Below are 230686 nucleotides of genomic sequence, written 5' to 3' on the forward strand. Positions count from 1 at the left end.
ATCATTGTATAAAAATGCACCAATGCTGGCGCAGTCGCCAACACCCATTGTGGGTACATAAACACGCCAGGAATAGGTTCCCGAAGTATAAGTAGCTACCGATTTAACTTTAGTTCTGTCCCAGGTGTTTGCATTGGTAAACATGCGTAAAATTCCATTTTCGATGTAATAATTAGGAACACCTGCCTGTGTAGCATCTTCCCATTCGTTTAAATCATTAAAATCCCATGTTAGAATATTTACAGGAGTTTTTATTGGAGTCTTTTTAGACATTTCAAGTGTGTTATTGATGCCAACTGTAGCGGTTTGCGTTGATGTTTCTTCCATCATGTCTTCACTGGCACAGGAAAACAAGAGCATTCCAATTGCTAAACAAGCTGCTTTATAGTAATTTTTAGTCATATATCTTGGTGTTGGTTGGTTAGCGTAAATATAAATAATTATTATAATAATCGATAATTGCTTTTCCCTTCAATAATACATCAGCACCAATGATACCGTCAACAGTTTTTGATTTGTAGGCTGTCAAGGCTTCATTGACATGAGATAAATCAAAAATAACCAAATCAAAACTGTGATTTTTCCAGGAACCTAACTGTAATTTATTTTCTGAAGCGGTCTGAGTAAGCATTCCTGTTGCTCCTGCACCCGAGGCTCTGGTTATTGAGTCTTCGGCATTTAAATTAAATAAAGCAATATGTTCAAAACCTACACAGCTGGTAGAGGCTCCAGTATCTAAAATGAAGTTGCCTCTGACGCCATTGATCTTGGCTTTTATCAGTAAATGTTGCGTCCTGGTAATTTTGAATTTTACTTTTTTATATTTTTCCTTTTTAAGGATTTCGTGCAGGTTTTTCATTTTTTAAATCGGATAAACAGCCAAATTAATGCAATTGCGAGTACAATTCCCAAAATAATATAAATATAATTAAATGGAGCTTTATTTTTTTCTAAATCACCATAATAGACAAAAGCACTCCAGTAATAAGGCGATTTTTTAGCATTGGAAATATTAGGGTTTTTCAGGAAATCACGTTTGGCATTTGCATTTGCTTCTAGATAAGATTGACCTTTTTTTATATTGTGGTAAAAAGAATCCATAAAAACCGAAGTGGTGTAATCATTGACTTTCCACAGCGAAAATAATAAGTTTTGCGCTCCCGCCAATTGAAATCCGCGGGCAATACTCATGGCTCCTTCGGCTTTAAAGAGTTTGCCTATACCCGTTTCGCAGGCACTTAATACTACTAAATCCGGATTAATATTTAGATTGTAAAGTTCCGAATATAAAATTTCCTGATCATAAAATTTAATGCTTGCCGGTGTGTCAATGTCCCCCGATGAAGCGTGCGTAGATAAATGCAAAATAGAATAATTAACGGCATTATTTTTAAAATTATCGAAAGTAGCTTCGGCATTTTGAAAATACTTTCCTTCGAATTTTTTTTGAATCGAATTCATTTCGTTTTTAGAATAAGACAAAGTGAAAGCTGTATTTTCGAAAACAGGGAAAATGCCTAAAACTGTTTTGTCCTGCATTTTTTTATTTGGGTCGAAAGACAAATAAAACTGAGCTGAATTCTCATAACCTATGTTGTAATCATTCAATAAATAATGCATTTGGGCAAAATTAGTAGTGTTCGATTCTTGAGTGATTAAGGCTTCAAAAGGAAGGAAGTTTAAAATTCCGTCAGGGATGATTATCCAGTTGTTATAATTGGTTTTTTTTGGTAAACGCAAAACATCATAGGCTATTTTTCCATAATGATTATAGCTTTTGATGTTGTTTATGATAGCATTTGGATTATTGAAATAGTCAATAAATTGGAGAATTTTTACAGAAGTATGTGTATTATTACTCAATTGGTTTAAAGATATTTTTTTGTTAGCCAAGGTGAAAAAATACATTTTTTCATATCCAGAAAAATACTCAATCATCATGGCTTTGTCTTTTTCTAATTTGGTATACAAAGCTTTCAAGTCGATAGTTTGTTTTTCGGAAGCGGTGTTTTCAGAACGAATTTTTTTTAGAGAAAGCATCAGCCCATTTTGTTTTTCGATGGCTTCATTTATTTTGGCAATGTCTGCCAAATCTCCTTTTTGTTGTTCTTTTAGGATAACATTACTCCAGTTTTGCAATTGTTCGATGTGGAGTTTTTCTTTTCTGGAAGCTGTTTTATTTTGGGATAAATAACTTTTTAAAACACCCGATTTGCTTTGCTCCGCTAATTGAAAAGCGGCTTCAATATAACTTTGTTTTTGCTCTTTTTGGTACAACAAATCATAAATAGCAATGCATTTTTCGGTACGGTTTCTTACTCGGGTTTGATTGATGATTTTAGAATTTTCATACACCATTAAACTAGCAAACAATTCATCTATGTGGAATGCCAAAGCATAGCTTTCTAGTGCTTTTTTAGGTTGGTTTTGTTTGTTGAAAATGGCTGCTTGTAAATCTAAAGCATCTAACAAAGTCGTTTCGGTATAAAGTGAATTTTGTTCCGGTAAAGAATTGTTTTTACCAGAATAATTCGGAATTAACAATTTGAATACAGCAGTAATGGCGGCAGTAGATTCGTTTAGTTTTTGTTGCTGAAACAACAAAGAAGCTTCCTCATATTTGAATTGCGCTGTTTTTCGGGTAGAAAGATTGGGTGTGGTATAAAAATAGTTTTTGGCTTTTTCAAAATAGGAATTGGCTAGGTCATATTTTTGCCATTGGGAATTAAGGAAAGCTAAATTTCGATAACAATTGGCCAGCGTTTCTGTTTGGGTTTTATCCGATTGTAATAATTTGATGGCATCAAGGTATGAACCTTCAAGATTTTCGAAAAAATGTTCTCTAATTGGAGGAGTAGGAGGAGTTGGTTTTCTATAAAACAAAACATAGCTATTCCCCAAATTATTCAACAAAATTCCTTTTTGGGTTTTAGATAATTTCTTGCTTCGGATGGTTTTTTCCAGTAAGTCAATAGCCAAATCAATCTTACCCGAGTTTTGGTATACATTCGATAAATTGAGTATTGCCGCTATTTTTTTCTCTTGATTTTTTTCTTGGTTCGCAATATAATAATACTGTTTGATGGTGTTTTCGGCATTGTCGTAATCACCAATAATACTGTACAGATTTCCTAAGGGTTTTAAGCAAAATTCTACAATGTCATAATTGCTGAGATTATATTTTTTGTATATTTTCCAGGCATTTTCGTAACTGTTAATTGCATCCTGAGTACGATTGAATTGGTTTTCGTAATAGGCTTTGTTGCAATTTAAAATGACAATCGCCAGGAGTTCCGGTTTTGTTTTAGGTTTTGGATTTTTCCAAAAAGCATTTTCGGTAATACTGAGGTCGTGTAATTTTTCTTCAGTTGGATTAGCTACAAAATGATCAATGGCATTGTAGATTTTATCTTCTTGGGCAGGCGGATTTTGTCCGAATATAATCGGAGAGCAAAATAGGAAAAGATAGAGAATAAATGTTTTCATAAACAGCTGTTTCACAAAGATACGCAAAGTAAATCAACGATATTCACGAAAGGATTTTGAAAAACTTTTGTGACTTATGTGGTTTAAAATATAAAACTAAAACTTCCATATTCCATACACTTGGAAATAGTTGAAATTTTCTTTGAAATTCATCACATAACGTACACCTAAACTTGGCCCAATCCGAGCGGCACCAACTGTTAAATCGAATAATAAACCTGATTTGAAATTGGTAAATGTCTTACTGGTGTTCTCACTGTTTTCTTGGGTGTCAATGATGTTGGTGTCTGGTTTTTCTGTTTCAAAAGTCTCTATTTTGGTATAGCGTTCTTCTTTTTGCGAAGCATTGATATTGGCCTGTACACCCGCTCCAATTCCGATGTAATTGTTGATGTTGTAGCGAATAAGTAAAGGAATTTCGTTGTTGAAATTAGAATAACTTGTCGTAGAAGTAGTTCTGGTAGCTTGACGAACGCCATTGGCAGAAGAGATTATACTATTGCTAACGGTAGTTTCTGAATTAAAATCATGTTTGCTATTGATTAATTCTGCTTGCCAATAGAAACGATAGGATTTGTACGGCGAAATAGTAGCACCCACAAAATAACTTCTGGACTTATCTAAGTCTGGGTAATAATTATAACCTGCTTTAGCACCAATAGAAATTCCGGGTAGGAATCGGGTAGTGGCGTAGTTAGTGATAATAGGTTCGTTTTTGTCAAAAATAATTGCTGTTCTGCTTTTGGTATTTACTTTGTGGAAATCCTTGTTGAATTTCATCGAGTATTTTACAAAGCCTTTAGTACTGTCTTTTTCTTTTACATTTTTTTGTTCGCTTCCAGGCAAATAAATGTTTTTGAAAGTAAAGAAGATTTGCTTTTGCTTAATTATTGTGTCTAAACAACTTGTGGTTGGAATTTCGTCTTTCGGGCAAATGGGACATTTAGGGTACATGTCTTCAATTTGGAATGTTTTTTTGTCAAACATATCCGGAATATCGGTTTCCAGACGAATCATTCTGGCAGGACCTTCGCCGTTGTTTTGAAAACGGGTTTTGAAATTCACTCTTTTATAACGAACGAATCTGTAATTCATAAAGCTTCCGTTAGATCCCATTTTGTTAGGGTCATGAGAAGTTACAATTTCCATTTCTAGGTTTTTTATTTTATGGTTTTTATAACTGCGGTTGGGAACATAAATACCACGCATGGTTATGGTGGCGCTAGTGTCTTTTAGCATTTCGGGAGTGGTCTTGAAAGTGTAAAAAACATTGCGTGTTTCCTGCGGATTAGCGTCGTCAAATTCTAAGATAGAAACATTTTTAAAGGTTTTATGTGCTTCGGCAAGTGTAGCGTCTAAGTCTTCTTCGGTAGTGGTATTTTCGTATTTGTTAATGGGCAAATAATTGTTGGTTGACGCCAAATATAAATTGGATTGATTAATGTCGTTGCTGACAGCAAAAGTATTTTCTTTGACTTCTCTTTCGCCTGCATAGGTTCGAAAATCAGTCAATTCGAAGTTATTGTCTTTAAATTGCGTTTCGTTATAAAACAGATAGATTTTGCCATTAGCTACATAATTTTCCAGGTTTTGATAACTCAGGATAACTTCCATTTGTTGGTCGGGAATAGGGTCGCAATTTTTTTGTAAGGTAAAACCATTTTGGTCTGCAACTGATGCGATTTCGTTAAAATTTTTATCTGTGATTTCATTAATAACCACTTTTTTGGGACGGGTTGCTGGAGGTTTTCCGTTGTCATAATTATTGGTTACGGTGAGTCGGGTGGTGTAAGTTCCTTTGTTTTTATAGGTGTGTTTGGGTTCGGCTTGTTTGCTGTAAGCGCCATCGCCAAATTCCCATAAATAAGAAAAACTAGGTTTAGGTGCGCCTGCAATAGGAATTAATGGTGGTGTTTCGGGTTTGTAGCTAAGCACATTTGCATTTTGAATGTAGTTTATTGCAGCTCTTCGGGTTATGGTGTCTTTGACTTTTTTTTGTGAAAACAAGAGTAATGAACAAAGAAGACAGAGAAAAGATAGATAGTATTTCATAATCAAATCTGGTTTTAGCCCTGATGGCAGCGGCATCCTTTTATGGCTTTCTTTAAGACATAAAAGATACAGCGAACAGCAGGAATAAGCTACTAATTCTTGGTTGGTTAGCGGTTAAAATCTTTTAAAAATAGAAAAAAGTGATGAGTAAATCACCACTTTTTTCAGAAATTAAATTTGGAGTTCTTTATTGAATCGCATTGATTGCGGCAATTAATTGGGCTTCGGTTCCTACAGTTGTTTCTCCCATTGTGAAAGTGTAAACGTCATTAGCCTGAACAGTTACACCTTTGATAGCATATCTCCACATTCCATTGTCTTCTGTTACAAAAATCACGTGACATTCAAGACCCACGGGAATTTGACCGTAGTGTTCGCTGAATAATCCTTCGGCAGTATGAGTATCTAATTTTGCTAAAGCGTTATTTCCTTCGCCATCATAAGATAAATAAATGGAACTGTTTATGTTGTCATAACCTTCAGGAGCATCGGCAAGGATGGTAGTTTTAGGTCTTGGATCGCTGTAAAAACGGTCCACGTTAGTCCATCCAAAGTTTCCAAAACTTACATAATAAGTATTTTGTCCTGCTTCTACACCGCCTTTTCCGCCATTTCCATCGGCTTTACGAGCGTCTTCCCACGCCAGATTTCCTTCGTCGTCAATGATTCCGTTCCATAAAGTCATAGTGTTGTCAACTCCACCGGTTAAATCAGTAGGAACTTGTAAACTGATGTTGCAGGTTGTGGCTAATTCTTTGCCGTTTTGAGAGGCTTTGATGAAGAATTCTCCTCCTGAGATTAATAAATTTCGTTTTCCATCAGGCATAATTCCCATAGTTGGTTTGTTAGTTACCAACATATTTCCTTTATTGAAGATTTCTACGTATTCGATTTTTACTGCTCCGGTTACAGGATTTCCGTCTTTAGTCAAACAATTTCCATTTAAGGTAATTTTTACTCCGTTTTCGGATGTTAGTGTGGTAGCACCGTCTTCGGCATTGATAGTAAATTCTTGTACCATTTTGTCTAAGGCCGCTTGTCTTACGTTTGCAAATTCTGCTGCTGTTGCAGGCATTTGTTGGTTGTCATCACTATCGTCGCAACTTATAAATGAAATGGCTGCTAAAAATAAAATTCCGATGGTTTTAAGATTTTTCATGATTTCTTGATTTTAATTATGGTTAAAATGATTTTACTTGTTTTATACCGTTATATCAATTGGGGTTTACAATTGTTACCCCGGTATTTGATTTTTTTTTTTTTTTTTTTTAATTTTTTTTTCTGTGTTTCTGATTCTGTTGTTATATCAATTCTTGTTTTAATTTGTTACCCCTGTTTTTAATTTACTTTAAAGCCCAATGCAATATAGGGTTGAGCAAAATCAGGAATAGGTCCGCCTGTGCCGTAAAAGTTAGAACTTAAAAACACTACATTTCCCTGAGTAATTGGATAAGGAACGTCATTGTAATTAGAGGGTCTTAGCAATCGTCCAATAGTTTGATTTAACAGGGTATAGCCGGGAAGGATGGTTCTTTTTACATTGATAATATCTCCATTATTCACTAGTACAGGAGTAATAGATTGGTAATCTAATGTTGTTTGTGAAAAAGTATGAACTCCGGAATAGGAAGTGTTAGAGGTTGTATTAGTTATCGTCATGGTATAACCGCCTGTATAGGTTGATGGATTTTGATACCCTACACTACAAATTTCGCCATCTGCATTAATTTGAATGGTGTATTCATGGGTTTCTAAATCCATGGTTTCCATATCGTCATAACCATTTGCTGTAGAAAAAGCATTTGTAATTAAGGTAGAAACGTAGCCGGTATCACATACGTTATTTGTTGGGTCGTTGTCATTGTCGCAACTAATAATTGATGCGGCTGTAAAACAAAATAATAAGGTTTTAATTGCTTTCATGATTTCTTGATTTTTAATTATGATTAAAATGATTTTCCTTGTTTATACTGCTATATCAATTAGGTTTTAAAATTGTTACCCTTTTTTCTTAACTTATTTCAGATTTATATAAAACCTGTTTGAGAGTCATCAAAATTTTTACCCAACACTAAAGGACATCATTTTGATGATTTTAAATATTCAAACAGGCTTAATTGAGTAAACATCGTTCTTCAAATACATTTCCGTCTTCGTCAATGGCAATGAGGATTTCTTTTTTAGAAGTATGTGTTAATGTCAGATAAACCCAAACGAGAGACCAAATCCCGATGGTGAGGCAACAAAGTACCAAGTGTACATTGTGGTTGATGTTTTTTTGTTCTTTTGTCAAAACCACATAGGGTAATTTGGTGTTGTATTCGGTTATTTTAAAACCGGCTTTTATTTTATTCGAAAGCTTTTTAGAAAAGTTTTTAGTACTGTGTGCTTTATTTTTCATAGTTTCTAAATTGAAATTAGTCTTATGTTATTAGTCTTATATCCATTTGATTTTATAATTGTTACCCCTCAAGTCCGTTTTTATTTCAGATTCTTTTTTACATTAGCAGTTAAATTTTTTTCTATGTCCAAAAACTTATTGCATCCTGATCAGTATTTAATAGAAGGATTGGCGAATAACGATTCGGCGATAATCCAGTCTATTTATAAGAAGTTTGTTCCCAAGGTGGTTTCTTATATCAGAAACAATTCGGGCGATGAAGATCAGGCGCAAGATGTAATTCAGGATATCATGATTTTGTTGTTCAATCAGGCCAAAGCCAGGCAATTGCAATTGACTTGTCCCTTTGATGCTTACTTTTTTTTGTTGTGCAAAAGAAAATGGTTGAACGAACTCAAAAAATCGGCTAATAAAGGGGTAACAATTTCCGATGATTTTACATCTGTTAATGAACCCACAGAAGAAATGGTGGCACAAACAGAGGTGTTTGAAGAAAAGCAACAGCTTTTTGATACCATGTTTCAACGATTAGGTGAAAAATGTCAGGAAGTTTTAAAGTGGAGTTTTACTTTGAAATCAATGGAAGAAGTAGCCGAAAAACTGAATGTAACTTATGGTTATATTCGAAAGAAAAAATCGCTTTGTACAGGCCAACTCACGCAGTGGATTCAGGAAAATAGTCGTTTTAAATCATTAAAAAAACAGCAGCCATGAACGAGGACAAATACCTATTATTCGATCAATATCTTCAAGGCGAATTGTCAGACGAGGCCCAATTGGATTTTGAAAACCAACTTTTGGAAAATCCTGAATTGGCTTCAGAACTAAATAGTTTTAAAGAAGTGCAACTGCAATTAGAAAATAAATTTGCTTTTGCAAGCGAAAGAAATGCTTTTGAGGCTAATCTGAAAAATATTTCTGATGCACATTTTAAATCAGGAAAGTCCAAAGTGATTTCGTTAAAACCTTGGACGTATTTAGTTGCGGCATCAGTGGTTTTGCTATTGGGATTGTTTTTGTTTAATCCTTCCAAACCTGGTTTTGAGGATTACAATCAGTACGAAAACGCTTATTTAACCGAAAGAGGAGATGAAGTTGCGAATTTAAAACAAGCTGAAATAGCTTTTAATGCTAAGGATTATAAAACCGCTATTCCGCTTTTTGAAGCTATTTTGAAAGAAAAAAAATCGCCTGAAATTCAATATTTTTATGGGATTTCTTTATTAGAAAACGACCAAATTGAAAAAGCAGAAGTAGTTTTTAACGAAATAAAATCAGGAAATTCGGTTTACAAAAACAAAGCGATTTATGTTTTGGCTTTAGCCAAATTGAAACAAAAAGATTATAAAGGCTGTCAGGAAATTCTATTGACAATTCCTGCCGATTATGAAAATTACAATCAGGTTCAGGAGTTGTTGGATAGATTGGATTAGGTTTTTAAACACATAAGAAACAAAAGAAAACAAAAGGCACAAAGATTTTATACTTTGTGTCTTTGGTTTTAATGGGATTAAAATAAAACTTTTGTGTCTTTTGTGTTTAAATTTTAAAAAACTTTGCAATTTTGCATCCTTAAAACAGCAACATTGGAAACAAAACCCATAATTACCGATACCCATACGCATTTATACAGCGAAGATTTTAAAGAAGACAGAGACGAAATAATGCAACGTGCCTTAGCGGCTGGTGTGACTCGTTTTTTTATTCCAGCTATCGATTCGGCTTATACGGCTGCAATGTATGATTTGGAACAAAAATATCCGGAAAATGTTTTTTTAATGACTGGGGTACATCCTACGCATGTGAAAGATAATTATCTGGACGAATTAGCTCATGTGGAAGAAGAACTGAAAAAAAGAAAATTCTACGCTATTGGTGAAATTGGGATTGACTTGTATTGGGACAAAATCCATTTGAAAGAACAGCAAATCGCTTTTAAGAAACAAATCCAATTAGCCAAACAATACCAATTGCCAATTGTGATACATTGTCGTGAAGCTTTTGATGAAGTTTTTGCCGTTTTAGAAGAAGAAAAAACAGAAGGTTTATTTGGAATTTTTCATTGTTTTTCAGGAACTTATGAGCAGGCTTTACAGGCTTTGTCTTATAATATGAAATTAGGGATTGGCGGTGTAGTGACTTTTAAAAACGGAAAAATCGACCAGTTTTTGAATAAAATTGATTTGAAGCATATCGTTTTAGAAACCGATGCCCCTTATCTGGCTCCTGTTCCTTTCAGGGGCAAAAGAAATGAAAGCAGTTATCTTGTGAATGTAATTGATAAGTTATCACAGATTTACAATGTTTCTGCTGTTGAAATTGCGCAAAAAACGACTGAAAATTCAAAAGCAATTTTTGGGATTTAAAGTAGAATTCGCTAAAATTTAATATTTTTTTTGTTCATTTGTTTTTCTAATAGTACCAAAATGCAAAAGTTTGACGAGATTCGGCCGTATTATGATTCCGAAATAAATAAAGCGATAAAAAAAGTACTTCATCATCCGATGTTGAAGTCATTAATGAATTTCTCTTTCCCCAATGTGGATGATGAAGTATGGAAAGAGCAATTGATGAAAACGCATTCTATTCGTGATTTTCAATGTAATTTTATCTATCAATCCGTTCAAAAAGTATTAGAAAAAAGTTCTGAAGGCTTGTCAACTTCCGGATTTGAACATTTAGAACCTAATACTTCGTACTTATTTGTCTCTAATCACAGAGATATTTTACTCGATACCACCTTGCTTAACGCTACTTTATTTGAGCATGATTTAGTGATGACCGCTTCGGCCATTGGTGATAATTTAGTAAAACAGCCTTTTTTAAATGTATTAGCTAAACTAAATCGGAATTTTTTGGTACAGCGTGGCTTGCCACCAAGGGAGATGCTGCAAAGTTCCAAAACATTATCAGAATACATAAGTCATTTGTTGCAACATGAAAACCGTTCGGTTTGGATTGCACAACGCGAAGGACGAACAAAAGATGGTAATGACATGACTAATCCCGGGGTTTTAAAAATGCTGGGAATGGCAAATGACGAAGCCAATTTGATGGACTATTTCAAAAAAATCAAGATTGTCCCGGTTTCTATTTCGTATGAATACGATCCTACCGATGCTTTAAAAATGCCTCAATTATTGGCGGAAGCAAATAATGAAGTGTATGTAAAACAGGAAAACGAGGATTTTATGACTATCCTGAGCGGTGCTTTAGGTCCTAAAAAACGTATTTTTATTCATATCGGAAAAGTTCTGGATACTGAAATTGATACTATTATTGCTGAAAACGATAATGTAAATAAACAAATTCAGGCTTTGGCACAAGCCATAGATGATTCTATTTTGAGCAGTTATAAATTATGGCCTACTAATTATATTGCTTATGATATTTTAAATGAAACGGATAAATATTCGCATTTGTATACCGAAGATGAAAAAGCAGTTTTCAAGCGCAGGTTAGAAAAAAGAATTGATGCCGAAAATCCTATAGCATTACAGGGGATATTAGCCATGTATGCAAATCCGGTTGTCAATAAACTGAAATATACCCATGAACTCAAGGACTAAAATTCTTTTAATTTACACGGGCGGAACCATTGGTATGCAAAAGGACCTGAGTTCAGGAGCATTAAAAGCGTTCAACTTTAGTAAATTATTACAAAAAATTCCTGAGTTAAAACAATTGGATTGTGAGATAGAAACCCTTTCATTTGAAACACCAATTGATTCATCTGATATGAATCCTTCGCATTGGATTTCGATTGCCGGAATGATACAATCCCATTATGAAGCATTTGATGGTTTTGTGGTGCTTCATGGTTCTGATACCATGTCGTACACAGCATCGGCACTGAGTTTTATGCTCGAAAATTTAGCTAAGCCGGTAATTCTAACCGGTTCACAATTGCCTATTGGTGATTTGCGTACAGATGCTAAAGAAAATTTGATTACAGCCATTCAAATCGCCTCTTTACAGCAAAATAATAAAGCTGTTATTACTGAAGTTTGTCTTTATTTTGAATATAAATTGTATCGCGGCAACAGAACGACTAAAATTAATTCTGAAAATTTCAATGCTTTTTGTTCCCCTAATTATCCGGCCTTAGTAGAATCAGGAGTGCATCTGAATCTGAGATCGGATTTATTTTTAGAAAATGATGATTCTAAGAAGTTGATTGTTCATACTTCTTTTGACACCAATGTGGTTATTTTAAAAATGTTTCCCGGAATGAGCGAAAGTGTTTTTAGAGCCATTTTAAATATTCCAAATCTTAAAGGAATTGTGCTGGAAACCTATGGTGCCGGAAACGCTACCACCGATGAATGGTTTATCAAAGCCCTGACGCAGGCAATAGAAAGCGGAAAGCATATTGTGAATGTTACGCAATGCTTAACAGGTACAGTAAATATGGGACAATATGAAACGAGTTCCGTCTTGAAGCAAATAGGAGTAATTTCCGCTAAAGACAGTACTACCGAGACTGCAATTACTAAATTGATGTTCTTGTTGGGTCAAAAGACACCTCCAAACCATTTTAAAACAGTTTTTGAAACTTCTTTACGGGGAGAAATGACATAATATTTCAAAAAATATTTTTCTAAGTCAGATTTTTTCATGTTATTTGCAATCCCAAAAAGAGAGGTGTCCGAGTGGTTGAAGGAGCTAGCCTGGAAAGCTAGTATGTGGGTAACTGCATCGAGGGTTCGAATCCCTTCCTCTCTGCTGATTAAAATTCAAATGGAATAAAACCTCGAAAATCTTAGTTTTCGAGGTTTTTTGCTTTTAAAATGATTCCATGTTGAAATCTTCGAATGAACAGAGTCAGTTATTAGGTACAAAAATTTTATTCTGGAAAAAGATTCTAATAGGAGATGAATAAAGTATTAATCTTCAAAATTATTTAGTTTTAAAATAGCTTTTGAATATATTTACAGGAACAAAAACATATTTTAAAATAGTATTCCTCAGTTCAAGAATAACAATTTTCCTTGTTTTTCAACCGGTTTTATATTCATCAATTTTATGAAAATCACATGCTAAGAAAATTTAGTTGTCTCATCCTGATTGCTTATATCTGTTTATTTAATTCGTGTATTACAGATACTAAAGATAAAAATAGTATTAAGGTTGGTTTTTCGCAATGTATAAGTGGAGATGCATGGAGGGATGCCATGGAATATACAATGAAACTGGAAGCTTCATTAAATCCTAATGTAGAACTGACCGTTTTCAATGCAAATAGAGATGTAAATAAACAAATCAAACAAATCGAATCAATGATTGAGAAAGATTTGGATGTTATTATTATATCTCCATTTGATTCCAAATCATTGACCTCAGTATTGGATAAAGCATTTTCCAAAGGAATTCCTGTTATTTTGCTTGACAGAAAAGTAAACTCAACAAGTTATACAGCCTATATAGGTACTGACAATATTGAAGTGGGACAATTAGCAGGAAAGTATCTGGCGTCTTTATCTGAGGGGAAAGGGGTCGTATTAGAAGTAAGAGGAAATCCCAACACTTCTCCGGGACTTGAAAGAAGTATCGGTTTTCACAAAGTCCTTCATCAATTTCCAGCCATTAAAGTGATCAGTTTAGTTTCTAAAAATGATCAATTGCCTCAGGCTGAATTCAATAAAATTATTGAGCAAAATCCCAATATTAATTATGTGTTTGCTTATAATGATATCATAGCCTATCAGGTTTGGCAGGCGGCTAAGAAAAAAGAATTCGAAAACAAAATAAAAATTATCGGTGTCGATGGGCTCAATGGACCAAGTGGCGGAGTTCAATTAGTAAAAGACAAAATTATTACTGCTACTGTTCTATATCCAACAGGAGGCGCCGAAGCAATAAAATTAGCTTTACGAATTTGTAATAAGGAAATTGTACCTAAACATAACGAACTGAATACAGTATTAATTGATTCTATAAATGCAGATATATTAAGCAATCAGTTTGACAGGATAACTGTACAACAATCCAATATTGAATCACAACTGAATGTTATTAAAGGTCAGGAAGAGAGGTACATAACTTTATATAACCTAATAAAACTATTGAGTTTCTTTTTAGTAATTATTTTTTGTCTGGCTGTATTTAGTATTTACTCTGTTATAACAATTCGAAATAAGAAAAGACTTTTGGAGGTTAATAATTATAAAATCACAAGTCAAAAAAACGAAATAGAAAAATTTGTTGAAAAACTGAAAGAAAGTAACGAATCTAAAATTAATTTTTTTACCGGTATTTCGCATGAATTCAAAACTCCGCTGACTTTAATTTTAAGTTCAGTGGAATCATTACATGATGAATTTCAGAATAAGAGTAATACGGTCAAGAAAGATTTAGACATTATGTATAATAATTCCATGCGATTACTTCGACTGATTAATCAATTATTGGATTTTAGGAAAGTAGAGGATAAAAAATTCACGATTAAATTATCGCGGAACAATCTGTGGAAATTCTCGGTAAATATATTTAAAGAATTTAAAAGAGAAGCTAAAAAAAGAAACATTAATTATACCATTGAAACCGATAATGAAGAAATCGAAGTGTATTTTGATGTCAATTTAATGGATAAAGTCTACTATAATTTATTGTCAAACTGTTTTAAATTTACTCCTGACGGAGGTGAAATAGCAATAAGGATTAGACAAAACAGTAAGGATGGATTTGTAAAAATTAGCTTTAAGGATTCTGGAATTGGTATTCCTGAAAAAGAGATTAAACAAGTTTTTAGTCCGTTTTTTCAGGGAACAAATAATTATAGAAACGGTTCCGGAATTGGGCTTAATTTATCTAAAAGTTTTATAGACCTGCATCAGGGAATAATTGAGGTAAAATCAGTTAACGGAGCGGAGTTTTCTGTGTATTTGAAATTAGGTGAAAGCCATTTAAATAAAGCAGATATCGTTAATAGTTCCTATCATTCTTTTGTTACGGATGAAAATGAATATGAGTATTTAGAAAATGAATTTTCACAAAGTAGTGAATCGTTAATTGTTGAAAACAAACAATCCCTTTTAATTGTCGAAGATAATATTGATTTATTGGATTTTATGTATTCTAAATTAAAAGAGGACTATATTGTTACAAGATGTAATGGCTTAAAAGCTATTGAAAAAGCATTGGAATTGATGCCTGATATTGTCATTTGTGACTTGAATCTTCCGGAAAGAAACGGTTTTGAAATTTGTGAAACTTTAAAAAAGAATATGATCACTTCTCATATTCCCGTAATTATTCTCACTGCTATGGATGATAGTAGCACTTATTTGAAATCTTTAGAGGTGGGAGCTGATTTGTTTTTGACCAAACCATTTAATTTTAAAGTTTTAAAACAATCGATAAAAGGCTTATTGTTTAATAGAGAAAAACTACGGTACTATTATACTAACAATATTGATAAAATTGAAAGTGATAATTTGAGTTTAATTGAAAAGGAATTTTTAAATAAAATCAATATTATTTTGGAAAATAATATTGATAATTCTTCCTTTTCGGTCGAAGAACTGGCAAGCAGCCTGAATATTTCAAGAGTTCAGCTTTATAGAAAAGTAAAGGGAGTTTTAGGAATAGGTGTGGGCGATTATATCAATAATTTCAGATTGGACAAAGCCAAGATTTTATTGAGTACTACCACTATGAATATTTCCGAAATTGCCTATTCTTGTGGTTTTGCTTCACCCAATTACTTTTCGACTGCTTTTAAAACTAAATTTGGAGTAACGCCTAAAGATTATCGAAATAATTAATGACCTGAAAATACTCTCATTCCGTTTTCCTGAGTGATTTAATGGATTATAAGTTGGTTGCAATGCCATACTTATAATCCATTTTTTGTTTAGTTAGTGTAATGACCGGAATATCTTAAAATCTGACAGCATTAATAAGGAAATGCTATTCAGCAAAGAGGAATATGTTTTTACTTAGAAACAGAGGGCGCCTATTGAGATATAATTGTAAGAGAGAATATTTGTTAATTAATCTTCATTAAACAATCACATTTTATCGATTACTCCACTTTTTTTAACATTTAGAATTAATTCTGATGCTGAAAAATTAATATTTTGAGATAAAAAAAACAGAATGTGTATATAATCTTTCTCTTTTTTACAGATAGTCTTTTTTTTCGAATACAGTCATGTTTCGATATTGAAAGTAAATGTAACTTTTTCGAAACACTGATTAAAATATTTTTCAAAAAACAAATTTAAATTACTGAAAATCAATTAATTAATTAAATGAAACCATTTTAGAGTTAATAGATACATTATGAAAAGGTTGTGCGAATGTTAAATAATACATTTGGTACATACTTAATAACATAATCTGAGGAATACAATAGTAATCGGGTTTATTACAGCGGTATTTCTTTTTTGGTTTAATAAGGAATACTGTAAAAGATAAAGTGGTTACAACGGTTACAAAATTTAATTTAATAATTTTTGAAAATGAAAAAGATATTAATCTGGTCTATTACTGCAGCTTTAGCAGGTTTCTTATTTGGTTTTGATACTGTAGTAATATCAGGAGCCGAAAAAAAATTACAATTATTATGGAGTACTTCAGATGTGTTTCATGGTATTGTAGTGATAGGAATGGCGCTTTGGGGTACTGTTATTGGTGCTTTTTTTGGAGGAATCCCTACTAATAGAATAGGGCGTAAAAATACATTAATATGGATAGGAGTTTTATACACTATCTCTGCAATAGGTTCCGGATTAGCTAACGATCCCTGGACTTTTGCTTTTTTTAGATTCATAGGAGGTTTAGGAGTAGGGGCATCTACAATTGCGGCACCAGCATATATTTCAGAAATTGCACCAGCCAAAGACAGAGGTAAACTGGTAGGGCTTTACCAATTTAATATTGTATTTGGGATTTTAATTGCTTTTTTATCTAATTATCTTTTAAATGATATTGGAGAGAATGCCTGGCGCTGGATGGTGGGAATAGAAGCGATACCTGCTGCTATTTATACAGTTTTTGCATTTACAATCCCAAAAAGTCCACGATGGTTACTTACCAAATTCAGAAAAGATGAAGCCATAAAGATGCTGCAAAAAATCAATCCTGATCAGAATCCGGAAAAGCTAATGTTAGAGATTAAGCAGGAGATGGAAAACACGGTGTCTAACGAAAACATTTTTCTTAAGAAATATAGATTTCCTCTAATTCTGGCATTTTTAATTGCTTTTTTTAATCAGCTATCCGGTATTAATGCCTTATTATATTACGCTCCAAGAATTTTTCAGGAAGCTGGTCTGGGAGAGAGTACTGCTTTATTAAGCAGTATTGGTATAGGTGTGACCAATATGCTCTTTACACTATTAGGTGTTATTTTAATAGATAAATTAGGGAGAAAGCAATTAATGCTGATTTGTTCTTTTGGATATATTATCTCTTTAAGTCTGGTTTCTGCTACCTTCTTTTTTGGTTGGAACGGGGAACTAATGCCGGTATTCTTGTTTTTGTTTATTGCCGCTCATGCTATTGGACAAGGGACTGTGATTTGGGTATTTATTTCAGAAATATTTCCTAACCACTTACGAAGCACCGGACAATCATTTGGCAGTTCTGTTCATTGGGTGTTAGCAGCAGTTGTACCATCTTTAGTTCCTATATTGTTTTCAACCATAGGTGCCGGAATTGTGTTTTTGTTCTTTGCTGTCATGATGGTATTTCAATTACTGTTTGTGCTATTTATGATGCCCGAAACCAAGGGTATTTCGTTAGAAGAATTAAGTAAAAAACTAATTAACAAAAATATTAATAAAAATGAAATCAATGAAACATCTCCAGCTAATCTTTAGTAGTATTTTCTTGCTTTTAATAGTAGGTTGCAAACCTTTTTTGGCTATTGCACAAACGACCACTACTATATCATCTGTAGAAGAACAAATGTACCGCCCTAATTTTCATTATACTCCAAAGACAGGTTGGATGAATGATCCTAACGGAATGTTTTATGCTGATGGACAATATCATTTATACTATCAATATTATCCTGATGGAAATAAATGGGGACCAATGCACTGGGGACATGCCACTAGTAAAGACTTGATTAAATGGGAAGAACAGCCCATTGCAATTTACCCGGATAAAGACAAATACATTTTTTCAGGAAGTGCTGTAGTTGACATCAATAATACTTCAGAATTAGGTATTGGGAAATCAGCTCCCATTGTGGCTATTTATACTTTGCATGATATGACAAAGGAAAAAGAAAATAAGATTGATGTGGAGCAGCAGGATATCGCTTTTTCGAATGACAATGGTTTTACATGGCAGAAATTTGAGAAAGGAAATCCTGTCTTGAAAAATCCGGGAATTCGTGATTTTCGTGATCCAAAAGTAACCTGGGATGAAACCCACAAGCAATGGATTATGGCTCTGGCGGCACAGGACAGAACTCAGTTTTATTCTTCTGAAAATTTGAAGAGTTGGAAATATTTGTCTGAGTTTGGAAAAAATATTGGTGCTCATGGCGGAGTTTGGGAATGTCCTGATTTTTTTCAAATGGAAGTGGAAGGTTCAAATGAAACAAAATGGGTTTTAATTCAGAGCTTAAATCCAGGCGGGGCTAATGGAGGTTCCGGAACACAATATTTTATTGGAGATTTTGACGGAACGACTTTTACATTAGACTCAAATTTTGCTAAAAAAGTAGAACAGCAGAAAGCCGTTTGGATCGATTACGGAAAAGACAATTATGCTGGTGTAACATGGAATAATATTCCAAGTACGGACGGGCGGCGATTATTTATAGGATGGATGTCAAATTGGGATTATGCCCAAGATGTGCCTACTAATGCATGGAGAAGCAGCACCACAATTGCCCGTGCAATTCAATTGGTCAAAAAAGGAAATGAGTATAGTCTGGTTAGTAATCCGGTGAGAGAAATCGACAAATATATTTCTAAAACAATCAAGGTAAAAAGCTTAAATGGAAAAGGGAAACTTTCTATTCCAGAAGCAGGGAAAATTGATTTAACCCAGGCGATTATCAATTTCAATTTAAAAAATCTGCAACAACACACTTATACTTTTACGCTTTCAAACGCTGCTGGTGAGTCTTTGACTTTCGGAATTAATAATTCAGATCATTATTTGTTTTTAGATAGAACAAAATCCGGAAAAATTGATTTCTCCGAAAAATTTGCTGCTGCAATTACCAAAGCAATTTTAGACGGAAATCAAAAAGAAGCTGCTTTTAAAATTATTTTGGATAAAACATCTATTGAAATTTTCTATAACAATGGCGAAAAAGTAATTACGGAACTCTTTTTTCCTAATCAGCCATTTACAACACTTTCTGTTTCTTCAAATCAAGGAATAGAATTGAATAATCTTGTAATTAACCAATTAAATATAAACTAAAAACCAAAACTATTAACTTATGAAAAGTAAAATTATTTATTTTCTGTTTTTCTTCTTTCCAGTGTTGCTATTATCTGCTCAGGAAGGCGGAATCAAAGGAACGGTAATTTCGTCTGATGACGGAATGCCACTTCCAGGAGCCACTGTACTTATTTCTGGAACTTCCATAAGTACAACCACTGATCTGGATGGAGTATTTACATTATCAAAAGTAAATCCAGATGCAACAATTGTAGTTTCTTATGTAGGTTATGGATCTCAATCGATTTTAGTTAAAAATCAAAAAACATTCAATATAAGCTTGCAAGTAGATGATAATAAGCTAAACGAAGTTGTGGTTACCGGATACTCAAAACAAAAGAAGGCCGATATTACAGGAGCTGTTGCGGTTGTAGATATGAAAGAGGTTATGAAACAACCGGAACCTAACCCGATTAAAGCTTTACAAGGAAGAATTGCCGGGGTTAAAGTTTCATCGGACGGTTCTCCTAGTGGAGGAAACACTAGAGTAGTTATTCGTGGAGTAGGAACCCTGAATAATACCGATCCTCTTTATGTAATTGATGGAATGCCAACAAAATCGGGAATGCACGAATTGAATCCGAATGATATTGAAACGATTCAGGTTTTAAAAGATGCTTCATCAGCGAGTATTTATGGATCTCGAGCTTCAAATGGAGTAATAATCATTACAACCAAAAAAGGGAAAGCAGGTAAAATGAGAATTAATTTTAACGCTTATACTTCTTTTTCTGATTATTCCAGAAAACTGAATGTTCTGAATTCAAATCAATTTGGACAAGCCTTATGGCAAGCCAATATTAATGATGGATTAAACCCAAACAATAATAATTTACGATACCAGTTTGATTGGTCTGTAGTAGATAATAAACCACAATTAAATACGGTTTTGGTTCCAGAATATTTAGATGCAAATCAAACAATAAAAGCATCTAACACCAATTGGTATGATGAAGTTTCACAAACTGGTGTAGCCAATTCTTATGATTTATCGGTTTCAAACGCATCAGATAAAGGGAGTTATGTTTTTTCCTTAGGATATTATGGCAACCAGGGTGTTGTTAAAACTACCGATTTTGAAAGAATTACTGCCAGAATGAATGGTTCGTATAAATATTTTGATGGCAAATTAGTTATTGGCGAAAATTTTAGCTTCAATCGTACTAACGAAGTTACTGATCCTGGTGTTTTAGATCCTGCTCTTCGTGCTTTGCCAATTATTCCTGTTCGTACTGTTGACGGAAAAGGCTGGGGTGGACCAGTAGGTGGAATGAATGACAGACAAAATCCAGTGCGACTTTTAGAATACAATAAAGACAATAAATACGATTTTTTACGTCTTTTTGGAAACATGTATGCCGATTTAGAGCTAGTTAAAAACTTACACATCAAAACTAGTTTTGGTATTGATTATGGTTTTTTCAAAAAACGTACTTTACAAAGAAGTTACCAATCAGGTTATTTGCAAAATGACCAGACATCAGTAAGCATCGATCAATCCGTTAGTGATAAATGGACCTGGACAAATACCGCTATTTATAGTTTGAATTTTGGAAAAAGCAATTTGAATTTGATGGCAGGAACGGAAATGTACAAAGAAACATTTGACAATATAGGTTTGCGTAAAAATGATTTTTTAATTGAAACTCCTGATTATATGTATCCAGATGCCGGTACTGGAGAATCTTTTACCAGCGGAACTTCAACAGCTTATTCTCTATTGTCTTATTTCGGAAAAGCTGATTATGAGTTCGATAATCGTTATTTACTTTCGGCTACAATTCGTAGAGATGGCTCGTCTCGTTTTGGAAAAAACAATCAATTTGGAGTATTTCCAGCTGTTTCCGCAGGTTGGAGAATAAGTAATGAGAATTTTATCAAAAACAATGTTCCTGTTTTCTCTGATTTAAAATTAAGAGCAGGATGGGGACAAACAGGAAATCAGGAAATTAGTAATACTGCTGTTTACTCTCTTTATTTAGCTAGTTATGCTGGTGGAAGTCCTACATGGGCAACGTCTTTTGGAACGGCTTACGACATTGCCGGAAACGGAAATGGATTACTTCCTTCGGGTTTTATTGCAACTCAATCGGGAAATGACGATTTAAAATGGGAAACGACTACTCAAACTAACATTGGTTTAGATTTTGGATTATTCAATCAAAAATTAAGTGGTTCAGTTGATTATTACATCAAAAAAACAGAAGATATTTTGGTTCTGCCACCTTATTTAGGGGTAATTGGTGAAGGAGGAAATCGTTGGGTAAACGGAGCATCTATGGAAAATAAAGGATGGGAAGTTTCTTTAGGATATAATGATGAAACATCATTCGGATTGAAATATGACATCTCTGCTAATATTTCAGGTAATAAAAATAAAATCACACAATTGCCAACAGAAGTAAAGAATAATTATGGAGGAGACGGATTAGAAGACAATATTTTAGGACGTCCAATAAATTCCATGTACGGTTATGTTGCTGATGGTTTATTTAAAAGCCAGGATGAAGTTGATCTTTGGGCTGATCAGGAAGGGAAAGGTCTGGGACGTATTCGTTACAGAGATTTAAATGGAGACGGAGTGATTACAGATAAGGATCGTACTTGGATAGGAAATCCAAATCCAGGTTTGATTTATGGATTTAATTTAGGATTAGGTTATAAAAATTTTGATTTTTCTACTTTTTGGGAAGGAACGGCGAATGTTGATGTGATTAATAATACTAAATATCAAACTGATTTTTGGAGTGTAGATGATGTTGGATCAAACAAAGGAACCCGTTTGCTAAATGCTTGGTCTTTAGATAATCCAAATTCTACTATTCCGGCATTAACAACTGTAGATAGAAATGCCGAATCGAGATTCTCTACTTATTTTGTAGAGAATGGGAGTTATGTTAAACTGCGTGTTTTACAGTTTGGATATAGTTTTCCAAAAGGGTTATTGGAAAAATTAAGTTTAGAAACTTTTAGATTTTACATCAGTGGGCAAAATTTATTAATCCTTGATGCTAAAAACTTCACAGGTGTAGATCCTGAAAATGCCGGTTTTGGATATCCGCAGCCTACCACTTTTACAGCTGGTCTTAATTTTACATTTTAATAAAAAGATTAAATCGAAAAACATGAAAAAGATAGTATATATAATAGGAATTTTAGTGTTGGGAGTATTTGTTTCCTGCTCGGATTTTCTGGAAAACGACCCTCGTGGTGTATTGTCAGAAGCTGATATTGTAACACCAGAATCGGTAGAAGGTTTTATGAATGCGGCTTATGCACAATTAGGAAACGATCATTATGATTCACCTTATAGTTTGTGGCCTTTTGGAAATGTTCGCTCTGACGATGCTTACAAAGGAGGTAGTGGAACTAACGATATTCAGACTTTTCACTTTTTTGAAGTATCCAATAATATCCGGCCTGATTTTGGCGAATTGGACAATTTTTGGTACATCAGTTATGTTGGAGTCTCAAGAGCTAATAAAGCATTGAAAGCATTGGAACAAATTTCGGAAGCAGATTATCCATTGAAAAAAACACGTATGGCTGAGATGCGTTTTTTAAGAGGACATTTTTATTTTATGCTAAAAATTATGTTCCGAAACGTACCTTATATTACTGAAGATATTCCTGTAGAAAATTATAAAACCATTTCAAACAAAGAATTTTCAAACGAGGAACTTTGGAATAAAATTGCCGAAGATTTTCAAGCCGCAGCCAATGATTTACCGGAAACACAACCACAAGTGGGGCGTGCTACACAAAAAGCGGCTTATGCCTATTTAGCAAAAACACGTTTATATCAAGCCTATACTCAGGATGAAACCTATACCGTTACAGGAACAAATACACAACATTTAGAAGAAGTAATTGCAGCAACGGATAAGGTAATTGGAAAAGCAAGTTTAGAACCTGATTTTGCGAATAACTTTTTACCGGGAACATTTGAAAACGGTGCAGAATCTATTTTCTCCATTCAGTTTTCGGATAATGACGGTACCTTATACGGACGATTAAATTTCTCCGATGTATTATCGACTCCTCAGGGCTTAGGCTGTTGTGATTTTCACAAACCAAGTCAAAACTTAGTTAACGCTTTTAAAACCGGAGTTAATGGTTTGCCAGAGTTTGATACTTATAATGATGCCGATTTTGATTATAAAAATTTAGATGCTACTACTGTAGATCCAAGATTGTATCATACCGTTGCCATGCCGGGATTACCGTATAAATATGATCCGGAGTTTTTATATGTAGAAGCCTGGGTACGTTCTCCGGGAACTTACGGTTATTATGCTTCGTTAAAAGAAAATGTAGCACCCAATTGTAGCTGTGTAGTTAACATCGATCCTTTCTACGGAAATTCAAAAAACAGAATCCAAATTCGTTATGCAGATGTGATTCTGATGCGTGCTGAAGCCTTGATTGAATTAGGAAGACAATCAGAAGCTTTACCATTAATCAATGAGATTAGAGAAAGAGCGGCGCAAAGTACAGGAAGACTTCCGTATGTGAACAACTTTAAAATCAATACTTATGTAGATGGAACTAATTGCAACTGGACACAGGAATTTGCCCGTAAAGCCTTGCGTTGGGAACGTCGTTTAGAATTAGCGATGGAAGGAAGTCGTTTTTTTGATCTGGTTCGTTGGGGTGTTACTGATGAAGTGATGAATGCCTTTTATACTGAAGAAAAAACAAAAAGAGCTTATTACCAAGATGCTTTTTTTGATGCCAATAAGGAAGAATATTGCCCAATTCCGTTGAAGCAAATTAATTTCAGTCAGGGATTGTACAAACAAAATCTGGATTATTAATTTATTTACGAAAACCAACATGAAAAATTTTATATATAAAAACTGGACAAAATGGTCTTTGATACTGGCATTGATTTTTATGATTTCTGCCTGCGAAGATAATTTTGATAATAATGGTCTTGCTGTTGATTCACCTTCTAATGTAACTTCCTTTAAAATAAAGGGAGTTACCGGAACTATCGATCAAAAAACAGCTACAATTGCAGTAATATTGCCTTATGGTACCGATATTACAGCGGTAAATCCTGAAATTATTTTAGAGGAAGGAGCAACATCTAATTTAAATTTAAACTCGGCTATTAATTTTACAAATCCATTAAAATTTAGAGTTGTAAATGGTAATTTGTACAAAGATTATACTGTAAATGTTACAGTTTTAAGTCCGATAAAAAGCTTTAAAATCAATAATGTAGCGGCAACCATCAACGATATCAGTAAAACGATTACAATGACATTACCTGAAAATACAGATCTTACTGCGTTACAACCTGTTATAGAATTAACACAAGGCGTTTCTATTTCGCCACCATCAGGAACTACAATTGATTTTTCTAATACAGTAACTTTTGTAATTACAGCCAACGGAAAATCAGTAAACTATACTGCCAATGCCGGAGTCCCTAATAGTGGTTTGACTGTAGCTTTTTTAGGAACTGCTGCAACAAGATCAGCAATTACTAATATGGACGAAATTACCGCTGTCAACTGGCTGTTTGATAATTTTACCGGAGCCAGATACATCTCTTTTGGCAGTGTTTTAAATGGTACTGATTTAAGCAACGTGGATGTAATTTGGTGGCATTTTGATTCGGCAACAAACTTACCTGCTGTGGCTTTTAATCCAGCCGTAACAAATGCTTTAAAGAGTTTTAGAACAAATGGAGGAAACTTATTACTGACTTCTTTTGCCTCTCAATATGTAGATGCTTTAGGAATAGTTCCTGCGGGAAAAGGACCGAATAATGTTTTTGGAGATTTTCTTCCAAATGGATTTGTAGATGGAAATTCATGGGGAATGTCATTCGTAGGACATGAAAACCATCCTGTTTTTCAAGGCTTAGTTACTTATGAATCTGGAAAAGCTAATTTATTACAAAGTGATACTTTTAGATTAAATCATACCGCATGGTGGTTTCTGCCAGAATGGGGAGGCTACGGTAACGGAGAAGGTTGGAGAAATCAAACTGGCGGGACTAATTTAGCCAGTGAAGCTTGGGATAATTCGCTTGACGGAAGAGTAACAATTGCTGAATTTCCAAACACTGGAACCAATAAAAATGTAATAGTAATCTCGATGGGAGCTTATGATTGGTACAATGAAACTAACGGTAGCGGAGTTCCTAGTCAGGCCAATGAATTTATTGGTAATATTAAACTGTTGACACAAAACAGCATCAATTATTTAGCTGGAAATTAACTCCTTTAAAATCAAAAAAAATGAACTATAGAAATATAATTACAATAGCTTCCATTTTCTTTTCGTTATTGTCTTGTAGTCAGGATGATAGATACATTGGAGGTTCTGTTTCGGGTGGAGAATCGGAAATAGGCAATATTTTCCCAATACCGCCATCACTATGGATTGGAGGAGGAAGTGAACCCTATTACAGTGCAGGTTATACCGGTGATATCATGCCGTTTTTTGACAATGGAAAATTCCATATTTACTTTCTCCATGATGCCATAAATAAACCAACAGGAAAAGGATTCCATGATATTCATGAATTTCAAAGTACTGATTTGGCTCATTTCAGTTATGAAGGGCAAGTCATTCCTTATGGAACAACTACCGAAGCAGATTTTGCTGTAGGGACAGGTTCTGTTGTTAAAGTTGGTAATCTTTACTACTTTTATTATACGGGTCATAATGGAATCGCTTCTTTTCTACAATCAAACGCAAGAGAAAGTGTATTGTGTGCCACAAGTTCAGATTTAAAAACCTGGACAAAAATATCTTCTTTTAAAATTACGGCACTTGCTGGGTATTATGATTATGATTTTAGAGATCCGCATGTTTTTTACAATGAAGATATGGGTAAATATTCGATGTTAGTAAGTACACAAACGGAACCAGGCAGGAAAGCGGTATTGTTGCATTTTACAACTGCTAATCCAGCTTCAGGAATTTGGGATGTTCAGGCACCTATTTATACAACTACTCAAGAAGAAAATTATTTGATGATGGAATGTGCAGATGTTTTTAAAATGGGAGGTTATTGGTATTTAATGTTTTCTGAAAATTGGAGTTCTAACAAAGGGACACATTATAAAATGGCAACCTCTATTAATGGTCCTTGGACAACGCCACAAAATGACAGAATTGATGGGGAATATTTTTATGCCGGAAAAACAGCTTCAGATGGAAATAAAAGATATGTTTTTGGTTGGAATGCCAGAAAAACTCCAGAAACTGATTTAGGCAATAAAGATTGGGCCGGAAATATGGTAATCCATCAATTAACCCAAAATCCGGATGGAACTTTAGGTACTCAGGCACCTCAAGCAGTAAAAAGCTTCTTTTCTAAAAATACTAATGTTGAGGTCGATGCTACTTTAGGAGCTGTTACTGTAAATGATGGTAGTTATAATTTGAGTAGCACTACCAATAAAGCTATGGTAAGTTTTAAGCCTGTTGGTAAAAGAGCTAAAATAAATGCGGAACTTACTTTAACTAATACAAGTGGTAGTGTTGGATTTGTTTTTCATACAAATAATACAGGGAGTTATTATAAAATCGTTTTAGATGCTACAAAAAATGCTATCATTGGATATAATTCAGCTTCACAGGAAACAACCAGAATTCCATTTGGATGTCAAGTAAATGTCAAATATGATGTTGAAGTTGTTACAGAAGGCAGTGTAGTAGTGCTATATATTGATGGAAAAGTAGCTTTGACGAATCGTGTTTATGGAAGAGACAAGTATAAATGGGGAATTATTACTGAAGGACAAAATGCTACAATTAGTAATTTGAAGCTTAGCCAACCTAAATAATATTAAAAAACAGAATGGAAATGAACAACGGAAAAAAACTTAATGCAGTTTGTTTTGGAGAGGTGCTTTGGGATGTCTTCCCTACACACAAAAAAATTGGAGGAGCACCTTTGAATGTGGCGGTTCGATTGAATTCATTTGGCATTCAAACCACAATGATCAGTCGGGTGGGAGTAGATGAAAATGGTTCCGATATCAAAGAATTTATTCAAGACCATCAGAGCGATACTCAATTTATTCAGGAAGGAGCTGATTACAAAACCGGTGTGGTTAATGTCATGATTAACGAAAAAGGAAATGCCTCTTATGATATTATGTATCCTTCAGCTTGGGATAAAATCCAACTGACCGATGAAATGATAGAATTAGTTTCAAAAGCAGATGCATTCGTTTTTGGGAGTTTGATTTGCAGAGATGAAGTCTCAAGAACAACTTTGTATGCTCTGTTAGATGTTGCAAAATACAAAATACTGGATGCCAACCTGAGAGCTCCTTATTATACTACCGAAGTGCTTATCGAGCTAATGTCAAAAGCTGATTTTATCAAATTGAATGATGATGAATTACGAGAAATAAGTCGGGAACTAGATTCTCCATACAATTCTTTCGAACAAAATATTAAATTTATAGCTGAGAAAACAAAAGCCAGACACATTTGTGTAACCAAAGGAGAATTTGGAGCGGTATTGTATTATGATGCAAAGTTCTATTATAACAGTGGTTACTTTATAAAAGTGGTGGATACAGTAGGTGCCGGAGATTCTTTTTTAGCGTCATTAACTATGAAATTGCTCAAAGGGAAATCACCTCAAAAAGCATTAAACTATGCTTGTGCAGTAGGTGCTTTGGTTGCCGGACAGGAAGGTGCAAACCCTGAGATTTCAGATGTTGAAATCAGAAAATTCATGATGCTTAAAGAACCTAAAAGTAAATAATTTTCATCAGTTCTCTGTTTTTTCAAACCACTATTAAATAAAAAAGGTACTAAAACCTCGAAATGCGATAGGATTTCGAGGTTTTTTTAGCATAAAAAAACTTTAAATATTTTTTATTACAAAGAACTCCTCATAATCAGGCTGCTTTTATTCTCAATTTGTTCTTTGCTTTGTTTTAAGATCAATTCGGCCAGAACACATCCCATTTCTTTAAAATCAGTTGAAATAGTAGTTATTCCGTCGGCTACTACTTTTTTTAAAGGAGTATCGTTGTAGGAAATGATTCCCAAATCTTTGCCTATAACTAGTTTTTGCTCCTTGGCCTGCTCAATAACATTTACCAGATGACGGTCGTCAGGAATGAGGTAAAGATCGCCAGATTGTATTTCGTTTTGCTCAAAATTTGAAATGATATCGTAATGAAATTCATGTTTGTTGCAAAAATCGATGAATCCTTCTTTCATTCCTACAGGTTGTTTGTAACTGGAAAAAATCAAGATTAATTTTTGGTATTTTTTAATTTTATCTTTACCGGACTCCAGAGCATTAAAAGTGTCTTTAGCGTGATTTTGATGTATGGATGGATAGTTTTTTAATTCTGCATTAGTCTGATCCAGAATTAATACGTCTTGTGGAGGTAATGTTTTGATAATCGCAGCGGCATTAACTAAATTGGTAGGCATGATAATGTATTTAGAATAATTGCCATTGTTATCATGAATGAGTTTTTTAAAAACTTCCGGGTTGAAATAGTGGAAAAAAATATCAATTTGCGCATTTCTGTTGATGGTTTCCAGAAATGAATTGTAAAGGTCTTCTTTAAAGGCGTTCAATTCATCAAACAATAAAAAAATACGTTGCTCAAAACTAAAGTCCTCACTTTTTACATAATAGCCTTTGCCTAAAATAGCATAAATAATTCCTCTTTTTTTAAGTTCGTCATAAGCCAGTAAAACGGTATCTCTGGAAATTCCGAATTCCAGTGATACTTTGTTTACAGAAGGCAGTTTATCTCCTCTTTTTAGACGTTTTTCGGCTATTGATATTTCAATAGACAGGATAATTTGTTTGTATTTTGGTAAATTCTGCCTTTTATTGATAGATATTATTTTCATAATAAAAATGTGAGGGTATAAATATAAATAAATAACCGGTATGTAGTAGTATGGTTTTGAACTTCTTTTTTTATCAATACTTTTTTCAACAACTATTACTGTTTACATCTGGTAGATAAAATCATAAACTGGTAGGTGCTGGTTTGTTTTTGTTAGTGTTGTACATACATTTGTTATTTAGTCCATAAAAATAATATTGAAAAAAAATAGATTTGCTATTTTATTCTAAAATAGGGTTTTGGATATTGAAAATAAGATTTTCTAAAAAATAGAAATATGAAGATGTATTGTAATAAAGTAGCAGTCATTGTTAAGGGCTTACTTTTAGTGATTCTTTTTTTTCCTGCTGTAATTTTGGCGCAGATAAATACTAAAGTAAGCGACATTGGTTTGGGCTGGAGTAATAACTCTGTAAATACAGTGATTTTTAGAAATAAAGCACTCACTACTTTTAAAGGAATTCAATACACTGCTTATTACAATCCGGAAGGAAAAATGGTTCTGGCAAAGCGTAAACTGAATTCTCAAAAATGGGATGTAGTGGTTACTTCCTATGCTGGAAATGTAAAAGATGCGCATAATGATATAAGCATTGCTATAGATAGTAAAGGGTTTTTACATGTAAGCTGGGATCATCATGATACCCATTTGCGATATGCAAGAAGCACACAGCCGTATAGTCTCGAATTAGGAAAAGAATTGCCAATGACCGGAACGGATGAAGCTAAGGTAACCTATCCGGAATTCCATAATTTACCCAATGGGAAATTATTGTTTTGTTATCGTTCCGGAGCTTCGGGAAGAGGAAATATGATTATGAAAGTGTATGATGTTGAAACTCAAAAATGGACTGCGTTACAAAATAATTTAATTGATGGCGAAAATCAGCGTTCTGCTTATTGGCAAATTTGCGTAGGCGAAAAAGGGATTTATATTTCCTGGGTTTGGAGAGAAAGCTGGGATGTTTCGACAAATCACGATATTTGCTATGCTTTTTCAGCTGATGGCGGACACACCTGGCAAAAATCAACCGGAGAAAAATACCAATTACCAATAACCAAAGCTACTGCTGAAATTGCCTGGGAAGTATCTCCAAACAGTAGTTTAATCAATCAGACTTCAATGACTGTTGATGAAAATGGTAATGCTTATATTGCCAGTTATTGGGATAATGACGGGGTGCCACAATACAAAGTAGTGTATCTCAAAGAAGGAAAGTGGAATTTAATCAATACTGATTTTCATCATAAAAAATTTGCTTTAGGCGGAGGAGGAACGAAAAGAATCCCTATTTCCCGTCCGGAGATTTTAGTACATAAATCGATGTTGTATTTACTGTATCGGGATGAAGAAAGAGCCAATAAAATTACCTTGGCTTATGCCAATTTGAAACAGAAACAATGGCAATTAAAAGATATTAGCCCAAATTCGGTAGGACAATGGGAACCTAATTTTGATAAAGAACTTTGGGCAACCAAAAAACAATTACATATTTTTTCTCAAAACGTTACTCAAACCGACGGAGAAGGATTGGCAAAGGTAGCACCACAACCGGTTCAGGTTTTGGAATTAAAAAAAATGCCTTTAATTAGGAACAGATAATAATAAAAAGAACACTAAAAACCACTAAAAATAAGAGAATGAAAAGAAAAATTATGTTAGCGTTGCTGGTAGCTGTGCAGTTAGTTTCGGCACAACAGCAACAAAATGAATGGGAAAACCCAACTATCGTTGACAGAAACAAAGAAGCAGGGAGAGCTACTTTTGTTTTGTATCAAAATGAAGCTATGGCGACTAAAAATGAACCGGAAGCATCGGCTTATTATCAAAGTTTAAATGGCGATTGGAAGTTTAACATTGTTAAAAAACCAGCCGATCGTCCGCTGGATTTTTACAAAGCAGACTTAGATGATAAAAGCTGGAAAAATATTCCGGTACCTTCAAACTGGGAAATGGAAGGTTATGATATTCCTATTTACACCAATATTGTGTATCCTTTTCCAAAGAATCCCCCTTTTGTAGACAACACTTACAATCCGGTAGGGAGTTACCGTAAAACATTCACAGTGCCGGAAAACTGGTCGGGCAAAGAAGTGCTTTTACATTTCAATTCTATTTCGGGATATGCACGCATATTTTTAAATGGCAAAGAAGTGGGGATGACCAAAGCTTCCAAAACAGCAGCCGAATTTGACGTCACTTCCTTTTTACAAAAAGGAGAAAATCTTTTGGCGGTACAAGTGTTTCGCTGGCACGACGGAAGTTATTTAGAAGATCAGGATTTCTGGAGACTGAGCGGTATTGAGCGAGATGTTTATTTGCAAGCGACTCCTAAATTGACTATTTGGGATTATTTTGTAAATGCCGATTTGGACGAGAATTATACCAATGGGCTTTTTAAAACAACTGTTCAGTTAAGAGCATTTCAGCAAAATAAAATTAAAAATGCTAATCTAAGTTTGACTTTATTAGATGCTCAAGGCAAAAAAGTGTACAGTGAAACGAAGAATGTGACCAATGCAACTAAGGAAGTTGTTTTTAGTTCGGCGATTAATAACGTGAATAAATGGAGTTCAGAAACGCCTTATTTGTACAGTTATATTATCAAATTAGAAACTGCTAATCCTGCCGAAAATTCAGTGATTTATCGCAAAGCAGGTTTTAGAAAAGTGGAAATTAAAAATGCCCAACTTTTGGTTAACGGAAAAGTAATGTTAGTGCGTGGCGTAAACATTCACGATCATCATGAAACCAAAGGACATGCACCTGACAGACCAACGATGCGCAGAGACTTGGAATTGATGAAACAAAATAACATCAATGCTATCAGAATGAGTCATTATCCGCATGACCCGTATTTATATGAATTATGTGATGAGTATGGTATGTATTTAGTAGACGAGGCTAATATTGAAACGCATGGAATGGGAGTTGATGGGCAAAAATCATTAGACGAAAATATTCATCCGGCATATGTTCCGGCATGGGCTCCTGCGCATTTGGATCGCATTAAGCGTATGTTAGAAGCTGATAAAAATCATCCTTCGATTATTATTTGGTCAATGGGTAACGAATGTGCTAATGGTCCTGTTTTTTATGAAGCTTACAAATGGTTGAAAAACAGAGATACTTCGAGACCGGTACAATTTGAACAATCTAAAGAAAACCCAAATACAGATATTGTGGCGCCAATGTACCCAAGTATCAAATACATGAAAGAATATGCAGCTGCAGATAAACCCAGACCTTTTATTATGTGTGAATACTCACATGCGATGGGAAATTCTAACGGAAATTTTCAGGAATATTTCGATATCATCAACAGCAGTCCGCACATGCAGGGTGGATTTATCTGGGACTGGGTGGATCAGGGTATTAAAACTCAGGACGAAAACGGAACCGTCTTCTATGCATACGGAGGTGATTTAGGAGGGGAAGATTTGCAAAATGATGATAACTTTTGTGCCAATGGTTTGGTGAGTGCCAATAGAATGCCACATCCGGGATTAGCAGAAGTGAAAAAAGTATATCAGGATATTTTGTTTAGTTTAAAGGAGACAAACCAATTGACAATCAAGAATATTTTTCATTATACGAACTTAAATCAATATCAGTTCAAATTTGAATTGATTAAAAACGGTCAGGTAATCCAGGAGAAAACATTCAATGTTGATTGCGCTCCTGAGAAAAGTACAACGCTGGATTTGCCAATTGAAGCCTTGACTGAGACCGGAGAATTTTTCCTGAATGTGTATGCTTTTACAAAAACCGCAACAGATTTAGTTCCGGCGAATCATGAAATTGCCAGAGAGCAATTTGCTATTGGAAAAGGAAATTTCTTTGCAGAAAAATCAGCCGAAGTAGCTAAAAAGAAGGAATTAAAAATCAGGAAAAAAGGTGCTGTTTTGTCTTTTGAGACTAAAACAATTGCCGGTACTTTTGATTTGGCTAAAGGAGAAATTAAAAGCTATAATTTTAAAGCTGAAAATGCTGAAATTATCACACATTTCCCAACGCCTTATTTCTGGAGAGCACCAACAGATAATGATTTTGGAAACAAAATGCCGGAGAAATTAGCCATTTGGAAAGATGCTCATTTGAATCCGGAAGTACAATCGGTTACGGTAGGGAAACAAACCGATTCAGGATTACCTATTGACGTTCAATATGTTTTAGCTGGAGCCAATGCGCCTTACACAGTGAATTATCTGATCCAGAATAATGGCGAAATTAAAGTCACAGCCAGCATTGATATGACTGATAAAAATTTACCGGAATTGCCACGCTTTGGGATGCGAGTAGAACTTCCGGGTGCTTTTGAGAATTTAAGTTACTACGGTCGTGGGCCCTTAGAAAATTATTCCGATAGAAAAACGGCTTCTTTCGTGGGGACTTATGAAGACAAAGTAGCAAATCAGTTTGTATGGGAATACATTCGTCCACAGGAATGTGGTTATAAAACAGATACACGTTGGTTTTCTTTGCAAAACAGCAAAGGTTTAGGATTGAAAATTACCGGGGAACAGACTTTAGGATTTAGTACTTTAAATGTTTCGACAGAATCTTTAGATCCTGGAAAAGCCAAAAATCAACGTCATACTAATGATGTGAAACCGCAAGACAAGGTATATGTACATGTCGATTTAGCACAACGCGGAGTAGGAGGCGATACAAGCTGGGGTGCTTATCCGCATTCGCAATATTTACTTAGAGCTCCTAAATACAGCTATAGTTATACATTGAGTTTAATGAATTCTACTAAATAATATAATTAACGCCTTGGACGGGATTATCAGGATAATTGCTCCAAGGCGTTATAGTTACTACCGATGAAACAAATAAAATCTGCCTTTTTAATAATTTCAGTAAGTCTGATTTTAGTACTGTTTTTTTCTTGTAGCAGTACTAAAAAAACAGTAGTAAAAGAAAATAACAGTGCTTACCTTTTTGTGTATTTCACGGGAAATGCCAAAACAGATGAGGCCATTCGTTTTGCTATAAGTAACAACGGATATAATTTTTATGCTCTCAATGGCAATCAGCCTGTAATTGCATCTGAAACAATTAGTACAACCGGAGGAGTTCGTGATCCGCATATTTTAAGAGGTGCTGATGGTACTTTTTATATGACAGTTACCGATTTACAAACAGCTAACGGCTGGGAAAACCAGTCTATTGTACTTTTAAAATCAGCCGATTTAGTCAATTGGACTTCTTCAAAAGTGGATGTTTCAAAAGTTTTTGAGAATTTCGAAGATGTGAAAAGAGTTTGGGCGCCACAAACTATTTATGATACTAAGGCTAAGAAATATATGGTGTATTTCTCGATGTTGCAGCCGGGTGGGACAGATATTGTTTATTATGCCTATGCTAATAAAGATTTTACCGCCTTAGAAACTGCGCCACAACAACTGTTTTACAGTCCGATAAATCGTTCTTGTATTGATGCCGATATTATTGAAAAAGATGGAAAATTCCATTTGTTTATGAAAACCGAAGATGAAAAAGACAAAGGAATTAAAGTGGCTGTTTCGGATAAATTAACTTCTGGATATGTATTACAAGAGGGGTATGTGGATCAAACCAGTGAATCGGTTGAAGGTTCCGGGGTTTTTAAACTAAACAATTCGGATACTTATATTTTAATGTATGATATGTACAGAAAAGGGAAATATCAGTTTACTTCTTCAACGGATTTAAAAAATTTCAAAGTAATCGATGAGAATGTTTCCATGGATTTTCATCCAAGACACGGAACAGTTTTACCTATTACTAAAACGGAAGCTGATGCTTTAATAGCAAAGTTTGGATGGACTCCAAATGAAGAAATTCTAAAAACAAAATCAGAAGCTGTAAAGCAAAATAATGTTATTATTGATGCTGAGAATAAAAAAATCCTGCTTCCGGTAAAAAACGGAACAGATTTAACATATTTCAATCCTGAGTTTAAAACTAATGCTGGATTGTTAGTTAGTCCGTCAGCACCTCAGGATTTTTCACAAAAAGCAGTAAAATATGATTTTGAGTTGGAAGGTTTAACAAAAGCATCTTATGATGTTGAAGTTGCAGTCAGAAACAATCCGGCATTAGCGGGATATTATGCTGATCCGGAAATTTTGTATTCTAATAAAGACAAACGTTTTCATCTGTATCCTACCAGCGATGGTTTTGATAGCTGGAGTGGTTATTATTTCAAGAGTTTTTCATCCGCTAATCTGGTAGACTGGACAGATGATGGTGTGATTCTGGATTTTAAAAAAGATGTCTCCTGGACTGATAAAAATGCATGGGCACCTGCAGCAGCCGAGAAAAAAATAAACGGACAATACAAATATTTCTTTTATTATACCGGTGAAGCAAAAATTGGCGTGGCAGTAAGTGATAATCCACAAGGTCCTTTTACTGATATTGGAAAACCATTAATAGCCACTAAGCCAAACGGAATTACAAGAGGGCAGGTAATTGATCCGGATGTTTTTAATGATCCTGTGTCAGGAAAAAGTTATTTGTACTGGGGCAATGGTTTTATGGTAGGAGCCGAATTAAACGACGATATGATTTCGCTGAAAGAAAATACACTCACGGTTTTAAAACCCGATGGGACTTTTAGAGAAGGAACAGAGGTGTTTTATAGAAAAGGAAAATATTACTTTTTATGGTCACAGGATGATACCAGAAGCGAAAATTACAGAGTGCGTTATGCAACTTCCGATTCTCCATTGGGTAATTTTACGATACCCAAAAATAATCTGATACTGGCTAAAGATCCTTCGCTGGGAATTTACGGAACGGGACACAATTCTGTGATCCAGATTCCTGGAACTGATGAATGGTACATAGTATATCATCGTTTTACGATTCCAAAAGGAATTACAATGGGACGTGCTGCCGGATTTAACAGAGAAGTATGTATTGACCGTTTGTATTTTGATGAAGAAGGAAATATCATTGCTGTAAAACCTACATTGGAAGGCATTCAGCCTTTGAAAAAATAATTACTGACACGAGTTGCACTAATTTGTTCAAGGCAAATAAACAGGTGTGAATTTTGTTAAAATTAAACAATGTTAAAACTATGAAGAATTATATTACTGTAATGCTTGGGTGTTTATTAGTGTTTTTATCTTTTCCAATATTGGCCAATGTCCAAAATACATCGGCTAAAATTTCGGTACATAACAAGCTCGATTTTGCAAGAAAAGAAATAGTTGCTGTTTCTGGAAAACTGCTTTCGGATTTAATAAAAGGAAATCAAACTAAGGATTTACGAATTAAAAAAGAAGGAAACTCCGAATTTATTGTTTTACAATGGATTGATTATAATCAGGACGGAATTCAGGATGAGTTGTTATTTGAAGCTGAGGTTCCCGCTAAAGCAAAAGTAAGTTATGAAATTGTTTTTGATGAAACTACTGCTTTGCCGGAAAGCACAATTACAACCTATTCCCGTTTTGTACCGGAGCGAACGGATGATTATGCCTGGGAAAATGATAAGGTAGCTTTTAGAACGTATGGTCCGGATGCCCAGAAAAGAACAGAAGAAAAACGTCCTGAAGGAACACTCAGCAGCGGAATTGATCTTTGGTTAAAAAGAACAGATAAATCCATCATCAACAAATGGTATGCTGAGAATGTAAAAAAGGGAGGTTATTACCATATTGATCATGGTGAGGGTTATGATCCGTATCATGTAGGTGCCAGTCGCGGAACGGGAGGAACGGGAATTTGGGAAAATAACAATTTAGCCGTTTCTAAAAACTTTGTCAGTTATAAAACTATCGCAGTTGGACCATTACGCACTGTTTTTGAATTGAGTTATGCTCCTTATAGCCCTTATGAAGTTAAGGAAACCAAAAGGATTTCTTTAGATTTAGGTTCGAATTTTTCTAAGTTCGAAATAACAATGGATGCTAATAAAGCACTTCCTAATATTACAACAGGAATAACTTTGCATGACAATAAAGGCGAAGTGAAAATCAACAAAAAAGAAGGCTGGTTCCGTCATGCAGAAACTATCGATGGGAATTTATTAGGAGAAGGAATTGTGTTGAATCCGAAGGTGGTAAAAGAGGCTTTTGCAAATGTTTCCACCGAAAAAGATCAGAGTAACTTATTAGTAATTGGCAAACCAAAAAACAATCAATTGACTTATTATGCTGGTTTTGCCTGGCAAAAAAGCGGACAAATTGATAATGAAGCTGATTGGGATACTTTATTACAAAAACAGGCGAAAATGTTAGCTAACCCCCTTAAAATAACGATTAAAAGAAATAAATAAATCTTTTTTTGTAGTTTCGCTACAAACTAACAAATAAACGAGAATGGACATAATTACAGGACTAAAAGATAAGGTAGTTGTAATAACAGGAGGCGCCGGCGTATTAGGTGCAGGATTTACAAGAGCATTAGTAAAACAAGGTGCTAAAGTAGCTATATTAGGCAGAGATTTGGCGAAAGCCCAAAAATTAGCTGAAGAAATCAATAATGAAGGCGGAAAAGCAATTGGTGTTTCTGCCGATGTTTGTGACGAAGCCAGTTTAAGAAAAGCCCATGCAGCAATTAATGAAAGTTTAGGATTAGTTGATATTTTAATTAATGGTGCTGGAGGAAATCACCCAAAAGGAACAAGTTCTGATGTATCTTTCGACAGAGAAAATAAAGCAGAAGGATTACAAACTTTCTTTGGTTTAGATACCGAAGGTTTGCGCTTTGTATTCGATTTGAATTTTATTGGTACTTTATTACCAACTCAGGTTTTTGCTGCTGATATGATCGGAAGAGAAGGGTGTAGTATACTTAATATATCTTCAGTTAGTGCTTTTCATCCTTTGACAAAAGTGGTGGCCTACAGTGCTGCTAAAGCGGCAATCAGTAATTTGACAGAATGGTTGTCGGTTTATTTTGCTAAAGAAGGAATTCGTGTCAATGCACTTTCACCGGGTTTTTTCCTTACAGAACAAAACAGAACTTTATTAACTAATCAGGACGGTAGCCTGACAGAAAGAGGAAATAAAATCCTTTCGCAAACTCCAATGGGAAGATTTGGTGAACCAAGTGATTTAGACAGCACTTTATTATGGCTTTGTAATCCTGCTTCTCGTTTTGTAACGGGAATTGTTGTTGCTGTTGATGGAGGGTTTTTAGCGTATAGTGGTGTTTAATATAAATAACTTATAAAAAATAATGGGAATAGAACAAACCTGGAGATGGTACGGACCAAAAGATTCTGTGCCTCTTTCTCATATTAAAATGGCTGGTGCTACAGGAATTGTGACAGCTTTACATCATATTCCAAACGGAACGGTTTGGACTGTGGAAGAAATTCAAAAAAGAAAAAAAGAAATTGAAGACGCTGGATTGACATGGTCAGTTGTAGAGAGTATTCCGGTTCACGAAAACATCAAAACCAGAAAAGGCGATTATAAAAAATACATTGAAAACTATTGTCAAAGCATTGCTAATTTAGGTGCCTGCGGAATTGATACTGTGTGTTATAATTTTATGCCGGTTTTAGACTGGACCCGAACGGATTTGGCTTTCGAAGTAGAAGATGGTTCTAAAGCTTTGCGTTTTGACCGTATGGAATTTGCTGCCTTCGAATTGTTTTTGCTAAAAAGAAAAGGTGCTGAAAACGATTATACTGCTGAAGAAATCGCTAAAGCAACGAAGGTTTTCGAAGCGATGAACGAAGACCAAAAAACATTATTGGTTAAAAATATTATTGCAGGATTACCAGGTGCTGAAGAAGGCTATACAGTAGAGAAATTGCAGACAGCATTAGACGATTATGCTGAAATAGGCGATGCCGAATTGAGAAACAATCTTTATGCATTCCTGAAAGAAATTATCCCGGCAGCTGAAAAAGCAGGAATTGTAATGGCCATTCACCCGGATGATCCGCCTTATGCGATTTTAGGATTACCAAGAGTTGTAAGTACTGAGGCTGATGCCAAGCAATTGATTGAAGTTGTGGATAGCAAAAGTAACGGACTGTGTTTTTGTACCGGTTCTTATGGCGTACGAGAAGACAATGATTTGGTAGGAATGGTACAGCGTTTAGGTCACCGTATCAACTTTATCCATTTAAGAGCAACAAAACGTGATGCAGAAGGAAACTTCTACGAAGCAGATCATTTAGATGGCGATGTGGATATGTACGGCGTGATGAAAGCCATTGTGGAAGAACAAGATAAAAGAATCGCTAATGGTCGTCCGGATTACCGATTGCCAATGCGTCCCGATCACGGTCACCAGATGCTGGATGATTTAGATAAGAAAATGAATCCGGGTTATTCTGCAATTGGTCGCTTAAGAGGTTTAGCCGAATTAAGAGGTCTTGAAAGAGGAATTAGAGGAAATCAAAAATAAATAGTAGCTGATTACCGCAGATTATAATTTATAAAAGTTATAAAAATCCGTTGGTATCGGTGTCACTGTAGCTTATTTCTCTGTTTAGTCTGATTAGCAGACAGACATATCATATATAAAGGAGCAATTTTTTTGCTCCTTTTTTGTTTAATAAATCGTTACTGCTATGAAACAATTATATTTGTAATGCATTTAAAAAAACAACAAACCTATGAATCTACTTCAAAACCAGTTTAGAGAAAAATTATTTTTAAGTGTTTTGCTATTGTTGCCCTTTTTTAGTGCTTTTGCACAGGAAGAAATACAAACTAAACCTGAAATACAGGAAATAAAAGTGGATTCGTTGTATCGGGAAGATCAGTTTTACTTTGGTTTCAATTATAATACACTGCAGCAAAAACCGGCAGGAGTAAAACAACAAAAATTTTCTATCGGTATTTCAGGTGGTTTTTTGAGAGATATGCCCATTAATAAAACCCGAACTAAAGCTTTTGCAACAGGTTTAGGAGTCAGTTACAACAATTACAATCAAAACATAGGAATTACAGGAACAGCACAGGATGCGGTCTATACTGTTTTGGATTCCGATTTGGATTTTGATAAAAATAATTTCAAGCAGCTGTTAATTGATGTTCCTATTGAGTTCAGATGGAGAACCTCTACTTATGAAAGTTATAAGTTCTGGAGGATTTATGGCGGCATGAAATTCAGTTATCTTGCCTATAGCAAATCAGTACTTAAGGTTAATCAGGGCAAAACAGTGATTACCAATAATGCTGATTTTAATAAATTTTTATATGGATTGTATTTGTCTGCGGGATACAATACTTTAAATGTGTATGCTTATTATGGCTTAAATCCAATATTTAAGTCCGCCGAAGTTGATGGTCAGAAAATAGATATGAAAGCTCTAAGTGTTGGAGTGATTTTCTATATTTTATAACCACAAAAAAAGTAAAAATATTTGCGGAATACTGCCTAAAAGTACTCCAATAATCAGTTCCATAGGAGTGTGTGCTTTCATAACCAGTCGGGAGGAGGCAACAAAACCGTTCATTAAAACCAGAAGAATAATCATTAAAGTGTTTGGATTATGATTGTGTATGCTGAATCCAAATACAAAGAGCGTCAAAGCACTTAGTGCCATCATGTGTAAACTGGCTTTTTTATTGAAAAACAGAAGGATTAAAGCGATTAATGTACTCATTAAGGCTCCCAGGAAAAAGAAATGAAGTTCAGGATAACGTTCTAAGGTAATGCTTTTTCGAACCAACAGAATAATGAGAAAGCACTGAATAACTAATGGCAATTTTCGTTCTGATAACTCAGCAGCCATTATCGAATTAATTTTTCCGGTTAAACGTAGCAGAAAAAAAAATAATACAGGAATTATAAAAGTAATCGTTGTTACTTCCAGCAAAACAAGGTATTTCTCTTTATTCAGAAAATAAGAATGGTTCGAAAAAAGATAAAATAACGTAGCGTAAATCGGGATAAAAACCGGATGGAATACATAAGAAAAGGAAGAAAATATTTTTTTTGGCATTGTAAAATAGCTTAGTTTCACAAATATAACGAATCTTGTAAAAAGAGATTGTTTTGTAAGACCCGAATTATTCTGTGCTCTTATTTTTAACGCTCTCTGTGTGGTTTCAATTTAAAAAGAAGTCTTACTTTTGAAGAAACATAGTTTTTTAAGCCTATTTTAAATCCATGAGTATATCAATTAAAAAGAGTATTACTATCCTAAATGCCAAATGGATTGGCATAAATTCCGAAACAGCTGTTGATAATATCTCAATTGACAGCCGGTCGTTGCAAAATAACGAACACACCCTGTTTTTTGCTTTAACGGGACCTAATAATAATGCCCATCATTATATCAATGAGTTAATTGATAACGGAGTTCAGAATTTTGTTGTTACCCATATTCCTGAAGATTGCGAAAATCGGGCAAACTTTTTAATTGTCGAAAATACGCTCGTGGCGTTGCAACAATTTGCCGCTTATTACCGCAGTCTTTTTCATTTTCCAATTATTGGTTTAACGGGTAGTAATGGAAAAACCATTGTGAAAGAATGGCTTAATTTTCTTTTAAGTCCTGATTATAACGTAATTCGAAGTCCTAAAAGTTACAATTCACAGGTGGGCGTTCCCTTGTCGGTAATTGCAATTAATGAAAAGCACAATTTAGGAATTTTTGAAGCGGGAATTTCTACCGTGAACGAAATGGATAAACTGGAAAAAATCATCAGACCTGCTATAGGTGTTTTGACCAATATTGGTTCTTCACACGATGAAGGATTTACCAATTTAGAAGAAAAAATCCAACAAAAAATGCTGTTGTTTCAAAACGCAGCAGTTTTGATTTACCAAAAACACAGCGAAGTTGAAAAATATATTTCTGTAAAAACAAATCCTTTTTCGTGGAGCTATAAAGAAGAGAATGCTGATGTTTTTATATTTAGAAAAGAAACTGAAAACCAACAAACAACATTATTCTATACCTATAAAAACAATAATTACCAGTTAAAAATTCCTTTTATTGATAAAGCTTCTGTCGAAAATGCTGTTTCCAGTTTAATGGTATTGCTGTATTTTGGTTATGAAAACAGCGTTATTCAATCGCGCATGGAAATGCTGTTTCCGGTAGAGATGCGTCTGGAAGTAAAAAACGGGATTAACAATTGCAGTATTATTGATGACAGTTACAGTTCAGATTTTCAGTCTTTAAAAATAGCGTTGGATGTTTTGGAAAGTCAGAATAAATTTAAGAAGAAAACAGTCATTCTTTCCGATATTTTTCAAAGTGGTTTTCCTAATGAACAATTGTATGCAAAGGTAGCGCAGTTGATTATTTCGAATAAAATCAATCGGGTAATCGGAATTGGAGAAACTATTTCGGAGTTTAAAGGTCAATTTTCAAATTGTATTACATTCAAAAATACTGCCGATTTTATTGCCAATTTTGACAAGCTGGATTTCTCCAATGAAAGCATTTTGATAAAAGGAGCGCGCTCGTTCCAGTTTGAAGAAATCGTAGCTTTATTAGAAGAAAAAACCCATGAAACTGTTCTGGAAATCAATCTGAATGCGATTAGCTACAATCTGAACTTTTTTAAATCAAAGCTAAAACCTAACGTAAAAATCATGGTGATGGTCAAAGCTTTTAGTTATGGGAATGGCGGACTCGAAATTGCCAAATTACTCGAGCATCATAAAGTGGATTATTTAGGTGTGGCTTTCGCCGATGAAGGAATTTCGTTGAAAAACGGCGGAATCAAATTGCCTATTATGGTTTTAAATCCTGAAAGTACCAGTTTTTCAGCTATTATTCAGCATAGATTAGAGCCTGAAATTTATAGTATAAAAGGTTTGCAGGCTTTTCTTAAAATCGCCAAACAAAAAAATCTGCAGCATTTTCCTATTCACATTAAAGTTGATACAGGAATGCATCGTTTGGGTTTTGAAGAAAATACAGTAGACGAATTGATTGCAACATTAAAAGGAAATGCAACGGTTAAAGTGCAAAGCATTCTGTCGCACATGGCTACCAGCGATGATCCAAAATTTTCTGATTTTGCTAAATCTCAAATACAATTGTTTGATAAACTATCAGCCAAAATAATGACAGAGTTAGAAATTAATCCTATTCGTCATATTTTAAATACATCGGGAATCAGTAATTTTTCTGAAGCGCAATTTGATATGGTTCGTTTAGGTATTGGCTTGTATGGTGTTTCAAATGATGAAAATGAACAAAAAGAATTAGAAAATGTGGGGACATTAAAATCCATTATTTCTCAAATAAGAACTATTCCGGCTGGTGATAGTGTGGGTTATGGTCGTAGATTTATGGCTGATAAGCAGACTAAGGTGGCTACTATACCTATAGGTTATGCCGATGGGATTTCGAGAGCCTGGGGAAATGGAGTGGGTTTTGTAACCATTAAAGATCAGAAAGCATTCATCTTAGGAAGCGTATGTATGGATATGTTAATGGTAAATGTAACTGAAATTGATTGTGCCGAAGGCGACGATGTAATAATTTTTGGCGAAAGCCCAACGGTTTCTTATATCGCTCAGAAACTGAATACGATTCCTTATGAGGTTTTAACGAGTATCTCTCAGAGAGTCAAGCGGATATTCTATCGATAGTTTATTTTTTAGTTTAAAATGCTTTTTTTGTTAAAAAATATGTTAATTTAGATTTTCAATCAAGTTCAATTTTAAAACAAAGATACCTATGGGATTTTTTAGTGATTTTAAAGCCTTTTTGATGAAAGGTGAAATAGTAACTTTGGCAACAGCCGTAATTGTTGGTGGAGCTTTTGGAAAAATAGTAACCTCTTTTACTAATGATGTTTTAATGCCTCCAATAGGTCTGTTATTAGGGAAAGTAGATTTTAAGAATTTAAAAATAGTGCTTCAGGAAGGTACTCCGGCAGTTGTTGAAAACGGAGCCGAAATAGCACCCGGAATTGCTGAAGTATCCATTAATTACGGAGCTTTTATTCAAACGGTTTTTGATTTTGTAATTATCGGCTTTTGTATTTTTTTAGTGCTGAAGGCTTACGAGCAAACTAAAAAGAAAGAAGCTGCTGCCGCTCCACCGCCACCTGCCGGACCTACTCAGGAAGAATTGCTTATCCAGATTAGAGATTTGCTGAAAGAGAAAAGATAATACCGCTTCACTATATGTTCAACTAAACCATCCGCCGCAGCGGATGGTTTTTCTATTTTTGTTATATTTATAACTTTTTGTTACTTTTTGTGAACGCGCTTGTTTTCCTTTGAATATTAATTACTTTTGCAGTTCGAAATTTGATTTTTAAAATAAAACTAAAGACAAAACTAAAGATATAGATATGAAAATAGCAGTTGTTGGTGCAACCGGTATGGTTGGAGAAGTAATGTTACAGGTATTGGCAGAAAGAAATTTTGTGACTGCTAATGACGAATTAATTCTTGTAGCTTCTGAGCGTTCAGTTGGAAAAGAAATGGAATTTCAAGGGAAAACTTATAAAGTAGTAGGATTAGCTACTGCTGTAGATATGAAACCGGAAATTGCTTTATTCTCTGCAGGAGGTGATACTTCATTAGAGTGGGCGCCAAAATTTGCTGCTGCAGGAACCACCGTAGTAGACAACTCTTCTGCCTGGAGAATGGATCCAACTAAAAAATTAATTGTTCCGGAAATTAACGCAGACCAATTAACAAAAGAAGACAAAATCATTGCTAACCCAAACTGTTCTACAATCCAGATGGTTTTGGCTTTAGCGCCTTTACATAAAAAATACAATGTAAAAAGAGTTATCGTTTCTACTTATCAGTCTATCACCGGAACGGGTGTGAAAGCAGTAAAACAATTAGAAAACGAATATGCCGGAATTGACGGAGATATGGCTTACAAATACCAAATTCACCGCAACGCAATTCCTCAATGTGATGTTTTTGAGGATAACGGATACACTAAAGAGGAGATGAAATTAGTTCGCGAAACTAAAAAAATCTTAAGCGATAACACTATTGCAGTTACGGCTACTGCGGTTCGTGTGCCAATCGTAGGTGGACACTCTGAGGCTGTAAACGTGGAATTTTCAAATGATTTTGATGTAAACGAAGTAAGAAACATTCTTTCTGAAACAGATGGTGTTACGGTTCAGGATAATTTAAAAGAGTTTGAATACCCAATGCCACTTTTTGCCCAGGGTAAAAATGATGTATTTGTTGGTAGAATCAGAAGAGACGAATCTCAACCAAATACCCTGAACATGTGGATTGTTGCTGATAACCTAAGAAAAGGTGCTGCAACAAATACGATTCAAATTGCTGAATATTTAGTAGCGAACAACTTAGTGTAATTACTAAATAACTATAAAACAGAAAAGCTTCTCAATTGAGAAGCTTTTTTTATGGGTTAAATTCATTGCGAGCGCAGCGAAGCAATCACATCTTGCTGGGCACAGAATGCAATGCAGCGCTAACGTTTGTGTATATTCGAGCGATTGGGTGTTTTTTAATAATTTAAAATATTAAAAATTTCTTGTGTTTTGAATCTTATCAATTCACTGTGGTTTTCATTTTTAACTTCAATTTCGTCAATATATTTAACAATTTCATCCTTGTTATTTTTATATAGTTCAGTGTAATTTACTCTTATTTTTTCAGAATATTCAAGTTGACTTATCATAGTTGCAGATCTTTGGAGAATTGCGTCGAAAAATTCTCTCTGTATTGCTAAGTTTTTTAATGCAAATGACATAATCTGTTCGTTAATTTTTAGTATCCGAATTATTGGATGAGGATGACTGTTTTCTCTGTAGTAGATTTTCTGAAATAAGTTTCCAGAAAAAATGATTATTATATTTCCTGTTGTGAATAGCAGTGCAGTTAAAAAATTAAACAAATCAAATATCTCGAATTGATTATTGATGGTTTTTATTTTTTCTAGTAATTTATACGTACTCATTGATAAACCAAAAAGATCAGCGTCAAATTCGTAGATATGCTGTCTAATATCAAATGTTTTTTCATTTGAATATTGTTCTTGAAGATCAAATGTATTACTTTCTTTAGCTTCACTTGATTGAATCACGTGTGCAAGTTCATGATAGAAGAGATAGTAAATACAACATGTAGTTGAAATTTTTTTTAATCTTTCTTTTTCACTTTCTTGAATAATTAAACTTGCAATATTTTCATAAAGAAAAAGCTCAATAGACTCATGTATAATATTTTCTAACTTTTCAATTAGTCCTATGTTGAATGTAATTAATGAATGTTGTTTTCTTACAGTCGCTTTTGCATTAAAAGCATAATTATAATTAACTGCGAAGTTCAAATTGATTTTCAGTTTTTCAGATGCGTTGTTGCATAACTCAACACACTTATTAATACATTTCAAGGCAAAATCTTCATTTTTAAATATTTTGAATTCTGACTCATCAAGTAAGTGTAGTCTTAACTCAGGAAAATGAATTTAGCTTGATGAATGTGAGTAGAATAGTTCATAAAATATTTAATGAATTTTATATACACTCAATTTTAGTTGAGTTTTATTTATTTCCAAATATATAAAATATTCTTACAAATTTATCAAAAAGCATTTTGTGAAAAAAAATCAAAATCAGCCTGCCTTGGATTTCTTAATCCCACAGTTTACCTTTGCAAAGATGAAAAGAAAACAGCTGATATTTAGTTTTACTCTGGCAGCGGCGGTATTGTTCTCGATACTGTTCCAGTCTTTTCATAGTTATGAGCATTTAGAAGAGCAATTTTCGTATAAAGTTTGTCAGCATGACCACAAGCATAATAAAGTAGAACTCACCCATGAGCACAAAATAGTTGAGCATTGTGCCATTTGTCAGTTTGCTTTTGGGAGTTGTTTGTATCCAAAATTTATAAGTTACCATTTCTTTTCTGATTTCCGGGCGATTCCTTTTTTTGCTACTAATCCAAAAGAAATTCTTTCCTTCTCAGGGAGTTTGTTTGCTCACCGCGGACCTCCATATTTTGTGTAAAACACATTTTTTATTAATTAAGCTAATTGCTAAATAAAATTTAAGCCCACAGATTATACTGATGGTTATCAGTGCTAATCTGTTAAATCCGTTTTGTTCGTGGGCTAATAACGGATAGGTATTTGGCTTCATCTTTTTGTAAAACACAACAATCATTTTCAATGAAAAAATATATAATAGCCCTGTTTCTGGGCGTTTCGGCTATGTTGCAGGCTCAAAATACCGTTTCAGGAATCGTAACCGATATTTCAAATCAACCTATTATTGGGGTTTCTGTTTATATTCCGGAATTGCACAAAGGAACTACTACTGATGCTTATGGAAAATACGCTTTTAAAAATTTGCCTAACGGAAGTTTCAGAATCGCTTTTTCTTATATGGGTTTTAAGACTATAAATCAATGGATTGAAAAACTCACTAAAAATACCATAGTGAATATCCAAATGGAAAATGCTATTCTGGAGATTGATGAGGTAATTGTTTCTACTCCTTTTAATAAAATGCAGTCGCAAAACGTAATGAAAGTAGAACATGAAAGTATTGAAAGTTTACAGCAAAAAGGGACTTCTACTTTGATTGAAGGTTTGGCAACAATTCCGGGAGTTTCACAAATTTCGACAGGAACTTCGATAGGTAAACCGGTAATTCGTGGTTTGAGCGGGAATCGTGTTTTAGTGTATTCACAGGGAGTTCGTATCGAAAATCAGCAGTTTGGAGCGGAGCATGGTTTGGGATTAAATGATGCCGGAATCGAAAGTGTTGAGGTTATCAAAGGACCGGCTTCGTTATTATACGGTTCGGATGCTATGGGAGGGGTTTTGTATTTTAATCCTGAAAAATTTGCCGATGCGCATACTTTTAAGGCTAACTTTAATCAGAAGTATTTCAGCAATACATTGGGAAGCAATGCTTCTGTGGGACTGAAAACGTCAACAGATAACTGGAAATTTTTAGCCAGAGGAACTCACAATACGCATTCTGATTATAAAATTGGACAAGGAGATCGGGTGACTAATAGCCGTTACAATGAAACCGATTTTAAAACTGGAATTGGTTACAATAACAGCAAATTTTCTACTGTTGCCCGATACAATTTTAACAAACTGGATTTAGGAATTCCCGAAGAAGGTCTGGCGGAGCAAACTTACAGTAAAGATCCTGAGTCTCCCCGTCAGGAAGTGCACAATCATTTATTGAGTTTGAATAATGTGATTTATTTTGGTAACTCAAAATTAGATGTCGATTTGGGTTATATTTCTAATAATCGTATGGAATATGAAGAAGGCAATGAGGCTTCTTTAGATATGTTGTTGAATACCTATAATTACAATGCAAAATACCATTTGCCTAAACTAGGTCGTTTTGAAACGGTTTTAGGAATTCAGGGAATGCACCAAACCAATAAAAATCATGGAGAAGAATATTTGATTCCGGATGCTACTACGAATGATTTTGGTGTTTTTGGAACGGTGAATTACGAATGGGGAACAAGTGTTTTGCAGGCAGGATTGCGTTTTGATAATCGTAATTTGAAATCTTTGGCACACGAAGCCGGAGAAGAACATGAACATCATGATGAAGAAACTGAAGAAGGACATGAGCATGAACATCATGGTGGCGATTTTGATGCCCTGAACCGATCTTTCAATAGTGTAAATGCTTCGTTAGGATATAAAACCAATATTTCAAAAGAATTAGTGCTGCGTATGAATGTGGCTTCGGGTTTTAGAGCACCTAATTTGGCCGAGTTGACTTCTAATGGTGTGCATCATGGAACGAATCGTTACGAGATAGGAAACGCTAATTTAAAAACGGAGCAAAATCTGCAAACGGATATTAATTTAGAATACGGAAATACACATTTTGAGTTTTTTGTTAATGGATTTTACAATCACATTAACAATTATATTTATACTTCGCCCACCGGAGAGCAGCTGGAAGACAATGCTGTTTTTGAGTATATTCAGGACAATGCTAAATTATATGGAGGCGAAATAGGTTTGCATTTTCATCCACATCCATTAGATTGGTTGCATTATGAAACCAGTTTTGAAACCGTAATGGGGAAAAAAGAAAACGGTGATTATTTACCTTTAATTCCGGCAAACAATTGGAACAATACCATCAGAACCGAATTTAAAATTATGAACTGGCTCGAAGAAGGATTTGCCAGTTTGAATGTAAATACCACTTTTAATCAGGATAAGGTGAGCGGTTTTGAAACCGGTTCTAATGGTTATACTTTGGTAAATTTAGGTTTTGGAGGAAAAGTAAAATGGGGAAAAACCGAATTTAATGTTAATTTGAACGGAAACAATTTATTCGATAAAAAATACATTGCCCACTTATCAAGATTAAAAACAGACGGGATTCCTAATATTGGAAGGAATATTGTTCTGGGCGTGAATTTTAATTTATAACACATCTTCAACCGCAAAGAACACAAAGCTTTGTTTGCTTCGTGCTTCCTTTGAGGTTTAAAATAAGTTAGTTTAAACCATTAAGGTGTTAAGAGTTATTAAGTGTAGTACTTGATTTTCTTAATTTCTTAATGGTTTTTTGATTAATCTTGATTAAATAAATCTAAATAATCTTTAAAAACATACAATTTGTTTCTTTGAGCTCCTGATATTTCTTTAATGATATCTAGTCGTTCTAAGTCTGCTAAAAGTTTATAAGCAGTCACAGATGATTTCTGTAATAATTCCTCAACTTTTGTAACTTCAATTATAGGTTGAGTATATAAATAATCTATTATTTTTCGTGCATCTCCATTTCTATTTCCTAGTGATTTTAATTTTAGCTCTAAGTTTTTTTGTAATTGTAGGATACCATCAAAAGTGGTAACTCCTTTTTTTGCTGTTTCTATAATTCCGGTTAAGAAGAATTTTAACCATTGGTTGATGTCATTATGTGTCCGAACCCGCATTAAATTATCATAATAAAGAGTCCTGTTTTTTTCAAAGAAATCAGATAAGTATAAGATGGGTTGCTTTAGTATTCCTTTACTAACTAAATAGATGGTGATGAGTAAACGTCCCACTCTGCCATTTCCATCTAAAAAAGGGTGAATAGTCTCAAATTGATAATGTATTAAGGCAATTTTTATCAAGTCAGGCAAAGGAGTTATTTCATCGTTTGCAAATATTTCGAGATCAGAAATCAGTTCATTTACACTTGTATGTATTGGAGGAATGAAAGTAGCATCACTTATTGTTGCTCCTCCAATCCAGTTTTGGCTAGTTCTATATTCGCCTGGTAACTTATGTTCACCACGTACACCTTGTAATAAAATTTTGTGTGTTTGTTTTATGAGTCTAGAAGAGAATGGAAGTTTGTGAAGCAATTTGACCGCTTCATTCATTGCATTAATATAGTTTTGCACTTCTTCCCAATCATCTCTTTTTTCAAAAGCAATTTCTTCTTTGCGTAAAAAAGCTTCTTCCATATTGGTTTGAGTGCCTTCTATTTTTGAAGATTGAGTAGCTTCTTTAGCAATATGCATTCTAATGAATAAATCAATATTTACATATTCTGAATACATGTCTAATCTTCCTAATTGCCGATCGGCCTTACTTAATAAACGGATAACTTCCATGCTGTCTAATATCCAGTCTTTTTGGATGGTATTAGGTTGAAAACTTTTGTAATAACCTTGATTAATATATTTTCCTGAAGTAAATGTTTTCATGTTTCATGAGTTAAATGCTTAATCAAATATAATCTTATTTAAGTAATTCGGTAAAAAAATTAAATAAAAAACGTCTTATTTAAGAAAAACAATAAAAAACTTAAATAACAAAATGATTGTTTAAGAATAATGACAAGAATTTGAATTAGGTCATTGTTTCGTTTTACTTACTGTTTTTTCTTAATCTCTTAATGGTTTTCTAATTTTTAAGAATTAGTCAAAGTTTTGAAATTTTGAATCCTTACTTTTGTGTAAATCAATAGTGAGATTGCTATGAAAAAACAATTATTTTAACTACAATTATCAGTTCTGTAATGACATCATTTGCCCAATATTCAAAAACCATCATTTATCCGGAAACGAGAAAAGACAATACTGTAGAGGAATATTTTGGAACAAAAGTAAATGATCCGTATCGTTGGCTGGAAGACGATCGTTCAGATGAAACGGCTGCATGGGTAAAGGCAGAAAACAAAGTAACAAATGCTTATCTGGAACAAATCCCTTTTCGAAAGCAACTCAAAGAAAGATTGGAGAAACTATGGAATTATGAAAAAATAGGAGCTCCTTTTATTGAAGGCGATTTTACTTATTATTTTAAAAATAACGGTTTGCAAAATCAGTCGGTTTTGTATCGAAAAGACACGCAGGGGAATGAAACTGTTTTTTTGGATCCGAATACTTTTTCAAAAGATGGAACGACTTCTTTGGGCGAATTTGCTTTTTCTAAAGACGGTTCTAAAATGGCTTATTCCATTTCAGAAGGGGGCAGTGACTGGCGGAAAGTCATCATCATGGATGCTTTGAGCAGGAAGATTTTAGAAGATACTTTGGTCGATATAAAATTCAGCGGTTTGTCCTGGAAAGGGAATGAAGGTTTTTATTATTCGAGTTACGAGAAACCTGAAGGCAGTGAATTATCGGCTAAAACCGATCAGCATAAATTGTATTTTCATAAACTGGGAACAGCTCAAAAAGAAGATAAAATTATCTTTGGCGAAAGCCAAAAACGACGCTATATTGGCGGCAGTGTTACCGAAGACGATCGTTTTTTAGTCATCACAGCCGCGACTTCGACTTATGGAAATGAATTGTACGTTCAGGATTTATCAATACCCGAAAGCCCTATTGTGACAATTGTTTCTGATTTTAATAGTGACAATACCGTTATTGATAATGAAGGAACGAAGTTATTAATTGTTACAGACAAAAATGCACCTAATAAACGCATTGTAACAGTTGATGTCAACAACCCTGCGCCAGAAAACTGGAAAGATTTAATTCCTGAAACAACTCAGGTTTTAGAGCCAGCTACTTGCAGCGGTTACATTTTTGCACATTATATGAAAGATGCCGTTTCAGTAGTAAAGCAATACGATTATTCAGGGAAATTTTTGCGCGAAATTCAGCTTCCGGGATTAGGCACTGCAAGCGGATTTAGCGGGAAGAAAAAAGATAAAAAGGTGTATTATACTTTTACCAATTATATTACGCCAGGGACTATTATTGCTTTAGAGCCAAACTCTGGTGAGTCAGTTGTATATCAAAAATCGAAAGCTGAATTCAAATCGGAAGAGTACGAGTCCAATCAGGTTTTTTATACTTCAAAAGACGGAACCCGAATTCCAATGCTCATTACACATAAAAAAGGATTGAAATTAGACGGAAAAAATCCAACTATTTTGTACGGTTACGGTGGATTTAATATTAGTCTGACCCCAACTTTTAGCATAGCAAATGCGGTATGGATGGAAAGCGGAGGGATCTTAGCTATTCCAAATTTACGTGGCGGTGGGGAATACGGAAAGGAATGGCACGATGCCGGAATCAAGATGCAAAAACAAAATGTTTTTGACGATTTCATCGCTGCCGCCGAATACCTGATTGCTGAAAAATATACGTCTTCTGATTTTCTGGCTCTTCGCGGAGGTTCGAATGGCGGTTTGCTGGTAGGAACTGTAATGACGCAGCGACCTGATTTGGCTAAGGTGGCTTTGCCAGCTGTTGGTGTTTTGGATATGCTGCGTTACCATACGTTTACCGCAGGAGCGGGCTGGGCTTATGATTACGGAACCGCTCAGGACAGCGCAGCAATGTTCGAATATCTAAAAGCCTATTCGCCTTTGCATAATATTAAAAAAGGTGTAAGCTATCCCGCTACGATGATTACAACCGGGGATCATGATGACAGAGTAGTGCCGGCACACAGTTTTAAATTTGCCGCCGAATTGCAATCGAAACAATCCGGAAACAATCCTGTTTTAATTCGGATTGATGTTAAAGCGGGGCATGGATCCGGAAAATCAGTTGCGGCAACGATACAGGAAAATGTCGATATTCAGGCTTTTACACTATTTAATATGGGATTTAATTCGCTGCCAAAATAAAGAAATCCAGAATAGCTGTAGTTGGAGTTGCCTGTATATTTATTCATAATGTTTTATTAATATATTCGCTTTTTGAATTAGGGTTAGTTAACTTTGAGAGACAATCATAAAATAAATTATACTATGAAAATACAATTTAATACAGATAAAAACGTAGAAGGACATCAGAGAGCAGAAGCTTATTTTTCTGCTGAATTAGAAAAAGAATTAGCCCGTTTTGAAGAAAAAATCACCCGTATTGAAGTGCATGTGGGAGATGAAAATAGCGATAAGTTTGGCGTTAATGATAAGCGTTGTTTAATTGAAGTCAGACCTGCAAAGCTGCAGCCTATTGTGGTTACAGAGCATGCGGATACAGTTGAAAAAGCTTTTAGCGGTGCATTGGCAAAAATAAAGAAGACGCTTACGACTACTTTTGATAAACAAAAAGTACATTAAATATTAGTTTTCATTTAGAGAGCAACAATAGGCAGTTACATAATGTAGCTGCCTTTCTTATTTTTCAAATAATAGAGAAGCCAGTTTTTCATCTCTTTTATAAATATCATCATAAAAGTGAATCTGATTTTCATTGTCTATCCAGGCAGTGAAATAGCCAATGTAAACCGGAATTTTTCTTTTTAGCGTATACCAGGTTTCCTTGCCGCTATTCATAGCCTCTTCAATTTTTTCAGGAGTCCAGTCCGGATCATCTTTCAGGATTTCGACAGCTAATTCTTTAGGTTTGGCAAGACGGATACAGCCATGACTAAAAGCGCGGGTTTCTCTTTCAAAAAGACTCTTGGCCGGCGTGTCATGCAGGTAAATGTCATTAGAATTTGGAAATAAAAACTTAATTAATCCCAGTGAATTTTTTGGACCTGGTTTTTGTCTGATATTATTTCCGTTCCATTCCATATTGTGTTCAGTAAGATAATTTGGATTTTTTGCTATTCCGGGAAGAATTTCATTTTTCTTAATACTGGAAGGGATATTCCAGTACGGACTAAAAACAATATATTTCATGGGAGCGCTAAAAATAACCGTTTTATTCATGGTTTTTCCCACTACAACTTTTGAACGTAAAACTACTTTCTGATTTTTGAAATATGATAATTGAAAAGCAGGAATATTAATAGCAATTAATTCTTTTGATTTAGGGATGTCGCCTGAAACCCAGCGGCAACGTTCCATATTGATTATAATAGTTTTAATGCGCTCGCTTACAGGAGTATTCAAATCTGCAATTAGACTTTTAGTGATTTTACTGTTAACCAGATAACCTCTCCTTTGTTTATAGTTTTTTATTCCTTCGGATAATTCCTTGTCATACACGGCACTGCCGGAATTGTTTGAAATATCATTAGATATAAATAGTCGTTTTCTAATTGCTGCAATTGCCTGAGCACTGTCTCCTATCCGGTAAGAGTTAAAGCTGGTATCTGTGTCAATAGCATTCCAGCCGCCTTGTTTTTCTAATTTTCGGTATTGCTGAAGTGCTTTTTTTAATAAAAAATACTGACCAATAAGATTTTTTTCTTCTTTATTAATCAATGAAGGATTGGTTAAAAGGGAATCCAGATAACTAATATACGATTGTTTTTTTCGGGGTATATACCATTCTACTTCTTTTGATTTTTCAGAATCTAAACCTTCATATACATTCATGGTATAAAAAAAATACAAACAGGAATGTAGCAGTTCAGTTTCAATGTTGGGTTTCTGCTTTTCGACCGGTTTGTTATGGATTTCTTCAAATGTTTTTTTATAAGGTACATTGGTTTCTACTCCTTCCTCTTTTAGATTATTGGTTTTATCATATAAGAGATAGGCAAATTCATTGATGCCTTTTTTGTCAAACCATACATAATGGTATTGATGTTTCCTGTATAGCTGTTTTACATCGGCTTGATATTTTTTTAATAATGGATAGGAATCAAAGAAAGAATCAACCGCTGTACTGTCAAAAGTTCTTTGGTATTCTTCCTTTTCAGCTACAACACTGGATGGTTTTACCTCCGGTTTTTTCTTGCATGAGAACAATGTAATTAAGATGAGCAGAATGATAATTGGAAACAGAGTAATTTTTTTTGTCATGCAGGAATTATTTTGAGGCTTTTATAATAGATGAAATATAGATAATGAAAATTTACAACTTTTTTTTATATTTTTTAAACGCTGAGTTCGTTTTTACTTAAATTTTACAATTTGTAAAAATGTTTTTCGCATTGAAAACATAAAAAATCCTTAAAATTGATAATTTTTTATATTAAAATTTTCTCTGGAGAGTTGAAAAGGGGTTGTTTGTTGTGGAGTTTCTTATTTTCTGCCCTATTTAGGCTGAAATGTAAAATATTTTTAAATTTGCCCCCAAAATTAATGGGTTAAAGTTAAAAAAAATATGAAAATAGAGAAACGTTGGATCATTTCTTTTGTCGTTATTAGTATTGTTTGTATTTCAGGACTTTTTTGGCAGGTACCTTTGGAACCTGAAAATGTTCATTCACAATTTGGAACTATCGATCAGATTATACCGGCTGATGTGGCCTGGATGCTTACTTCCTGCTGTCTGGTTTTGATTATGACACCTGGTTTAGCCTTTTTTTATGGAGGAATGGTAGGAAAGAAAAACGTCATTTCAACCATGTTGCAAAGTTTCATCTGTATGGGCGTAGTAACTTTAATCTGGGTTGTGGTGGGTTTTAGTATGGCTTTTGGAGAACCTCTTGGAATTCAGATAGGAGATGGTTTTTACAGTTTTGTGGGTGATCCGTCTACTTTTACTTTCATGGATTATGTTGGGGTTTTGCCTCATAAAGAAATTGCAAAAACGGTTCCTTTTATGCTTTTTGCTTTGTTTCAAATGAAATTTGCAGTTATTGCTCCGGCAATTATAACAGGTTCTTTTGCAGAGCGTGTGCGTTTTATTTCGTATTTATTGTTTATTTGCCTGTTCAGTATTTTTATATATTCTCCCTTATGTCACGCTGTCTGGTACCCAACAGGGATTTTAGGTTCTTTCTTTGGAGTTAAAGATTTTGCAGGAGGAACAGTAGTGCATATGAGTGCCGGTTTTGCGGCATTGGCTGGGGTTATTGTTCTGGGAAAAAGAAAAAACAGCAATCATGTACCCACTAATATTCCTTTTGTTTTATTAGGAACAGGAATGCTTTGGTTTGGATGGATTGGTTTTAATGCCGGTTCTTCTATGGAAGCAAATGGTGTTGCCGCAATGGCTTTTGGGACAACAACTACCGCTTCGGCGGCGGCTATGCTTACCTGGATCTTTTTTGACAGAATCAATGGTAGAAAGGTTTCCGCTCTTGGTGCCTGTATTGGTGCTGTAGTAGGATTGGTATCCATTACGCCTGCTGCGGGTTTTGTATCGGTTCCTGAGAGTATGTTTTTTGGTTTTGTGGCAGCATTAGTTTCTAATTTAGTTGTATATTCTAAATATTTAAAAGGAATTGATGATACACTGGACGTTTTTGCCTGTCACGGAGTAGGAGGGATTATGGGGATGATTCTGACCGCAATTTTTGCTCATGGTGAAGATGCAAGCTTGTTACATGGAGGTTGGGGAGTTTTTGGGCATCACATGACTGCTTTGTTACTGGTTTCAATTTATACTTTTTTTGGAGCTTATATTCTTTTTAAAATTACTAATAAAATTATTCCGATGCGTGTGTCAGAGGAAAACGAAATTATAGGTTTGGATTTGTCACAACATGATGAAACGCTTTTCCCAATTGAATGCGCTGAATAAAGTTGTTTAAATACCTTATTAGGCTGGGGCAGGTTTTTATTTATAAAAGCTTGCCCCAGGTCTTATTTATTTGTTTAATTTTGCTCAAATATTTAAAAAACAGTGGGAAGTAAAAATAAGTTAAAACGATTCAAAGAGAACGAAACATTCAATAATGTTTTTCAGCCAACAAGAGAAGAAGTTGTCAGTAATGCTTTTCCTTTACGAGGGAAATGGAATGCTGATTTTTTCAAGAATGACAATCCTTTAGTGTTGGAATTAGGTTGTGGCAAAGGAGAATATTCTGTGGGTCTGGCCGAAAGGTATCCTGATAAAAATTTTATCGGAATTGATATTAAAGGTGCTCGTTTTTGGCGTGGAGCTAAAACTGCTGTTGAAACCGGTTTACATAATGTGGCCTTTGTTCGTACACAGATTGAATTGATCAATCATATTTTTGCTGAAAATGAAGTAGATGAAATCTGGATTACTTTTCCGGATCCTCAAATAAAATACAAACGTACAAAACACCGAATGACTAATTCACAGTTTTTACAACTGTATAAAAAAATCCTTAAAAAAGAAGGAGTGGTCAATCTGAAAACCGATAGCGAATTTATGCACGGTTATACTTTGGGATTGCTTCATGGTGAAGGTCACGAAGTTTTATATGCCAATCATAATGTTTATGTGAACTCAGGCAGTCCAGAGGAAGTAACCGCTTTTCAGACATTTTATGAAAAACAATATCTGGAAATTAATAAAGCAATTACTTATATTCGTTTTAAAATAAAAGATTAATTGCTCTGTTTCTTTCAGACTTCCTATAAATAGGCTTATGAATTTAATTATATCCTTGTTTTCTGGTTTTATTTCGGCTTTTATAGGAATTACTCCTCCGGGTTTGCTAAACATGACAGCTGCTAAAGTAGGAATGAAAGAAGGGAGGCGGAATGCTTTCTGGTTTGTTTCTGGTGCTATTGTTGTTATTTTTGTGCAGGTATATCTGGCAGTATTGTTTGCACGGATTATAAATACACGTCCGGATATTATTTTATTATTACGGGAAGTAGGGTTTGGAATATTTGGGACACTAACGGTTTATTTTTTATGGATAGCCAAAAAACCTAAGATCAAGCAACCTAAAATAAAAAAGTATAGCGAGAAAAAGCGCTTTTTTCTTGGAATGCTGCTTTCTGCGCTCAACTTTTTTCCGGTTCCGTATTATGTTTTTGTGAGTATATCATTGTCTTCGTATGCACTTTTTTCATTTGATGTTACATCTGTTTTTCTTTTTGTCAGCGGAGCAGTTTTAGGTTCAGCCCTGGTCTTTTATTTTTATATTATCTTTTTTGAAAAGATAGAAAGAAAAGCGGATTATCTTCTTAAAAACATGAATACTATTATTGGATGTATTACAGGAATTATTTCAGTAATCACTTTAATTAATATTTTAGAACATTATTTAAATTAAGCCTTTTTAAGAATTTACGTATTTAAAATAAAGTTAATATTATCGTATTGACGGTTTTTTTGGTTTTATGGCGAATGTTTTTTTTAGGTTAACAGGAAAGTTGGATTATTTTATATCTTTAATTTTTTATCCTAAGAAATTCTGATCGAATATGTTTTTAAGTCTTGTGTTTTTTGTAACAGGTTTGTTAGGAGTTCTGACATTTACTGTTATAGTAACACAGTATAAGCTGAATAGAAAAGTAAATTTTTATCTTTTAGTTTTATTTTTATTTATCTCTGTACGCTTTCTTATCTCCGGAATTTATAATTTAATGCCTTTCTCTTTCGACGACAGAATTGCCTGTGCTGTTCGCTCTTTTGGTTGTATTGTATTTCCATGTATTTATTTGTATTTTAAGAATCTGGTTGTCAATAAGAAAAATTTTTCTGTTGAAGATTTGCGTTATTTTATTATTCCTGTATTGTTTGGTTTTTCTAATATTCTGATTCATCTGTATGCTCCTTATTTGAAATTCTATTTTTATCTTCTGTTCTTATTAATTCCTTTTTATTATTTGCTTTTGAGTTATATTGAATTGAAAAATAAAGTATGGTTCAGAAAAGCGAAAGTTCTCATTGTTGACAGGCAAAAAATATTGATCAGAAACTGGACCTTCTTTTTTTTTACAGTTAGTTTTTTATTTATCCTTCGTTTAGAAGTTTCGCTTTTGATTGATGTCTTTGTTTCGGGTTTTTCTCACGGAACAAGTTATTTGTGGATTTCGGCTGTTATCAGTTGTGTTTTGTTCTTTAAAATTCTATTGACAGACGAGGTTTTGTTTATAACTTATAAGCACCTTGATAAAGAAAAAACCAAAGATAATTTTGAATTGGTTTTTGATGATTTTTGGATCATTTCTCATGAGGGTGCAATGATTAATAATGAGGATTGGCAGCTAAAAGAACGTGTGGAGAATAATTTACCGGCGTATATACGCAAAGTTGAAATAATGGCTTTAGAGCATTTTTGTTTTAGAAATCCTTGTGTTTCAATGCGGGATTTTGCTATTCGTTTAGAAATTCCTAAAAGCCATTTGATATATCTTTTTAAATACCACTGCAGTATCAATTTTATTGAATTTAAAAAGACAGTCCGGGTTTATGATACGATTAGTTTAATTGAATCAGGGTATTTAAATTTGAATACAATAGAATCTTTGTCTGAAAAAACAGGTTTTCCTTCTTACAGTGCGTTTTTGATTAGTTTTAAAGAAATAACAGATGTTAGTCCTCAGGAATATAACACAATCGTTCAAAAAACATGAAAAATTCAGAGAATACAAATTTTTTTGAGAGGGTGTATGAAGTAGTTAAACAAATACCTCACGGAAGAGTAACGTCTTATGGAGCTATAGCAAAATTTCTTGGAGCAGCACGTTCGGCAAGGATGGTAGGCTGGGCAATGAATGCGTCACATTCCATGGAAGATGTTCCTGCACATCGGGTGGTAAACCGAAGAGGATTGCTGACAGGCAAATTCCATTTTGACGGGACAAATTTGATGCAGCAATTACTGGAAAACGAAGGGATAAAAGTCGCTGATAATCAAATTATTGATTTTGAAAAAGTATTCTGGAATCCTGAAGAATTAAACAACTGAATAAAAAGCATAAAATCACAGTTAAGCGGTTTATAGTTAGAACTAATTTCTGTATCAATAATTACAATTTAAATACTTTAAATTAAGAACTTAATCTCTTATCTTTGCAATCTCAAATCAGTTTAAATAAAATAAGCTGTTTAACTGAAAACAGCAATTGAAAAACAGTATACTTAGTAATGAAATTAGACAGAAAAGAAATTCTTAAAGCATTAGAAACCATTACTATTGCCGGAGAAGGAAAAAACATGGTAGAAAGCGGTGCTGTTAGCAATGTAATCACTTTTGGAGATGAGGTAGTAGTTGATTTGGTGCTGAATACCCCGGCGATGCATATTAAGAAACGTGCAGAGGACGATATTAAAAAAACAATTCATAACCTTGTTGCTGCTGAAGCCAGGATTAAAGTCAATATAAAAGTAGAAGTTCCGGAAAAACCGGAAATCAAGGGGAAAGCCATTCCCGGAATTAAAAATATCATTGCTGTAGCTTCCGGAAAAGGAGGAGTAGGGAAATCTACTGTTACCGCTAATTTAGCAGTAAGTCTGGCTAAAATGGGATTTAGTGTTGGTGTACTTGATGCCGATATCTACGGTCCTTCAATGCCAATTATGTTTGATGTTGAAAATGAAAAGCCAATTTCGATTCAGGTAGATGGGAAATCAAAAATGAAGCCGATCGAGAGTTATGAGATAAAGATGCTTTCAATAGGGTTTTTTACATCTCCTAGTCAGGCCGTAATCTGGAGAGGTCCTATGGCTTCTAAAGCTTTGAATCAGATGATTTTTGATGCTGACTGGGGCGAATTAGATTTTATGTTAATTGATTTGCCGCCTGGAACAGGTGATATTCACCTTTCGATTATGCAGTCTCTTCCGGTAACCGGAGCTGTTGTAGTGAGTACGCCGCAGGCAGTCGCTTTGGCTGATGCCAAAAAAGGAGTTTCGATGTTTATGTCGGAGGCTATCAATGTACCTGTATTGGGAATTATCGAAAACATGGCCTATTTTACACCTGAAGAATTGCCAAACAATAAGTATTATATTTTTGGGCAGGAAGGTGCTAAAAATCTTGCTGAGGATTTAAATGTTCCTTTCTTAGGAGAAGTTCCGATTGTTCAGTCTATTCGTGAAGCCGGGGATTATGGTCGTCCTGCAGCATTACAAACAGGTTCGGTAATCGAAACTGTTTTTGAAAATATAACACGAAATGTGGTTGAAGAAACTGTAGCAAGAAACGAAAGTCTGCCGGCTACAGAAGCAATAAAGATTACTACAATGGCTGGTTGTTCAGCAGTTAAAAAATAATTTAATAGAAGAAAATGACAACAGAAGAATTAACAATTGAAGTTCAAAAGGCGCTTGATGAAATCCGACCTTTTTTAGAGTCAGACGGAGGTAATATCAGTCTTATTTCTATTGAAGATGATAAGCATGTAAAAGTGCGTCTTGAAGGAGCGTGTACTAATTGTAGTGTCAATCAAATGACGCTTAAGGCGGGTGTGGAAACTACAATTAAAAAGTATGCTCCGCAAATAGAAACTGTTGTAAATATCTTGTAAAAAAGGCTGGTTTTGCCGTAACGAATTATTTGCTAAGACTGTTATATAATAAATCAATCAATTCCAAATAGTAAAAATGGATGTATTAATAAAAATCAAAGATAGAGAAGGAGTTGTTCATGAATTACAGGCTCCTACTGATATGGCAATGAATGTCATGGAACTTTGTAAAGCTTATGAATTACCTGTAGAAGGTACCTGCGGAGGAATGGCAATGTGTGCATCCTGTCAGTGTTATGTTCTAAATGATGTGAGTTTGCCGGAAATGGGTGAAGATGAAGAAGCAATGCTTTCTGAAGCATTTTATGTGAAGTCAAATAGTCGTTTAGGTTGTCAAATTCCAATTACTGTAGACTTAGAAGGTTTAGAATTAGAATTGGCTCCTGAGAGTTAAAAAAAATCGTTCCAATAAATTAAAATCGGCTGTTTTTCTAATGAGAAACAGCCGATTTTAGTTTTTTAATACAGCAACAGCTTTTGGAAGCAGTCGCTCAGTAAATAAATGATATGCAGATTCTGATGGGTGTAAGCCATCATTCGCTACTAAACTAGTGTTGTTTAATCCTTGACGGCTAATATCGGTAATATTCAGGAACAGAATTCCATTACTTTCACAATAGGATTTTGCAAAAGCATTATAACGATCAATTTCAGTTGAAATAGTAGCGGGATTGCCGTAGCTTTGTCCAAACGGTGTGTAGGCATAATCAGGTATAGAAATCACAATCACATTAGTTTTGTCTCCCTTGGCAAGACTAATAGCTTTAGTTACTAATTCAGGAAATTCTTTTTCATAAAGGCTAAAATTCTTTCGCTGGTATTGATTGTTTACCCCTATCAATAGAGTAACTAAATCGTATTTTGTTGTTGGGTTTTTAGATTCAATTGCTGAGATTAGGTCGTTTGTTGTCCATCCGGTCTGAGCAATTATTTCTAATGAAAAATTATTTTGCAGATTAATATTTCTTAAAGACTGTTTTAATTGTTCGGGAAACCGGCAAGTGGTACATACACTTTGACCGATGGTGTAGCTATCACCCAATGCAAGATAATTTATGGTTCCGGATTGTGTAGGAAGTTCTAAAGAAGAATTATTTATAGCTGGTGGCGGAGTGCTGGATTGCATATTAGGATTTTCACTGCTACAGGCTGTTGTTAGCATATAACTAAAAAACGTAACTATTATTTTTAAGGTCGTTCTCATGTTAATGAAATTGATTTTAATAATAGTTACGTTTTTTTTCTAATCCCGGATTGAAAATTAAGCCATTTCAACTTTCATGGTGATGATTTCTTCGATTGCATCCCACAAATCAATCCTTTTTTCCAGTGCTATAATTGAAACTTCTTCTACTTCTTTCCATTTTTGAGGATCTTCCTCGCAAAGTTCTGTAATCATTTGCATAGCCATTGGTCCGTGCTCGTCAGCATCTAATTCGATATGTCTTTCAAAGTAATATACTAATTTGCTGAGGTCGGTTTCCGGAAACTGTTCCTGAAAATTTTTTAAAATAGCATGAAACATACTCGGAATTAAATCCTCTCTTCCAAAGGTGAATGCTGCTGCAATTTCATGTGGTTTTCCTTCCTCAATTACACGGAAAGTGAAGTCTAAAAAAGCTTTAATTTGAGGGTGTAAGTCGCTTTTTTTAATAGCAACAAATATGTTTTGTAAGGATTGAATTTCAGACAGGAAAATTTTGATTTTATTAGTGTCAGCTCCACAGGCTTCCATTGCCTCCACATACATCTCGTAATGACTCTGACGTTTACCATCAAGTGTTAAATCCGTTTCTTCTGCTAAAACAATTTCATTGATTAAATATCGTGTTTCCGGATTTTTGGTAGCAAACCACGGGGTAGTAGTACAGGTTAGACGGGATTGTAATGCTTTTAACAGTGACATAAAATCCCATACAGCATACACATGGCTTTCTAAAAACGTGTGTAAGTCTTCGATAGTTTTTACCTTGTTATAAAGCGAATGTTGTAATAAAGCGCTTTTCTGGGATTCAATACTGTTGTTGATATGCTGAATGTTCATTGTAAAATAATTTTGTGTAAAGATAAAAAAGCTGCCAGTTATCAAAAGTATTATGCATCGATTTTATCAATACTTTAATAAATGTTTATCTAATATTATTTACGAATTTATTCCGGAATAGGTTTTCTTTATATGTTAAAAATGGAGGTTTATTTAAATGCCGAAATTCCGGTAATATCCATTCCGGTAATTAATAAATGGATATCGTGTGTTCCTTCATAAGTGACTACTGATTCTAAATTCATCATATGGCGCATAATCGAATACTCACCGGTTATTCCCATCGCTCCCAAAATCTGACGCGCTTCACGGGCAATTTCGATAGCCATATTTACATTGTTTCTTTTTGCCATCGATATTTGTGCTGAAGTGGCTTTGCCTTCATTTCGTAAAACGCCCAAACGCCAGGTAAGTAATTGTGCTTTTGTGATTTCAGTAATCATTTCGGCCAATTTTTTTTGTTGCAGTTGCATTCCTGCAATAGGCTTGTCAAATTGAATTCTTTCTTTTGCATAGCGTAAAGCGGTGTCGTAACAATCCATTGCTGCGCCAATAGCCCCCCAGGCAATACCATAACGTGCTGAGTCCAGGCAACCCAGCGGAGCGCTTAATCCTGATTTATGGGGTAAAATATTTTCTTTTGGGATTTTGACATTATCAAAAATTAGCTCTCCGGTAGCTGATGCACGAAGTGACCATTTGTTGTGTGTTTCGGGAGTAGAAAAACCTTCCATGCCGCGTTCTGCAATTAAGCCATGAATTCTTCCTGATTCATCCTTTGCCCAAACAATGGCGATGTCTGCAAAAGGTGCGTTGGAAATCCACATTTTGGCTCCATTTAATAGATAATGATCGTCTTTGTCTTTAAAGTGAGTGGTCATGCTCCCGGGATCGGAACCGTGATTGGGTTCAGTCAGACCAAAACACCCCATGAATTCGCCGGTAGCTAATTTGGGAAGGTATTTTAATTTTTGTTCTTCGCTGCCGTATTTCCAAATGGGATACATTACCAAAGACGATTGAACGGAAGCTGTAGAACGTATGCCGGAGTCACCACGCTCTATTTCCTGCATGATTAAACCATAGGAAATTTGATCTAATCCGGCTCCGCCATATTCCTGAGGAATATAAGGTCCAAAAGCACCAATGCTTGCCAGACCTTTAATAATTTCTGTAGGGAATGTTGCTTTTTGGGCATAATCTTCAATGATAGGAGAAACTTCTCGCTTGACCCATTCGCGTGCGGCATCACGTACCAGTTTGTGTTCGTCTGTCAATAATTCGTCAAGGTTGTAATAATCCGGTGCTTGGAATAAGTCTGGTTTCATGATGACTTAGTGTAAAATTTATACTTATTAAATCTTCAAGTGTTTTTAGTTTTTTTGAAAACTGGATTTAATGGTGTGTTATAAATTTACATAAAGGATTTTAATCAAACATGAATTAAGTAGTTAAATTTTGATTAAAGAAAATGTAGTTTTACATCTTCAAATAAAAATCTTTTGTCAATTCAATATATTCAGTAGTGTATTGATGACGTGCAGTTTCGATGATTAATTCATCAATTGGAAAGTTAGGGACTTCATTTCGGCTAAAAGCCAAAAGACTGCGCTTGATTTCAGAGGTTGGTGTTCCTTTTACGTGAGTGATTTTTAGGGGATGTAATTCGTGTTCATGGGCAAGAGCCAGGAATTTTTCTTCTTCTTTAAAAGGAATAATAACGGAGAAGATTCCGTTTTCAGAAAGTAATAATGCGGCGGCTTCTACCAAATCTTCAAAAGGCATGGCGTCCTGAAAGCGGGCTAAATCGCGTTGTTCATTAGTGGATTTATAATCTTCGCTGTAAAAAGGAGGATTGGAAACTATTAAATCGTATTCGTCTTCGGGTTCTTCGACAAATTCGTCTAAACCGGCATGGAAACAAAACAATCGGTCGTTCCAAGGGGAATTTTCAAAATTGTCTGTGGCTTGTTCGTAGGCGTCTTCATCAATTTCTAAGGCATCAATTTGTTCTGCGGTACTGCGTTGTGCTAACATTAAAGCAATTATTCCGGTTCCGGCTCCAATGTCTAAAATATTAAACGGATAATTTTCTATGGGAGTCCAGGCACCCAGTAAAACTCCATCGGTTCCGATTTTCATTGCCGTACGGTCTTGTTCTACAGAAAATTGTTTGAATGAAAACATAAGATTTTAGATTGGAAATTAACGATTTATGATTGCAGATTGTTTTCGAATTAACCGAATAAACACACGAGCAAAGCGAATTGACGAAGTAAATTACCGATTAAACCCTTTAAAGATACATCTCAATCAATCCTTCCGGTAAATCCATGATGATTTTCTTGTTGTCGCGATCAACTTTAACTAAAAAATGATCAATCATCGGAATGAGAATTTCAGCTCCGTCTTTTAAGACTTCAAAAAGGGGCTGGGCAGTAGTGTCGTTTATAGACTGAATTTCTCCGACATTTCCTAAGCGTTTATCTTCTACTTCAAAGCCAATAACTTCGTGGAAATAGAATTTATTACCGGAAAGTTTGGGCAGCATGTTTAAAGGAAGGTAGATTTCACTGCCTAAAAGATTTTCTGCGTCTGCTTCTGTGTTGATGTCTTCAAAATGAACTCTTAGAAAGTCATTTTTATGTAGTGAACTGCTTTCAATAAAAAAAGGAACCAGGTGTTTGTTCTGTTGAACAAACACTGATTCCAGATTTTCGTATAACTCAGGTTCGTCTGTGTCAAGATAGACGAGGACTTCACCTTTGAAACTAAATTTTTTAGCGATTTTACCTAAATAGAAACAATCTTCTTTACGCATTTTCGCTGGCTAAATTATGCTTGAGTTTCTTCATTGTTTTCTTCGGCAGCAGCTTCTTCAGCAACAGCTTCTGTTTCTTCTTCTACAGCAGGAGTTGCAGCAGCAATTGCATCAGCTTCAGCCTGAGCAGCTGCAGCAATACGTTTTGCGTTTACTTCTTGTTCTGCTTTCAAAGCTTTGGCTTTAGCATCAGCCTGTGCTTTTGATAAACCATCTTTTTTAGCGTCAACTTTACCAGTTTTAGCTTCTAACCAAGTAGCTAATTTAGCATCAGCCTGCTCTTGAGTTAAGGCTCCTTTACGAACTCCTCCGTCAAGGTGGTGTTTCAATAAAGCTCCTTTGTAAGAAAGAATTGCTTTTGCAGTATCAGTTGGTTGTGCACCATTGTGTAACCATTTCACTGCACTATCCAGGTTTAATTCGATAGTTGCCGGGTTAGTGTTTGGATTGTAAGTACCAATTTTTTCTAAGTATTTACCATCTCTTTTTGAGCGTGCATCTGCAGCTACTACCCAGTAAAAAGGTTTTCCTTTTTTACCGTGTCTTTGTAATCTAATTTTTACTGACATAATCTATAATGATTAAATTTTGAGGTACTCGACCCCGATTAATTAAGGCTGCAAAGATACATTATTTTTTTATATTGCAAATATTTAATTTATCATTTTGATATATAATTATTTAGTGATTTATTTTGCTGCTTTTTTTTATTTTTAGGTGACTGAATTTAGCTTTAATAGTTTATTTTTGTGGGTAAATTTTTTGTTTTATGAAAAAACAATTTTTGTTTTTGATTGTATTCTTTTCATTAATTTCCTGTCAGGAAGATGTGAAATTCAATAATCCGGCGTTTCAGGGGGTGAAAGATAATGTTTTCTGGAGAGCTGTTCAGACTACAGCCAGAGTAAATTCAGGAGGTTTATTGATTATTGAAGCTTACACGGCAACTGAAGTTATCACTCTGAAAACAAATTCGGTGGCTGTAGGAACATATTTTATTGGCACGACTCCTACAAGTACGGCGACCTATGTCATGACTGATCCGGTAACTAAAGAAGATATTATGTTTTCGTCCGGTTCACTTGGTTCACCTGATTCTGATACTGGAAATGGTCAAATTGAGATAACAGAATATGATGATGTGAATAAGACTATTTCGGGAACTTTCAAGTTTAATTTAGAAAATACTTTTGATAATCCTTTGGCAGGGCCTACTTTGAACTTTCAATATGGGGTATTTTATAAAGTTCCGGTAACAGTACAATAATTTATATTGAAGGCTACTTTGTTGGTTTTTACTTTCTTCTGTGTTTTGTCTGATTTTCTTTTGTTTAAAAAATCAAATAAAAATATAAATAAGCTTATTTATAGTGGGTTATAAAAAAATAAGACTACATTTGTGAGATTATTATAAATAAGTATATATGAATATTTTTGTTGGAAGCCTTCCATTCAGTATTGAGGAAGCAGATTTAAGAGAGTCTTTTGAGGCTTATGGAGCAGTTGATTCTGTTAAGATTATTACTGATAAATTTACTGGAAGAAGTAAAGGATTTGGTTTTGTTGAGATGCCAGTTGATGCTGAAGCTCAAAAAGCAATTGATGAATTGAACGGAGCTACTGTTCAGGGGCGTGCAATTGTTGTTAATAAATCTGAGCCAAAACCAGAAGGTGAAAGAAGAAGTTTTAACAACAACCGTGGAGGTGATTCTCGCGGAGGTTACGGAAACAACCGTGGAGGTGATTCTCGCGGAGGAAACAGAGGAGGATATTAATATTTTTTTCTTTATATAAAAAAAGGGGACAATTTACATTGTCCCCTTTTTTATTGTATTGTGAAGTGAATTAGATATTAGCAGCTAACCAATCTCCAACTTCTTTAGTCCCGTAAGCTTTTCCGCCATTAGCTAAGTCTTCAGTAACAACTCCAGCTTCTAAAGCTTTGTTAACAGCATCTCTCATTGCTTTTCCTTCTTCCATTAATCCGAAGTTTTCAAACATCATAGCAGCAGATAAAACAGTCGCCATTGGGTTAGCAATGTTTAAACCGGTTGCTTGTGGGTAAGATCCGTGAATTGGCTCAAACAAAGATACTTCAGCTCCCATAGATGCAGAAGGCATTAATCCCATTGATCCTGAAATTACAGAAGCTTCATCAGTTAAGATATCTCCAAATAAATTTTCAGTAATCAATACATCATAAGAGTTAGGCCATTGTACCAAACGCATAGCAACTGCATCAACAAATTCATAAGAAACCGTTACTTCCGGATAATCTTTTTCCATAGCCTGAACCGTTTCTCTCCATAAACGAGATGTTTCTAATACGTTAGCTTTATCTACGCAGCATAATTTTTTAGAACGAGTCATTGCTAATTCAAATCCCTTTTTAGCTAAACGCTGCACTTCTTCTCTTGTGTAAACACAGTTGTCAAAAGCAGTATCTCCGTTGTCTCTTCTTCCTTTTTCACCAAAGTAAATACCACCTGTTAATTCTCTTAAGAAAACTAAGTCAGTTCCTTCGATTCTTTCTCTTTTTAATGGAGATTTATCTAATAAAGAAGGGAAAGTAAATGTAGGACGTACATTAGCAAAAAGGCCTAATTTTTTACGCATTTTTAATAATCCCTGTTCCGGACGTACAGGCGCAGAAGGATCATTATCGTATTTAGGGTGTCCAATTGCTCCAAATAAAACAGCATCAGCATTTTTACAAACTTCGTGTGTTTCATCAGGGTAAGGTTCGCCTACAGCGTCAATAGCTGCGGCACCGGTTAAAGCTGGTTTCCATGTGATTTCATGTCCAAATTTTTGTGCAATTGCATCTGATACTTTAACTGCCTGATCAATTACTTCCGGTCCGATTCCGTCCCCTGCTAAAAGTGCGATATTTAACTTCATTATTTTGTATTTATATTAATTTAATTGTTTTTTTTATTTTAAACAGCTACTACATTAAGCATTTTTTGAGTGGCAATGATAGCAGCAACGGTTTGATCCGAGTCCAATCCTCTGGTTTTGAATTCTTTTCCGTCGTTTAACCATGTGATGATGGTTTCGCATAAAGCATCCGAACTACTTCCGGGTGGGATTCTGACTGCGTAATCAACCAGTTTAGGTAAAGTCATTTTTTTTGTTTTATATACTTTGGCTAAAGCATTCATAAAAGCATCAAACTGACCATCGCCTTGAGCATGTTCTTCTATAATTTGTCCGTCAATTTTGAGGCAAATAGTTGTTGAAGGGCGCATTCCTTTGGCGTGAGATAATAAATAGGATTCTACCGTGATTTTTTCTTGATAAGTGTGGCTATCTAAAACATCAGAAATGATATATGGTAAATCTTCTTTGGTAACTGTTTCTTTTTTGTCACCTAATTCGATGATTCTTTGGGTAACCAGTTTTAAATCTTCCTGATTTAATTGCAATCCTAATTCCTGAAGATTTTTTTCAATATTAGCTTTTCCGGAAGTCTTTCCTAAAGCATATTTTCTTTTTCTTCCAAAACGCTCGGGCAATAAATCATTAAAATATAAATTATTTTTATTGTCTCCATCCGCATGAATTCCTGCTGTTTGGGTAAAAACGTTATCTCCGACAATAGGTTTGTTGGCCGGGATTCTGTATCCTGTAAAAGTTTCGACTAGTTTACTGACTGAATATAAAGAGGTTTCTTTTACTCCAATTTCAATCTCAGGCATAAAATCGTTGATTACAGCAATGGTGCTGGCTAAAGGTGCATTTCCTGCGCGTTCTCCCATTCCGTTCACTGTAACGTGTAATCCGTGAATACCTGCTTTCAGTGCTTCCATTACATTTGCTACACTTAAATCATAATCGTTATGCGCATGAAAATCAAAATGTATATCTGGATATTTCTGAGTAATTTTAGAAATAAATTCAAAAGTTTCCGAAGGGATAAGTACTCCTAAAGTGTCGGGAAGGAGTATTCTTTTTACCGGCTGAGTGCTGATGAAATCTAAATATTGATACACATATTCCGGGGAATTACGCATGCCGTTACTCCAGTCTTCTAAATAAACATTGGTTTCAATTCCGTTTTTATGAGCTAAGGCAATGCTTTCGGATATTTCTTCAAAATGTTGCTCAGGAGTTTTTTTTAATTGATGTGTAAGGTGATTCAAAGAACCTTTAGTTAAAAGATTTTGAACTTTAGCACCTGATTTTTTCATCCATTCAATTGAAAGCCCTTTGTCAACAAATGTTAAAACTTCAATTTTATTGGCATATCCTTTGGTTTCTGCCCAGGTCATAATTCCTTTAACGCCTTCAAATTCTCCTTCGCTTACGCGAGCCGAAGCAATTTCGATACGGTCAACATGTAATTCTTCCAGTAATAATTGGGCAATGGTTAGTTTTTCTGCAGCAGAAAATGATACTCCTGAGGTTTGTTCGCCATCACGAAGTGTCGTATCCATTATTTCAATTTTTCTTTTTCCCATTATAAATTTGATGCTAAAAAAGGTTTTGATTTCATTATGTTGAAATCATTATTATGGTGTGTTTTAATAAAACGCTAAAAGCAGCTGCTAGTCACAATCCTGGAAAGGTTGCTTTAGCAGCTGCATTTTTATAGAATATTTTTTGTTTTAGTAAGGCAATTTGTCAGCAAAGCTTACAATCTCTTCTTTGATATTTTGTAAATAATCGATATCATCAAATCCGTTTAACATATTGTTCTTTTTGTATCCGTTGATATCAAAAGATTCTTTTTCACCTGTAGCTTTTAATGTAATTGTTTGCTCCGGTAAATTGATTTCTAATTCAGTATTAGGATCAGCTTCGATAGCAGCAAAGATTTTTGCAGAAAATTCAGGAGAAACCTGTACTGGTAAAACACCAATATTTAAACAGTTTCCTTTGAAAATATCAGCAAAGAAAGAAGAAACTACTGCACGGAATCCGTAATCATAAACTGCCCAGGCAGCGTGCTCACGAGAAGAACCGGAACCAAAGTTTTTTCCGCCTACAAGGATTTTTCCGCTGTAAGTTGGATTGTTTAATACGAAATCCGCTTTAGGGGTTCCGTCTCCATTGTATCTCCAGTCTCTGAAAAGGTTGTCTCCAAAACCTTCACGTTTTGTAGCTTTCAGGAAACGAGCCGGAATGATTTGATCAGTATCTACGTTTTCTATCGGTAGTGGCACTGCACTACTGGTAAGTATATTAAATTTATCGTATGCCATTTTATTAGATTTTAGATTTTAGAATTCCGATTTTCTGTTAAGAAAATAAACCATGAATAATTAAAACCTTTTTATTTTTAATTCTTTTTTGAAATTGTTATTGCTATTGAAATTCAATTACAATAAATCTCTTGGGTCAGTCAATTTACCAGTAACTGCTGCTGCTGCTGCCATAATTGGAGAAGCTAACAAAGTTCTGGAACCTGGACCCTGACGACCTTCGAAGTTTCTGTTAGAAGTACTTACTGCATATTTCCCGGCAGGAACTTTATCATCATTCATAGCTAGACAAGCTGAACAACCAGGTTGACGCAATACGAATCCGGCTTCGGTAAGGATATCTAAGATTCCTTCTTCTTTAATTTGAGCTTCCACAACGTGAGAACCAGGAACTAACCAAGCCGTAACGTTATCTGCTTTTTTACGGCCTTTTACAATTTCAGCAAAAGCTCTGAAATCTTCAATACGACCATTAGTACAGCTTCCTAAGAAAACATAATCAATTGGTTTTCCAATCATTACATCATCTTCTTCAAAGCCCATGTAAGCTAATGATTTTTTATAAGTTTCTTCACCACCTTCAACTTGATTGGCAGCTGGAATATGTTTAGAAATACCAATTCCCATACCAGGATTAGTACCATAAGTAATCATTGGTTCAATATCTTCAGCATTGATATTTAATTCAGCATCAAATACTGCATTATCATCGGTCTTTAAAGTTTTCCAGTATTCTACGGCTTTCGTCCAGGCTTCACCTTTAGGAGCGTGTAGTCTGCCTTCTAAGTAATCAAATGTTTTTTGGTCAGGAGCAATCATACCTCCACGAGCACCCATTTCGATAGAAAGGTTACAAACGGTCATACGTCCTTCCATTGTCATTTCTTCAAAAACATTTCCAGCGTACTCAACAAAATAACCTGTACCTCCTGAAGTAGTTAATTGAGAGATGATGTAAAGCGCAACGTCTTTTGGTCCAACACCTTTACTTAGTTTGCCATTTACGTTAATACGCATTTTTTTAGGCTTTGGCTGCATGATACATTGAGTAGAAAGAACCATTTCTACTTCTGAAGTACCAATACCGAAAGCAATAGCACCAAAAGCACCATGAGTAGAAGTATGTGAATCTCCACATACAATTGTAGCGCCTGGTAAAGTAATTCCGTTTTCAGGACCTACCACGTGTACAATTCCATTTTTTTGATGACCTAACCCCCAGTGAGAAATTCCGTATTCAGCTGCGTTTGTCTCTAAAGCTTTTAATTGATTAGCAGATAAAGCATCTTCAACAGGTAAGTGCTGGTTAATGGTAGGTGTATTGTGATCGGCAGTTGCAAATGTACGTTCAGGATATAAAACTGAAACGCCTCTTGATTTTAGCCCCAGAAAAGCTACCGGGCTGGTAACTTCATGGATGAAATGACGATCAATAAAAAACACATCTGGTCCGTCTTCAATTTTACGCACAACATGCGAATCCCATACTTTGTCAAATAATGTCTTACTCATTTTTTAATTTTTTTTAGTGTATTTCTGTGTTTTGTACTGCCCTGTTTTTGAAGAGGGTGGTAACAAGAACGCAAAAGTATAAAAATGAAATCATGTTTTCAATTAATATTATTGATTATATACGATACCCAAACTTTATTAATAAGATTATAGGCTTTTGTTTTGCCTGCTTGGGTATTAGAGGGTTAGTTTTTTTTTAGTTCTGTTTTTATTTATTAAGTTGTGTTTGTAACAATTTTGAACGGGATTATGTTTTGTGAATTTTTAGGTTTTTATAAAGAAATGTTTGTTTATGTTTAATAAAATGTTAAATATAGAACTGAAAACGTAGAAATAATTAATGTTTGGAGAAGGAAGACGTTAGCTGTAGTGTTTTTTATATTTGAAAATAAATCAGTCGATTATCTTTTTTATTTCTGAAATTATTTCGATAAAATATTACGACAACCAAAAAAACATAAAAGTTAATTAAGTAGTTCATTTTAATATTCTTTTGTGGTTAAATTATAAACAGCTATGTGTTTCATAAGGTTTATCTTTGTAGTTTAAAACTTTAAAAATGTTCGGGAATATCTTTCATAATTATCAATTTTTACTAAAGACGGCTAAATTTTCATTGATGGTCGTAAGTATCCTGAATTCTTTTCAGATTTCTAGTCAGATACGTACTGTTTACAGTACCATTGAAACTAAAAATGTCTTGTATTATAAGGTGGAAGAGATTGTAAAAATGACTTTTGGCGGAACTACTACCCGTTATACAGTATCTGATTTAAGTTTGATTAATAAGGTTGATTTAGGTCCTGATAATATTAGAATTATTACTCCGGTCTATAAAGATAAAAGTTATAAGAGGCGTTACTATATAGAAACAAGAAACATGAGTTCAGTTTCTGATAAAAACAGGGAGCCTACCAGTCTTCTTGAAATTAGTATTGAAAGCAGAAATATTGAAATTTCGAATAATGCCGAAATAGACCAGGAATCCCTAGCGTTGGTAATTGGAAAAATTGCTAAAATAGAAACTGTACCTGTTAAAACGGAAACGAAGGCAGAGAACAGAGATTTTATCCTGATAAATGTTGCTGATGTCTATGAACGGGTACTCGAAAAAGGGTATAAATCAGCTTTTATGGTGAAAAAAGTAGCTGATTATTATTATTTTAAAGATCAGATGGACAAAGCTGTCAAATGGTATGAAGAGTTGTTTGCGCTGAGCAGTGATTTAGAAGCAATGTACTATTATCGATTTGGTAATGCATTGCTAAAAACCGGAAAAACTGAAAGAGGTAATGCTATGGTTGAAAAATTCAATCAGCTGGTTGAATAATTTTAGTTTTGTATTTTTTGTTGATAACTTCCCCTTATTTACCTCTAAAAAAATAACTAAATTTGGAATTCTTATTTTGTGATATTGCAGAATTTTAACTCCTTCATTTACAGCTATGTATTTAATATTCGATACAGAAACAACCGGATTGCCAAAAAACTGGAATGCTCCGATAACCGATTCTGATAACTGGCCAAGATGTATACAAATTGCCTGGCAGTTGCATGATGAGATGGGAAGTCTTATCGAACATCAGGATTATTTGGTCAAACCAGAAGGATTTAATATTCCTTATGATGCCGAACGTATTCACGGAATTTCAACTGAATTAGCAGAAGCTGATGGGATTTCTTTGAGTGAAGTTTTAGAAAAATTTAATATTGCATTAGGTAAAGCCAAATTTATTGTGGGTCAGAACTTAGGTTTTGATATTAATATTATGGGAGCGGAGTTTTACAGAATGGGAGTCGATTCGCCTATGGATTCGATGCCGGTTTTGGATACCTGTACTGAGGTAACAGCTAATTTGTTGAAATTGCCCGGAGGTCGTGGGGGAAAATTCAAGTTACCTACTTTAACAGAGTTACACGAATATTTATTCAACGTTCCTTTTGCGGAAGCGCATAATGCCACAGCCGATGTGGAGGCAACTACGCGTTGTTTCTTAGAATTAATTAAAAGAGAAGTTTTTACTAAGGAAGAACTGGACGTTCCGGCTTCTTATTTTCAGGATTTTCAAAATAAGAATCCGAAAGAGATTCAGCTCATCGGATTAAAACATATCAATTTAAAAGCGGCTTCGGATAAAATTCGGGAGCAGCTGAAAAAAACGCAACAAAACGTTTCGCAAACTACTATTTCGGCAGCGGATAAAAGAGATTTTTCAGCGGCTAAGTTTGCTCATTTGCACAATCATACGCAGTTTTCGGTTTTACAATCCACAATTGGAATAGGGCCGTTAGTTTCAGCTACCGCTAAAAATGGTTTTCCAGCCGTTGCAATGACCGATACTGGAAACATGATGGGGGCTTTTCATTTTGTGAGTGCAGTGATGAATCACAACAAAGGAGCTTCGGCTAAAAATAAAGCTTTGGTGGAAGCCGGAGAAGAGCCAACAGAAACTGAAATAAAACCTATTGTAGGCTGCGAGTTTAATATTTGTGAAAACCATACCGATAAGTCCAAAAAAGATAATGGATATCAAGTGGTTTTGTTGGCAAAAAATAAAAAAGGCTACCATAATTTGGCTAAAATGGCATCCATTGCTTATGTAGATGGTTTTTATTACGTTCCTCGAATTGATAGAGTCGTAGTTGAAAAGTACAAGGAAGACATCATGGTTTTGTCGGGGAATTTATACGGAGAGATTCCGAGTAAAATTCTGAATATTGGAGAAAACCAAGCCGAAGAAGCTTTAATTTGGTGGAAAGAACAGTTTGGAGATGATTTCTATCTTGAAATCATGCGCCACAATCAGGAAGATGAAAACAGGGTGAATAAAACCTTGATTGAATTTGCTAAAAAACATGACGTAAAGTTAATTGCAACTAATAATACCTATTATTTAAATAAAGAGGATGCTAATGCGCACGATATTTTATTGTGTGTAAAAGATGGTGAAAAACAAGCAACGCCAATTGGTCGTGGACGTGGTTATCGCTACGGTTTGCCTAATCAGGAATATTATTATAAGTCGGGTGATGAGATGAAAAATCTCTTTGCCGATTTACCTGAGGCTGTAATTAATATTCAGGATATTGTGGATAAGGTCGAAATTTACTCTCTTTACCGGGATGTATTGCTTCCTAAATATGATATTCCTCAGGAGTTTGTGGATCCTGAAGATGAAAAAGATAATGGTGTACGAGGAGAAAATGCTTATTTGAGGCATTTAACCATGGAAGGAGCTAAAAGACGCTATGGCGATATTACTCCCGATATTCAGGAACGATTGGATTTTGAATTACTTACAATTTCCAATTCGGGTTATCCGGGTTATTTCCTGATTGTACAGGATTTCATTGCCGAAGCTCGAAAAATGGATGTTTCGGTAGGTCCGGGTCGTGGATCGGCAGCGGGTTCGGCGGTTGCTTATTGTCTCGGAATTACAAATATTGACCCTATTAAGTATGATTTGCTTTTTGAGCGTTTCCTGAATCCGGATCGTGTGTCCATGCCCGATATCGATATTGATTTTGATGATGAAGGTCGTGGTCGTGTAATGGATTATGTAATTAAAAAATACGGGGCCAATCAGGTGGCGCAGATTATCACTTATGGTAAAATGGCAACCAAATCAGCTATTCGTGATACGGCACGTGTGCTGGATTTACCACTTTTTGAAGCGGATAGAATTGCCAAATTGATTCCGGCTATGATGCCGGGTAAGTGGAATCTGGCTCGTTTCCTTTCTGAATCAGAAGATGAGGTTAAAAAAGCATTAAAAGGTGCCGATGAATTTGAACTTGTAAAACAATTAATCGGAATTGCCAATGAAGATGATTTGGCTGGAGAGACGATTCAGCAGGCGAAGATTTTGGAAGGTTCGATGCGAAATACGGGTATTCATGCCTGTGGAGTTATTATCACGCCTTCGGATATTACCAATTATGTTCCGGTAACTACAGCTAAAGATTCCGATTTATATGTTACCCAGTTTGATAACTCGGTTGCGGAAAGTGCTGGATTACTGAAAATGGACTTTCTGGGTCTGAAGACCCTAACTTTGATAAAAGATACTGTAAAACTGGTTAAGTATAGAACAGGAATTGAATTAAATCCGGACAACTTCCCGATTGATGATGAAGCAACTTATGCGCTTTTCCAAAGAGGAGAAACAGTCGGTATATTCCAATACGAATCACCCGGAATGCAAAAATACATGAAGGACCTAAAACCAACAGTTTTTGGGGATTTGATTGCGATGAATGCTTTGTACCGACCGGGACCTTTAGAATATATTCCTTCTTTTGTCAGAAGAAAAAACGGAGAAGAGGAAATTAAATACGATCTTGATGCCTGCGAAGAATATTTAGGAGAAACTTACGGAATTACGGTGTACCAGGAGCAGGTAATGCTTTTGTCCCAATCGTTAGCCGGATTTACTAAAGGTGAAGCCGACGTATTGCGTAAGGCCATGGGTAAAAAACAGAAGGATGTACTGGATAAAATGAAGCCTAAATTCGTTGAACAGGCTTCTGAAAAAGGGCATGATGCCAAAATTCTGGAGAAAATCTGGAAAGACTGGGAAGCTTTTGCGAGTTATGCTTTTAATAAATCGCACTCTACCTGTTATGCCTGGATTGCATATCAAACAGCTTATTTAAAAGCTCATTATCCGGCAGAATATATGGCAGCGGTACTTTCAAATAATATGAATGATATCAAGCAGGTTTCCTTTTTTATGGAAGAATGTAAACGAATGGGCTTGCAGGTTTTAGGACCATGCGTGAATGAATCCTATTATAAATTTACTGTAAATGATGATTATGCGGTTCGTTTTGGAATGGGAGCGATTAAAGGAGTAGGAGCCGGAGCGGTGGAAACGATAGTGGAGAACAGAAAAAACGGCAAATACAAATCAATTTTTGATTTGGCTAAACGAATAGATTTGCGTGCAGCCAATAAGAAAGCGATTGAAAATCTGGCTTTAGCCGGTGGTTTTGATGCTTTTGAAGGAACTACCAGAGCCCAATATTTTCATGATGAAGGTGACGGGGTGACTTTTTATGAGAAAGCAATCCGGTACGGTTCTAAGTTTCAGGAAAATGAAAATTCGTCTCAGGTGAGTTTGTTTGGTGAAACCAGTGAAGTGCAAATTGCCGAGCCTGTTGTTCCGCCTTGTGAAGACTGGAGTACGATGGAAAAACTGGCTAAAGAGAAGGAGGTGGTTGGGATTTATATCTCCGGTCATCCGCTGGATGATTTTAGATTTGAGATGAAATATTTTTGTAATGCGAAGCTGGAAGCGCTTAAAAACTTAGAAGCTTATGTGGGTAAAACACTCACTTTTGGCGGAATCATTAATGATGTCCAGCATCGAGTGGCTAAAAATGGTAAGGGTTGGGGGATGTTTTCACTGGAAGGTTATGATGAGAGTTATGAGTTTAGGATTTTTGGTGAAGAATATTTAAAATTTCGTCATTTCTTAATTCAGAACAATTTTACATTTATAAAACTAACGGTCAAGGAAGGCTGGATGAATCAGGATACAGGAAAAAAAGGAGATCCGAGAATTCAATTTGTCGAGATAAAACAATTGCAGGATGTGTTAGAGGCTCTGGCTAAAAAATTAATTGTATTGCTCAATATTAAGGATTTGCAACCGGAATTTATTCATAAACTAAGCCGTCTTTTTAGTGAAAATAAAGGAGATAATCAGGTGACTTTTGAGGTGATGGAAATAGAGAAAATCAAAAAACTGATTGAAACCACCAGTGCTGAGGAAAACGAAGAAGTTGTTTTTGAAGATGAAAGTGAAGATATGGAGGTTTCGGATATTTCCGAAAATAAAGCCGTTCAGGTTACTGAGGTTGAAGAAGTAAAGGTTGTAACCAAATTAAGTATGCCAAGCCGAAGGTTGAAAATTAAAATATCTAATGAATTGTTGCAGGAATTAGAGAAAATGCAGGTAAATTTTAAGTTGAATTAAACCGCTAAATCCTAGCCCTGATGGAAACGGCATCCTTTCTGGCCGGGGTTCGGCCGGAAAGATATAGTGAACAGCAGGAATAGCTGCTAATAATAATTAACAATACATTAATAGCCAAAACTAATTTTGGAATGGTGTTTTGTTGGTTTTTAATTTCTAAATTTGCATAGTGTTTAAGGAATTAGACGTTAGATTTATAAACTTTAAATAAAGAAATATGGCATTAGCAATAACAGACGCTACTTTTGAAGAAGTAGTTTTAAAATCAGATAAACCTGTAATGGTAGATTTTTGGGCAGCATGGTGTGGACCATGTAGAATGGTTGGTCCAATCATTGACGAATTGAGTACTGAATACGACGGAAAAGTTGTGGTAGGGAAAGTTGATGTTGATGCAAACCAGGAATTTGCTGCAAAATACGGAGTGAGAAACATACCTACAGTATTGGTTTTTCATAACGGAGAAGTCGTAGGGAAACAAGTAGGAGTTGCTCCGAAACAAACTTACGCAGATAGTTTAGACGCTTTGTTGTAATCGTAAGATTATAATTTATATGAGAAAAAGGTTTGACGAAAGTCAAGCCTTTTTTTTGTTTGGAAGAGTTTAGAGAATCTGTCATCTTTTCTCTGTTATCTATTATCTTTTTAATACATTTGAGAGATGAAGATAGAATCACAAATAGAAAAAATATCCAGTTTTCAACATTTAGAATTGTTGGCTAATCAGGTTGTGGAAGGTTTTATTTCGGGTATGCATAAGAGTCCGTTTCACGGATTTTCAGCTGAGTTTGCAGAACATAAAGTTTATAATGTGGGCGAAAGCACCAAGCATATTGACTGGAAGCTTTTTGCAAAAACAGATCGATTGTATACCAAACAATTTGAGGAAGAAACTAACCTGCGTTGTCATATTATCATCGATAACTCCTCTTCCATGCATTTTCCCAAATTAAAAGGGAGTCAGCATTTTTATGAAACTAAAATAGGGTTTTCGGTTTTGGCTTCAGCTGTTTTGATGAATCTTTTAAAGAAACAAAGAGATGCAGTAGGCCTAAGTGTTTTTTCGGATACTTACGAATATTATGCTCCTGAAAAGGGAAGTGACAGGCATCATCGGATGATTTTAAATGCACTTGAAAATGTTTTAAAAGAATCAGTTGTCAAAAAAAGTACTGATACAATTACTTATTTGCATCAGATAGCAGAGAAAATGCATCGTCGTTCGATGATTATTCTGTTTACAGATATGTTTCAAACAGCGGATGAGGATAAGTTGTTAAGTGCTTTGCAGCATTTAAAACACAACAAACATAAAGTAATTTTGTTTCATGTTTTTGACGGGAAGACAGAATTCAGTTTTGATTTTGACAATGCGCCCCGAAAATTTATTGATGTTGAAACAGGGGATGAAATTTCAGTTTTTGCCGAAAATGTTAAGTCAGCATATGAACAACAAGTAGCATTATACTTTAAAAAACTTGCTATGAGTTGTGCTCAAAACAAAATTAAGTACGTTCCTGCAAATGTAGGAGAGGATTTTGAAAAAATAATATTAACCTATTTAACTGAAAAACATAACTTTGGGTAATGGGTGAAAAAAAATATTATTATTTTTAATAAAAACACTTGTGTAAACAGAAATCTATTGTATCTTTGCCACCGCAATAAAGCAGAGGTTTGGTAGTTCAGTTGGTTAGAATACATGCCTGTCACGCATGGGGTCGCGGGTTCGAGTCCCGTCCAGACCGCAATATTGGGAAAGCCTTTCGTAACAGAAAGGCTTTTTTTTCCACTATACGGTATTTAAAGCTAGTTGTGTTGTTTGGTTAGCCTTTGTAACGCTAACCGCGGTTTAGTAGTTAGACCAATGAAAAGCTTTTCACTTAATTGTGAATGGCTTTTTTGATTTAAAGGAATTTTTGTTCTAAAATACTTTTATACTTGATCCCTTTTAATCCCTCCTTTTTTTAATAAAATCAAATTATTTATAATTGGTATAAAGCATGCCTGTCATCTCGTCTTTTGGGACGAGACGGGGTCGGAGCCTTTTTGTTTTAAAGACTTTTAAGCATTTTTCTTAGGATTTAGTGATGAAAAAAATATTTGTATTCTTTTTATTTCTCACTTGTTTTTAAATAAAATTATATTGTATATTTGCACTCGCAATAAAGCAGAGGTTTGGTAGTTCAGTTGGTTAGAATACATGCCTGTCACGCATGGGGTCGCGGGTTCGAGTCCCGTCCAGACCGCATTTGCAAAAAGCCTTTCTTAACGGAAAGGCTTTTTTTATTATATTGCATTATGTTTTATGTCTATATTTTATACTCCGCAAGTCTTGATGTTTACTACAAAGGTTTTACTTCCAATGTTAAAGGAAGATTAGAATCGCATTTATTAGGCAAAAGTGAATTTACATCGAGGGCTAATGACTGGACATTAGTTTACATAAACGAATATGAAACCAAACAACTAGCTTTAATTGAAGAAAAGCGACTAAAAAAATTAAATAGAACATCAATCCAAAAATTAATACAAGGTTAGAAGATATGCTTGTCATCTCGTCTTTGGGACGAGACGGGTTCGAGTCCCGTCCAGACCGCTAAAAATTGTTAAAAGCGATTCAGAAATGAATCGCTTTTTTTTTTGTTATTAATTAGCTGTTCTCTCGTTTTAAGAACGAGATAAATTTGCAAAAAGCCTTTCTTAACGGAAAGGCTTTTTTACAGCTGAAATTTTTAGTCAGAAAAGAATCTCTTTATAGCGCCAGACAATGGAAATAAATATTCCAAAGTAAATCACGCACAACATAAACTGAATAAAACCTGAGGCTAAAATAGCTAAAACAGATCCGGTTGCAGCTCTTAGTGCCTGTTGTGTATTTTTTGAATCAAAAAAGAGCTCACCAATCAATGCTCCTAAAAACGGACCAATTATAAATCCTAACGGAATAGGAGTTAATAAGCCAACAACAAGTCCAATATTTGTTCCCCAAATTCCTGCCTTACTACCGCCAAATCGCTTAGTCCCTTTGGCAGGTAAAACATAATTAGCAATCGAAAAAAGAATTACAACCAGAAGGCTTATTCCTAAAACCCAGTAGTTAACCGGGATTGCACTTGTAAAATAAAGCAGTGCAATTCCCAGCCAGCTGATGCTGATACCTGGCAGCACCGGTAAAAAGCTGCCTAATATTCCAATAAACATACATGCTAAACCTAATATTAGTAGAAAAATATCCATAAATTAATTTTTAGTAATTTTGAAAAAAATAAAATTACAGAAAGTTAAAGATTATTTGCTTTCCAAAGCATCTCAAAAAAAATAATTGTATTTTTATAAAATATTGTTCCAATTCAAATTCTAAACCTTGAAGCATTATTACTTTTTTTTACTTTTTATTCTAATCGCTTCCTGTCAATACTTCGAGAAGCAAGTGCCGTCAGAAAAAGAATTATTACAAAAAGAACTGAAAGCCATTAACTGGAAAGAAGTAGATGAGTACCCTTCTTTTACAGATTGCGATAAATTAGAAGATAAAATACAACGCAAACAATGTTTTTTTGAATATTTGACCCAATTAATACAGGAAAAATTACAAGTAGACACCCTGTCTGTTTTGTATCCTGAATTGGATACAATTGAAGTCAAAGTAACTGTTTTTCCGGATTCCAGAATGCAATTTGAACCACAGTTTCCTAAAGATTCTGCTGCTTATGACACGATAAAAATTGACAGTATTTTGCATGCCCGATTGGTTGATTTTCCTAAAGTAAATCCGGCTATCAAACAAGGGATTCCTGTAAAAACCCAATTTATTCTTCCTGTTATTATTAAAGTAGAATAGTTGTTTTAGAAGCTATTCCTGCTGTCCACTGTATCTTTTATACCGAACACCGGCATAAAAGGATGCCGTTCCCATCAGGGCTAAAACCGTCTTCCTTTCCATTCGTATTTTCCAAATAAGGAGTACAAAGCGACTCCAGCACTAAAAAAAGGATACAACAAACTGCTTAAAACCAAATAGTGCATTTTCTTTTGGGTTAAAAATTGATGGGTTTTATAAATCAAAATACTATCAATAGTAAATTTTAAACAGAATAATATAAAAATATTAAGAAATGGAATAAAATCCGCAACCCATAACGCATAACTCAAAACCAAAATAAAATTCCCTATAAATACAACTAATCCTAAAGTAATTCCGAAATTACTCTGATATGAACTCGTTTTAGAAGCCCAACGGATTCTTTGGTAAAATAAAGATTTCCAATCATCCAAAGGTTTTGTGCTAACAATGTTATTTTCAGATTTTAGATAATGCACTTTTTCCGGAAATTGTTTAATAGCTTTTTGAAGCAGAAAAACATCGTCGCCGCTGGCAATGTTGTTGTTTCCTTCAAAACCATTAAGTACTTCAAATAGTGATTTGGTGTAAGCAAAATTAGCTCCATTACACATAAAAGCTTTTCCTATCCCGAAACTGCCAATAGTTGCTCCTTGCAGACTAGCTAAGTCTAGTTGCTGAAAATGATGTAAAAAAGAATTATTGCATTCATAAGTCACCGCTCCAGCAATCATAGCAACTTGATGCGTTTGTATGTAATTATCTAAACTTAAAAGCCAGTTTTTGGGAACTACACAATCCGCATCGGTGGTAATAATCCATTCGGTATTTATTTGTTTTATGGCTGTGGTTATTGCATCTTTTTTAGGAGAATTGGAAAGTCGAATATTGTCGATTATGGAAATCTGAAATTTGAAGTCTGAAAGCTGAAATCTGAAATCTGAATCGTCATCTACTAAAACCACTTCAAACAAATCCATTGGATAATTCATTCTCGAAATACTTTCTAAAAGAATAGGTAAATTCTCTGCCTCATTCCGGAAAGGAACTACAATTGTAAAAGTGGTCTTTGGTTTTAAACTAATAGTATCATAGTTTTTTACTTTGGTAAACCCATAAATTAAAAGCAAAATGCTCGCTACATATACGCTCAATATGATGGTTAGCAGAAACATCATGCAATTTTTTCGGATTTGAAATTCAACACATAATAACTCCCAATAATAACAGGAATAACGACATTAAGAAACCACATCAAGGTGGAAATGAAAACCACAATCCATTCGTTTACGCCTAAAATTCCAAAGAAATAAATGGCAACACTTCCTTTTACGGCAAAGTCTAAAAACTGGAAAGTAGGTAAAGAGGAAGCTAAAAAGTAAACACTGGCAACGGTCGCTATAAGCGTGAGATAAGGCAAATGAACATCAAAAGCTAAAAACAGGAAATAGTATTGATGTGAAAAAACAAGATAGCGGCAAGTCCCTAAAAGGATATTTTTTTGATGAATGTTTTTGGGAATTTCTTTGATTTTATGAATGAGTTTTTCTATCGAATAGCCTTTAATTGTTATTTTTTTTATCGAAAAAAGAAAAGCGATAACAGCAAGCAATATTCCAAAAAGTAGCAAAACAGTTCTTGGAGTAATCACATTAAAAAGAGAATTAAAATACAGTAAACCAAATAATCCAAAAATCACGGTTAAAACCATTTGGATTCCGTTGCAAATTAGGTTTAGGAAAACCACTTTTTTAGCTTCTGATTTTTTGAAAAACAATGCTTTTCCGGCATATTCGCCTACTCCGTTTGGTGTAAATAATCCCGCTGTTAAGGCTGCCAGCACTTGCTGAGTGGATTCGGATACTGAAATTTTACGAATGTACTGTGCCAGATTTTGCCATTTTAGAATTTCAAAATAGCGATTCAAAACACTCAGTGACAGAATAAAAAGAATCCCTGAAACCGATTGATTTTTTTTGAATAAAATGATGAATTTTTGCCAGTCCAGTTGGTCGTTATTCGCCAGTTGGTTGTAAATAAAATAAAAGGCGCCACCTACAATCAGAATTTTGATTAGAAGTACGAGGAATTGCTTAGTTTTGTGAGGAATTGAAATCATTGTTGCAAAGAAACGAAAACTTTAATTTTTGTTCTTTAATCTTTAAATAAATCTTTTGGCTAACGAACGCATCATATTAGGAATTGACCCCGGAACAACCATTATGGGTTTCGGTTTGATACGTGTGATCAATAAAAAAATGGAATTCGTTCAGCTTAACGAATTACAATTATCTAAATATGACAATCATTATCAAAAACTAAAAATCATATTTGAGCGTACCATCGAGTTAATTGAAACCCATTGTCCGGACGAAATTGCTATTGAAGCTCCTTTCTTTGGTAAAAATGTACAATCGATGCTGAAATTAGGTCGTGCACAAGGTGTGGCTATGGCAGCAGGACTTTCGAGAGGGATTCCCATTACAGAATACGAACCGAAGAAGATAAAAATGGCGATTACCGGAAATGGAAACGCCAGTAAAGAACAGGTGGCTAAAATGCTGCAACAGCTTTTAGGACTGAAAGAGTTACCTAAAAATCTGGATTCCACCGATGGTTTAGCTGCTGCAGTTTGTCACTTTTTCAATTCCGGAAAAGTGGTAGCTGGCAAAAGCTATTCTGGTTGGGATGCTTTTGTAAAACAAAACGAAGAACGAATTAAAAAATAGTGTTCGGTATTTGCTGTTCTGTTTGCAGAACTGATTACAGACCACTGACTACTATAAAATGAGCGGAATCTACATCCATATCCCTTTTTGCAAACAGGCTTGTCATTATTGTGATTTTCATTTTTCGACTTCGATGAAAAAGAAGAATGAAATGGTTTTGGCTTTAGCTAAAGAAATTCAAATGCGGAAAAGTGAGCTTCTCGACTGCGCTCGAAGTGACAAAGATGAGCTTATTGAAACCATTTATTTTGGAGGAGGAACGCCAAGCAGGTTGCAAATTGAAGATTTGAGATTGCTGATGGATTCGATTTATGAGAATTATACTTTTTGCGATAATCCTGAAATAACATTAGAAGCCAACCCGGATGATTTGTCCGAAGAATATTTAATTGCGATAAAACAAATAGGAATTAATCGTCTTTCTATTGGAATCCAATCCTTTTTTGAAGATGATTTGCAAATGATGAATCGTGCGCATAACTCGGAGGAAGCCAAAAAAAGTTTGGAATTAGCTACAAAATATTTTGACAATATTTCCCTGGATTTGATTTATGGAATTCCGGGAATGAGTAACGAAAAATGGTTGCAAAATATAGCAACAGCTTTGGGTTTTGGAATTCCACACATTTCTAGTTATGCTTTGACAGTAGAACCTAAAACGGCCTTGAATAAACTGATTAAAAACGGTAAAATTGATGAACCAAAAGACGAAGTAGCTTCGGAACATTTCATGATTCTGGTAGAAACATTAGAGCGAAACGGATTTGTACATTATGAATTGTCCAATTTTGGCAAGCCGGATTATTTTTCAAAGAACAATTCGGCCTATTGGTTGGGTAAAAAATACATCGGAATTGGTCCTTCGGCACATAGTTACGATGGGATTTCCAGAAGTTGGAATATTGCAAATAATTCGCTTTATATTAAATCTATTTTGGAAAATCAATTGCCCAATGAAACCGAAAAGTTAACAATGGAAGACCGTTATAACGAATATATTATGACGGGATTGCGAACGATTTGGGGTGTTTCATTAGACAGAATTCAGAATGAATTTGGACAAGATTATTTGGATTATTTGGTAAAACAATCCCAAAAATTCCTGAATGATGAGTTGCTTTTTATTGAAAATGATATTTTGAGACCTACTTCAAAAGGAAAGTTTTTGACGGATGGGATTGCAAGTGATTTGTTTATCCTGAATTAATTTCAGGATCTTAGCATTTTAATACTATGATTATGGAAAAAGGATATGTGTATATTTTGACGAAATAATATTGGTTTATTTTGAAGAGTTTGATGATTATTCAGATGCTTTCAAAAGAGAAAAATAATTAAAAAACTGGCATAAAGACTGGAAATTGAATTTGATAAAATTAGTAAATCCAGAATTAAAAGATTTATATTTGAGTTTATAAATGTATCTCATAAGAGATGCTGAAATAAATTCAGCATAAATGTTAGCAAAAATTAGCAATTTCGAAGTCGATTTATCAAAACCTATTGATATTTCCATTCCGTTAACGAATACGGATGAGAACCCTATTGCCTGGTATCTGGATAAACCGGAAATAAAACCTGTTTTTTTTGGAGAATGGATTGGAAGTGTGAAAGATGGTGCTTCGACCAACTTTAATAATATCTTCTTTAATCCGCATGCTCACGGTACACATACCGAGTGTTTGGGTCATATTACTAAAGATTTTTTTAGTATCAATCAATGTTTGAAAACGTTTTTCTTTTTTGGTGAATTGATTTCTGTACAACCGGAAATTCACGGAGATGATTTGGTAATTGCTAAAAATCAGCTTGAGTATCTTTTGAAAAGGAAAACGCCTGAAGCATTGATTATTCGAACCTTACCCAATTCTGGACTTAAAAAACATAAAAATTATTCCAATAGCAATCCGCCTTATTTGTCTGAAGAAGCAGCGGTTTTCATTCGCGAAAGCGGAATTCAACATCTTTTGATTGATTTACCCAGTGTGGACAAAGAGCATGACGAAGGAAAATTATTGGCGCATAAAGCATTTTGGAATGTGAAAGATGTGGATAATCTGAATGTTGATGCCCGATTGAATTGTACTATTACGGAAATGATTTTTGTACCTGATGAGGTGCAAGACGGAAGTTATTTGTTGAATTTGCAAATCGCTTCTTTTGAAAATGATGCCAGTCCTAGTAAACCTGTTTTATACAAAATATGATTACCGTTTGTACCGATAAAAATAAATTAGATATTCCTTTTATTCATGATTTTTTGAAGGATATTTATTGGGCAGCAGGTCGTACTATTGAAGAAGTGCAAACGACAATTGAGCATTCTTTTTGTTTCGGAATTTATTTGGATGACCAACAAATTGGTTTTGCCAGAGTAATTACCGATTATGTGGTTTTTGCTTATTTGATGGATGTTTTTATTGATGAAAAACATAGGGGAAATGGCTATTCGTCACTTTTAATAGATGCTATGATGAACGAACCGGAATTGCAAAACATAAAAATCTGGCGATTAGCTACTACGGATGCTCATTTTTTATATGAGAAATTTGGATTTAAATTATTAGCACATCCGGAGAAATTAATGGAAAAAATAATACTATGAACTTAGAAGATTTTTATGAATATTGTCTTTCCAAAAAAGGGGTTACGGAGCATTTTCCTTTTGATCAGGATACTTTGGTTTTTAAGGTGGGAGGAAAGATGTTTGCCCTTTCGTCGTTAAAACAATGGGAGTCAGGGCAGCCGTCAGTTAATTTGAAATGTGATCCTGAGGTTGCTGTCGAGTGGAGATTGCAGTTTGAAGCGGTTGAACCCGGTTTTCATATGAATAAAAAGCACTGGAATACAGTGGCTATCAATACCGATGTTTCGGATTCATTTTTAAAAGAAATGATAGATCATTCTTACGGTTTGGTTTTTAGTAGTTTAACGAAGAATATTCAAAAGGAATTGCTGAGTTGATTAGGGTTTTTAGATGTTAATCAGAAGTTTTATTATTCTTTTAAGATAATAAAAAAACAAAAGTTTATAAAATTTGTTTTTTAAGATTAAAATTTACATATTTGTCATGTAAACGTTTACATTGTGTCAAATTTAAAGTCAGTAGCAAAGCATTCTAAGGTTTCTATAGCCACAGTATCTAGGGTAATCAACAATGATCCTAAGGTAAGCAAAGCTACTATGCTTAAAGTTATGGCTTCCATTGAGGCCTTAGAATACAAGCCTAATCGGGTGGCACAACGTTTAAGAAGTACCAATAACAAAACTAAATTGTTAGGTTTGGTTATTCCCGATATCCAAAATCCTTTTTTTGTAGATGTTGTCAGAGGTGTTGAAGATTATGCATATCAGAACAATTTTGCAGTTATGATAGGTAATTTTGGACAGGATGAAAAGAAAGAAAAGTTGTATTTGGATATTCTTCAGTCTGAAAATATTGACGGTCTTATAGTGGCTCCTATTCACGGAAAAGATAAAGGAGTTGAGAATCTGGTGAAGAAGAATATTCCTGTAGTTTGTATTGACAGGGGGCTAACGGAGATTGATGTTGATGTAGTAAAAGTGGATAATGAACAAGGTGCTTTTAATGCAATTGATCATTTGTTAAGCATTGGTCATAGAAAAATAGCATTTATTTCGGGAAATTTTAAAATTCCTACTTATATAGAGCGTCTGGCCGGGTATAAAAGAGCCTTAAGTGATTATGGAGTAGCTTTTGACGAAAAATTAATTTTTTCCAGAGACACCGATTATAAAAGTGGATTTGAAATTGCGAATAAGATTTTAGAATTAAAAGAAAGACCTACAGCTATTTTTTCCGGAAATAATTTGTTGACTTTGGGAGCTTTAGAGGCTATTCATGCAAATAAAATTAAGATACCGGAAGAAATTTCAATAATCGGTTTTGATGATATGCCATGGTCTATTTCATTAAATCCGCCGTTATCAGCGGTCCGTCAGCCGGGTTTTAATATGGGAAGAAAGGCTGCTGAAATGATTTATGAAAGAATTTTGAATCCTGAAAAAAACAAAGAAAATATTATATTAAAAACAGAATTAATACTAAGAAAGTCAACTACTCGATTGGAGTAGTTTTTTTATCATTAAAAATGTAAACGTTTACATTTTTAATGATAAAGGATTTTACAGTGTTGAGAATGGAGTGCGTTAAAAAAGAAAGAATGAAAGAAATTGTAATTTTAAATCCTAATCGCGTTGTTTTCGGGGAGGGAAGTATGCAGCGGTTTGTTAGTGATTTTGTTGAAAAGGGCTTTAAAAAAATGTTTCTGTTAAGTATAGCAGAACTTAATAACACTCTGGCTCCTTTTATACAGCAATTACAAGCACACGGAGTTGATGTTTATGTAGATGAAAGTATTGTTGGGGAACCCACATTTGATGATTTTGACAAAATTCTGCTAAAAGCGAAAGATTTTGATGCTGACAGCGTGGTAGGTATCGGTGGAGGAAGTGTATTGGATGTTGCTAAATTAGTAGCAGCACAATTGAAGAATTCTCAAACCTTAGAAGAAGTTAAAGGAAATGGAAATCTAAAGGAAAGACAAACTTATGTCGCTTGTATTCCTACAACTTCCGGAACAGGAAGTGAAGTTTCACCTAACGCTATTTTTGTAAACAATCAAGGAGAAAAAGTAGGTGTTATTAGTCCGTATTTAGTTCCCGACGCAGCTTATATCGATCCTGTATTGACAGTTTTATTGCCTAAAAAAATAACAGCTGCAACAGGAATTGATGCCTTAACGCATTGTTTAGAAGCATATACCAATAAATTTGCACATCCCTTTGTGGATTTGTATGCTTTGGAAGGTGTCAGACTTATTGCAAAATATCTGAAAAGAGCCTGTGACGATGGAACAGACTTAGAAGCCAGAACACAGGTTGCTTTAGGAAGTATGTATGGAGGAATGTGTCTTGGTCCTGTAAACACGGCTGCTGTACACGCTTTGTCATATCCATTAGGAGTAGAATATCATATTCCGCACGGATTATCGAATGCTTTGTTATTGCCGTATGTAATGGAATATAACATAGAAGCTGATTGTAGTAAATATGAAAGAATTGCGGAGGTTTTAGGAGCCGAAAGAAAAGCTTCTTCAAAGGAAACAGCCTTAGAAGGAGTAAAAATCATGAAGCAATTAATTATAGATTGTGGTCTGCCGTTAACTTTGAGCGAGGCAGGAGTTAAAGAAGAATCGATTCCTCAATTAGCCGAAGGAGCTGTTAAAGTACAACGATTATTAAAAAATAATATTAGAGAAATTGCGGTTGATGATGCAATAGCCATTTACAAAGCTGCTTTTTAGTAAAATAAAGAATGAAAAAGAGTAAAAAATATAGTGGAGTAGTTGTGCCAATGGTAACGCCATTGCGCGCAGATAAGAATATTGATCTGGATGCCGTAAGTACTTTAGTTAATCACTTAATTCAGGGCGGATGCCAACCTTTTGTTTTAGGAACTACCGGGGAATCCAGTTCAGTTACTTTCGAAAATAAAGTAGCATTAGTAAAAAAAACAGTTGAAGTTGCTAAAGGAAAAGCAATGATATATGCCGGGATTTCAGGGAATTCTTTTCAGGAATCACTAGAGCAGGCAGATCAATATACAGCATTAGGTGTGGATGTTTTAGTCGCTCATGTACCTTATTATTATCCGTTAAATCAAAATCATATTTTAAATTATTATCAGCAGTTAGCCTCGGCTGTTTCCTTGCCGCTAATTGTGTATAATATGCCTATGACTACTAATATGTCTATTGATTTAGAAACTGCAGATGTTTTGAGTGAGCACCCAAACATTGTAGGTTACAAAGAGTCAGAAAGAGGCGAAGAACGTATGGAAAAAGCCATCGGACTTTGGAAAGATCGCGAAGATTTCTCTTATCTGTTAGGCTGGGCAGCTAAATCATATGAAGGAATGTTGCTTGGAGCGGATGGTTTAGTACCAAGTACAGGAAACCTAACCCCGCAATTGTACAGCATTATTTACGAAAGTGTTCTTTCAGGAAATAATGAAGCAGCACAAAAAGCACAGGAAAAAAGCGATGCTATTTCTAAAGTGTATCAGGAAAACCAGATTTTGTGCAATGCTATACCGATTTTGAAGTTTTTATTGGCTAAATATAATCTATGTTCAAAAGAAGTTTTGCTGCCAATGATAAACCTGAATGAAGAAGAAGAAAAGATAGCCACAGAAAAAATAAACCACTACGGGAACGATTTAAAAAGCTTAAACAGTATTGAATAATGGAGAATAGAAAGCCAGTATTAGGGATAACAATGGGAGATCCCGCAAGTATAGGACCTGAAGTAGCTGTAAAAGCTTTATTGGATTCTAAAGTTTATGAAGTTTGCAACCCCGTTTTAGTAGGTGAAGCTGATGTTTTTGAACAGGCGATTGCTTTTTGTGGTTTGGATTTAAAAATAAACAGAATATCAAAAATTGCCGACGCCAAATTCGAAAAAGGTATAGCGGATGTTTTTGATTTGAATTATATGAATATCGCCGATTTAAAAATGGGCGAAATCACAGCTGAAGCCGGAGACGTGGCTTTTAGGACGGTAGTTAAAAATATCGAATTGGCCTTAGCCGGAGAAATTGACGGAACCGTTACAGGACCAATCAATAAAGAATCCATCCAAAAAGCAGGACACGTTTTTGCCGGGCATACCGAAATCTATGCACATTATACCGATACCAAAAAATACGGAATGTTATTGGTAGAAGAAAATTTAAGAGTGATTCACGTTTCAACGCATGTTTCATTGCGACAAGCTTGCGATTTGGTTAAAAAAGACCGAATTCTGGATACCATTTCGCTTATTGATGATGCCTGTAAAAAATTAGGAGTTATAAATCCTAAAATTGGAGTAGCAGGTTTGAATCCGCATGCCAGTGACGGAGGACTTTTTGGTTGGGAAGAAGAACAGGAAATTCTCCCGGCAGTTCAGGAAGCGTTAAAAAGAGGTTTTAATGTAGAAGGACCAATTCCTGCCGATACCTTGTTTCCAAAAGCTATTGGGGGAGTTTATGATGGCTGTGTGGCGATGTATCACGATCAGGGACATATTCCATTTAAAACAGTTGGATTCAACTGGGATCAGTCTAAAGGACAAATGAAGAGTGTAAGAGGTGTAAATATTACATTAGGTTTACCCATAATCAGAACTTCGGTAGATCATGGTACGGCTATGGAAATTGCAGGAAGAGGCATTGCCAGCCCGGATGCTATGGTTCTTGCTATCGAATATGCAGCTAAACTTCATAAAAATAAACAAGACAATCAATAGAAGATGATAGCGGTTATATCAGATGATTTTACAGGTGCTGCCGAAATTGGCGGAATCGCACTTCGCAACGGATTTTCTGTTACGATAGATACTTGCGTGAATAAAGATTATAACTGTGATGTTTTAGTGATTGCAACTAATACGAGGTCTTTATGTAAAATTGAAGCTCAAAAACAAATTAAAGACGTTACAAAAGAATTACTTAAATTAGGTCCCGATTTTATTTATAAAAAGACTGATTCTTTATTGAGGGGAAAAATTGGAGACGAACTGGAAGTACAATTAGCTATTTCCGGAAAGAAAAAAGTATTGTTAGTTCCAGCTAATCCTTCTATGAACAGGACTATTGTAAACGGGATTTATTATATCAATAATATTCCATTGATGGAGTCTGATTTTTTTGGTGATGAATTTGATAAGGGAACTACTTCAAATGTTTTAGACATGATTGGCGATGATTATAAAGATCAGTCGTTTTCTGTTTCATTGGGACAAAAAATTCCTCAGGAAGGTTTTATAATTGGTAATACACCCACTAATGAAGATTTGATGGGGTGGGCAAATGTAATGGATGATACCATGTTGCCGGCAGGTGGAGCCAGTTTTTTTAATGCTATTCTGGGAAAAATAAAAAAAGAAAAAGAGGTAGAAAAACCGGCATTATTGTTTGGGAAAAAAGCTTTGTATGTTTGTGGAAGCAATCATTTGCCAAGCAGAGAAGTGGTTAGGAAATTGAAAGAAAGCGGAGGAAGCGTTTTATATATGCCAAAAACGATTTTCTGTAAAGAGGATTATCAGGAAACGATTGAAAACTGGGCAAACGAAATCATTCTTGCTGTAATGAAAAATGATAAAGTAATTATTGCTATTGATACTCTGGATTGTGATGATGTTGATAATATTCCGTCTCGAATTAAGGAAATTTTTTCAACTGTAATAAAAAAAGTGCTAGCCAGGGTAAAAGTGGAAGAATTATTGATAGAAGGTGGTGCGACAGCCTATTCTATAATTGAAAAATTAGAATATAAAAAGTTTTACCCGGAACAGGAATTAGCACAAGGAGTAATACGAATGAGAATAGAGCAGGAAAAAGAAATGCATTTAACCCTAAAACCAGGAAGTTATCAATGGACTGAGTCTGTCTGGAAATTTTAATTTTAATAAATTATGAATCAAGCTTCGTTACATTTTATTGATTATCTGATTATCGTCTTATCTCTGATTGCAACTTTTTGGGTTGGAGTTAAGTTTTCTAAAAAAAACACCAATACAGAGCAATATTTTGCCGCCAGTGGAAATATCCCTGCCTGGGCAGTTGGAATGTCTATTTTTGCAACATTAATCAGTAGTGTAACCTTTCTGGCTTATCCGGGAGAAGGATTTAAATCAAACTGGATTTTGCTGGTTCAGGGATTTATGGTTCCTGTAGTTTTGCTGTTTTCTATTCGTTTTATTGTGCCTTTGTACCGCAATGTCATCGGTTTAAGTGCTTATGAATATTTCGAAAAACGATTTGGATATCTCGCCAGAGTCTATGGTTCCTTAGGATTTATATTTGCTCATTTTTCTAAAATGGGTTCTGTACTGTTTTTATTGGCATTAGCCTTATCTTCCATGACCGGATTCGATGCCTTAACGATTATTTGGGTAATAGGTATAGCTATCATTTTCATCACACTTTTTGGCGGGATGGAAGCCGTTATCTGGTTAGATGTTATTCAGGGATTTTTATTAATTTTAGGTGGTATAGTAGCTATAGCTGTCATTATTTTTAAGACAGATGGTGGTTTTGGCGAAATAGTAAGTTATGCTGTGGCGCATGACAAAATAGGTTTTGGTCCTTATGATTTTGATTTTGTTAACCTTACTTTTTGGGTTATGGTCATCAATGGTATTTTTTATGCCATTCAAAAATACGGAGCGGATCAAACGATTGTTCAGCGGTATCTGACCGCTAAATCGGATAAAGATGCTATCCGGGCCTCAATAATGGGGATTGCAATTACAGTGCCTGTGTGGACTGTGTTTATGTTTATAGGGACAGCATTATTCTCTTTTTATGCGTTAAATCCACTAGAACTACCGGCAGGCATTAGTTCTGACGCTGTTTTTCCTTATTTTATTACCACACAATTGCCGCCCGGTTTGGTAGGTTTAATTTTATCGGCATTGATTGCAGCAGCAATATCGAGTTTGGATGCGGATTTGAATTGTTTAGCAGCAGTTGGAGTAGATGATTATTATAAAAGAATCAGACCTCACAGTTCGGGAATGGATCAGCTAAGGATGGGGAAAATTCTGGTAGTGTTAGCCGGATTAGCAGCTGTTTTAGTTGCTACAGTATATGTTTATTCTGGTGAAAACGAGGGGATCTTATCTACTGTTTTTATGTTGTATGCTATTTTTTCAGGGGGGATTGCAGGTATGTTATTGCTGGGACTTTTTGTAAACAGAGCCAACAGACAAGGCTTGAATGTGGGTATTGTTGCCTGTATTTTATTTACTGGTTTTGCTTTGTTAACTTCTACTTCGACAGGATCAGGTGAAGATAAAAAGCTGATTTTGGATATGGGAGCTTATAATTTTACGCAGCACAAATACATGTTAGGAGTTTACAGCCATTTTGTATTGTTTTTTACAGGCTGGATTGCAAGCTATTTCTTTCCAAAGACAGATGTTCCTACTAATCTGACCTATTATGGTTACTTAGAGAAAAAAAGAAAAGGATTGATTTAATTCGGTTCTTTCAAAAAAATATATAGCCTTAGTTTGTCTTAAAAAAACTAAGGCTTTTTTGTGTATTTTTATCAAATAAAATGACAAACTAAAGTCTGAATAATTAACTCATTTTTATGAAATTAGATGTTACTTTTGTAAGGAATTAAATTAACTATTCAATAAAAAGCAAAATAAAAGAAGTCTCACATGAAAGATCAGATTAAAAAATTTTTAAACGAAGAGCAGGATCCTAAAGCTATCGAAAAAATTACTTCAAAGCTGAATGATTTATTGATGAAGAATGAAGAAATAGGCTATATAGGTGTACAGAAAAAACCGGCACTTACGGTTTTTCCCGACAGTATTGTTTTGACCAATAAACGAATCATTATTTGTCAGCCTAAAAATTTAGGACTTTCAATGGATTTTATCGATTATACCTGGGATCAGATCGAAGGCACTTTTGTAAAAGAAAATATTTTAGGTTCTGAATTTTCCTTTTCTACAAAAACAGATATGACAGTATCGATTGATTATATTCCGAAAACTCAGGCCAGAAAGATATTTACGTATGCTAAAGAGCAATTGGATTTTTTAAAAAACAACACTGTTCATAACACAGCAACAACTGCTAAGGATGATAGTGGAGAAGAAGTAGAAGAAATAGAAACTGAAGAGGTCACTCATTATGCTGAGATTATGCCGGCAGTTTCTAATTCTACTGAATCTGCGCCTGCTACAGAAAAGCCAACGAGTGAATTGACTCAGGATGAACTTTTTGCAAAACTACAGAATTACAAAAAACTCCTTGATAACGGATTAATTTTACAAGGCGAATATGATGCCCTGAAAAAAGAAATTTTGAGTTTGATGTAGTTGAAATGGACATTTTTTAAAATACGAAACCCCGATAAATATAAACTTGTCGGGGTTTCGTATTTGGAAAAAATCTTTATTTTTTAGTAAGCACCTAAGTAAAAACTACCAGTAGCTGTTTTTAACTGAGCTCCTTTTTTGATTGTTTTAGCCTTTGTATCTACTATGTAAATGTTACCATCTGCACCTGCAGGAGTTAAAGGAAGATATACATTGTCGCCAATTACACCAATATTTTGGTATTGACCTAAAGTAGTATTTAAACCAGCATTTGTTTCAATTTCTGTAGCTAATTTAGTAGCTGTTTTATCATTTAAGTTGATTAAAGCAATATAACCACCTTCAGTTCCTGAAATAGTATAAAGTACTACCGCAATACCATCTTTAACATATTTCCAGGCTCTAATTTGAGCACCAGTTATTCCTAAAGCAGTGTTTAAGTTAAAATGGTAATTTGCATCATAGTCATAGGTAGTTTTACTAATACGTAAGATATCAGCACCGGAAGTAGCAGTTGCCTGATAAACATGACCATCAGTTCCCACATGTTGTGTCATAGTACGATATCCATGATTGTTAGCTTTTGTTAAGGTAGAAGTAAGAACTCTTGGGTTTCTTAGAGAAGGATAATCTACTACCAATGTTTTTGTACCATCAATATTAGCAGCATCACTTGGCCATGAAGGAATTCCTGAAGTATTTATTGTAGGTGTTCCAGCAGGATTATATTTACTTACATTACATCCGATGTAGATTCTGTCTTTAGCAGCGTTCAATACAGGAACATCAACGCGTCCTACATAATAACCAGCAGCTTTTTCTGCATCGGTGAAAGGGAAATTGAATACAGCTGTATTAGCAATATAGGTGTCATCTAAATTGATTGTTGCAATTTTAATTTCACTTTCTCGCTTTTTGAAAACAAAATTTGGAGCAGTTCCTTCGTATTCTATATCGCCAGCACTAGCATAAACTCCTACTCCAATCCCTTCGGCAGCTTTTACCCAACGAGGAGCTGTGCCAAGGATTGTAGCTGTGTTTACTTCAGAACCTACTTCTTTGTAGTCTCCTTCACCATTAACCTGGTATTTGTTGAAAACACCACCATCAGTTCCAACGTATTGAATGTTATATAAATATTTTCCATCAGCTGATGCTTGTACACGGGCAGTACGTTGTGATTTTAATGCAAAACCATTTACATATTTTTGATTTTCCATTTTAAATAATTCAACAACATAGTTGGGATCAGCTGCGTTTTCTTCAGAAATGGCATAAGCACGCGTACCACCATCACCTGCAGATCCATTTTCATCTGGAAATGATCCTGTTAGAGAAATCCAACGTTTTCCGTCATCTCCAGAATTATTGCCTGAATCGTTGTTGTTATTGTCATCATTGCTACAGCTTCCTAATGTAAGAGCTGCTAAGGCCATACTAAACAATCCTATTTTGAATAGATTTTTTTTCATGATATTGATTTATTTGATTATTAAAAATTATTTAAAGTGTAATTCAATTTGAAATAGATGCCACGACCTGGTTTTTGAATTTGAAAATTATCATAGACCTCGGCATTGAAAATATTTTTTATATCTAAGCTGGCAACCAGTTTCTTTGAAGGAAAACGATAGCTTAGTCCTAAATCCTGAGGAAGTTGGTTGGGAGTTTTTGACCATTCCGCCTGTCCTCTGGCAATATAATATTCGCCTACAAATCCTATGGTGTAGTAAGCATTCAGTATCGAACCTTTTTGAAATAGATCTTTAAAACTATATTGGGTATTCAAATTCATCGTAAAGAAAGGTTCGTTGGGAACCTGATGTCCATAATAGGCATTTGGATTACCTGTGTCATCAAGTGTACTTTTATCAAGATTATTGAATTTCGAAAAATTAAAGGATGTATTCAAACGGTTGTTATATACATAAATTATTTCGGCCTCATAACCTTTTGCCTGTGTGTGATCAAGATTAACATATTGAGTTACCTGAATATTTGGGTCTTCCGGATTTTCAGCTTCGATTTCTGGTAGAGGTCGTGATACTATTTTGTCGTATCCATTACGCCAAAAAGCATTAGCATATAATGAAATTCTGTGTTTACCAAAATCAGATGGACCCCAGCGGAAACCTAAATTATAGTTAATGTATTTTTCAGGTTTTAAGGCAAGATTAGCGATGATATTTCGTTCAGGAGCTCCAAAAAATTGCTCATCAGACGGCATAATAGGCGAATTTTCAGTGGACCCAATTAGGTGTAAATTAGATAGAATGTTATAGGATATTGTGGCACCGTATCCAAAATTTTCATTGATTGAGGCTGTATCTACTTTTACTATTGAATTGATTCCGTTAACAGTTGCAATTTCGTATTCTGTTTGATCGGTTCGGTTATTGGTATATTTTACTAAAATATTGGTTTGGAGTTTTCTGTTGAAAGTTTTCGCCTCATAATTCATAGAGAGAATATTCTTGGTAATCTTACTAATAGTAGCTAAATCGGTTATAGTATTATTTAATAAGTCTTCATTCTTTCTGTCAGTTACTTCTAGTTTATGATTCAAGGAGACACGGTGACCATCAGTGATCATGTAACCTAAATTAGAACGAATATTCGTGATTTTTCTATCTGTATTGGTAATTTGTTTTTTCCCTTGTTGACCTCCTTGGAGTGTTTTTAGAGGTACAAATCTTTGTTCGGTTGCGATGATTGGCTCACCCGTTTCTTGTCTGTATTTAATATTACCATTTTCATCTCTTTCGTATATTGGATTTCCGTTTTCATCATAAAGATCTACGTAGATAGGAGTTTGTCTAATTTTTCCATCCCAGTTGTAGGCATAGCCTACAGTATCCTGAAGATAGGTACTGCGGTAGCTTCGTGTAGCACTTGTAGTTAAGGATAAATTTTTTAATAAGAAATTTTTCTTCACGTAATTTAACATTAATACACTGGCTTTCATTTTACTAAATCTGCCTACATAAGGAGTTGACATGGTTATTCCATGTGGAATTTCAGTGTAATTATTAGATCCATTATAGCCAATAAAAAACTGATCTGCCCATTTGGTATCGGTAAATCCTGCTTCAATTCGACCACCAATATTTTTATAGGTATTGTTAAAGCGTTTAGCTCGATAATATGGGATTATATCTCCACCAGGATTTACGTAAGTACTGGATTTTCCCCAGGTTTCATAACTGTTATCGGTATAAGTATAAAATCCGGAACCTCTAACAGATAATCCTGTTTTTTTGTCTCGATAAGTTCCTCCGAAATCTGATTGAAAAGTATTAAACGAACCATAAGAAGCAGCCATGTTTAAGCTATTTTTGGAAACATCTTTTTTCAACACGACATTGATAGCTCCACCCACATAATCACCGGTTAAATGTGATGGCAAAACTCCTTTGTAAACCTCAATGCGTTCAATCATCGCAGGAGGTATATTATTTAAATTGAAAGAAGAACCATAGGTTGAAGCTTCTATTCCGTCAATAAAAATACCTATTGTATTTCCTGACATTCCATTTAAGTTATATTCTACATTAGAACCGATTCCTCCATTTTGTCTTACACGTACACCAACAGATCTGTCCAGTAATTCATTGGTGGTTAAGTTTCTTAAAGAGGCTTCTTTAGTTTCAATAATAGCGACAGCAAAACCGGAAGTTTCTGTTTTTTGCTTTTTTGATTTTCCTCGAATACTTACAGCGTGTAATTCTTCGGCTTCTTCAGTTTTTGTGCTGATTTTTTTTTCTTTTTTAGTTGTTTTTTCTTCTTTCTCTTTCTTTCCTTCCGTTACCAAAGAAATACTGTCCTGAGCAAACGCTGCAGTTAAAAAGAAGAAAAATATGATATTTAAAAAGTGTTTTATGTTCATTATGTGATTAATATGCTTTTTTTTCAAAAACTATTCTTAATTAGATTTATTATAAATAAATTTGCGCAAAAGTACACGCAACACAAACAAAAGAGTTAGGGAAAAACGGATTATTACTTTGTAAAAACGGATTATTATTATGGAATTCAAATCGAAAATTTTAGGGCATCTGCAACCTTTCATTGCAATTGAAACGGGTGATGCCTATCATCAGAAAAGTCAGTTTGCGGAAGATAAAAGCACTTTGAAAATTGATGAAATTGATGAAGTCACCATTCATAATCAAATCACTGAAGGAATTATGATTCTGGATATCAAAATGTTTTTTTCAAAGGAGCAGATCATTCAGACTGAAATGCGGGGCGAGTCTATCGTAATGAATTTTATTTATTCGAATAATCTTGGAACCTGCATTGATTCACTGGAAGGAGAACAGTTTTCTATAGAAAATACCCATAATATCCTGTATGCTTCTCAATTGAAAGCGACTTACAGAATTCCCGCTTTAACAGAAATAAATTATTTTTCCATTATTTTAACTCCTGATTTCTATTCTAAATTGATTCATGAAGACTGGGGACTTCATAAAAAGTTTTCGAAAAATATTAATCAAAAAAAGACAGGATATCTGACACCTAAATTTGCCCCTTTTACCTCCGGGATACAATGGGTTATTCATGAAATTAAAAACTGTACCTATAATGAATCCATGAAGAAAATGTACTTAGAAGCTAAGATTAAAGAATTGCTGATTTTTCAATTGGATTCGTTAATAGAAAAACCTAATAATGAAATCGAACAAATAACAGATGAAGAATATTTAAGCAAGCTGTTGAAGGCTAAATTAATTTTAGAAAAAAATTTCACAAATGCTCCTTCTCTTTCGGAGCTTTCCCGATTAATTTCTCTAAATGAATTTAAACTAAAGAAAGGGTTTAAAACTCATTTTAAAACGACCATAAAAAGTTATGTTACGCAACTGAGGATGGAATATGCTAAAAAATTGTTTAAAAATGAAGTTTCTAATGTAAGCGAAGTAGCTTACAAATGCGGGTATAAAGATGTGTCTCACTTTTCGGCTGCGTTTAAATTTTTCTACGGATTTACACCGGCCAGTTTTAGAAAAATTAATCTGGGTGCAAAAATCTATCTGTTATACTGGGATTTTTTTGATATTCTTTATTTGGATTTTCTGTCAGTCGATTTTTGTATGATTTAATTCCCAATGTTATTTTATCGTAATTAAATTTCCTTTCAAAGTCAAAATTGATAACAATAGCTTAATTTTTTTCAGTGTTTTAGTTAATGATGGACATCTAGTTTTGCGTCAAAATTAATTAAAACAAGAACAATGAAGAAAAATTATTTAGTCGTGCTGTTTTTTTTACTTGCACTGGCAGGTTATGCTCAAAAAGGAGTGATATCCGGAAAAGTGCTTGATGCTGATGACAAAATGCCGTTACCCGGAGCAATGCTGCAATTAGAGGGTATGAATAAGTATACTATTTCTGATTATAATGGACGTTATGAATTCTTAAATGTACAAGAAGGTTCTTATTCTGTAAAAGTAACTTATATAGGATATGAAGCTGGTTCAGCTTCTCTTACCGTAACTAAAGGTGCAAATGCTGTTTATAATTTTTCTTTAAAAACTGCTGGTACACAATTAAACGAAGTTGTTGTTGGAGATATTTTAAAAGGGCAGGCGAAAGCTTTAAACCAGCAAAAACACAATAAAAATATTGGAAATGTAATTTCATCTGATCAGGTGGGACGTTTTCCGGATGCTAATATCGGAGACGCTTTAAAACGTGTTCCTGGTGTTACCATGCAAAATGATCAGGGTGAGGCCAGAAATATTATTATCAGAGGTTTGGCACCGTCCTTAAACTCTGTTACTCTGAATGGCGACAGAATTCCATCTGCTGAAGGAGATAACAGAAATGTACAAATGGACCTGATTCCATCTGATATGATTTCGACCATTGAAGTTAATAAAACCCTGACTTCTGATATGGATGCTGATGCTATCGGGGGATCGGTAAACTTAGTGACCAGAGCCACTCCAAACGGAGAGAGAATTTCGGCTACAGTTGCAGGAGGTTATCTGCCTATTCGTGAAAAAGCATCTTATACAGCGGGTCTGGTTTATGGAAACCGTTTTTTTAATAATAAATTTGGAGCAGTAATTAGTGGCTCTTATAACAATGTGGATTACGGTTCAGATAACGTAGAAAATGAATGGGTAAAAGACGAATTTGGAAACGAATTTCTACAGGCTGCCGAAATCAGAAAGTATGATGTACAACGTATCCGTCGTAGTGCTTCTGTCGCTATGGATTATAAATTCAATGAAAACAATACCATTTTTGCGAATGCTATTTACAACTGGAGAGACGATAGAGAGAACCGTTTCCGAACTACTTATGATGATATTGTAGCGATTTATGATGGTGAAGACATCATTGGTTTTGAAGGTCGTGTAAAGCGTCAGACTAAAGGCGGAGTAGATAATAATCGAAACAAAGGAAGAAGGTTAGAAGATCAAAGAGTTCAAAATTATTCCCTTCGCGGAGAACACTTAATCAATTCTAAACTGGATTTAGACTGGTCAGCTAACTATTCTAAGGCAAGAGAATACCGTCCGGGAGAGCGTTATATCGAGTACCGTCAAAAAGGACTGGATATTTTTCAGGATTTTTCAGAAAACAAATTTCCTTTAGTGACTTCATCAGGTGAAGAACTGGATCAACTGGAATTTGATTCCGTTACTGAAAATACAGATGATACTTCCGAGAGTGAATTTGGAGCTAAAATAAACATTCGTGTGCCTTTTACTATTATTCCGTCTGAAAAGGGAAGATTAAGAACAGGTCTTAGATTGCGCATGAAAGAAAAATCGAGAAACAATATTTTCTATGCTTACGAGCCTGTTAATGATGATATGGCTTTGCTGTCGGATGTTCCTACCAGCTTTTTTGATGGAAAAGGATTTAATCCGGGAGAAAAATACGTAGCCGGAACTTTTGCTTCTGCTAATTATTTAGCTAATTTAGATCTGAACAATGCCGCTTTATTTGATAAAGAAGCAGATCCGGCTGAGTATCTGGCAGTAAATTATAGTGCTAAAGAAAATATTTATGCCGCTTATGTAAGGTGGGATCAGGATTTTAATGATAAATTATCGATGGTTTTAGGATTACGTTCAGAAACTACTTATATCGATTATACCGGAAACCGCGTATTAGACGAAGAAGAATTAGAAGGTGAAATCACGACTACCAATACGTATACCAATGTATTGCCAAGTATTTCATTTCAATATAATGCTACTAAAGATTTAATTTTAAGAGCTGCTGCAACTACCGCTTTGGCAAGACCTAATTATTATGCTTTAGCGCCTTATGTAAACAACATTGCAGCCGATAAGGAGATTACTGCCGGAAATCCGGATCTGGATGTTACCTATTCTTATAATTATGATTTCATGGCCGAGAATTATTTCAAATCAGTAGGTTTGATTTCTGGAGGTGTTTTCTACAAGAGATTGAATGATTTTATCTATAATTATAGTGACAATCAATATACAACCGAAAAATTTGCTGCCGATTTTCCAAATCAGGTTAACCCGGTTCCGGCAGGAGAAAACTGGTCTTTTGTACAGTCCAGAAACGGTAAAAGTGTAGATGTTTACGGATTTGAAGTAGCTTTACAACGTCAGTTAGATTTCTTTGACAGTAAATTTTTAAGAGGATTTGGAGTTTATCTGAACTATACTTATACAAAATCGGAAGCCAAAGGAATAGCTGATGAAGACGGAAATGAAAGAACAAATATCAGCCTTCCGGGAACAGCACCACACATGTTTAACGGTTCATTATCATGGGAAAATAGTCGTTTCTCAGCAAGGGTTTCTACTAATTTTGCTGCCGATTATTTAGATGAATTAGGAGCTGACGGGTATCAGGATAGCTATTATGACAAGCAATTTTTTCTGGACGCAAACGCTGCTTACAAAATCACTCCAAACATTCGTCTTTTTGCGGAAGCGAATAACTTAACCAATCAGCCGTTACGTTATTATCAGGGTGTGGAAGCCAACACAAAACAGGTGGAATACTATCAGGCACGTTTTAACTTTGGTTTAAAATTTGACTTTTAATAACAAATAACACATTGGATATAATTATTAAAAACGTCAGTTCGAGTGTTTTTTGTGGAGTATAACGGAACAAAAAATGTATCGAGAACCGTTTTTAAAGAAATTTTTCTTGTTCTCGATACGATTTTCTATCGAAAATCACTCGAACTGACGAAAAATTATCATCAAAAACTAATTACACCCAACGGATAACAAATAAATAATTTAAGATAAAGTGGACAGGATTATTAGATCCTGTCACTTTTTCGTTTAAAAGAAATAAGATGAAAACAAAATATATAGCCATTGCCGTTTTAGGATTCGCAGCAGTCTCTTGTGGAAGTAAATTAGCAGCTGTTAGAAAAGATGCTTTAAAACCAACAATAATTACCCAGACTTTGCCTCATGACACTGATGATCCGTCTATTTGGATTAACCCCAATGATGCTTCAAAAAGCATTATTGTGGGTACTGATAAAGATACTGACGGTGGATTGTATGCTTTTGATTTAGAGGGTGAAATCATTAAAAAATCGATTCCGTTGCAAAGACCTAATAATGTTGATATTGCTTACGGATTAGTGCTGAATGGGAAAAAAGTTGACGTGGCTGTAACAACGGAGCGTGAAACGAACAGCATTCGTATTTTTAGTCTGCCTGATTTAGAGCCTATTGATAATGGCGGAATTCCGGTTTTTGAAGGTGAAGAATTGCGTGCCCCAATGGGAATTGCATTGTATACCAGAGCCAGCGACCATAAGATTTTTGCTGTCGTAGGCAGAAAAGAAGGACCTTCGGGAAGTTATTTATGGCAGTATGAACTGACCGATGCAGGTAACGGAAAAGCCGGTGCAAAAGTAATCCGTAAATTTGGAAATTACAGCGGTAAAAAAGAAATCGAAGCCATTGCGGTGGATAATGAGTTAGGAACTATTTTATATTGCGACGAACAATTTGGAATCCGAAAATACGTGGCTGATCCGGCCGCTAAAAATGATAATGAATTAGCTCTTTTTGGTCAAAAAGACTTTAAAGCTGATAACGAAGGAATTGCTATTTATAAAAAATCAGCTACCGAAGGTTATATCTTAGTTTCCAACCAGCAGGCGAATACCTTTATGGTGTATCCAAGAGAAGGAGCGAATGGCAACCCAAATGAATACCCATTATTAGCAGAAATTCCAACGTCAACTATTGAGTGTGATGGAGCTGACGTGACCAGTGTAAATCTTGGTGGTCAGTTTCAAAACGGACTTTTTGTAGCCATGAGCAACGGAATGACGTTTCATTATTACAATTGGGACAGTATTCAGCAATTGATTGATGCAGCTAAAAAATAATATGTTTAATCAACCCTATCAGGGTTTAAAACCCCGATAGGGTTCTGGAAATCTTTAAATCGCCTCTTTTAGCAATAAAAAGGCGATTTTTTTTGTTATCCCTGCCGGTATTACTGTTTAACACCTGCTTTATTGGTACGAAGTACTAATAGTATTGATAGGTCGAACCAATAGACCACACAGTTTGAACCAATAGTATATGTACTTCGAACCAATAGAACACCTACTTCGTACTAATAATAGAGGTAGTTAACACCAATAGTATTGGTAGGTCGAACCAATAGACTACCTACTTCGTACTAATAATAGAGTTACTTAACACCAATAGTATTGGTACTTCGAACCAATAGACCATCTAGTTCGAACCAATAGTATTAGTGTTTAGCACTAGTTTTTTAGGAAAATAGAATAGATTGCTAGTATAAAGTAAATAAAAGAGAATATCCGCTTCTATAAAAATCAATAGAAATGGCTTTTAAGCCATTTTAAAATTAAAGTTTTCAAAAGGCTTTAGCCAAATCTCAATCATGATTTGGTTTAAGCCTTGTTTATTTCTATCATCTGGTTAAAGCTACACGCAATTGAAAAAACTTGATTTCTTGTAAGATTTATTTATATATTTGAGGAAATAAAGTCTGATGCTTATGAAGCCTATTACATGTTACATACCATTTCCTCCACACTAACAGAAATCATCATGAAAAACAAAAACTTGATTCTAAAGATTGTAATTATATTAATAATTCTTATTTCTGCAAGTTTAAACATTTATCAACAAAGAGAAATCAAAAAACTGAATTCTGAAATTGATTACTGTGATAGTGAAAAAAGCGATTTCGAAAATTCCATTTCTGAATTAAACGATGAACTTGAAGAGTGTAAATCCGATAAAGAAGATTCTGATGATGAAAGTAGCAATCGATTATCAAATAATTACTATTTAGAAAGTGAAAAGTCAAATTTGGAAAGTGACAAATATGATTTGGAAAGTAAAATTAGAAATTTAGAAGATGAACTTGAAGATTGTCAAGATAAGCTTAGAGATTGTAATTAAAAACAAAGAAACGGCAGATGTCAGCCTTTTAACGCAATAAAATATTGAATTTTTAATGGGTACAAGCGAGACGTTTGCAATAGCTATGATTGATTTAAAAATTAAAAAAGAGTAGCAGAAGCTACTCTTGATCCTTAGAATAAAAAAATAAAATCTTTAATTAAGTTTTTTAGCTTAATCTCAAAATTAAATCTTTTTGTTTTTAAAGTAATCTTTATCATGTAATATGAATTAATTCACATCTTAAGTGATGCGAGACATACATCAACATAATGATAAAAACTTCAACAAAAATATGTAAAAAGAATACATTTAATACAATTTTTTAAAAAAACACATTATGAGAAAATCTAATTGGGCGATTATAATTTTTGGAGTTATAATTTTGATAGCAGTTTTTACAAATCCAAGTACTGAAGAACATAAACAAGCGGTAAAATCTGTAGTAAATCAAATTGTTCAAAATTCAGTATCAGAAAACGCATCTGATATGGAAAATCTCGGAATTTTACTTGGAAGTTCATTGGCTGAGAAATTAGTAGAAAACTCTGTAACAAGAGATAATTACATTTTGTTTTCAATTACCAAGATATCATGGAAGAGTGAAAGCAGAAATATTGGTTATGGTCTATTTGGTAATGTCTTTCTTTCTGAAAAAGTTAAAGAAGCGTTTAATGATAAAGAAACGAGCAAATATTAAGGTGATTAGACATACCGGCTAGCGCAAGCGTCCCGCTTGTGCCCGTAAAGTAAAACCATTAAAAAAAACAAGTATTCAGCTAAAAAACACAAAACCCGATAACTATCAATTGTCGGGTTTTGTGGTTTACAAAAGGATTTGATTTACACTTCCGGAGCGCCAGCCATAATTTCGTCATTAGCATAAGACTCAAATTGTGCAAAATTAGCTTTGAATTTATTTGCTAGTTCAATTGCTTTTGTGTCGTAAAGCTCTTTGTCTTCCCAGGTGTTTCTTGGATTCAAAATTTCGCTTGGTACTTCTGGGCAGGTTTCCGGAATAGCCATTTTAAAAACAGCATGATTGTGATAGTTTACGTTGTTCAGTTCTCCGTTTAAAGCAGCCGTAATCATGGCACGGGTATATTTTAATTTCATTCGGCTTCCAGTGCCATAAGCGCCTCCGGTCCAGCCGGTATTGATTAGCCACACTTTTACATCGGCATCTTTCATTTTTTTGCTCAGCATTTCGGCATATCTGGTAGGATGCAAAGGCATAAATGGCGCACCAAAACAAGCCGAAAAATTGGGCTGAGGTTCGGTTACTCCGGCTTCGGTTCCGGCAATCTTTGCCGTATATCCCGAAATGAAGTGGTAAGCCGCCTGACCGGGTGTCAATCGGGCAATAGGAGGCAGGATTCCAAAAGAATCCGCCGTTAAGAAGAAAATATTTTTAGGATTGCTGCCAATTGAACCCGGCTGAATATTATGAATGTGGTCAATTGGATAGCTTACCCGTGTATTTGGAGTAACAGAAATATCGGTATAATCTACTTCGTTAGTACCTTTTTTAAAAACAATATTTTCTAAGAGTGCGCCTCTTTTTACGGCATTAAAAATATCAGGTTCGTTCTCTTCGCTCAAGTTAACGACCTTGGCATAACAACCTCCTTCAAAATTAAAAACGGTGTTTTCAGCAGTCCATCCGTGTTCGTCATCGCCAATCAATTTTCGGTCGGGGTCGGCAGAAAGTGTTGTTTTTCCGGTCCCGGAAAGTCCAAAGAAAATGGCGGTTTCACCATTTTCACCCACATTGGCACTACAATGCATGGATAAGGCATTTTTAAAAACAGGCAGTATAAAATTTAAAGCCGAAAAAACGCCTTTTTTCATTTCGCCCGTATAAGCTGTTCCGCCAATGATAATGGTTTTTCGCGTGAAATTTAAGATGGCAAAATTTTCCTGACGGGTTCCATCTGTTTTAGAATCGGCTTGGAAACTGGGTGCGCAAATTAAAGTCCAGTCGGCAATGAAATTAGCTAATTCTTTTTCTTCGGGTCTCAGAAACATGTTGTAGGCAAATAAGTTTTCCCAGGGTGTTTCAGTAATCACGCGAACATTTAATCTATAATTAGGGTCGGCACAAACGTAGGCATCTCTGATAAAAAGTTCCTTGTTGGATAAGTATTCGGTTAGTTTGTTGAATAATGCATCAAATTTAGCCGCTTCAAAAGGAATATTGACATCACCCCACCACACTTCATTTTCAGTTATGCTGTCTTTGACAATAAAGCGATCCTGCGGTGACCGACCGGAAAACTTCCCCGTGTTGATAGCCAAAGCTCCGGTGGAAGTTTCTGTTCCCTCGCGACGCTGCAGCGTCAAATCGTGTAATTGTCCGGGAGTTAACTGAGAATGTATGTTGGCATTTTTAATTCCGATATTTTCAAGAAAAAGTATGTGATTCGTATTCATGAGCAATTGAATTTATTGACTTTTCAGCCTTTTTATAAAGATAAAACATAAAATTGACTTCCTGTTTTGAATCCCTGATTTTTAGCGGTTTTTTTTTGTGATATTACAGAGCAAAACAGTCCAGGCGCTGATTAACAGCAATCCGCCAATCGGTGTGACAAATCCAATTATTTTGAAGTCGAAAAACGGTGTAAGCTCATTAGTAGCCAATAAGTAAATTGAACCTGAAAACAACAGCACGCCCAAAAACACCAGATTATAAATAATTTTTTTTGCTTTCGAAGTTAAGACAGGGATAAGTCCGATGAACAATAAAAAAAGAGCATGATACATCTGGTAGCGCACTCCTGTTTCAAATGTGGCCAGTTGTTCAATGCTGAGTACTTTTTTTAGCGCATGAGCACCAAAAGCGCCTAAAATAATAGCAATCATTCCGAAGACCGCTGCTGTAGCAGTTGTTTTTTTATCCATTTTTGTTCTGTTTAGGTTCTCTACAAAAGTATTTGAAATTCAAGGAATCCGAAAGTTTTCCAGAGGATAGTTTAGCTGGTATTATGCTAAAGTTTTGTGAATTTTATTCGGAAAAGTAGTTTTCAAGTATACTTAGATGTTTAATTATTTACCGCAAATTTGCAAATTAAGTTAGTTGGTAAAAATTTGCGAATTTGCGGTTATATTAACTTTTTTATTTAATAGCTAGTATTTGTGTTAGCACAAACATTTGCCTATTTTTGATTTATATTTTCCCCGCTATGAGACACATTTTAATTATTGGAGCAGGTCGTTCCGCTTCTTCATTGATACAGTATCTTTTGGATCAATCTGAAGAAGAACAATTGCATCTTGTAATTGCCGATTTGTCCTTAGAATTGGCGCAAAAGAAGACCAGTAATCATCCCAATGCTACCGCAATTGCTCTGGATATTTTTAATGAAATTCAACGAAAAACTGCCATCCAACAATCAGATATCGTGATTTCGATGTTGCCGGCGCATTTGCATATCGAAATAGCCAAAGATTGTGTTCTTTTTAAGAAAAACTTGGTCACGGCATCCTATATTAGCGAGGCAATGCTGGCTCTTGATGCGGAGGTGAAAATGAACGGACTCATTTTTATGAATGAAATAGGATTGGACCCCGGAATCGATCACATGAGTGCTATGAAAGTCATTGACGAAATCAGGGAAAAAGGGGGGGAAATGTTATTGTTCGAATCCTTTTGTGGCGGATTAGTAGCTCCCGAATCGGATACGAATCTCTGGAATTATAAATTCACCTGGGCACCTCGTAATGTGGTTTTGGCGGGTCAGGGTGGTGTTGCCAAATTTATTCAGGAAGGAACATATAAATACATTCCTTACACCAGTTTGTTTCGTCGCACGGAGTTTTTAGAAGTGGATGGTTACGGCAAGTTTGAAGCGTATTCCAACAGGGATTCTTTAAAATACCGAAGTATTTATGGACTGGAAGATATTCTTACTTTGTATCGGGGTACGATTCGTAAGGTGGGCTTTTCCAAAGCCTGGAATATGTTTGTGCAGCTCGGTATGACGGATGATTCCTATATCATAGAAAACTCCGAGAACATGAGTTACCGTCAGTTTATGAATTCCTTTTTGCCGTATCATCCCACGGATTCGGTAGAAATTAAAACCCGTTTACTGCTCAAAATCGATCAGGATGACATTATGTGGGATAAATTATTGGAATTGGATTTATTCAATGATAACAAAATCGTAGGATTAAAAAATGCAACACCAGCTCAAATCTTGGAAAAAATCCTCAATGACAGCTGGACGCTTCAACCTGAGGACAAAGATATGATTGTGATGTATCATAAGTTTGGTTATGAGTTGGACGGTAAAAAAGTACAAATGGATTCCCAAATGGTTTGCATAGGACAAGATCAGACGTATACTGCCATGGCAAAAACCGTGGGATTACCCGTAGCTATTGCAACTTTGTTAATCCTAAATGGAAAAATAAAAACTACAGGCGTTCAAATTCCTATTCGTAAAGAAGTTTATATGCCTATATTGAAAGAATTAGAACAATACGGGATTCACTTCATAGAAAAACCGATGCCTTATTTGGGGTATAAGTATAGTTGATGTTATTAAAAAAAATCCGCTCATTGCTGAACGGATTTTACATTTTTAACTTGCGTATTTTGCAAAAAAAAGCTCACTCTGCGGTAAAACTATTTTGACAACTCTACAAAATATTTATAAAACAACGGAATGGTTTCAATTCCTTTCAGGTAATTAAATACTCCAAAATGTTCGTTAGGGGAATGAATCGCATCGCTGTCGAGACCAAATCCCATCAGGATAGTTTTGCTTTTGAGTTCTTTTTCAAATAAGGCAACAATGGGGATGCTTCCGCCTGAGCGAACGGGAATCGCAGGGATTCCAAAGGTTTCGGTGTAGGCCTTGTTAGCAGCTTGGTAACCAATGCTGTCAATGGGCGTTACATAACCCTGACCACCATGATGAGGTGTGACTTTTACGCTCACTGCTGCGGGAGCAATAGAGATGAAATGCTTGGTAAATAATTCGGTGATTTCTTCCCAATCCTGATTCGGGACCAAGCGCATCGATATTTTAGCATAAGCCTTAGATGGAATTACGGTTTTAGCACCCTGTCCAGTATAACCGCCCCAAATTCCGTTGACGTCGAGAGTTGGACGAATGGCATTTCTTTCGTTGGTCACATAACCTTCTTCACCGTAAACGTCTTTTAAGTCGAGTGCTTTTTTGTATTCTTCAATATCGAACGGCGCTTTAGCCATTTCGGCTCTTTCTTGTAGTGATAATTCTTCTACTTTGTCATAAAACCCGGGAATGGTAATACGATTGTTTTCATCGTGTAGGGAAGCGATCATTTGACTCAAAATATTTATTGGATTGGCAACTGCTCCGCCGTACAATCCGGAATGTAAATCGCGATTAGGTCCTGTAACTTCCACTTCTACATAACTTAAACCTCGTAATCCTGTAGTAATAGAAGGTTGCTGATTAGAAATCATTCCGGTGTCAGAAATCAGTATGACGTCATTTTTAAGTTTTGCTGCGTTGTTTTCTACGAATGTTTTCAGATTGACACTGCCCACTTCTTCCTCACCTTCAATCATGAATTTTACATTACAAGGCAGGCAATTATTAGCAATCATATATTCCACAGCTTTGACGTGCATGTACATCTGACCTTTGTCATCGCATGCACCACGAGCAAAAATAGCGCCTTCAGGATGGATGTCGGTTTTTTTAATTACGGGTTCAAATGGAGGAGAAGTCCAAAGTTCCATCGGATCGGGTGGCTGTACATCGTAATGGCCGTACACCAGAACGGTTGGTAAATTTGGGTCAATGATTTTTTCGCCATACACAATCGGATATCCGTTGGTTTCGCATATCTCAACCTTATCACAACCTGCTTGTTCTAAACTTAATTTCACAGCTTCAGAAGTATCTATGACATCTTGCGAATAAGCTGAGTCGGCGCTTACAGATGGGATTTTTAATAATTCAATTAATTCGTTTATAAAACGATCTTTATTTTGGTGGATATAGGTTTTGATATTTTCCATTAATTAGGCTGTATTTTGCTTCTTTCAAAAATACAAAAAACAGAATAATAATTTTTTTTAATTTTTTGCTTTGAATATTGGAAAGTATGCTTATATTTGCACCCACAATAACGCGCGGATATGGCGAAATTGGTAGACGTGCCAGACTTAGGATCTGGTGCCGCAAGGCGTGTAGGTTCGAGTCCTATTATCCGCACAAACATTAAGACTTAAAAAGCTAATTTCAGCTATTTAAGTCTTTTTTTTGCTTACAATTAAAAAGAGGAGGTTTTTAAGCCTCCTCTTTTAATGAATATATATTTAATTATTTAGTAGCCAGGGTTTTGCATGGCTGTTTTTTCTGCCGCAGTTAATGGTCTTCCGTTTACATAAATTCCATCTAGGAATGTCTGTGGTATTGGACGTAAATTATGAATTTCTCTGATGTTAGGTTCAGCTTCCGGATTGTAAGCTTTGGCTCTTGCGATTAGAGTCTTGGTTCTGCTTAAGTCTTCCCAACGATGGAATTCGCCGCAGAGTTCTCTGGTACGTTCGTTTAAAACTAAGCAAAGCATGCGATCGTAATCAGTCGTGTAGCCTAATTTTGTAATTACTGCCTGATCTGCAGCCGGAAGAACATTAATAGCAGTGATGGTTAAATCAGTAGCAGCTGTTGTTACTGGTATGTCGTTTGATTCGTAATATGAATTTTCAGCAATAAAAGAGCTGGCTCTTCCTCCTTGTACTGCTGTTGTCCATGCGGCTGAGCCATCAGTATAGGCAGCTCTGTCTTCGCCAGATTTGTAAGTAGCACGATTGCGAACTGTATTAATATAGCTTAAGGCATCACCATAAGATCCTGTTCCTAATTTAGCTAAACGTATTTTAGCTTCTGCAGCCATTAAATAAGTTTCAGCAGAACGTGCTAATATGATATCACGGCTTCCTTTTGTAGCATTAAAATCAAGTCGGGAACCATCCATGTACTTACTTAGAGAAGGGAAACGTACATCTTTCATTAAACCAAAATTATCATCGGCATAAGCCACAAAGACACTTGGAATTACTTTTCCTGTTTTGGAATATATTATTGTACCATCATTTCTGGTTTTTGCAAATCTTGTATCTGAAGGGCTATTCATTATGTACATAATACCTAAATCGCCATTGACATAAATACTTCCTGATACTCTGTTGTTTACAATGCTTTTAGTCTGAAAGCTTTTCCAAAAGCGGGAATCGTTTACTTTGTCAAATACATCATATGTAAAATAAGTGGGTGCTAAGCGGCTAAACGGTCTTCCACCTGCTGTATTACGAATCATTTGAGGTAGTTGGTCATAGGTAGAAAGGAAATACAAATGTTGTTGATTTCCACCAGTTGTTAATTGGTTAGAGTTAAAGTCAGCTGATAGGATTAATTCTGATAATTTTTCATTAGCTCCGTCAGCAGCTTTAAAATCCCATAAGTTGACATAGTTGGGAGCTAATGGGTGACGGGAAATTACTTCATCTGATAAAGTAACCACCTGTTGTAAGTCAGTTGTTTTGGTTGCTGAATTCCAAGCATCATTAATTTCGCTGGCACGGGTTAAATAAGCTTTAGCTAAATAATGAGCTGCAGCATCTTTGGTGATTTTATTTGGACCACCTGTATTCACTAATAAATTGTATGCCTGAGTAAAATCATCAATAATTTGGCTTAAAACTTCTTGAGCGGGTGTTCTGGTAAATTCTAATTCTACTGTAGTACTGTTAGGAATTAACTTTAGAGGAACGTCACCATATTGTCTTACTAATTTTAAATAATTGTAAGCCCTCATAAAGTAACCTTCTCCTAATGCGATTTTTTTGATGGCATCATTAGTCGAGGCAATGGTGGTCGCTGATTCGATTAATTGGTTGGCATTCCCTATTCCAATATATAAGTTATCCCAATTGGTATTGGCTGCTACGGTATTAGAATTAGATACGGTTACAAATGATCCAAATCCAGATGCATAAGAATTCCATAAACCGTTTGAAGGATCTCCACCTACGTGAAATTCATCTGTGCCTGATTCATTAGCTGTTAGTGGGACTTCCCTGTTCATATCTAAGGCAAAAACCTGATAATATGTCCCTACTGATAAGGCCTTTATTCCTTCCTCTGTCTTTAGATACTCATTAGTGTATGCAGTGGTTAATTTTTCATCCAGAAAATCCTGACTGCAAGAGCTACTAAGTCCAATTGTAGCTACTAGCATTAAGTTGATATATAGTGTTTTATAATTTTTCATAATATTTGTTTTTTTATTAGAACTGAACATTTAATCCTAATGTAAATCCTCTGTTGGAATAAGTAGTTCTTGTATCAAGATCTACCCATTTCACTTTGGAGAAAATCATCCCTGGATTGGAAGCTTGCGCATAGATTCTTAATCTTGATAATCCAATTTTTTGCACAAAATCTGTTTCGAAGTTATATCCTAAAGATATGTTTCTAATTTTTAAGAAAGAACCATTTTTGTAACCTAGAATAGGATTGTATAAATCACCTGTTCCTGCGGAAAAAATCGGTTTTTGGTATTCAGCATCAGTATTGTCATCTGTGTAGTAGTCCAGTTGTCTTTGGCTGGTTTTACCACTTAGGTTTTCGCCTCCGGCATTGTACAGATAACCAAAGCGCCCAATAACAAAAATAGATAATTCTATATTTTTGTAAGTGAAAGTATTAGTTAGTCCTGTGATATATTTTGGTTCGGTACTTCCTATAATTACACGATCGTTGTTAGCATCAATTTTGTAATCACCGTTTTGATCTACCGGTCTGGCGTTACCAAATGTGAAAACTGTGGAGCCTGCAGCTGCATTAAATTTAGCCATTTCTTCTGCATCTTCCGGTCTCCAAATTCCGTTAGATTCAAAGCCGTATATGATTCCTGGTGAATATCCAATAAATCTATTGTTTAAAAGGTCATCTTGTTTTCCATTTTGTAATTCAACGATTCTACTTTTTTGATAAGAGGCACTTAGGCTGGAGCTCCATTCAAAATCGGTTGTTTTGACATTAATTGTGTTTAAAGTAAGTTCAACACCACTTCCTTCTGTTTTCCCAATATTTGCCAGTGTCTTATCGTAACCACCAACTGTTGGGATACTTCGGGATAATAATAAATCATTCGTTTTAGAAGTATAATATTCTAAACTTCCTGAAATCCTGTTGTTGAACACACCGAAATCAATACCGTAATTGTATTGTGTTGTTTTTTCCCAGCCTAATTCAACGTTTCCTAATTTTAAATTGGTTAAAACCCCAGATGATGTTGAGTAAAGTACCTGACTTAATGGTGGTTGTGTTTCATAAGCTGGTACAGCAGCATTACCAGTTACTCCATATCCGGCTCTTAGCTTGAGTGAATTAAGCCATGAAATATTTTGTAAAAATTCTTCTTTGTCTATACGCCAGGCTAAAGAGGCACTGGTAAATTGATCTCTTCGGTTTAATTTTGATAGTTGCGAAGCTGAGTCATAACGTAATGAAGCTGTTAATAGATATTTATCATCGTAGCCATAGGTAATTCTTCCCATATAAGAAAATAACCCAGATTCGATAATGTTCGAAGCATAACCGTTTAAAGTTACATTCGCTGTAGTTAAAGCATTCCATTTGTTTTCTACATTTTGAATGTTTTGTGCAGACATAGAGCTCTCTTCATTAGAGTATTGTGTCTGGCTTTGTAATAAGGTTACGCCAAAATCATGTTTACCAATTGTTTTGTTGTATAAAATTAAATTGTCTAAGGTGTAAGAAATTGTTTGATTTTTTGACAATGAAGCAAAACTGGTTCCGGAGCGAGCAGAGGATAATCCATTTAAAAACACTCCGTTTCTGTAGGTAGTAATGTCAGGTCCAAAATTGACACGGTATTTTAAACCGTCTAAAGCTTTTGAAAATGCACCAAAATCTAGTTGAGCATAAAAACTACCAAAAGCACGTAAGGTTACACGTTGATCCTGAGAGTATTTGTATTCTTCAAAAACATTCCTAATGGTAGAATCTCCTCCGGGATTTTGTATTCTGTTACCATCGGCATCAAGAGGAACTGCGTAAGGTAGATTTTGTCTGGCAGTAAGGTAAATTCCGTCAGAAGATGCTACTGCTGATCGACCGACATTAGATAATCCATATTCATTTATTCCATAACTAGTGTTAAGATTGGCTCCCATCGAGAACCAGCTAGTTGGAGTAATGTCAATATTTGCAATACCGTTATAACGTTTGAAGCTTTGTCCTTTTAGGGTTCCTGTATTGTCCAGATAACCAAATGAACCATAGGCCTTCATTTTTTCTGTACCTCCACTAACGCTTATAGTATGTTGTTGGGTAACTCCGGTTTGAGTGACAAATTTAGTCCAGTCAGTAGTGCTTACTTTTGAACCGTCCCAAGTTCCTCCAGCCCATCCTTTTTCAATATTTGCCCAGGCAGCAGGATCGGCTGTTGCTAAAAATATATCTCTGTCATTGGCAATAGTTGGTGCATTTCCAGGTGCGAAAGCCCCAGGATTAGAATAATATCTTGCCCAACGACGTAGCTCGATGTATTCCCCGGCATTCATCAATGGAGCGAATTCATGAATTTTCTCAGTAATAACTGCGGTATCGTAATTTAGAGTGAATTTTCCGTTTTTTCCTTTCTTGGTAGTAACAATAACCACTCCGTTAGCTCCACGTGATCCGTAAATAGCGGTTGCTGAGGCATCTTTTAACACGTCAATGGATTCAATATCGCTTGGATTGATAAAATCGATACCACCACCTACTTGTGTAACGTTGCCATCTGAATCAGTATTGGCTCTTGAATTCAAGGGGATTCCATCTACGACATACAGAGGAGAGTTAAATGCAGCAATAGAACGTGATCCACGAATGTTGATGCTTCCAACAGTTCCCGGGCGTTCGTTTGAACCAATGTCAACCCCTGCGGCTTTACCTTGCATGGCCTGAACAGCATTTTGTACCGGTCTTGAGGCGATTTCTTCGGCTCCAACACTAACAATAGATCCTGTTAAATCTTTTTTCTTTCTGGTTCCGTAACCTACTACCACTACTTCTTCCAGATTATTACCTTCTTCTTCCAGATTGAAGTTAATGCTCTTTTGGGTTCCCACTTTAACTTCTTTTGTTTTCATTCCAATGAAAGAAACGACTAAAATGTCTTCTGGGTTTGCTTTGATGGCAAATTTACCATCAAAATCTGTCTGTACCCCTGTGGAGGTGTTTTTAATCAATACATTGGCTCCCGGTATTGGCATGCCTGTATTGTCTTTAATGGTTCCTGTAATAGTATTGGTTTGAGAAAAAGCACACAAATTGGTTAGAAAGATGCTTAATAAAACCAGATACTTTAAGAATGGATGTTTCATAAAAAATAATTTTGGTTTGTTAATAGGTTTGTGAAGTAATAATATGATAATAATAAATTATTATTTTTTGAAAGTACAAAAAAATAATCATAAATTATTAGCAATACGAAAATAAAATTAACTTTTATTTAACGTGTCCTGTATTCTCCTGTTTTTGCCTAAAAATTGGAAAATTTTTATACTAAGGAAAAATGAAGTTTGTTTTTTATTGTGATAAATCTTATTTTTTAGACCAATAGATGATGGTTTCCTTTATTATCGATTAAATAAATTGATTGACGAAGAAAAATTATTATGAAATCTTAGAGCTAATACAGAACACCTAGACAGTGCAGGATACTGATTTATTTGAAAAAAACTACTTTAGGCGATTATTTTAAAAAAGTATAACGATTGTTATGGTTCAGATAAAAAAGTTATTTCTTCTGTTTTTTGTGGCAGGTATTTTTAATATTTCTTGTTCGGCATCAGCATTAGCGGGATTGGCTTCCAAAGAAAAAGTGGAACAAACATCAGAAACGGTAGAAAAAAAAGTGTTTTACTTTGGTAAAAAAGTAAAAAAATCAAAGGAAGTAATTGTTGTTAATCAATCTGTAAGTTATGATGCTGGATCAGGTTACGGCTTTGATTTTAATACTGCTGAAAAAGTAAAATTAAATTCAGATTCTTTTACTATTGATGCACCAACTTATTTTTCAGTACAATTACCGGAGGGAAACTATCAGGTTGCAGTAACTTATGGGAGTGTTTCACAGAATACAAACACAACTATTAAAGCAGAATCAAGAAGATTGATGCTCGATCAGCACCAGCTTAAAAAAGGAGAAACTACTACAAAAATTTTTAATGTAAATGTCAGAACTCCTAAAATTAACAAGATATCTGAGATAAAACTCAAAGACCGTGATTTGGGTCAATTGAATTGGGATGAGAAACTAACTTTGGAATTTCTGGGAACTGTTGAAATAAAGAGTATTTCTATTGCTCCGATAGCAGATGTAACCACTGTTTATTTAGCGGGTGATTCTACTGTGACCGATCAGGATTTAGAGCCTTGGGCTTCCTGGGGACAGTATATTACTAATTATTTTGATAAAAATATTGTAGTTTCTAATTATGCTGCATCAGGATTAACATTACGCTCGTTTAAGGCCAGTTTGCGATTAGAGAAAGTTTTATCAGTTATCAAACCGGGGGATTACCTAATTGTAGAATTTGCTCATAACGACGAAAAAGAAAAAGGAGCAGGTATTGGTCCCTGGGATTCGTATTCTGCTTCTTTAAGAGAGTACGTTAATGCAGCGAGAGACAAAGGTGCAAATCCTATCCTGATTACTCCTGTGCAACGTCGTGCTTTTAATACCGATGGAACTTTAAAGCCTACACATGGTGATTATCCGGATGCGATGCGTAAAGTAGCGCAGGAAATGAATGTTCCGTTAGTTGATATTACAAAATTAACAACTACCTTATACGAAAGCTGGGGTGATGAGCCATCCCGAAAAGGCTTTGTACAATATCCCGCTAATACTTTTCCGGGTCAAAAAGAGAAATTAGAGGACAATACCCATTTTAATTCTTTTGGAGCCAATGAAATTGCACTTTGTGTGATTAAGGGACTTCGTGATTTGAATAGTCCGTTGGCAAACCATATTCTAAAAGAAGTATCTCAATACAATCCAAATTATCCAAATACTTTCGCTAATTGGACATTACCAATGAGTTCGCGTTTTGAAACGATAAAACCTGATGGAAATTAATTATAACTAAAAAAATATGTTTTTTAAAAAATCATTACAAACTACGATTGCGTTGTTCCTGCCTTTTTTATGTGTGATCAATGCAAATGCACAACAAACTACTAAAGTTTTTCTTTCTGGAACTGACTTTGAACATCCTGTTCAATGGGATTTTATGTGTACTGACGGAGCTAATAGTAAACAATGGTCGAAAATAAATGTGCCTTCCAACTGGGAATTACAAGGTTTTGGGGAGTATACTTATGGACGTTGGTACAAAGAATTGAATCAAAAAGAACCTAGTAAAGAAGAAGGTTTCTACAAACACGAATTTAAGATAGATGCTGCCGATAAAGGCAAAACAATTTATATCGTTTTTGGCGCAGCTATGACGGATACGGAAGTTAAAATAAACGGAAAATCGGCAGGGGCGATTCATCAGGGTGGTTTTTATGAGTTCAAATATGATATTTCGTCATTAATCAATTACGGAGGAACAAATGTTCTGGAAGCACATGTTTCCAAGCATTCAGCTAATAATTCTGTTAATGCGGCTGAAAGAAAGGCCGATTGGTGGCTTTTTGGCGGAATTTATCGTCCGGTTTGGCTCGAAATTATGCCAAAAGAGAATATTGCTCATGTAGCGGTAGATGCTAAAATGGACGGAACCTTAAATGCCGAATTGGATTTACAGAATATTGCTCAAAAAAGTACTGTTACGGCTTCGATAACTGCTGATGGAAGTGATAAGGTTTTAGGTAGTTTTTCTTTTGATGTTAATGCTAAAGAGACTAAAAAAGCCATTAGTATGAAGTTTTCAAACATCAAAGCATGGAGTCCAGAAACGCCTAATTTGTATCATCTGAAATTAGAGTTGAAACAAAAAGGAAAACCGATTCATGAGATTACAGAACGTATTGGTTTTAGAACTTTAGAATTTATCAAAAAAGACGGTATTTATGTCAATGGTAAAAAGATTATCATGAAAGGAATTAACCGTCATGAGATTTGGCCGGAATCCGGAAGAAGTACCAGCAAACGTCTAAGTATTATGGATGTGAATTTGCTAAAAGATATGAATATGAATGCTGTTCGCGGGCATTATCCGGCTGATAGTCATTTTTTACAAGTTTGTGATTCCTTAGGTATTTTTGTCTTGGATGAATTAGCGGGTTGGCAAAATTCATATGATACAGAGACTGGAAGTAAGTTAGTAAAAGAAATGGTAACTCGTGATGTAAATCATGCTTCGGTGATTATCTGGGATAACGGAAACGAAGGCGGATGGAATTATAAAACAGATAGTATTTTTAGAGATTTAGATCCGCAAAAACGCATTGTCATTCACCCTTGGTCTGACTTTGACGGCTGGGATGTGCATCATTATCCTGCGTATCAAACAGGGATTCACCGATTTGTAAATGGGGAAAATGTTTTCTTTCCAACAGAGTTTATGCACGCTACTTATGATAATGGAGGAGGAGCAGGACTGGAAGATTTCTGGAAACAATACAAAGAAAGTCCGCTGTTTGCCGGTGGATTTATTTGGGTTTTTTGTGATGAAGCCGTAAAAAGAGTCGATTGGACCGGAAAAGAGCAATTTGATTCCAAAGGTTCTTTAGCAGCTGACGGAGTTTTAGGACCTCACCGTGAAAAAGAAGGAAGCTTTTTTGCCATAAAAGAAATTTGGGCACCTATTCAATTTGCTCCTGTAAGTATTACTTCAAAATTTGATGGTGCATTTTTCATTTCAAATGATTATATCTATAGCAATTTAAATAGTTGTACTCTGGATTACAAAGTGATTAAGGGAGACAAAAATGCTTTTTATGGAAATAATGCCATTTCAGTTTTAGATAAAGGAAAAATTGAAATCCCAAATATTGAACCAGGCGAAACTTCGAAAATAAAAATTCCTGTTGCAGCTAACTTTTTTGAAGGAGACTGGATTGAAATTACCGCTCATGATCAGCATGGAAGAGAAATTTATACCTGGTCGTGGCCGATTCATAAAGGAGATTATTTTGCAGAGAAATTTTTATTGAAAAAAGAAGTTAAGGCTAAAGTATCTATAAAAGACGAAGCAGCTTCAGTTTCTTTAGTTAGTAAAGATGTTCAGGTTTCTTTTGATAAAAAAACAGGAAAAATCATCTCTGTTAAAAACAAAAACGGAATGGTACCTTTGACTAACGGGCCTACACCAATTGGTATGAAAGCTGAAGTAAAAAATATGCAAACTACTACCGAAAAGGATGCTGTTGTTTGTGTGGTGAATTATACAGGAGGTATAAAAAGTATCAAATGGACCATGACTGCTGACGGGCGCTTAAAAATGGAAATGCTGGCGCTAAAAGATGCCGGAGCCAATAATGGTTTTGATGGTGCTTTTGTTCAGGATAAAGTAGATGCTTTTGGTATTACTTTTGATTTCCCTGAAGAAGGAGTGGAAAGTATCAAATGGCTGGGGAATGGTCCTTATCATGTTTGGAAAAACAGAATCAAAGGAACCACAACCGGGATTTGGGAAAAAGAATACAATCAAACCGTTCCAGGAGAGAGTTTTGAGAATATGATTTTACCGGAATTTAAAGGATACCATGCCAACATGTATGCAGCTTCTTTGAAGGCTAAAGGGAATAATAGTTTCAAAATGTTTTCGACTTCCGAAAAAGTGTTTTTAAGATTGTTTACTCCGGATTTACCTAAAAATGCTTTTGACGGTGCTCATCCGCAACCGAGATTTCCGGAAGGTAATATTTCGTTCATGTATGAAATACCGGCAATGCGTTCTTTCAAACCTATTGAGCATCATGGACCACACAGCCAGCCGGCAAGTATCCGGATTAAAAGTGGTGACGAAGGAATTCAAATGAATATCTGGTTTGATTTTAGAACAGAGAAATAAGAAATTCAATAGCAATGATAATTGCAATATTCAATAATAAATAATGATTGTGAAAATGAAGATTAATAAATTTATACTTTTTGCTTTTTTTGTACTTTTTTTAGTGCAATTTCAGGCAGAAGCGCAACAAAAAATTACTGTTTATACTGTTGGAGATTCAACCGTTAAAAATGGTCGTGGTGACGGGACAGGAGGTCTTTGGGGTTGGGGCGATTACATCGGACAGTTTTTGGACAGTACCAAAATCAGAGTGGAAAACCATGCCTTAGGAGGAACCAGTAGCAGAACCTATCAAAATTTAGGTTTGTGGGATGTCGTCTACAAAAAATTAAAAAAAGGGGATTATGTCCTGATTCAGTGGGGACATAATGATGATGGTCCTTTGAATGATACAATCAGAGCAAGAGGAACAATTAAAGGAATCTCAGATAAGTCGGAAAAAATTGTGAATATGATTACCAAAAAACCGGAAGTGGTTCATTCTTATGGTTGGTATATTCGTAAAGTAGTAAAAGAAGCCAAAGAAAAGGGAGCAATCCCTGTGGTGATGTCGCCAATTCCTAGAAATACTTGGAAAGACGGGAAATTGCCTCGAAACAATACTTCTTATGGTTTGTGGGCGAAACAAATTGCCGATCAGGAAAAAGTGACCTTTATTGATTTGAATGACAGAATGGCTTCTAAACTGGAGAAATTTGGAGAAGCGAAAGTTACCGGAACGTATTTTTATCAAAAAGATCATACGCATCCTTCAGCCAAAGGAGCAGTGCTGGCCGCTACTTCAATTATTGAAGGGTTAAAAGCATCTACCAATTCTTTGAAGAATTATATCTTGGAAAATCAAGTAATTAAATTACCTCGAAAAATTAATATTTTTCTCATTGGTGATTCTACCATGGCTGAAAATAGTAATGAAAACGCAATAGGTTGGGGCATGATGGTTCCCCGTTATTTTGATACAACTCGTGTAACTATTGTTAACAAAGCCAGAGGAGGAAGAAGCAGCCGTACTTTTGATTATGAAGGACTTTGGGATAAAACTAAAAGTGAAATTCAACCGGGAGATTTTGTTATTATTCAATTTGGGCATAACGATGCGGGTAAGATTGACAGCGAAAAGTTCAGAGGTTCCATCCACGGAATTAGCGATGAAACCCGAGTAGTGAATCGTGCCGATAGTATCATGGAAACCGTGCATACTTATGGCTGGTACATGAAAAAATACATTCGTGAAACCGGAGAAAAAGGAGCGACTCCAATTGTGATGAGCTTAACGCCAAGAAATGAATGGCCAAACGGAAAAGTGGAGCAAAGAAAAACAACCTATGTAAAATGGGCTCAGGAAGTAGCTGCAGAGGAGAAAGCAGATTATATCGATCTGAGTGATAAAGTAGCTCAGAAATATGAAGTTTTAGGACAGGAAGCTGTAAAAGTATTTTTCCCGAAAGACCATACCCATACTGGTAGAGCGGGAGCGAATGCTGTTGCTGAAACCGCTGCTGAAGAGTTAAGAAATCTTAAAGGAAGTAAAATTCGGGATTTGGTTTTAGGAAAAAAGGAAATTGAAAATTTGCCTCCAGTAGAGTTGAATAAGTAATAGTTTTGAGTCATCGCGAGGAACGAAGCAATCTCAAAGCGAGAGTAACTAATGTGATTCCTCGTTCCTCGGAATGACACGACCACTTGAATCGTTTTAAGAATATTATGAGATACCGTTATTCAAATGGTATCTCATATTTTTTTTGCCCTTTAGGATAGATTGCCAATTGGTCAATAATAATTCCAGTTTGATTGACTTCAATTGTAATCGTATGTTTTCCTGTTTTTTCTATTTTGACCGGTAATGTAAAAATTGCTGCATTGCGTAATACATTAGCTTTCCAGGCTGCATTTCTGTCATAGCTGTTGAGTTTAAACGTTTTGCTGGTATTAGCATCGAATGAAATAGTGGCTTCATGGTCAGAATTATTGGCATGCGTTGGTATAAAACGAACTTCCACTTCATACTCTCCCGTTTTATCCGTTTCAAAAGTATAGGTTACCGAAGGTTTTTCTGATTCAAAATATTCTGATTTTAATGGAAACAAAGTAACAGCAACGTTACTGTATCCTAAACCGTCAATCGCTTTCCAGTTGTAGTTTTTTGCTTGTTTTTGGGTGGTAAATTCATTTGCCTGAATAGCAATAACTTCATTTTCTGGATTCGAGGCTTTGTTTTCGGCCACTTTTGGTAAGTTGGCATAATCTATAGGCTGATAAACCGGTAAGTTTCGGGGAACCATACTCATCATATTATTCCATTTTCCATTGCTTAATTCCGTATTGTAATAAAGAGTCAAAGCTTCGATTTCGCTATAAGCCTCTTTAGATGAATTTAGGTGTTTTTCTTTGGTAACCGAATCAGTTGTTTCTAAAGCTAAGTTCCAATATAAGAATTTGCGGTTCATGTAAGCAGCGCTTTTTACAGGGTATACGACCAGTTGAAACCAGGCGTATTTTCGTTCTTCGGGAATGGAAACCGACAGCTGATTAACTTTTTCCATTAAAGCATCATAAAGCGCTATTCTTCTGATGGCTTCATCTGTTGTAAAATCGGAAGGTTTAATTTGGGTAGTAGGTTCGGTTTGGCTCCAGCCCATAAATTCCGGTTTGCGTAACATCGCTAATCGGTAATATTCACTCATTACTGAACTTACTTCATAGGCAACTTTATCGTTAAATTCTCTTGCTGCCCAGTTTTTCAAATGTTGGTGAATTTCGTCTGGTTTTATCGAATTAATATCCCAGGCCAGATCCATGAAAAACTCTAAATCGTATTCGGCAGGTTTGATGTCACCCACGTTTACAATCCACATTTTCTGATCACCATTGGCATAAGCTTTAGACATTTCTTCCCAAATTAATCCGGGTTGCGTGCTGCACAACCACAGATAATCGTGTGGTCTTCCCCAATAGCTTATATGGTAATAAACTCCACCGCCACCCACTCTTTTTTGTTCTTTTTCATCGCTGAAACGTCTAATGTAACCGTAATTATCATCCGTCCACATCAGCGTTACGTCTTCCGGTATTTTCATTCCTTTGTTGTATTGTTCCAGGACTTCTTTGTACGGAATCATCACCTGTGGAATAGAAGTAATGGGTTTTTTGAAAGTCGCAGCCAGCATTTCACGTTGTGTAGTAATGATTTTTTCAACCATATTTTTGGCGTCTTCGGCATTTTTAGCCCCTTCCATCTGGCTGTCGTGAGCGCCGCGCATGCCCAGAGTCATGATGGTTTCGGCTTTGCTGTTTTTGATTTCATTGAGTCTGTCCTGCCAGTATTGATTAATGGTCACACTGTTAGTGAAATAATTAAAATCACCCATCGTTTCTTTTTTCCATTCATCCACATTGTTACGCATCATGGGTTCGGCATGGGAGGTTCCTAAAAGAATATGGTATTTTTGAGCCATTTCTTTATTACCTTCTATTTTAAAAAAGGCTTTAGTAGAAGGATGCATCGCCGGCCAAATTGTATTGGCTTTCAGGCGCAGCAGCAATTGAAATATTTTTTCGTAGGTTTTTGGACCAATATCTCCGGTTTCTTTTTCGAATGTTTTAGCCGCCCAGGGCTGTAATCCCCAGTCTTCATCATTTAAAAAGATACCGCGAAATTGTACTGATGGACTTTCGGTAATACCTTCTTTTGGAAGTTCTAAAGCTAATTTTTCTTTTTTAATATTGTGGACATCTGCCCACCATTTCCAAGGGGAAACCCCAAGTCTTTCAGCAACTTCAAAGATGCCGTAAACGGTACCACGCACATCGCTGCCTGTAATGTATAAGCTGTTTTTTTCGTTACTGATAGAGAATTTTTCCCAGGAACCTGATAGGTCTTTTTTTGACTTTTTGTAATTTTTAAAAAGCGTTTCATCAATCTGACCAATATAAATTCCGCTTTCAGAAGTTGGTTTTTGCGTCGAAATAATTTGTGGTTTCTGACCCGTTATTTCCTGAATGTCGGTAGCCAGTTCGTTTACCGCCCAAAGAATAAGTTCGTCTGATTCCGGATCAATGTAAATTGATTTTACTTCGTTTTTATCGGCAATAAGAAAAGAATTTTGATTTTGCTGACTCCAAAAAAGCTGGGTGTTACATACGAATAACAGTAAAAATAAATTTTGGATTTTGTTTCCCATTAAAATAGTTGTTTTGAAGAAATTCTGATGGTTTTTATAGCCGTCTAAAATAAGATAATAAGTTCAGAATAAGAAGTTATTTCGTGTTTTTTAGATGTGCAATCGATTACTATAAACTGGTTTTTTTTCTTTATTTTTGGATTTTGATTCCTTTTGATTTAAAAGGATGAATAATTAATTTATTAAAGAATGAAGTATATTTTAGTATTGTTTTTTTGCGTTTTTGCCAATAGTAGTTTTGGAAACTCAATAAAGTTAAATTTAGATAAAAAAATGACCGTTGCTCAGGACGGAAGCGGTGATTTCAAAACCGTTCAGGAAGCAATTGATGCTGCAGAAACAGATAAAGGGAGTGTTGAAATTTATATCAAAAATGGAATTTATAAGGAAAAATTGGTAATTCCTTCGTCTAAATCGCGATTAATTTTAGTAGGGGAGGATAAAGAAAAAACCATTATTACCAATGATGATTATTCCGGAAAACCAAATCCGAATTCGAAGCGAAACTTTGGAACTTCCGATTCCTACACGCTTTTAGTTCGCGCCAATGATGTTACGATTGAAAACGTAACTATTGAAAATTCCTGGTGTGACAAAGGGCAGGCTGTTTCTTTATGCGCAAAAGGAGAACGTTTTATAATAAGAAATGCTAATATTTTAGGTTGTCAGGACACTTTATTGACTGACGGTGATGGCTATTATCAATATTATGAAAATTGCTATATTGAGGGAACGACTGATTTTATTTTTGGTTCGGCAGTGGCAGTTTTTGAAAATTGTGTCATCAACAGTAAGAAAGATTCCTATATCACCGCGGCTTCCACACCTGAAAATCTGGAATTTGGTTATGTTTTTATCAATTGTAAATTGATTGCGGATGCGGGTGTGACTAAAGTTTTCTTAGGTCGTCCGTGGCGTCCGTATGCTAAAACTGTATTTATAAAATCGAAATTAGGAGATCATATTTTGCCGGAAGGCTGGAATCCGTGGAAAGACGAACGTTATCCGGATAAGGACAAAACCGCATTTTATGCTGAATACAAAAACAAAGGAAAAGGAGCAAAAACCAATAAAAGAGTTTCTTGGTCACACCAATTAACCAAAACAGAAGCTGCAAAATATACTTTGAAAAATATTTTTCCTAAAAATGATTTTTGGAAAGTGATTATAGAAAAATAAAAAAAAGCACCTCAAGTTAGGTTTTAATGATACTTGAGGCGCTTTTTTTGTATTAAAACTTGTAAGTCATATTGACCATAAAATTGGCTAATTTTTGCGGACGGGCATAATAACCATCACTTACCCAATATTGTTCGTCGAGAATATTATTTGCTTTAATACTTATTCTATATTTTGGACGATTATAGAAAATAGTAGCATCAAGAAGGTTGTAAGAGTCCAATGTAAAGGTATTAGCACTGTCCAGAAAAGTGTCAGAAACATAAGAATTTCCTATTCCGAGTCCCAGTCCTTGTGCTTTTCCATTAATAATAACATAACTTGCCCAAAGATTAAGCACATGTTCCGGAGTACCTTGTGCTCTTTTTCCAATTATATTTGCATTTGCTCTTGTAAATTCATTGTCATTATAACCATAACTGGCTACATAATTGAACCCTGAAAAAGGTCGGCCAATAATTTCTACCTCAAGTCCTTTACTTTTTTGTTTTCCGTCCTGTACAAAAAAGTTAATATTGTTACGAAGTTCATTTCGGGTACTATTTGTTACATCAATGTGGTAATAACTAACAGTAGCATTCAATTTGTTTGATAAATCAACTTTAAAACCACCTTCCCATTGTGCCGCTTGCTGCGGTTTAAAAATAGAAACTTCTCCATTAGGCTGAATTCGGTTTCCTACGTTTTTAAAACCATTTAAGTAATTTCCAAATACAGAGATTTTCTCTTTTAAAATTTGGTAAACCAGTCCAAATTTAGGAGAAACAGCGGTTTGATTGTATTTGCCTGTTGTGGCACGAGTCAGTGAATTTGTTGTCCCATCGCTGATAAAACGATCTACACGTAAACTTCCCATTACTAAAAATTGTTCGGTCAGGTTTAAAACATCTGAAACATAAGCACTGTAAGTTGATTCTTTGGTAATATTTTGTCCTGTGTTTCTTGCAGCTAATATTGCCTGAACATTTTCGAATCGAATAACCGGTGTTGCAGCGAGATTGTCCAAATTTGCAGGTTCAAATACTTTATCTCCGTAGCCCAGTCCGTCATATCTGGTTATTCTGGAAGCGGATAAATAATCAAAACCAGCAACTAATCTGTTTCGTAATTTACCTATTTTAAAATCTCCTGTAAAATTTTGCTGGAAGTTTTTTCGGGTTGTTTTTTCATCCGTAAAAGCTCTTAAAATTCGATCCACTGATGATGGATTTTGCCAGATATAATCAAAAATATAAAGATCGTCATAAGCACCACCGCCGAAGGCATATTTAGATTCTGAAATCCATTGGTCAGAAATTTTATATTCAGCTTCAATTAATACATTGTTCGAACTTTGTTTGCTTACTAATGAATTATCATTAAGCGATTGACGGTAATCCAGATTCATTTCTTTAAAACTGGTCTTTCCTAAGGTTGCTCCTGTAATCCAGCCTCCGGCAACAATTCCTTTCACGTTGAGAAAATCCATATCTAGATTCAGTTTTAAACGATCATTTACCTGATAAGAAATGCTAGGAGCAATAAGTGTTGAGGCGTTGTTTCCCTGATCCTGAAAACTGTTTTCGGTCTGGCGGGATATATTCAGTCGAACTAGTAAACCATCTGCGTTTTGAATTGGAGTATTGATATCAAGCGTCATCCGGTTTAGATTCCAACTTCCGCCTGTATAACTTATTTCGCCTCCAAAACGGTTGTATGGTTTCTTAGTTACGTAATTTACAATACCTCCAAAAGAAGTCATTTGTGCTCCAAAAAGAGTAGAGCTTGGTCCTTTGATGGTTTCCACGCGTTCCACATTAGCTAAATCAATACCTGTTCGCAGATAAGTTGCCATTCCGTTACGGAAATTCTCGCTGGTTTGAAAACCTCTGGAGAAAAAAGAGGGCATTCCTGAGCCCGTTTTAGCAGGAGCAGCTCCAGGAACATTTCTAAAAGATTCTTCAAGCGTTAATGCCATTTGTTCTTTAATAAGTTCTTTGTCAACTACACTATAAACTTGTGCGTTTTCCAAATTTTTAAGCGGAAGTCGAGCTACATATTCGCTTTCTTTTTTTGAAGTAATAGAATATTTATTCCCTACTACAACCACTTCTTTTAAAGCTTCACTCGTTTCGCTTAATATAAAATTAACTTTAGTATTTGTATTGGCTACTATACTTACGGGTTGTTTCTGCTCTTTTAAATCAAGAGAACGAACTAAAATAGTATATTCACCTTCTGGTGCAGAAAATTTAAAGTATCCATTTTCATCAGAAGTGGCGCCTAAATTAGTTCCTTGTAATGCAACGGAAACAAATGGAGCAGGATTGCCGTCAACGGTAGTTAATTTTCCCGAAACCTGTCCTTTTTCGGTATTGTTTTGCAAGTGTATCGTATTGTTTCGTATGCGATAATATACCTGGTGTTTTACAAATAGTTCATTAAGTACTTCTCGCAAAGGTTCATTAAAGTAATTTTTACTAACAAGTCTATTTGTTTTAAAAATGTTCGAAGTATAAGAGAAAGAGCAAGATGCTTGTTCTTCTATTTTTGTAATAACATTAGGGAGGTTTTCATTTTTAAAACTTAAAGTAACTCTCTTGTCTAAAAGTGAATCTTGTGCGAAAATATGCTGCGCATTGAAGCATAATATAAAGAAAAAGGCGATTTTTAATACACGTGTAGAACATGTGTTTATTGTTTTAGATTTCATATTTTTGTAAAAAATGTTTATTTAATTGCTATTGAATGACATTCGCCAGTATGTAGTTTGGACACGGCATACTGGTTTTTTTATTGTTTTTAGGGTTAGGTTTGTTTCATTTCTATTTTTTTAGGATTAATAAATTATAATATCATTTCCTTTTATCTCATATCTAAACTTTAGTACAAAGCTCAAATCGTCTAAAAGATTTCCTATTTCAGGATTTTCAAATTCTCCTTTATAGATTTGATTTTTTAATTGATGTTTTTTAATGTGAATGGTTACACCGTAAATACGTTCTATTTTATTTGCAATTTCTAAAAACGATTCATTAGTAAAATACAGTGTGTTATTCATCCAGCCTTTGTAATACTTGGTGTTTACGGTAGTTTTTACAAGACTATCATCATCTAATATAACTTGTTCGTTAGGTAATATGATAAGGGGTTTTGTTTTGTTTTTCTTGTCTTTAAAAGAAACTTTACCTTCGTCTAATGTTAATGTAGTAGGTTCTTTAGTATAAGCCGATAAATTAAATTTTGTTCCTAAAACCGTAGTCTCTGATTTTTTGGTTTGGATTGTAAAAGGACGTAGGCTATCTTTTGCTACTTCAAAATAAGCTTCTCCTTCTAAAAAGATCTTACGATTATTGCTAGCAAATTTTTCAGGAATTTTTAAAGTAGAATTAGCATTCAAATGAACTACTGTACCATCACTTAAAGTGATATTTTTCATTTCTCTTACCAATGTTTTACAAACAAGGATTTTTTCAGGATTATCAGCATTAGAAAAAGATTTCTTGAATATTCCTAAACCAATTAATAGAGCAATACTGGCAGCAATTGCCCAAGGTGTTGTTTTCTGGAATATGTTTGCCTTTTTTTCCGGTTCAGCAACTATTGTTTCTTTAATAGTGCCCCACATTTTTTCTTCCAAAAAATCAGAAGTAGGGATTTCCTCCTCTTCTTCTGTTTGGTTTGTTTCATTTAGCCATTGCTCAATAATTTCTTTTTCCTGCTCGGAGCATTGATGGCTGGCATATTTTTTTAATAATTCAGGGGTAATTTTCATTTGACTAAACCTTGTTCAATAGTATAGTCGAAAAAAAAGGAAGGGAGTCCTAGTGAAGAAATAAAATTGATGAATATTTTTTATAAAAGATGATGCAACAAAGTTATTGCATAAAAAGAAGGGATGTTTTTTCGTATTAGACCCAGTGCTTTGGTAAGATGATTTTTTACTGTTTTAGGCGAAATATTTAGATTATCGGCTATTTCAGTTGTACTCATTTGTTCTTCACGGCTTAATCGATATACTTTTTGACATTGACACGGTAAGTCGCTGACTATAAGTTCGACATCTTGTTCAAGAAACTGGTATAAAGCTTCATTTTGTTGCAGAAATTCTTTGTCAAATTCAGGATGTTCGCATAAATTACATTCGAGGAGATTATTTTCTTTAGCAGATGATTGAATTCTGTAATAGTCGATGACTTTTAATTTGGCAGATTTAATCAAATAATGCTCAATTGAAGATGTAATTACTAATTTATTTCTTCTGTTCCAAAGTGAAATAAAAATGTCTTGAACCATATCTTCAGAGGCTTCTTTATTTGAAGTTTTGCTGTAGCATATAGCATATAATTTTTTCCAAAAGTCTCTGTAAAGACTTTTGAAATCAGAATAATCAGATAAATTATATGTTCTGGCTTTCTCTTTGATAATTGAAGTTTTTATAAATCATTTGGTTGCAAATATAATCAATAAAACATTATTTAGAATTATTAAAAATTACGTTTTTTATTATTATTTTGATGATTCTTTTTAGCACTAGATGATATAAAAAAAGGTTCAAAAACAAATGCTTTTAAACCTTTTTTTGGATTATTTAATGTAAAATTAGAAGTGTAATCTAATTCAGGAAATAGCTTTTAAATTCTTCTAATTCACTATGCAGTTCTGAAAAATCGACAAACCATTTTCCTAGTTTTTCAATATCTGAAGGGGTGAGTGTATGAATGGCTTTTTGTAATTCTCTTGAAAAAAGTAAGGAGTCAAAACTTACTTTTTCTAATATTAAAATCGTATAGTCTAACATAATGTATACTGATTAAGATTAATAAATATGGGGCGCTTCTGATGAGCATTAAATTCGATAGGTAAAGGCTATTGTAGCCACACGGCTGTCAAGGTTATATCTTCTGTCGATACTGGTTTGTCCGATGGCTGAATTGATATTGTAATTTTTTGTTTTAAAAACATCGGTAATATTCAATTTAATACTCCCTTTTTTATCCAGTATCTGTTTAGAAAACCCGATGCTGAAATCAAAGAAATCGTCTCTTACATAAATTCCAACATTAGATTTTGACTGATATTGTGCATTGGCTTCGGCTTTCCAGGTTTCGCTAATAGTAAATGAGTTTTGCACATTTAAATTGCAGGTTACAATAGGGGTAATTCTATCGTTATTGAAAGTATTTCCCATATACCTGTTTTCAAAAATGTTAAATAATGTACTGGCTGACCACCATTTGTAAATTTTGGTCGTATTAGTAATATTGGTACCATAATTATATGATTTGTCCACATTTACCTGTGTGGTTATTGTGGTATTTTCTTCAGGATTATACAGGTAAACTTCTGTAAAAACATCCTTAGTCTGATTGAAATACAGCGTAGCCATGACGATATTTTTCCAGCTATAACCTATTTCAGCAGCATCTGCTATTTCAGGAATTAAATTTGGATTTCCCTGATAATAATTGAACGGATCATTGTAAAAACGAAACGGGTTTAAATCAAATTGATTGGGTCTGTTAATTCTTTTACTGTAAGAAGCATGAAATGAATGATTGTCTGCTAAGTCGTATTTGATAGAAAGGCTCGGAAACCACTTTATGTAATCACTTTTGTATTTCTCATTTAATGTTTTCTGATCAATAACTATTGCCGTATATTCAGATCGTAAACCAGCCTGAAAATTGATTTTGTCTAATTGATATTTGTAATTAATGTATCCGGCATAAATTTCTTCATTGTATTCAAAATGATTGGTCGAATTCAAGTCAACTATCCATTCGTTATTTTCATAATATTCATAGAGCGACGGATTTTCATTGTTTTTTATTCCGGCTTTAAATCCCCATTCTACAGTATGTTTTTCCTGAAAAGGATTTGTAAAATCAACTTTAGCTGTATAAACTTTTAGCAAAGAAGGAATAAAACCTCTACGGTCATTGATTGAGTTGGGATTGGAGTCGTCTGTGTTTTCAGCTGTTTGAAATTGTCTGGATCTGAATTTAGATGTTTCATATTCCAGATCAAAATTCATATTTCGACCTTCGTTATTAAATTTATGAACTCCCGAAAGCGCATAAGTATAATCATACCAGTTTTCTTTGCTGTTATTATAAGTTGCTACATCCAGCAGTGATTGATTGTTATTGTCCAGCAAAATATTCCCACCATTGGCAATGTTTTCATAGCGACCTATTTTGGCATCGATATACATTTCTAAATTCGTTTTTGGCGAAACTTGATATTGTGTGCCAATTTTAAAATTGTTAGAAGTAAGCGGTTCATCGGTAATTGTAAATTGGCGATTAGTTGTTGCAATTTCTTGTCTGGAAGCCTCTGTATATTGAATTTGATTAAAAAGTTTACGTTCTTCTTCTCCTCTGAAAGTGTAGCTGTAATTACCAAATATGCCAAATTTATCTTTATTGTAACTCAGGTTCAAACCAGAATTAGTTCTGTTTTTTCTACTGCGGGCGTAATTAGTAAAAGCAGTCCCTTTTAATCCTGATGCCGGTGATTTTTTCATCACGATGTTAATAATCCCGGCTTTTCCGGCCGCATCGTATTTAGAAGAAGGATTAGTAATTACTTCAATTTGTTTGATGTTTGATGAGGTTGTCGATTTTAAATAATTGGCCAATTCTTTTTGAGAAAGCTGTGTAAGTTTGCCGTCAATCATGACGCTGACTCCTTGTTGCCCTCTGATAGCTAAGTCACCATCCTGAGATACCACTACTCCGGGTGCACGGGCTAAAACGTCTAATGCTGTTCCTCCTTCAGATACGATACTATTTTCCACATTAAAAATCATTCGATCTGATTTTTGAACATAAGTTTCTTTCTTTTTTACAATAATTACTTCTTCTAAATCATTAAAATAGGTTTCTATAATACTGTCTTTTTTCTTTTCAGCTTGCGAAAAACTAGAGATAGAAATGGTGAGTAGTAATAAGGTTATTAAGGTTTTCATTGTTAATATTTTGTGTTTTTCAATGCTGAATCTCAGTTTTTAGAGGAGTGTTTTTTATTAGATTTTGAACAAAAAGTTAGATTTTGTATTGCAAATATATATTTATTTATACTAAGTCTAAATAAGAAAAAATGTTAATTATTTAATAATTGTCATAAATGACTGATTGTTAGTAAGTATTAATAAAAAGAATGTGTGTAAATGATTTATCAATAAGATTGGAATCATTCCATAAATGCTTTAGCATTTATGGAAAATATTTTATGTAGTATCTATTCCAGCCATATTTTGTTTTACTTTTTTCCAGCGATTTCAAACTTTCAATTGTTAATGTTAATGTTCTAACAAGAAAAAAGTTGATTTAAAGTATTTTTAAGCTATTGATAATTAGTCTTTTGTGTATTTATTTGGAATAAATTAAAATAAAATTGTTTAGAATGTTTTTAAATAATAATTTTGCACCAGATTTTATACAATATAATTTTATTATAATGCGATTAAAAAACATATTATTTCTGGCGATTTTCTTCTTAACAGTAACCAATATTTATTGTCAAAAAACTAAAGTAAAAATATCAGGAATGGTATTAACTGCTGATGGAAAACCTGCAGAAGGAGTTTCTGTAGCATTAAAAGGAACAACATATGCAGCATTGACAAATGAGAAAGGAGAATATGTAATTAATGCCAAACCGGGAAATTATATTTTAGCGTTAAGTTATATCGGATTTAAATCTAAAGAAACTAAAATTTCTTTAGGACAATCGAATATAACAATGGGAAGTATGATTATCGAAGAAGAAATGGCGACTTTAAATGTCGTTGAAGTAAAAGGAAAATCAGTAGTAGAGCAAGTAAGACAACAAGCTTACAATGTAACCGCAATTGATGCAAAAAAACTACATAACTCTTCTATGGATATTGGGCAGGTATTAGATAGAGTAACAGGAGTGAGGGTAAAAGAAACCGGAGGTGTGGGTTCTAATATAAGTGTTTCTCTAAATGGTTTTACAGGTAACCAAATAAAATTTTTTGTGGATGGCTTGCCTATGGATAATTTTGGTTCTTCTTTCCAATTAAATAACATACCTATAAATTTTGCTGATCGTATTGAAATTTACAAAGGAGTAGTACCTATTTGGTTAGGTGGAGATGCACTGGGAGGTGCTGTAAATATTATTTCAAAAAGTAGTCCCCGAACTTATCTTGATGCATCTTATTCTATCGGATCTTTTAACACACACAAAACCAATATAAATACTGGTTATACATCAAAAAGTGGTTTTGCAATTCAGTTGAATGCCTTTCAAAATTATTCAGATAATAATTATTGGGTAAATGTTGATGTTGCTGATTTAGATACGGGAGTTTATACACCTATGAGAGTTAGGAGATTTCATGATACTTATCATAATGAAACGGCTGTTTTTAATATTGGTGTTATGGGAAAAAAATATGCGGATCAGTTATTAGTTGGTATTACTTTAGGACAAAATAAAGCGGATATCCAAACAGGAAATAGGATGTATGACGTTTATGGTGGGCGATTAAGAAAAGGGAATATTGTACAGCCAACGCTTAAATACATTAAAAAGAATCTTTTTACAGATGGCCTGGATGTTCAGGTATCTGGAAGGTATAATCTGGGAGAAGAGCGTTCTATTGATACTACTAGTTACAGATACAATTGGTTAGGAGTTGCAACTTACACAGGAAGAGGATATGAAGTAAGCAGGAGAGATTTTAGTTATAAAAATAATAATGGTGTTTTTTCTGGAAATGTTACTTATGGATTTAATGAAAAGCATTCTTTAAGTTTAAATAATATGACTAATACTTTTAGCAGAAAAGGAGTTGATGCATTAGATCCGGAAAATGAATCAAACAAACAACCACAAATTACAAATAAAAGTGTTACTGGTTTAGGTTACAGATATGATGCCAATGAAAAATGGAGTAATACAATTTTTGCCAAAAATTATCATCAGTATAGTCATGCTACTGAACTTTTAGATGGAGAATACATAGATAAAAAAGGTTCTATTGATAAACTAGGATACGGTTTAGCTTCAACTTATTTTATTTTGCCAAATCTTCAGATCAAAGGATCGTATGAGAAAGCATATAGATTGCCTGATAATAATGAACTATTTGGGGATATTGAATTTTTAACTTCAAATCCTAATCTTAAACCTGAAAGTAGTGATAATATAAATATAAGTGGTAGCTATAGTTTTAATGTCAATGAATCAAATCATTTTAATGTTGATGTGAATTATACTTATAGAAATGCAAAAGATTTTATCAGATGGCTTTTATTTCCGGTCTCATTTAACGGTGTACAACCTCAACAAGCTGTAAATACCAGAGATGTAACTAACAGAGGTATAGAAGCAGAGATTAGATACAGTTACAAGAATTTCTTCAACATTGGTGGAAACATTACCTATCAAAATTTAAGAAATAATACCAAAGTTGAACCTGGTAAAACGGAACCAAGCCCTTACTACAACGAAAGAATTCCAAATATGCCTTATTTGTTTGGAAATGCGAATGCTTCGTTTGTAATAAATAATATTGGAAAACAAAAAAACACATTAACGTTTGGTTATAACTTACTGTATGTGAAAGAATTTTACTTGCGTTGGCCGGGACAAGGATCTGCAGATTCAAAATCGTATGTTCCTGAACAATATGCACATAGTGCTGACATTGTTTATCAAATGGCTAAAGGTAAATACAATATTGCTCTGGAGTGTTATAATCTGGGGGATAATATATTGTATGATAATTTTAGTCTGCAAAAACCTAGTAGATCATTTACTCTTAAATTCAGATATTTTTTTAATAGGGACATATCAATTTCTAAATAATAATAATTAAATATAATAACATGAAAAAAACAACAAAATATTTCTTAACAGTAATGTCCATAGTGGGAATGCTAGCAATGGGATCATGTAGTAATGACAATGACCCAGGAAAAATTGAAGATTCTTCAGGAGACACAGGTAAATCTAAATTTGTATTTGTGGTATTTACAGATGGATCAGGAGGTGAAGCAGGGAGGTATATTGTTACTACTGAAGATGTAACCACAGGATCAATCTCTACTACAGGAAATGGAATTGAAACAGAAGCCTACTCGTTTATAAGACAAAATAATAAATTATTTGGAATTGTATATGCTGCACAAGGACCAACAACTCCTTTTGGATTAAATGCCGAAGGTAAACTGGTTCAGTCTGGTGCTTCTGTAAATACTGAAATGACCGGTGTTTATGGTACTGTAAATGACAATGAATATGTTGGAGGTTCTGTAAATAGATCTAAAGAAAGTTCTATTGCTACTCTCTATAGATTTGATGCTAAAAATCCTAAAGTTTTAGGTAGAAATACTGTAGATCTTGCTAAAATTACTGGTCAGGAAGAAATGGCTGTTTGGAATGGAATTACACAAGTTGACAATAAACTTTTTGCTCCATTGACTTATACACCTGGTGTAACTGGACAAACAACTAAATATGTAGACAGTACCTGGATTGCAGTATTTGATTATCCTTCATTAGCATTTAAAAAAATAATTCGTGACGGACGTACTGGATCTATAGGAAACTGGTTTGGTATGCAGGGGGTTAAACAGATTGAAGATGGTGATACTTATGCTTGGTCAACAGCTGGAGGTACAGCCACTTTAAAATCTAAAAACCCATCTGCAATTATTAGAATTAAAAAAGGTCAGGAAGAATTTGATAAATCTTATTTTTTTAATATTGAACAGGCTACTGGAGCAAAAATAGCAAGAGGCGAACATATTAAAGGAAGTAAATTTTTAATGACTCTATATGCTACAAATGAAATAGGTAGTGTAACTGGAGGAAGAGTTAAGCTGGCTATAGTTGATGTAGTTGCAAAAACTGTTCAACCTGTAACAGGTGTTCCTGAGCATGCTCAAATGAGTTATAACATGAAAGTATATGCAGAAGAAGATGGTAAAACAGTTTATTATGTTATGAAAGAAGATGCTGGAGAACATTATTTGTATGTAGTAGATGTTGCCACAGCAACAGGAAAAAGAGGTATTAAGTTTCAAGGTATTGCTGATGTAACTTCTATTACCAAATTAAAATATTAAGCTTACTTTTAGTAAGGGCTTAATAATCATAAAATTAAAAATCTCCAAGTCGTTTTTATGTCAAATAAAAATAACTTGGAGATAATACTATATTTTGTATATAATTTAGAAGTTAACCACTTCACCATTATAACAAGCCTGGTAAATTGCTTTTAACTCCTCAAGAGTTGGTTTTCTTGGGTTAAAACCAGTACAAGGATCAGCTAATGCATTTGCCGTGATGTAATCCAGGTTTTTCTCCCAGTCTTCTTTAGAAATACCAAATTCTTTGATTGATCCGATATTATTCACATCGCCTCTCAATTTTTCAATTGCCTGAGCTAAATCTTCAGCCGTTTCTTTTCCGATAACTTTGGCCAAATCCGGAAAACGGTTACTTGCTTTTTCGTTGTAGCGAATTACGTTTGGTAAGAAAATAGCATTTGAACATCCGTGAGGAATACCATATAAAGCACCTACCTGATGCGATAAGGAATGTACAATTCCTAACCACGCATTGTTGAAAGCAAGTCCGGCCATAAACGATGCATCGTGCATATTTTGACGGGCAACAATATTGGTTGGGTTTTTAACCGCTTCCTGAAGGTTGTTGAATACAATTTCCAATCCTCCTTTTGAAAGTACATCGGCAAAATTATTTTCAATATTAGAAACGTAAGCTTCTACACAGTGCGTTAAAGCATCAAGACCCGTGTTTGAAGTAATATGCGCTGGCATTGAGGCACAGATTGCTCCATCCACAATAGCAATATCCGGTGTTAGTTCATAAGAAACAATAGGATATTTAACTCCTTTTTCACGATCAGTAATCACTGCAAGACCTGTTGTTTCAGTTCCGGTTCCACTGGTTGAAGGAATAGCAATAAACTTCGCTTTTTTTCTTAAAACTGGAACACTGAAAGGTTTTATTAATGAGTCGAAATCAGTATCAGGATATTCATAAAAAATCCACATTGTTTTAGCAGCATCAATTGCCGAACATCCTCCTAAACCAACAATCCAATCCGGTTGAAAGTCGTGCATCACTTCCGCACCTTTCATCGCAGTAGCAGATGAAGGATCTTCTTCAACACCATCAAAAACTTTCACTTCGATATTCGCTTCTTCTAAAAAAGCAATCGCTCTGTCAAGAGTTCCGCTTTTTTTCATAGAACTTCCTCCGGTGACAATAATTGCTTTTTTACCTTCGATATTTTTTAGTTCTTGAAGACTTCCTGCACCATGGAAAATCTCTGATGCAATAAATAATTTGCTCATTTTTTTAATTTTTTATTAGTAGAGCAAAAGTAGAAGAAGCCTAGCCGGGGATGTTATACAAACAGGACTATACGGTATAAATTTGCGCCAGTTCGTGCTGGAGTTCTGTTGGAGTCTCTTTTAATTTGGAACGCACAAATTTATTCAGAGCCGAAGGCGAACTAAAACCTAAATCGAAAGCTATCTCCTTATGAGAGTGTTCTGAAAAAAGCAATTGTCGTTTTATTTCAGTCAGAATCCGGTTATGTATGGCATGAATGGCGGTTTCGTTACAATGCTTTTTTGTTACAGCATTCAGCTTTTTAGTGCTTACAGCCAATTTTCCTGCATAATAGGCAACTGTTCTTTCTGATTTATAGTGCTCGTTAAGTAATTTTTTAAATTGGATAAATAGCAATTTGTCGGCATCTGTTTCCGGATGGAGTAAAGGCTGGAGTCCGTGAACCGATTCAATGAGTCCAAGAAGAAAAATTTTAATATAAAAACGTCCCTGTTCTTTTTTTATCAGACTGGGGTTTTTGTAAACGGCTTCTATTTCTGAAGCAATACTCCGGCTCTTTTGAAATTCCTGTTGTGACAATAAAACACAGTTCAGAATTTTAGAAAGATTAACATTGTAAGCACTTAATTCGTTTTTTAGAATATCAGAACAAAAAAGCACTTCTTCAAACAGGATAACTTTGCCGCTTAAATCAGTACTTGAATCTGAAAGAAAATGAACCTGATCAGGAAAAATTACAGCTATTTTACCCGCTTTCAGTAGTGTTTTTTTTTCTTCTATATGAAGCTGAATAGTTCCTTCTTCAATAATAAAAATACAGAAATGATCTTTTTTATGCGGTTTCAGGTATTCTTCTATTTGTTCCAATTTCAAATCAAAAACACGAAAAGACAGATTTCTGTCTTCTGTTTTTGTAATGTTTTTTTTGATTTCTAACCGGCTTAAATTCATGTAATGTGTATCTGGGGATTTATCGTTGCAACCCATTCTAATGGTACTTGATCGAATTGCAACCTAAACTGATTTCAGCAAATCTTTTTGCGGTTACAAATTTAATCAAATTTTAGAGTTGCAAAATGAATTCCGGAACAGGCTTTAAAGAGGAAGTTTATAAGCTTTAATGTTTAGCTCCGCAAAGTCTGTGACTTTGAGGATGTGTTACTCTGTCTGTGACAGATATAAAAAAGCACGCAGATTTTGCAGATTTCCGCGGATTACTTAATAGTTATTCTGCTTAAATCTGCAAAATTTGTGTGAAAATTGAATTTTTCGAATGCGAAAGGGGTTCTAAGAACCGCATTGTAAACGCTATATTAGTTCTCAAAAGTAAGTAGTACTCGTTGTAAAAGAGCACTAGATGGGGTTGAACAAGCTAAGTATTTTTATCCGCGTTGCAAACGAACCTGATAAATAGTATGCTGTTATAAATGATTTACAATTTTAACACGGTCACCAACTTTAATTTTAGTTAATAAATCTTTTTCTACATCTAGCTCTTTCATCATTAACGTAATTTGAAATAAATTTTTTTCTTTTTTTAATTCAGAAACTAATATAGTCATTCTGTCTTGAATATGTTGAACTTTAAAAAAACCTTTTGGAATTTCAAGTTTCCCTAAACTTTTTTTAGTATGTGGATCGAAAATTTCTTGTCCTTCTTCATATACAAGAAATCTCATATAAGAACTTACATCATCTTCAGAACCTTTATTTATGACAATTTGGAAGTCATCGATTTTGCTGGCAACCAATATATTTGAAAGAGTTTTATCCATTATAACTAAGGTAGTTTTTAATTAATATTGATGATAATGCATTATTATCATTGCTAAGTATTTTATCATATTCTTCCTTATGGGAAATTTTAAAATCTTCTTCAAAAGAAAGAATTTTTATTTGAACAAATTCATTTTGAATATTTTGTACATATCCATTTGCAAATAATAATTGAAAGTTATTCTTTATATAATAAATAGATATTGTTTGAGAATATTCGAAATTGTTATTGTTTTCAACTAAAAGGAGTAAGTTTATGTTCGAAAATTGAAGTGCTTTACTATTTAATTTTTTTAAAGAATGTGTCTTGTAGATATCGTAAGTTAATTTTAAAGAAATAATTAATATAAAAGAATATACTATCCATAGGGCAGCAAACCATTTAATACTTAACAAAGTGTTCCAATCAATGAAAATAGAGATTATTCCAAATATTCCTCCAATGATTCCAATTAAGATTGAAATTCCATTTAGGGATAAAATCTCTTCTAATTTTTGTTTTATCATTTATGCAATATAATTTAATATATACTCGTTAAAAATAGTATTTTTTTAAATATACAAAAAATATTTTCTTACAAAATTAAAAAGCACAGTGTAAGCTGTGCTTTTTAGAAATATATTTAAGATAAACGTTTTAAGGAACCAATTTAATATTAGGTTTTGGAGCGGGTTTCATTCCTGTTCCCATATAAAAACTGGTATGTGGCGGCTGGTTGTAGCCCACGTTTTGCCAGGCAATCGCGAGTCGGTATTGCGAATCGTGCATTAGGGTGTATTGTCTGATTGCAGTTGGAATCGTAGTGGAATAAATGCGCAGTTCGCTGTTGTCGTTACTTCTTAAAATCAGTTCTTCTCTCCAATCGCCTAAAATATCAGCTGAAAGGGCAGGAGTAGATTTCGAACCATTATTCGAACGGGCACCTTCGGCCGTGAATAGTCGTCCTTTGCCATATTTGTCAATATAATTGGAGTTCAAAATTTCTCTGGAAGCGTCAGCATCCCAATAAATTAGAAAATTAGTGGAGGTTGGAGATTCCCCAATTTTATTTCCTTTGATATCATATAGGCCACGAGAACCGGACCACCACATTTGGGCGCCCACTCGTGTCGCATCGATATTATCGGCAACACCTCTTCCCACATCTTCATCATCCATAGCGGTAAATAATACTTTGCCATTGGCAGCCGAAAACAAAGCCACACCTGGACCTTTAGTACCTTCTTCGATTTCGTGAACGCCAAAAACTTCCTGACCCGGAATTTCAGGGTCTAAATCACTTACGTGTAAGGCATCGCCATGTCTAAAACCTGTGGTGTATAAACCTTTGCCATCGTCGTCCACGACCATGGCTCCAAAAATGATTTCGTCTTTACCATCATTATCCACGTCGGCAACAGAGAGTCCGTGATTTCCCATTCCGGAATACGGATTTTTACCGTCTTTGGTATCAAAAACCCATCTTGAGGTCAGTTTTTTATCTTTAAAATCAAAAGCAGCTATCACAATACGACCGTAATACCCACGACACATCACCACACTTGGATGTACACCGTCCAAATAAGCCACGCAGGCCGTAAAACGATCGACTCTGTTTCCGGTGTTGTCGTTTTTTCCGTTGCCGCCTTTTCCGCCCCATTTTCCAATGTCGCCTCTTTCAGGAATGTATGGAACTGTATTGACAATTTTTCCCGTCTTTCCGTCAAAAACCGTCAGGTATTCCGAACCTTGCAATATTTTTCCAAAAGTAGCCGATTTTGGATTCAAATCTCTCCAGTCTTTTGAAGCATCACCAACTATATTATTAGCGCTGTCGGTAGTTCCATCGGCGGTTTTGCAAACCAGTTCGGCTATGCCATCACCGTCTAAATCATACACCATAAATTGGGTGTAATGTGCGCCTTCGCGAATATTTTTACCCAAATTGATTTCCCATAGAAATTTTCCGTCCAAAGTATAGGCTTGAAAAACAGGAGGGTCTGTTAATCCTTTAAAAGAGTTATCAGCTCCTTTTCCAGTCATGTGGACAACCAATTCATAACGCCCATCGCCGTCTAAATCTCCTGTCGAAACATCATTAGGGATATAGCCTTCTTTTGCTTTCAGCGGAATGGACAAATAGTTTTTATCAGGACTGTTGGCTTTTATGTTAAAACTGCCTTTTGCTTCTTGTTCAACTCCGTTTACTACGGTTTTTACAAACCAGCTGTTGTCTTGGCCGGGATTCGCTTTTTCATCAATAAGATTAGTTGCTCCTGAAATAGGTTTGTCGTTTACTTTAACGGCGGTTTTGCTGCCACTTTTACGATACAAATTGAAAGCTAAATCATCTGCGTCGGTACCTAAAACACGCCAACTGATATAAAAATGATTGTTTTCTTTTACAGCAATGAGTCCCCGGTCTAAGGTCTCCATTTGTCTTTGACTGAAGAGCAAAAAGCTGTTGGCCTGAATTAGGAGTAGTGCTAATAGGATTTTTTTCATTCTGGTTTAGGGTTTGGTTAATTGGTTAAAGGGGATTAGACTGTGAATAAGGGAAAAAGTTTAAAGTGTTGAAGTCTTTTTTGTAAAAAAAATCCTGAGAATTAAAAACTCTCAGGATTGGATTATCAAAGACGTCAGTTCGAGTATTTTTTGAGTAATGTAATGGAGCAAAAAATGTATCGAGAACAGTTTTTGATGATAAGTTTTCTTGTTCTTTATACTGTTTTTCTCAGTGAAATCAATACCAATTATGTTTTTACTAAAAATGGTTCTCGATACAAATTTTCTGAAAAAGCTATTCGCATTTCTGAAAATTCACTCGAACTGACGAAGATTTAGAATTAAAAAACAATTTTACTTAACGAGTTATTAAAACATTTTTTCAAGACCTTCCCAGCGTACGTTCCATTTTCCATCTTTTGGGAAACCAGGATTTTTTTCGGTAGTGCCATCCCAGCCGGCACACATCATAGCAACTGTAGTAAGTACCCCGCCATTTCCAGGTAGATATAGTGGCAAACGGTCTTCCTGATAATTGTGTCCGTTAGCTAAATAAGTGTTTTTTTGTACATCCATAAATAAGGCATCTACTGCTTTTTCCGGCATTCCTAAACGGGCAGCAGTCATTGCAGTCATAGGGAAATCCCATCCCCAGGTTTCGTTCCAGGACCATGTTTTCCAAATCAAATCAAAAGTATTTCTCATGATTTTTTTGTCTAATAACGTCGTTTCAGGTAACATTCCATAGGTTCCAAAAACAGAAGGATGATCGGTTTTGTACTCCGGATTGGTATAGGAATCAGTGGCACTTTCAGTGGCTAAATACACATTTTCCTGTACAGGCAATGGCGATAATTGGGCAATAACTTGTTTCCATTTGGCTACTTCCGGTTCGCCTAAACGTTTTTTCCATTCTAAAGCCGTATTTAAAGCCCAATTCCAATAGGCTAATTCGTAAGTTGGGTTAAAGGTTTCGGTTGCTTTAAAGCGTTCCTGAGCCGGAATTACTCCTGGACCCAGAATATATCGTTTTTTATCCTTGTCATAATACGCAAAAGAAGCCATAAAATCAGCAGTTGCAAACACGCGTTTTTTGTATAAATCTAAAGTCGCTTTGTCCTTATGATCGCGATACATTAATTCGGCGTAGGTGATAAAATGCGGCTGTTGCCAAATCAATAAAGCTCCAATAGAAGAAGGGGCTTCGTTACCATCCGGATCGGTCATTTTTTGCCATCTTACCCCATCAAAACCTTGTCTCTCGGCAATTTTTTTAGCATTATCATAGACTTTGTTGTACCAAGGCAAACTTTTTTCCAGCAAACCAGCTCTTCCCCATAATGGAAAATGAACCCCATGCCACCAGTGCATTTCCAGATGAGGTTTTCCGTACCAGCTGTTGTAAGTTAAACCCGTTTCCTGTGGTGGTTCATTTCCTGTACATTGTAGTTTAGTTAAATATTGTGATAAAACGACACGACGTTCTAATTCAAATGCGCGTTCATCAGTACATTGTGAAAAATCAACAGCACCTCCGCTTTTCCAGAACTTTTCCCATCCCGAAATACTGCTGGATTGAACAGCTGCAACATCCGGAATTGCCATTTTTCCTTTGTGAGCCGGAGCAAATTCGCAACTGAATTCAAATTCACTGTTTTTAGAAGGAGTCAGCAGGTAATAATGCGCTTCTTTTTGAGCGATTGCGGCTGTTCCTTTCCATTTTAATCCCACATTATAGGTAATCGAGTCCATTTTATGGGTAATGATGGCTTCGTTTTTTCCGTTGTTTAAAAGTGTGCTGGTATAGGCAAAATCAGCTTTCCATAAATTCCCATTATCACCCCATTTCATGGTTGGGAAAGGAATACGCATACGAATTTTTAATTGTCCTTTTTTTATTAAATCAGAGGCAACTTTCACCCCAATAACATCTTTTTCTTGGTGTGAAGCCGTCCATACTTTTACGGGAGTTCCTTCCAATGTAAAAGTGCTTTCAATTTCTCCGGTCCATACATTTAGTGTTTGTTTGATACTTTTAATATCTGATGGCTGGGCTAATGCTCCATCCTTTTTGTACAATTCAAATCCTAAATTCCCTAATTGCAGGCGGTGGGCATTGGCACGGAAATATTCTACTGCTTTTGCAGCATGTTCGGGTGTTTTTATTTGTACCGAATAAGGGATTTGTCTGCCATTTTGGTCGTAATCCCTTAAGGTTTCTTCAAACTTGTAATTTTCCGTATTGGGTAAAGCATCCCATCCCCATTCGGATTGCGTTCCTAACGGAAGACCTGCCTGATAATAATCCGGGAATGTCTGTAATCCGGTAGCATCAACGGTAAAGGCAAAAGTTCCGTTTCCGACTGATAACGAATTTAATGTATCAATTTTAGTGATGTTAACATTATGTCTGGTTACAACTGCTTTTCGGTCAATTTTATCCTGTGCTTTTGCTGTGGTTAGTAACAAACACAGGGAAACTGCGATGAATACTTTTTTCATATATTATAATTTTTGATTGATTTTAAAGATAAATGCGGAAGCGGTTTCATATTTTCCGCCTTGCGAAGCGGTAAACAGATAAGTAGGTTTTCCGTTTTGAAATAAGAGTTGTGGTCTTTCAACTCTGCCGTATCTGTTTAAATGTTTTGGAGCCGGAGGTTGGTTGATATATTTACTGAGCTCCTGATAACCTATTAAAGGTTCTGACCAGTGTTTTCCATCTTTGGATTCCATATACAAACCTTTGTCCATTCCAAAAACGCCCATGTCGCGGGCAATCATTTTGAATTTGCCGTTTTCATACCATACATAGGCATCTTCGCATTGCTGATTATTGCCCATATTGTGAAAATCAACCACAGGATTTCCTGTATATTTTGTATAGGGTCCCTGTAGTGATTTGGCTGTAGCCAAACCATATTTTCGATTTCCTTTGGTTTCAAATTTAGGATGTACATAACCTTCGGTGTCCAGAGATTTATAATACAACCAATATTCTCCATTATGTTTTATGAAGGAAGGATTAGTAGTTAATAAATCGTCCCATTCTCCTTCTTTTCCCGGTAATAGTAAAGGTTCGTCCGGTCTTGTCCAGGGTCCGTACAAAGAATCTGCGGTGGCCAGACCAATGCGTTTGGTATTCATTTTTCCATTGGAATTCCCTAAAAAGAATAAAGCATATTTTCCATCTACAAAGTGAATACTCGGATTGTGGCAAGTGGTTGCATCCCAATAGCCAGTTCCTCTTGGCGAAAGCACTGTACTTACATATTCATAAGGGCCTTCGGGTTTATCAGCAACAGCGTGGGCTATTTCAGAACTGCTAATCCAGCCTCCCATACCTTTGGCTTTAGGCCAACGGGAAAAAAACACATGAATTTTTCCGTCAGGACCTTCTATCGGGCTGTTGCACCACACATAGTAATCTTCAAATTCTAAGGCACGCCCCACAGGAGTTAAGCTTTTGGCAAAATCAGAAAGTTTGGGTCCTTTCTCCATAGTTAAAAAATCATGAGCATGCACAGGTAGAAAGGCTGCTAATGAAGCCAAGAATGTGGTGCCTAAAAATTCTTTTCTATTCATACTTAGTCTCTGTTTAATGTTAAACTCATAATTCCAATAATGACTTCATTGGCAATGGCTTTAATTTCTATGTTTTTGAGTGTCTTATTTTTGTTCAGCGGTATATCAATAATTGTTCCGGCTCCGCCTTTTACACCAAAATCACTGAATCCTTTTATCGATTTGAAATCTGTAAAATCGCGTGTAATATTTCCTGATTTTAAATATACTCGGGGCGGTTTTTGCGCATTGGTTGTGAATGCATAACCATCTGTATAATAATCCTGCTCAATAGGCCACCAGTTTTCCGGATTTTTTAAATCTAATGTTTCACTGCTTCCATCGCTGTAAGTTACTACAATTTTTCCATTAGTAAATTGGCTTTGCATGTGGTTGGTACTTCCTGCCATCATTAAATACGCCTGAGATGCTTTTCCCGAAAGGGGAATAGAAAGCGCATCAGGAAAATTATCCCATTGCGATACAAAAGCAATGTTTTTATCCGTAGAAGGCGTTGCAAATGGGATTCCTTTCGGACTGATAATTTGGTTGTTTGTACCTGCTTTAGCTCTTAAGCCAGAGTCGTCAATGATTGGTTTTATAAAAGGATAACACCAGTTTCCGATACCTTGAGTTGGTATTTGTAAACTAGGCGATTGCGCTCTTGGACTTAGGTATTTATTCTCAAAAATGTTGGTGATTTTGTCGTTAAATACGCTGCCTAAAGATACCGTTTCCCATTTTGTTTTTGGATTACTGGCAATGTCCCAATTGGTAAAACTCAAATTGGTTTTAGTTCCATCTTCAAAATTCATTTCCACTTGATTGGTTCCCGAAACCAATTGGTCTAAAGGAATTTCAATGTTGTTTTCTGAATTTGCTTTTAAATTAATTTTGGTTTTATTTGTTTTTTGATTCGAAATAAGGAAACCACTCAGAACTTTAGATGAATTGTTTTTGATGTTAACGATAGCATTTTCTCCTTTTATCACACTTGAAACCATCTCAAGATTAGATTTGATGTTCATATCAATGGCTTGCCACCAGATCATATCTTTTTGTTTCAGTTTGACAAAGAATGATTTGTTGCCAATAGTATTGGCGATTGCAGTAATTTCATTGTTGTTTACAACGGCATTTTTAAGAGCGTTTTGAGGATCTTTTAGCTCTAAAATTGTTGCCTTAGCGGTTGTGATTTTTATGTTTTCGCCTTCGCAAATGGCCGAAGGATTCTCAAGTTGTTCCAGTGACGAATCACTCCAGGAAATTTCTATTTGGTACAAATCAGCATAAGCGCTTTCGATACTGATTTTTGGACTACCCACAGCACCATCAATTAGTTTCCAGGATACTTCTTTTCCGTTAACAGTCACCTTGCTAATGGTTGAATGGGTAGCATTAACCACTAATTGCAGGTTCATTTTTGTTGGAAAATGCGGTGTAATTTTATAAATATCAGTATTGCTTTTTCTCTCGAAAGCAAAGGCAACATCGGGAATTTCCAGAGCAGCATGATTCCATGATTTTGGTAATCCCGGTTGAATGATTAAAGTGTTTTTAAGTGCGTCAGGTTGAATCCCGAATAAACCTTCGACTAATGTTCGTCCCGCCATTCCTACCGGATCGGCAAAATCGCGGTACAATTCGCCACGAATGGCATCCTGAAATAATAATTGTTCAAATCCGCCCGGGCATGCACCCATATACATACTTTCGATTAAACCACTTTCCCAAAGTTGGTATGCTTTTTCCGATTGTCCGCCTTGCCAATATGCCAATGCGGTGTGTAAAATTTCAGCAAGTGCCACGTTATTCACAGACCAGGTATACGGTTGCCAGTTTGTAGTGGAAATTAACTCCAGATTGTCTTTGTCTAAACCTTCGGCAGCAACCGGAATATGAGGGATTTCATTATCCACAAAACGCAATGTCTGGTACGCCTGAAAAGGATTGGCAATTTCACTGTCTAATGCATGATAAACCGTCCAGATTCCTGGTGTATCATGTGTCAATTGGTTGCCTAAAAGATCTTTGTATTCTGCAAAAGTCCCTTTGTTATTTTTCCATAATTTTTCCTGAATAGCCTGATGAATGTGAGTCGCTTCTTTGGCATAAGAAGAACCGTCTTCACCCACAATTCGAGCTAAATCAGCAGCCATTTTATTGGCATAATAATTATATGCTGAAGTATAAGTGACTCCGCCGCCGCTGTAGCCCAATCCGTCACTTGCCCAGATGGCTGCATAGGCATCATACAATCCATCGCCATCTACATCATAATTTCTTTTTTCCCAAGCCAGATGTCTTTTGATAACAGGCCACATTTTTTTTAGAAAATCAATATCTCCCGTCCATTTAAAGTGACGCACTAACTGGTCAATAAAAACCAAATTCATATCATAATGGTGCGCAACATCGTTTCTGTTTGGGTGGCGACTAATATAACCACTACTAAACATTGAAGTGCCTATTTTTTCCAGTTGGCGGGCATAATTTCTAACAGTATCTGGAACAACCGGACCTGTTTCAGGAGTTACTACCTGCGAATTTCCATAGCTTTCAAAATGTGTTTTAGCCCGGTCATGCCAGCCTAAAGGATCAGCAACATACGCACCACGCCAGGCATTTAAGTGCATACGCCAGGCTATTGCTCCGTGTAAATACGCCGGATTTTCCCAAATAGCATCGGCAGCCATAGCTAATGCTCCACCCAAGGTATTGATGTAAGGGTCAGGAGTACTAACTTTTATTCGGTTAGCCATTTGCTCGCTTTGAGCAATGGCTTTTTTAAATTTTTGGACTATTGATTTTTGAGTTGTATTATCAATTTTTGCGGTATTTTCAAATAACCAGTAATCTCCTTCTTTAGAAAATTGATTCAATTGTCCAATAATCATGGGAACAGAATCTACTTTTGAAGTATAATTTTCTAAAGGTGTTTTTAAGAAATTAGCACTGCTTAAACGGACTTTTGAATTTGGGAAAACAGCACTTAAAACCTGAGTGTTTTCAGTTATTTTTTTACTGCTTTCAGAGCCGTAATTAAGTGTGAAACTGTTTTTGTTAATTTGATATTGATTGTTGATACAGTATCCGGGCTGTAAATAAAACACGGATTCCGGATCACCGCCAATGTCTCCGTTTCTGGAAAATTTTTTGCCGCTGGCCCCCCCATAAGCCCAAAAAAGTACGCTGTTTTTAGGAACTGTATTTCCATTTACTTTAATGATATATCCTTCACTATCAACAAGGGCGACAATTTGAATATTTAAAGTTCCGTTGCCCAGTAAGGCATCCGTGATCTGGTATTCAACGGTTCCGGGAGTGTATTTTGTATTTATTTTATCGGCTTCGGTAATCCATTTGCTGTTTTTTCCATTGGTAATCCCTAGTTTTAAATTACCTCCCATGCCGGGCATGTAAGTAGCAAACTCAGGTAAATCACCAGCTTCGACTCTAAAAGCAGTATTGTTTCCGTATAAAGCCCGATTAAATTTACGGGTTCCATTTTTCAGAATGAAACTTTTACCCTCGGGAGCATAATGGATTTTTCGGTTTTCTCCATGCCATACATCCTGGCTTTGTGCCGTTATATTTGGCACAGCAAAAGAGAAACAAATCAGAGAAATGGATATTTTAAATTTCATTATAGAATTATTTTTTTGTCACGAATTACTTTATCTATTCGCTATCGGTCGGTTTACTGATTTTATTTTAATTGGTGAAATACAAATGATTTTTGATGGTAAACCTTATTACTTAAATTAGTGAATTTGTGGCTTTATTTTTATTTGTTTACAGATTTTGAAAAATCTACATTTTTAGAATTCTCAATTTTTAAAACAGAATTGTCCAACGCATTGATAGTGACATTGTCTAAATCCCAATTACTGCTGTATTTAATACTTCCGGCTGTTTCGGCTGTAATGTGTACCTCTTTAAGAGTTACATTTTCTACAATGGATTCCTCTAATCCTGCTACCGAAATGGCTTTTTTAGCTCCTTTGATGTCTATGTTTTTCAAATGAATGTTTCTGAAAGTTGGAATGCCTTTAGATTCCGGTTCGACCTTAGTCAGCATTTTTTTCCAATGTGGAGGTAAAGTTTCTTCGGTGTAGCCGTCAGGAAGCTTAGAATAGCTGTAAGCCGGATTCCAGTTCATCGAAATGGTGATAAAAGTACCTACACTTTCCATTTTTATATTTTCCATATAAATATCTTCTACAGTACCTCCGCGGTTAGTAGCTGACTTTATATTCAGTCCGTTTTTTGTACCGTAGCCCTGAATATTGGAAACATAGACATGACGAATACTTCCTGAAGTTTCGCTGCCCAAAGTGAATAAACCGGCACCCTTACGGGCAATACAGTCACGTATCACCACATATTCAGTAGGACGATTGACTCTTAATCCGTCCCAGTCGCGACCTGCTTTTAAACAAAAATTATCATCATTGCAATCAATATCACAATTTTGTACTAATATCCATTTTGACGAATCAATATCTATACCATCGGTGCTTGGTCCGTGTCCGCCAATATTGTTTCTTATTTTGACACCGTCAACAGTTATGTATTCTGAATACAATATCTGAACGGTCCAGAAACCGGCTCTTTGAATATTTAAATCTTTAAGAAATACGTTTTTAGAATTGGTTATAAGGATTGTTCTGGGACGCTTGGCATCATAATCCACAATCCATCTCAGATCTTTGGCTTCATATTCTTTGCGTAAATTCCAGTAATAATCCCAATATACTTTACCCTGACCATCAATTGTTCCTTGTCCGTCCAGAGTGATATTTTTCTGGTCTAAAACATTGATTAAAGCTGCAGGCCATTTCATTTCTATTCCGGCAACACGAGTGTCAATTTCAGGGTAATCGGCAATGTTTTCGCTGCCCAGAATTGTAACTCCTTCCGGAACATTAAAATGAACCCCTTCTTTGATAAATAATGATCCTGTCAGGTAATTTCCAGGTTTGAAAGTAAGGGTTCCGCCGCCATTTTTACTGCATTCGTCTATGGCTTTTTGAATGTTTTGAGTAGTTAATGTTTTACCATCATTAACCGCTCCGTAATCATTTGCATAATAAATCTTGGAACTGAATTTATTTTCTTTTGCACCCACTTTGTTAATCCAGTCCGGTTTAAAATCTGCGGACGGACTGTTGGTTTGCGCCGTTGGTTTGCATGAAAAAAGCAAAAATAACAGTGTACTTAAAATGATGTGGTATTGTTTCATTACAATTGATTTTATTTTCGAAAATCTTTATTTTATATTGAAATTGTATCCTGCACTTGCCTGATTTTAAGTTGAAATAGTATAAATTGATAAAATGGAGATAGTTTTGGATAATATAGGTTTTTATTTTCTGGTGATTGCCTGATTATTATCTGGTTTATTTGGGATTTATTCGATGCCCAGATTGACATCTTTCGCATCTTTACTAAATTGAACTTCTAAATCCTGCTTTAATTTATCGGTAATATTTGCATGCATTTGTATTAGATTTTCTTTTTCTTCAGGATCGTCTTCGATATTAAAAAGTTCGAAAACAGTTGGCGTATTTTTATGTCTTGTCCGAATTAATTTCCATGGTTTTTCGGTAATACTTTCCTGTAAATGACCGCGAATGTAGATGGACTGATTCGGGACAGCTTCATTAGATACTATAGAATTCCAGATATTTTTTCCTTCTACAGTTGCCGGAATTGATTTGGCTCCGGCCAAAGACAAAATAGTAGGCATTAAATCAGTAACCGAAATATAATTTCTGTTTAAAGAAGGATTGATTTTATTTTTCCAATATACAATGGCTGGAACTCTTATTGCTCCTTCGTAATTTGTAGTCTTCCAGTCCCGCAAAGGATAATTGCTGCCCAAAACATCGTTGGGTCCATGTTTTCCTTTGTATTGGTTTCCCGGATTCCATTTGTCCATAGCGCCATTGTCGCTCATGAAAATGACAACGGTGTTTTTATCTAAATGTTGTTGTTTTAAGGCTTTTAAAATTTGCCCGATGCTATAATCTAAATGTGCCATGGCAGCAGCATAGTCTCTTCGGGAATTGTTTTCGATGGTTTTCAGATACGGTTTTTTCCATTTGTCTTCTTCCTGCAAAGGGAAATGCGGAGCGCTGTAACTCAGTTGAATGTAAAAATTTTTAGAAGGATCTCTTTTGGTTTTAAGCCAGGAAATGGCTTCGTTTTCAACTAAGTCAGTAACATGTCCTTTTTCGGTGATGAATTCACCATTTCGATGCCAGCTAGGATCTCCGTTTTTGTATTCGTGTGAATATTGATCAATTTGTCCGTGTAAGAAACCATAAGAATAATCAAAACCGTAGGCTTTAGGACCACTGGAAGGTTTTAGACCTAAATGCCATTTTCCAAACAAAGCAGTCTGATAATTTTGTTGGTGTAGAGCTTGTGGTAATGTGGTAACATCATCAGGAAGAGCCAATTCACTTTTGTCACTTATAGGAGCTACAATTCCCATGCGGCTTGATGGTCTTCCTGTAAAAAAACTCGCTCTGGATGGGGAGCAGGTAGGTGCAGCATACAAACGGTTGAGTTGCGCACCATTTTTGGCCAGCCAATCGATATTAGGGGTTTTTATTTCGGAACCATTATAACTTACATCATTCCAGCCGGCATCATCAGCAACAATAACTACAAAATTAGGTGTAGCAGGAGAATTGTTTTTTTCTTTTTTTGGTTGACCAAAAGATAAAAAGCAAGTTGATAATGCTAGTATGCTGTTGATAATGAGTCTGTTCATGAATTCTATGTTTAAAAAATTATATGATTGTACGCTAAGCGGACTAAATAAAAAATAGCCCACGGATAATACTGATTGTACAGATGAAAACGGATTTTTTAAGCTTTTTCCAAATCATAATCAGCAATACTCCGTTTTATCTGTTTCATCTGTGTGCTGTTCTTAAGGATTGTTATAAGAAACAGCTAGTTATAAAAGAATTATTTGCGGGTTTTTAATTGTAAAGAACTGTCGTTGATTTCAAATTCATTGTTTTTAAGCATTATAATAATTTCTGAACCCGCTAAAATTACCGGTCCATAACCGTGGGCCGCAAATACATTGATTGGTCGGTAGTAATAAAAAGCAGGGTCAAATCCCATTCCGGTTCCTACACAAGTACCTTCAACCTGTCCTTTGTCATTTACTTTTGTGGCAACGGCATTCCAGGCTAATAATGCTACCGGAGCATAAGCGGCTTTGTCAATATAGCCTCTGTTAATGGCTCTTGTGATGGAATAGGCGTAAATCGCAGTTGCCGAAGTCTCTAAATAAGTGTCATTGCGGTCAATTAACTGATGCCAGAAACCGGTTCCGTCCTGATAAGCAACCAGTCCTTTGATATGTGCTCTTAATTGGTTTAAAACCATATTGTATCCCGGGTGGTCTTTTGGTAAAACTTCTAATAATTCGACCAAAGTCATTACTGCCCAGCCATTGGCACGAGCCCAATGAAACTGAGGATGCTCTTCCATTGATTGTACCCAGCCATGCATGTACAAGTTTTTCTCGCTGTTGTACATTCTGTCTGAGAATTGTTTTATCTGTTTTACGGCATCATCATAATATTTTACCTCGCTTGTTAATTTACCCATTTGTGCCAAAGCAGGTACCGACATAAACAAATCGTCCAGCCATAAAGTATTAGGCTGAGGTCTGTTTCTGGCTAAAGTCCCATCAGTAAGACGAAATTCCTTAGTACTGATGTAGTCCATAAAATGATCTATTAATGGACGTAAATCAGTTTTTAAGCCGGCTCTTTGCGCTTTAATCATTGAGGCCGTAACAGCACCGCCATCATCCAGGGCATGGGGTGTTAAAAAGCCGTGAATTGGAGAAGGAAATTTACTGTTTTTAGCAAGTTCTTTTTTGTAATATGGAGCAATGTCAGCAATTAGTTTTAAACGTTTGTTAGTGTAATCGGCATATTTTTGATCTCCTGTGGCTTCAGTCGCCAAAAGCATTCCTGCATAAGTTACCCCCCATTCATAACTCGTGAGTCTAAAAGTTCCCGGTGCAAATATGGTATTTTCATCGAGTTTTTTTAAGTCATTAACTTCTTGTTTTGTTTTACGATCTATTAATCCGGCAGGAGTTGTCTGATCTAAAAAAGTGTATATTTTATCAATAGTAGCTTTGATTTCCTGTATTGATTTTGTTCCGTAAGGAGTTGGATAATCTGGCTGTAAAAGATGTAATGGTGCGGTAACATCATTGGCGGGTTGTTGTGCAGTTGCCAGTGTTGGGATTGCCATTAAGGCTGCTGCTACGCTTATTTTAATTCCGTTTGTTAATAGTTTGGTTTTCATTGTGCTTCATTTTGGAGGTTAGTTAGATTTGCAGTCATTATTTTACGGCTACATCCCATACCTTTGACAGCTGAGAAGTACCTTTTGGACCTTGAATTTTTAAAATTACAACATATTTACCAGCTTCCTGATATTGATGAGTCGGATTTTGTTCAGTTGAACTGCTTCCATCACCAAAATCCCAATTCCAGGAGTTGATTTCACCTTCTGATTCATCAAAGAAAGCGACTTCTCTTTTATCTGTATTCAATACTTTAAAAGACCATTTTGATTCCATTTCTTTTTTAAATTGTTTTTCCAGAGGCATTAGTTTAAAAGGCAGGCTGTAGGAGGCATTACCATACATTTTGTGCTCTTTGGAAAGATTCCAGAAACCATTATTTTCGGTTTTATTTACATCATCATAGTCGATTATTGCCCAGCAAAGACCGATGTTTTTATTTTCTGTTAAGATAGATTCCACTGCCCTGGACGGATCATTTCCGGCATAATCAAAAGGAGTAATCCAGAATTCTAAAGTTAATTTTCCGCTTTCTCCGGGTTTAAAATCATAATGATAAGATGCATTAGCAAAAGGTAAATTTTTGATCCATGGCTGACTTCCCCAGACCATAGTCCAGTCTTTTTCCAGAGCAGGAGTAAAAATATGGTAATTTTGAGCATGAACACCATGATAGGAAAAATAGGCATCCATTGTATTTGTTAGCGTAGGGTTGGGATGAAACCGATCAATAAAAGGTCCACCGGACTGATCTGCATCTACAATCAATTCAAAGGTGTCGTTGTGTAATCCCGGAAGAGAAAAATCCCAATAATCATCATAAGCTTCATAGAGAAAATACAAGCGGTTGAGTCCTTTTACCCAGCCTACTTTTACACTTACCTCCAGATTTTTTGGGTTGGCTTTGGACTGTTTTCCGCTGTCATCCCACAATTGGTTCATCCCAACGTTATAATTTTCAGGGACAATTTCCCAATCATCACTATTTCCGTCAACCACGGGTATTTTATTAGCAGGAAACTGAAAAATCTGAAAACTTCTGTTGTCTTGTGATTTTGCATGAATGCCTGACAATAAAAACAGGATAGATATTATAATCTGTTTTATATTTAAGCTAATACATAAAGTTTTGATTTTCATTACTCTCTTTTCTTTAATAATTCAAAAGCCCTAGCATAAATGATAGGGCTTAAAACTAAAAACTCACACTAAAACTAAACTAAAAACTAAATTATAATTTTCCAAAACGGATGAAATTTCTTTTTTTTACAAATACTTGCGAGTAATAAATGAGCTGAATACAATTGTTTTTTGAATAAGCCAATTATTAATACCTCAATATTAATCTTTTAATCTTGTATGAGAATCCTGTACTATCCTGTTTTTGAGTAATAAAAAGAGTATATAACAAAAACACCCTACAGCAAGATATTCTTATGCTGTAGGGTGTTTTAAAAAAAAAAGGGAAAAATATTTAATTAAAATTAAATGTACTGATTGATAATGTTTTCAAAAAGCTCTTGTTTTCCGCTTTTTAAATCCAATTCTCCGTTTTCTAAAGCAATTTTATATAAATCGTTTAGGTCTAATTTTCCGTTCTCAAAATCTTTTCCTTTTCCGGAATCAAAAGAACTGTATCTTTCTGTTCTTAATTTGTCATAAGGAGAAGAAGTGATGATTTTATCAGCAGTTAGTAATGCTCTTGCAAAAGTATCTGCACCCCCAATGTGAGCTAAGAAAACATCTTCTAAATCAGTTGAATTTCTTCTGATTTTTGCGTCAAAATTAACTCCGCCACCTTGTAATCCTCCTGCTTTTAAGAAAACCAACATTGCTTCTGTAGTTTCCTGAATGTTATTTGGGAATTGGTCTGTATCCCATCCGTTTTGGTAATCACCACGGTTTGCATCTAAACTTCCAAGCATTCCTGCATTAGCTGCAACTTCAATTTCGTGTTGGAATGTATGTTGTGCTAATGTTGCATGGTTTACTTCGATATTGATTTTGAAATCTTTCTCTAAGCCATATTTATGTAAAAATCCTATTGCCGTAGCTGAATCAAAATCATATTGATGTTTCATTGGTTCCATTGGCTTTGGCTCAATAAAGAAGTTCCCTTTAAAACCCTGAGCACGAGCATAATCTCTGGCTTTTATTAAAAATTGTCCCATGTGGTCTAATTCGCGTCCCATATCAGTATTTAGCAAAGACATATAACCTTCACGTCCTCCCCAGAATACATAGTTTTCTCCATCTAAAGCAATAGTAGCATCCAAAGCTAATTTTACCTGACCACCAGCTCTGGCTAATACATTAAAATCAGGATTGGTAGCAGCTCCGTTCATGTAACGGGGATTTGAAAAACAGTTAGCTGTTCCCCAAAGCAATTTGATACCTGATTCAGCTTTCTTTTGTTTCAAATATTCGGTAATAGTCGCTAATCTGCTTTCAGATTCTGCTAAAGTTGCTCCTTCGGCAATCAAATCGTAATCGTGGAAACAGAAATAATCAAATCCCATTTTACTAATAAATTCAAAAGCAGCATCTGCTTTGTCTTTAGCAGCCTGGATTGGATCGTTAGACTGATCCCAAGGAAAATTTTGAGTTCCCGGACCAAATGGATCAGAACCTTGTCCGCAGAAAGTATGCCAGTACGCTATTGCAAATTTAAAATGCTCACGCATGGTTTTTCCAGCTACAACCTGATCCGGATTGTAATATTTGAAAGCTAACGGATTATCCGATTCTTTTCCTTCAAATTTAATTTCGCTAATGCCTTTAAAGTATTCTTTGTTACCTATAATTGCCATTTTGTTTTTAATTTATTTGTTTATAATGAGTTCTAGTTCTTTTTTCCAATTTTGATATGCTTCTAAATAAGGTTTGCTGTTTTTTAGAGGCATATACGTCATTACGTGATCATTTTTGATAATGTTATCACCAAAGGTTTTGTAATCGCCATCAATTAAGCCAACAGCTCTTGCGGCACCAACAGCTCCTGTGGTATTGTAAATTTCTATTTCGTGACCAATTAAAGTCGCTACTGTATTTGAAAAAATTTCGGAGCGAAATAAATTGTCGTTTCCGGCTCTGATAACGTTTATTTGTGCGTTGTCGTCTTTCATGATTTCCATTCCGTAAACAAAAGCAAAAGCTATACCTTCCAGAGTGGCACGATACATATGTCCGTGTCCGTGTTTGTTGAGGTTTAAATTTAGAAAATGACTGCCAATATTTTTGTTGTTGAACATTCTTTCAGCTCCGTTTCCAAAAGGAATTACAACTACTCCGTCAGAACCAACAGCAACTTCTTCAGCTTTAAGGTTCATGTTTTCATAAGAATCCATTCCGCATTGGTTGCGCAGCCATCGGTATTGAATTCCCGCACCATTAATACACAATAATTTCCCTACTGTTGGTTTTTCATTGCTGTAATTAACGTGTACGAAGCTATTAATTCGGGAGGTTTCTTTCGATTTTAATTGGTCTGTAACGGCATAGATTACACCTGATGTTCCACCAGTAGCAGCAACTTCACCTGATTTTAAAATGTTTAGTGACAATGCATTGTTGGGTTGGTCACCAGCGCGATAGACTACCGGAATACCAACAGGGAGACCTGATTCAATAGCTCCTTTTTCGTTTAGGAAACATTGATTGGTAAAATTCTCCACAATATTTGGAGTTAAAGAGTAGTCAATTCCATAGTATTTTAACAGCCATTCGGCAACTTCATTTTCTTTGTAATCCCAAAGCATGCCTTCAGAAAGGCCATTTTTAGTCGTGTTGATTTCGCCTGTTAATTTGTAAGCAATAAAATCACCCGGAAGCATATATTTATAAATTTGGCTGTAAATTTCTGGTTCATTTTCTTTAACCCAGGTTAGTTTTGATGCCGTAAAATTTCCCGGAGAATTCAATAGGTGAGAGGCACACTGCTCTTCGCCTAAATCTTCAAATGCTTTATCGCCAATTTCTACTGCCCGGCTATCGCACCAGATAATAGAATTTCGCAGTGATTTCCCATTTTTATCCACTACCACTAATCCGTGCATTTGATAAGAAATACCAACTCCGGTTATTTTAGAAGCATCAATATTGGCTTCTTTTATAGCTCTTTTAGTGGCAACGCAGCAATATTCCCACCACATTTCCGGATCTTGTTCTGCCCAGTCTTTGTGATAGGCCGTAATTGCCATTTCATCAGCGGGTTCGTGGAGTGCAATTAATTTTTTTCCTGTTGCTGCTTCTACAACGGCAACTTTTACAGAGGAACTTCCTATGTCAAATCCGATATAATACATAATTTATAATGATTCTCTAATGGTTAATTTTGTTGGTACATAATATTGCATTGGTTTATCATTGGTGACAAACTGGGCTGCTTTGATTCCTAATTCATTGAAGTCAGTCGTAACTACGGAAATACCTTTGTATATGAATTTTTTCATAGGTGTTTCATTATAAGATAAAAAACCGACATCTTTACCCGGTTCAAGGTTTTGTTCTCGGCATTGTTCGAGAAACATCCCAAGAATACGATCACTTACACTGATGTAAGCTGTGTTTTTTTTAATGATAAATTCATTTGGATTGGTAATAACTTGGTGTCTGAAATTCAAATCGGTACAGAATCTTTTGAAATAAGTTACTGTTTCTTTTGGGTGATAGGTGAATTTTGGATATATAAATACAATTTCGCTGTATTTTTTAAAAAGGTCTTTGCCTTGTTCCAATGCATGATAAAAGGCTTTTCCGAAATCCTGAAATACGTAATTACTTTTTGATTTCGAATGAATATTCCAATCAATAAGCAAAAGTTTATCATTAGAAATTACTGATAGAGTGGGAGTAATTTCCTTATTATCAAAATTCATTACTACATATTTGAAATATTTTCCAATACTGTTATTGATGATAGTTTTGAAATTATCAATATTATAATGGTGAAATTGAACATCAACGATAATATTGTCGTCTAAATTGTTTACAAAGGAGTGGTATAAAACTTCTTTGTATGCTTTAAAAGTGTCTAATACAAGCAAAACTTTTCGGGTTTCGCCAGCTACAAAATATCCTTTATTAGGAACGGAATCAATGAGTTTTTGTTCTTTTAAAATAGTATAAGCTTTAAAAACCGTATCTCTGGAAAGTTGGTTTTTTTGACAGATACTATTCACTGACGGAAGTTGGTCGCCTTTTGCCAAAATATTTTCTGCAATAGCATTGTTAATGCCATCCACTAATTGTTGGTATTTTGGAATGTCACTTTCGTGATTGATAGTAAAGCTGAAATTGTCTTCCATTTTTAACGTACTGTTCTGTTCCGGTATGCAAATATAGATTTAATTTTTATATAAAAAATAGTTTTGGGTTTTTTGTATAAAAAAAACTCCCATTTGCTGCTTTGCGAATGAGAGTAGTATGACAAAAGATGTTTTAAGGTTAGCTTTGTTGCAGTTTGTATTTCAGTCCAATTTCTAAGCCTCTTAATTCGGCCAGGCCTTTCATTCTTCCGATTAAGGAATACCCGGGATATTGTTCTTTTCCTTCTTCTAATGAATGCAGGAATCCATGGTCAGGACGCATTGGTAAACTTACTTTTCTTTTGTTCATCAGTAAAATTAATTTTTCAATAACCGCTTCCATTGGGTTATCACCATTAAGATGTTCCGATTCTCTAAAAATATTTTCGTCACTGCGAATTACGTTTCGAAGATGTAAAAAATGGATTCGATCTCCAAAATCATTTATTATTTGAACCAAATCATTTTTTGGATCTGCACCAAGAGAACCGGTACAATAGCATAAACCATTTGCATTGACAGGAACGGCTTCGGTGATTTTTTTAATATCATCGGCTGTGCAAACCACTCTTGGTAAACCCATAACAGAAAATGGTGGGTCGTCAGGATGTATGGCTAATTTTAAACCTAATTCTTCGGCTACAGGAGCGACTTCAGAAAGGAAATAAATCAGATTTTCTCTTAATTTGTTGTCGTCAATATCTTTGTAATTGCCTAATAAGGATAAAATTTGTTCAGCAGTAAAATTGATTTTGCTTCCCGGTAACCCCAGAAGTACATTTTTAAACAAAAGCTCTTTTTCTTCTGTTGAAAGATTTGCGCCAAAAGCGAGTGCTTGTTCTTTTTGTTCAGCAGCGTATTCGTTTTCGGCGTTGGGTCTTTTTAATAAATGAATGTCAAAATAGACAAATGCAATGTGATTATATAATAATGCTTTTGTACCATCTGGATTCTCGAAATTATGATTGGTACGAACCCAGTCTAAAATTGGCATAAAGTTATAAGTAATCACTTTGATACCACATTGCGCAATGTTTCTTAGACTCGTTTTGTAATTTTCGATGTATAATTTAAAATCGCCACACGCTCTTTTGATTTCTTCGTGAACAGCTAAGCTTTCGATTACGGTCCATTCCATTCCAGCTTCCCGGATAAGTTTTTGTCTTTCCTGTATGGCTTCAACTGTCCAGATTTCGCCAACAGGGATTTGATGTAAAGCCGTTACAATGCCGGAAACGCCACATTGTCTAATGTCTTGTAATGCGATTGCGTCAGTAGGTCCAAACCATCGCATTGTTTGTTGCATTTGTATCATAAATGAGTAGTTTTAAAATCCAATACTATTTCCTCCATCTACCGGAAGTACAGTTCCTGTTACATATTTAGATTCCGATGTGGCATAGAAATAAGCAGCGTCTGCAATATCGTTTGGTTCTCCTAAGAATCCCATTGGTGTTCTTCCTAAAACTTTGTTTTTTCTTTCCGGATCGGTATCTAATGCTTTGGCCGACATTTTAGTTTTGATAAATCCCGGAGCGATACAGTTCACTCGAATTCCAAACGAAGCCAACTCCACTGCCATAGCACGAGTCATAGATTCTATAGCTCCTTTACTGGCTGAATAGGCGATTACTTTTGGTATCCCATATTGTGAAGCCATTGAGCTAATATTGACAATGCTTCCGTTTTTATTTTCTTTCATGTTTTTAACGACTTCGCGGCTTACTGTAAAAACACTTAAAAGATTCGTGTGTATAACTGAAAGGAAATCTTCATCGGTTACATCGGTAAATTCTTTTTTCAGATTTATTCCTGCGTTGTTTACTAAGATGTCAATAGGAGTTTCTTTTGCAAGTTCGGCAATCATGGCAGGAATTCCGTCTAAATTGTTCAGGTCAAAAATTACAGGAACTGCATTTGCACCAATTTCAGCACATGCTTCCTCTGTTTTTTCTTTCGAGCGTCCTATTATATAGGTCTTAATTCCGTTTTCGCATAATTTTTTTGCTGTAGCAAAGCCTAATCCTGAATTTCCTCCGGTGACGATAGCTGTTTTAGTATTCATAGATAATGTTTTTTTTAATCAAAAGTAATAGATTATTATTTAAAAAAAATCTATTGCGGAGTATTTACAAAATTCATTTTAAGGCAATAATTTATGAGAGTTTGAGTTGGATGACTTTTTTTAATGATTACAAAAACTATGTTAATTTAATATATATGTTTTTTTGGTATTTCTATTTTGTTGCCAGAAATAATAAAAATCCAGTAAATATAAAGGTTTGTTCATTGTTAGTATATTAATGAATACATTGTGATATGTATATTTTTTTTTATTTTTTTTTAATGCATATATAAAAAACAGGATACAACAGGATGGATGTATTAAGTTGAACCTATACATTTGAAAAGTTAAATATTGACAAAAAATAGTTAAAAAAAATATAAATAATTATTCACCACTTATAAGCTAACCAATAATGAAGAGAAAATTTAATTACTATTTATTAATCCTACCGCTTCTGGCGTTATTTTCCAGTTGCAGTCGAGACGTATTTGATGAATACTATGCGCGTCCAGATTATCTCGAGAACCCCATTTATCAACGATTAGATGAATTGGGTAATTTTAAAAATTTTAGAACCTTAATTGAAAAAGCCGGATACAAGGATATTTTGAGTAAATCAGGATACTGGACTATGTTTGCGCCTAATGATGAAGCTTTTGCTGCGTATTTTCAGGAAAAAGGAATATCTGATGTAACAAAAATTGATGATGTTACAGCTGCAAAGATAGTTAGATATGCCTTAGTTTATAATGCTTTTCGGGAAGATCAGCTGTCGGATTATCAAAGTTCACAAGGATGGGTGTTAGATAATGCTTTTAGAAGAAGAACTGCCTTTTATGATGGTTATCAAAATAAAATCGTTAACGGAACTCCAATGGTTGTGGTTGATGCCAATCGTAATGGAGGTTATTTTTTTGCTGATAACAATAATAAGTATGTTACCTATTTTACCGATGAATATTTTACAGCTAAAAATTTAAGCTCTTTTGATTTTAATTATTTCTATTCTGGTAAAGAGTACACTGGATTTAATTTATTTGATGGAAGTGTTAAACAGGCTGATATAATTGCAGAAAATGGGATTATTCATGAAGTTAACAAAGTTGTATTGCCTCCATTGAGTATAGCTCAGTATTTGGAAGAGGATAATGCAAAAGGAGCAAATAGTAAATATAGTGAATTTTATAAAATGCTTGAAGAGCATTTGGTTACTTATCAGTTTAATGAAACAGTAAGTGCCAGTTATAAGAATTTTACGGGAAAGTCAGATGATGTTTATATTAAATTTTATAATTCAGGACTGGCATTTTCACCTAATAGTGAGAATTATTTAAAAGAAATGGATAATGATGGGCAAAGTGATGCTTTTACGATGATTGCTCCTAGTAATGCTGCTTTGGAGCCTTTTGTAAGAGATGTTCTTTTGAAGCATTATCCTTCTGTAGACAAACTGCCTTTGTATGTGTTTCAGGATTTCTTTAATGCCCACATGGTTCAAAATGCAGTTTGGCCATCTATAGCAGCCAGTTATACTAACGGTTTAGATGAAGATTTACGATTTGATTTTAATGCTAATATCATTGATAAAAAAATCCTGAGTAATGGATTCTTTTACGGTTCAGACATAGTACAGAAATCAAATTTATTTTACAGTGTTTACACCTCTGCATATTTAGATCCTGCCTTTACACTTGCTACAAGATTATATAATAGTACAGAGATAAAACAAATGATTAGTAATATCAGGAACAAATATGTGTTGTTTTTGCCTTCAGATACGTTACTTCGTTCTTTAGGTTATAATTATGATATTAATAGTTCGCAATGGGTTTATACTAATCCAGCTACAGGATTAAGTGTAAGTGGTGGAGCAGCAAGTTCCCGCTTGTATCGTATTCTTTACAACAGCATAGTAGCTACTCCAAATGGGGAGTTAGATAATATTCGTACTACTTCAGGAATTATTCGTTCCGGAGATTTAGATTTCCCGGGAGAATATCTTAAATGGAATAATGGTAAAATATCTACTGCAGGAACTGAAGCAATGGGTAATGTTATTAATATTGTAGGGGCTGCAGATGTTCAGCAAAATGGTGTAACTTATTATATTGATAATATATTTGAATTTACTGATAGACCTCAAGGTTTAGAAATTAAAGAATTAGCAGAAGCTCCGGGATCTCAGTTTTCATCATTTTTTAATTATCTTAAAAATTCGACCGTTTATAATACTACTACAGGAGCTATTCGGGGAGTTAGTTTAGGAACTTCATATACGTTTATTGTGCCAAATAATGATGCAATTACCCAAGCAGTTCGTGATGGTGTATTACCTGGAACGCCTTCTACTGGGGTTCCTAATTATACACCGACTTTTCTACCTGATATAGATAAAATAGCAGATTTTATCAGTTACCATATTTTAGTGAATGCAACGGCCTCTGATGATGGATTAGTTACAGGGCAGTTTGAAACGCTTAGAAAAGATGGTCTGGGAGAAAAGACATACATACAAATTCAGAGTTCACCAGGAACATTAGTGTTTAAAAGTATAACTGACAGTGATTCATCTGCAAATTATATTAAAGCTTCAAGTAATAATCTAGCAGACAGATCTTTGATTCATTTAGTAGATAACTATATTAAATTTTCAGAATAAAATGAGACAACAAATTACAAAAATATTTTACAGTTTTACATTTGCCTTAATTATTCTGGCATCTTTACCAGCTCTGGCACAATCCAGTACTGCTGTACTGATTCGCGGTCAGGTTATTGATGCAGCGGATAATCAGACTATTCCCGGAGCGACTGTAGTAGAGCAGGATGCTGAAAATCGTACTGTAGGAGGTGTGGTTACTGATTTTGATGGGAATTTTGCTATCCGTGTTAAGAATCCAAATAACAAATTATCAGTTTCAACAATTGGTTATAAATCTAAAACAGTGGCTATTAATGGAAAAGTATCCATTAAGGTTTTCCTGGTTTCAAGTGTTGAATCCTTAAAAGAAATTGTTGTTACTTCAGCTAAGACATCAGATAATGGATTAATGCGTATTGCTGATCGTGATCGTACTACGAGTTCGGTTTCTATTAATGCTGCAGATTTAGAAAATACTCAGGCGGCCTCTATCGATGAGGCTTTACAGGGGCGTTTATCAGGTGTGGATATTGTGGCCAGTAGTGGAGATCCTGGTGCGGGGATGCAGATTCGTATCCGTGGAACCTCTTCTATTACAGGTTCTTCAGATCCATTGATTGTAGTCGACGGTATGCCTTATGAAACCTCGGTACCTGAAGATTTTAATTTTGGATCGGCTGATGATCAGAGTTACGCAGCCTTAATCAATATCGCACCATCTGATATTGAAACGATTACCATTTTAAAAGATGCGGCAGCTACTGCTATTTGGGGATCTCGTGCTGCAGCAGGGGTTTTATTAATTACTACTAAACGTGGATCTGTAGGTGCTCCAAGAATAACGTATAATTATAGAGGAACATATTCTAAATTACCTTCTACTATTCCAATGTTAAGCGGTGATCAATATTCACAATTGATTCCTGAACAATTTATGAATGCGAATGGAGTGCCTTTAAATACTTTGACTGTAAAAGAATTTCAATATGATCCGCAAGATGTGTATTATTTTAAAAACTACAGTCAGAATACGAATTGGGTAGATGCTATCACTCAGCCTGGTATTACAGGTGAGCATACTCTTTCTTTACAGGGGGGAGGGCAAAAAGCAAGATATTATAGCTCAGTAGGATACTATAAATCAAAAGGAGTCACTATTGGTACTGGTTTAGAAAGATTAAATGCAAGGCTAAATTTGGATTATGTTGTATCTGACCGTATTAAGTTCAAGACAGATATTTCTTATACTCATACTGATACGGAACGTAATTATGTGAACTCTAAAGATAGTGAAGACAAATTGCGAGGAGTTGCTTATACTAAAATGCCTAATATGAGTATTTATGAGTTTGACGAAGCAGGAAATCTTACTCCTAATTATTTCTCACCGGCCAGAAACGTACAGGGAACCTATGGAGGTACTTATAATCCATTAGCTATGGCTGAATTAGCTATTAATGATATAGCAGAAAATCGTATTGTACCCCACTTTAATTTAAGTGTTGATATTGTTCCTGGAGTGTTTATGTCAACTTTTGATTTACAATTTGATTATGCATCAAGAAAAAATAAATCTTTTTTACCTCAAAATGCCACAGGTCGTCCTTTTACAGAAACTGTAGTAAACAGAGCTTATGATGGTGATTCTGATCAATCTAGTGTGATTACAAAGACTAACTTTATTTATACACCCAATGTAGGAGAAAAACAAACTTTTCAGGCTTTATTGTCCTTACAATCGAATGATTTCCGTTATGCAGCACATCAGGTGATGACATCAAATACTGCTTCATCTGTATTAACAGATCCGTCAAATCCTTCCAGAACAGAAACAGGTACATTATATACATCTAATACTCAGTCAAGAAACGTGGGAGCTGTTTTTACTGCTCAATATGGTTTGTTAGATCGTTACCTGATAAATGTAGGTTTAAGAGCTGATGGAACTTCTAAGTTTGCAGGAAAAAACAGATATGGTTATTTTCCATCTATATCTACACGTTGGAGAATTTCAGGCGAGCCTTTTATGAAAAATTTTAAAAATATAGATGACTTAAGTATGAGGTTAAGTTATGGTCATTCCGGAGGAGCACCAAAAGATGATTATGTTTTTTATAATGTTTATAACAATTATCAAACAGATTATCTAGGTCTCAATGGTATTGTTCCCGGGAATATGGAATTAAGTAATTTGCGTTGGGAAACAAAAATTGGTAAAAACTTAGGTTTCAATCTTCAAATGTTTAATAAGCGTTTGAGTATAGATGCTGAAATATATCAAACGATTACTAAAGATCTCCGTTATGAAGATCTTGCTGTAACTGGAGTTTCCGGATATACCAGTATATCTGATCAAAACGTAGGAACTTTGAAAAATCAAGGATGGGAAATTGGGATTAATTCTACACCTTATAAATCCGGTAAATGGAAAGTAGATTTCAATTTTAATATTTCTAATAATAAAAATATGATTACAGAAATGTCTGAATTTGTAGCAACTGAAGAAGGAAATACCGACAGGAATGGACAATTCAAACGTTTCTTACAAGTAGATAATCCTTTTGGTTCTTTTTATGGATATAAATTCAAGGGAGTGTATACTGATCTTGATGCTACAAGAGCACGAGATGCTAATGGTAATGTTATTGTTGGTCCTAATGGTCAGGATGTATTTATGCGTTTTAATTTTCCAGTAACAGACTATACCTTTCAGCCTGGTGATGCTATTTATGAAGATATCAATAAAGACGGTAACATTGATAGTCGTGATGTGGTGTATCTGGGAAACAGCAATCCAAAATTTGCTGGAGGTTTTGGACCTAACGTTAGTTTTAACAACCAATGGAAATTAAATCTTTTCTTTACGTATCGTTTTGATTTTGATATTGTTAACGGAACCGATATGAATACCACTAATATGTATGGATGGAGTAATCAGAGTACTGCTGTTTTAGCCAGATGGCGTAATCCTGGAGATGTAACCAATATGCCAAGAGCTATACATCAAACTGGTTATAACTGGTTGGGTTCGGATCGTTATGTTGAGGATGCTTCATTTGTTCGTTTACGTTCTGTAACTCTTAGCTATAACTGGGGTAAAAACTTATTGAAGAAATTAAACTTAGAAGAAGTAAGAATGTATATAACAGCAGATAACTTATACACTTTTACAAAATACAGAGGACAGGATCCAGAGGTAAGTATGGGTAAAGGAGCTTTTGGTATTACAATCGATAATGCTTCTACACCACCTACCAAACGTTTCTCATTTGGTTTATCAACCCGTTTTTAAACAAAAAAATATTTGATTTATGCAAACTAAAATAAAAACAATATTAGCAATCTTTATACTCTTTGTTTCGGCTAGTTCGTGCGATGACTATTTAGATTTACGTCCACAAGATGGAATTGTACGTGATGAATTCTGGAACACTAAGGAAGATATTCAGGCAGCAGTTATAGGTATTTACTCTTCTTTATTGAATTCGCCTCCCAGAGTAAGTGACTTGCCAATCTCTCAGTATTTATTCATGTACGGTGAATTAAGAGGGGATATGATTGCTCCTGGGCCTAACGTTACTAATGATCAGAGAGACATTATGAACTCTAATATTATTGCCTCAAATGAATTAACAAATTGGTCTGCTTTTTACAGAACTATTAATTATTGTAACACTGTAATTGAATTAGCACCAGCAGTTAGAGCAGAAGATCCTACTTTAACAGAAACACAGCTGAATAATTTTCTATCAGAAGCATTGGCTATCAGAGCGTATTTGTATTTTACATTAGCCCGAACTTTTAGAGATGTGCCTTTAAAACTAAATGCTACTTTAAGTGATGCAGAAAATTTCCAGTTACCAACTACTCCTCAAAGCGAAATTTTTGCTCAGGTAATTAAAGATTTAGAGTTGGCAGAACAGTATGGAGTGGAAGATTATGGTAATGAACCTTCTAACAGAGGACGTATAACTACCTATGCTATTAATGCAATGCAGGCTGACGTTTATTTATGGACAGATAATTATGAAAAAGCAGTTATTGCTGCAGATAAGGTAATTGCTTCTCCACGATTTGGGTTAATAGAAGCTTCCAGTTCTTGGTTTAATACGGTATATGCTCAGGGTAATTCGAAAGAAAGTATTTTTGAATTTCAATATACGCCATCTAATTTAGGTCCTTTTTATAATATCTTTTATTTAAGACCAGAGTTCTTAGGCGGGGCTACGGTTCTGGAAGATGTTTTTGGTATTGATCTCGCCGATGCTAATAATAGAGATATTCGAGGAGAGCGTGCTTCCTTAGTTCCTGGAACTTCTCAAATTTACAAATTTGTAGGTTTGAATTTTAATGAACGTAAAGAGTTGCAGAATGCGGATACTCATTGGTTTGTATATCGATTTGCTGATGTGCTGTTAATGAAAGCTGAAGCCCTTACAGAGTTGAACAGAGGTCAGGAAGCAATTGATATTATTGAGGATCTACGTGAAAAACGCGATGCTATCGAATTAACCTCTCAGGAGCCGGGTTCAGAAAATAAAATTGAAATAATTAATTATTTGTTGGCTGAGCGTTCCCGTGAATTCGCTTACGAAGGAAAACGATGGTTTGATATCCTTCGTAATGCCAGAAGAAATAATTATGCCAGATTAGATATCTTAATAAATGCCGGTATTGCAGGGGCTCTTCCTGAGCAACAACAATCTGTACTTGCAAAATTAAGAGATCAAAACAGTCATTATTTACCTATAAACACGTACGAACTTTTTACTAACAAAGCTCTGGTACAAAATCCATTTTACAAATAAAAAAATTTTAAGTCATGAAAAGAGTATTAAGATTGCCTAGCCTGTTGAGACTTACTTTAGTTTTTTTGATAGCTTTAGTGTTTCAAAATTGTTCAGAACAAAAAATAAAAGAAACTACAGATGAGACTATGAATATTACTGAATATCTCAGAGCCAATCCGGATTATTCAATGTTTTTAGAACTTCTGGATTTAACTAATTATGCTTCCTTTATGAATACTTATGGTACATATACTGTTTTTATTCCCACAAATGATGCTGTACAGGAGTATTTAAATAGTATAGGTGCTACTTCATTGAGCCAGGTTCCATTAGCAGATTTACAAAACATAGCTAAACTGCATATTCTGGATCAGAGAATTAACACCACCTCTTTTACGGATGGGAAAATAGGAACACCTAGTTTATATGGTCAATATTTAGTAACCGGGGCTGCTAATAAAAATGGAGTTTCCAGTGTAACTGTTAATAAAGAAGCCAGTATTGTTGCTTCTAACATAGAATTAGGCAACGGAGTGATGCATATTATAGATAAAGTTTTGCGTGTAGCAGATAAAACTTTGGCTCAAACTATAGAAGCGGATCCGAATCTTACCTTATTTACCGAAGTGTTAAAGACTACAGGCTGGTACGATGTGTTAAATAAACCATTAACTAATACAACTGATATTGATAGTTACCTGACTGTTTTAGCTCAGACTAACGAAGTATTTGCCGAAGCAGGATTTACTACTTTAGAGCAATTAAAAAATAGATATAGCCATTTAAATAATCCTTTAGATTTAAAAGACAGTTTAAATTTGTTTGTGAGTTATCGTATTTTACCAAGACTTCAGTATCTAGCTGATATTGCAATAACACCTTCTTTAGTTACTAAGGCTCCATTAGAGGTGATTAGTGCCAAATTAAGTAAAGATACAATCTTATTAAATGAAGATGTTTTTAATGGGGTATTAGAAAAAGGAGTCGCTATAGACAGAACTATAAGTGATGTAACAGCATCTAATGGAGTATTACATTTTGTGGGGGGTAATATTGCAATCAAGAAACGTTTACCAGCTCCGGTGTATTTTGAATTTACAGATATTACAGAATTTAGAAGATTAACTGCTTTTTGGAAAAAACCAGCTGCTGCTTATGAAAAACTTACAGTTGATAATGCAGGTATTGATGTGACCTGGGATGGAAAGGCAAGCGATGGAAGTGCTTATTTAGCCTATAATAAACAAGCAGATGGTAGTAGTATAACAAGTGGTGTTGGAGGCTGTTGGGGAGCTGATGTTTGTGAAATTTACCGTTTTAGAGATGCTAATGCTCAAAATGTTGCTTTTAAAACTCCGGTAATTATTAAGGGACGATATAAGATCTGGATTTCTTACAGAGCTAATGGTACTAAAGTAGGTAATGTAAAAGTGTTTTTTAACGGAATAGAACTCCCTAGACAAGTAAACTTATCAGAGGGTGGTAATACAGATACAGCAAATACACCAGAAACCGTATTGGAATCTCAAGGTTATAAGCGTTACGCTACTCCATGGTCCAGCAGGGTAAATTGCAGATTAGTGGGTGTAGTAGATGTGCCTACAACAGGCAGACATACCTTGACTTTACAAAGTCAAGGAAGTTTTACGAATCAGTCATGGTTTGATATAGCAGAATTCCGTCCTGTAGAAATGAACCAATTATTACCAAAATTTGTAGCAGGAAAAAGTACTTTACAGTATTAATAATTAATTCCTAATAATTTCAAAATAACTTAATCAATTAGAAATGATTCTATTAAAAAATAAATATAGAAGATTATTTGCTAGTGTGTTAACACTGGCAATAATCTCTTGTTCCAACCCTTGGGATGATCGTGTAGATAATGGCGATGCTAATCTGGGAGTTACACTTGACGAAGCTATTACCAATACTTCCGAAACTTCTGAATTTGCAAAATTATTAGATCAGACCGGTTATGCAGAAGTTTTAGCTGCATCCAAGACGTATACTGTTTTTGTACCTAATAATACAGCTCTGGCAGCAGTAGGGAGTGAAATATTGAACAACCCTGAAGCTCTCAGACAATTTGTTGCTAATCATATTACCTTAACTACTTATTCCTCAGTAAGGACAAATCAGGAAGAGCGAATTAAGATGTTTACCAATAAAAATCTGATTTTTAAAGGGAGTACAATGATTGATGATGCTACTATTGTTAGTGCAGATCATTATGCCGCTAATGGTGTTTTTCATATTATTGATAAAGCATTAACCCCAAAATTAAATATTTGGCAGTATGTAAATTCAGCAGCAGCAACTACTGAAATGACTACTTATTTACGTAGTTTAAAAGAGTTTAATATTTACCAGTCAGATAGTATAGGTAAAGCCGTTTCAGAAACTAATGGAGCAGGATATCTTGCCGATTCTTTGACTAATTCTTATTTAAAAAATGTTTACAATTTGAATAACGAAGACAATTTATATACGTTGTTTTTAATGGAAGATGCGGGTTATACTGCCGAAGTAAATAAAATGAAACCTTATTTAATTAAAACTTCAAACAATCCCGCTATAGATTCTACAGCCATCTATTCTAAGTATTTTACCGTAAGAGATATGGCTTTTCATGGGAAATACGAATTAAATCAATTGCCTGCAACATTAACTTCAAGATTTGGAGTCGTAGTTCCTGTAGATAAAACACAAATTGTTCAACAAATTAATTTGAGTAATGGTATTGTTTATATTATGAAAAGAGTTGATGTTGAATTAGGCAAACGTTTATTAACGACTAGAATTGAAGGAGAGAAAAATATAGGATATATAGGATCCAGAAGCCCTATTCTTTATCGGGATAGAAGAGATCCTCTAGATGTTTTATTTAATGATATTATGGTTCAAGCACCTTCCAGATCTAAGTTTACTCTTTTGTATAATGCAAAAGATATGTATAGTACAACTTATAAAGTGTATTGGAGAGCAGTTAATGACAGAACAACATCTACTCTTTTTCAACAACTATTAGGAATAGGAGGAAGTATAGTCGAAACAGGTACTACATTTGATGTTGCTAATTATACTACAGCAGTGCCTCTTACGACTATTTCATTTAATAATTATGAGGAAGTTCTTGTAGGGGAATTCACGAAAGATACTGCTGGTAATATCGATCTGATTTCTCTGATTGGAGGACCTACAACTGCAACAAGTGGTCTTACTCTTGATTATTTGAAATTTGTTCCTGTTCTTAAATAAAATATTCTATAAAAAATTAGTTATGCTAAAAATTATAAAACTAAGCTGTCTTGTTAGCGTGTTTTTTGCTGCTGAATTCTATACACCATTGTATGCTCAGGAAGCTCAGGATTCTACAGCTACTGCAACGACAACTCCAAATAAAAAAATACAAGGCATTTTAGTAAAAGGTGTTGTGAAAAATGCTAAAAACAAAGCCACTTTATCAGGAATCAATGTAACAGTCGATGGATTTTCGGCCGTTATTACTAATGATGATGGTAGTTTTGAAATTAGAGTCCCTAATCTAGAGGCAATTCTGAAAGTAAGTGGTGAAAATTTTCAAACAAAGGTATATGCTTTAAGAAAGCAAAAATCAGGTTTTGAAATCTATTTAAGCGAGGCTAATTATGCGCCCACTTATGAAATGGCAAATCTGGCTGCTAGTGAAAAAATGCAGTACAATAACACCACTGCAGCAAGTGTTGTCAACTTCAAAAATGACCAATGGTCTAGCCCTATTAATGAATCTGTTGGAGGGTTTCTTCAGGGAAAAGTAGCCGGTTTAAATGCTGTTAGAAGTTCAGGAACTCCGGCTGCAGGAAGCTATTTGTCTTTGCGAGGATTTACATCATTATATGCAACTAACAAACCGTTAATCATCGTTGACGGAATGATTTATGATGACGAAGATTATGGGTCAGGAATTTTACAAAATAATATTTCGTCTCCATTGACTAATATTGATGTTAAAGATATAGAGGATGTAACGGTTATTAAAGACGGTTCATCACTTTATGGTACTAAAGGAGCTAATGGAGTAATTAAAATAACTACTACCCGTGCAACAGAATTATCTACTAAAATTGATTTTACAATGTATGGAAGTGCTAACCAGACTCCGGATGATTTACCTTTATTAGGAGCAAATGGTTACCGTACTCATTTATCACAATTAGAAACAACACGTGGATTAACAGCCCCTGAGATTTTTAATTTGCCATATATGAATGACCAAGTAGGTTCACCAGGATATTATAAATATCATAATAATACGAACTGGCAAGATCAGGTTTTTAAACCAAGTGTGAGTCAGAATTATTTTCTGAAAGTTCGTGGAGGTGACGAAATCGCTAAGTTTGGTTTGTCTGTAGGTTATTTGGATAGTAAAGGTATAATTGATCAAACAAATACTAAAAGATACAGTACCCGTTTAAATGCTGCTTTAAAATTAACAGACAGATTATTTGTTGATGCTAATTTATCTTTTGTAAATAGTACTCAGGAACAATGGGATCAGGGTTTTGCATATAAAACAAGTCCTTTATATCTCGCACTCACTAAATCTCCATTTTTAAGAGTTAATGATATTTCTGATTCAGGGGAAGTATCTCCTAATTTAGCAGATGTGGATGATTTTGGTGTCAGTAATCCAAATGCAATTTTAACGAATGGTTTTGGCAGAAATAATAACTACCGTTTCTTTGGAAATTTTAAATTTAAATATGTTTTAAATAATGCATGGGATATTAATACAATTATAGGTTTAACCCTTAATAAAGAAAGAGAAAGCTTCTTTATTCCGGATCAGGGTGTAGCGGATGTTATTCTTCCTACAGCTATTGGAAGCAATCGTTCAGGAAGTGAAATTCAGAGCTATAATAGCCTTTACACAGATACTTATGCAAATTATTTTAAAAATTTTAATAATGACCACAATCTGGAAGTTCATTTTGGACTTAGAACCCAAAATAATAAATCCGAAAGTGATTTAGGTTTAGGTTACAATTCTTCTACAGATGATTTTACTTCTGTAGGAGCAGGATCTAATTTATTACGTCAGGTAGGTGGTGTATTAGGAGAATGGAATTGGTTGAATGTGTATGCTAATGCTGATTACAATTATCGCAATAAATATTTTTTAACAACGAGTTATGCTGTTGATGGTTCGAGTAGATTTGGCGATAAGATGAACGGAAAAGATAAATATGCTTTGATGTCTTCTATTACTGGAGCCTGGTTAGTTTCTTCAGAAGGCTTTATGAAAGGAGCAAAAGCTATCGATTACTTAAAATTGAGAGCTACTTATGGTCATAGCGGAAATGATGATATAGGAAACTTTACAGCTCAGAAATACTATGTTTCTCAAAATTTATTAGGAATGCAAGGTTTAGTAAGAGGTAATATTGGTAATCCTAATTTACAATGGGAAACAGTTAAGAAATTCAATGCCGGAGCTGATTTAGGTTTATTTAACGAAAGACTGAATGCTTCTATAGATGTATTTTCAAATAAAACCGATAATATGATTGTTTATGAAACAGTTAGTGATATAAGTGGTTTTGATTATGCAGTATCTAATAACGGTGCGATGCGTACTTTGGGAGCTGATTTATCATTGAAAGCCCGTATTATTAAGTCAACTGATTTTACATTTGATTTAGCAGTAAATGTAAGCCGTTATAAAAATGAAATACAATCACTGCCAAACGGCGATATTCTTACTCAATTTGCAGGAGCTACTTATTTAACATCAGTAGGTAAGGATGCTAATTTATTTTATGGTTTAAAAACTGCAGGAGTTTACAGTACTACTGCCGAAGCTAATGCAGCGGGATTAAACAGACGTTTAACAAATGGTGAGTTGCTTCCTTTTACTGCCGGTGATGTACGTTTTGTAGATACTAATGGAGATAATGTTATTGATAACAATGACCGTATGGTAATTGGAAATCCTAATCCGGATGTATTGGGTAGTTTTTCAACTAATTTTACGTATAAACGTTTTAGTCTTCAGGCCTTATTCAATTTCTCTATAGGAAATGATATTTACAATGGATTACGTTACAATTTAGAAAAAATGAGCGGTTATGAAAACCAAAGTGCTGCTGTAGCCAACCGCTGGAGAGCTGAAGGTCAGCAAACGGATATGCCAAAAGCAACCTGGGGAGATCCACTGGGGAATTCAGAATTTTCCAGTAGATGGATTGAAGATGGTTCTTATCTAAGGTTAAAAACTTTGGTGTTAGGCTATGATTTTAAAGTAAATGATGCAAATTATGTTAAGTACATCAAACTTTATGCAACTGCTAATAATTTGGTAACTTTTACTAAATATCTTGGCTATGATCCTGAGTTTAGTGCTACTTCATCGATATTTGGTCAGGGAACTGATATTGGTTTAGCTCCTCAGTTCACATCAGTTCAACTGGGACTACGTTTAGGACTTTAATTATTTACTCTTATAGAAAAGAACATACAGATGATAACAACAATAAAAACAAAAACAACAAAAAGTATCGTATCGGTTCTATCGGCTATGACACTATTATTTAGCCTTGGTTCCTGTCAGGACTATCTGGATGTACAACCTGAAGATAAGCTTGTTGGGGATCAATTATATCGTGATGTCTATGATGCTGATGCAGCTGTAGTTGGAATTTATGGTAAGTTTATGAATCTTGCTGAAAAACACGTGATTCTTAATGAGATGCGTGCTGATTTGATGACTACCACAAGAAATTCAAATCCTTATTTAGAACAATTATCTAATCATAATGTATCGGCTGACAATCCTTATATTAGCCCTAAACAGTTTTATGAAGTAATTCAGAATTGTAATGATGCTTTGAAGAATTTCGATATCATGTTAGCCGATAAGAAGTTTACACAGTCACAATATGATCAGCGTTATGCTGATATTGCTTGCATTCGTTCCTGGATTTACCTGCAGTTAGGAATCCAGTTTGGAAGTGTACCTTATGTTACTGAACCAATTGAAACCTTAGAGGATGTTAAAAACATCAATAAATACCCAAGGATTCCTTTAGATCAGCTTGTAGATAAGTTAGTCACTTTTACAGAAAGTCTAACCTATAAAAAGATTTATGATGTAGAAAGCAGTTTGTTAGTTTCTGTGGACGGCTATGATACCAGAAAGTTTTTTATCAATAAAGAGTGTTTATTGGGAGATTTACAACTTTGGAAAGGGAATTATCAATTAGCAGCGGCACATTATAAGAATGTAATGGAAGAAACTCCTGCTGGTGGTGTACAAACCGTAGATAATTATCGTATTAAATGGGCTGAGGTTATTACGAATGAGGATTTATCTGTGGGTTATTTAAGAAATTTTGAGACAGATGCCACTACATTAGTTGATAGTAATACAAAAGGTTGGCGCTCAATCTTTGGGAGAGACAGAGACGTATTATGGAATTCGGAATGGATTTGGTCATTACCATTTGATAGTAATTTCGCACCTGCTAATCCATTTATTGCTTTCTTCTCTAAAACTGGAGGGGATTATTTAGCAAAACCATCACAAAGAGCAATGAATTTATGGGATTCAAATAATCAGATTTTCTATGACCCTAATGGTAATGTTGTATTTGGTTATCCTTATGATGCTCGTGGTTCAAAGTTTACTTATAAAATGGTGTCGGGAGATCCAGTAATCATGAAGTATATTTATAAATATGAAGCTGCAAATGATCAGTTTAAAAGAAACGGAGATTGGTTTTTGTACCGTGCAGCTAAATTACATTTGCGTTATGCTGAAGCTGCAAATAGAGATAATCAGCAAAAAATTGCTTACGCGCTTTTAAATGAAGGAATTAAAAGTGCATATAATGTGTCGCCTCAACCTACTGATGTAACTAATATCCAACAAACAAATCAGCCGTTTCCATATAATTTTGATGCAAGAATGGGAGATGCCCCTAATTACAGAGCACCGTGGCATAGAAATACAGGCGTAAGAGGTCGTGCCAGATTAGAGCCAGTTGGTGCAGTTGGGGATGATATGATTACTACTGAAAATAATATCATTGATGAAGCTGCCTTAGAATTAGCATACGAAGGAAACCGTTGGGAAGACTTAGTACGTATTGCCAGACGTAGAAACGATCCTGCTTTCTTAGCTGATAAAATTTTCGATAAATTAAACAGCGAAGGAAATGCAGAAGCTGCTAATGTCAGAGCAAAATTAATGAATCCTAATAACTGGTATCTACCATTTAACTGGTAATTAAATAAAGAAATAGTAGTGAAAGAGTTTGCAACATATGTTGCAAACTCTTTTTCTTGTTTTATAAAACAAGAAAAATAGGGTTAATTTAAAATAAAGTATTATAGTTGAGTGAGTTGCAAAAGCTTCGACATGTCTATTAAATAATATTTAACCAAAATGTAAAAAATTATGAAAAAATTAAGTGTTTTATTCGTGTTATTATTATGTCTTTTTATTAATGAAATTTCAGCGCAAAAAATATATTATTCTACAGGAGAATTTAGTATAAATGTTTTTGTAAATGGAACGGAAGTACTTAATAATGCTTCAAATAGTGGTGAATTGGATATTGCACAATATCTTACTCACACAAGTGACCCTTGGGATATAATCACAATTTACGCATCAGGTGATACTCCTTTAAGTTTATTTGCTGGTGAATATGGATTACCTACCTATTCAATCGAAAATGAGCCAACTTATGAGGCTAGTTTCGATCATGTTTACGCATCTTATTCTTGTACATGGGCATTGGGCGCAAATGATATGTATATAGAAGTAAATCCTAAAGTGTGGTAAATTAATCACTTTCCCTAATAAGTCAATATTTAATCCTGAAGCAATTCAGGATTTTTTATTTATAATTTGATACAGTTTAAGAACAATGATTGTAGATAATAGTCTGTATTCTAAATAAAAAAAAGATACTAAATTATAATGAAAAAAACCGCCTAAAATCTTAGATTCAAGGCGGTTTTCTCTTATTATTTTAACTTATGTATTCTTCAAATTGATAATTTCCTGTTCTGTAAGTAATCTCCAGTTTCCTCTTGGTAAATTCTTTTTAGTTAGACCGGCAAAAGCAACACGATCGATTCTTAAAACATCATAATCGAAATGTTCAAATATATTACGGACTACTTTGACATTAGAAGTTTTTAGTTTCAGTCCAATTTCACTTTTAGCTTCTCCTTCAATATAGCTTACTTCTTCAACATATACGCGGTGTCCGTCCAGCACTAATCCTTTGCTTATTTTTTCCAGATCTTCAAATTTTAAGTTTTTGTCTAACGAAACCTGGTAGATTTTAGATGATTTTTGATTAGGCAGTGAAAATTTTCTAATCATATCCGTATCATTGGTAAACAATAAAAGACCAGTGGTATTTTTATCCATTCTTCCTACAGCAGCAATTTTTGCAGTAGTAGAACCTTTAACCAGTTCTAATACGTTTCTGAATTCCTGACCCTCGTCAAGAGCTGTAGTGAAGTTTTTAGGTTTGTTTAAAAGAATATATACTTTTTTCTCTGGAGTGAGTTTTACACCGTCAAAATTTACTTCGTCTCCCGGTTTTACCAGATACCCCATTTCAGTTACAGGAACCCCGTTTACTTTTACATTTCCTGATTGAATATAGATATCAGCATCTCTGCGAGAGCAAACTCCCGAGTTAGAAATGTATTTATTTAAACGAATTTCATCTTTTGCCTTCGCTCTTTTAGGAGCCTGATTTGGCTTTTTCTCTATTTTTTTAGTTGCTTCTTCAGCAGCTTTCGCAGTTGGTTTTACTTTTTTAGGCCCTTGTGCTCTTTTAGGCATCGCAGGTTTTGGCTTGTTAGAGCTTGGTCTGGAGCTATTAGGTCTGGAACCACCTCTTTTATTGTTGCCTTCCTTGTTGTTCATAATAATCAAATAATTTACTTCGTCTGTTCGGACTATTTAGCACGAATTCGCGCAAAGATACTACTTATATCGTTGAGAAACGATTTTCGATGATCAGAAAAGCGATAACTGCTTAACTAAATGTGCTTTAAAATAAATGTTGAAGTTTTTTTAAATTTATATTAATAGATTAAATAGACATAAACAATTTTTTTCCGTGCCATAAAATACTTGGGTTGATGAGCATTATACAAAATACTCCGGCCACGATAAGAAATTTAAGTACATTATGAAGTAGTAAAAAATGAGCTTTTGAATTAGATTTCCATAAATATTTTATGAAAAAGATTAGGGTAATCAGACAGAAATAAAAATAAATATCCATATAACCTACATCATAGATTTCGATTAAAAGATAAATAGGGAAGAGCGTAAGAAGACTCAAGAAACTAATCACTTTTTTAGAAAATCGTTCTCCGTAAATAATAGGAATGGTTTTGTAATTGTCAGTTAAATCGCCTTTTATATTTTCTAAGTCCTTAATCATTTCCCGAATAAGTAATAACAGAAACAAAAAAGCGGCATGTGCAGAAATTACAGCAAACTGTCTTTTATAGGTTTCTATTTCATATAGAGGTAATCGGGTGTAATAATATAACAAGATAGCAAAGAAAGGAAGAACTGCTAAAAGTGCTGCCATAAGATTGCCTATCCAGGGCTGTTTTTTTATTTTATGAGAGTAAAACCAAATGAGGAAAATATAAACAGAAAAGAATAAAAAAGCACGCCATGAAATAAATAACGCTATTAAAGCTACAATAAAGTTTAAAGCAAAATAAACCTTTAATTTTGTGCTTTGACTTATCAGCCGGTCTAACATGGACTTGTTGGGACGATTGATTAAATCTTTCCGGCTGTCGTAAAAATTATTGATAATATAACCTGAGGCGATAGTAACAGAAGAAGCAAATACAATTAAAAATAAATTAAAATCCAGAAGGATATCTAAAGCCCGAATTTCCGGGGCAAGGATAAATATGGCTGACAGGTATTGTGCTAAAATGATAATTGGAATGTTATAGCCCCTGACAACAGAGAACAAACTAATAATTTTTAACGCTAAAAGTTTGTTTTTTCTACTTAACATGTTTTTACTTCTCTTAATAGTATTCGTTCTAAAACCGTGATTATTTTTTATCAAATTTAATGGTTTGTTTTTAAAACGAGCTTGATTTATTTAAAAAGAACTAAAAAAGAAGTGGTTTAGTATTTTATTTTTTAGTTTAGAAGGATCAGGCAACAGCTTCGGGCTTTTTTGGTATTTTTACAGTAAACCGGGTGCCTAAATTAATTTCAGAGGTTATTTCAATGGTTCCGTTTAAATTTTCAATAGTATCTTTTACTAAATACAAACCTAAACCCGACCCCTTATTATCGTTGGTAGTAACAAAAAACATATCAAATATTTTGTTTTGATATTCTTGTTTTACCCCAATTCCATTATCCTCAATTGAAATATAGATATTATCTTTATCCTGATAGGTTTTTATGGCTATAAATGGAGATTCTTTTTGTATATCTGAATATTTGATAGCATTTGTCAAGATGTTGTTGATGATGATTTTTAGTTTTAATTCATCACTAATAATGCTGTCAATATTTAATTCTTTGCTAATATGTATGCGTTTGAATTCCTGACGGTATTGATTTTGAACAATTGCTTCTTCAATAATCTGACTCAGATTCACTTTAGTGAACGTCATTGTTGTTTTTTTATTTCTGGAGTAATCAATAATGTCTTTTATAAACTGATCCTGTTTGTCAAGGCTTTCTTGCATGAGTTCTAAATAGTATCTTATTTGAGTCATGTCATTTTCAGCATTCATGATTTCTATTAATCCTTTTAAAGATAAAATAGGAGATCTTAAATCGTGTGATGCACTGTACACAAATTTATCTAACTCTTTGTTGGCAATGGTTAAGTTTTTATTAATTTCTTCAATTTCCTGTTTAGAACGTCTTAGTTTATTAATCATTAACATATAATAAATACTGGCACTTCCTATTATAATTAAGATAAGAAAAAAGTTAATTAGCAATAAGATATTTTTAATAATACGACTTCCGGAACTTAATGTTTCCGAAAAAAGACGTTCTTTTAAAGTGAGTTTGGAACTAATTCCCTTTATTTTTATTAAGATGACTTCCTTGTCCTGATTACTTAAATTACTGCTGATAATTTTTTGGTTGACAGTATTGCCAATTTGTTCTAATTCTTCGACTAGTTTATCTGCTTCTTCCCATTCTTTTATGGCTTTTGCAAAAAAAGAAACCTTTCTAAAGTTTTTAAAAAGCCATATTAGATCATCAAAATCCTCCGGGCTATTTCTTCCCGCCCTAAGACTTTGTTCGATATTTTCAATTGGAATATCGTTAAGGAGTCCTATCCGGGCCATTTTGTCTCCTTTTGGGACAGCTAATTCCTTATTGAATAATTGCCATTCACTATTCTCCTTAGTAAAAAGGTAGGTGAGTAAATGACGTGTAGCATCTTTTTGTCCTTTCGAATAAAGAGATTCTCCATTTATATAAGCTCTCGATGATGATAATATTTTTATGGTAAAAAAATTGGTGACAATTAACAAAGTACATGATATAGCTACTATGAGCAGAGGAGTAAGAGAATTACGGAGCTTAATTTTTTTAAAAAAAGTAGTTTTAAGCATATTGTTTTTTTAAATTATTAATAAAAAAAACATAAACTAAAGATACAGTATTTTTACGTTATAAAAGTAAGATTTTGTTTAATTTTCTAGTAGAATAAAAATGATTTATAGTTTTGTTTTCAGTGCTTTATTAAAAAGTAATTGCTTTTTTTGCATAAAAAAACCAGAATAAACAATTATTCTGGTTACTTTTTATAAATGTGAACTATTAAACAGGAATTAAAATTGATAAACGACTTCAAGTTTATAGTCTTTCAAAGAAGCTTTTGCCCGTTCTAAATCTTCTGTAAAACCCAAAATATAACCGCCGCCACCGGAGCCGCATAGTTTTAAATAATAATCATTTGTCTCAATTCCTTTTTGCCAGATTTCATGAAATTGTTCCGGAATCATTGGCTTAAAATGACTTAAAACTACTCTGGACAATTTTTTAGTATTGGTAAATAAGGATTTCATGTCACCGCCAAGGAAATTCTCTACACAGGCATCTGTGTATTTTACAAATTGATTTTTCAACATGGTACGGAAACCTTTGTCTTTAAGGTTTTCCATGAAAATATTAATCATAGGAGCTGTTTCTCCAATAATTCCGGAGTCTAATAAAAAAACAGCAGCTTTGCCGTCAAAACTTTGAGTAGGAATTCCGGTTGCTTCAATATTGTCTTTTGAATTAATTAAAATAGGAATACTCAAATAGCTGTTTAGAGGGTCTAATCCGGAACTTTTCCCGTGGAAAAAACTCTCCATTTGGGAAAAAATATTTTTTAGTTGTAATAATTTGTCACGGGTAAGATTTTCAAGAACTGTAATTTTGTTTTGAGCATATTTATCATAAATTGCCGCTACCAGTGCCCCACTGCTTCCTACGCCGTAACCTTGCGGAATACTGGAGTCAAAATACATTCCGGTATCAATATCGTTTTTTAAAGACTTTAAATCAAAAGAAACTAAGTTTGCCTGCTCATTTTCTAGTTTTTCTAAATAATCAGCAAAACGTTTTAAACTGGCATTAGAAGCAATGGCTTCTGCTGAAGGATTATCTTCTTTTTTTAAGGCTCCGTTATAGAAATTATAAGGAATGGACAATCCTTTAGAATCACGAATAATTCCATATTCTCCAAAGAGTAATATTTTTGAGTAAAATAGAGGTCCTTTCATACGAGTTGATAATTGACAATTAGTAATTGATAATTATTTATTTTTAGAAGTATTAATTATACTGATGAGTAATTTTAATATTTCGACAATTTTATATTTAATATTTTGAAATTCTGTTTCGGTTAAATAATTGGTTTCATATAATAAATCTAACCAATATTCTGTTTCATTTGCTTCTTTTAAAGATATGGATAATTTGTGAATAAATCAGCTTTACTTTGTGCATATTCCGCTTCTCTAATATTAGCTCCTATAGAAGTCCCGGCACGTAGCATTTGTTTTGATAAAATAAATTCTTTTTTATCGAATAAAAGCTTATAAAGTATAACAATTTCTATTGCAAAAGAAAAAGACTTTTCTTTAATTACGTTTTTCTTTTCCCTAGAATTATTAATTATCCATTATTAATTATCAATTGACTTCCATTTCCAATTTCGTCACAAAGGTACTGTCCATTTTGACAAAAGACAACTAATTCGTCCTTAATAAATTGCAATACAGTCTCTTTGTGTGTGTTTGGGTATAAAACATGCACATTGGCACCGGCATCCAGTGTAAAACAAACAGGAATTAGAGATTCGGCTCTGAATTTCCAAATTTTGTTAATAATTTCCAGTGTATTTGGTTTCATCAGGATAAAATAAGGCATAGAAGTCATCATCATAGCATGCAGAGTCAGTGCTTCGCTTTCTACTATTTTAATGAACTCTTCCAGATTTCCATTTTCAAAAATTCCAATTAGTTTATTCAGGTTTTCATGGGCCTGTTCAAATCGCCTTTCGGCAAAAGGATGATTGTGCATCAAGTCGTGTCCTACAGTACTGGAAACCTGCTTTTCACCTTTGTCAACAAGCAAAATAGTATCTTGGTAATTTTTGAAATTTTCATGAATAGCATACGGGAACTCAACTCCAAATAAATCCGAACTCCCTTCAATATTAGCCTGGTTTCCCCAAACTACCACTTCGCCTTTTACACTTCGACAGGCACTTCCTGAACCCAGTCGTGCTAAAAGTGAAGCTTTTTGATAAAAATAATCTTCGGTCATTTCCGGATTTAAAGCTCTTTCGAGACTCATCATGTTCATTGCTAAAGCTGCCATTCCGGATGCTGAAGAAGCAATTCCTGAACTATGCGGAAATGTATTTCGAGTGTCAATTGTAAAATGATAATCTTTCAAAAAAGGCAAATAGATTTCGATTCTTTCGAAGAATTTCTGAATTTTGGGTTTGAAATCTTCTTTGGGTTTTCCTTCAAACAACAAATCGAAAGAGAACTTATCAGTGTTGTTTTTTTTCTCGAATGCCAATTTGGTAATCGTTTTGCAGTTGTTTAAAGTAAAACTCACTGATGGATTAGCCGGAATTTGATCTGCTTTTTTTCCCCAGTATTTCACTAAGGCAATGTTGCTGGGAGCGCTCCATTGAAACTGACCGCTTTCTAAAGTTTGAGAATATGAAGTTGGAATAAAATCCTTTGCTGTAAACATGAATGATAAAATTTTCGCAAAGATACTTTTTTTGATTTATTCATACATTTCTTTATTTGTTCAATCAGTATAAAGTTTTTGATTATTTTTGAAAAAAAGAAAGAAATGAATAAGATTACTAAAATACTCATTGTTGTCGTTACTTGTCTGGCTATAGGTTATTTTTCCGGGATGGTGACCCGTTCTGCCATTACAGATTGGTATCCAACTTTAGAAAAACCAGTTTTTAACCCGCCTAATTGGGTTTTTGCACCGGTGTGGAGTATGTTGTACATTATGATGGGAGTGGCAGCGGGACTGGTTTGGAACCGAATCGATTTTGAAAAAGAACTGGTTAAAAAAGCCCTGATTCTTTTTGCAATTCAACTAGCTTTAAATGCACTTTGGTCCTATTTGTTTTTTGGTTTACACAACCCTATGTTGGCCGGTTTAGAAATAATCGTGCTTTGGCTGTTTATTTATGAAACCTATTTGCAATTTTCTAAAATCAATAAAATTGCAGGCTATTTATTTATTCCTTATTTGGCGTGGGTAAGTTTTGCTGCAGTTTTGAATATAAGTATCTGGTGGTTGAATCGATAAAATGTACAATTTCAAAAATCAAATTCAGTAAGTAGCAATAATTTATTCTGGAGTGTGTAACTTTTTGAATTCCAAATTCTTTTTGAATAAAAAATCCATCGTTACCAGAATATTATTTGATGTTGCGATGTTTTTTGAGTTAGAATCAACATCGCAAAATTCAAGAAATAATTCGATTTCATCAGGTTTTAATTTCAAGGTTTCAAAGAAATAGTTTTGATCACAACTTGTTCTTGCTAAGTCTTTAAAAGGAATTATGGGTTTCTCTTTTTTTACGGTTTCTTTTTCTTTTTTAAATAATCCTGCAATCATTCCGCCAATACGTATGAAATCTATTCCGTTTTCAATGGTTCCCATATTAACACCAATAACTTTTGGTGTGTATGCTGATTTTTCTAAACCGTATTCATCTAGCTTATCTACTGCATACTTTGAACCCGAATTTAACTTTATAGAAGGTATTTTAGTGATGACTACTTCTTTTAATTCTTCCGCTTTTAATGTTAATTCAATGATTAAATTCTTGTCATTTGTAATTAAAGGATTGACAATGATTTTTTTAATATCATAGTTTTTGGCTATAAAAACCAAGGTGTCATTCATTTTTGCATCAATTGAAAAGTAGCCATTAGCATCAGAAATACTAATGTCTTTTGTGCTTGCATTGATAATATCTACTTTTGAAATTGCGTAATTATTAAATACAATTTTTCCTTTTATTGTTTGTGAGAAACTAATTTGAAAAGACAAAAGAACTAAAGTGCTGAGTAATTTTATTTTCATAGATTTGGTCTAATAGCTTGAAAGTAAAACTATTAGATTCTTCTTAATGAAAACTTACTAAATATGTAAAGTCTTGTTAATTTATTCTTATAAATAAAATTTTAATTTTCTCCTTTGATGATTTGTGTAATTGTGTTGGCTATCCGGTCTACTTTTGTTTGATCCTTTTTTGCTGCATAAATCCAGTCAATATAGGCTTTTTGTGTTCCTTGGGTTAAGTTGGTGAAAATTTCATAAGCTCCCGGCTCGTCTTTTAAACAAAGTGCTAATTCATCCGGGATTTCAATAGCTGAATTATCTTTGTGCAAAATGACTTTAACATAATCTCCGGCTTCTTTTTTAATCTTTTTTCTAACAGCAGCTTTTAACGGAAGAAACAGTTTCCCATTTCCCATGGGCATTAATTTGTAATTCTTTAATTCATAATTATCAATACTTCCGCAAACGCTTACCCAGCCAAAAGGAGCTCTTTTGTCTTGTGCTATTTCAGGTATAACAGCATACGTCCAGCCACCTTTTCCAGGGAATTTTTCAAGTAAGTATTCCTTATTAACTAAAGGCTTTTCCATTGTTTAAAATAATAATCTAACTTATTCAGCGTGTATTTTTCTGAATTCGATACTTTTTTTATAGAGAAAATCCATTAGTACAAGATCATTTGAATTTTCAGATAAAGTCTTTTTAGATTCAGGATCAAAATTGCAGAAAGTAAGAAAAGCATCTATTTCTTCCTTTTTTAATTGTAAAGTTTCAGTATAGAATTTTTCATCAAAACTGTTTGCGGCCAGTTCTTTAAATTCTTTTTCAGGAATTTCTTTTTCTTCTTTTCCTTTAAATAAGCGAGCCAGTTTTTGTCCGATTTTTACAAAATCCATCCCGTTTTCAATAGAGCCATCATTTACGCCAGGAGTTTTTAAAGCATTTGCTCTTTTGCGGACTCCTGCTTCTTCACTTTTTTGTTGTTCCCATTTTTTATCTAATCCCCAATCAATATCTACCCGATGAATAATAACTTCTTTAAGTTCTTCGGGAGTTTTCTCAATTCTGACAATGATATTATTGGTTTCTAAATCCTGGACACCTAGTTTTATTCCTTTTAAAGTATAGTCTTTTACATAAAAAAGAATACTGTCATTTACACTTGCTGATAGTATAAACTCTCCTTTTTCATTAGTTCTCGTGCCCGTTTGTGTGTTTTTATTGATTACATCAACATTTTGAAGTAAGAAATTATCAGACATCACTTTTCCTCTAAGGAGCTTGTGGACTTGGGAATACGTGACTTGACTAATAAAGGCGAACAGAATCAGAAGTAACTTTACTTTCATGGTAAATTAATTTGTAAGTAAAATTACTTTTTTTATTGAAAGTATTTCGGATATTCAGCGTAAATTTTTGTTAAATCGCATTGGCCAGAATAAATCCGCTGGTCCAGGCGTTCTGGAAATTAAATCCTCCTGTGATCGCGTCAATATTGACGATTTCACCAGCAAAATAGAGATTTCTGTGTAATTTACTTTCCATAGTTTTAAAATTGATTTCTTTTAAATCAATTCCGCCTGCAGTAACAAATTCATCTTTAAAAGTACTTTTTCCATTGACCTGAAAACTGGCATTCGTGAGTTGTCCGGCCAGGTTTTGAATCTGAACTTTAGACAAATCCGCCCATTTGGTTTCTATGGAAATCCCGGAAGCAAGCACTAAACTTTCCCAAAGCCTGTTAGTTAGTTCGAAAGGCGATTTTTTAGCCACTAATTTTTTAGCCTGATTCTGTTTCAGGTCTTTTAATAACTGTTCAGCTTCTTTTGTGTCAACATCATTCAGCCAATTGACAAAAATGCTAAACTGATAGTTTTTATCATGTAAAATTCGTGCTCCCCAAGCTGATAATTTCAATATTGCCGGACCGCTCATTCCCCAATGAGTAATCAACAATGGACCCGTTGAAGTCAATTTTGTATCTTTTACTTTTACAGAAACCTGTGCTGAAACTCCGGGTAATTCTTTGATTCTTGAGTCTTTAATATTGAAGGTAAATAATGAAGGAACAGGATTTATAATTGCATGACCATAAGTTTGTAGTAAATCCCAGATTTTTGGATTACTTCCTGTAGCCATGATTAATTTTTCTGTCAGATAGCTTTCGTTTTGTGTTTCTATCTTCCAGAGATTTTCTCCCGAAATTTCAGGATTAAAAATAGATTGCACCCGCTGTACTGTCAATACTGAAATCCCCAGTTTTTTAGTGGCATTCAGGAAACAGTCAATGATGGTTTGCGACGAATTAGAAACAGGAAACATTCTTCCGTCTTCTTCGATTTTAAGTTCCACACCATGTTTTTCAAACCATTCGATGGTATCTCCGGAACAAAATTGATGAAAAGGACCTCTTAATTCTTTTTCACCGCGCGGATAAAATTTAACTAATTCGTTAGGTTCAAAACAGGCGTGAGTTACATTACAACGACCACCGCCGGAAATGCGTACTTTTTGCAATACTTCGGCAGCACGTTCTAAAATAGCTACTTTTAATGTTGGTTTTTTCTCTACAATATTAATCGCTGTAAAAAAACCTGCTGCGCCACCGCCAACAATTATAATGTCAAAATTCTGGTTCATATTCGGTCTGGAAAGTCGGAAATGATTCCGTTTACGTTAAATGATTTCATCTCTTTTATATCTTCAATTTCATTAACAGTCCACGGATAGACTTCAAATCCTGCATTTTGCATTTCGACAGTTTTTTCGGCAGTTAATAAATGAAAATAAGGATGTACTGATCTTGCCTGGATGGTTTTTGCGAAAGCGAAAGCCAAATCCAGATCATTTTCGGTTAAAACACCAATCCTGATATTAGAGTTTAAAAAAGAAACCTGTTGTAAGGCAGTCCAGTCAAAACTGGAGATGATAAACTGATTGTAATTCCATTTCTTTTCCTCAACATATTTTTCAATTAAATCCACTACTTTTTCAGTGGCATCATAGCTTTTTATTTCAATATTGACCTCACACCTTTGATTAATAAGATTTAAAACCTGGGATAAAGTAGGGATGTGGTATTTTTTATCAATTAAAAAACGTTTTAATTGAGGTAATGAAAAATTTTTTACAAAGCCTGTATGATCAGTAACGCGGTCCACTGTTTCATCATGAATGACTATTATTTCATTATCTGAACTTAAATGAACATCGAGTTCAATGCGGTCAACATGTAAATCGATTGCTTTCTGAAAACTTTTTAAAGTATTTTCAGGTTCGTATCCTTTGGCTCCCCGATGACCTATTTTAAGCATAAATGGTAATTTTTGCAAAGATAGTTAATGCAGTCTGAGTATCATTCTAATTCTAAAATTAAAGCCGATTTGCCTTCGATAAAAATAGTGTTTTCCAACTGGTATATTTCATCTGTTAAAACGTCTTTTGCAGTTTTATATTCTCCAATATTTTCTTTAAATCGCAGTGTGCTGATTTCCTGATTCTCCGGATTGTTGTTGATGATTACCATTACACTTTTTAACAGATTGTATCTAAAATAAACATATACGTTGTGTTCCGGGATATAATGCGTTGTTTTTCCAAAATGAACAGCGTCATTGGTCTTTCGCCAATGAAATAATTTGGAAGTAAAATCAAAATAAGCATTCTGGCATTCGGAGCGAGTTTCGGGATTGAAGGCATTGTTTTCGTCACTATCCCAGCCACCGGGAAAATCTCTTCTAATATCGGCATCACCTAAATTTTGATCTCCGGACATACCAATTTCGGAGCCGTAATATAATTGTGGAATTCCGCGTAAAGTAGCGAGCATACACATTGCCATTTTGTATTTTCGAATATCATTATTATAAATCTGATTGAAGCGTTTGCTGTCATGATTTTCGGCAAAAATCAACAGATTATTCGCATTTGGAAACAAAAAATCCCGGGCAATAATATCATATACTCTGGTAATTCCTCTGTCCCAGCTGCCATCGTCTTCGTCAAAAATAATCTGGAAAGCATCTAAAAGTGCAAAATCCATCACACTGGGTAAATTAGAATTGAAATTCTGAATCTTTCCTATCGGGCTGTCTTTTTGCCAATAGGACAAAAGTCCCTGATTACGCATGGTTATTTCGCCCACAAGATTAAATTCAGGGTATTCATTTGTAATGGCTTTGGTCCATTTTGCAATATATTCAGGTTCTGAATAGTTATAAGTATCGATTCGGAGCCCGTCTAAATTGGCATATTCAATCCACCAAATCGCATTTTGAATTAAATAATTAAAAACCAGCGGATTTACGATATTTAAATCCGGCATCGAAGGGACAAACCACCCGTTGATACAGGTATTGCGGTCAATTTCAGATGCGTTAGGGTCGCTTATGGTACTTCTTTTATGGTTGGTTTGAGTATAATTTTCAAATTGATGAATCCAGTCAGCGGTAGGTAAATCTTGCACCATCCAGTGTTGTAGTCCCCAGTGGTTGGTGACATAATCCATGACTAATTTCATATCCCGTTGATGAATTTCATTTGCTAAACGAATGTAGTCTTCATTCGTTCCGAAACGCGGGTCAATTTTATAAACATCCGATTGTCCGTAGCCGTGATAAGAATATTCAGGATCGTTGTCTTCACAAAGAGGGGTACTCCAGATGGTCGTAATACCTAATGAGTGAATGTAATCCAGATGTTGAATGATTCCTTCGATATCGCCACCATGTCTTCCTCCGGGTAAATCCCGGTTGTATTTTTCAATGGTAAACTTGTCGTTGTCATTGTTTTTGTTTCCGTTAGCAAAACGGTCAGGCATTAAAAGATAAATAGTATCCGAGGAATCAAAACTTTTGCGAAGAGATGCGTTTTTTCTTCTTGCTCTTAACTCATATTTTTGAATAAAAGTGGTTTTGTCTTTTTGTTTAAATATAAAATCAATTTCGTTTGCAGCTATCTTTTGAGTATTGATGGTTACAAAAATAAAGTTAGGATTTTCGGTTCGTTTTACATTGGTAATAGCACTGTTGTTAGGAATTGTAATTTGGCATTGTGCAATATTATTTCCGTAAAAAAGAATCTGAATTTCGGGATTGTGCATTCCTGAAAACCAAAAAGGAGGCTCTATTCTTTGTATTAATGGATGTAATTCAGTATTCATAAAATAGAAAATTAGAGCAGTAGCATAAACAAAGCTTAGATTTTGAAATTAATTGGCTATTCATGAAATAGAAGCTGACGAACAACTGATTTTAAACGAATGTACTAAAAATAAAACTATTCAGGAATGGATGGAGTTTAAATAATTCTTATAAAAAACGAAGCTGCCCGGTTGATGAGCAGCTTCAGGTTTATCAGATATTCAATAAAATTTAGATTTTACCGTTTTTGATTTCTTCTACAATTTCTGGATTTAATAAAGTAGTTGTATCTCCAAAATTAGAATAATCCCCTTCAGCAATCTTGCGGAGAATTCTACGCATGATTTTTCCGGAACGTGTTTTTGGCAATCCGGATACAAACTGGATTTTATCTAATTTAGCGATTGGACCTATGTGAGCTGAAATATGCTGGTTGATTTCTTTTGCTAAGTTTTCTTTATCACGTTTTTCACCAGTTTCTTTTAGGATTACAAAACCATAAAGAGCATTTCCTTTAATATCGTGAGGGAATCCTACAATGGCACTTTCGGCTACAGCCAAATGCTCGTTGATGGCATCTTCAATAGGGGCAGTTCCCAGATTGTGTCCGGAAACAATTACCACATCATCTACACGTCCGGTGATTCTGTAATAACCTACTTCATCACGTAAAGCTCCGTCACCACTAAAATATTTGCCTGGAAAGGCAGAGAAATAAGTGTCTTTATAACGTTGATGATCGCCCCAGATGGTTCTGGCAATCCCCGGCCATGGATATTTGATACACAAACTTCCCACTACCTGATTGTCTTCAATTTCATTGCGTTTTTCATCCATTAAAACCGCCTGAATTCCCGGAAGTGGTAAAGTGGCATAAGTGGGTTTTGTAGGTGTAATAAACGGAAGCGGAGAGATAAGAATTCCTCCTGTTTCTGTTTGCCACCAGGTATCTACTATCGGACAGCGTTTTCCGCCCACATGGTCATTGTACCAGTGCCAGGCTTCTTCGTTGATAGGTTCTCCCACTGAGCCAATAACTTTCAGTGTACTTAAAGGATATTTTTGAATATAATCTAAACTTTCTTTAGCCAAAGCTCTGATAGCAGTAGGTGCGGTATAAAATTGATTTACTTTATGTTTTTCAATCACTTCCCAAAAACGGCTAAAATCAGGATACGATGGAACGCCTTCAAAAATAACGGTTGTAGCTCCATTCAATAGTGGTCCGTATAAAATATAAGAGTGTCCGGTAATCCAGCCAATATCAGCAGTACACCAGAAAATATCGTTTTCTTCGTAATTAAAAACATTTTGAAAGGTATAAGCAGTATACACCATATAACCTGCTGTAGTATGGACCATTCCTTTCGGTTTTCCTGTAGAACCCGAAGTGTAAAGAATAAACAAAGGATCTTCGGCATCCATAATTTCAGCAGTGTTGTTGTCTGAAGCTTTTTCTAATAGTGGTGCTAACCAGTGATCGCGCCCTTCTTTCATCTGCACGGAAGAGTTGATACGGTTTACTACTAACACATTTTCTACCGAAGGACAATTAGTTAAAGCCTCATCAATAATACCTTTTAAATCAATGGTTTTGTTTCCGCGGTATCCACCGTCTGAGGTGATTACCATTTTACATTCACTATCATTAATTCTGCTGGCTACTGCTGATGCCGAAAAACCGGCAAAAACTACCGAGTGAATAGCTCCGATACGGGCACAGGCAAGAGTAGTAATGGCTAATTCAGGAATCATTGGTAAATAAATGCATACGCGATCTCCTTTTTTAATGCCCTGACTCAATAAAACATTAGCCATTTTACTTACCTGCTGGTGTAATTCATTGTAGGTAATAGATTGGGAATCCTCATCAGGATTGTTAGGTTCAAAAATAATAGCTGTTTTATCTCCCTTTTTTGCAAGATGACGATCAATACAGTTTTTAGTAATGTTTACCTTTGCATCTGCAAACCATTTTATTTCGGCCTCAGCCATATTAAAATCGACAACTTTGTCCCATTCCTGATACCAGGTGAAATTTTCAGAAGCGATTTTATCCCAGAATTTTTTGGGGTCTTTTATCGATTTTTTGTATTCTTTAAAATATTCTTCGAAATTGCTTATTTTGTAACGACTCATAATTTTGTTTATATTTAGTTTTTGTTAGTTTAATAATTCCTGTGTCTGTTCAACAAGTTTTTTGAGAGAAAACGGTTTGGTGATATATAAATTAGCACCCAGCGAAAGTCCTTTTTTTATGTCTGTTTCTTTATTTTTTGCCGAAAGAAAAATCACTTTACAATTTTCTAATCGCGGTTCCTGTTTTATTTGTTCTAATGTAGTGTAGCCGTCAACCATAGGCATCATCACATCCAGAATGATGATGTCAGGGAGTTGTTTTTTTAAAATATCCAATGCCTCCTGTCCGTCTCGGGCAATAAATACTTCAAAGTTGTTTTTCTTAAAAGTGTATTCCAGTGACATCACTATATTAGGTTCATCGTCAACGATTAATATTTTCTTCATTTTTCAGTAGTGTTGTAATTGGGTAATGTAAAAATAATAGTTGTTCCGTTATCAATAGAACTTTTTGCCCATATTTTTCCTTTATGGTGTTCGATTATTTTTTTGCAAATAGCTAATCCTAAGCCGCTTCCTATTGGCTTTTTTATGTTTTGATTTCTGGATTGATAAAATTTATCAAAAACAGCTTCTAAATCTTCCTGTTTTATTTCTTTACCATTGTTATGTATACTGATAGTGATAAAATCTGAGTCATCAGCAACCTGGATACTGATTTCTCCTTCGGTATCCGCACAAAATTTTATAGCATTTGAAAGTAAATTATGCAGCACCTGAATAATGCGTTCTTCATCATAAAATGCTTTTATTGGTTGCTTTTTAGTGTCAAATTTTACGTGTATGCTTTTATTTGTAATCAATTGTTGCAATGATTCCAGTGTGCTTTGAATGGTTTTATTAATATCGTTTTTAGAAAGATATATTTTTTGTTTTCCGGTTTCAAATTTTTCTAAATCCAGTAATTTGTCAATTAAACGGTTAAGCCGGTCTGATTCGGAAATAATATTTTGCAGAAATTTTTGACGCACTTCTGTTGGGATATTTTCATCATCATGAAGGATTTCAGTTGCTGCCCTGATGGCGGTTATGGGAGTTCTTAATTCATGAGTTACCGTATCAAGGAATTCATCTTTTTGAATGTCTTTGTTAATGAGTTCCTGATTTGCAATCTGAAGTTGTTCGGAAATTTTTTTTAGTTCATTGGAACTTTCAGTGAGCTTCTTGTTGATTATGATGTTTTCCTTGGATTCTTCCAGAATACGTAAAACTTCGGGCAGGCTTATTTTGTCCTCTTTTGCAACACTGGAAATCACTATTTTGGCGGAAGCTGTACCAATGTGGCCGGTTAACAGATTTTCGGCAAATTTTATAAATCGGGCGTCGGCAATTTTATTGTCTTTGTCAATATTATATTTTAGATTAAAAATGGTCAGTGCGCGTTTGGTTCTTTCGATGCCCAGAAAACGTTCCAGTATTTTTTCAATATCCGAAATGTTAGCTGTTCCTTTCCAGACATAGGCATTTTCGTGATTCGTTATATAGCGGTCGATATCGACAAACATTTCAGCATAATTACGTTCTCTGTAGTTTCCGCTAAAGCTTACAGAAACAGCTATGTAGCTTAAAAAATTGACTAGTAAACTCCAGAAAACGGCTTGCGGAATGGGATCTAAGTAATCTAATCCGAAAAGGTGAAAAGGTTTTAATAATGCAATTCCCCACGGACCTTCCTGTACAAATGTACTTGCTGACTTTGTTGTGCCAATGGCATACGGAATTAATAAGGTGTAAAAACAAATTAAAAATCCCAGAATAATACCGGTTAAAGCCCCTTTTTTAGAGCCTCGTTTCCAAAATAAAGCACCAAAAAAGGCAGGTGCAAGCTGTGCTATTATTACAAAAGAAACCAATCCGATAGAAACTAAAGTATAGTCTAATACAAAGACACGATAAATGATATAAGCTAAAACAATAAGTGAAAAAATACCTATTTTACGGCTAAGCACAATTCGTTTTGTATTCTTTTCCTGAGAAGTATTTTCTAATGATCCAATAAATCCATAAGGGATTAAAAGATTGTTACTCAGCATGGTTGCCAGTGCTATTGAAGAAACGATAATCATTGAAATAGCAGCCGAAAATCCTCCCAGAAAAACTAAAGTTGTTAGAAAATTATTATTATAATATTGTGGTATTAATAAAGAATAGGTGTCTGAATTAAGACTTTGCGTTCCAAAAAGAATATTTCCTCCCCAGGCTATAGGAAACACAAAAATGTTAAACAGCAGTAAATAGAGTGGAAGCAGCCAAATGGCTGTCCGGATGTGTTTTTCCTGATTGTTTTCTACAATAGCAGTATGAAACTGTCTGGGAAGAATAAAAATAGCAAACATTGAAATAAGACACAGGAAAAACCAATTAATACCATTACTCAATGGTCCGATAGTGTTTTTTTTATCGAAATTTTCTAAGACAGAAGCTTTTGTATAAATATCATCAAAACCATCAAAAACAAAATAGGTTACATACACACCAATGATTAAAAAGAAAACTAATTTCAATATGGATTCAATGGCAATAGCGGTTACAATTCCGCGTCTTTTTTCAGAAGCATCTACATATTTATTGCCGTAATATGAGGCAAATAATGCCAGAGCCACACAAATATAAGTGGTGTTGTCACTAAAAATATTAGAACTTGCCTGCGTTTTAGTTACAATATGAAAAGTATCTGAAATAGCTTTGAGTTGTAAAGCGATATAAGGTACAATTCCAAAAATAGATATTAATGTTACAGCAGCTCCCAGCGAACGACTGTTACCATATCGCAACGAAATAAAATCGGCGATGCTTGTTATTTTGTTGATTCTGGAAATCCGGATAATTCTTTTCAGAATAATAATCCAGGTAGGAATGATAATTATGGGCCCCAGATAAATAGGTAAATAATCTAAGCCTGATTTTGCTGCTAAACCGATACTTCCATAATAAGTCCACGCTGTACAGTAAACGGCTAAAGAGAAAGAATAGATATAAGGATTATTGGTCCATTTAGAATGGCTTCTTTTTTCAGACCAGTGTGCAATATAAAAAAGTATTACCACATAGACGGCTAATATGGTCAAAAGCCCAAGACTACTCATAATATTTTTTAATGATTAAGTAGGTTGTGCCAATAGAAAATAACCAGGCCGAAAAGAGATAGATGTAAATAACAGGAAAACCAAATACGGGTTTAGAACTGTCAAATAAAAGGATAAGCGGAATGTTCAATGCTAAAATCATCAGCATTGAAAGAATAATTAGTTTTTGTTCATGTCTTTTTTTCATAGAAATGAAACACACAATAGTCTTACTTTTAAAAAGACTATTGTGTTCTGTTTTTTTGTATAATCTTTTTTTATAAAGGCAGTACCTGTCTGCCTAGTTTTTCATTTATTACAATTGCGGCTGCTTCATAAAAAGCAAAAAAGCCACATAATATTCCTTCATAGCCTGCAATGGTATGAATATTCTGGTTTCCGGTAAAACTGGCTGCAGATAATAGTGCAAACAAAATGACCAGTGTACCAAAAATAAGTTTTCCTATAGTGTTTCCGTTCAGTGTTCCAATGAAAAAAGCAAGTGTAAAAACGCCCCATATTCCTAAATAACATCCCATTGAAGCCCCATCAGGTTTTGTTACTCCTATTAAAGGAAGCAGCCACAACGCAACAAGTGATATCCAGAAGAATCCATAAGAAGTAAAAGCTGCCATAGCAAAGCCGTTTCCTTTTTTCCATTCCATAATTCCTGCAATAACTTGTTGCATTCCTCCAAAAAAGATTCCCATCCCCATAATCATCGAATTAAGTTCAAAGAATCCTGCATTGTGGATATTCAATAACATTGTTGTCATTCCAAAGCCAAAAAGGCCTAATGGTGCCGGATTAGCTGTGGTGTCTTTAAAAATTTGTTCCATTGTGGTTTAAAAAAATTAAGGTTAATTAAGGTTAATTAAGGTTAAAATAGGATACCAAATTCAGTTTTTTTAATTGTAAAAAAAAATAAAATATATATATGTGTTAATGCTATAGTTATTTTTTAAAACGCTCCCATTTTATAAGCATGAATTTGTCTCCTAATTCAGTAATAATCATTCCTGCTCCTGAGAGTGTTTCTTTGTTTTTTATGTATTCAATTAGTTCTGAGTGATTTAATATTTTGTAAGTGGGGTGGTAATTAGAATTGATGGGTTTTTTAATATTAAAGGATTTTATCCAGTTGCTAATACTTACATGGGATACGCCTATGATTCTCTCAATTTCTCTATAGCTCAAACCTTCCAGGTAGAGTTGTAATGCTTTAGTTACATAGTAATCATCAATTTTTTTTCCAACCTTATTTACGGTAAAAAAATAGTTGCAATTTTTACATAAATACCTTTGTTTTTCATTAATAATACCGCTTTTAACGATTTTGGTATTTTGGCATTTGGGACAACTGATTATTTCCATGTATATGAATTTTGCATAAATATACTAAATTAGCAATTATTTTTATATGAGAAAGCTTTTTAAGGTTTTGTTTGTAGAATTTAAAGAAAGGATATGCTTATGTTTTGGTTGTTGCGATAATGATTTGCTGTTATTTTTATAATAAATAAAAAAAAAGTTTTAATTTAATGAGTATATAATAAAAAAAGTGTTCTTTATGTATAAAAGATTCTTTTTGTATATGTGATTTTGGTTAGTCATAATTAGTTAGTGGTGATAAGAGAGTTGTTATTTAGATAGCAACTCTTCTTTCTAAAATTAACAATACCCAAAGAAGGTGATAATTAAAAAATAAATAAATTTTGAGTTTGAAAAATCAAATTTTACATACCGGAATTGTTGATGATAATATGCTGTGGATGCGTCTTAGAGAAGGTGATGAAAAAGCATTTTCAACACTTTTTAAAAGATATTATGGTTATTTAATCCAGTATGGAAATTCCTTTTCTCCATATACAGAGAAAATTCAGGATTGTGTTCAGGATGTTTTTACTGATATATGGATTTATCGCAATAGTCTTAGCGACACTGTCGTTGTTAAAGCTTATTTGTTATCCTGTGTGCGTAAACGTATTGTACGTTTGCAACAACGGGATAAGGTTTTTAATAAGGCAACTTCTATGGATGCTATAACTTTTTTATTCGATTTTTCGGTAGAACAACAATTAATTTCCGATGAGCTGACTGCCGGCAAAGTGGTGCATCTTAATAAGGTGCTCAATCTGTTGCCTTCCCGTCAAAAAGAAGCTTTATTTTTAAAATACCATCATGGCTTAAATATAGATGAAATAGCAGCTATTTTGAATGTTAATTATCAATCGGCAAGTAATTTATTGCACAGGGCGCTGGTAAATATTCGTAAGGAATGGAAGGTAAATGTATTGTTACTGATAACTTTGATGATGTGCTGGGGTTAGAAGTAGTAAGAAAAATAACGAATAATGAGTATGTAAAAGAGTGTTTGTCCTTTATGATTGAAGAAAGACTTTGAAAATGAAAAAAAGAAATAAATATAAAGAAATAGAAGATTTTTTGGCTGATGAATCATTCCGGTTGTGGATGAAGTCAAAAAATGATGTAGCAGGCTGGGAAGACTGGACATTAGACCATCCTAATCGGGCTAAATTAGTCGAAGAAGCCCGTTTGTGGTTGCTTGCTATGAAAGTTCCGGAAAATAATTTGTCTCAGGAGCAACTGGATAATGCGCTGCAAAACACTTGGCTCAAAATTGAACACAAAGAACAGAACCGTAAAATGGAACATAAATTAGTTCAATTATGGAACACAGGCTGGTTTAGAAATATTGCTGCTATACTAATTTTTAGTTTGCTGTCATTTTACGTGTATACCAATTATTTTACTGCTGCAAGCACTGATTTTTATAATGAACAAATTCTTGCACATACCGATGAAGAAGGCTTATTGGAACAAATAAATAATTCTAACAAACCACAAATAATAAATTTATCTGATGGGAGCTCAGTATTGTTACAGCCTAAAAGTAAACTGAGTTATCCTAAAGTTTTTATGGGTAATGAGCGAAAAGTATATCTGTCAGGAGAAGCTTTTTTTGAAATCAGTAAAAATCCGGGAAAACCTTTTTTTGTTCATGCTAATGAAATTGTAACAAAGGTAGTAGGTACCAGTTTCCGAATTAAAGCTTATAATAATGATTCTGATGTAGAGGTTTTAGTACGAACAGGAAAAGTAAAAGTGAATTCTGAAAAAAATGATAATAATACATCAAATCAGAAAGAAATTGTGTTATTGCCTAATCAGGCACTTCGTTTTGAACGCAGGAATCAGACTTTTAAAAAAATAACTGATATTACCTCAGATCAGTCTATTCATAATTCTGTGAGGAGTATTGAACAGTTAAGTTTTGATTTTACAGATATTCCTGTTAGTCAGATTTTTAAAACAATAGAACAGGCTTACTCGGTAGAAATAGATTATCCGAAAGAAGAATTGGAGAAATGCCATTTGACTACTTCTCTGAATGATCAGCCTTTACCGGAAAAATTAAAGATTATCTGTAAAAGTATTGGGAATAATTCCAGTTATACGATGAACGGAAATCAGATCACCATTTTATCTAAAGGATGTAATTAAATAAAACCTGCATAAAAAAAGCGTCGAAATGCTGCAACATCACGACGCCTGTACTCATTCTCACTCTGCAAAGTGAGTTTGAAAATGTTTCTTAAATACGCTCAAATAGTATTAATCAAAACAAACCAAAATTATGAAAAAAAACCAAGTAAAACAACGATTACTAATCCGACTCATGAAGATGACATTGTATCAATTTGTATTAGCGGTTGTCTTTTCGACTGTTACCATGGCAAATAGCCTCAATGGGCAGGGAAAGTTAGACACAAAAGTGACCATATCGATAACTGATATGAATTTAAATAATGCTTTAACAGAACTGGGAAAAACAGCCGATGTAAAGTTTTCATATAATTCAAGAATGGTAGCTTTTGATCAAAAAGTTACTGTTAAAGCGACTAATGAGGTTTTGTCAGCGGTACTTTCCAGAATTTTACAGCCACTGAATATTAAATATACGGTAGTTAGCAATCAAATTATTTTACAAAAAGATACTAATAAAAGTGCTAAAGAAAACGAAAGTGTTATGAGTTCGCTAGCACAACAGCAAAAAATACTTAGTGGAGTAGTTGTAGATGCGGGAGGACTTTCGCTTCCGGGAGCAAGTGTTTTAGTAAAAGGAACAAAGAATAGTGTCTCTACTGATATCGACGGAAAATTTACCATCAGAGTAGATGATGCAGCAAAAATACTGGTGATTTCCTATATAGGTTTTGATACGGTTGAAATGCCGATAGAAGGCAAGACGGATTTTAGAATTACGCTTAAAGAATCGTCCCAAAGTTTAGAGGAAGTTGTAGTTGTAGGTTATGGAACGCAAAGAAAAAGCGATTTAACAGGTGCTATATCATCTGTTTCCGGAGAAGAATTAGCAACAGTTCCTGCAATGACCGCAGCCCAGGCTTTACAGGGAAGAGCTGCTGGTTTAAATATTGTTACCACTAGTGGAGCACCCGGAGCAGGAACTAATATTACGATTCGTGGTGGAACTTCCATTACTCAAAGCACTAAACCACTTTATATTGTGGATGGTTTTCAAATGGATGATGCACTAAATGTTATCAATCCTAATGATATTAAAAGTATTGAAATCTTAAAAGATGCTTCCTCAACTGCTATTTATGGAGCGAGAGGGTCAAATGGTATTATTGTAATTACGACAAAATCAGGTAAAAAAGGGCAAACAACAGTTTCTTATAACTCTTTTATTTCCGTTGATGAACTTTCTAAAAAAATGGATATGATGTCTAATGCAGAAGATTTTGTAAAATACCAATACGAAATGGCTGTATTACAAGGGAAACCGGCACAATGGAGTAATGTTTTTGATAATAGTTTAGCAACAGATACTCCTAATTTTTATACAGGAGCTTTTGAGCGTATTAATAACCGTTATGCATCTGATTATGCTACTGACTGGCAGAAAAAGATGTTTGGAGGAACTGGGTTTACCCAAAACCAAAATGTTACTGTATCAACAGGTAATGAGAAAACACAGGCGTTTTTAAGTTATAATTATAATAATCAGGAAGGAATTATAGCAAATCATAATGATACGAGAAATACCTTCCGTGCAAAGATTAATTCAGAATTGTATAAAGGTTTGCGTTTAGATCTTAATACCATGTTTAGTAATACTTCAACTGATGGAGGTGGAGAATATAGTGGTCTGAAAGATGTTCTTTTGCAGCCAATTAATGGGGGAACATTATTTAATCAGGATCAGTTGCTTAATACACAGACTTTTGGAGACTTATCAGGATTGGATTCGGCTTATGACACTGAAAACCCTTTAGTAGAAAACCAGGCATCCCAATCTAATAAACGTTCTCGTGTATTTCTTGTTAATACTGGTGTAGAGTTTGATTTTCTTAAAAATTTCACTTGGCGTACTTCCGGTCAGTATTCCTGGTCGAGCAGTAAGGGAACTAATTTTTCAGATGAAAATTCAAGAGCAGCACTGACAGATCCTGTTAATACAGGTATAAACGGGAAAATTGATAATGGAGAATCTTTTAGTTATCAAATCACAAATACTTTAAATTTTAAGAAAACTTTTGCTGACAGACATGATGTTTCTGTGTTATTAGGACAAGAGGTTACTTATAACGAATCTGAAAGTAATAGTATAACTCTTCGTCAATTTCCAAGACCCAATTTTGGATTAGACGATATTTCAAATGCAACTGTTTCAGATAAGGAGACAAAACATTCCCGTAATGGTTTAGCTTCATTCTTTGGTCGTGTAAATTATACTTATGATAACCGTTATCTTTTAGCCGGGACATTGCGTTATGATGGTTCCTCAAAATTTGCCGAAGGGAATAAATGGGGTGTATTTCCATCTGTTTCCGGGGCATGGAGAATTTCAGAAGAAAGTTTCTGGAAAAATAATGCTATTGGAGATGTTATTAATAATTTTAAATTACGTGCCGGTTATGGTATCACCGGTAATAACGGAATTGGTAACAACTTATATCTTACTACGGTAAGTCAAACAGATTATCCGGTTAATAATACTCCGGGGAATCCGGCTTATGTACCTAGTTCAACATTAGGAAACCAAGGTTTACAGTGGGAAACATTACATGCTACCAATTTTGGGTTGGATATTTCTTTATTTAACAGAAGAATTGATATCACAGCAGAATGGTATAACAATCAGATTAGTGATATGTTATTAAAGAGTATTATTCCTTCTTCAACAGGATACGCAAATCAATACCAGAATGTAGGAACAATGCGCAATCGTGGTTGGGAATTTACAGTAGGTACAACAAATGTAAGAACTGATAATTTTAGCTGGACGACAAATTTAAATTTAGCGTTTAATAAGTCCAAAGTGCTTTCTTTAGAGAAAGATCAGACACAAAAAACATTTAATGTAGGAGGTAACAGGTCTGGTTCAGTAACATATTATGCTACTGTGGGCGATCAGCTGGGGGATATGTATGGATATGTATATGAAGGGCTTTACACAACAGATGATTTTACACAAAATCCTGATGGAACTTATGTTTTAAATCCTGGTGTTGTAAAACCCTCTAACGGTACAGCAAGTCCGGGTGATGTTAAATTTGCTGCCGATAATGAAGCAGGAGATCAATTTACACGTCAGTTAGTTAAAATTGGGAACGGTACTCCTGATTGTATTGGAGGTATCACTAATACATTTCGCTATAAAGGTTTTGATCTGAATACATTTATGAAATTCAGTATTGGTAATGATATTTATAATGCCACTAAACACAGTACAAGTCCTTATGCTCTTTTTCAAAATGTACCTACAGAGTTTGGTAATAGTTACTACCGTTTAATCGATCCTTTGACAGGACAAAAAGCAACTTCGCTTACGCGTTTACAGGAATTAAATCCTGATGAAGCTTCCCGTACCTCCGCTTTGAATCTTTTGAACTCAAGCTATATCACTTATCCTTCTTCATCTTATATTGAAGATGGTTCTTATCTGCGTCTTGCACAAATAACATTGGGTTATACCCTGCCAAAAGCATGGTCAGAAAAAGCTGGAATTACTAACGCTCGTTTTTATTTTACGGCTAATAATATTTTAACTATTACGGGTTACTCAGGTTTTGATCCCGAAGTTTCAGCCGGAGATAATGATTTAGTAGCAGTAACTCCGGGATATGACAGTTCTGCTTATCCTCGTTCCAGAAGCTTCGTTCTAGGGTTAAACTTAACATTTTAATGCAAAATATACATCATGAAAAAAATATCTATAAAATTGTTTGAGAAAAAAAAGGCATTAATAATTTCGCTTCTTGTTGTTTCTTTAAATATGACTTCTTGCCAGGACTATCTGGATATGCCGTCTTACAATGCTGTTGATACTGAAACGGTATTTTCTGACGAATTAACAGCTGATATGTTTGTTCAGGGCTGTTATCGGGGTATCATTCATTCTGAATTGTTTTATCAGTTGGGAGCGGGAGAGACAGTTACTCACTCTTCAGAGGATGGAACAACTAATAACTCGAAATATAATATTTGTAACTATTTTTATGATGCCACAACACCATATACTGTTACAACTATTTTTAAAGAACAGTATCGTATAATTGAAGCTACAAATATCGCTATCAGTCGAATGAGCAAAATGCCTGAAACAGCTAAAACTAAAGCATTATTAGGCGAAGCAAAAGCAATCAGGGCTTTTTGTTACTATAATTTAATTCGTGTTTATGGTGATGTCCCTGCTGTTTGGCAGCCACTTGAAGAATTAAATCCGGATGATGAAAATACATTTTATCCAAAACGTGCTCCTCGTGATGAAATTTATGACCGCATTGTGACTGATTTGCAATCGGCTGTACAGGATATTCCCTGGTTTTCGCAAAGTGGTTATGCGACTTATGAGCGTATTACAAAGCAAGGTGCTTATGCTTTATTAGCGCGTGTTGCTTTACATGCGGGAGGGTATTCATTACGCTGGAATCTGGAAACAAACGATCCCGGAACTTTAATGATGTCCAGACGTGCTGATGTAGGCCGTGCTCAGGAGCTTTATCAGATTGCTAATGATGCCTGTGAAGCCGTTATTTCCAGAAATGAAAACAGCTTGGTTCAGGCGCAAGGTAATAAAAGCGGTTTTGAATATTTGTGGTATAATTTCTGTCAAAGAAACTTTTCTGCTACCAGAAGTGAGATGCTTTGGGAAGTGGCTAATTTAGGACAGAATACAAACTCTAATTTTGGGGTATATGCTCATCCTGGAACCCGAGGAGGTGTATTCGGCTCACGAAAAGCGTTACAATTTATGTTGCCAACTTATTATTTGTCATTTAATCCAAATGATACCCGACGTGATGTTTCCTGTACTGCTTATAGTATTTATTTTCTAAACAACGGTAATGCTACAACTGATAAGTGGGTTGATGTAGGAACAACATTATCTTGTATCATGCCGGGAAAATTCCGAATCTCATGGTGTGTTGAGCCACAGGGTGCAGCAGAAAGAAATGTTAATATTCCTGTCTTGCGTTATGCAGATGTACTATTAATGTATGCAGAAACTCAAAATTATCTGAACAATAATCCAACAACAGCAGCTAAAAATGCTTTGCAGGAAATAAGAAATCGTGCAGGTATTGGATCTCTTCCTATACCGTCTGACAAACAGGGATTTGAAGACGCTATTGTTCAGGAGCGCAAATGGGAATTTGCAGGTGAATTTAACCTTCGTACTGATTTAATTCGAATGAATCGTCTGGCAACTGAATTAGCAGCGACTAAACAAGATATGAAAGACCTTTCAGACAGGAAAAATGCATACGCTAATACTCCTGTTTATCGTTTGTATAAATTTCATCTGGATGCACAAACATATGGAGATCCGTTTTTGGGAGTTGAGTATATTGATTTAACGGATCCTGCTGAGATAGCACTAATCCAAACCATACCTACTAATACTGCTCAGTATGCTAATTTCCTTGCTACGACTTCAGGTATTGCACAGGCTCATGGCTTTACAGTTACAAGTGAAGATAAATGGTATCCGGTGAATATGTTTCAGGCTTACACCAGTGCTTATAATGGAAATTCACGAAAAACAGTTGGGTTTACAGGAGGTTTTAATACACTTCAAATAGGAAATATTATTTATACCAAACCAACAGGTTCGGCTGAAAATGGAGGTCAGTATCCAAACTGGATTCAGGCTCCCGACGGAAGTGACGGATTGTATTACGGATTTCAGCAAAACCGTTCAGAATTGCTTCCTTTTGCCAATAAATCTGCGGGTCATCCACTTATTGATAATCCAAATTTAACGCAGCATCCGGGTTATTTAAATTAATAATTACAAATTCGGATTATTATAAAAAAAATCTCAGAGCGATATAAATTCGCTTTGAGATTTTTTTTTGGTTTTAAATGATTCCAACTTTCTTTTTTTAATTAAGTGAGTTTGATTTCATAAAATTATAATAGAATTAATAAATGTTTTATTTACATTTGTTAATTCCAGCCAAAATTATAATGAATTAAACCAATGAAAAATATTATTAAATGCAATTGCATTGCTCTGGCATTATCTCTTTTAATGTTGATGCCCATTTTTGCAAATAACAATAAAGCAGTACATCCTGGCTCAGTCTATTTATTTGCTTATACACCTGAGAATTTATCCGGTAGAACGGGGCTGCAATTTGCATGGAGTGTTGATAAGGAAAATTGGCATTCAGTAGGGCAGAATCATAATTTTTTACTTTCAGATTACGGAAGATGGGGATCTCAGAAAAAAATGAAGTCACCTTATCTTTTTCAGGATGCAGGCGGAGTATACCATTGTGTATGGAGTCTGAATGATAAAGACGGTTCGTTTGCACATGCTGCTTCTAAGGATTTGATTACTTGGGGACGCCAATCGTATCAAGAAGTCATGCAAGATAAAAATTGTCTGAAACCTATAGTTTCTCAAAATAATGGAATTTTTACCATATCATGGAAGAGTTCGGCAAATGGGACAAATGGATTGTTTGCTGTAACTACTAGCAATTTTATAAATTATTCTGAAACAAAAACAATTCAGGATTCCAAACGTTCCGATTTAAGAGAATCGATCACAATTTCCGGAATTCTTCAAAACGGGACAGTACATAAAGTCTCCTGGGATTTAGTAAATAATCTGATAAAAAATGAACAGTTAACGACTTATAATAATCAGTTAAAAGAGGAATCTTCAAAAACCGACGCGATTCGTTTTGCATCACTGAAACCGCTAAATGCCACCATGACTGTTGAAGCTACCAGAAGTAAAAAAATAAGCAATATGCTTACCGGAGTATTTTTTGAAGACATTAATTACGCTGCAGATGGCGGATTGTATGCAGAGCTGATTCAGAATCGTGATTTTGAATATGCTTCGAGCGACAAGGAAGGTCGTGATAAAACATGGAATAGTTCTAAATCCTGGACTATCGAAGGAAATCAAAATGCATTTACAATAGATTCGCTTGCGCCAATTCATGAAAACAATAAGCATTATGCTGTTTTAAAAACGACCGAAGTTGGAAAAGGATTATCTAATGAAGGTTTTGATGGGATTGCTTTAAAAGCAGGAGATAAGTATGATTTTTCATTGTTTTGTCGAAATTTGGCTGCAGCCAAAACAAAAATAATTGTTCGTTTGACAGGGAAAAATGGAGAAAAATATGCCGAAACTTCGATTAATTCGAACAGTGTAAATTGGAAAAAATACAACGCTGTTTTGGTTTCGAATAAAACAGCGACTGATGCTAAATTAGAAATTCTGCCTCAAAATCAGGGAAGTATTGCTCTGGATATGATTTCGCTGTTTCCTCAAAAAACTTTTAAAGGGCGTAAAAATGGTCTCCGTGCCGATTTGGCACAGACTATTGCTGATATCCAGCCAAAATTCATGCGCTTTCCCGGCGGATGTGTCGCTCATGGTGACGGAATTGATAATATTTACCATTGGAAAAATACCATTGGACCATTAGAATCCAGAAAGGGGCAACGTAACCTTTGGGGCTATCATCAGTCAATGGGATTGGGTTATTTTGAGTATTTTCAGTTTTGCGAAGATATGGGAGCAGCGCCTTTGCCGGTAGTTGCAGCGGGTGTTCCTTGTCAGAATTCAGGAACTGGCGGAGCGGGACAACAAGGCGGAATTCCTATGGATGAAATGGACGAATATGTTCAGGATGTTTTGGATTTAATTGAATACGCTAATGGGGATGTGAATACCAAATGGGGAAGGAAAAGAGCCGAAGCGGGACATCCAAAGCCGTTTAATCTTAAATATGTAGGAATAGGAAATGAAGATTTAATTACAGATATTTTTGAAGAACGTTTTACTATGATTTTTAATGCTGTAAAAGCAAAACATCCTGAAATTACCGTGATTGGGACCGTTGGTCCATTTTATGAAGGAACAGATTATAATGAAGGCTGGGCACTTGCCGATAAATTAAATATTTCAATGGTAGATGAACATTATTACGAATCGGTGGGTTGGTTTATCAATAATCAGGATTTTTATGATAAATACGATCGTTCTAAGGCGAAAGTTTATTTAGGAGAATATGCCGCTTTTTTACCGGGACGTCCTAATAATATCGAAACGGCTTTGGCGGAAGCCTTATATTTAACTTCAATTGAGCGCAACGGCGATGTGGTAAGTATGGCATCTATTGCGCCAATGCTTGCCAAAGAAGGACACACCCAATGGAATCCGGATATTATCTATTTTAATAATTCGGAAGTGAAACCAACAGTAGGTTATCAGGTTCAGAAAATGTACGGGAATAATGCCGGAGATGTTTATTTGCCCAATAGCATTACGCTTTCTGATGGGAATGAAGCTGTTCAAAAACGTATTGGAGTTTCAGTAGTTCGCGATAGCAAAAGCAATGATTTGATTTTGAAATTAGTCAATATGCTTCCTGTTGCAGTAAATACCCAATTGGATTTAAAAAATCTGGGAATTGCGGCTTCACAAGCCACTCGTATCTTGTTAACGGGAACACCGGATAGTAAAGCAGCTTTGCCGAAAACGGATGCCATTGCTATTGATGAAAATTTTTCAACTGAAATGCCGGCTTATTCATTTACGCTTATTCGAATAAAAACAAAATAAAAACAAAATCTATTCTGAAAATAGGTGAGGGAGCATATGTTTTCAGAATAAAAAATTCACTTAAAATTATGGTAGTAAAACATTTTACAAACAAGTTTTGTGCAATTGCATTGTTTGCTCTTGGTACCTCAGTTTACGGACAATCGGAACAATTGGAATCTTTTCCTTTATCATCTGTTCGCTTGTTAGAAAGTCCTTTTCAAAAAGCACAGCAAACTGATATGAAATACATTTTAGAACTTGATGCCGATAGATTGTTGGCACCTTATCTAAAAGAAGCCGGACTAATGCCATTAAAAGACAATTACGGCAATTGGGAAAATACAGGACTCGATGGTCACATTGGCGGACATTACCTTTCGGCTTTATCAGAGATGTATGCTGCTACAGGAAATCTGCAAATAAAAGAACGATTGGATTATATGCTGGATAATCTGGAAAAGTGCCAGTTGAAAAATGGAGATGGTTATATAGGCGGAGTTCCGGGAAGTAAACAACTGTGGGCTGATATTGCTAAAGGCAAGATTGATGCGGGAGGTTTTTCACTGAATGGCAAATGGGTGCCTTGGTATAATATTCATAAGGTTTATGCAGGTTTGGTTGATGCTTATACCTTAACGGATAATGATAAAGCTAAAAAAATGCTGGTTCAATTATCGGATTGGTGTTTGAAATTAGTGGACAATCTTTCTGATGAGCAAATCCAACTGATGTTAAAAAGCGAACACGGCGGTATGAACGAAGTTTTTGCCGATGTAGCCGCTATTACCGGAGATAAAAAATATTTAGCATTGGCAGAGAAATTTTCGCATAAAACAATTTTGAATCCATTGTTGGAAAATCACGACAAATTAAATGGATTGCATGCCAATACACAAATTCCTAAAGTGATTGGTTTTATGCGTGTTGCTGAGGTGGGCGGAGATGCTAAATGGGCAGATGCAGCTAACTTTTTTTGGAATACTGTTGTTGCTAACAGAACCATTTCTATAGGAGGAAACAGTGTCAGAGAGCATTTTAATCCTACGGATGATTTTTCGTCGATGTTAGAATCCAGAGAAGGACCGGAAACCTGCAACAGCTACAACATGCTTAAATTGAGTAAGCATTTATTCCTGGCACATCCGGACTCGAAATACATGGATTATTACGAGGGTACTACTTACAATCATATTTTGTCATCGCAGCATCCTGATGGGGGATTTGTATATTTTACACCTATTCGTCCGCGTCATTACCGTGTGTATTCAGAACCGCAGGAATCTTTTTGGTGTTGTGTGGGTTCTGGTTTAGAAAATCATGGAAAATATGGCGAAATGATTTATGCTCATAATGCGAATGATTTGTACGTAAATCTTTTTATTCCGTCTACTTTAGATTGGAAAGAAAAAGGATTGAAACTGACGCAAAATACCAAGTTTCCTTTCGAAGAGCAATCAACTTTGATATTGGACTTGAAAAAGGCACAAAAGTTTGCCGTTAAGTTTAGATATCCTTCTTGGGTAAATGATGGCGAATTAAAAATCAAAGTCAACGGTAAGGAGGTAGCGTTTGTAAAGGATGCCAATTCTTATGTTGCTATTGATCGAAAATGGAAACCGGGAGATGTGATTTCGATAGTTTTGCCAATGCATAATAAAACGGAGCAGCTTCCGGATAAATCAAATTGGGTTTCATTTTTACGTGGACCAGTAGTTTTAGCGGCTGTTACCGATACTTCTGATTTGACAGGATTAACAGCCGATGGAAGCCGGATGGGACATATTGCCAGTGGATCCATTTATCCTATTGAAGAAGCGCCAATGCTGGTTTCAAATTCGACTGATTTAGCACAATCAATAATAGCAGTAAAAAACAAACCTTTTACGTATTCGATTTCAGACATCACTTATCAGGATCAATTTAAGGACTTGCAATTGGTGCCTTTTTTCCAAATTCATGATGCGCGATATATGTTGTACTGGCCTTATACCACAAAAGAAAAATTACCGGAATTGCAGGCTGCTATGAAAGAAAGGGAAGATGCTAAAATGAAATTGGAAGCACAAACCGTTGATATGATTACTGCGGGTGAGCAACAGCCGGAAAATGATCACAATTTTAAAGGAGAAAAAACCGATACCGGAATTTATAAAAAACGTCATTATAGAAACGGAACGGGATTCTTTAGTTATGAATTGAAAAACCCCAAACTCGAAGCCCGTAAATTAAGATTCACTTATTTTGGTTCTGATAAAAATAAAAACTTTGATATTTATATGAACTCGGTTTTAATTGCCTCGATTACATTGGATGGAACAGAAGGCAATCAGTTTGTGGATAAAACAATCGAAATTCCGGCTGAGGTTTTAAAATCGAATGCAAAATTATTCGAAGTAAAATTTCAGGCGAAACCGAATTCGTCTGTTGCCGGTATTTATGAAGTGCGTTTGATGAAATAATTTAGAATAGTATTTTAATTTGTAGTGAAGAAGCCTCCTGGAAAACGGGAGGTTTTTTTGTTATATTTATTTTCAATACATATAACGCTGACAGGAATTTTAAAACCAGTTTATCTGCTGAACTAAAAAAGAATATATAAGTAATGCATTTTCAAAAGTTTATAAAAAACAAAAAACCCGAATATTGCTATTCGGGTTTTGTGGTACCTCCAGGGTTCGAACCAGGGACACATGGATTTTCAGTCCATTGCTCTACCAACTGAGCTAAGGTACCGTGCTTGTTGCGGGTGCAAATATAGAACCATTTTTAATATATCCAAAACATTTTTATGAAAAAATCTATTCGTACCTTCGCCCAAGCAAAAACCAAAATATGATAGTAACTGTTGATGTGGGGAATACCCGAATTAAAGCAGCTGTTTTTGAGGGAAATACTAATTTGAAAAACTTTGTTTTTGATAAAACAGTGCTGGAAAATGAGATTAAAAAAATTTTAAAAGAATTTCAGACAATAAATAATTTAGTAGTTTCTTCGGTAGCAGATGTTGAAAAACAGGCCTTTTTAGTATTTGAAAAGTGGGTTCAGGTTCATTTTGTTTCACATGAAGATGCTTTTCCGTTTATCAATAATTACGGAACCCCAAAAACTTTAGGAATTGATAGGATGGTGCTGGCTGCTGGTGCTGCTTTGTTATATCCAAACCAAAACCGACTGGTAATTGATGCAGGGACCTGTGTGACCTATGATTTTGTAGATGAAAATAATGTGTATCAGGGTGGTGCTATTGCGCCGGGATTGCGGTTAAGATATGAATCTCTGCATGCGTTTACAGCAAAACTTCCGCTATTAAAATTGCAAAGTCCGGAATCTTATGTGGGGAAATCAACTTCAGAATCCATACACTCGGGTGTGGTAAACGGATTGGTCTATGAAATTGATGGTTTTATAGAGGAATATAAAACGGGCTGTTCAAAAATTATCATAATTTTAACGGGTGGTGATGCAGAATTTTTGGCTAAACGATTAAAAAATACCATATTTGCCAATTCAAATTTCCTTTTGGAGAGTTTGAATCAAACATTTCAATATAAAATCAAAAATGATTAGAAAAATTATATCAAGCCTTTGCTTGCTTTTATCCCTGGCATCTTTTGCACAAGAAGGAACTTCATCTCCCTATTCTTTTTACGGAATCGGAGATGTACGGTTTAAGGGGACTGTAGAAAGTCGTTCCATGGCAGGTGTTCAGGTGGAACAGGATAGTATCCATATTAATTTAGATAATCCGGCGGGTTTTTCTAACCTGAAATTGACCACTTTTACTGTTGGAGGTACTTATAATCTGACGACTTTAAAAAATGATTCCAGTTCTGAAAAAGCAAAAAGAACTACTTTTGATTATCTGGCGGTAGGATTGCCCATGGGTAAATTAGGGGTTGGTTTTGGTTTACTTCCTTATTCTTCTGTAGGTTACAAGATAGCGGTTGTTTCTAACGAAGTAAATGGTGCAAACAGTCGTGATTTTGGTAGCGGAGGATTAAACAAAGCTTTTTTTGCGCTTTCTTATAAAGTTGCACCCAATTTTAGTTTGGGAGCTAATGTAGAATATAATTTCGGACATATTGAAACTACTGATATGCAGTATGTTAATGGAGTAGCTTTAGGGAGTCTGGAATTAAATGAAGCTGATTTGTCCGGGGTTAATTTTAATTTCGGAGCCATGTATCAGGCAAAACTAAATGAAAAATTAAATTTTTTCAGCAGTTTGAGTTATAAACTGGAAGGGAATCTGGGGTCTTCTAATTCCAGAGTTATTTCTTCTGTAAATTATAATTCTGATTTTGAGTATTCTGAAGTAGAATCTTCTGATGAGGAAACTTTTTCAAGAGATTTAACGTTACCTAGCGAATTAAAAATAGGTGTTGGAATTGGCGAATCCAGAAAATGGCTTGTAGGTGCTCAGTTTACTTCAGCCAGTAAAGGTGATTTGGCTAATACTTACAATACGATGCCTAATGTCTCCTATGAAAAAGCAATGAAATATAGTCTGGGAGGTTATTTTATTCCTAACTATAATTCTTTTACCAGTTATTTTAAACGAATTGTTTTTAGAGCCGGTGTTAAATATGAAGAAACGGGATTGGTTGTGAACGCTGAGTCAATAAAAGATGCCGGTTTTAGTCTTGGATTGGGATTACCGGTTTCAGGGACTTTTTCTAATATTAATTTTGGATTTGAATATGGGAAACGAGGAACAACTTCGGCAGGTTTAATTCAGGAAAATTATGCTAAGTTCAGCGTAGGACTTTCGTTGAACGACCGATGGTTTGTGAAGAGAAAGTTTGATTAATAACTGCTTAAGAATTTTAAACAGTACTTTTTCTAAATTGCATTATGCGTGTATTTAAAACATATAATATATTTCCGGTAGTCATGGCAATAGCTGTGACTCTGTTTTTTGGGTGCGAAAGTAATTTTAAGAAAGTACAGCAAAATAATTTTACTGAATTTGCTCCCAGTGGTGATGCGGATAAAGTGAATTTAAAATATACTGATTCCGGTTTTATAAAAGCAGTATTGGTCAGTTCTAAGATGCTGGATTATGCCACGGTTGATTTCCCTTTTACTGAATTTCCTAAAGGAATTGATCTGACATTATATGATAACAAGGCTAAAGAAACCCATGTTACCTCTAATTATGCTATTTCGTATAAACAAACAGGAATCATTGATTTGCAGGGAAAAGTAAAGATTGTTTCACAAAACGGACAAATGCTGGAAACGGAGCAATTGTATTATGATCAGAAAAACGAATGGTTTTTTACGGAGAAAAAGTTTAAATTTACAGATTTAAAAGGTGTTTCTAACGGTCAGGGAATTGATTTTAGTAAAGATTTTAAAGTTGTTAATTCTCAAAGAATAACCGGTGAAGTACTAACCGCCGAATAATATAATTTACACATACTATGCGTTATTTAAAATATACCCCTTACATTTATATTCTTTTTGCTTTATTTTTTGTTTATGATGCCATCATAAAATGGAATGACCCGTCTAAAACGCCTCTTTTAAGTCTTTTAATAGCTGCTTTGGGTGTTTTTATGTTTTTCTTTAGAAGAAGATTTGCGAAAAAAATGGAAGATCGCAACCGTAAATCATAATTTATGGAAATTAGTATTATTATACTATGTTTAATACTGTCTGCTTTTTTTTCAGGGATGGAAATTGCATTTGTCTCGTCTAATAAAATTTATCTTGAAATAGAAAAAAAACAAGATAGCTTTATCTCTAAAATACTAACAAGACTTACAGAGAAACCTTCTAAATTTATAGCCGCTATGCTTATTGGTAACAATATAGCATTAGTGGTTTATGGTTTTTTTATGGGTGACTTACTGATGAACTGGATTCATTCGCTGAATTATCATTTTTCTGATTTGTTGAATTTATTAATCCAGACCGTATTGTCTACCATAGTGGTTCTGATAACAGCTGAATTTTTTCCAAAAGTCTTTTTTCAGATTTATTCAAATGTGTTAATTAAGTTTTTTGCTGTTCCGGCTTACATGTTCTATTTGCTGTTTTATTTTATTTCCACATTTTTAATTTGGGTTTCCGATTTTATTTTAAAACGTTTTTTCAGAACAGAAGGAGATCAGATTCAGTTGTATTTTTCTAAAGTAGAACTCGGGAATTATATCACTGAACAAATGAGTACAATAGAAGATGATGAAGAAGTGGATTCTGAAATTCAGATTTTTCAGAATGCACTGGAATTTTCAGGAGTAAAAGCCAGAGATATTATGACGCCACGTACTGAAATTGTAGCAGTCGATTTATACGATTCTGTTGATGAGTTAAAAGATTTGTTTGTAGAAACGGGGTATTCTAAAATTGTAGTCTATGAAAATTCATTAGATGAGATTGTGGGTTATGTACATTCGTTTGATTTGTTTAAAAAACCTAAAAATATTAAATCAGTAGTTATTCCGGTCGAATTTGTTCCGGAAACCATTTACATCAAAGATGTTATGGATTTGCTGATTAAAAAACGAAAAAGTGTAGCAGTAATTTTAGATGAGTATGGAGGGACTTCGGGAATCATTACTGTAGAAGATATTGTCGAAGAATTATTTGGTGAAATTGAAGACGAGCATGATTCTGATGAGGAATTAATAGAAAAAGAACTGGAAGAGGATACCTATCTTTTTTCGGCGCGTTTTGATGTGGAATACCTAAATCAGACCTATAAATTACAAATTCCCGAAAGTGATTCTTATGGGACTTTAGGCGGTTTTATTGTAGATTTTACTAAAGAAATTCCTCAAATGGGCGATGTAATCACTATTGGTAATTACCATTTTGTGATAGAAGAAGCCACAAATAAAAAAATTGAATTAGTAAAAATGACCGTAAAAGAGTGATTTTTTTAGAAAAACAAAAAATCTTTTAAAATAAAACGTTACTTGTATTATTATTAACTAGATAATTGTATTTTCGCAAACTGAATATAAAATTAACAACAATAAAAATGGCAGTTTTATCAAAAATTAGACAGCGTTCCGCTTTAATGATTGCAGTTATTGCATTGGCTTTATTTGCATTTATCATTGGTGATTTATTCAAAAGCGGAAGTTTTAGCAGTACCTCAAAAGATGTAGGAAGCATCAATGGAAAAGATATTTCATTTGAGGATTTTAGACTTAAAGTAAGCAATGTTGAAAAAAGTGGTCAGGGAATCACTTCTACAGCTGCTGCTAACAGAGTTTGGGAACAAGAAGTTTCGGTTGCTTTATTAACTGACGAATTTGATAAATTAGGATTAAGAGTTGGTGAAAAACATATCATTGAAATCTTAAAAGCAGATCAGAATATTGGACAAAATCCAATGTTTTTAAATGCTGCGGGGATGTTTGATCTGACAAAATTTAAAGAGTATTTTAAATCTAATCCTGCACAGGCAGAATATTTGAAACAAAGAGAAAAAGATGCTGAGTTAAATGCAAAATACCAAATCTACAGCACTTTAATAAAAGCAGCTTTTTACACTACTCAGGCTGAAGGTAAATTGAAATATGAAATGGAAGCTAATAAAGCTAATTTTTCATATGTGGGCGCTTTATATTCTTCTATTAAAGACAGTGATGTAAAAGTGACTGACACTGAGATTTTAGCCTATATGAAAGAAAATAAAAAACAATATAAAGCTGAGGAATCAAGAGGAATAGAATATGTATTGATTGAAGATAAAGCTTCTGCAGCAGATGAGGCTGAAGTGAAATCAAGAATCAGCAGTTTGTTGTCAGGAAGCGTAGTGTACAATCAGGCGACTGGTAAAAATGATACTGTAGCTGGTTTCAGAACTACTAATAATGTTATTGATTTTGTAAATTCAAATTCGGATATTCCTTATGATTCTACATATGTAGCTAAGAAAGATTTACCGGCTGTAGATGCAGATCAATTATTTAATTTGGCTCCCGGAGAAGTTTACGGACCTTATGTTTTTGGAAATTACTATTGTATTTCTAAATCTTTAGGAAAAAAATCAGGGGTAAATGCTAAAGCAAGTCATATCTTAATTAGTTATGAAGGTGCTCAGGTTCCAAACCAAAGAGAAAAAAGAACAAAAGAAGAAGCAAAAGCAAAAGCAGAAGAAGTATTAGCGCAGGTGAATGCTAATCCGGATAGTTTTATGATGCTTGCTTTCCAGTATTCTGATGATTCATCAGCTCAGCAAGGTGGTGATTTGGGGTATTTTGGACCTGGTCAGATGGTGAAAGATTTCAATGATTTTGTTTTCAATAACGGTATTGGAAAAATTGGTTTAGTTGAAACTCCTTTTGGATTCCACATTATCAAAATAACAGATAAGCAGGACGGTATTCGTTTGGCTACTGTAGCACAAAAATTAGAAGCTTCTGAAGCTACTTCTGATAAGATTTTTACAGAAGCAACTCAGTTTGAAATGGCTGCTGCTGATGGTGATTTTAACAAAGTGGCTAAACAAATGAAATTAACAGTAACACCTGCAATTTCTGTAAAAGCTATGGACGAAAGTTTTGGTCCTTTAGGAAATCAAAGAGCGATCGTGAGATGGGCATTTGGTGAGGATACTAAAGTAGGATCTGTTAAACGTTTTGAAGTAGCTAATTTAGGTCACGTAATTGCTACGGTTAAAAATATTGATGATTCCGGATTTGCTCCAATTGATCAGGTAAGACCTTTTATCGAAACAAAACTGAAGAAAACTAAAAAAGCAGAAATGCTAAAAGCAAAAATGACTGCCGGTTCTCTTGAAGCAATCGCTAAAGCTACAGGAAGTAAAGTGGAGCAGGCTGTTGATGTAACTCTGGATAACCCGGTTTTAAACGGAGGAGTAGGTCAGGAGCCAAGAGTTGTAGGAAATGCATTTGCTTTAGCAGCTAATAAAATGTCTGCTCCTATCGAAGGAAATACAGGAGTGTATGTTGTGAAAACGACAAGTATTGTTAAAGCTCCGGTTTTGAAAGATGTTGCTCCTTATGTTGAAAAAGTAAAAGCTCAATCAGCAGGAGATGTTGGCAGAGTGTTACCGGCTCTTAAAGATATCGCTGATATTAAAGACAACAGAAAACAATTTAATTACTAGATTTTAGTATTAATTAATTTCATAAAAAAAAAACGTCTCGCGAAAACGAGACGTTTTTTTTATGTCTTTTTTGTTTATTTTAATATCATATCCTGATAAGAAATTATGGTTTTGTAACCTTTAGACTTAAAATAAGTGACAGGATTTACATCAGAAATAACCATAATAAAGTCACCTCCCCAGGCACCTAAACTTTTAATTTCACCCATAAAATCCGAAAATAAATTTTCTTTGACAGCTGGTGTTTCTAAGATGGTACTCATAATCGTTTCATGTCTGGCAATTGCAGCGGCCATTATCGTGCTGTTTTTTGCATGGAGGATTTCATGAGTTATTTTATCTGTTTTAGAAATGTATTTTTCAATATCAGTAGTTTTATTTTTCTGATAATTGGCTATCGCTGTTTTGCTGCTTTGTTTTTTATTTAAATACACAAAATAAATATTATCTGTAAAGTTCGGATAAAATTGAACCGGCTCTACTTTCGCTTTTCCGTGCTTTAATTGATAAAGTACCGGGGTATTGTTTTGCGCACAGGCAATATCATAACCACTGCCTCCAAAGCTGTTATTCAGCAACTCAAAAGCATCAATATTTAACCATTGGGCTATGTTGTTGATAAGTGTGGAAGAAGTTCCTAAGCCCCATTTTTTTGGAAATGTTAATTCGGTGGTGATTTGAAATCCTTTTTCCTGATTCAGAAAATCTGGATTTAAAAGATAAGCTTCGTGCAGAATTTTTATTAAAGTGGTTTTTACTGATTCTTCTTTTGCTGAAACAGGATTTTTTATTTCTGAGAAAGTAATGCTGTCTTCAAACCAGGTGGAACCATCAGCATCAAAACTTTTCCAGTTAATCTCCGCATTTTTACTTTCTTCAATAATTAAGTTTTGACCAAATTTGGTAGGCAATGCCAATGCTTTAGCTCCGTCCAATACCAGATATTCAGCAGTGATTAATAATTTTCCGTTGCTGTAAAATGTCTTTTTTGTATCCATTTCCAAATTAAATTAAAATAGCTGCTATTGTTTTGTTCTTAAACTGTCAATAAAATTAACGACTCCGCTATGCGAAACCACATGGTCTTTAAAATGTTTTTGTACAGCATCACGTTCGTTTTTAGTAGCTTCAAGTTGGTTCAGAATGTTATTCAGATGCATTTTCATATGTCCGTCCTGAATTCCTGTTGTGGTTAAGGAGCGTAAAGCGGCAAAGTTTTGAGCTAGTCCGGCCACAGCAACAATTTCCATTAATTCTTTTGCAGATGGGTTTTCGAGCATTTCCAGCGAAAGCTTTACTAAGGGGTGTAAACTCGTTAATCCGCCTACAGTTCCTAAGGCTAATGGCACTTCCAGCGAGAAACTAAATATTCCGTTTTCAACTTTAGCATGAGATAAACTGCTGTATCGACCTTGTCTGGCAGCATAAGCATGAATACCTGCTTCTACAGCTCTGAAATCATTACCTGTAGCCAGGATTACGGCGTCAATTCCGTTCATAATTCCTTTATTGTGCGTCACGGCTCTAAAAGGTTCTACTTCGGCAATTTGCACGGCCTGAACAAAACGCTGAGCAAAAATTTCAGGATTCGGAATGTGTTTCTCTGCTAATTGTTCTACGGGGCAGGAAACTTCGGCTCTAACTATGCAATTTGGCACATAATTAGAAAGGATGCTCATCACCACTTCGATGTTTTTTTCTTCTTCAGTAAAAAGTTCGTAAGCCTGTGCTTCGGTTTTTAAAATCTTAGCAAATTGTTCCAAACAGGAGTTGATAAAATTAGCCCCCATGCTGTCGATGGTTTCAAAAGTAGCATGAAGCTGAAAATAATCGTCTAATAACTGGGTTTTGTCTTCCAGTCGGATGTCCAGAATTCCACCACCACGCTGTTGCATGTTTTTAGTAAGACTTTCTGTTTCTGAGAAAAATTTAGCTTTTGTCCGGGCAAAAAACAGTTCCAGTTTAGAAATATCTCCTCGGTATAAAAAATGAACCTGACCTATTTTTTCGGTATTGAGAATTGTAGTTTTAAAACCACCGCGGCTAGCCCAGAATTTAGCCGATTTAGAAGCTGCAGCAACTACAGAGCTTTCTTCAATTGCCATTGGGATAGTAAAATATTTATCATTAATTAAAAAATTAGGAGCCACACCCAGCGGAATATAGAAATTACTAATGGTGTTTTCTATAAATTCATCATGCAGTTTTTGAAGTTTTTCATCAGAATTCCAGTATTTTTTTAATAATAAAACGGCATTTTCCGGATTTGAAAAGTAAGCGGAGGCAATCCAGTTTATTTTTTCTTCTTTTGATAGTTTTGAGAATCCTGCTACGGTTTTATTCATTTTCAGTTAATTAAAATATAATGAGCGGCAAAGATACGTTTTAGCCTTTTTATTTTTCATTAAATTAGCATCAATAAATAAGATTATTGTTTTTTATTGGCTGAATTTTAATCAATAAAATAGCTGATATGTATCTTTTTTTTACTAAAATTGGGGTTTTCTATACAGATAATTTAAAATATGAATCACAAGCTGCTTTCCTTCGTTTTGTTTTTGTTGAGTATGGTTGTTTTTGGACAACAAAAAATAACTGTCGAATCTATTTATCGGGGAACGTATCGCACCGAGGATATGTACGAATTGCATTCGTTAAAAAAATCCAATCAATACACGGTTTTGAATTATGATCAGGCAACACAGTCTACACAAATTGACTTGTATGATTTTTCCAGTTTACAAAAGACGGCAACAATTATAGATTCTAAATCAGAAAAAATACCGGCTATTGATGCTTACACTTTTGATTCGGAAGAGAAAAAACTATTGTTGGCCTGTAATTCTACAGCTGTTTACCGCCATTCATTTACTGCAGATTATTATTTATATGATATTTCGAAAAAAGAAATAACACGATTATTTGATTTCCAAATTCAGGAACCCACATTTTCTCCTGATGGAAAGAAAATTGCTTTTGCCAGAGAAAATAATTTATATGTTTATGATATAGCAGCAACAACGACAACACAAATTACAGCCGACGGTAAAAAAAATGCAATTATTAACGGAATTTGTGACTGGGTTTATGAGGAGGAGTTTTCATTTGTGAGAGCTTTTGACTGGTCCAAAGACAGCAGGAAAATTGCTTACATCCGATTTGATGAATCTCAGGTTCCGGAAGTTTCTATGCCGGTTTATGGAGAAAGTTTGTATCCACAGATGATGACTTTTAAGTATCCAAAAGCAGGAGAAAAAAACTCCGAAGTTTCTCTTCATATTTGTGATATTAATTCCCAGCAAACGCAAAAAGTCAATCTGAGTGATTACTCCGATTTTTATATTGCCAGACTTCAATGGACTAATGATGCAAATGTTTTATCTGCTCAGGTTTTAAACAGGCATCAGGATAATTTAGACCTGCTTTTTATTGATGGAAATTCAGCTGCTAAAAAAGTGGTTTTAAACGAAAAAGACAAAGCTTATATTGATGTTACCGATAATCTTACTTTTCTAAAAGACAATAGTTTTATCTGGACCAGCGAAAAAGACGGTTTTAATCATATTTATTATTATGATAAAACAGGAAAACTGAAAAATCAGGTGACTAAAGGGAATTGGGAAATTACAAGCTTTTACGGGATTGATGAGAAAAACAATACGGCGTTTTATCAGTCAACCGAAAACGGTTCGATAAACCGGGGTGTTTATAAGATTGCTTTGAATGGGAAAAATAAAATAGCATTATCTGATGAAACAGGGACTAATGAAGCTACATTCAGCCCAAATTTTGATTATTATATCCGTACTTTTTCCAGCGTGAATCAGCCTACCACTTATACTTTGAATGAAGTCAAATCGGGGAAAGAATTGAAAGTTATTGAAGATAATGCTGCTTTAACACAACGGTTGAAAGAATACAATTTACCTGAAAAAGAGTTTTTTGTTTTAAAGACAGAGAAAGGAATTGAATTAAATGCCTGGATGATTAAACCAAAAGATTTTGATGTATCTAAAAAGTATCCTGTATTTATGACGCAGTATTCGGGACCGGGTTCTCAGCAAGTAGCGAATCAATGGAATTCTCTGGATGATTACTGGTGTTTAATGCTTTCGCAGCAAGGATATATTGTAGTGTGTGTGGACGGAAGAGGAACTGGTTTTAAAGGTGCTGAATTTAAAAAAGTAACACAGTTGCAACTGGGAAAATACGAAGTTGAAGATCAGATTGATGCTGCTAAAGTGATTGGGAATTATCCTTATGTGGACAAAAACAGAATAGGAATTTTTGGCTGGTCATATGGTGGATTCATGGCTTCCAATTGTATTTTGAAAGGAAATGATGTTTTTAAAATGGCGATTGCAGTAGCTCCGGTTACTAACTGGCGTTTTTACGATTCCGTTTATACCGAAAGGTACCTGCATACTCCACAGGAGAATCCAGGTGGATATGATGATAATTCACCTATTAATTTTGCTGCTCAGTTAAAAGGGAAATATCTTTTAATTCACGGAAGTGCTGATGATAATGTGCATCTTCAAAATTCTATGGAAATGATGAATGCTCTGATAAAAGCCAATAAACAATTTGATTCTCAGATTTATCCGGATTGTAATCACGGAATTTATGGAGGAATGACCCGGATTCAGTTGTTTAATAAAATGACTAACTTTATAAATGAAAATTTATAAATAATCAACGCTTTATGACAAATGACTCAGTAAACAAGGAAGATTTTTTTGGACATCCAAAAGCCCTTTTTATATTGTTTTTTACAGAAATGTGGGAACGTTTTTCATTTTATGGAATGAAAGCTTTGTTGATTTTTTATTTAACTCGTTACCATCTTTTTACAGATGTAAATGGGAATTTGTTAATTGGAAGTTATGCAGCCCTTGTATATGCAGTTCCGGTAATTGGAGGTTTTATTGCAGACCGGTATTTAGGATTTCGTAAAGCCATTGTTTTTGGAGGAATAATGCTGGTATTAGGACATCTTGGAATGGCTTATGAAGGGAATGCTGCTACGCAATCAGTAACGGGTGAAATCACAAGAGATAATGCAGCATTACAGGTATTTTATTTTTCACTGTGTCTTATAATTGTTGGTGTCGGTTTCCTTAAAGCGAATATATCTTCATTAGTTGGAGAACTTTATGAAGTGGGTGATAAAAGAAGAGACTCCGGGTTTACCTTATTTTATATGGGAATAAATCTTGGTTCTTTTTTAGCTACTTTGATTTGTGTATGGCTTGGAGAAAAGTATGGATGGAGTTACGGATTTGGAGCCGCTGGGGTAGGAATGCTTTTTGGTTTGTTGACTTTTATTTCAGGAAAAAAATTGTTGAAAGGAAAAGGAGAATCAAAAGTGCCGGAATTATTAGAAAAGAAATCTTTTGGATTAAAAAACGAATGGATTATTTATTTTCTGAGTGTTCTATCAGCATTAATTTTTTGGCAGATGGTGCAGCGACATGAAGCTGTATCTTATTCTTTAATGATAGCCGGAGCCGCTTCGTTTGTTTATATTGTTTATTATAGTATTACACAATTAGATAAAAAAGCCAGAGAACAGTTGATTGCTTTGACAATTTTGATTGTTTTCACTGTTATTTTCTGGGCATTATTCGAACAGGCTTACACATCATTAAATTTATTTGCTGACAGAATTTTGGATAGGGACTTTTTTGGGCACACTATTTCTGCTGGGCAATTTCTAAGCTTTAATGCATTATTTATTATTTTGTTAGCGCCTGTTTTTGCCTGGTTATGGGTGAAACTTGGAAAATATAATCCAAATACGGCTGTGAAGTTTTCTATGGCTTTATTGCTCGTGGGATTAGGTTTTGGTTCTTTGGTTTTAGGGATTAGTTTATCAGGACTTGGAAAAGTAGCTATGATTTGGTTAATACTAACTTACTTTCTACATACATGTGGAGAATTATGCTTGTCTCCTGTTGGGCTTTCTGCTGTAACAAAATTATCACCGGCAAAAATTGTAGGTTTTATGATGGGGGTGTGGTTTTTAGCTACAGCAAGTTCAGAATTTATTGCATCAATTTTAGCAAATATCGCTTCAGTAGATACTTCAAATGGTACGGCTCCTGACTTAAATTTAGCAAAACAAAGTTACTTAGTGCTTTTTGAATATCTTTTTTATACAGGAATTGGTTTTGGAGTTGTGCTATTTGTACTTTCACCAGTAATTAAAAAATTAATGCACGGAGTTGATAAAGAATTAAATAATTAATATAGATGAGTCAGAATAATACAGATCAATTTTTTAAGAGTACCGTTTTAGGACATCCTGCCGGTTTATTCGTTTTGTTTTTTACAGAGATGTGGGAGCGTTTTTCATTTTACGGAATGCGTTCTCTGTTAATATTATTTTTAACCACTTCTTTTATAGATGGCGGTTGGGGATGGACTCGTGAAAATGCTTCTGCACTTTTCGGTTCTTACGTGGGATTAGTGTATCTCTCTACAATGCTTGGAGGTTATTTTGCCGATAAAGTAATTGGCTTTCGATGGGCAGTTGTTGTCGGGGCAGTTTTGATGACTTTAGGACATGCATCTATGGCTGTTGAAACGGAATTTTCTATTTATCTTGGATTGGTTTTGTTGGTTTTTGGAAATGGTTTTTTCAAGCCTAACATGACCTCTATCATTTCGGAAATGTATAAAGACCGTCCTGAAAAGAAAGATGGAGCTTATACATTATTTTACATGGGCGTAAATGCGGGAGCTTTCTTCGGAATTTTACTTTGTGGTTATTTAGGTGAAAAGGTAGGGTGGAGTTATGGTTTTGGATTAGCAGGGATTTTTATGTTCTTCGGAATGCTGCAGTTTTGGCTGTCTCAAAATATCTTCGGTGATATTGGCTTAAAACCGAACAAGGAAAGTAAAGCAAAAGCTGAGGCTTTGGATTTGGATAAAAGAAATCCTTTTTCTCCCTTGCAATTAGTAGCAATAGCTTTCTCTTCAATTGTAGCTTTATTATGGCTTCTAAATGATCCAGCATCAAAAATATCAGGAGGAAAGATAAATCTTTTTTCTTTTCTGGGATCTGAAGGTAACTCGATTGCAATTGTTTCGGCTTTGATTGTTTTTATTATATTATTAATTTACAGATTTACACAGTATTCTAAAATCACCAAAGAAAAACTAATAGCAGTAACCTTCTTCGCTTTTCTGACTATTTTCTTCTGGGCTATTTTTGAGCAGTCTCCAAATAGTTTGACCATATTTGCAAGTGATTATACCGATCGTATTTTAGTGGGTAACTGGAGTGTAATCTTTTTGGTTGTCAATTCATTAATTACTATTTTACCTTTAATTATTATTACTTGGGTTTTAATTTTATTATTCAAACAGACTTTCAAATATTATGCTGTTGCCAATATCATATTGAGTATAAGTTTTATCATATTATGGGCAATTGCAATATGGATGCTTACTAAAGATTATTATACTGCAGGATATTTATCCTTATCTGATTCAACTTTGGAAAGATTAAAAATTGAAAAAGTGGCCACTGCTTTAACAGAAGTTCCGGCAACATGGTTTTCTACTTTAAATTCATTATTCATCATCTCTTTGGCTCCGTTATTTTCAAAATGGTGGGAAAGTAAATACAATCCTTCCGCAAATTTAAAATACGGAATCGGAATGGGATTACTGGCATTAGGGATGGCTTGCGTGGCTTTTGGTGCAAATGGTATTGAACCAGGGGCAAAAACAGCTTCAGTAAGTATGATCTGGTTGATTTTGGTTTACCTTTTTCACACAATGGGAGAATTGTGTATTTCGCCAGTTGGACTTTCTTATGTGAGTAAGTTGGTTCCGGCTCGTATGATTGCCTTTATGTTTGGTGTGTGGTATTTGGCAGTAGCTATCGGAATGAAAGGAGCAGGTATGTTTGGAGAAAATATTGATAAAATTGCCAATGAGCATGGATTGAGTTACTTTTTCTGGATGTTAACAATTATTTCAATTTTGGTCGCTTTGTTCTCAATTGGAATGTCTCCGGTAATTAAAAAGTTAATGCACGGTGTGAAATAAAAATTAGGCATTATATTTGTTGCCTATTCGAACAAAATAGAAAATTATGAAAAAAATATATTTAATTGCTGTTTTCTGTATTGGTATAGTTTCTGCTCAGGCACAAAAAGAAGAATTAACATGGCATACAGATGTTAAGGAAGCTATTGCAATAGGGAATAAAGAAAATAAGCCATTACTCATGTTTTTTACCGGAAGTGATTGGTGTACATGGTGTATGCGTTTGCAGAAAGAAGTTTTAACAACACCCGAATTTACTAAATGGGCAAAAGAAAAAGTGATATTGGTTGAAATAGATGATCCAACAAGGACACCTCAAGCCCAAGAGATTAGACAGGAGTATAACCAGATTAGAGGTGTGTTAGGGATTGTGGGGTATCCGACAGTTTACTTCGTTAGAGGTGAGAAGAAGGATGAGAAATTTAATTTACAACCACTTGGAAAAACAGGTTATGTTCCCGGTGGCCCGGTTGCCTGGTTAGAAGTGGCTAACGGAATTTTAAGTCAGAAATAAAATTAGAGAATACAGTTATTTTAATTGAAAGTATCCCTTTTCGGCAGTAGCGTGAAAAGGGATTTTCTGTTTCTTACAACTCATTTCCCATTGCGGTAACATCGATTTATAATTAGAGCCATCCGCAATTACCAGTTTTGGCTGTAAAGATAAGAGCATACGGTCGATATTTATTTTAGGCGATTGGGTGAGCAGAATAATATCCGGTTTTGTGTTTTCCGGAAAAATACCGGCACTGTCCAGAATAAGAATTTTATTCGCTTTGAAATATGCCACGTGCTGTATTTCTTTTTGATTTTTTATATAGCAAAAATTTGCAATTAAATAAGAGTTAAGCATTTTGTTTTTTGCGACAGCACTATCTTTAGAATAAACAACAACTTCATTTCCCTGTCGCTGAATTATGAGGCTGTTTCTTTTTTGATTAAAAACAATCCATTCTTCCTGATGCTGAATTTGCCATTTGTTACTTAGGAATGTTAGCTGACATAAAATAATGCTAAGTAATGCGAATACTGAATTTTTAAAATACGGCTTTTTAAACCAGATTATAAAGGCAATAATTAAAAGGTAGCTAAAAGTAAGCATACTGAAATTAAAAGGAATGTCTTTGATAATAAATTGTTCAAATGAAGCTATAGTATTGATGATCTTATTCAGTAAATAAATGCTCCATTCCAGCGGTTTTGTTAACCAAAAAGGGGTAAAATTTATTGCTGAAAATGCCATTACTATAATTCCCAGAAACATTATAAAACTTAATAATGGGATAACTGCCAGATTAGTGATGAAAAATAACCCCGGAAATTGATGAAAATAGTACAAACTTAAAGGCAAAGTCCCTATTTGAGCAGCGAATGAAACCGTTAAAATATCCCAGCTGTATTTTGCTATTTTGTTTTTTGGTTTCCAAAGTTGCGATAAAACAGGTTGGAACCAAACAATAAAAAACACCGCTAAATAACTCAATTGAAATCCGGCATCAAACAGGAAATAGGGCTGAAAAAGTAAGATCAATAATATGGATACTAATAAGGTATGGTAGATATTCACGCTTCTTCTAAGATGTAATCCAATGGCAACAAAAGAAAACATGGTAACCGATCGGACAATAGAAGGCGATAAACCGGCAACGAATGCAAAAATGAACAAACAGCTTAATATTATGCTTAATTTTAAAAATGACCCTTTTCGGGTATTTGGAATTGGGATGAGTATAAAATTTAGAAATAAAAAAATAAAACCAACATGCAATCCGGAAACCGACAAAATATGAATGGCACCTGCATATTGATAATCCTGAATAATCCCGGGATCGATATCCTGTCTTTGTCCTAAAATTAAAGCGGCGGCTACTGTTAGTGCTGTTGGGTCAAAATGTGCTTTTTGTAAATTATCAGTTATTCGGGTTCTGATTTTGGCAATGTAAAACCAGCTGTCTTTTTGTAATTCAGAACTTAGTTCAATAGCTGTTGGATTAGCATATATCTGGGCATAGATTTGCTTTTTATCAAGATAACTACCATAATTAAACTGATTAGGATTATCAGGCTTTTTGTTTTTTTGAACATAAGCCTGAATGCGTAAAATGTTTCCTGTCTGTAGTGTTTGTAAAGTACTTTGTTTAGAGATATTCAGTAAAATTTTCCCACTGTAATTTTTATGGTCTATCGATTTAATCAAAGCGATGTAACGCTGATTGTAAGTAGTGTTTTTTAATTTTTCTCTGATAACCAGTGTGACAGAATGTTCTTTTTCAAAAACGGTTTTGTGATTACTGTAATTGTCTTTTTGAAAAGAATCAGTTTGAATTATCAAACTGCTTATTCCGGTAAGGAAAGAAATGAAATAGCAAAGCAGAGAAGTATAGCGGTTGTTCTTGCGGCTTTTTCGGACTAAAAAAATAAAAAAGCATGTTAGTAATAAGAAACAAATAAGCAATCCGAAAATCCATTTTGGATTGGGACGACAAGTAAAAGCAGTCAGAATTCCCAGTAGAAAACTTATTGTGATTCTTGCCAATGGAAATTCAAATACTTTCATGATTCTAAAGTACGAATTTTCTACAGAGTAATCTTTTTTTAAGGTAAAATTCTGCTCAGCTGTGTAAAAGTTTTATCATAGTAAGCTT

The 230686-nt window shown here is 34.7% G+C and carries 168 protein-coding genes, 5 tRNA genes and 1 pseudogene (2 of these 174 only partly in view); 96 read left to right on the plus strand and 78 right to left on the minus strand.

What is annotated here, in order from left to right:
• The 7 genes from ABS764_RS09710 to ABS764_RS09740 form a co-directional block, all read right to left on the minus strand.
• A protein-coding gene (locus tag ABS764_RS09710) for a LamG domain-containing protein (protein ID WP_408081595.1) crosses the window boundary here: on the minus strand, nt 1-402 show its 5' portion. It extends 363 nt beyond the left edge of the window; the window shows 402 of its 765 coding nt (coding positions 1-402); the start codon lies at nt 400-402; the stop codon falls past the left edge of the window.
• 19 nt (nt 403-421) lie between these two features.
• Entirely contained in the window at nt 422-859 is a 438-nt protein-coding gene (locus ABS764_RS09715) for a retropepsin-like aspartic protease (RefSeq protein ID WP_408081596.1), read from the minus strand.
• Complete coding sequence (locus ABS764_RS09720; protein ID WP_408081597.1) at nt 856-3486, minus strand: CHAT domain-containing protein; 2631 nt, start codon at nt 3484-3486, stop codon at nt 856-858. Before ABS764_RS09720 ends, ABS764_RS09715 begins: the two co-directional genes overlap by 4 nt.
• Nucleotides 3487-3582: 96 nt before the next feature.
• Nucleotides 3583-5538, minus strand: a complete 1956-nt coding sequence (locus ABS764_RS09725) for a PKD domain-containing protein (RefSeq protein WP_408081598.1) — start codon at nt 5536-5538, stop codon at nt 3583-3585.
• A 187-nt stretch (nt 5539-5725) separates the two neighbouring features.
• Nucleotides 5726-6697 (minus strand): hypothetical protein, encoded by a 972-nt coding sequence (locus ABS764_RS09730; RefSeq protein WP_408081599.1) that lies wholly within the window; start codon nt 6695-6697, stop codon nt 5726-5728.
• A 179-nt stretch (nt 6698-6876) separates the two neighbouring features.
• Nucleotides 6877-7461, minus strand: coding sequence for a hypothetical protein (locus ABS764_RS09735; protein WP_408081600.1), 585 nt, complete (start codon nt 7459-7461; stop codon nt 6877-6879).
• 190 nt (nt 7462-7651) lie between these two features.
• Nucleotides 7652-7939, minus strand: a complete 288-nt coding sequence (locus ABS764_RS09740; RefSeq protein ID WP_408081601.1) for a hypothetical protein — start codon at nt 7937-7939, stop codon at nt 7652-7654.
• 123 nt (nt 7940-8062) lie between these two features.
• Here ABS764_RS09740 and ABS764_RS09745 point away from each other — a divergent pair, with 123 nt between their 5' ends.
• From ABS764_RS09745 to ABS764_RS09810, 14 genes are all read left to right on the plus strand, one after another.
• Entirely contained in the window at nt 8063-8653 is a 591-nt protein-coding gene (locus ABS764_RS09745; RefSeq protein ID WP_408081602.1) for an RNA polymerase sigma factor, read from the plus strand.
• Nucleotides 8650-9372, plus strand: coding sequence for a tetratricopeptide repeat protein (locus ABS764_RS09750; RefSeq protein ID WP_408081603.1), 723 nt, complete (start codon nt 8650-8652; stop codon nt 9370-9372). The genes ABS764_RS09745 and ABS764_RS09750 overlap by 4 nt, the downstream gene beginning before the upstream one ends.
• A gap of 153 nt (nt 9373-9525) precedes the next feature.
• Entirely contained in the window at nt 9526-10305 is a 780-nt protein-coding gene (locus ABS764_RS09755) for a TatD family hydrolase (protein ID WP_408081604.1), read from the plus strand.
• Nucleotides 10306-10365: 60 nt separating this feature from the next.
• On the plus strand, nt 10366-11508 hold the full coding sequence (locus ABS764_RS09760; RefSeq protein ID WP_408081605.1) for a 1-acyl-sn-glycerol-3-phosphate acyltransferase: 1143 nt from the start codon (nt 10366-10368) through the stop codon (nt 11506-11508).
• On the plus strand, nt 11492-12520 hold the full coding sequence (locus ABS764_RS09765) for an asparaginase (protein ID WP_408081606.1): 1029 nt from the start codon (nt 11492-11494) through the stop codon (nt 12518-12520). Before ABS764_RS09760 ends, ABS764_RS09765 begins: the two co-directional genes overlap by 17 nt.
• 57 nt (nt 12521-12577) lie before the next feature.
• Nucleotides 12578-12664 (plus strand) — tRNA-Ser (locus tag ABS764_RS09770).
• Nucleotides 12665-12975: 311 nt separating this feature from the next.
• On the plus strand, nt 12976-15705 hold the full coding sequence (locus ABS764_RS09775) for a substrate-binding domain-containing protein (protein WP_408081607.1): 2730 nt from the start codon (nt 12976-12978) through the stop codon (nt 15703-15705).
• Between the two features lie 699 nt (nt 15706-16404).
• Nucleotides 16405-17766: a sugar porter family MFS transporter gene (locus ABS764_RS09780; RefSeq protein ID WP_408081608.1), complete on the plus strand. Its 1362-nt coding sequence runs from the start codon at nt 16405-16407 to the stop codon at nt 17764-17766.
• Nucleotides 17741-19333 (plus strand): glycoside hydrolase family 32 protein, encoded by a 1593-nt coding sequence (locus ABS764_RS09785; RefSeq protein WP_408081609.1) that lies wholly within the window; start codon nt 17741-17743, stop codon nt 19331-19333. Before ABS764_RS09780 ends, ABS764_RS09785 begins: the two co-directional genes overlap by 26 nt.
• 19 nt (nt 19334-19352) lie before the next feature.
• Entirely contained in the window at nt 19353-22457 is a 3105-nt protein-coding gene (locus tag ABS764_RS09790) for a SusC/RagA family TonB-linked outer membrane protein (RefSeq protein ID WP_408081610.1), read from the plus strand.
• A 22-nt stretch (nt 22458-22479) separates the two neighbouring features.
• Nucleotides 22480-24171, plus strand: coding sequence for a RagB/SusD family nutrient uptake outer membrane protein (locus ABS764_RS09795; RefSeq protein WP_408081611.1), 1692 nt, complete (start codon nt 22480-22482; stop codon nt 24169-24171).
• A gap of 19 nt (nt 24172-24190) precedes the next feature.
• Nucleotides 24191-25588 carry a DUF4960 domain-containing protein gene (locus ABS764_RS09800; protein ID WP_408081612.1) on the plus strand — a complete coding sequence of 466 codons (1398 nt, stop codon included), beginning with the start codon at nt 24191-24193 and terminating at the stop codon, nt 25586-25588.
• A 20-nt stretch (nt 25589-25608) separates the two neighbouring features.
• Complete coding sequence (locus tag ABS764_RS09805) at nt 25609-27165, plus strand: family 43 glycosylhydrolase (RefSeq protein ID WP_408081613.1); 1557 nt, start codon at nt 25609-25611, stop codon at nt 27163-27165.
• Nucleotides 27166-27185: 20 nt separating this feature from the next.
• A complete protein-coding gene (locus tag ABS764_RS09810; protein ID WP_408081614.1) occupies nt 27186-28100 on the plus strand; it encodes a carbohydrate kinase family protein in 915 nt (304 codons plus the stop codon).
• 116 nt (nt 28101-28216) lie between these two features.
• On the opposite strand, the gene ABS764_RS09815 is transcribed toward ABS764_RS09810, so the two are convergent.
• Complete coding sequence (locus tag ABS764_RS09815; RefSeq protein ID WP_408081615.1) at nt 28217-29215, minus strand: GntR family transcriptional regulator; 999 nt, start codon at nt 29213-29215, stop codon at nt 28217-28219.
• Nucleotides 29216-29491: 276 nt separating this feature from the next.
• Here ABS764_RS09815 and ABS764_RS09820 point away from each other — a divergent pair, with 276 nt between their 5' ends.
• From ABS764_RS09820 to ABS764_RS09850, 7 genes are all read left to right on the plus strand, one after another.
• Complete coding sequence (locus tag ABS764_RS09820) at nt 29492-30817, plus strand: BNR repeat-containing protein (RefSeq protein ID WP_408081616.1); 1326 nt, start codon at nt 29492-29494, stop codon at nt 30815-30817.
• A 38-nt stretch (nt 30818-30855) separates the two neighbouring features.
• Nucleotides 30856-33981: a glycoside hydrolase family 2 TIM barrel-domain containing protein gene (locus ABS764_RS09825; protein ID WP_408081617.1), complete on the plus strand. Its 3126-nt coding sequence runs from the start codon at nt 30856-30858 to the stop codon at nt 33979-33981.
• A gap of 63 nt (nt 33982-34044) precedes the next feature.
• On the plus strand, nt 34045-36210 hold the full coding sequence (locus ABS764_RS09830; protein WP_408081618.1) for a family 43 glycosylhydrolase: 2166 nt from the start codon (nt 34045-34047) through the stop codon (nt 36208-36210).
• 80 nt (nt 36211-36290) lie between these two features.
• Nucleotides 36291-37493, plus strand: a complete 1203-nt coding sequence (locus ABS764_RS09835; protein ID WP_408081619.1) for a DUF4861 domain-containing protein — start codon at nt 36291-36293, stop codon at nt 37491-37493.
• 43 nt (nt 37494-37536) lie between these two features.
• Nucleotides 37537-38376, plus strand: coding sequence for an SDR family oxidoreductase (locus ABS764_RS09840; protein ID WP_408081620.1), 840 nt, complete (start codon nt 37537-37539; stop codon nt 38374-38376).
• Between the two features lie 28 nt (nt 38377-38404).
• Nucleotides 38405-39583, plus strand: coding sequence for a mannonate dehydratase (gene uxuA / locus ABS764_RS09845; RefSeq protein ID WP_408081850.1), 1179 nt, complete (start codon nt 38405-38407; stop codon nt 39581-39583).
• Nucleotides 39584-39794: 211 nt separating this feature from the next.
• Nucleotides 39795-40526, plus strand: a complete 732-nt coding sequence (locus ABS764_RS09850) for a porin family protein (protein ID WP_408081621.1) — start codon at nt 39795-39797, stop codon at nt 40524-40526.
• On the opposite strand, the gene ABS764_RS09855 is transcribed toward ABS764_RS09850, so the two are convergent.
• Nucleotides 40521-41129, minus strand: coding sequence for a hypothetical protein (locus ABS764_RS09855; protein ID WP_408081622.1), 609 nt, complete (start codon nt 41127-41129; stop codon nt 40521-40523). The two genes, ABS764_RS09850 and ABS764_RS09855, sit on opposite strands and share 6 nt — an antisense overlap.
• 167 nt (nt 41130-41296) lie before the next feature.
• Between ABS764_RS09855 and ABS764_RS09860 the strand changes: the two genes are divergently transcribed.
• From ABS764_RS09860 to ABS764_RS09870, 3 genes are all read left to right on the plus strand, one after another.
• A complete protein-coding gene (locus tag ABS764_RS09860; RefSeq protein ID WP_408081623.1) occupies nt 41297-43741 on the plus strand; it encodes a bifunctional UDP-N-acetylmuramoyl-tripeptide:D-alanyl-D-alanine ligase/alanine racemase in 2445 nt (814 codons plus the stop codon).
• An 88-nt stretch (nt 43742-43829) separates the two neighbouring features.
• Nucleotides 43830-44267, plus strand: a complete 438-nt coding sequence (gene mscL / locus ABS764_RS09865; RefSeq protein WP_408081624.1) for a large-conductance mechanosensitive channel protein MscL — start codon at nt 43830-43832, stop codon at nt 44265-44267.
• Between the two features lie 184 nt (nt 44268-44451).
• Nucleotides 44452-45447: an aspartate-semialdehyde dehydrogenase gene (locus ABS764_RS09870; protein WP_408081625.1), complete on the plus strand. Its 996-nt coding sequence runs from the start codon at nt 44452-44454 to the stop codon at nt 45445-45447.
• Between the two features lie 155 nt (nt 45448-45602).
• On the opposite strand, the gene ABS764_RS09875 is transcribed toward ABS764_RS09870, so the two are convergent.
• Complete coding sequence (locus tag ABS764_RS09875) at nt 45603-46490, minus strand: hypothetical protein (RefSeq protein ID WP_408081626.1); 888 nt, start codon at nt 46488-46490, stop codon at nt 45603-45605.
• Nucleotides 46491-46695: 205 nt separating this feature from the next.
• Here ABS764_RS09875 and ABS764_RS09880 point away from each other — a divergent pair, with 205 nt between their 5' ends.
• On the plus strand, nt 46696-47106 hold the full coding sequence (locus ABS764_RS09880; RefSeq protein ID WP_408081627.1) for a hypothetical protein: 411 nt from the start codon (nt 46696-46698) through the stop codon (nt 47104-47106).
• 161 nt (nt 47107-47267) lie between these two features.
• Nucleotides 47268-49526 carry a TonB-dependent receptor gene (locus tag ABS764_RS09885; RefSeq protein ID WP_408081628.1) on the plus strand — a complete coding sequence of 753 codons (2259 nt, stop codon included), beginning with the start codon at nt 47268-47270 and terminating at the stop codon, nt 49524-49526.
• 143 nt (nt 49527-49669) lie between these two features.
• On the opposite strand, the gene ABS764_RS09890 is transcribed toward ABS764_RS09885, so the two are convergent.
• On the minus strand, nt 49670-50797 hold the full coding sequence (locus tag ABS764_RS09890; protein WP_408081629.1) for a Fic family protein: 1128 nt from the start codon (nt 50795-50797) through the stop codon (nt 49670-49672).
• A gap of 314 nt (nt 50798-51111) precedes the next feature.
• On the opposite strand from ABS764_RS09890, the gene ABS764_RS09895 reads away from it, so the two are divergent.
• Nucleotides 51112-53184, plus strand: coding sequence for a prolyl oligopeptidase family serine peptidase (locus ABS764_RS09895; RefSeq protein ID WP_408081630.1), 2073 nt, complete (start codon nt 51112-51114; stop codon nt 53182-53184).
• Nucleotides 53185-53307: 123 nt separating this feature from the next.
• Complete coding sequence (locus tag ABS764_RS09900; RefSeq protein WP_408081631.1) at nt 53308-53622, plus strand: HPF/RaiA family ribosome-associated protein; 315 nt, start codon at nt 53308-53310, stop codon at nt 53620-53622.
• Nucleotides 53623-53679: 57 nt separating this feature from the next.
• On the opposite strand, the gene ABS764_RS09905 is transcribed toward ABS764_RS09900, so the two are convergent.
• Complete coding sequence (locus tag ABS764_RS09905; protein WP_408081632.1) at nt 53680-55260, minus strand: L,D-transpeptidase family protein; 1581 nt, start codon at nt 55258-55260, stop codon at nt 53680-53682.
• Nucleotides 55261-55564: 304 nt separating this feature from the next.
• On the opposite strand from ABS764_RS09905, the gene ABS764_RS09910 reads away from it, so the two are divergent.
• From ABS764_RS09910 to ABS764_RS09945, 8 genes are all read left to right on the plus strand, one after another.
• Nucleotides 55565-56929, plus strand: coding sequence for an ammonium transporter (locus tag ABS764_RS09910; RefSeq protein WP_408081633.1), 1365 nt, complete (start codon nt 55565-55567; stop codon nt 56927-56929).
• A gap of 102 nt (nt 56930-57031) precedes the next feature.
• Entirely contained in the window at nt 57032-57709 is a 678-nt protein-coding gene (gene trmB, locus ABS764_RS09915) for a tRNA (guanosine(46)-N7)-methyltransferase TrmB (protein ID WP_408081634.1), read from the plus strand.
• A 37-nt stretch (nt 57710-57746) separates the two neighbouring features.
• A complete protein-coding gene (locus ABS764_RS09920; RefSeq protein ID WP_408081635.1) occupies nt 57747-58382 on the plus strand; it encodes a LysE family transporter in 636 nt (211 codons plus the stop codon).
• Between the two features lie 313 nt (nt 58383-58695).
• Nucleotides 58696-59688 carry a helix-turn-helix domain-containing protein gene (locus tag ABS764_RS09925; RefSeq protein WP_408081636.1) on the plus strand — a complete coding sequence of 331 codons (993 nt, stop codon included), beginning with the start codon at nt 58696-58698 and terminating at the stop codon, nt 59686-59688.
• Nucleotides 59685-60023, plus strand: coding sequence for an MGMT family protein (locus ABS764_RS09930; protein ID WP_408081637.1), 339 nt, complete (start codon nt 59685-59687; stop codon nt 60021-60023). The genes ABS764_RS09925 and ABS764_RS09930 overlap by 4 nt, the downstream gene beginning before the upstream one ends.
• Nucleotides 60024-60202: 179 nt before the next feature.
• Entirely contained in the window at nt 60203-61330 is a 1128-nt protein-coding gene (locus tag ABS764_RS09935) for an Mrp/NBP35 family ATP-binding protein (protein ID WP_408081638.1), read from the plus strand.
• A 14-nt stretch (nt 61331-61344) separates the two neighbouring features.
• A complete protein-coding gene (locus tag ABS764_RS09940; protein ID WP_408081639.1) occupies nt 61345-61584 on the plus strand; it encodes a NifU family protein in 240 nt (79 codons plus the stop codon).
• Nucleotides 61585-61660: 76 nt separating this feature from the next.
• Entirely contained in the window at nt 61661-61978 is a 318-nt protein-coding gene (locus tag ABS764_RS09945) for a 2Fe-2S iron-sulfur cluster-binding family protein (protein ID WP_408081640.1), read from the plus strand.
• A gap of 57 nt (nt 61979-62035) precedes the next feature.
• Here ABS764_RS09945 and ABS764_RS09950 read toward each other — a convergent pair whose 3' ends face one another.
• The 6 genes from ABS764_RS09950 to ABS764_RS09975 form a co-directional block, all read right to left on the minus strand.
• The gene (locus ABS764_RS09950) at nt 62036-62788 is read right to left on the minus strand and encodes an SGNH/GDSL hydrolase family protein (RefSeq protein WP_408081641.1); all 753 of its coding nucleotides are present in this window, start codon (nt 62786-62788) and stop codon (nt 62036-62038) included.
• Between the two features lie 57 nt (nt 62789-62845).
• A complete protein-coding gene (locus tag ABS764_RS09955) occupies nt 62846-63628 on the minus strand; it encodes a DUF3050 domain-containing protein (protein ID WP_408081642.1) in 783 nt (260 codons plus the stop codon).
• A 149-nt stretch (nt 63629-63777) separates the two neighbouring features.
• Complete coding sequence (locus ABS764_RS09960; RefSeq protein WP_408081643.1) at nt 63778-64956, minus strand: acyl-CoA dehydrogenase family protein; 1179 nt, start codon at nt 64954-64956, stop codon at nt 63778-63780.
• Nucleotides 64957-65107: 151 nt separating this feature from the next.
• On the minus strand, nt 65108-65815 hold the full coding sequence (locus ABS764_RS09965; protein ID WP_408081644.1) for a tRNA1(Val) (adenine(37)-N6)-methyltransferase: 708 nt from the start codon (nt 65813-65815) through the stop codon (nt 65108-65110).
• Between the two features lie 109 nt (nt 65816-65924).
• Nucleotides 65925-66449 (minus strand): ribosome maturation factor RimM, encoded by a 525-nt coding sequence (gene rimM, locus ABS764_RS09970; protein WP_408081645.1) that lies wholly within the window; start codon nt 66447-66449, stop codon nt 65925-65927.
• A 14-nt stretch (nt 66450-66463) separates the two neighbouring features.
• Complete coding sequence (locus tag ABS764_RS09975) at nt 66464-67018, minus strand: 30S ribosomal protein S16 (protein ID WP_408081646.1); 555 nt, start codon at nt 67016-67018, stop codon at nt 66464-66466.
• A 200-nt stretch (nt 67019-67218) separates the two neighbouring features.
• Between ABS764_RS09975 and ABS764_RS09980 the strand changes: the two genes are divergently transcribed.
• Together ABS764_RS09980 and ABS764_RS09985 are read left to right on the plus strand one after the other, a co-directional pair.
• Nucleotides 67219-67716, plus strand: coding sequence for a DUF6252 family protein (locus ABS764_RS09980; protein ID WP_408081647.1), 498 nt, complete (start codon nt 67219-67221; stop codon nt 67714-67716).
• Nucleotides 67717-67873: 157 nt separating this feature from the next.
• The gene (locus ABS764_RS09985) at nt 67874-68224 is read left to right on the plus strand and encodes an RNA recognition motif domain-containing protein (RefSeq protein ID WP_408081648.1); all 351 of its coding nucleotides are present in this window, start codon (nt 67874-67876) and stop codon (nt 68222-68224) included.
• A gap of 70 nt (nt 68225-68294) precedes the next feature.
• Here the strand turns inward: ABS764_RS09985 and leuB are convergent, their stop codons facing one another.
• From leuB to leuC, 4 genes are all read right to left on the minus strand, one after another.
• The gene (gene leuB / locus ABS764_RS09990) at nt 68295-69350 is read right to left on the minus strand and encodes a 3-isopropylmalate dehydrogenase (protein WP_408081649.1); all 1056 of its coding nucleotides are present in this window, start codon (nt 69348-69350) and stop codon (nt 68295-68297) included.
• Between the two features lie 38 nt (nt 69351-69388).
• Entirely contained in the window at nt 69389-70912 is a 1524-nt protein-coding gene (locus ABS764_RS09995) for an alpha-isopropylmalate synthase regulatory domain-containing protein (RefSeq protein WP_408081650.1), read from the minus strand.
• Between the two features lie 147 nt (nt 70913-71059).
• Nucleotides 71060-71656 (minus strand): 3-isopropylmalate dehydratase small subunit, encoded by a 597-nt coding sequence (gene leuD, locus ABS764_RS10000; RefSeq protein WP_408081651.1) that lies wholly within the window; start codon nt 71654-71656, stop codon nt 71060-71062.
• A 117-nt stretch (nt 71657-71773) separates the two neighbouring features.
• Nucleotides 71774-73168 (minus strand): 3-isopropylmalate dehydratase large subunit, encoded by a 1395-nt coding sequence (gene leuC / locus ABS764_RS10005; RefSeq protein WP_408081652.1) that lies wholly within the window; start codon nt 73166-73168, stop codon nt 71774-71776.
• A gap of 559 nt (nt 73169-73727) precedes the next feature.
• On the opposite strand from leuC, the gene ABS764_RS10010 reads away from it, so the two are divergent.
• The 7 genes from ABS764_RS10010 (at nt 73728) to ABS764_RS10040 (ending at nt 81690) form a co-directional block, all read left to right on the plus strand.
• A complete protein-coding gene (locus tag ABS764_RS10010; protein ID WP_408081653.1) occupies nt 73728-74498 on the plus strand; it encodes a tetratricopeptide repeat protein in 771 nt (256 codons plus the stop codon).
• A 115-nt stretch (nt 74499-74613) separates the two neighbouring features.
• Nucleotides 74614-79149, plus strand: coding sequence for a DNA polymerase III subunit alpha (dnaE, locus tag ABS764_RS10015; protein WP_408081654.1), 4536 nt, complete (start codon nt 74614-74616; stop codon nt 79147-79149).
• A gap of 217 nt (nt 79150-79366) precedes the next feature.
• Nucleotides 79367-79684, plus strand: a complete 318-nt coding sequence (gene trxA / locus ABS764_RS10020; RefSeq protein ID WP_026708908.1) for a thioredoxin — start codon at nt 79367-79369, stop codon at nt 79682-79684.
• A gap of 126 nt (nt 79685-79810) precedes the next feature.
• Entirely contained in the window at nt 79811-80737 is a 927-nt protein-coding gene (locus ABS764_RS10025) for a DUF58 domain-containing protein (protein WP_408081655.1), read from the plus strand.
• Nucleotides 80738-80823: 86 nt separating this feature from the next.
• A tRNA-Asp gene (locus ABS764_RS10030) sits at nt 80824-80897 on the plus strand.
• A 427-nt stretch (nt 80898-81324) separates the two neighbouring features.
• Nucleotides 81325-81398 (plus strand) — tRNA-Asp (locus ABS764_RS10035).
• A 52-nt stretch (nt 81399-81450) separates the two neighbouring features.
• Nucleotides 81451-81690, plus strand: coding sequence for a GIY-YIG nuclease family protein (locus ABS764_RS10040; protein WP_408081656.1), 240 nt, complete (start codon nt 81451-81453; stop codon nt 81688-81690).
• A gap of 198 nt (nt 81691-81888) precedes the next feature.
• Here ABS764_RS10040 and ABS764_RS10045 read toward each other — a convergent pair whose 3' ends face one another.
• Nucleotides 81889-82389, minus strand: coding sequence for a DUF456 domain-containing protein (locus ABS764_RS10045; protein WP_408081657.1), 501 nt, complete (start codon nt 82387-82389; stop codon nt 81889-81891).
• Nucleotides 82390-82516: 127 nt separating this feature from the next.
• On the opposite strand from ABS764_RS10045, the gene ABS764_RS10050 reads away from it, so the two are divergent.
• A complete protein-coding gene (locus tag ABS764_RS10050; RefSeq protein ID WP_408081658.1) occupies nt 82517-82993 on the plus strand; it encodes a hypothetical protein in 477 nt (158 codons plus the stop codon).
• Between the two features lie 80 nt (nt 82994-83073).
• On the opposite strand, the gene ABS764_RS10055 is transcribed toward ABS764_RS10050, so the two are convergent.
• Entirely contained in the window at nt 83074-84171 is a 1098-nt protein-coding gene (locus ABS764_RS10055) for a glycosyltransferase family 2 protein (protein WP_408081659.1), read from the minus strand.
• Nucleotides 84168-85112: a hypothetical protein gene (locus ABS764_RS10060; protein ID WP_408081660.1), complete on the minus strand. Its 945-nt coding sequence runs from the start codon at nt 85110-85112 to the stop codon at nt 84168-84170. The genes ABS764_RS10055 and ABS764_RS10060 overlap by 4 nt, the downstream gene beginning before the upstream one ends.
• 55 nt (nt 85113-85167) lie before the next feature.
• Between ABS764_RS10060 and ruvC the strand changes: the two genes are divergently transcribed.
• The 12 genes from ruvC (at nt 85168) to ABS764_RS10120 (ending at nt 96627) form a co-directional block, all read left to right on the plus strand.
• Entirely contained in the window at nt 85168-85722 is a 555-nt protein-coding gene (gene ruvC / locus ABS764_RS10065) for a crossover junction endodeoxyribonuclease RuvC (RefSeq protein ID WP_408081661.1), read from the plus strand.
• Between the two features lie 58 nt (nt 85723-85780).
• Nucleotides 85781-86929, plus strand: coding sequence for a radical SAM family heme chaperone HemW (hemW, locus tag ABS764_RS10070; RefSeq protein WP_408081662.1), 1149 nt, complete (start codon nt 85781-85783; stop codon nt 86927-86929).
• A gap of 250 nt (nt 86930-87179) precedes the next feature.
• The gene (locus ABS764_RS10075; RefSeq protein WP_408081663.1) at nt 87180-87929 is read left to right on the plus strand and encodes a cyclase family protein; all 750 of its coding nucleotides are present in this window, start codon (nt 87180-87182) and stop codon (nt 87927-87929) included.
• Nucleotides 87926-88327: a GNAT family N-acetyltransferase gene (locus ABS764_RS10080; RefSeq protein WP_408081664.1), complete on the plus strand. Its 402-nt coding sequence runs from the start codon at nt 87926-87928 to the stop codon at nt 88325-88327. The genes ABS764_RS10075 and ABS764_RS10080 overlap by 4 nt, the downstream gene beginning before the upstream one ends.
• Entirely contained in the window at nt 88324-88686 is a 363-nt protein-coding gene (locus ABS764_RS10085) for an MmcQ/YjbR family DNA-binding protein (protein WP_408081665.1), read from the plus strand. Before ABS764_RS10080 ends, ABS764_RS10085 begins: the two co-directional genes overlap by 4 nt.
• A 123-nt stretch (nt 88687-88809) precedes the next feature.
• Entirely contained in the window at nt 88810-89817 is a 1008-nt protein-coding gene (locus ABS764_RS10090) for a LacI family DNA-binding transcriptional regulator (protein ID WP_408081666.1), read from the plus strand.
• A gap of 89 nt (nt 89818-89906) precedes the next feature.
• The gene (locus ABS764_RS10095; RefSeq protein WP_408081667.1) at nt 89907-91049 is read left to right on the plus strand and encodes an iron-containing alcohol dehydrogenase; all 1143 of its coding nucleotides are present in this window, start codon (nt 89907-89909) and stop codon (nt 91047-91049) included.
• An 11-nt stretch (nt 91050-91060) separates the two neighbouring features.
• Nucleotides 91061-91990 carry a dihydrodipicolinate synthase family protein gene (locus ABS764_RS10100; RefSeq protein ID WP_408081668.1) on the plus strand — a complete coding sequence of 310 codons (930 nt, stop codon included), beginning with the start codon at nt 91061-91063 and terminating at the stop codon, nt 91988-91990.
• Nucleotides 91990-93033 carry a 4-hydroxythreonine-4-phosphate dehydrogenase PdxA gene (pdxA, locus tag ABS764_RS10105; protein WP_408081669.1) on the plus strand — a complete coding sequence of 348 codons (1044 nt, stop codon included), beginning with the start codon at nt 91990-91992 and terminating at the stop codon, nt 93031-93033. Before ABS764_RS10100 ends, pdxA begins: the two co-directional genes overlap by 1 nt.
• 3 nt (nt 93034-93036) lie before the next feature.
• Nucleotides 93037-94188 carry a four-carbon acid sugar kinase family protein gene (locus ABS764_RS10110; RefSeq protein WP_408081670.1) on the plus strand — a complete coding sequence of 384 codons (1152 nt, stop codon included), beginning with the start codon at nt 93037-93039 and terminating at the stop codon, nt 94186-94188.
• A 12-nt stretch (nt 94189-94200) separates the two neighbouring features.
• Complete coding sequence (locus ABS764_RS10115; RefSeq protein ID WP_408081671.1) at nt 94201-95769, plus strand: sodium:solute symporter; 1569 nt, start codon at nt 94201-94203, stop codon at nt 95767-95769.
• 189 nt (nt 95770-95958) lie between these two features.
• Complete coding sequence (locus tag ABS764_RS10120; RefSeq protein WP_408081672.1) at nt 95959-96627, plus strand: PH domain-containing protein; 669 nt, start codon at nt 95959-95961, stop codon at nt 96625-96627.
• 83 nt (nt 96628-96710) lie between these two features.
• Here the strand turns inward: ABS764_RS10120 and ABS764_RS10125 are convergent, their stop codons facing one another.
• Both ABS764_RS10125 and ABS764_RS10130 read right to left on the minus strand, forming a co-directional pair.
• Entirely contained in the window at nt 96711-98099 is a 1389-nt protein-coding gene (locus tag ABS764_RS10125; protein ID WP_408081673.1) for a hypothetical protein, read from the minus strand.
• Between the two features lie 20 nt (nt 98100-98119).
• Nucleotides 98120-100513 (minus strand): TonB-dependent receptor plug domain-containing protein, encoded by a 2394-nt coding sequence (locus ABS764_RS10130; RefSeq protein ID WP_408081674.1) that lies wholly within the window; start codon nt 100511-100513, stop codon nt 98120-98122.
• A 139-nt stretch (nt 100514-100652) separates the two neighbouring features.
• Between ABS764_RS10130 and ABS764_RS10135 the strand changes: the two genes are divergently transcribed.
• From ABS764_RS10135 to ABS764_RS10155, 5 genes are all read left to right on the plus strand, one after another.
• A complete protein-coding gene (locus ABS764_RS10135) occupies nt 100653-101732 on the plus strand; it encodes a helix-turn-helix domain-containing protein (RefSeq protein WP_408081675.1) in 1080 nt (359 codons plus the stop codon).
• 132 nt (nt 101733-101864) lie between these two features.
• Nucleotides 101865-104675: a TonB-dependent receptor gene (locus tag ABS764_RS10140; protein WP_408081676.1), complete on the plus strand. Its 2811-nt coding sequence runs from the start codon at nt 101865-101867 to the stop codon at nt 104673-104675.
• A 263-nt stretch (nt 104676-104938) separates the two neighbouring features.
• Complete coding sequence (locus ABS764_RS10145; protein ID WP_408081677.1) at nt 104939-105994, plus strand: phytase; 1056 nt, start codon at nt 104939-104941, stop codon at nt 105992-105994.
• Between the two features lie 697 nt (nt 105995-106691).
• Entirely contained in the window at nt 106692-107048 is a 357-nt protein-coding gene (locus ABS764_RS10150; RefSeq protein ID WP_408081678.1) for a hypothetical protein, read from the plus strand.
• A 340-nt stretch (nt 107049-107388) separates the two neighbouring features.
• Nucleotides 107389-107748: a DUF4359 domain-containing protein gene (locus ABS764_RS10155; protein ID WP_408081679.1), complete on the plus strand. Its 360-nt coding sequence runs from the start codon at nt 107389-107391 to the stop codon at nt 107746-107748.
• Between the two features lie 143 nt (nt 107749-107891).
• On the opposite strand, the gene pckA is transcribed toward ABS764_RS10155, so the two are convergent.
• Both pckA and ABS764_RS10165 read right to left on the minus strand, forming a co-directional pair.
• Complete coding sequence (gene pckA, locus ABS764_RS10160) at nt 107892-109481, minus strand: phosphoenolpyruvate carboxykinase (ATP) (protein ID WP_408081680.1); 1590 nt, start codon at nt 109479-109481, stop codon at nt 107892-107894.
• Between the two features lie 81 nt (nt 109482-109562).
• Nucleotides 109563-109952 (minus strand): DUF423 domain-containing protein, encoded by a 390-nt coding sequence (locus ABS764_RS10165; protein ID WP_408081681.1) that lies wholly within the window; start codon nt 109950-109952, stop codon nt 109563-109565.
• 281 nt (nt 109953-110233) lie between these two features.
• On the opposite strand from ABS764_RS10165, the gene ABS764_RS10170 reads away from it, so the two are divergent.
• Entirely contained in the window at nt 110234-111592 is a 1359-nt protein-coding gene (locus tag ABS764_RS10170) for a saccharopine dehydrogenase family protein (protein ID WP_408081682.1), read from the plus strand.
• 89 nt (nt 111593-111681) lie between these two features.
• On the opposite strand, the gene ABS764_RS10175 is transcribed toward ABS764_RS10170, so the two are convergent.
• Complete coding sequence (locus tag ABS764_RS10175; protein WP_408081683.1) at nt 111682-113070, minus strand: dipeptidase; 1389 nt, start codon at nt 113068-113070, stop codon at nt 111682-111684.
• Nucleotides 113071-113184: 114 nt separating this feature from the next.
• Here ABS764_RS10175 and ABS764_RS10180 point away from each other — a divergent pair.
• Nucleotides 113185-113266, plus strand: a tRNA-Leu gene (locus ABS764_RS10180).
• Nucleotides 113267-113378: 112 nt separating this feature from the next.
• Here ABS764_RS10180 and ABS764_RS10185 read toward each other — a convergent pair.
• The gene (locus ABS764_RS10185) at nt 113379-115328 is read right to left on the minus strand and encodes a RagB/SusD family nutrient uptake outer membrane protein (protein WP_408081684.1); all 1950 of its coding nucleotides are present in this window, start codon (nt 115326-115328) and stop codon (nt 113379-113381) included.
• A 16-nt stretch (nt 115329-115344) separates the two neighbouring features.
• On the minus strand, nt 115345-118455 hold the full coding sequence (locus tag ABS764_RS10190; protein ID WP_408081685.1) for a SusC/RagA family TonB-linked outer membrane protein: 3111 nt from the start codon (nt 118453-118455) through the stop codon (nt 115345-115347).
• 398 nt (nt 118456-118853) lie between these two features.
• Here ABS764_RS10190 and ABS764_RS10195 point away from each other — a divergent pair, with 398 nt between their 5' ends.
• Genes ABS764_RS10195 through ABS764_RS10205 form a run of 3 tightly spaced genes read left to right on the plus strand, consistent with a single transcriptional unit; the run spans nt 118854 to nt 124696 of the window.
• The gene (locus ABS764_RS10195; protein WP_408081686.1) at nt 118854-120215 is read left to right on the plus strand and encodes a rhamnogalacturonan acetylesterase; all 1362 of its coding nucleotides are present in this window, start codon (nt 118854-118856) and stop codon (nt 120213-120215) included.
• A gap of 16 nt (nt 120216-120231) precedes the next feature.
• Nucleotides 120232-123099, plus strand: a complete 2868-nt coding sequence (locus tag ABS764_RS10200) for a glycoside hydrolase family 2 TIM barrel-domain containing protein (protein WP_408081687.1) — start codon at nt 120232-120234, stop codon at nt 123097-123099.
• A 55-nt stretch (nt 123100-123154) separates the two neighbouring features.
• A complete protein-coding gene (locus ABS764_RS10205) occupies nt 123155-124696 on the plus strand; it encodes a rhamnogalacturonan acetylesterase (protein WP_408081688.1) in 1542 nt (513 codons plus the stop codon).
• 118 nt (nt 124697-124814) lie between these two features.
• Here the strand turns inward: ABS764_RS10205 and ABS764_RS10210 are convergent, their stop codons facing one another.
• The gene (locus ABS764_RS10210; protein WP_408081689.1) at nt 124815-127280 is read right to left on the minus strand and encodes a glycosyl hydrolase 115 family protein; all 2466 of its coding nucleotides are present in this window, start codon (nt 127278-127280) and stop codon (nt 124815-124817) included.
• Nucleotides 127281-127469: 189 nt separating this feature from the next.
• Between ABS764_RS10210 and ABS764_RS10215 the strand changes: the two genes are divergently transcribed.
• Complete coding sequence (locus ABS764_RS10215) at nt 127470-128459, plus strand: pectinesterase family protein (protein ID WP_408081690.1); 990 nt, start codon at nt 127470-127472, stop codon at nt 128457-128459.
• Nucleotides 128460-128511: 52 nt separating this feature from the next.
• Here ABS764_RS10215 and ABS764_RS10220 read toward each other — a convergent pair whose 3' ends face one another.
• The 5 genes from ABS764_RS10220 to ABS764_RS10240 form a co-directional block, all read right to left on the minus strand.
• A complete protein-coding gene (locus tag ABS764_RS10220; RefSeq protein ID WP_408081691.1) occupies nt 128512-131151 on the minus strand; it encodes a TonB-dependent siderophore receptor in 2640 nt (879 codons plus the stop codon).
• A gap of 126 nt (nt 131152-131277) precedes the next feature.
• Nucleotides 131278-132213 (minus strand): FecR family protein, encoded by a 936-nt coding sequence (locus ABS764_RS10225; RefSeq protein ID WP_408081692.1) that lies wholly within the window; start codon nt 132211-132213, stop codon nt 131278-131280.
• Nucleotides 132214-132293: 80 nt separating this feature from the next.
• Nucleotides 132294-132878 (minus strand): RNA polymerase sigma-70 factor, encoded by a 585-nt coding sequence (locus tag ABS764_RS10230; protein WP_408081851.1) that lies wholly within the window; start codon nt 132876-132878, stop codon nt 132294-132296.
• Between the two features lie 175 nt (nt 132879-133053).
• A complete protein-coding gene (locus tag ABS764_RS10235; protein WP_408081693.1) occupies nt 133054-133239 on the minus strand; it encodes a hypothetical protein in 186 nt (61 codons plus the stop codon).
• 48 nt (nt 133240-133287) lie between these two features.
• The gene (locus tag ABS764_RS10240) at nt 133288-135411 is read right to left on the minus strand and encodes a TonB-dependent receptor domain-containing protein (RefSeq protein WP_408081694.1); all 2124 of its coding nucleotides are present in this window, start codon (nt 135409-135411) and stop codon (nt 133288-133290) included.
• A gap of 491 nt (nt 135412-135902) precedes the next feature.
• On the opposite strand from ABS764_RS10240, the gene ABS764_RS10245 reads away from it, so the two are divergent.
• Both ABS764_RS10245 and ABS764_RS10250 read left to right on the plus strand, forming a co-directional pair.
• Nucleotides 135903-138284, plus strand: coding sequence for a TonB-dependent receptor (locus ABS764_RS10245; RefSeq protein ID WP_408081695.1), 2382 nt, complete (start codon nt 135903-135905; stop codon nt 138282-138284).
• 20 nt (nt 138285-138304) lie between these two features.
• Complete coding sequence (locus ABS764_RS10250; RefSeq protein ID WP_408081696.1) at nt 138305-139546, plus strand: DUF4374 domain-containing protein; 1242 nt, start codon at nt 138305-138307, stop codon at nt 139544-139546.
• 105 nt (nt 139547-139651) lie between these two features.
• Here ABS764_RS10250 and ABS764_RS10255 read toward each other — a convergent pair whose 3' ends face one another.
• From ABS764_RS10255 to ABS764_RS10335, 17 genes are all read right to left on the minus strand, one after another.
• Entirely contained in the window at nt 139652-140803 is a 1152-nt protein-coding gene (locus tag ABS764_RS10255) for an iron-containing alcohol dehydrogenase (RefSeq protein ID WP_408081697.1), read from the minus strand.
• Between the two features lie 67 nt (nt 140804-140870).
• Nucleotides 140871-141755, minus strand: coding sequence for an AraC family transcriptional regulator (locus tag ABS764_RS10260; RefSeq protein WP_408081698.1), 885 nt, complete (start codon nt 141753-141755; stop codon nt 140871-140873).
• A 470-nt stretch (nt 141756-142225) separates the two neighbouring features.
• Nucleotides 142226-142579 carry a hypothetical protein gene (locus tag ABS764_RS10265; RefSeq protein ID WP_408081699.1) on the minus strand — a complete coding sequence of 118 codons (354 nt, stop codon included), beginning with the start codon at nt 142577-142579 and terminating at the stop codon, nt 142226-142228.
• Nucleotides 142572-143087, minus strand: coding sequence for a hypothetical protein (locus ABS764_RS10270; RefSeq protein WP_408081700.1), 516 nt, complete (start codon nt 143085-143087; stop codon nt 142572-142574). The genes ABS764_RS10265 and ABS764_RS10270 overlap by 8 nt, the downstream gene beginning before the upstream one ends.
• A 130-nt stretch (nt 143088-143217) precedes the next feature.
• The gene (locus ABS764_RS10275) at nt 143218-145065 is read right to left on the minus strand and encodes a rhamnogalacturonan lyase (RefSeq protein WP_408081701.1); all 1848 of its coding nucleotides are present in this window, start codon (nt 145063-145065) and stop codon (nt 143218-143220) included.
• A 369-nt stretch (nt 145066-145434) separates the two neighbouring features.
• On the minus strand, nt 145435-147567 hold the full coding sequence (locus ABS764_RS10280; RefSeq protein ID WP_408081702.1) for a hypothetical protein: 2133 nt from the start codon (nt 147565-147567) through the stop codon (nt 145435-145437).
• A gap of 3 nt (nt 147568-147570) precedes the next feature.
• Nucleotides 147571-148650 carry a glycoside hydrolase family protein gene (locus tag ABS764_RS10285; RefSeq protein ID WP_408081703.1) on the minus strand — a complete coding sequence of 360 codons (1080 nt, stop codon included), beginning with the start codon at nt 148648-148650 and terminating at the stop codon, nt 147571-147573.
• A gap of 2 nt (nt 148651-148652) precedes the next feature.
• Complete coding sequence (locus ABS764_RS10290) at nt 148653-152276, minus strand: DUF4450 domain-containing protein (protein WP_408081704.1); 3624 nt, start codon at nt 152274-152276, stop codon at nt 148653-148655.
• A gap of 140 nt (nt 152277-152416) precedes the next feature.
• Complete coding sequence (locus ABS764_RS10295) at nt 152417-153874, minus strand: glycoside hydrolase family 28 protein (RefSeq protein WP_408081705.1); 1458 nt, start codon at nt 153872-153874, stop codon at nt 152417-152419.
• A gap of 168 nt (nt 153875-154042) precedes the next feature.
• Nucleotides 154043-155413: a sulfatase family protein gene (locus ABS764_RS10300; RefSeq protein WP_408081706.1), complete on the minus strand. Its 1371-nt coding sequence runs from the start codon at nt 155411-155413 to the stop codon at nt 154043-154045.
• Between the two features lie 200 nt (nt 155414-155613).
• Nucleotides 155614-156981, minus strand: coding sequence for a glycoside hydrolase family 88/105 protein (locus ABS764_RS10305; protein WP_408081707.1), 1368 nt, complete (start codon nt 156979-156981; stop codon nt 155614-155616).
• Between the two features lie 37 nt (nt 156982-157018).
• The gene (locus ABS764_RS10310; protein WP_408081708.1) at nt 157019-158122 is read right to left on the minus strand and encodes a PKD domain-containing protein; all 1104 of its coding nucleotides are present in this window, start codon (nt 158120-158122) and stop codon (nt 157019-157021) included.
• A 344-nt stretch (nt 158123-158466) separates the two neighbouring features.
• Nucleotides 158467-159792 (minus strand): xylose isomerase, encoded by a 1326-nt coding sequence (gene xylA, locus ABS764_RS10315; RefSeq protein ID WP_408081709.1) that lies wholly within the window; start codon nt 159790-159792, stop codon nt 158467-158469.
• A gap of 12 nt (nt 159793-159804) precedes the next feature.
• Nucleotides 159805-161286: a xylulokinase gene (locus ABS764_RS10320; protein ID WP_408081711.1), complete on the minus strand. Its 1482-nt coding sequence runs from the start codon at nt 161284-161286 to the stop codon at nt 159805-159807.
• Nucleotides 161287-161289: 3 nt separating this feature from the next.
• Nucleotides 161290-162288 carry a GntR family transcriptional regulator gene (locus tag ABS764_RS10325; RefSeq protein WP_408081713.1) on the minus strand — a complete coding sequence of 333 codons (999 nt, stop codon included), beginning with the start codon at nt 162286-162288 and terminating at the stop codon, nt 161290-161292.
• Nucleotides 162289-162427: 139 nt separating this feature from the next.
• Nucleotides 162428-163603: a mannonate dehydratase gene (uxuA, locus tag ABS764_RS10330; RefSeq protein ID WP_408081714.1), complete on the minus strand. Its 1176-nt coding sequence runs from the start codon at nt 163601-163603 to the stop codon at nt 162428-162430.
• Nucleotides 163604-163615: 12 nt separating this feature from the next.
• Nucleotides 163616-164353, minus strand: a complete 738-nt coding sequence (locus tag ABS764_RS10335) for an SDR family NAD(P)-dependent oxidoreductase (protein ID WP_408081715.1) — start codon at nt 164351-164353, stop codon at nt 163616-163618.
• A gap of 415 nt (nt 164354-164768) precedes the next feature.
• On the opposite strand from ABS764_RS10335, the gene ABS764_RS10340 reads away from it, so the two are divergent.
• The 8 genes from ABS764_RS10340 (at nt 164769) to ABS764_RS10375 (ending at nt 180617) form a co-directional block, all read left to right on the plus strand.
• The gene (locus ABS764_RS10340) at nt 164769-167015 is read left to right on the plus strand and encodes a fasciclin domain-containing protein (protein ID WP_408081716.1); all 2247 of its coding nucleotides are present in this window, start codon (nt 164769-164771) and stop codon (nt 167013-167015) included.
• Nucleotide 167016: 1 nt separating this feature from the next.
• Nucleotides 167017-170289: a SusC/RagA family TonB-linked outer membrane protein gene (locus ABS764_RS10345; RefSeq protein ID WP_408081717.1), complete on the plus strand. Its 3273-nt coding sequence runs from the start codon at nt 167017-167019 to the stop codon at nt 170287-170289.
• Nucleotides 170290-170308: 19 nt separating this feature from the next.
• Nucleotides 170309-171805: a RagB/SusD family nutrient uptake outer membrane protein gene (locus tag ABS764_RS10350; RefSeq protein ID WP_408081718.1), complete on the plus strand. Its 1497-nt coding sequence runs from the start codon at nt 170309-170311 to the stop codon at nt 171803-171805.
• A 14-nt stretch (nt 171806-171819) separates the two neighbouring features.
• Nucleotides 171820-173532: a fasciclin domain-containing protein gene (locus ABS764_RS10355; protein WP_408081719.1), complete on the plus strand. Its 1713-nt coding sequence runs from the start codon at nt 171820-171822 to the stop codon at nt 173530-173532.
• 43 nt (nt 173533-173575) lie between these two features.
• Nucleotides 173576-175048 carry a fasciclin domain-containing protein gene (locus ABS764_RS10360; protein WP_408081721.1) on the plus strand — a complete coding sequence of 491 codons (1473 nt, stop codon included), beginning with the start codon at nt 173576-173578 and terminating at the stop codon, nt 175046-175048.
• A 22-nt stretch (nt 175049-175070) separates the two neighbouring features.
• The gene (locus tag ABS764_RS10365) at nt 175071-178259 is read left to right on the plus strand and encodes a SusC/RagA family TonB-linked outer membrane protein (protein WP_408081722.1); all 3189 of its coding nucleotides are present in this window, start codon (nt 175071-175073) and stop codon (nt 178257-178259) included.
• A 30-nt stretch (nt 178260-178289) separates the two neighbouring features.
• Nucleotides 178290-180056 carry a RagB/SusD family nutrient uptake outer membrane protein gene (locus ABS764_RS10370; RefSeq protein ID WP_408081724.1) on the plus strand — a complete coding sequence of 589 codons (1767 nt, stop codon included), beginning with the start codon at nt 178290-178292 and terminating at the stop codon, nt 180054-180056.
• Nucleotides 180057-180227: 171 nt separating this feature from the next.
• Nucleotides 180228-180617 (plus strand): hypothetical protein, encoded by a 390-nt coding sequence (locus ABS764_RS10375; RefSeq protein ID WP_408081726.1) that lies wholly within the window; start codon nt 180228-180230, stop codon nt 180615-180617.
• Between the two features lie 195 nt (nt 180618-180812).
• Here the strand turns inward: ABS764_RS10375 and ABS764_RS10380 are convergent, their stop codons facing one another.
• The 6 genes and pseudogenes from ABS764_RS10380 to ABS764_RS10405 all read right to left on the minus strand — a co-directional run bounded on the left by ABS764_RS10380 (nt 180813) and on the right by ABS764_RS10405 (nt 187073).
• On the minus strand, nt 180813-181721 hold the full coding sequence (locus tag ABS764_RS10380; protein WP_408081727.1) for a pseudouridine synthase: 909 nt from the start codon (nt 181719-181721) through the stop codon (nt 180813-180815).
• Between the two features lie 169 nt (nt 181722-181890).
• Nucleotides 181891-182847, minus strand: a complete 957-nt coding sequence (locus ABS764_RS10385; protein ID WP_408081728.1) for a geranylgeranylglycerol-phosphate geranylgeranyltransferase — start codon at nt 182845-182847, stop codon at nt 181891-181893.
• 145 nt (nt 182848-182992) lie between these two features.
• Nucleotides 182993-184426: a sensor histidine kinase gene (locus tag ABS764_RS10390; RefSeq protein WP_408081729.1), complete on the minus strand. Its 1434-nt coding sequence runs from the start codon at nt 184424-184426 to the stop codon at nt 182993-182995.
• Between the two features lie 219 nt (nt 184427-184645).
• Nucleotides 184646-185584, minus strand: a complete 939-nt coding sequence (locus ABS764_RS10395; RefSeq protein WP_408081730.1) for a mevalonate kinase family protein — start codon at nt 185582-185584, stop codon at nt 184646-184648.
• A 33-nt stretch (nt 185585-185617) separates the two neighbouring features.
• Nucleotides 185618-185979: pseudogene (locus ABS764_RS10400) on the minus strand (four helix bundle protein).
• Complete coding sequence (locus ABS764_RS10405; protein WP_408081731.1) at nt 185979-187073, minus strand: diphosphomevalonate/mevalonate 3,5-bisphosphate decarboxylase family protein; 1095 nt, start codon at nt 187071-187073, stop codon at nt 185979-185981. The pseudogene ABS764_RS10400 and the gene ABS764_RS10405 overlap by 1 nt, the downstream one beginning before the upstream one ends.
• A gap of 105 nt (nt 187074-187178) precedes the next feature.
• Between ABS764_RS10405 and ABS764_RS10410 the strand changes: the two genes are divergently transcribed.
• A complete protein-coding gene (locus ABS764_RS10410) occupies nt 187179-187655 on the plus strand; it encodes a TspO/MBR family protein (RefSeq protein ID WP_408081732.1) in 477 nt (158 codons plus the stop codon).
• A gap of 42 nt (nt 187656-187697) precedes the next feature.
• On the opposite strand, the gene ABS764_RS10415 is transcribed toward ABS764_RS10410, so the two are convergent.
• The 12 genes from ABS764_RS10415 to ABS764_RS10470 all read right to left on the minus strand — a co-directional run bounded on the left by ABS764_RS10415 (nt 187698) and on the right by ABS764_RS10470 (nt 200136).
• Nucleotides 187698-188438: a hypothetical protein gene (locus ABS764_RS10415; RefSeq protein WP_408081733.1), complete on the minus strand. Its 741-nt coding sequence runs from the start codon at nt 188436-188438 to the stop codon at nt 187698-187700.
• A 101-nt stretch (nt 188439-188539) separates the two neighbouring features.
• Entirely contained in the window at nt 188540-189007 is a 468-nt protein-coding gene (locus ABS764_RS10420) for a DUF1905 domain-containing protein (protein ID WP_408081734.1), read from the minus strand.
• A gap of 21 nt (nt 189008-189028) precedes the next feature.
• Complete coding sequence (locus ABS764_RS10425) at nt 189029-189679, minus strand: hypothetical protein (RefSeq protein WP_408081735.1); 651 nt, start codon at nt 189677-189679, stop codon at nt 189029-189031.
• A gap of 157 nt (nt 189680-189836) precedes the next feature.
• Complete coding sequence (locus ABS764_RS10430; RefSeq protein ID WP_408081736.1) at nt 189837-191057, minus strand: BaiN/RdsA family NAD(P)/FAD-dependent oxidoreductase; 1221 nt, start codon at nt 191055-191057, stop codon at nt 189837-189839.
• Entirely contained in the window at nt 191054-191731 is a 678-nt protein-coding gene (locus ABS764_RS10435; protein ID WP_408081737.1) for a glycerophosphodiester phosphodiesterase, read from the minus strand. Before ABS764_RS10435 ends, ABS764_RS10430 begins: the two co-directional genes overlap by 4 nt.
• Nucleotides 191732-191772: 41 nt before the next feature.
• Nucleotides 191773-193578 (minus strand): glycoside hydrolase family 13 protein, encoded by a 1806-nt coding sequence (locus tag ABS764_RS10440; protein ID WP_408081738.1) that lies wholly within the window; start codon nt 193576-193578, stop codon nt 191773-191775.
• A 211-nt stretch (nt 193579-193789) separates the two neighbouring features.
• Nucleotides 193790-195697 (minus strand): acetate--CoA ligase, encoded by a 1908-nt coding sequence (gene acs, locus ABS764_RS10445; protein ID WP_408081739.1) that lies wholly within the window; start codon nt 195695-195697, stop codon nt 193790-193792.
• A 24-nt stretch (nt 195698-195721) separates the two neighbouring features.
• Complete coding sequence (locus ABS764_RS10450) at nt 195722-196084, minus strand: response regulator transcription factor (RefSeq protein WP_408081740.1); 363 nt, start codon at nt 196082-196084, stop codon at nt 195722-195724.
• Nucleotides 196081-198783, minus strand: coding sequence for an ATP-binding protein (locus tag ABS764_RS10455; RefSeq protein WP_408081741.1), 2703 nt, complete (start codon nt 198781-198783; stop codon nt 196081-196083). Before ABS764_RS10455 ends, ABS764_RS10450 begins: the two co-directional genes overlap by 4 nt.
• Entirely contained in the window at nt 198776-198970 is a 195-nt protein-coding gene (locus ABS764_RS10460) for a hypothetical protein (RefSeq protein ID WP_408081742.1), read from the minus strand. The genes ABS764_RS10455 and ABS764_RS10460 overlap by 8 nt, the downstream gene beginning before the upstream one ends.
• A gap of 70 nt (nt 198971-199040) precedes the next feature.
• A complete protein-coding gene (locus tag ABS764_RS10465) occupies nt 199041-199601 on the minus strand; it encodes an acetate uptake transporter (RefSeq protein WP_408081743.1) in 561 nt (186 codons plus the stop codon).
• Between the two features lie 115 nt (nt 199602-199716).
• Nucleotides 199717-200136, minus strand: a complete 420-nt coding sequence (locus ABS764_RS10470; RefSeq protein ID WP_408081744.1) for a transposase-like zinc-binding domain-containing protein — start codon at nt 200134-200136, stop codon at nt 199717-199719.
• 347 nt (nt 200137-200483) lie between these two features.
• Between ABS764_RS10470 and ABS764_RS10475 the strand changes: the two genes are divergently transcribed.
• From ABS764_RS10475 to ABS764_RS10500, 6 genes are all read left to right on the plus strand, one after another.
• Complete coding sequence (locus ABS764_RS10475) at nt 200484-201092, plus strand: RNA polymerase sigma factor (RefSeq protein WP_408081745.1); 609 nt, start codon at nt 200484-200486, stop codon at nt 201090-201092.
• Between the two features lie 76 nt (nt 201093-201168).
• Nucleotides 201169-202287, plus strand: a complete 1119-nt coding sequence (locus ABS764_RS10480; RefSeq protein ID WP_408081746.1) for a FecR family protein — start codon at nt 201169-201171, stop codon at nt 202285-202287.
• A gap of 133 nt (nt 202288-202420) precedes the next feature.
• Nucleotides 202421-205996, plus strand: a complete 3576-nt coding sequence (locus ABS764_RS10485) for a TonB-dependent receptor (protein ID WP_408081747.1) — start codon at nt 202421-202423, stop codon at nt 205994-205996.
• A gap of 15 nt (nt 205997-206011) precedes the next feature.
• A complete protein-coding gene (locus tag ABS764_RS10490; RefSeq protein ID WP_408081748.1) occupies nt 206012-208102 on the plus strand; it encodes a RagB/SusD family nutrient uptake outer membrane protein in 2091 nt (696 codons plus the stop codon).
• 195 nt (nt 208103-208297) lie between these two features.
• Nucleotides 208298-210907 carry an alpha-L-arabinofuranosidase C-terminal domain-containing protein gene (locus ABS764_RS10495; protein ID WP_408081749.1) on the plus strand — a complete coding sequence of 870 codons (2610 nt, stop codon included), beginning with the start codon at nt 208298-208300 and terminating at the stop codon, nt 210905-210907.
• Between the two features lie 68 nt (nt 210908-210975).
• Nucleotides 210976-213348 carry a beta-L-arabinofuranosidase domain-containing protein gene (locus ABS764_RS10500; protein WP_408081750.1) on the plus strand — a complete coding sequence of 791 codons (2373 nt, stop codon included), beginning with the start codon at nt 210976-210978 and terminating at the stop codon, nt 213346-213348.
• Between the two features lie 201 nt (nt 213349-213549).
• On the opposite strand, the gene ABS764_RS10505 is transcribed toward ABS764_RS10500, so the two are convergent.
• Nucleotides 213550-213622 (minus strand) — tRNA-Phe (locus ABS764_RS10505).
• A 99-nt stretch (nt 213623-213721) separates the two neighbouring features.
• Here ABS764_RS10505 and ABS764_RS10510 point away from each other — a divergent pair.
• The 6 genes from ABS764_RS10510 to ABS764_RS10535 all read left to right on the plus strand — a co-directional run bounded on the left by ABS764_RS10510 (nt 213722) and on the right by ABS764_RS10535 (nt 219980).
• A complete protein-coding gene (locus tag ABS764_RS10510) occupies nt 213722-214456 on the plus strand; it encodes a type III pantothenate kinase (RefSeq protein ID WP_408081751.1) in 735 nt (244 codons plus the stop codon).
• Nucleotides 214449-215699 carry a hypothetical protein gene (locus ABS764_RS10515; RefSeq protein WP_408081752.1) on the plus strand — a complete coding sequence of 417 codons (1251 nt, stop codon included), beginning with the start codon at nt 214449-214451 and terminating at the stop codon, nt 215697-215699. Before ABS764_RS10510 ends, ABS764_RS10515 begins: the two co-directional genes overlap by 8 nt.
• Nucleotides 215700-215743: 44 nt before the next feature.
• Nucleotides 215744-216298, plus strand: coding sequence for an LPS export ABC transporter periplasmic protein LptC (gene lptC / locus ABS764_RS10520; RefSeq protein ID WP_408081753.1), 555 nt, complete (start codon nt 215744-215746; stop codon nt 216296-216298).
• Nucleotides 216299-216315: 17 nt separating this feature from the next.
• Nucleotides 216316-216510 carry a hypothetical protein gene (locus ABS764_RS10525; RefSeq protein ID WP_408081754.1) on the plus strand — a complete coding sequence of 65 codons (195 nt, stop codon included), beginning with the start codon at nt 216316-216318 and terminating at the stop codon, nt 216508-216510.
• 3 nt (nt 216511-216513) lie between these two features.
• Nucleotides 216514-217773, plus strand: coding sequence for a hemolysin family protein (locus ABS764_RS10530; protein ID WP_408081755.1), 1260 nt, complete (start codon nt 216514-216516; stop codon nt 217771-217773).
• Nucleotides 217774-217880: 107 nt separating this feature from the next.
• Nucleotides 217881-219980: a peptidylprolyl isomerase gene (locus tag ABS764_RS10535; protein ID WP_408081756.1), complete on the plus strand. Its 2100-nt coding sequence runs from the start codon at nt 217881-217883 to the stop codon at nt 219978-219980.
• A 74-nt stretch (nt 219981-220054) separates the two neighbouring features.
• Here ABS764_RS10535 and ABS764_RS10540 read toward each other — a convergent pair whose 3' ends face one another.
• The gene (locus ABS764_RS10540) at nt 220055-220978 is read right to left on the minus strand and encodes a GYDIA family GHMP kinase (RefSeq protein ID WP_408081757.1); all 924 of its coding nucleotides are present in this window, start codon (nt 220976-220978) and stop codon (nt 220055-220057) included.
• Between the two features lie 24 nt (nt 220979-221002).
• Nucleotides 221003-222325, minus strand: coding sequence for a hydroxymethylglutaryl-CoA reductase, degradative (locus ABS764_RS10545; protein WP_408081758.1), 1323 nt, complete (start codon nt 222323-222325; stop codon nt 221003-221005).
• A gap of 180 nt (nt 222326-222505) precedes the next feature.
• On the opposite strand from ABS764_RS10545, the gene ABS764_RS10550 reads away from it, so the two are divergent.
• From ABS764_RS10550 to ABS764_RS10565, 4 genes are read left to right on the plus strand one after another with little or no spacing between them, the layout of a single operon-like run.
• A complete protein-coding gene (locus ABS764_RS10550) occupies nt 222506-224671 on the plus strand; it encodes a S9 family peptidase (RefSeq protein WP_408081759.1) in 2166 nt (721 codons plus the stop codon).
• 14 nt (nt 224672-224685) lie between these two features.
• The gene (locus tag ABS764_RS10555; RefSeq protein ID WP_408081760.1) at nt 224686-226230 is read left to right on the plus strand and encodes a peptide MFS transporter; all 1545 of its coding nucleotides are present in this window, start codon (nt 224686-224688) and stop codon (nt 226228-226230) included.
• Between the two features lie 5 nt (nt 226231-226235).
• Nucleotides 226236-228041 carry a peptide MFS transporter gene (locus ABS764_RS10560; RefSeq protein WP_408081761.1) on the plus strand — a complete coding sequence of 602 codons (1806 nt, stop codon included), beginning with the start codon at nt 226236-226238 and terminating at the stop codon, nt 228039-228041.
• 46 nt (nt 228042-228087) lie between these two features.
• Nucleotides 228088-228555 carry a thioredoxin family protein gene (locus ABS764_RS10565; RefSeq protein ID WP_408081762.1) on the plus strand — a complete coding sequence of 156 codons (468 nt, stop codon included), beginning with the start codon at nt 228088-228090 and terminating at the stop codon, nt 228553-228555.
• A gap of 15 nt (nt 228556-228570) precedes the next feature.
• Here the strand turns inward: ABS764_RS10565 and ABS764_RS10570 are convergent, their stop codons facing one another.
• Nucleotides 228571-230598: a ComEC/Rec2 family competence protein gene (locus tag ABS764_RS10570; protein WP_408081763.1), complete on the minus strand. Its 2028-nt coding sequence runs from the start codon at nt 230596-230598 to the stop codon at nt 228571-228573.
• 38 nt (nt 230599-230636) lie between these two features.
• Nucleotides 230637-230686, minus strand: partial view of a C40 family peptidase gene (locus tag ABS764_RS10575; protein ID WP_408081764.1) — the 3' end only. 457 nt of this gene lie beyond the right edge of the window; only the last 50 of its 507 coding nucleotides appear in the window; its start codon lies off the right edge, out of view; the stop codon is at nt 230637-230639.

Source organism: Flavobacterium plantiphilum (assembly GCF_046000495.1).
GTDB lineage: Bacteria > Bacteroidota > Bacteroidia > Flavobacteriales > Flavobacteriaceae > Flavobacterium > Flavobacterium plantiphilum.

What these genes read in the sequence shown, in the direction of transcription:
- ABS764_RS09715 (WP_408081596.1), bottom strand. Translation starts at nt 859, where the DNA reads ATGAAAAACCTGCACGAAATCCTTAAAAAGGAAAAATATAAAAAAGTA.
- ABS764_RS09720 (WP_408081597.1), bottom strand. Translation starts at nt 3,486, where the DNA reads ATGAAAACATTTATTCTCTATCTTTTCCTATTTTGCTCTCCGATTATA.
- ABS764_RS09725 (WP_408081598.1), bottom strand. Translation starts at nt 5,538, where the DNA reads ATGAAATACTATCTATCTTTTCTCTGTCTTCTTTGTTCATTACTCTTG.
- ABS764_RS09730 (WP_408081599.1), bottom strand. Translation starts at nt 6,697, where the DNA reads ATGAAAAATCTTAAAACCATCGGAATTTTATTTTTAGCAGCCATTTCA.
- ABS764_RS09735 (WP_408081600.1), bottom strand. Translation starts at nt 7,461, where the DNA reads ATGAAAGCAATTAAAACCTTATTATTTTGTTTTACAGCCGCATCAATT.
- ABS764_RS09740 (WP_408081601.1), bottom strand. Translation starts at nt 7,939, where the DNA reads ATGAAAAATAAAGCACACAGTACTAAAAACTTTTCTAAAAAGCTTTCG.
- ABS764_RS09745 (WP_408081602.1), top strand. Translation starts at nt 8,063, where the DNA reads ATGTCCAAAAACTTATTGCATCCTGATCAGTATTTAATAGAAGGATTG.
- ABS764_RS09750 (WP_408081603.1), top strand. Translation starts at nt 8,650, where the DNA reads ATGAACGAGGACAAATACCTATTATTCGATCAATATCTTCAAGGCGAA.
- ABS764_RS09760 (WP_408081605.1), top strand. Translation starts at nt 10,366, where the DNA reads ATGCAAAAGTTTGACGAGATTCGGCCGTATTATGATTCCGAAATAAAT.
- ABS764_RS09765 (WP_408081606.1), top strand. Translation starts at nt 11,492, where the DNA reads ATGAACTCAAGGACTAAAATTCTTTTAATTTACACGGGCGGAACCATT.
- ABS764_RS09775 (WP_408081607.1), top strand. Translation starts at nt 12,976, where the DNA reads ATGCTAAGAAAATTTAGTTGTCTCATCCTGATTGCTTATATCTGTTTA.
- ABS764_RS09780 (WP_408081608.1), top strand. Translation starts at nt 16,405, where the DNA reads ATGAAAAAGATATTAATCTGGTCTATTACTGCAGCTTTAGCAGGTTTC.
- ABS764_RS09785 (WP_408081609.1), top strand. Translation starts at nt 17,741, where the DNA reads ATGAAACATCTCCAGCTAATCTTTAGTAGTATTTTCTTGCTTTTAATA.
- ABS764_RS09790 (WP_408081610.1), top strand. Translation starts at nt 19,353, where the DNA reads ATGAAAAGTAAAATTATTTATTTTCTGTTTTTCTTCTTTCCAGTGTTG.
- ABS764_RS09795 (WP_408081611.1), top strand. Translation starts at nt 22,480, where the DNA reads ATGAAAAAGATAGTATATATAATAGGAATTTTAGTGTTGGGAGTATTT.
- ABS764_RS09800 (WP_408081612.1), top strand. Translation starts at nt 24,191, where the DNA reads ATGAAAAATTTTATATATAAAAACTGGACAAAATGGTCTTTGATACTG.
- ABS764_RS09805 (WP_408081613.1), top strand. Translation starts at nt 25,609, where the DNA reads ATGAACTATAGAAATATAATTACAATAGCTTCCATTTTCTTTTCGTTA.
- ABS764_RS09810 (WP_408081614.1), top strand. Translation starts at nt 27,186, where the DNA reads ATGAACAACGGAAAAAAACTTAATGCAGTTTGTTTTGGAGAGGTGCTT.
- ABS764_RS09815 (WP_408081615.1), bottom strand. Translation starts at nt 29,215, where the DNA reads ATGAAAATAATATCTATCAATAAAAGGCAGAATTTACCAAAATACAAA.
- ABS764_RS09820 (WP_408081616.1), top strand. Translation starts at nt 29,492, where the DNA reads ATGAAGATGTATTGTAATAAAGTAGCAGTCATTGTTAAGGGCTTACTT.
- ABS764_RS09825 (WP_408081617.1), top strand. Translation starts at nt 30,856, where the DNA reads ATGAAAAGAAAAATTATGTTAGCGTTGCTGGTAGCTGTGCAGTTAGTT.
- ABS764_RS09830 (WP_408081618.1), top strand. Translation starts at nt 34,045, where the DNA reads ATGAAACAAATAAAATCTGCCTTTTTAATAATTTCAGTAAGTCTGATT.
- ABS764_RS09835 (WP_408081619.1), top strand. Translation starts at nt 36,291, where the DNA reads ATGAAGAATTATATTACTGTAATGCTTGGGTGTTTATTAGTGTTTTTA.
- ABS764_RS09840 (WP_408081620.1), top strand. Translation starts at nt 37,537, where the DNA reads ATGGACATAATTACAGGACTAAAAGATAAGGTAGTTGTAATAACAGGA.
- ABS764_RS09850 (WP_408081621.1), top strand. Translation starts at nt 39,795, where the DNA reads ATGAATCTACTTCAAAACCAGTTTAGAGAAAAATTATTTTTAAGTGTT.
- ABS764_RS09855 (WP_408081622.1), bottom strand. Translation starts at nt 41,129, where the DNA reads ATGCCAAAAAAAATATTTTCTTCCTTTTCTTATGTATTCCATCCGGTT.
- ABS764_RS09860 (WP_408081623.1), top strand. Translation starts at nt 41,297, where the DNA reads ATGAGTATATCAATTAAAAAGAGTATTACTATCCTAAATGCCAAATGG.
- mscL (WP_408081624.1), top strand. Translation starts at nt 43,830, where the DNA reads ATGGGATTTTTTAGTGATTTTAAAGCCTTTTTGATGAAAGGTGAAATA.
- ABS764_RS09870 (WP_408081625.1), top strand. Translation starts at nt 44,452, where the DNA reads ATGAAAATAGCAGTTGTTGGTGCAACCGGTATGGTTGGAGAAGTAATG.
- ABS764_RS09885 (WP_408081628.1), top strand. Translation starts at nt 47,268, where the DNA reads ATGAAAAAATATATAATAGCCCTGTTTCTGGGCGTTTCGGCTATGTTG.
- ABS764_RS09890 (WP_408081629.1), bottom strand. Translation starts at nt 50,797, where the DNA reads ATGAAAACATTTACTTCAGGAAAATATATTAATCAAGGTTATTACAAA.
- ABS764_RS09895 (WP_408081630.1), top strand. Translation starts at nt 51,112, where the DNA reads ATGACATCATTTGCCCAATATTCAAAAACCATCATTTATCCGGAAACG.
- ABS764_RS09900 (WP_408081631.1), top strand. Translation starts at nt 53,308, where the DNA reads ATGAAAATACAATTTAATACAGATAAAAACGTAGAAGGACATCAGAGA.
- ABS764_RS09905 (WP_408081632.1), bottom strand. Translation starts at nt 55,260, where the DNA reads ATGACAAAAAAAATTACTCTGTTTCCAATTATCATTCTGCTCATCTTA.
- ABS764_RS09910 (WP_408081633.1), top strand. Translation starts at nt 55,565, where the DNA reads ATGAAAATAGAGAAACGTTGGATCATTTCTTTTGTCGTTATTAGTATT.
- ABS764_RS09920 (WP_408081635.1), top strand. Translation starts at nt 57,747, where the DNA reads ATGAATTTAATTATATCCTTGTTTTCTGGTTTTATTTCGGCTTTTATA.
- ABS764_RS09925 (WP_408081636.1), top strand. Translation starts at nt 58,696, where the DNA reads ATGCCTTTCTCTTTCGACGACAGAATTGCCTGTGCTGTTCGCTCTTTT.
- ABS764_RS09930 (WP_408081637.1), top strand. Translation starts at nt 59,685, where the DNA reads ATGAAAAATTCAGAGAATACAAATTTTTTTGAGAGGGTGTATGAAGTA.
- ABS764_RS09935 (WP_408081638.1), top strand. Translation starts at nt 60,203, where the DNA reads ATGAAATTAGACAGAAAAGAAATTCTTAAAGCATTAGAAACCATTACT.
- ABS764_RS09940 (WP_408081639.1), top strand. Translation starts at nt 61,345, where the DNA reads ATGACAACAGAAGAATTAACAATTGAAGTTCAAAAGGCGCTTGATGAA.
- ABS764_RS09945 (WP_408081640.1), top strand. Translation starts at nt 61,661, where the DNA reads ATGGATGTATTAATAAAAATCAAAGATAGAGAAGGAGTTGTTCATGAA.
- ABS764_RS09950 (WP_408081641.1), bottom strand. Translation starts at nt 62,788, where the DNA reads ATGAGAACGACCTTAAAAATAATAGTTACGTTTTTTAGTTATATGCTA.
- ABS764_RS09955 (WP_408081642.1), bottom strand. Translation starts at nt 63,628, where the DNA reads ATGAACATTCAGCATATCAACAACAGTATTGAATCCCAGAAAAGCGCT.
- ABS764_RS09960 (WP_408081643.1), bottom strand. Translation starts at nt 64,956, where the DNA reads ATGAAACCAGACTTATTCCAAGCACCGGATTATTACAACCTTGACGAA.
- ABS764_RS09965 (WP_408081644.1), bottom strand. Translation starts at nt 65,815, where the DNA reads ATGTTTTCATTCAAACAATTTTCTGTAGAACAAGACCGTACGGCAATG.
- rimM (WP_408081645.1), bottom strand. Translation starts at nt 66,449, where the DNA reads ATGCGTAAAGAAGATTGTTTCTATTTAGGTAAAATCGCTAAAAAATTT.
- ABS764_RS09975 (WP_408081646.1), bottom strand. Translation starts at nt 67,018, where the DNA reads ATGTCAGTAAAAATTAGATTACAAAGACACGGTAAAAAAGGAAAACCT.
- ABS764_RS09980 (WP_408081647.1), top strand. Translation starts at nt 67,219, where the DNA reads ATGAAAAAACAATTTTTGTTTTTGATTGTATTCTTTTCATTAATTTCC.
- ABS764_RS09985 (WP_408081648.1), top strand. Translation starts at nt 67,874, where the DNA reads ATGAATATTTTTGTTGGAAGCCTTCCATTCAGTATTGAGGAAGCAGAT.
- leuB (WP_408081649.1), bottom strand. Translation starts at nt 69,350, where the DNA reads ATGAAGTTAAATATCGCACTTTTAGCAGGGGACGGAATCGGACCGGAA.
- ABS764_RS09995 (WP_408081650.1), bottom strand. Translation starts at nt 70,912, where the DNA reads ATGGGAAAAAGAAAAATTGAAATAATGGATACGACACTTCGTGATGGC.
- leuD (WP_408081651.1), bottom strand. Translation starts at nt 71,656, where the DNA reads ATGGCATACGATAAATTTAATATACTTACCAGTAGTGCAGTGCCACTA.
- leuC (WP_408081652.1), bottom strand. Translation starts at nt 73,168, where the DNA reads ATGAGTAAGACATTATTTGACAAAGTATGGGATTCGCATGTTGTGCGT.
- ABS764_RS10010 (WP_408081653.1), top strand. Translation starts at nt 73,728, where the DNA reads ATGTTCGGGAATATCTTTCATAATTATCAATTTTTACTAAAGACGGCT.
- dnaE (WP_408081654.1), top strand. Translation starts at nt 74,614, where the DNA reads ATGTATTTAATATTCGATACAGAAACAACCGGATTGCCAAAAAACTGG.
- trxA (WP_026708908.1), top strand. Translation starts at nt 79,367, where the DNA reads ATGGCATTAGCAATAACAGACGCTACTTTTGAAGAAGTAGTTTTAAAA.
- ABS764_RS10025 (WP_408081655.1), top strand. Translation starts at nt 79,811, where the DNA reads ATGAAGATAGAATCACAAATAGAAAAAATATCCAGTTTTCAACATTTA.
- ABS764_RS10040 (WP_408081656.1), top strand. Translation starts at nt 81,451, where the DNA reads ATGTTTTATGTCTATATTTTATACTCCGCAAGTCTTGATGTTTACTAC.
- ABS764_RS10045 (WP_408081657.1), bottom strand. Translation starts at nt 82,389, where the DNA reads ATGGATATTTTTCTACTAATATTAGGTTTAGCATGTATGTTTATTGGA.
- ABS764_RS10055 (WP_408081659.1), bottom strand. Translation starts at nt 84,171, where the DNA reads ATGATGTTTCTGCTAACCATCATATTGAGCGTATATGTAGCGAGCATT.
- ABS764_RS10060 (WP_408081660.1), bottom strand. Translation starts at nt 85,112, where the DNA reads ATGATTTCAATTCCTCACAAAACTAAGCAATTCCTCGTACTTCTAATC.
- hemW (WP_408081662.1), top strand. Translation starts at nt 85,781, where the DNA reads ATGAGCGGAATCTACATCCATATCCCTTTTTGCAAACAGGCTTGTCAT.
- ABS764_RS10075 (WP_408081663.1), top strand. Translation starts at nt 87,180, where the DNA reads ATGTTAGCAAAAATTAGCAATTTCGAAGTCGATTTATCAAAACCTATT.
- ABS764_RS10080 (WP_408081664.1), top strand. Translation starts at nt 87,926, where the DNA reads ATGATTACCGTTTGTACCGATAAAAATAAATTAGATATTCCTTTTATT.
- ABS764_RS10085 (WP_408081665.1), top strand. Translation starts at nt 88,324, where the DNA reads ATGAACTTAGAAGATTTTTATGAATATTGTCTTTCCAAAAAAGGGGTT.
- ABS764_RS10095 (WP_408081667.1), top strand. Translation starts at nt 89,907, where the DNA reads ATGAAAGAAATTGTAATTTTAAATCCTAATCGCGTTGTTTTCGGGGAG.
- ABS764_RS10100 (WP_408081668.1), top strand. Translation starts at nt 91,061, where the DNA reads ATGAAAAAGAGTAAAAAATATAGTGGAGTAGTTGTGCCAATGGTAACG.
- pdxA (WP_408081669.1), top strand. Translation starts at nt 91,990, where the DNA reads ATGGAGAATAGAAAGCCAGTATTAGGGATAACAATGGGAGATCCCGCA.
- ABS764_RS10110 (WP_408081670.1), top strand. Translation starts at nt 93,037, where the DNA reads ATGATAGCGGTTATATCAGATGATTTTACAGGTGCTGCCGAAATTGGC.
- ABS764_RS10115 (WP_408081671.1), top strand. Translation starts at nt 94,201, where the DNA reads ATGAATCAAGCTTCGTTACATTTTATTGATTATCTGATTATCGTCTTA.
- ABS764_RS10120 (WP_408081672.1), top strand. Translation starts at nt 95,959, where the DNA reads ATGAAAGATCAGATTAAAAAATTTTTAAACGAAGAGCAGGATCCTAAA.
- ABS764_RS10125 (WP_408081673.1), bottom strand. Translation starts at nt 98,099, where the DNA reads ATGAAAAAAAATCTATTCAAAATAGGATTGTTTAGTATGGCCTTAGCA.
- ABS764_RS10130 (WP_408081674.1), bottom strand. Translation starts at nt 100,513, where the DNA reads ATGAACATAAAACACTTTTTAAATATCATATTTTTCTTCTTTTTAACT.
- ABS764_RS10135 (WP_408081675.1), top strand. Translation starts at nt 100,653, where the DNA reads ATGGAATTCAAATCGAAAATTTTAGGGCATCTGCAACCTTTCATTGCA.
- ABS764_RS10140 (WP_408081676.1), top strand. Translation starts at nt 101,865, where the DNA reads ATGAAGAAAAATTATTTAGTCGTGCTGTTTTTTTTACTTGCACTGGCA.
- ABS764_RS10145 (WP_408081677.1), top strand. Translation starts at nt 104,939, where the DNA reads ATGAAAACAAAATATATAGCCATTGCCGTTTTAGGATTCGCAGCAGTC.
- ABS764_RS10150 (WP_408081678.1), top strand. Translation starts at nt 106,692, where the DNA reads ATGAAAAACAAAAACTTGATTCTAAAGATTGTAATTATATTAATAATT.
- ABS764_RS10155 (WP_408081679.1), top strand. Translation starts at nt 107,389, where the DNA reads ATGAGAAAATCTAATTGGGCGATTATAATTTTTGGAGTTATAATTTTG.
- pckA (WP_408081680.1), bottom strand. Translation starts at nt 109,481, where the DNA reads ATGAATACGAATCACATACTTTTTCTTGAAAATATCGGAATTAAAAAT.
- ABS764_RS10165 (WP_408081681.1), bottom strand. Translation starts at nt 109,952, where the DNA reads ATGGATAAAAAAACAACTGCTACAGCAGCGGTCTTCGGAATGATTGCT.
- ABS764_RS10170 (WP_408081682.1), top strand. Translation starts at nt 110,234, where the DNA reads ATGAGACACATTTTAATTATTGGAGCAGGTCGTTCCGCTTCTTCATTG.
- ABS764_RS10175 (WP_408081683.1), bottom strand. Translation starts at nt 113,070, where the DNA reads ATGGAAAATATCAAAACCTATATCCACCAAAATAAAGATCGTTTTATA.
- ABS764_RS10185 (WP_408081684.1), bottom strand. Translation starts at nt 115,328, where the DNA reads ATGAAAAATTATAAAACACTATATATCAACTTAATGCTAGTAGCTACA.
- ABS764_RS10190 (WP_408081685.1), bottom strand. Translation starts at nt 118,455, where the DNA reads ATGAAACATCCATTCTTAAAGTATCTGGTTTTATTAAGCATCTTTCTA.
- ABS764_RS10195 (WP_408081686.1), top strand. Translation starts at nt 118,854, where the DNA reads ATGGTTCAGATAAAAAAGTTATTTCTTCTGTTTTTTGTGGCAGGTATT.
- ABS764_RS10200 (WP_408081687.1), top strand. Translation starts at nt 120,232, where the DNA reads ATGTTTTTTAAAAAATCATTACAAACTACGATTGCGTTGTTCCTGCCT.
- ABS764_RS10205 (WP_408081688.1), top strand. Translation starts at nt 123,155, where the DNA reads ATGAAGATTAATAAATTTATACTTTTTGCTTTTTTTGTACTTTTTTTA.
- ABS764_RS10210 (WP_408081689.1), bottom strand. Translation starts at nt 127,280, where the DNA reads ATGGGAAACAAAATCCAAAATTTATTTTTACTGTTATTCGTATGTAAC.
- ABS764_RS10215 (WP_408081690.1), top strand. Translation starts at nt 127,470, where the DNA reads ATGAAGTATATTTTAGTATTGTTTTTTTGCGTTTTTGCCAATAGTAGT.
- ABS764_RS10220 (WP_408081691.1), bottom strand. Translation starts at nt 131,151, where the DNA reads ATGAAATCTAAAACAATAAACACATGTTCTACACGTGTATTAAAAATC.
- ABS764_RS10225 (WP_408081692.1), bottom strand. Translation starts at nt 132,213, where the DNA reads ATGAAAATTACCCCTGAATTATTAAAAAAATATGCCAGCCATCAATGC.
- ABS764_RS10235 (WP_408081693.1), bottom strand. Translation starts at nt 133,239, where the DNA reads ATGTTAGACTATACGATTTTAATATTAGAAAAAGTAAGTTTTGACTCC.
- ABS764_RS10240 (WP_408081694.1), bottom strand. Translation starts at nt 135,411, where the DNA reads ATGAAAACCTTAATAACCTTATTACTACTCACCATTTCTATCTCTAGT.
- ABS764_RS10245 (WP_408081695.1), top strand. Translation starts at nt 135,903, where the DNA reads ATGCGATTAAAAAACATATTATTTCTGGCGATTTTCTTCTTAACAGTA.
- ABS764_RS10250 (WP_408081696.1), top strand. Translation starts at nt 138,305, where the DNA reads ATGAAAAAAACAACAAAATATTTCTTAACAGTAATGTCCATAGTGGGA.
- ABS764_RS10255 (WP_408081697.1), bottom strand. Translation starts at nt 140,803, where the DNA reads ATGAGCAAATTATTTATTGCATCAGAGATTTTCCATGGTGCAGGAAGT.
- ABS764_RS10260 (WP_408081698.1), bottom strand. Translation starts at nt 141,755, where the DNA reads ATGAATTTAAGCCGGTTAGAAATCAAAAAAAACATTACAAAAACAGAA.
- ABS764_RS10265 (WP_408081699.1), bottom strand. Translation starts at nt 142,579, where the DNA reads ATGGATAAAACTCTTTCAAATATATTGGTTGCCAGCAAAATCGATGAC.
- ABS764_RS10270 (WP_408081700.1), bottom strand. Translation starts at nt 143,087, where the DNA reads ATGATAAAACAAAAATTAGAAGAGATTTTATCCCTAAATGGAATTTCA.
- ABS764_RS10275 (WP_408081701.1), bottom strand. Translation starts at nt 145,065, where the DNA reads ATGAAAAAAATCCTATTAGCACTACTCCTAATTCAGGCCAACAGCTTT.
- ABS764_RS10280 (WP_408081702.1), bottom strand. Translation starts at nt 147,567, where the DNA reads ATGAAAAAAGTATTCATCGCAGTTTCCCTGTGTTTGTTACTAACCACA.
- ABS764_RS10285 (WP_408081703.1), bottom strand. Translation starts at nt 148,650, where the DNA reads ATGAATAGAAAAGAATTTTTAGGCACCACATTCTTGGCTTCATTAGCA.
- ABS764_RS10290 (WP_408081704.1), bottom strand. Translation starts at nt 152,276, where the DNA reads ATGAAATTTAAAATATCCATTTCTCTGATTTGTTTCTCTTTTGCTGTG.
- ABS764_RS10295 (WP_408081705.1), bottom strand. Translation starts at nt 153,874, where the DNA reads ATGAAACAATACCACATCATTTTAAGTACACTGTTATTTTTGCTTTTT.
- ABS764_RS10300 (WP_408081706.1), bottom strand. Translation starts at nt 155,413, where the DNA reads ATGAACAGACTCATTATCAACAGCATACTAGCATTATCAACTTGCTTT.
- ABS764_RS10305 (WP_408081707.1), bottom strand. Translation starts at nt 156,981, where the DNA reads ATGAAAACCAAACTATTAACAAACGGAATTAAAATAAGCGTAGCAGCA.
- ABS764_RS10310 (WP_408081708.1), bottom strand. Translation starts at nt 158,122, where the DNA reads ATGAAAATCAAAACTTTATGTATTAGCTTAAATATAAAACAGATTATA.
- xylA (WP_408081709.1), bottom strand. Translation starts at nt 159,792, where the DNA reads ATGGCAATTATAGGTAACAAAGAATACTTTAAAGGCATTAGCGAAATT.
- ABS764_RS10320 (WP_408081711.1), bottom strand. Translation starts at nt 161,286, where the DNA reads ATGTATTATATCGGATTTGACATAGGAAGTTCCTCTGTAAAAGTTGCC.
- ABS764_RS10325 (WP_408081713.1), bottom strand. Translation starts at nt 162,288, where the DNA reads ATGGAAGACAATTTCAGCTTTACTATCAATCACGAAAGTGACATTCCA.
- uxuA (WP_408081714.1), bottom strand. Translation starts at nt 163,603, where the DNA reads ATGATACAAATGCAACAAACAATGCGATGGTTTGGACCTACTGACGCA.
- ABS764_RS10335 (WP_408081715.1), bottom strand. Translation starts at nt 164,353, where the DNA reads ATGAATACTAAAACAGCTATCGTCACCGGAGGAAATTCAGGATTAGGC.
- ABS764_RS10340 (WP_408081716.1), top strand. Translation starts at nt 164,769, where the DNA reads ATGAAGAGAAAATTTAATTACTATTTATTAATCCTACCGCTTCTGGCG.
- ABS764_RS10345 (WP_408081717.1), top strand. Translation starts at nt 167,017, where the DNA reads ATGAGACAACAAATTACAAAAATATTTTACAGTTTTACATTTGCCTTA.
- ABS764_RS10350 (WP_408081718.1), top strand. Translation starts at nt 170,309, where the DNA reads ATGCAAACTAAAATAAAAACAATATTAGCAATCTTTATACTCTTTGTT.
- ABS764_RS10355 (WP_408081719.1), top strand. Translation starts at nt 171,820, where the DNA reads ATGAAAAGAGTATTAAGATTGCCTAGCCTGTTGAGACTTACTTTAGTT.
- ABS764_RS10360 (WP_408081721.1), top strand. Translation starts at nt 173,576, where the DNA reads ATGATTCTATTAAAAAATAAATATAGAAGATTATTTGCTAGTGTGTTA.
- ABS764_RS10365 (WP_408081722.1), top strand. Translation starts at nt 175,071, where the DNA reads ATGCTAAAAATTATAAAACTAAGCTGTCTTGTTAGCGTGTTTTTTGCT.
- ABS764_RS10370 (WP_408081724.1), top strand. Translation starts at nt 178,290, where the DNA reads ATGATAACAACAATAAAAACAAAAACAACAAAAAGTATCGTATCGGTT.
- ABS764_RS10375 (WP_408081726.1), top strand. Translation starts at nt 180,228, where the DNA reads ATGAAAAAATTAAGTGTTTTATTCGTGTTATTATTATGTCTTTTTATT.
- ABS764_RS10380 (WP_408081727.1), bottom strand. Translation starts at nt 181,721, where the DNA reads ATGAACAACAAGGAAGGCAACAATAAAAGAGGTGGTTCCAGACCTAAT.
- ABS764_RS10385 (WP_408081728.1), bottom strand. Translation starts at nt 182,847, where the DNA reads ATGTTAAGTAGAAAAAACAAACTTTTAGCGTTAAAAATTATTAGTTTG.
- ABS764_RS10390 (WP_408081729.1), bottom strand. Translation starts at nt 184,426, where the DNA reads ATGCTTAAAACTACTTTTTTTAAAAAAATTAAGCTCCGTAATTCTCTT.
- ABS764_RS10395 (WP_408081730.1), bottom strand. Translation starts at nt 185,584, where the DNA reads ATGAAAGGACCTCTATTTTACTCAAAAATATTACTCTTTGGAGAATAT.
- ABS764_RS10405 (WP_408081731.1), bottom strand. Translation starts at nt 187,073, where the DNA reads ATGTTTACAGCAAAGGATTTTATTCCAACTTCATATTCTCAAACTTTA.
- ABS764_RS10410 (WP_408081732.1), top strand. Translation starts at nt 187,179, where the DNA reads ATGAATAAGATTACTAAAATACTCATTGTTGTCGTTACTTGTCTGGCT.
- ABS764_RS10415 (WP_408081733.1), bottom strand. Translation starts at nt 188,438, where the DNA reads ATGAAAATAAAATTACTCAGCACTTTAGTTCTTTTGTCTTTTCAAATT.
- ABS764_RS10420 (WP_408081734.1), bottom strand. Translation starts at nt 189,007, where the DNA reads ATGGAAAAGCCTTTAGTTAATAAGGAATACTTACTTGAAAAATTCCCT.
- ABS764_RS10425 (WP_408081735.1), bottom strand. Translation starts at nt 189,679, where the DNA reads ATGTCTGATAATTTCTTACTTCAAAATGTTGATGTAATCAATAAAAAC.
- ABS764_RS10430 (WP_408081736.1), bottom strand. Translation starts at nt 191,057, where the DNA reads ATGAACCAGAATTTTGACATTATAATTGTTGGCGGTGGCGCAGCAGGT.
- ABS764_RS10435 (WP_408081737.1), bottom strand. Translation starts at nt 191,731, where the DNA reads ATGCTTAAAATAGGTCATCGGGGAGCCAAAGGATACGAACCTGAAAAT.
- ABS764_RS10440 (WP_408081738.1), bottom strand. Translation starts at nt 193,578, where the DNA reads ATGAATACTGAATTACATCCATTAATACAAAGAATAGAGCCTCCTTTT.
- acs (WP_408081739.1), bottom strand. Translation starts at nt 195,697, where the DNA reads ATGAGTCGTTACAAAATAAGCAATTTCGAAGAATATTTTAAAGAATAC.
- ABS764_RS10450 (WP_408081740.1), bottom strand. Translation starts at nt 196,084, where the DNA reads ATGAAGAAAATATTAATCGTTGACGATGAACCTAATATAGTGATGTCA.
- ABS764_RS10455 (WP_408081741.1), bottom strand. Translation starts at nt 198,783, where the DNA reads ATGAGTAGTCTTGGGCTTTTGACCATATTAGCCGTCTATGTGGTAATA.
- ABS764_RS10460 (WP_408081742.1), bottom strand. Translation starts at nt 198,970, where the DNA reads ATGAAAAAAAGACATGAACAAAAACTAATTATTCTTTCAATGCTGATG.
- ABS764_RS10465 (WP_408081743.1), bottom strand. Translation starts at nt 199,601, where the DNA reads ATGGAACAAATTTTTAAAGACACCACAGCTAATCCGGCACCATTAGGC.
- ABS764_RS10470 (WP_408081744.1), bottom strand. Translation starts at nt 200,136, where the DNA reads ATGGAAATAATCAGTTGTCCCAAATGCCAAAATACCAAAATCGTTAAA.
- ABS764_RS10480 (WP_408081746.1), top strand. Translation starts at nt 201,169, where the DNA reads ATGAAAAAAAGAAATAAATATAAAGAAATAGAAGATTTTTTGGCTGAT.
- ABS764_RS10485 (WP_408081747.1), top strand. Translation starts at nt 202,421, where the DNA reads ATGAAAAAAAACCAAGTAAAACAACGATTACTAATCCGACTCATGAAG.
- ABS764_RS10490 (WP_408081748.1), top strand. Translation starts at nt 206,012, where the DNA reads ATGAAAAAAATATCTATAAAATTGTTTGAGAAAAAAAAGGCATTAATA.
- ABS764_RS10495 (WP_408081749.1), top strand. Translation starts at nt 208,298, where the DNA reads ATGAAAAATATTATTAAATGCAATTGCATTGCTCTGGCATTATCTCTT.
- ABS764_RS10500 (WP_408081750.1), top strand. Translation starts at nt 210,976, where the DNA reads ATGGTAGTAAAACATTTTACAAACAAGTTTTGTGCAATTGCATTGTTT.
- ABS764_RS10510 (WP_408081751.1), top strand. Translation starts at nt 213,722, where the DNA reads ATGATAGTAACTGTTGATGTGGGGAATACCCGAATTAAAGCAGCTGTT.
- ABS764_RS10515 (WP_408081752.1), top strand. Translation starts at nt 214,449, where the DNA reads ATGATTAGAAAAATTATATCAAGCCTTTGCTTGCTTTTATCCCTGGCA.
- lptC (WP_408081753.1), top strand. Translation starts at nt 215,744, where the DNA reads ATGCGTGTATTTAAAACATATAATATATTTCCGGTAGTCATGGCAATA.
- ABS764_RS10525 (WP_408081754.1), top strand. Translation starts at nt 216,316, where the DNA reads ATGCGTTATTTAAAATATACCCCTTACATTTATATTCTTTTTGCTTTA.
- ABS764_RS10530 (WP_408081755.1), top strand. Translation starts at nt 216,514, where the DNA reads ATGGAAATTAGTATTATTATACTATGTTTAATACTGTCTGCTTTTTTT.
- ABS764_RS10535 (WP_408081756.1), top strand. Translation starts at nt 217,881, where the DNA reads ATGGCAGTTTTATCAAAAATTAGACAGCGTTCCGCTTTAATGATTGCA.
- ABS764_RS10540 (WP_408081757.1), bottom strand. Translation starts at nt 220,978, where the DNA reads ATGGATACAAAAAAGACATTTTACAGCAACGGAAAATTATTAATCACT.
- ABS764_RS10545 (WP_408081758.1), bottom strand. Translation starts at nt 222,325, where the DNA reads ATGAATAAAACCGTAGCAGGATTCTCAAAACTATCAAAAGAAGAAAAA.
- ABS764_RS10550 (WP_408081759.1), top strand. Translation starts at nt 222,506, where the DNA reads ATGAATCACAAGCTGCTTTCCTTCGTTTTGTTTTTGTTGAGTATGGTT.
- ABS764_RS10555 (WP_408081760.1), top strand. Translation starts at nt 224,686, where the DNA reads ATGACAAATGACTCAGTAAACAAGGAAGATTTTTTTGGACATCCAAAA.
- ABS764_RS10560 (WP_408081761.1), top strand. Translation starts at nt 226,236, where the DNA reads ATGAGTCAGAATAATACAGATCAATTTTTTAAGAGTACCGTTTTAGGA.
- ABS764_RS10565 (WP_408081762.1), top strand. Translation starts at nt 228,088, where the DNA reads ATGAAAAAAATATATTTAATTGCTGTTTTCTGTATTGGTATAGTTTCT.
- ABS764_RS10570 (WP_408081763.1), bottom strand. Translation starts at nt 230,598, where the DNA reads ATGAAAGTATTTGAATTTCCATTGGCAAGAATCACAATAAGTTTTCTA.